This window comes from Rhodanobacter sp. G1 (assembly GCF_055397855.1).
In genome coordinates this window covers 1,803,960-2,030,748 of record NZ_AP039674.1, presented here as the reverse complement: position 1 = coordinate 2,030,748, position 226,789 = coordinate 1,803,960, and the positions used below count along the sequence as shown (strand labels likewise).

The 226,789-nt window shown below is 67.3% G+C and carries 188 protein-coding genes, 1 other RNA gene, 2 pseudogenes and 1 riboswitch (2 of these 192 only partly in view); of the genes and pseudogenes, 95 read left to right on the top strand and 96 right to left on the bottom strand.

What is annotated here, in order from left to right; all coding sequences use genetic code 11:
• The 4 genes from ACZ5Z2_RS09150 to ACZ5Z2_RS09135 form a co-directional block, all read left to right on the top strand.
• Positions 1 to 42: the 3' end of a DksA/TraR family C4-type zinc finger protein gene (locus ACZ5Z2_RS09150; protein WP_464758262.1), read on the top strand. It extends 222 nt beyond the left edge of the window; 42 of the gene's 264 nt are visible here — the last part of the coding sequence; the start codon falls outside the window, past its left edge; the stop codon is at positions 40 to 42.
• A gap of 81 nt (positions 43 to 123) precedes the next feature.
• Positions 124 to 1,269 carry a hypothetical protein gene (locus tag ACZ5Z2_RS09145; RefSeq protein WP_464758261.1) on the top strand — a complete coding sequence of 382 codons (1,146 nt, stop codon included), beginning with the start codon at positions 124 to 126 and terminating at the stop codon, positions 1,267 to 1,269.
• Between the two features lie 378 nt (positions 1,270 to 1,647).
• Positions 1,648 to 5,274, top strand: coding sequence for a diguanylate cyclase domain-containing protein (locus ACZ5Z2_RS09140; RefSeq protein ID WP_464758260.1), 3,627 nt, complete (start codon positions 1,648 to 1,650; stop codon positions 5,272 to 5,274).
• 162 nt (positions 5,275 to 5,436) lie between these two features.
• A complete protein-coding gene (locus ACZ5Z2_RS09135) occupies positions 5,437 to 5,961 on the top strand; it encodes a hypothetical protein (RefSeq protein WP_464758259.1) in 525 nt (174 codons plus the stop codon).
• 240 nt (positions 5,962 to 6,201) lie between these two features.
• On the opposite strand, the gene ACZ5Z2_RS09130 is transcribed toward ACZ5Z2_RS09135, so the two are convergent.
• The 3 genes from ACZ5Z2_RS09130 to ACZ5Z2_RS09120 all read right to left on the bottom strand — a co-directional run bounded on the left by ACZ5Z2_RS09130 (position 6,202) and on the right by ACZ5Z2_RS09120 (position 10,653).
• Positions 6,202 to 7,407, bottom strand: coding sequence for an acetyl-CoA C-acyltransferase (locus ACZ5Z2_RS09130; RefSeq protein ID WP_464758258.1), 1,206 nt, complete (start codon positions 7,405 to 7,407; stop codon positions 6,202 to 6,204).
• Between the two features lie 154 nt (positions 7,408 to 7,561).
• Positions 7,562 to 9,949 (bottom strand): 3-hydroxyacyl-CoA dehydrogenase/enoyl-CoA hydratase family protein, encoded by a 2,388-nt coding sequence (locus ACZ5Z2_RS09125; protein ID WP_464758257.1) that lies wholly within the window; start codon positions 9,947 to 9,949, stop codon positions 7,562 to 7,564.
• A 77-nt stretch (positions 9,950 to 10,026) separates the two neighbouring features.
• The gene (locus ACZ5Z2_RS09120) at positions 10,027 to 10,653 is read right to left on the bottom strand and encodes a TetR/AcrR family transcriptional regulator (RefSeq protein WP_464758256.1); all 627 of its coding nucleotides are present in this window, start codon (positions 10,651 to 10,653) and stop codon (positions 10,027 to 10,029) included.
• 214 nt (positions 10,654 to 10,867) lie between these two features.
• Here ACZ5Z2_RS09120 and ndk point away from each other — a divergent pair, with 214 nt between their 5' ends.
• From ndk to moeB, 8 genes are all read left to right on the top strand, one after another.
• A complete protein-coding gene (ndk, locus tag ACZ5Z2_RS09115) occupies positions 10,868 to 11,293 on the top strand; it encodes a nucleoside-diphosphate kinase (protein WP_464758255.1) in 426 nt (141 codons plus the stop codon).
• A 5-nt stretch (positions 11,294 to 11,298) separates the two neighbouring features.
• On the top strand, positions 11,299 to 12,450 hold the full coding sequence (rlmN, locus tag ACZ5Z2_RS09110) for a dual-specificity RNA methyltransferase RlmN (protein ID WP_464758254.1): 1,152 nt from the start codon (positions 11,299 to 11,301) through the stop codon (positions 12,448 to 12,450).
• A complete protein-coding gene (pilW, locus tag ACZ5Z2_RS09105) occupies positions 12,440 to 13,240 on the top strand; it encodes a type IV pilus biogenesis/stability protein PilW (RefSeq protein ID WP_464758253.1) in 801 nt (266 codons plus the stop codon). The genes rlmN and pilW overlap by 11 nt, the downstream gene beginning before the upstream one ends.
• Complete coding sequence (locus ACZ5Z2_RS09100) at positions 13,237 to 14,271, top strand: helix-turn-helix domain-containing protein (RefSeq protein ID WP_464758252.1); 1,035 nt, start codon at positions 13,237 to 13,239, stop codon at positions 14,269 to 14,271. The genes pilW and ACZ5Z2_RS09100 overlap by 4 nt, the downstream gene beginning before the upstream one ends.
• A gap of 141 nt (positions 14,272 to 14,412) precedes the next feature.
• Positions 14,413 to 15,063, top strand: coding sequence for a YfgM family protein (locus ACZ5Z2_RS09095; RefSeq protein ID WP_464758251.1), 651 nt, complete (start codon positions 14,413 to 14,415; stop codon positions 15,061 to 15,063).
• On the top strand, positions 15,060 to 16,277 hold the full coding sequence (gene bamB, locus ACZ5Z2_RS09090; protein ID WP_464758250.1) for an outer membrane protein assembly factor BamB: 1,218 nt from the start codon (positions 15,060 to 15,062) through the stop codon (positions 16,275 to 16,277). Before ACZ5Z2_RS09095 ends, bamB begins: the two co-directional genes overlap by 4 nt.
• Before the next feature lie 21 nt (positions 16,278 to 16,298).
• A complete protein-coding gene (der, locus tag ACZ5Z2_RS09085) occupies positions 16,299 to 17,702 on the top strand; it encodes a ribosome biogenesis GTPase Der (RefSeq protein WP_464758249.1) in 1,404 nt (467 codons plus the stop codon).
• 246 nt (positions 17,703 to 17,948) lie between these two features.
• The gene (moeB, locus tag ACZ5Z2_RS09080; RefSeq protein ID WP_464758248.1) at positions 17,949 to 19,118 is read left to right on the top strand and encodes a molybdopterin-synthase adenylyltransferase MoeB; all 1,170 of its coding nucleotides are present in this window, start codon (positions 17,949 to 17,951) and stop codon (positions 19,116 to 19,118) included.
• Here moeB and ACZ5Z2_RS09075 read toward each other — a convergent pair.
• Complete coding sequence (locus ACZ5Z2_RS09075; RefSeq protein ID WP_464758246.1) at positions 19,079 to 19,681, bottom strand: GNAT family N-acetyltransferase; 603 nt, start codon at positions 19,679 to 19,681, stop codon at positions 19,079 to 19,081. The genes moeB and ACZ5Z2_RS09075 overlap by 40 nt on opposite strands.
• A 65-nt stretch (positions 19,682 to 19,746) precedes the next feature.
• Between ACZ5Z2_RS09075 and folD the strand changes: the two genes are divergently transcribed.
• The 9 genes from folD (at position 19,747) to ACZ5Z2_RS09030 (ending at position 29,373) form a co-directional block, all read left to right on the top strand.
• Positions 19,747 to 20,595, top strand: coding sequence for a bifunctional methylenetetrahydrofolate dehydrogenase/methenyltetrahydrofolate cyclohydrolase FolD (gene folD, locus ACZ5Z2_RS09070; protein WP_464758245.1), 849 nt, complete (start codon positions 19,747 to 19,749; stop codon positions 20,593 to 20,595).
• A 70-nt stretch (positions 20,596 to 20,665) separates the two neighbouring features.
• The gene (guaB, locus tag ACZ5Z2_RS09065; protein WP_464761631.1) at positions 20,666 to 22,126 is read left to right on the top strand and encodes an IMP dehydrogenase; all 1,461 of its coding nucleotides are present in this window, start codon (positions 20,666 to 20,668) and stop codon (positions 22,124 to 22,126) included.
• A 178-nt stretch (positions 22,127 to 22,304) separates the two neighbouring features.
• Positions 22,305 to 23,873 carry a glutamine-hydrolyzing GMP synthase gene (gene guaA / locus ACZ5Z2_RS09060; protein ID WP_464761630.1) on the top strand — a complete coding sequence of 523 codons (1,569 nt, stop codon included), beginning with the start codon at positions 22,305 to 22,307 and terminating at the stop codon, positions 23,871 to 23,873.
• Between the two features lie 302 nt (positions 23,874 to 24,175).
• Complete coding sequence (locus tag ACZ5Z2_RS09055; protein ID WP_464761629.1) at positions 24,176 to 25,726, top strand: FAD-dependent oxidoreductase; 1,551 nt, start codon at positions 24,176 to 24,178, stop codon at positions 25,724 to 25,726.
• A gap of 131 nt (positions 25,727 to 25,857) precedes the next feature.
• On the top strand, positions 25,858 to 26,337 hold the full coding sequence (tadA, locus tag ACZ5Z2_RS09050; protein ID WP_464761628.1) for a tRNA adenosine(34) deaminase TadA: 480 nt from the start codon (positions 25,858 to 25,860) through the stop codon (positions 26,335 to 26,337).
• 90 nt (positions 26,338 to 26,427) lie between these two features.
• Entirely contained in the window at positions 26,428 to 26,616 is a 189-nt protein-coding gene (locus tag ACZ5Z2_RS09045; protein WP_464761627.1) for a hypothetical protein, read from the top strand.
• Positions 26,617 to 26,671: 55 nt separating this feature from the next.
• The gene (locus ACZ5Z2_RS09040) at positions 26,672 to 27,007 is read left to right on the top strand and encodes a hypothetical protein (RefSeq protein ID WP_464761625.1); all 336 of its coding nucleotides are present in this window, start codon (positions 26,672 to 26,674) and stop codon (positions 27,005 to 27,007) included.
• A gap of 84 nt (positions 27,008 to 27,091) precedes the next feature.
• A complete protein-coding gene (locus tag ACZ5Z2_RS09035; protein WP_464761623.1) occupies positions 27,092 to 28,618 on the top strand; it encodes a UbiD family decarboxylase in 1,527 nt (508 codons plus the stop codon).
• Entirely contained in the window at positions 28,615 to 29,373 is a 759-nt protein-coding gene (locus ACZ5Z2_RS09030) for a prephenate dehydrogenase/arogenate dehydrogenase family protein (protein ID WP_464761622.1), read from the top strand. The genes ACZ5Z2_RS09035 and ACZ5Z2_RS09030 overlap by 4 nt, the downstream gene beginning before the upstream one ends.
• A gap of 1 nt (position 29,374) precedes the next feature.
• Here ACZ5Z2_RS09030 and ACZ5Z2_RS09025 read toward each other — a convergent pair whose 3' ends face one another.
• The gene (locus ACZ5Z2_RS09025; RefSeq protein WP_464761620.1) at positions 29,375 to 29,785 is read right to left on the bottom strand and encodes a hypothetical protein; all 411 of its coding nucleotides are present in this window, start codon (positions 29,783 to 29,785) and stop codon (positions 29,375 to 29,377) included.
• 90 nt (positions 29,786 to 29,875) lie between these two features.
• Between ACZ5Z2_RS09025 and ubiU the strand changes: the two genes are divergently transcribed.
• Entirely contained in the window at positions 29,876 to 30,874 is a 999-nt protein-coding gene (gene ubiU / locus ACZ5Z2_RS09020) for a ubiquinone anaerobic biosynthesis protein UbiU (RefSeq protein WP_464761619.1), read from the top strand.
• Between the two features lie 10 nt (positions 30,875 to 30,884).
• Positions 30,885 to 31,754 (top strand): U32 family peptidase, encoded by an 870-nt coding sequence (locus tag ACZ5Z2_RS09015; protein ID WP_464761618.1) that lies wholly within the window; start codon positions 30,885 to 30,887, stop codon positions 31,752 to 31,754.
• Between the two features lie 185 nt (positions 31,755 to 31,939).
• On the opposite strand, the gene ACZ5Z2_RS09010 is transcribed toward ACZ5Z2_RS09015, so the two are convergent.
• From ACZ5Z2_RS09010 to motA, 5 genes are all read right to left on the bottom strand, one after another.
• Positions 31,940 to 32,362 (bottom strand): type II toxin-antitoxin system HicB family antitoxin, encoded by a 423-nt coding sequence (locus ACZ5Z2_RS09010; RefSeq protein ID WP_464761616.1) that lies wholly within the window; start codon positions 32,360 to 32,362, stop codon positions 31,940 to 31,942.
• Positions 32,363 to 32,410: 48 nt separating this feature from the next.
• Complete coding sequence (locus tag ACZ5Z2_RS09005; protein WP_464761615.1) at positions 32,411 to 32,590, bottom strand: type II toxin-antitoxin system HicA family toxin; 180 nt, start codon at positions 32,588 to 32,590, stop codon at positions 32,411 to 32,413.
• Between the two features lie 212 nt (positions 32,591 to 32,802).
• Positions 32,803 to 35,094 carry a nitric-oxide reductase large subunit gene (locus ACZ5Z2_RS09000; protein ID WP_464761614.1) on the bottom strand — a complete coding sequence of 764 codons (2,292 nt, stop codon included), beginning with the start codon at positions 35,092 to 35,094 and terminating at the stop codon, positions 32,803 to 32,805.
• Between the two features lie 264 nt (positions 35,095 to 35,358).
• The gene (motB, locus tag ACZ5Z2_RS08995; RefSeq protein ID WP_464761613.1) at positions 35,359 to 36,432 is read right to left on the bottom strand and encodes a flagellar motor protein MotB; all 1,074 of its coding nucleotides are present in this window, start codon (positions 36,430 to 36,432) and stop codon (positions 35,359 to 35,361) included.
• Positions 36,429 to 37,298 carry a flagellar motor stator protein MotA gene (motA, locus tag ACZ5Z2_RS08990; RefSeq protein WP_464761612.1) on the bottom strand — a complete coding sequence of 290 codons (870 nt, stop codon included), beginning with the start codon at positions 37,296 to 37,298 and terminating at the stop codon, positions 36,429 to 36,431. Before motA ends, motB begins: the two co-directional genes overlap by 4 nt.
• Before the next feature lie 150 nt (positions 37,299 to 37,448).
• Here motA and hemN point away from each other — a divergent pair, with 150 nt between their 5' ends.
• From hemN to fabB, 12 genes are all read left to right on the top strand, one after another.
• Entirely contained in the window at positions 37,449 to 38,849 is a 1,401-nt protein-coding gene (gene hemN / locus ACZ5Z2_RS08985) for an oxygen-independent coproporphyrinogen III oxidase (protein WP_464761611.1), read from the top strand.
• 11 nt (positions 38,850 to 38,860) lie between these two features.
• Positions 38,861 to 39,616, top strand: coding sequence for a helix-turn-helix domain-containing protein (locus ACZ5Z2_RS08980; RefSeq protein ID WP_464761610.1), 756 nt, complete (start codon positions 38,861 to 38,863; stop codon positions 39,614 to 39,616).
• A gap of 340 nt (positions 39,617 to 39,956) precedes the next feature.
• Positions 39,957 to 41,477 (top strand): copper-containing nitrite reductase, encoded by a 1,521-nt coding sequence (gene nirK, locus ACZ5Z2_RS08975; RefSeq protein WP_464761609.1) that lies wholly within the window; start codon positions 39,957 to 39,959, stop codon positions 41,475 to 41,477.
• A gap of 2 nt (positions 41,478 to 41,479) precedes the next feature.
• The gene (locus ACZ5Z2_RS08970; protein ID WP_464761608.1) at positions 41,480 to 42,247 is read left to right on the top strand and encodes a formylglycine-generating enzyme family protein; all 768 of its coding nucleotides are present in this window, start codon (positions 41,480 to 41,482) and stop codon (positions 42,245 to 42,247) included.
• A gap of 161 nt (positions 42,248 to 42,408) precedes the next feature.
• Positions 42,409 to 42,975, top strand: coding sequence for an SCO family protein (locus ACZ5Z2_RS08965; RefSeq protein ID WP_464761607.1), 567 nt, complete (start codon positions 42,409 to 42,411; stop codon positions 42,973 to 42,975).
• Positions 42,976 to 43,109: 134 nt separating this feature from the next.
• Positions 43,110 to 44,429 carry a hypothetical protein gene (locus ACZ5Z2_RS08960; protein WP_464761606.1) on the top strand — a complete coding sequence of 440 codons (1,320 nt, stop codon included), beginning with the start codon at positions 43,110 to 43,112 and terminating at the stop codon, positions 44,427 to 44,429.
• Between the two features lie 78 nt (positions 44,430 to 44,507).
• Entirely contained in the window at positions 44,508 to 44,750 is a 243-nt protein-coding gene (locus ACZ5Z2_RS08955; protein WP_464761605.1) for a DUF2249 domain-containing protein, read from the top strand.
• Entirely contained in the window at positions 44,731 to 45,975 is a 1,245-nt protein-coding gene (locus ACZ5Z2_RS08950; protein WP_464761604.1) for a hypothetical protein, read from the top strand. The genes ACZ5Z2_RS08955 and ACZ5Z2_RS08950 overlap by 20 nt, the downstream gene beginning before the upstream one ends.
• Before the next feature lie 10 nt (positions 45,976 to 45,985).
• Positions 45,986 to 46,375, top strand: a complete 390-nt coding sequence (locus ACZ5Z2_RS08945) for a putative zinc-binding protein (protein WP_464761603.1) — start codon at positions 45,986 to 45,988, stop codon at positions 46,373 to 46,375.
• On the top strand, positions 46,365 to 47,204 hold the full coding sequence (ubiT, locus tag ACZ5Z2_RS08940; protein ID WP_464761602.1) for a ubiquinone anaerobic biosynthesis accessory factor UbiT: 840 nt from the start codon (positions 46,365 to 46,367) through the stop codon (positions 47,202 to 47,204). The genes ACZ5Z2_RS08945 and ubiT overlap by 11 nt, the downstream gene beginning before the upstream one ends.
• Before the next feature lie 126 nt (positions 47,205 to 47,330).
• Positions 47,331 to 47,846 (top strand): 3-hydroxyacyl-[acyl-carrier-protein] dehydratase FabA, encoded by a 516-nt coding sequence (fabA, locus tag ACZ5Z2_RS08935; RefSeq protein WP_464761601.1) that lies wholly within the window; start codon positions 47,331 to 47,333, stop codon positions 47,844 to 47,846.
• A 1-nt stretch (position 47,847) separates the two neighbouring features.
• Entirely contained in the window at positions 47,848 to 49,056 is a 1,209-nt protein-coding gene (gene fabB, locus ACZ5Z2_RS08930; RefSeq protein WP_464761600.1) for a beta-ketoacyl-ACP synthase I, read from the top strand.
• A 66-nt stretch (positions 49,057 to 49,122) separates the two neighbouring features.
• Here the strand turns inward: fabB and azu are convergent, their stop codons facing one another.
• Positions 49,123 to 49,569 (bottom strand): azurin, encoded by a 447-nt coding sequence (gene azu, locus ACZ5Z2_RS08925; RefSeq protein WP_464761599.1) that lies wholly within the window; start codon positions 49,567 to 49,569, stop codon positions 49,123 to 49,125.
• A gap of 149 nt (positions 49,570 to 49,718) precedes the next feature.
• On the opposite strand from azu, the gene ACZ5Z2_RS08920 reads away from it, so the two are divergent.
• Together ACZ5Z2_RS08920 and ACZ5Z2_RS08915 are read left to right on the top strand one after the other, a co-directional pair.
• Complete coding sequence (locus ACZ5Z2_RS08920) at positions 49,719 to 50,363, top strand: divalent metal cation transporter (protein ID WP_464761598.1); 645 nt, start codon at positions 49,719 to 49,721, stop codon at positions 50,361 to 50,363.
• Positions 50,364 to 50,695: 332 nt separating this feature from the next.
• Positions 50,696 to 52,093 (top strand): hypothetical protein, encoded by a 1,398-nt coding sequence (locus tag ACZ5Z2_RS08915; protein WP_464761597.1) that lies wholly within the window; start codon positions 50,696 to 50,698, stop codon positions 52,091 to 52,093.
• 177 nt (positions 52,094 to 52,270) lie between these two features.
• Here ACZ5Z2_RS08915 and ACZ5Z2_RS08910 read toward each other — a convergent pair whose 3' ends face one another.
• From ACZ5Z2_RS08910 to ACZ5Z2_RS08895, 4 genes are all read right to left on the bottom strand, one after another.
• Positions 52,271 to 55,390 (bottom strand): efflux RND transporter permease subunit, encoded by a 3,120-nt coding sequence (locus tag ACZ5Z2_RS08910; protein WP_464761596.1) that lies wholly within the window; start codon positions 55,388 to 55,390, stop codon positions 52,271 to 52,273.
• Positions 55,387 to 56,544, bottom strand: a complete 1,158-nt coding sequence (locus ACZ5Z2_RS08905; protein ID WP_464761594.1) for an efflux RND transporter periplasmic adaptor subunit — start codon at positions 56,542 to 56,544, stop codon at positions 55,387 to 55,389. The genes ACZ5Z2_RS08910 and ACZ5Z2_RS08905 overlap by 4 nt, the downstream gene beginning before the upstream one ends.
• Complete coding sequence (locus ACZ5Z2_RS08900) at positions 56,544 to 57,986, bottom strand: efflux transporter outer membrane subunit (protein ID WP_464761688.1); 1,443 nt, start codon at positions 57,984 to 57,986, stop codon at positions 56,544 to 56,546. The genes ACZ5Z2_RS08905 and ACZ5Z2_RS08900 overlap by 1 nt, the downstream gene beginning before the upstream one ends.
• A gap of 463 nt (positions 57,987 to 58,449) precedes the next feature.
• Positions 58,450 to 58,752, bottom strand: a complete 303-nt coding sequence (locus tag ACZ5Z2_RS08895) for a hypervirulence associated TUDOR domain-containing protein (RefSeq protein WP_464761593.1) — start codon at positions 58,750 to 58,752, stop codon at positions 58,450 to 58,452.
• Between the two features lie 239 nt (positions 58,753 to 58,991).
• Positions 58,992 to 59,133: riboswitch (molybdenum cofactor riboswitch) on the top strand.
• On the opposite strand from ACZ5Z2_RS08895, the gene moaA reads away from it, so the two are divergent.
• The 11 genes from moaA (at position 59,126) to ACZ5Z2_RS08840 (ending at position 67,714) form a co-directional block, all read left to right on the top strand.
• Complete coding sequence (gene moaA / locus ACZ5Z2_RS08890; protein WP_464761592.1) at positions 59,126 to 60,106, top strand: GTP 3',8-cyclase MoaA; 981 nt, start codon at positions 59,126 to 59,128, stop codon at positions 60,104 to 60,106. Its footprint overlaps the riboswitch before it by 8 nt.
• Positions 60,107 to 60,109: 3 nt before the next feature.
• Positions 60,110 to 61,108 (top strand): bifunctional molybdenum cofactor biosynthesis protein MoaC/MoaB, encoded by a 999-nt coding sequence (moaCB, locus tag ACZ5Z2_RS08885; RefSeq protein ID WP_464761591.1) that lies wholly within the window; start codon positions 60,110 to 60,112, stop codon positions 61,106 to 61,108.
• Positions 61,109 to 61,116: 8 nt separating this feature from the next.
• The gene (locus tag ACZ5Z2_RS08880; RefSeq protein WP_464761687.1) at positions 61,117 to 62,358 is read left to right on the top strand and encodes a molybdopterin molybdotransferase MoeA; all 1,242 of its coding nucleotides are present in this window, start codon (positions 61,117 to 61,119) and stop codon (positions 62,356 to 62,358) included.
• On the top strand, positions 62,355 to 62,615 hold the full coding sequence (locus tag ACZ5Z2_RS08875; RefSeq protein ID WP_464761590.1) for a MoaD/ThiS family protein: 261 nt from the start codon (positions 62,355 to 62,357) through the stop codon (positions 62,613 to 62,615). The genes ACZ5Z2_RS08880 and ACZ5Z2_RS08875 overlap by 4 nt, the downstream gene beginning before the upstream one ends.
• Position 62,616: 1 nt before the next feature.
• Positions 62,617 to 63,114 carry a molybdenum cofactor biosynthesis protein MoaE gene (locus ACZ5Z2_RS08870; RefSeq protein ID WP_464761589.1) on the top strand — a complete coding sequence of 166 codons (498 nt, stop codon included), beginning with the start codon at positions 62,617 to 62,619 and terminating at the stop codon, positions 63,112 to 63,114.
• The gene (gene mobA / locus ACZ5Z2_RS08865) at positions 63,098 to 63,670 is read left to right on the top strand and encodes a molybdenum cofactor guanylyltransferase (RefSeq protein ID WP_464761588.1); all 573 of its coding nucleotides are present in this window, start codon (positions 63,098 to 63,100) and stop codon (positions 63,668 to 63,670) included. Before ACZ5Z2_RS08870 ends, mobA begins: the two co-directional genes overlap by 17 nt.
• Entirely contained in the window at positions 63,667 to 64,017 is a 351-nt protein-coding gene (locus tag ACZ5Z2_RS08860) for a hypothetical protein (protein WP_464761587.1), read from the top strand. Before mobA ends, ACZ5Z2_RS08860 begins: the two co-directional genes overlap by 4 nt.
• Before the next feature lie 5 nt (positions 64,018 to 64,022).
• A complete protein-coding gene (locus ACZ5Z2_RS08855) occupies positions 64,023 to 64,925 on the top strand; it encodes an extracellular solute-binding protein (protein WP_464761686.1) in 903 nt (300 codons plus the stop codon).
• 8 nt (positions 64,926 to 64,933) lie between these two features.
• The gene (locus ACZ5Z2_RS08850) at positions 64,934 to 65,689 is read left to right on the top strand and encodes an ABC transporter permease subunit (protein ID WP_464761586.1); all 756 of its coding nucleotides are present in this window, start codon (positions 64,934 to 64,936) and stop codon (positions 65,687 to 65,689) included.
• A complete protein-coding gene (locus ACZ5Z2_RS08845; RefSeq protein WP_464761585.1) occupies positions 65,689 to 66,687 on the top strand; it encodes an ABC transporter ATP-binding protein in 999 nt (332 codons plus the stop codon). Before ACZ5Z2_RS08850 ends, ACZ5Z2_RS08845 begins: the two co-directional genes overlap by 1 nt.
• 103 nt (positions 66,688 to 66,790) lie before the next feature.
• The gene (locus ACZ5Z2_RS08840) at positions 66,791 to 67,714 is read left to right on the top strand and encodes a bestrophin family protein (RefSeq protein ID WP_464761584.1); all 924 of its coding nucleotides are present in this window, start codon (positions 66,791 to 66,793) and stop codon (positions 67,712 to 67,714) included.
• Positions 67,715 to 67,786: 72 nt separating this feature from the next.
• Here ACZ5Z2_RS08840 and fdhD read toward each other — a convergent pair whose 3' ends face one another.
• Positions 67,787 to 68,623 (bottom strand): formate dehydrogenase accessory sulfurtransferase FdhD, encoded by an 837-nt coding sequence (gene fdhD, locus ACZ5Z2_RS08835; RefSeq protein WP_464761685.1) that lies wholly within the window; start codon positions 68,621 to 68,623, stop codon positions 67,787 to 67,789.
• A 46-nt stretch (positions 68,624 to 68,669) separates the two neighbouring features.
• Entirely contained in the window at positions 68,670 to 70,979 is a 2,310-nt protein-coding gene (locus tag ACZ5Z2_RS08830) for an FdhF/YdeP family oxidoreductase (protein ID WP_464761583.1), read from the bottom strand.
• 264 nt (positions 70,980 to 71,243) lie between these two features.
• Between ACZ5Z2_RS08830 and ACZ5Z2_RS08825 the strand changes: the two genes are divergently transcribed.
• On the top strand, positions 71,244 to 71,999 hold the full coding sequence (locus ACZ5Z2_RS08825; RefSeq protein ID WP_464761582.1) for an EAL domain-containing protein: 756 nt from the start codon (positions 71,244 to 71,246) through the stop codon (positions 71,997 to 71,999).
• A gap of 547 nt (positions 72,000 to 72,546) precedes the next feature.
• On the opposite strand, the gene ACZ5Z2_RS08820 is transcribed toward ACZ5Z2_RS08825, so the two are convergent.
• The 3 genes from ACZ5Z2_RS08820 to ACZ5Z2_RS08810 all read right to left on the bottom strand — a co-directional run bounded on the left by ACZ5Z2_RS08820 (position 72,547) and on the right by ACZ5Z2_RS08810 (position 74,665).
• On the bottom strand, positions 72,547 to 73,035 hold the full coding sequence (locus ACZ5Z2_RS08820) for a universal stress protein (protein ID WP_464761581.1): 489 nt from the start codon (positions 73,033 to 73,035) through the stop codon (positions 72,547 to 72,549).
• A gap of 162 nt (positions 73,036 to 73,197) precedes the next feature.
• Complete coding sequence (locus tag ACZ5Z2_RS08815) at positions 73,198 to 74,061, bottom strand: universal stress protein (protein ID WP_464761580.1); 864 nt, start codon at positions 74,059 to 74,061, stop codon at positions 73,198 to 73,200.
• Positions 74,062 to 74,086: 25 nt separating this feature from the next.
• The gene (locus ACZ5Z2_RS08810; RefSeq protein ID WP_464761579.1) at positions 74,087 to 74,665 is read right to left on the bottom strand and encodes an N-acetyltransferase family protein; all 579 of its coding nucleotides are present in this window, start codon (positions 74,663 to 74,665) and stop codon (positions 74,087 to 74,089) included.
• A 210-nt stretch (positions 74,666 to 74,875) separates the two neighbouring features.
• Here ACZ5Z2_RS08810 and ACZ5Z2_RS08805 point away from each other — a divergent pair, with 210 nt between their 5' ends.
• Positions 74,876 to 75,679, top strand: a complete 804-nt coding sequence (locus tag ACZ5Z2_RS08805) for a universal stress protein (RefSeq protein WP_464761578.1) — start codon at positions 74,876 to 74,878, stop codon at positions 75,677 to 75,679.
• 124 nt (positions 75,680 to 75,803) lie between these two features.
• Here the strand turns inward: ACZ5Z2_RS08805 and ACZ5Z2_RS08800 are convergent, their stop codons facing one another.
• Positions 75,804 to 76,856 carry a hypothetical protein gene (locus ACZ5Z2_RS08800; protein WP_464761577.1) on the bottom strand — a complete coding sequence of 351 codons (1,053 nt, stop codon included), beginning with the start codon at positions 76,854 to 76,856 and terminating at the stop codon, positions 75,804 to 75,806.
• Positions 76,857 to 77,128: 272 nt separating this feature from the next.
• Here ACZ5Z2_RS08800 and ACZ5Z2_RS08795 point away from each other — a divergent pair, with 272 nt between their 5' ends.
• Positions 77,129 to 77,809 carry a Crp/Fnr family transcriptional regulator gene (locus tag ACZ5Z2_RS08795; protein ID WP_464761576.1) on the top strand — a complete coding sequence of 227 codons (681 nt, stop codon included), beginning with the start codon at positions 77,129 to 77,131 and terminating at the stop codon, positions 77,807 to 77,809.
• A gap of 7 nt (positions 77,810 to 77,816) precedes the next feature.
• Here the strand turns inward: ACZ5Z2_RS08795 and ACZ5Z2_RS08790 are convergent, their stop codons facing one another.
• Positions 77,817 to 79,847: a PAS domain S-box protein gene (locus ACZ5Z2_RS08790; protein ID WP_464761575.1), complete on the bottom strand. Its 2,031-nt coding sequence runs from the start codon at positions 79,845 to 79,847 to the stop codon at positions 77,817 to 77,819.
• On the bottom strand, positions 79,844 to 80,614 hold the full coding sequence (locus ACZ5Z2_RS08785) for a response regulator (RefSeq protein ID WP_464761574.1): 771 nt from the start codon (positions 80,612 to 80,614) through the stop codon (positions 79,844 to 79,846). Before ACZ5Z2_RS08785 ends, ACZ5Z2_RS08790 begins: the two co-directional genes overlap by 4 nt.
• Before the next feature lie 213 nt (positions 80,615 to 80,827).
• Here ACZ5Z2_RS08785 and atpD point away from each other — a divergent pair, with 213 nt between their 5' ends.
• From atpD to ACZ5Z2_RS08740, 9 genes are read left to right on the top strand one after another with little or no spacing between them, the layout of a single operon-like run.
• Complete coding sequence (gene atpD / locus ACZ5Z2_RS08780) at positions 80,828 to 82,243, top strand: F0F1 ATP synthase subunit beta (protein WP_464761573.1); 1,416 nt, start codon at positions 80,828 to 80,830, stop codon at positions 82,241 to 82,243.
• Complete coding sequence (locus ACZ5Z2_RS08775; protein ID WP_464761572.1) at positions 82,240 to 82,659, top strand: F0F1 ATP synthase subunit epsilon; 420 nt, start codon at positions 82,240 to 82,242, stop codon at positions 82,657 to 82,659. The genes atpD and ACZ5Z2_RS08775 overlap by 4 nt, the downstream gene beginning before the upstream one ends.
• A complete protein-coding gene (locus ACZ5Z2_RS08770) occupies positions 82,656 to 82,949 on the top strand; it encodes an AtpZ/AtpI family protein (RefSeq protein WP_464761571.1) in 294 nt (97 codons plus the stop codon). The genes ACZ5Z2_RS08775 and ACZ5Z2_RS08770 overlap by 4 nt, the downstream gene beginning before the upstream one ends.
• Positions 82,946 to 83,248, top strand: a complete 303-nt coding sequence (locus ACZ5Z2_RS08765) for an ATP synthase subunit I (RefSeq protein ID WP_464761570.1) — start codon at positions 82,946 to 82,948, stop codon at positions 83,246 to 83,248. Before ACZ5Z2_RS08770 ends, ACZ5Z2_RS08765 begins: the two co-directional genes overlap by 4 nt.
• Positions 83,245 to 83,943, top strand: coding sequence for a F0F1 ATP synthase subunit A (locus ACZ5Z2_RS08760; RefSeq protein WP_464761569.1), 699 nt, complete (start codon positions 83,245 to 83,247; stop codon positions 83,941 to 83,943). Before ACZ5Z2_RS08765 ends, ACZ5Z2_RS08760 begins: the two co-directional genes overlap by 4 nt.
• Positions 83,940 to 84,185 (top strand): F0F1 ATP synthase subunit C, encoded by a 246-nt coding sequence (locus ACZ5Z2_RS08755; protein WP_464761567.1) that lies wholly within the window; start codon positions 83,940 to 83,942, stop codon positions 84,183 to 84,185. Before ACZ5Z2_RS08760 ends, ACZ5Z2_RS08755 begins: the two co-directional genes overlap by 4 nt.
• Positions 84,186 to 84,189: 4 nt before the next feature.
• Positions 84,190 to 84,930, top strand: a complete 741-nt coding sequence (locus ACZ5Z2_RS08750; protein ID WP_464761566.1) for a F0F1 ATP synthase subunit B family protein — start codon at positions 84,190 to 84,192, stop codon at positions 84,928 to 84,930.
• A complete protein-coding gene (locus ACZ5Z2_RS08745) occupies positions 84,914 to 86,470 on the top strand; it encodes a F0F1 ATP synthase subunit alpha (protein WP_464761565.1) in 1,557 nt (518 codons plus the stop codon). The genes ACZ5Z2_RS08750 and ACZ5Z2_RS08745 overlap by 17 nt, the downstream gene beginning before the upstream one ends.
• Positions 86,463 to 87,308 (top strand): F0F1 ATP synthase subunit gamma, encoded by an 846-nt coding sequence (locus tag ACZ5Z2_RS08740; protein ID WP_464761564.1) that lies wholly within the window; start codon positions 86,463 to 86,465, stop codon positions 87,306 to 87,308. Before ACZ5Z2_RS08745 ends, ACZ5Z2_RS08740 begins: the two co-directional genes overlap by 8 nt.
• 84 nt (positions 87,309 to 87,392) lie before the next feature.
• On the opposite strand, the gene ACZ5Z2_RS08735 is transcribed toward ACZ5Z2_RS08740, so the two are convergent.
• The 6 genes from ACZ5Z2_RS08735 to ACZ5Z2_RS08710 form a co-directional block, all read right to left on the bottom strand.
• Positions 87,393 to 87,965 carry a hypothetical protein gene (locus ACZ5Z2_RS08735; RefSeq protein ID WP_464761563.1) on the bottom strand — a complete coding sequence of 191 codons (573 nt, stop codon included), beginning with the start codon at positions 87,963 to 87,965 and terminating at the stop codon, positions 87,393 to 87,395.
• A gap of 43 nt (positions 87,966 to 88,008) precedes the next feature.
• A complete protein-coding gene (locus ACZ5Z2_RS08730) occupies positions 88,009 to 89,235 on the bottom strand; it encodes an acetate/propionate family kinase (RefSeq protein WP_464761562.1) in 1,227 nt (408 codons plus the stop codon).
• Positions 89,236 to 89,238: 3 nt separating this feature from the next.
• Positions 89,239 to 90,675, bottom strand: coding sequence for a bifunctional enoyl-CoA hydratase/phosphate acetyltransferase (locus tag ACZ5Z2_RS08725; protein WP_464761561.1), 1,437 nt, complete (start codon positions 90,673 to 90,675; stop codon positions 89,239 to 89,241).
• A 14-nt stretch (positions 90,676 to 90,689) separates the two neighbouring features.
• Entirely contained in the window at positions 90,690 to 92,444 is a 1,755-nt protein-coding gene (locus ACZ5Z2_RS08720; RefSeq protein ID WP_464761560.1) for a PHA/PHB synthase family protein, read from the bottom strand.
• 64 nt (positions 92,445 to 92,508) lie between these two features.
• Complete coding sequence (locus ACZ5Z2_RS08715; protein ID WP_464761559.1) at positions 92,509 to 92,931, bottom strand: globin family protein; 423 nt, start codon at positions 92,929 to 92,931, stop codon at positions 92,509 to 92,511.
• A 225-nt stretch (positions 92,932 to 93,156) separates the two neighbouring features.
• Positions 93,157 to 93,768, bottom strand: a complete 612-nt coding sequence (locus ACZ5Z2_RS08710) for an OmpW/AlkL family protein (RefSeq protein ID WP_464761558.1) — start codon at positions 93,766 to 93,768, stop codon at positions 93,157 to 93,159.
• A gap of 261 nt (positions 93,769 to 94,029) precedes the next feature.
• On the opposite strand from ACZ5Z2_RS08710, the gene ACZ5Z2_RS08705 reads away from it, so the two are divergent.
• The 5 genes from ACZ5Z2_RS08705 to cydC are packed head-to-tail and all read left to right on the top strand — an operon-like array spanning position 94,030 to position 100,540.
• Positions 94,030 to 95,613, top strand: coding sequence for a cytochrome ubiquinol oxidase subunit I (locus ACZ5Z2_RS08705; protein WP_464761557.1), 1,584 nt, complete (start codon positions 94,030 to 94,032; stop codon positions 95,611 to 95,613).
• Positions 95,614 to 95,616: 3 nt separating this feature from the next.
• The gene (gene cydB / locus ACZ5Z2_RS08700) at positions 95,617 to 96,750 is read left to right on the top strand and encodes a cytochrome d ubiquinol oxidase subunit II (RefSeq protein WP_464761556.1); all 1,134 of its coding nucleotides are present in this window, start codon (positions 95,617 to 95,619) and stop codon (positions 96,748 to 96,750) included.
• 54 nt (positions 96,751 to 96,804) lie between these two features.
• The gene (locus tag ACZ5Z2_RS08695; RefSeq protein WP_464761555.1) at positions 96,805 to 97,026 is read left to right on the top strand and encodes a hypothetical protein; all 222 of its coding nucleotides are present in this window, start codon (positions 96,805 to 96,807) and stop codon (positions 97,024 to 97,026) included.
• A gap of 17 nt (positions 97,027 to 97,043) precedes the next feature.
• On the top strand, positions 97,044 to 98,792 hold the full coding sequence (gene cydD / locus ACZ5Z2_RS08690) for a thiol reductant ABC exporter subunit CydD (RefSeq protein WP_464761554.1): 1,749 nt from the start codon (positions 97,044 to 97,046) through the stop codon (positions 98,790 to 98,792).
• A complete protein-coding gene (gene cydC / locus ACZ5Z2_RS08685) occupies positions 98,789 to 100,540 on the top strand; it encodes a thiol reductant ABC exporter subunit CydC (RefSeq protein ID WP_464761553.1) in 1,752 nt (583 codons plus the stop codon). Before cydD ends, cydC begins: the two co-directional genes overlap by 4 nt.
• Positions 100,541 to 100,820: 280 nt before the next feature.
• Here cydC and ACZ5Z2_RS08680 read toward each other — a convergent pair whose 3' ends face one another.
• The 12 genes from ACZ5Z2_RS08680 to ACZ5Z2_RS08625 all read right to left on the bottom strand — a co-directional run bounded on the left by ACZ5Z2_RS08680 (position 100,821) and on the right by ACZ5Z2_RS08625 (position 114,727).
• The gene (locus ACZ5Z2_RS08680; RefSeq protein WP_464761552.1) at positions 100,821 to 102,224 is read right to left on the bottom strand and encodes an MBL fold metallo-hydrolase RNA specificity domain-containing protein; all 1,404 of its coding nucleotides are present in this window, start codon (positions 102,222 to 102,224) and stop codon (positions 100,821 to 100,823) included.
• A complete protein-coding gene (locus ACZ5Z2_RS08675; RefSeq protein WP_464761551.1) occupies positions 102,221 to 103,159 on the bottom strand; it encodes a ribose-phosphate pyrophosphokinase in 939 nt (312 codons plus the stop codon). Before ACZ5Z2_RS08675 ends, ACZ5Z2_RS08680 begins: the two co-directional genes overlap by 4 nt.
• Positions 103,156 to 104,691: a thymidine phosphorylase family protein gene (locus ACZ5Z2_RS08670; protein WP_464761550.1), complete on the bottom strand. Its 1,536-nt coding sequence runs from the start codon at positions 104,689 to 104,691 to the stop codon at positions 103,156 to 103,158. The genes ACZ5Z2_RS08675 and ACZ5Z2_RS08670 overlap by 4 nt, the downstream gene beginning before the upstream one ends.
• A gap of 63 nt (positions 104,692 to 104,754) precedes the next feature.
• Entirely contained in the window at positions 104,755 to 107,265 is a 2,511-nt protein-coding gene (locus tag ACZ5Z2_RS08665) for a phosphoketolase family protein (RefSeq protein WP_464761549.1), read from the bottom strand.
• A gap of 153 nt (positions 107,266 to 107,418) precedes the next feature.
• Positions 107,419 to 107,988: a lipocalin family protein gene (locus ACZ5Z2_RS08660; RefSeq protein ID WP_464761548.1), complete on the bottom strand. Its 570-nt coding sequence runs from the start codon at positions 107,986 to 107,988 to the stop codon at positions 107,419 to 107,421.
• Between the two features lie 20 nt (positions 107,989 to 108,008).
• Positions 108,009 to 109,031, bottom strand: a complete 1,023-nt coding sequence (locus ACZ5Z2_RS08655) for an SAM-dependent methyltransferase (protein ID WP_464761684.1) — start codon at positions 109,029 to 109,031, stop codon at positions 108,009 to 108,011.
• A gap of 53 nt (positions 109,032 to 109,084) precedes the next feature.
• On the bottom strand, positions 109,085 to 109,879 hold the full coding sequence (locus tag ACZ5Z2_RS08650) for a DUF1295 domain-containing protein (RefSeq protein ID WP_464761547.1): 795 nt from the start codon (positions 109,877 to 109,879) through the stop codon (positions 109,085 to 109,087).
• Entirely contained in the window at positions 109,876 to 110,409 is a 534-nt protein-coding gene (locus ACZ5Z2_RS08645) for a DUF2878 domain-containing protein (protein ID WP_464761546.1), read from the bottom strand. Before ACZ5Z2_RS08645 ends, ACZ5Z2_RS08650 begins: the two co-directional genes overlap by 4 nt.
• A 2-nt stretch (positions 110,410 to 110,411) precedes the next feature.
• On the bottom strand, positions 110,412 to 111,704 hold the full coding sequence (locus ACZ5Z2_RS08640; RefSeq protein WP_464761545.1) for a class I SAM-dependent methyltransferase: 1,293 nt from the start codon (positions 111,702 to 111,704) through the stop codon (positions 110,412 to 110,414).
• On the bottom strand, positions 111,701 to 112,477 hold the full coding sequence (locus ACZ5Z2_RS08635) for a DUF1365 domain-containing protein (protein ID WP_464761544.1): 777 nt from the start codon (positions 112,475 to 112,477) through the stop codon (positions 111,701 to 111,703). Before ACZ5Z2_RS08635 ends, ACZ5Z2_RS08640 begins: the two co-directional genes overlap by 4 nt.
• Entirely contained in the window at positions 112,474 to 113,763 is a 1,290-nt protein-coding gene (locus ACZ5Z2_RS08630) for an NAD(P)/FAD-dependent oxidoreductase (protein ID WP_464761543.1), read from the bottom strand. The genes ACZ5Z2_RS08635 and ACZ5Z2_RS08630 overlap by 4 nt, the downstream gene beginning before the upstream one ends.
• 1 nt (position 113,764) lies before the next feature.
• Positions 113,765 to 114,727: an acyl-CoA desaturase gene (locus tag ACZ5Z2_RS08625; RefSeq protein WP_464761542.1), complete on the bottom strand. Its 963-nt coding sequence runs from the start codon at positions 114,725 to 114,727 to the stop codon at positions 113,765 to 113,767.
• 193 nt (positions 114,728 to 114,920) lie between these two features.
• Here ACZ5Z2_RS08625 and ACZ5Z2_RS08620 point away from each other — a divergent pair, with 193 nt between their 5' ends.
• Positions 114,921 to 115,493 carry a sigma-70 family RNA polymerase sigma factor gene (locus ACZ5Z2_RS08620; protein ID WP_464761540.1) on the top strand — a complete coding sequence of 191 codons (573 nt, stop codon included), beginning with the start codon at positions 114,921 to 114,923 and terminating at the stop codon, positions 115,491 to 115,493.
• Positions 115,490 to 116,173 (top strand): ChrR family anti-sigma-E factor, encoded by a 684-nt coding sequence (locus tag ACZ5Z2_RS08615; RefSeq protein ID WP_464761539.1) that lies wholly within the window; start codon positions 115,490 to 115,492, stop codon positions 116,171 to 116,173. The genes ACZ5Z2_RS08620 and ACZ5Z2_RS08615 overlap by 4 nt, the downstream gene beginning before the upstream one ends.
• Before the next feature lie 318 nt (positions 116,174 to 116,491).
• Here ACZ5Z2_RS08615 and ACZ5Z2_RS08610 read toward each other — a convergent pair whose 3' ends face one another.
• On the bottom strand, positions 116,492 to 117,136 hold the full coding sequence (locus tag ACZ5Z2_RS08610; RefSeq protein WP_464761538.1) for a hypothetical protein: 645 nt from the start codon (positions 117,134 to 117,136) through the stop codon (positions 116,492 to 116,494).
• Positions 117,137 to 117,737: 601 nt separating this feature from the next.
• Here ACZ5Z2_RS08610 and ACZ5Z2_RS08605 point away from each other — a divergent pair.
• A protein-coding gene (locus ACZ5Z2_RS08605) for an IS3 family transposase (RefSeq protein ID WP_464759034.1) occupies positions 117,738 to 118,894 on the top strand; the annotation gives its coding sequence in 2 pieces (ribosomal slippage) (positions 117,738 to 117,978 and positions 117,978 to 118,894; 1,158 coding nt in all).
• Positions 118,895 to 119,052: 158 nt separating this feature from the next.
• On the top strand, positions 119,053 to 120,354 hold the full coding sequence (locus tag ACZ5Z2_RS08600; RefSeq protein ID WP_464761537.1) for an MBL fold metallo-hydrolase: 1,302 nt from the start codon (positions 119,053 to 119,055) through the stop codon (positions 120,352 to 120,354).
• An 835-nt stretch (positions 120,355 to 121,189) separates the two neighbouring features.
• Here the strand turns inward: ACZ5Z2_RS08600 and ACZ5Z2_RS08595 are convergent.
• From ACZ5Z2_RS08595 to ACZ5Z2_RS08575, 5 genes are all read right to left on the bottom strand, one after another.
• On the bottom strand, positions 121,190 to 121,660 hold the full coding sequence (locus tag ACZ5Z2_RS08595) for a hypothetical protein (RefSeq protein WP_464761536.1): 471 nt from the start codon (positions 121,658 to 121,660) through the stop codon (positions 121,190 to 121,192).
• On the bottom strand, positions 121,657 to 124,023 hold the full coding sequence (locus tag ACZ5Z2_RS08590; RefSeq protein ID WP_464761534.1) for a hypothetical protein: 2,367 nt from the start codon (positions 124,021 to 124,023) through the stop codon (positions 121,657 to 121,659). Before ACZ5Z2_RS08590 ends, ACZ5Z2_RS08595 begins: the two co-directional genes overlap by 4 nt.
• A complete protein-coding gene (locus ACZ5Z2_RS08585) occupies positions 124,016 to 125,530 on the bottom strand; it encodes a tyrosine-type recombinase/integrase (RefSeq protein ID WP_464761533.1) in 1,515 nt (504 codons plus the stop codon). Before ACZ5Z2_RS08585 ends, ACZ5Z2_RS08590 begins: the two co-directional genes overlap by 8 nt.
• 1 nt (position 125,531) lies before the next feature.
• Entirely contained in the window at positions 125,532 to 126,743 is a 1,212-nt protein-coding gene (locus tag ACZ5Z2_RS08580) for a tyrosine-type recombinase/integrase (RefSeq protein WP_464761683.1), read from the bottom strand.
• A gap of 74 nt (positions 126,744 to 126,817) precedes the next feature.
• Complete coding sequence (locus ACZ5Z2_RS08575; protein WP_464761532.1) at positions 126,818 to 127,048, bottom strand: hypothetical protein; 231 nt, start codon at positions 127,046 to 127,048, stop codon at positions 126,818 to 126,820.
• A 453-nt stretch (positions 127,049 to 127,501) separates the two neighbouring features.
• Here ACZ5Z2_RS08575 and ACZ5Z2_RS08570 point away from each other — a divergent pair, with 453 nt between their 5' ends.
• From ACZ5Z2_RS08570 to ACZ5Z2_RS08560, 3 genes are read left to right on the top strand one after another with little or no spacing between them, the layout of a single operon-like run.
• On the top strand, positions 127,502 to 129,514 hold the full coding sequence (locus ACZ5Z2_RS08570; RefSeq protein ID WP_464761531.1) for an AAA family ATPase: 2,013 nt from the start codon (positions 127,502 to 127,504) through the stop codon (positions 129,512 to 129,514).
• Positions 129,504 to 130,142 carry a hypothetical protein gene (locus ACZ5Z2_RS08565; protein ID WP_464761530.1) on the top strand — a complete coding sequence of 213 codons (639 nt, stop codon included), beginning with the start codon at positions 129,504 to 129,506 and terminating at the stop codon, positions 130,140 to 130,142. Before ACZ5Z2_RS08570 ends, ACZ5Z2_RS08565 begins: the two co-directional genes overlap by 11 nt.
• Positions 130,132 to 131,217 carry a hypothetical protein gene (locus ACZ5Z2_RS08560; RefSeq protein WP_464761529.1) on the top strand — a complete coding sequence of 362 codons (1,086 nt, stop codon included), beginning with the start codon at positions 130,132 to 130,134 and terminating at the stop codon, positions 131,215 to 131,217. Before ACZ5Z2_RS08565 ends, ACZ5Z2_RS08560 begins: the two co-directional genes overlap by 11 nt.
• Here the strand turns inward: ACZ5Z2_RS08560 and ACZ5Z2_RS08555 are convergent.
• Positions 131,204 to 132,547, bottom strand: a complete 1,344-nt coding sequence (locus tag ACZ5Z2_RS08555) for a hypothetical protein (protein ID WP_464761528.1) — start codon at positions 132,545 to 132,547, stop codon at positions 131,204 to 131,206. The genes ACZ5Z2_RS08560 and ACZ5Z2_RS08555 overlap by 14 nt on opposite strands.
• A gap of 66 nt (positions 132,548 to 132,613) precedes the next feature.
• On the opposite strand from ACZ5Z2_RS08555, the gene ACZ5Z2_RS08550 reads away from it, so the two are divergent.
• The 4 genes from ACZ5Z2_RS08550 to ACZ5Z2_RS08535 all read left to right on the top strand — a co-directional run bounded on the left by ACZ5Z2_RS08550 (position 132,614) and on the right by ACZ5Z2_RS08535 (position 137,606).
• On the top strand, positions 132,614 to 133,483 hold the full coding sequence (locus ACZ5Z2_RS08550) for a tyrosine-type recombinase/integrase (RefSeq protein ID WP_464761527.1): 870 nt from the start codon (positions 132,614 to 132,616) through the stop codon (positions 133,481 to 133,483).
• Between the two features lie 241 nt (positions 133,484 to 133,724).
• Positions 133,725 to 135,746 (top strand): AAA family ATPase, encoded by a 2,022-nt coding sequence (locus ACZ5Z2_RS08545; protein WP_464761526.1) that lies wholly within the window; start codon positions 133,725 to 133,727, stop codon positions 135,744 to 135,746.
• Positions 135,739 to 136,458, top strand: a complete 720-nt coding sequence (locus ACZ5Z2_RS08540) for a hypothetical protein (RefSeq protein ID WP_464761525.1) — start codon at positions 135,739 to 135,741, stop codon at positions 136,456 to 136,458. Before ACZ5Z2_RS08545 ends, ACZ5Z2_RS08540 begins: the two co-directional genes overlap by 8 nt.
• Positions 136,455 to 137,606 carry a hypothetical protein gene (locus ACZ5Z2_RS08535; protein ID WP_464761524.1) on the top strand — a complete coding sequence of 384 codons (1,152 nt, stop codon included), beginning with the start codon at positions 136,455 to 136,457 and terminating at the stop codon, positions 137,604 to 137,606. Before ACZ5Z2_RS08540 ends, ACZ5Z2_RS08535 begins: the two co-directional genes overlap by 4 nt.
• A gap of 460 nt (positions 137,607 to 138,066) precedes the next feature.
• Here the strand turns inward: ACZ5Z2_RS08535 and ACZ5Z2_RS08530 are convergent, their stop codons facing one another.
• Positions 138,067 to 138,228 carry a hypothetical protein gene (locus tag ACZ5Z2_RS08530; RefSeq protein ID WP_464761523.1) on the bottom strand — a complete coding sequence of 54 codons (162 nt, stop codon included), beginning with the start codon at positions 138,226 to 138,228 and terminating at the stop codon, positions 138,067 to 138,069.
• 229 nt (positions 138,229 to 138,457) lie between these two features.
• Here ACZ5Z2_RS08530 and ACZ5Z2_RS08525 point away from each other — a divergent pair, with 229 nt between their 5' ends.
• On the top strand, positions 138,458 to 139,192 hold the full coding sequence (locus ACZ5Z2_RS08525; RefSeq protein ID WP_464761522.1) for a hypothetical protein: 735 nt from the start codon (positions 138,458 to 138,460) through the stop codon (positions 139,190 to 139,192).
• A 42-nt stretch (positions 139,193 to 139,234) separates the two neighbouring features.
• Here the strand turns inward: ACZ5Z2_RS08525 and ACZ5Z2_RS08520 are convergent, their stop codons facing one another.
• The 5 genes and pseudogenes from ACZ5Z2_RS08520 to ACZ5Z2_RS08500 all read right to left on the bottom strand — a co-directional run bounded on the left by ACZ5Z2_RS08520 (position 139,235) and on the right by ACZ5Z2_RS08500 (position 144,101).
• A complete protein-coding gene (locus ACZ5Z2_RS08520) occupies positions 139,235 to 140,248 on the bottom strand; it encodes a DNA-binding protein (RefSeq protein WP_464761521.1) in 1,014 nt (337 codons plus the stop codon).
• Positions 140,249 to 140,501: 253 nt separating this feature from the next.
• Positions 140,502 to 141,670 (bottom strand): annotated as a pseudogene (locus ACZ5Z2_RS08515) (IS3 family transposase).
• A gap of 99 nt (positions 141,671 to 141,769) precedes the next feature.
• Positions 141,770 to 142,345 (bottom strand): hypothetical protein, encoded by a 576-nt coding sequence (locus tag ACZ5Z2_RS08510; RefSeq protein WP_464761520.1) that lies wholly within the window; start codon positions 142,343 to 142,345, stop codon positions 141,770 to 141,772.
• 213 nt (positions 142,346 to 142,558) lie between these two features.
• Positions 142,559 to 142,744 (bottom strand): hypothetical protein, encoded by a 186-nt coding sequence (locus ACZ5Z2_RS08505; protein ID WP_464761519.1) that lies wholly within the window; start codon positions 142,742 to 142,744, stop codon positions 142,559 to 142,561.
• Between the two features lie 250 nt (positions 142,745 to 142,994).
• A complete protein-coding gene (locus tag ACZ5Z2_RS08500) occupies positions 142,995 to 144,101 on the bottom strand; it encodes an ATP-grasp domain-containing protein (protein ID WP_464761518.1) in 1,107 nt (368 codons plus the stop codon).
• A 188-nt stretch (positions 144,102 to 144,289) separates the two neighbouring features.
• Between ACZ5Z2_RS08500 and ACZ5Z2_RS08495 the strand changes: the two genes are divergently transcribed.
• Positions 144,290 to 145,252 (top strand): IS1595 family transposase, encoded by a 963-nt coding sequence (locus ACZ5Z2_RS08495; RefSeq protein ID WP_464761517.1) that lies wholly within the window; start codon positions 144,290 to 144,292, stop codon positions 145,250 to 145,252.
• Between the two features lie 73 nt (positions 145,253 to 145,325).
• Here the strand turns inward: ACZ5Z2_RS08495 and ACZ5Z2_RS08490 are convergent, their stop codons facing one another.
• The gene (locus ACZ5Z2_RS08490) at positions 145,326 to 147,416 is read right to left on the bottom strand and encodes a peptidase domain-containing ABC transporter (RefSeq protein WP_464761516.1); all 2,091 of its coding nucleotides are present in this window, start codon (positions 147,414 to 147,416) and stop codon (positions 145,326 to 145,328) included.
• On the bottom strand, positions 147,416 to 148,705 hold the full coding sequence (locus ACZ5Z2_RS08485) for an HlyD family secretion protein (RefSeq protein ID WP_464761515.1): 1,290 nt from the start codon (positions 148,703 to 148,705) through the stop codon (positions 147,416 to 147,418). The genes ACZ5Z2_RS08490 and ACZ5Z2_RS08485 overlap by 1 nt, the downstream gene beginning before the upstream one ends.
• Before the next feature lie 326 nt (positions 148,706 to 149,031).
• Between ACZ5Z2_RS08485 and ACZ5Z2_RS08480 the strand changes: the two genes are divergently transcribed.
• From ACZ5Z2_RS08480 to ACZ5Z2_RS08470, 3 genes and pseudogenes are all read left to right on the top strand, one after another.
• Positions 149,032 to 150,246, top strand: a complete 1,215-nt coding sequence (locus tag ACZ5Z2_RS08480; RefSeq protein WP_464761514.1) for an ISNCY family transposase — start codon at positions 149,032 to 149,034, stop codon at positions 150,244 to 150,246.
• 175 nt (positions 150,247 to 150,421) lie between these two features.
• Positions 150,422 to 151,717, top strand: coding sequence for a site-specific integrase (locus ACZ5Z2_RS08475; protein ID WP_464761513.1), 1,296 nt, complete (start codon positions 150,422 to 150,424; stop codon positions 151,715 to 151,717).
• 37 nt (positions 151,718 to 151,754) lie between these two features.
• Positions 151,755 to 154,790, top strand: a pseudogene (locus tag ACZ5Z2_RS08470) (Tn3 family transposase).
• 103 nt (positions 154,791 to 154,893) lie between these two features.
• Here the strand turns inward: ACZ5Z2_RS08470 and ACZ5Z2_RS08465 are convergent.
• From ACZ5Z2_RS08465 to ACZ5Z2_RS08445, 5 genes are all read right to left on the bottom strand, one after another.
• Positions 154,894 to 156,126: an ABC transporter permease gene (locus ACZ5Z2_RS08465; protein WP_464761512.1), complete on the bottom strand. Its 1,233-nt coding sequence runs from the start codon at positions 156,124 to 156,126 to the stop codon at positions 154,894 to 154,896.
• Between the two features lies 1 nt (position 156,127).
• The gene (locus ACZ5Z2_RS08460; protein WP_464761511.1) at positions 156,128 to 157,426 is read right to left on the bottom strand and encodes an ABC transporter permease; all 1,299 of its coding nucleotides are present in this window, start codon (positions 157,424 to 157,426) and stop codon (positions 156,128 to 156,130) included.
• 173 nt (positions 157,427 to 157,599) lie between these two features.
• Entirely contained in the window at positions 157,600 to 158,340 is a 741-nt protein-coding gene (locus tag ACZ5Z2_RS08455; RefSeq protein ID WP_464761510.1) for a LytR/AlgR family response regulator transcription factor, read from the bottom strand.
• The gene (locus tag ACZ5Z2_RS08450) at positions 158,337 to 159,353 is read right to left on the bottom strand and encodes a sensor histidine kinase (RefSeq protein ID WP_464761509.1); all 1,017 of its coding nucleotides are present in this window, start codon (positions 159,351 to 159,353) and stop codon (positions 158,337 to 158,339) included. The genes ACZ5Z2_RS08455 and ACZ5Z2_RS08450 overlap by 4 nt, the downstream gene beginning before the upstream one ends.
• Positions 159,354 to 159,642: 289 nt before the next feature.
• Positions 159,643 to 160,545 (bottom strand): phytanoyl-CoA dioxygenase family protein, encoded by a 903-nt coding sequence (locus tag ACZ5Z2_RS08445; RefSeq protein WP_464761508.1) that lies wholly within the window; start codon positions 160,543 to 160,545, stop codon positions 159,643 to 159,645.
• A 291-nt stretch (positions 160,546 to 160,836) separates the two neighbouring features.
• Here ACZ5Z2_RS08445 and ACZ5Z2_RS08440 point away from each other — a divergent pair, with 291 nt between their 5' ends.
• Entirely contained in the window at positions 160,837 to 162,279 is a 1,443-nt protein-coding gene (locus tag ACZ5Z2_RS08440) for a cryptochrome/photolyase family protein (RefSeq protein ID WP_464761507.1), read from the top strand.
• Positions 162,280 to 162,416: 137 nt separating this feature from the next.
• Here ACZ5Z2_RS08440 and zipA read toward each other — a convergent pair whose 3' ends face one another.
• From zipA to ACZ5Z2_RS08410, 6 genes are all read right to left on the bottom strand, one after another.
• Positions 162,417 to 163,397 carry a cell division protein ZipA gene (zipA, locus tag ACZ5Z2_RS08435; RefSeq protein WP_464761506.1) on the bottom strand — a complete coding sequence of 327 codons (981 nt, stop codon included), beginning with the start codon at positions 163,395 to 163,397 and terminating at the stop codon, positions 162,417 to 162,419.
• A 71-nt stretch (positions 163,398 to 163,468) separates the two neighbouring features.
• Positions 163,469 to 166,978, bottom strand: coding sequence for a chromosome segregation protein SMC (smc, locus tag ACZ5Z2_RS08430; protein WP_464761505.1), 3,510 nt, complete (start codon positions 166,976 to 166,978; stop codon positions 163,469 to 163,471).
• A 128-nt stretch (positions 166,979 to 167,106) separates the two neighbouring features.
• Positions 167,107 to 167,358 carry a BolA family protein gene (locus tag ACZ5Z2_RS08425; protein ID WP_464761504.1) on the bottom strand — a complete coding sequence of 84 codons (252 nt, stop codon included), beginning with the start codon at positions 167,356 to 167,358 and terminating at the stop codon, positions 167,107 to 167,109.
• Positions 167,355 to 167,654 (bottom strand): YciI family protein, encoded by a 300-nt coding sequence (locus ACZ5Z2_RS08420; protein WP_464761503.1) that lies wholly within the window; start codon positions 167,652 to 167,654, stop codon positions 167,355 to 167,357. Before ACZ5Z2_RS08420 ends, ACZ5Z2_RS08425 begins: the two co-directional genes overlap by 4 nt.
• Before the next feature lie 565 nt (positions 167,655 to 168,219).
• A complete protein-coding gene (locus ACZ5Z2_RS08415; RefSeq protein ID WP_464761502.1) occupies positions 168,220 to 169,929 on the bottom strand; it encodes a ShlB/FhaC/HecB family hemolysin secretion/activation protein in 1,710 nt (569 codons plus the stop codon).
• A 65-nt stretch (positions 169,930 to 169,994) separates the two neighbouring features.
• A complete protein-coding gene (locus ACZ5Z2_RS08410; RefSeq protein ID WP_464761501.1) occupies positions 169,995 to 182,189 on the bottom strand; it encodes a YDG domain-containing protein in 12,195 nt (4,064 codons plus the stop codon).
• A gap of 286 nt (positions 182,190 to 182,475) precedes the next feature.
• Here ACZ5Z2_RS08410 and ACZ5Z2_RS08405 point away from each other — a divergent pair, with 286 nt between their 5' ends.
• Positions 182,476 to 183,252, top strand: coding sequence for a response regulator transcription factor (locus ACZ5Z2_RS08405; protein ID WP_464761500.1), 777 nt, complete (start codon positions 182,476 to 182,478; stop codon positions 183,250 to 183,252).
• A 90-nt stretch (positions 183,253 to 183,342) separates the two neighbouring features.
• Here ACZ5Z2_RS08405 and ACZ5Z2_RS08400 read toward each other — a convergent pair whose 3' ends face one another.
• The 9 genes from ACZ5Z2_RS08400 to ACZ5Z2_RS08360 form a co-directional block, all read right to left on the bottom strand.
• A complete protein-coding gene (locus ACZ5Z2_RS08400; protein ID WP_464761499.1) occupies positions 183,343 to 186,798 on the bottom strand; it encodes a hybrid sensor histidine kinase/response regulator in 3,456 nt (1,151 codons plus the stop codon).
• Positions 186,799 to 186,943: 145 nt separating this feature from the next.
• A complete protein-coding gene (lysS, locus tag ACZ5Z2_RS08395) occupies positions 186,944 to 188,464 on the bottom strand; it encodes a lysine--tRNA ligase (RefSeq protein ID WP_464761498.1) in 1,521 nt (506 codons plus the stop codon).
• A 192-nt stretch (positions 188,465 to 188,656) separates the two neighbouring features.
• Positions 188,657 to 189,004, bottom strand: coding sequence for a hypothetical protein (locus tag ACZ5Z2_RS08390; protein WP_464761497.1), 348 nt, complete (start codon positions 189,002 to 189,004; stop codon positions 188,657 to 188,659).
• An 85-nt stretch (positions 189,005 to 189,089) separates the two neighbouring features.
• Positions 189,090 to 190,215, bottom strand: a protein-coding gene (gene prfB / locus ACZ5Z2_RS08385) for a peptide chain release factor 2 (RefSeq protein ID WP_464761496.1) whose coding sequence is annotated in 2 segments (ribosomal slippage) — positions 189,090 to 190,139 and positions 190,141 to 190,215 — 1,125 coding nt in all. Because the reading frame shifts where the segments join, the coding sequence is not laid out codon by codon here.
• A 72-nt stretch (positions 190,216 to 190,287) separates the two neighbouring features.
• Complete coding sequence (asnB, locus tag ACZ5Z2_RS08380; RefSeq protein WP_464761495.1) at positions 190,288 to 191,970, bottom strand: asparagine synthase B; 1,683 nt, start codon at positions 191,968 to 191,970, stop codon at positions 190,288 to 190,290.
• A gap of 283 nt (positions 191,971 to 192,253) precedes the next feature.
• The gene (locus ACZ5Z2_RS08375; protein ID WP_464761494.1) at positions 192,254 to 192,628 is read right to left on the bottom strand and encodes a SpoIIAA family protein; all 375 of its coding nucleotides are present in this window, start codon (positions 192,626 to 192,628) and stop codon (positions 192,254 to 192,256) included.
• 61 nt (positions 192,629 to 192,689) lie between these two features.
• Positions 192,690 to 194,453, bottom strand: coding sequence for a DHH family phosphoesterase (locus tag ACZ5Z2_RS08370; protein WP_464761493.1), 1,764 nt, complete (start codon positions 194,451 to 194,453; stop codon positions 192,690 to 192,692).
• Positions 194,450 to 195,364 (bottom strand): phosphoglycerate mutase, encoded by a 915-nt coding sequence (locus tag ACZ5Z2_RS08365; RefSeq protein ID WP_464761492.1) that lies wholly within the window; start codon positions 195,362 to 195,364, stop codon positions 194,450 to 194,452. Before ACZ5Z2_RS08365 ends, ACZ5Z2_RS08370 begins: the two co-directional genes overlap by 4 nt.
• Positions 195,364 to 197,382 carry an ABC-F family ATP-binding cassette domain-containing protein gene (locus ACZ5Z2_RS08360; RefSeq protein WP_464761490.1) on the bottom strand — a complete coding sequence of 673 codons (2,019 nt, stop codon included), beginning with the start codon at positions 197,380 to 197,382 and terminating at the stop codon, positions 195,364 to 195,366. The genes ACZ5Z2_RS08365 and ACZ5Z2_RS08360 overlap by 1 nt, the downstream gene beginning before the upstream one ends.
• A 135-nt stretch (positions 197,383 to 197,517) precedes the next feature.
• On the opposite strand from ACZ5Z2_RS08360, the gene ACZ5Z2_RS08355 reads away from it, so the two are divergent.
• The 7 genes from ACZ5Z2_RS08355 (at position 197,518) to ACZ5Z2_RS08325 (ending at position 202,727) form a co-directional block, all read left to right on the top strand.
• Positions 197,518 to 197,865: a hypothetical protein gene (locus ACZ5Z2_RS08355; protein WP_464761489.1), complete on the top strand. Its 348-nt coding sequence runs from the start codon at positions 197,518 to 197,520 to the stop codon at positions 197,863 to 197,865.
• A 116-nt stretch (positions 197,866 to 197,981) separates the two neighbouring features.
• On the top strand, positions 197,982 to 199,016 hold the full coding sequence (locus ACZ5Z2_RS08350; protein ID WP_464761488.1) for an agmatine deiminase family protein: 1,035 nt from the start codon (positions 197,982 to 197,984) through the stop codon (positions 199,014 to 199,016).
• Between the two features lie 16 nt (positions 199,017 to 199,032).
• Entirely contained in the window at positions 199,033 to 199,923 is an 891-nt protein-coding gene (locus tag ACZ5Z2_RS08345; RefSeq protein WP_464761487.1) for a carbon-nitrogen hydrolase, read from the top strand.
• A gap of 129 nt (positions 199,924 to 200,052) precedes the next feature.
• The gene (locus tag ACZ5Z2_RS08340; RefSeq protein WP_464761486.1) at positions 200,053 to 200,604 is read left to right on the top strand and encodes a hypothetical protein; all 552 of its coding nucleotides are present in this window, start codon (positions 200,053 to 200,055) and stop codon (positions 200,602 to 200,604) included.
• Positions 200,605 to 200,703: 99 nt separating this feature from the next.
• Positions 200,704 to 201,936, top strand: a complete 1,233-nt coding sequence (locus ACZ5Z2_RS08335) for a TraB/GumN family protein (protein WP_464761485.1) — start codon at positions 200,704 to 200,706, stop codon at positions 201,934 to 201,936.
• 91 nt (positions 201,937 to 202,027) lie between these two features.
• Positions 202,028 to 202,363, top strand: coding sequence for a c-type cytochrome (locus ACZ5Z2_RS08330; RefSeq protein WP_464761484.1), 336 nt, complete (start codon positions 202,028 to 202,030; stop codon positions 202,361 to 202,363).
• 13 nt (positions 202,364 to 202,376) lie between these two features.
• On the top strand, positions 202,377 to 202,727 hold the full coding sequence (locus tag ACZ5Z2_RS08325) for a c-type cytochrome (protein WP_464761483.1): 351 nt from the start codon (positions 202,377 to 202,379) through the stop codon (positions 202,725 to 202,727).
• Between the two features lie 184 nt (positions 202,728 to 202,911).
• Here ACZ5Z2_RS08325 and ACZ5Z2_RS08320 read toward each other — a convergent pair whose 3' ends face one another.
• Complete coding sequence (locus ACZ5Z2_RS08320; protein ID WP_464761482.1) at positions 202,912 to 203,520, bottom strand: NfuA family Fe-S biogenesis protein; 609 nt, start codon at positions 203,518 to 203,520, stop codon at positions 202,912 to 202,914.
• A gap of 144 nt (positions 203,521 to 203,664) precedes the next feature.
• Between ACZ5Z2_RS08320 and ACZ5Z2_RS08315 the strand changes: the two genes are divergently transcribed.
• Positions 203,665 to 204,006 (top strand): 4a-hydroxytetrahydrobiopterin dehydratase, encoded by a 342-nt coding sequence (locus ACZ5Z2_RS08315; RefSeq protein ID WP_464761481.1) that lies wholly within the window; start codon positions 203,665 to 203,667, stop codon positions 204,004 to 204,006.
• Between the two features lie 2 nt (positions 204,007 to 204,008).
• Positions 204,009 to 205,511, top strand: a complete 1,503-nt coding sequence (locus tag ACZ5Z2_RS08310) for a lysostaphin resistance A-like protein (RefSeq protein WP_464761480.1) — start codon at positions 204,009 to 204,011, stop codon at positions 205,509 to 205,511.
• On the opposite strand, the gene ACZ5Z2_RS08305 is transcribed toward ACZ5Z2_RS08310, so the two are convergent.
• Entirely contained in the window at positions 205,489 to 206,505 is a 1,017-nt protein-coding gene (locus tag ACZ5Z2_RS08305) for an RluA family pseudouridine synthase (protein ID WP_464761479.1), read from the bottom strand. The genes ACZ5Z2_RS08310 and ACZ5Z2_RS08305 overlap by 23 nt on opposite strands.
• Positions 206,506 to 206,836: 331 nt before the next feature.
• Here ACZ5Z2_RS08305 and ACZ5Z2_RS08300 point away from each other — a divergent pair, with 331 nt between their 5' ends.
• Positions 206,837 to 209,827, top strand: coding sequence for an Rne/Rng family ribonuclease (locus ACZ5Z2_RS08300; protein ID WP_464761478.1), 2,991 nt, complete (start codon positions 206,837 to 206,839; stop codon positions 209,825 to 209,827).
• A gap of 120 nt (positions 209,828 to 209,947) precedes the next feature.
• Here ACZ5Z2_RS08300 and ACZ5Z2_RS08295 read toward each other — a convergent pair whose 3' ends face one another.
• The 3 genes from ACZ5Z2_RS08295 to ACZ5Z2_RS08285 all read right to left on the bottom strand — a co-directional run bounded on the left by ACZ5Z2_RS08295 (position 209,948) and on the right by ACZ5Z2_RS08285 (position 211,822).
• Positions 209,948 to 210,601 (bottom strand): response regulator, encoded by a 654-nt coding sequence (locus ACZ5Z2_RS08295; protein ID WP_464761477.1) that lies wholly within the window; start codon positions 210,599 to 210,601, stop codon positions 209,948 to 209,950.
• A 466-nt stretch (positions 210,602 to 211,067) separates the two neighbouring features.
• Positions 211,068 to 211,419, bottom strand: a transfer-messenger RNA (tmRNA) gene (gene ssrA / locus ACZ5Z2_RS08290).
• A gap of 220 nt (positions 211,420 to 211,639) precedes the next feature.
• Positions 211,640 to 211,822 (bottom strand): hypothetical protein, encoded by a 183-nt coding sequence (locus tag ACZ5Z2_RS08285; protein ID WP_464761475.1) that lies wholly within the window; start codon positions 211,820 to 211,822, stop codon positions 211,640 to 211,642.
• A gap of 307 nt (positions 211,823 to 212,129) precedes the next feature.
• On the opposite strand from ACZ5Z2_RS08285, the gene ACZ5Z2_RS08280 reads away from it, so the two are divergent.
• Complete coding sequence (locus ACZ5Z2_RS08280; RefSeq protein WP_464761474.1) at positions 212,130 to 212,537, top strand: GFA family protein; 408 nt, start codon at positions 212,130 to 212,132, stop codon at positions 212,535 to 212,537.
• A 125-nt stretch (positions 212,538 to 212,662) separates the two neighbouring features.
• On the opposite strand, the gene fabV is transcribed toward ACZ5Z2_RS08280, so the two are convergent.
• From fabV to ACZ5Z2_RS08225, 11 genes are all read right to left on the bottom strand, one after another.
• Positions 212,663 to 213,865: an enoyl-ACP reductase FabV gene (gene fabV, locus ACZ5Z2_RS08275; protein WP_464761473.1), complete on the bottom strand. Its 1,203-nt coding sequence runs from the start codon at positions 213,863 to 213,865 to the stop codon at positions 212,663 to 212,665.
• 326 nt (positions 213,866 to 214,191) lie between these two features.
• Positions 214,192 to 214,941 carry a copper homeostasis protein CutC gene (locus tag ACZ5Z2_RS08270; protein ID WP_464761472.1) on the bottom strand — a complete coding sequence of 250 codons (750 nt, stop codon included), beginning with the start codon at positions 214,939 to 214,941 and terminating at the stop codon, positions 214,192 to 214,194.
• Entirely contained in the window at positions 214,938 to 215,990 is a 1,053-nt protein-coding gene (locus ACZ5Z2_RS08265; protein WP_464761471.1) for a N(4)-(beta-N-acetylglucosaminyl)-L-asparaginase, read from the bottom strand. Before ACZ5Z2_RS08265 ends, ACZ5Z2_RS08270 begins: the two co-directional genes overlap by 4 nt.
• Before the next feature lie 120 nt (positions 215,991 to 216,110).
• The gene (locus tag ACZ5Z2_RS08260) at positions 216,111 to 216,317 is read right to left on the bottom strand and encodes a cold-shock protein (RefSeq protein WP_049620931.1); all 207 of its coding nucleotides are present in this window, start codon (positions 216,315 to 216,317) and stop codon (positions 216,111 to 216,113) included.
• 189 nt (positions 216,318 to 216,506) lie between these two features.
• Entirely contained in the window at positions 216,507 to 217,259 is a 753-nt protein-coding gene (locus ACZ5Z2_RS08255) for an S-methyl-5'-thioinosine phosphorylase (protein ID WP_464761470.1), read from the bottom strand.
• Entirely contained in the window at positions 217,256 to 217,798 is a 543-nt protein-coding gene (locus ACZ5Z2_RS08250) for an NADPH-dependent FMN reductase (RefSeq protein ID WP_464761469.1), read from the bottom strand. The genes ACZ5Z2_RS08255 and ACZ5Z2_RS08250 overlap by 4 nt, the downstream gene beginning before the upstream one ends.
• Positions 217,799 to 217,822: 24 nt before the next feature.
• Positions 217,823 to 218,371: a hypoxanthine-guanine phosphoribosyltransferase gene (locus tag ACZ5Z2_RS08245; protein ID WP_464761467.1), complete on the bottom strand. Its 549-nt coding sequence runs from the start codon at positions 218,369 to 218,371 to the stop codon at positions 217,823 to 217,825.
• The gene (nagZ, locus tag ACZ5Z2_RS08240; RefSeq protein ID WP_464761465.1) at positions 218,368 to 219,384 is read right to left on the bottom strand and encodes a beta-N-acetylhexosaminidase; all 1,017 of its coding nucleotides are present in this window, start codon (positions 219,382 to 219,384) and stop codon (positions 218,368 to 218,370) included. Before nagZ ends, ACZ5Z2_RS08245 begins: the two co-directional genes overlap by 4 nt.
• A complete protein-coding gene (locus ACZ5Z2_RS08235) occupies positions 219,384 to 219,908 on the bottom strand; it encodes a CYTH domain-containing protein (protein ID WP_464761464.1) in 525 nt (174 codons plus the stop codon). The genes nagZ and ACZ5Z2_RS08235 overlap by 1 nt, the downstream gene beginning before the upstream one ends.
• A 195-nt stretch (positions 219,909 to 220,103) precedes the next feature.
• Positions 220,104 to 221,447, bottom strand: a complete 1,344-nt coding sequence (gene rlmD, locus ACZ5Z2_RS08230; RefSeq protein ID WP_464761463.1) for a 23S rRNA (uracil(1939)-C(5))-methyltransferase RlmD — start codon at positions 221,445 to 221,447, stop codon at positions 220,104 to 220,106.
• 42 nt (positions 221,448 to 221,489) lie between these two features.
• On the bottom strand, positions 221,490 to 223,511 hold the full coding sequence (locus ACZ5Z2_RS08225; RefSeq protein ID WP_464761461.1) for a translocation/assembly module TamB domain-containing protein: 2,022 nt from the start codon (positions 223,509 to 223,511) through the stop codon (positions 221,490 to 221,492).
• Positions 223,512 to 223,554: 43 nt separating this feature from the next.
• Here ACZ5Z2_RS08225 and ACZ5Z2_RS08220 point away from each other — a divergent pair, with 43 nt between their 5' ends.
• Complete coding sequence (locus ACZ5Z2_RS08220) at positions 223,555 to 224,262, top strand: response regulator (RefSeq protein ID WP_464761460.1); 708 nt, start codon at positions 223,555 to 223,557, stop codon at positions 224,260 to 224,262.
• Positions 224,263 to 224,301: 39 nt separating this feature from the next.
• On the opposite strand, the gene recO is transcribed toward ACZ5Z2_RS08220, so the two are convergent.
• The 4 genes from recO to ACZ5Z2_RS08200 all read right to left on the bottom strand — a co-directional run.
• Positions 224,302 to 225,012 carry a DNA repair protein RecO gene (gene recO / locus ACZ5Z2_RS08215; RefSeq protein WP_464761459.1) on the bottom strand — a complete coding sequence of 237 codons (711 nt, stop codon included), beginning with the start codon at positions 225,010 to 225,012 and terminating at the stop codon, positions 224,302 to 224,304.
• A gap of 15 nt (positions 225,013 to 225,027) precedes the next feature.
• Positions 225,028 to 225,963: a GTPase Era gene (gene era, locus ACZ5Z2_RS08210; RefSeq protein ID WP_464761458.1), complete on the bottom strand. Its 936-nt coding sequence runs from the start codon at positions 225,961 to 225,963 to the stop codon at positions 225,028 to 225,030.
• Between the two features lie 61 nt (positions 225,964 to 226,024).
• On the bottom strand, positions 226,025 to 226,684 hold the full coding sequence (gene rnc / locus ACZ5Z2_RS08205) for a ribonuclease III (RefSeq protein WP_464761457.1): 660 nt from the start codon (positions 226,682 to 226,684) through the stop codon (positions 226,025 to 226,027).
• 10 nt (positions 226,685 to 226,694) lie between these two features.
• Positions 226,695 to 226,789, bottom strand: the 3' end of a protein-coding gene (locus ACZ5Z2_RS08200; protein ID WP_464761456.1) for a DUF4845 domain-containing protein. 289 nt of this gene lie beyond the right edge of the window; 95 of the gene's 384 nt are visible here — the last part of the coding sequence; the start codon falls outside the window, past its right edge; its stop codon occupies positions 226,695 to 226,697.

The window sequence follows — 226,789 nt, the reverse complement described above, 5'->3', positions numbered from 1 at the left end:
CTCTACAACCGCCGCGGCAGCAAGGACAGCCAACTGCGCTGAACGCGCGAAGCCGCGTGTTCATGCAAGGCCCAGCGCGATTGGGCGACACTTCGCCCCTTTGGCATCACGCGAGGCACGCTCTTGCCCGTTTCCATCGTTTCCCGCGGCGCGAAGCTGCTGTCGATCCTGGCCATGGGCTTGCTGGCGCTGCCGGCCGCGGCGAGGTCGGCGTCCGGCGCCTCCGGGCCGCTCAGCGTGCACATCCGCAGCGACCGCATGACGCTGCGCATGGCCAAGGCGCCGCAGGCCTACCTCGCGGGCACCATCGACGACCAGGCCGTGGCGCAGGTGCGGCAACTGCTGGACTCGGGCAAGCTGGATCCCGGCGCGGACATCTACCTGGATTCTTCCACTGGCGACGTCGCCGCGGGCATGGCGCTGGGCCGATTGTTCCGCAACGCGCGCTTCAACACGCACCTGGGCACGTGGCACACCGGCAAGGCGCCGGCATTGCCGGCCACCTGCCTGGATGCCTGCGCCTACGCTTATCTCGGCGGCGTGTACCGCTGGTCGCCCAGCGGCGGAGACCGCATCGGCCTGCGCGAAAACCTGCTGCCCGGCCACGTTCCCGCTTCGTCGTTGCAAGCGCCCGATGCCTATCTCGAAGCCATGGGCGTGAAGCCCGCGGACTTCGCGCAGGTGAGCGGCCTGGTGGTGAACGGCACCGCGTGGTGGAACACGGACAAGCTGGTGTCCGCGAAGGTGGCCAACAACGGCCGCCTGCCGCTGGAAGCGAGCTACCGGAGGGCGCCGGGCACGCCGCCCACGTTGCTGCTGTCGCAGGTGGTGCGCGGCAGGCAGAACCAGGTGTCGCTGCAATGCGAGCCCGGACAGATCGCCCTGACCGCACGCTATGCCGTGGGCGCCGAGCGCACGCAGCTGATGGTGGCGCGCACCATGTACGCCTATTTCGAAGTGGGCGACCAGCCCTGGCAACAGCGCATCGGCGAGCGCCCGCATGCGGACGGCGATGCGCTGGTGTTCTCGCGCCGGATGCCGTTCGCCCAGCTCGTGCCCGTGCTGCAGTCCGGCTCGCTGGGCGTCTGGTTCGAGATCACCGGCAGCCCCGTGCGGGTGGGCTTCTGGATGGCGCCGTCGCAAGCCTGGCAGCTCGCGCAACCGTTCCTGGCGGATTGCCAGGCCCTGCAGCCCGGTTACGTGCCGCCGCGCGACTCCGGCAAGCCGGCCAAGCCGTCCTTCTGGCGGCGGGTGTTCGGCCGGCACTGATCGCGCGCTGCGCCGGGCCGTGTGACCTGGCCCGGTTGCCGCAGGCGGAGTCCGCTTTCGATGGCGGACGCAGGCGGCGAATGCTCAAGATTCGCCCAGGCCGGACGACACAGGGGGCACGGGTTCAGAGTGTCCCGGAGTGACTTCGCGCCGCCGGTCGGCCGGCGCCACGCGGGTGCGTGCAACCGGTTTGTCGGGACGATCCAGGTGGAACGGGGCGAACGGGCAGTGGAGCGTGCGGGATCGGATCGGAACGCAGCTAGCCACGGGTTGGCGATAGGCGAACTGCAATCCTGTTTCTACCGGGGTCTTGCCGAAACCCTCGTTCGCCTGCGCACGTCGCAAGGCCAGGAGGGCCGTCAGGCGCTGGCCGAGATCGTGTCGACCTTCGCAGCTGCCCTGCATGTGCCGTTGGCCTGGGTCGGTCGACGCCGCACCGAGGCCGAGGGCATTACCGTGCTGGCCGCGGCTGGATCGGCGGCGAGCCGTGCGGAAGGCCTTCTTGCCGGCCGATATGCCGTGGGCCTTGCGCCGGACGATCCGGTCGTCCCGTTGCAACCGTCCGGGCAGGCACGCATCGTGCGCAGTGCCGCAGGGATGCCTGCGGCAGGCGCGTGGTACGAAGGCCTATTGCCGGGCGTCTCGGTGGCGGTGGCCACGCGCGACGGCGGCCAACTGGTGCTGGCCGCCTGCACCGCCGACGTGGCGGATGCCTTCCTCGACGGACTCGCCGAGTGGCTGCCGCGGCTGGCCGACGAGCTGGCGCGGTTCTGGAACCATCAGGCGGTGGCCAGGCGCGATCGCCGTATCCACCGCTACCGCGATGCCCAGCGCACGATCCAGCGCGCGCTGCTCGAACAGCCGGATCCGGAGGCGATGTACCGCACCCTGGCCCAGTCGCTGGTGGAGATCGCCGGCGCCGCGGCGGTGGACGTGCACGTGCTCGACGGCGACGATCGGGCCCTACGCCGCGTGGCGCTGGCCGGCCCGATCGCCGAAGAACTGGCGCAACTGGCGCCGGTGCCGCCGCCGCCGGGAGGCCGGGTGCCCCTGCCGATCCTCGCGCTGCGCGAGCGCAAGCCGCAGATCCGCGTCCGCCCGTCCCAGCGCAACGACATGTCGCCGATCTGGCGGCAGGGCGTGCTCGCCGGCATGGGCGCCAGCGGATGCTGGCCGATCATTCCGCCCGGATCGGCCACCGGCCACGCCGCCAAGCCGTACGGCGTGTTTGCCTTGATCACCGTGGAGCACGATGCGTTCGACGAGGAGATGTGCGGCGTGCTCGACGAGCTGGCCGAGGTGGCCGGCCTCGCGCTGCGCCAGCACGAACACCGTCGCGCGCAGATGGAGGAGCAGCAGCGGCAGACCTACTTGGCTTTGCACGACGCATTGACCGGGTTGCCGAACCGCCGCGCGCTGGACATGTACCTGGAGAGCGCCCTCGAACGCGCGGAGCGCAGCGGGCAGCTGGTCGCCGCGGGCATGCTGGATCTGGATGACCTCAAGCCGATCAACGACCGCTTCGGGCATGCCACCGGCGACCTGCTGCTGATGGAAGTGGCGCGCCGGCTGCGTGCCGCGCTGCGGCCGGACGACTACATCGCCCGGCTGGGCGGCGACGAGTTCGTGATCGTCTGCGAAGGGCTGCGCGGCGCCGCCGAGATCGAGCCCCTGCTCGACCGCCTGTGGGCGGCCCTGCGCGAGCCCATGCGGATCGAAGGGGCGGTGTTCGAGCTGACCGCCAGCCTGGGCATCGCGCTGTTTCCGGATCACGCCACGAACGACAGCCAGCAACTGTTGCGCCGCGCCGACCAGGCGATGTACCAGGTGAAGGCACGCAAGCGGCAGCGCGAACGCTGGTGGTCGACGCCGCTGGCGGCGACGGCCGGGCCTGCGGAGACGCGCGAGTCCGAAGGCCACGTGCAGGCGCCGTACGGGAAGCTGGCCGAGGCGCTGCTGGAGCCGTGGTCGCCGCTGGCCGAGCCGCGGATCCCCGAGGTGGTCGAGGCTTTCATCGGCGAGTTGTCCGCGCAGGAGGGCATCGGAAGGCTGTTCGCGGTGCTGCCCGGACACGACCGGGCGCTGCTGGCCGCACGCTTCGTCGACCACCTGCGCCTGCTCATCCGGCCCGGCCTGGACATCGAAGCGCATCGCCGGCAGGCGGCCCGCGCAGGCCGCTTCCACGCAGCCGCCGGGCTGGAGGAGGTGTGGCTGCTGGAGAGCGTCGACCGCCTGCGCGACCTGATCGCGCAGCACCTGGGCGGCCTGCCGGTCGCCGACCGCCGTCCGCTCGGTGTTGCGCTGCAGCGGCTGGGCTTGGAGCGCCAGTGGCAACTGGAAAGCATGCGCGAATTGCAGCGCGAGCGGGTGGCGTTGCTGGAGCGGCTCAACGCATTGGCCTGGTCGGCCGACGGTTACCTGGAGCTGATCCAGGGCATGGTGGATGCCTTGGCCGGGCACGGCGAAATCAGCTGTTGCGCGGTGGGCCGCCCCGACGAGCGCGGTGAACTCACCTACGAGGCGGTCGGCGGCGAGGCGTTCGCGCAGTACCTCAGGGAGTTGGCGCGCGGCGAGGCGGCGCCGATCCGGGTCGACGCAGACAGCCCGGAAGGCGGCGGCCCCAGCGGACGCGTCTGGCGCACCGGCCAAATACAGCGCTGCGTGCATTACGGCACCGATCCGGCGATGGCGAGCTGGCGCGACCGCGCGCTGTCGCGGGGCATCATCTCCAGCGTGGCGTTGCCGCTGTGCCCTTCGCCGCCCACGCCATCGGCCGTGCTTACCCTCTACAGCGGCTACGCGGGTGGCTTTCAGAGCGAGGATCAACAAGCCTTCATCGGCCAGTTGAAGACCCTGCTCGACCTGGCCCTCGCGCGCCTCGCGCCGCCGCGGCCGGGCACGGCGCTGCTGCCGTTCTTCGTGCGCGAGCGCTGGCGCGCGTCGATCTCGTCCGGCGCCTTGCAGGTGCATTACCAGCCGGTGGTGCGGCTGGGCGACGGCCGGGTCGCCGAACTGGAGGCGCTGGCCCGACTGCAGGAGCAGGACGGCACGCTGCTGGCGCCGGCGCGCTTCCTGCCGGCGCTGGGCGACAACGACCTGGTGGTGCTGTTCCGCCAGGTGCTGTCGCAGGCGACGCGCCAGCGCGCGACGCTGTTCGGGCTGGGGCATGCGGTCGACGTGTCGGTCAACACGCCGGCCGCGGCGCTGGAGGATCGGCGCTACGCCGAAGCCGCGGCCGCGGTCATCGCCGAAGGGCATTGCCCGGTCGACGCGTTGCTGCTGGAGATACTCGAATCGCCCATGGGTACCGACCACAGCGCGGCAGAGGGCATGGCCGGCATGCAGGCGCTCAAGGCGCTGGGCGTGCGCCTGGTGGAGGACGACCTTGGCGCCGGCTACAGCTCATTGATCCGGTTGCGCCACTGGCCGTTCGACCGGTTCAAGATCGACCAGGCGATCGTGAAACAGGTGGCCGACGATCCATTGCGCACGCTCCGTTTCATCCGCCAGCTCGTCCGCCTCGGCCATGACCTGGAACTCGAAGTGGTGGTGGAGGGACTGGAGACGCCGGGCCTGATCGAGGCCGCGCTCTGGCTGGGTGCGGACATGGGGCAGGGCTACGCGCTGGCGCGGCCCATGCCGCCCGCCGCGCTGCCGGCCTGGCTGGACGGCTTCCGCTGGGAGTGGGATGCCGCGCGCCCGGCGACCGCGCTCGGAGCCCTGGCCAGCGCGCTGCAGTGGGAAGAGCAACTGCTGGCCCTGCCGTCGGAGCCGGAGTTCTGGCGCTACCACTCCGAGTGCGCCTGTGCGACGGGCCGCTATCTCGACAGCGCGTTGCCGGGCAATGCCAGCCTGCACGAGCTGCAGGCCGCCCACGCGGCGATGCACGCCGCTGCGCTGGCCGGCCCGCACGATGCGCAATACCGCCAGCACCGGGCGCGCTTCCTGGATCTGCTGATCGAACTGGTTCGGCTGGAAGAGCACTCGCGTGACGGCGCCGCCTGACGCCGCTCATGCGGGATTCCCGCGATCGTCGCGAGGTGGCCCCTACGGCTGCCGAGCGCCGCCCGACACATCACATGACATACCAGTCCGACCAAGCATCCGCGCCTTTCCCGGAGGAGAGGCCGGCACTGCCGCCAACCGCACATCGCAACGAGGAAACCGATGGATCCCCATATCGCGCATCGCCTGGGATTTCCGCGCCCCCAGTACATGGCCATCGAACGGGAACGCCGTTGGCTGTGCCGCCATCTCCCGCGCGAGCGGATCGTGAGCACGGAGGCGATCACCGACCTGTACGTCGAGAAATCCCAACTGCGCCTTCGCGAGGCCCGCCTGCTGGACGGCGGCACGCCGAGGCTGCGGCTCACGCGCAAGGCGGACGTGGACAGCAGCACCCGGCTGATCACCTCCATCTACCTGCCGGAAAACGAATTCGCCATGCTGGCCTCGGCCCTGACGGGAAAACGGATCACCAAGCTCCGCCATCGCCTCGGCGAGATCGATGATGTCGTCATGTCCGTGGATGAATTCCAGGGCGACCTGGCCGGACTCCTTCTGGCCGAAGCGGAATTCAAGAACCCGGAGCATCTGAGGCAGTTCACGGCTCCGGAATTCGTCGCGCACGAGGTGACGGACGATCCGCGCTACACCGGCGGTTACCTTGCCTGGCATGGCATGCCGGGGTGATTTGCTGTGGCGCCGGGTGGGCCGGAGGAGGCTGCCTGCGCGAAATCGGGCGGCCGTTGTGTGGCTGCTTCCGACCGACGCCCTTACTCCCCGAACCACGGCACGCGGATAGGCTCAGAGTATAAGCAAAGGGCGGCCCTGGGCCGCCCTTTGCTTTGGAACGAAGGTGAAGCGGGCGCCTGCGGCGCGAGCCTTTTCCCGCCAAGGGAGAAGTTCGCGCCGTAGTGCGATGGCGTGCGATTACACCGCCTCGAAGATGCCCGCCGCGCCCATGCCGGTGCCGATGCACATGGTCACCATGCCGTACTTCTGCTTGCGGCGGCGCAGGCCGTGCACCAGGGTGGCGATGCGCACCGCGCCGGTGGCGCCGAGCGGGTGGCCGAGTGCGATGGCGCCGCCCAGCGGGTTGACCTTGGCGGGATCGAGCTTGAGGTCGCCCATCACGGCCAGCGCCTGCGCGGCGAAGGCTTCGTTGAGCTCGATCCAGTCGAGCTGATCCTGCGTGATGCCGGTCTGCCTGAGTGCCTTGGGGATCGCTTCCTTCGGGCCGATGCCCATGATCTCGGGCTTGACGCCGGCGACGGAGAAACCGACGAAGCGAGCCAGCGGCTGCAGGTTGTATTCCTTGATCGCCTTCTCGCTGGCCAGCAGCACGGCGCCCGCGCCGTCGGACATCTGCGAGGAGTTGCCGGCGGTGACGGTGCCGCCGAACTGGCCGTTGCGGAACACGGTCTTGAGCTTGGCCAGCACTTCCAGCGTGGTGCCCGCGCGCGGGCCTTCGTCGGCTGCGATGGTGCGGCTATCGGTGACGATGCCGCGGGTGGCGAGGTCGGGGTAGTGGTCGTCGAGCTGGAAGGGGCTGATCTCGTCGTTGAACTCGCCGGTGGCCTGTGCGGCCAATGCGCGGCGGTGGCTTTCCACGGCGAAGGCGTCCTGCTGCTCGCGGCTGACCTTCCACTGCTTGGCCACGTTCTCGGCGGTGATGCCCATGCCGTAGGCGATGCCGATGTGCTCGTTGCTGAAGATCGCGGGGTTCATCGCGATCTTGTGGCCCATCATCGGCACCATGCTCATGCTCTCGGTGCCGCCGGCGAGCATCAGGTCGTCCTCGCCGAGGCGGATGCGGTCGGCGGCCATCGCCACGGCCTGCAGGCCGGACGAGCAGAAGCGGTTGATGGTGACGCCGGGCACGGTGTCGGGCAGGCCGGCCAGCAGCACGCCGATGCGCGCCACGTTCATGCCTTGCTCGGCTTCCGGCATGGCGCAGCCGATGATGGCGTCGCCGATGCGGTGCGGGTCGATGCCCGGCGCCTGCGCCATCACGGCCTTGATGACGTGGGCCAGCATGTCGTCGGGGCGGGTGTTGCGGAACACGCCGCGCGGCGCCTTGCCGACCGGGGTGCGGGTGGCGGCGACGATGTAGGCGTCCTGGATTTGCTTGCTCATGGCTTTTGCTCCGTGGCGTCGCGCAGGTATGCGGCGACGCGTCTTGGTTTCTTTGTTCGTCATTCCGGCGCAGGCCGGAATCCAGTTTCGACAGTGATCGGTTTTCGCCACTGGATCCCGGCCTGCGCCGGGATGACGGCGTGGAGAGTTTCGATCAGTTCCGCAGCGGCTTGCCGGTGGTCATGGTGTGGGCGATGCGGGCCTGGGTCTTTTCGGTCTTTGCCAGTTCCACGAAGTGCTTGCGTTCCAGTTCCAGCAGCCACTCCTCGTCCACCAGCGAGCCGCGCTCCACGTTGCCGCCGCACAGGCAGTCGGCGATGCGGGTGGCGATGGCGATGTCGTGCTCGGAGGCGAAGTAGCCGGCCTGCAGGTTGGCCAGCGAGGCCTTGAAGGTGGCGGTGCCCACGTCGCCGGCGACCGGCACGTTGCGCTGGTAGAGCGGCGGACGGTAGCCGGATTCGGCCAGCGACAGCGCCACCTTCTTCGCCACGTAGAGCAGCTCGTAGGCGTTGAACACCACCACGTCGCTGTCGCGCAGCAGGCCCATGTTCTTCGCCTCGATCGCGCTGGGCGACACCTTGGCCATCGCCACCGTCTCGAACACCTTCTTCAGCGACTCGAACGGATCGGCCGGGTTGGCCCTGGCCGCGCGCACGGCCAGCTCGTGCAGGCCGCCGCCGGCGGGCAGCAGGCCCACGCCGGCCTCGACCAGGCCGATGTAGCTCTCCAGCGCGGCCACGGTGCGCGCGGAGTGCATCTGGAACTCGCAGCCGCCGCCCAGCGCGAGGCCGCGCACGGCGGAGACCACCGGCACCAGCGAATGCTTGATGCGCATGCTGGTGCGCTGGAAGTTGGCGACCATCTGCTCGAAGTCGTCGAACTTGCCGGCCTGCAGCAGGCCCAGTGCGCCCTTGAGGTCGGCGCCGGCGGAGAACGGCTCGCCGTTCTGCCAGATCACCACGGCCTTGAGCTTTTCCTCGGCGATGCCGATGGCGTGCTGGATGCCGTCGAGCACCTGGTCGTTGACCGTGTGCATCTTGGTCTTGAACGAGATGATGCCCACGCCGTCGTCGCCCAGCGTCCACAGGCGCACGCCGTCGTTCTCCCACACCGTGCTGCCCTGGTCGAACTTCTCGCCGAGGATGGGATCGGGGAACAGCTGGCGGGCGTAGACCGGATGCGCGGAGCGCGGCTTGGCCTTGCCGGCGGCGGCCGACCAGGAGCCGTCCTTGCCGTGCACGCCCTCGCGGCCGTCCAGCACCCATGCGGGCAGCGGCGCGCTGCTCATGGCCTTGCCGGCGGCGATGTCTTCCTGCACCCACTGCGCCACCTGTTGCCAACCGGCGGCCTGCCAGGTCTCGAACGGGCCGAGCTTCCAGCCGTAGCCCCAGCGGATCGCGAAGTCCACGTCGCGCGCCGTATCCGCGATATCAGCAAGATGATAGGCGGTGTAATGGAACAGGTCGCGGAAGGTGGCCCACAGGAACTGCGCCTGCTTGTCCTGCGAGGCGCGCAGCTTGGCGAACTTCTCGGCGGGGTTCTTGATCGCGAGGATGGCGGCCACTTCGTCCGACGCCTTCTGCTCGCTGGCGCGGTAGTCCTGCTTGGCGACGTCGAGCACCACGATGTCCTTGCCGGCCTTCTTGTAGAAGCCGGCACCGTTCTTCTGGCCCAGCGCGCCCTTCTCGATCAGCGCGGAGAGCCACGCGGGCGCCTTGAAGTAGGCGTGCCACGGGTCGTCGGGCAGGGTGTCGGCCATGGTCTTGATGACGTGCGCCATGGTGTCCAGGCCCACCACGTCGGCGGTGCGGTAGGTGGCGCTCTTGGGGCGGCCCACGGCCGGGCCGGTGAGCGCGTCCACCACGTCGAAGCCGAGGCCGAACTGTTCGGTGTGGTGCATGGTGGCGAGCATCGAGAACACGCCGATGCGGTTGCCGATGAAGTTGGGCGTATCGCGCGCGATCACCACGCCCTTGCCGACGGTGGTGACCAGGAAGGCTTCCAGGCCTTCGACCACCTTGGGATCGGTGAGGCGGGTCGGGATCACTTCGACCAGATGCATGTAGCGCGGCGGGTTGAAGAAGTGCACGCCGCAGAAGCGGTGGCGCATCTCTTCCGGCAACGCCTCGGCGAGGCCGTTGATCGACAGGCCCGAGGTGTTCGACGCCAGCACGGCGGTGGGCGAGACGTGCGGGGCGATCTTGGTGTACAGGCCCAGTTTCCAGTCCATGCGCTCGGCGATCGCTTCCACGATCAGGTCGCAGCCTTCCAGCAGGGCGAGGTGCTCGTCGTAGTTCGCCGGCACGATGGCGGCGGCGAGGCTGGCATCGGCCAGCGGAGCAGGGGAGAGCTTCTTCAAGTGCTCGATGGCCTTGAGCGCGATGCCGCTCTTGGGGCCTTCCTTCGCGGCGAGGTCGAACAGTACGGTTTCGACGCCGGCGTTGGTCAGGTGCGCGGCGATCTGCGCGCCCATGACGCCGGCGCCGAGCACGGCCGCCTTGCGGATGCGCAGTGTCGGGGTGGTGGTGGATGAAGCGGTCATGGAAGTCTCCGGATGAAGGACAGCTTGCGAAACGGGATCGAACACGGTGGTCGCGCGGCGGTGGCCGCGCGGTGGAATCAGGAGGCGTTGAGTCCGGCGGCGGCGAAGCGGATCAGGTGCAGCACGGTCTGCTCGCGGTGGGCGCCTTCGCTGACGCCGCTCTTGCGCTGGATGATGCCGAAGCCGGACATGGCGTGGGTCAGCGCGCCGGTGGCCAGGTCGATGCGCCAGTACAGCTCTTCCTTGCTCAGCTGCGGCAGCAGGCGGGCGAACTCGGCGGTGAACTGGCGCATCACGTGGCCGTAGTTCTCGGACAGGAACTTGCGCAGGCCGTCGTCGTGCTCGGCGAAGGCGCGCGCCAGTACGCGCATGAACAGCGAACCCTCGTCCTCGTTGGAAAGTTCGAGGGCAGGGCGGATGAAGGCGTCGAGCACGTCCTCCAGCCGGGTGTCGGGCTGGCCGGCCACCTTGGCCAGTGCGGCCAGGCGCTGGGCATTCAAGGTGTCCAGCCGGCGCCGGAACACCTGTTCGACCAGTTTTTCCTTGGAGCCGAAGTGGTAGTTCACCGCGGCGAGATTGACCCCGGCGGCGCTGGTCAGCTGGCGCAGCGAGGCGCCGTCGAAGCCGCGCTGGGCGAACAGGGTTTCGGCGGCGCCGAGTATGCGTTCCTTGGTGGAGCCGGTGCGATTCACGGGTTGATTCATTCCACGAGTCCAAGGGAAGGATTCAAACGATCGTTTGAGCATACGCGTGCGGATCGCCCGCCGTCAAACCGGGCGAGGCTGGCCCCGTCGACGGCTTGCGAATGGGGTAGAATCTGTCAAACTTCGTGGCCTAAACCCGTATTCCGAGTCGGTTTTGGCTGTTTAGCGGCATGATGCCGCCACCTTTTCATTTTCCTTTTCCCGGAGCATACCCATGGCGCTGGAGCGCACCCTTTCCATCATCAAGCCCGATGCCGTCGCCAAGAACGTGATCGGCGAGATCTACGCCCGTTTCGAAAAGGCCGGCCTCAAGGTGATCGCCGCCAAGCAGAAGCAGTTGTCGCGCGCCGAGGCCGAAGGCTTCTACGCCGTGCATAAGGAGCGCCCGTTCTTCAAGGCGCTGGTGGATTTCATGATCTCCGGCCCGGTGATGATCCAGGTGCTGGAAGGCGAAGGCGCGATCCTCAAGAACCGCGAGCTGATGGGCGCCACCAACCCGAAGGAAGCCGCGCCGGGCACGATCCGCGCCGACTTCGCCGATTCCATCGACGCGAATGCCGTGCACGGTTCCGATGCCGCCGAGACGGCGGCGGTCGAGATCGCCTACTTCTTCGCCGCCACCGAGATCCACGGCCGGTAAGTGTCGTGAATACACCGGTAGCCATTTCATCCGACCAGTCCGGCACCGCCGGCAAGGTCAACCTGCTCGACTTCGATCGCCAGGGCCTGCGCGACTTCTTCGCGCAGCTCGGCGAGAAGCCGTACCGCGCCGAGCAGGTGATGAAGTGGATCTACCACCACCTCGAGTCCGACTTCGCCAACATGACCGACGTGGGCAAGGCGCTGCGAGCCAAGCTCGAGGCGAGCTGCCACGTCGGCCCGCCGAAGACCCTGGTGGACAAGGCTGCCGCCGACGGCACGCACAAGTGGCTGCTGGGCATGGACGGGCGCAACGCGGTGGAGGCGGTGTACATCCCCGAGCCCACCCGCGGCACGCTGTGCGTGTCCTCGCAGATCGGCTGCGCGCTGAACTGCCAGTTCTGCTCCACCGGCGCACAAGGCTTCAACCGCAACCTCGCCACCGCCGAGATCATCGGCCAGATGTGGGTGGCGGCGAAGCAGCTGGGCAACGTCACCCACCAGAACCGCCGCATCACCAACGTGGTGATGATGGGCATGGGCGAGCCGCTGGCGAACTTCGACAACGTGGTACGGGCGATGAGCCTGATGCGCGACGACCTGGGCTTCGGCCTCGCCTCCAAGCGCGTCACGCTGTCCACCGCCGGCATGGTGCCGATGATCGACAAGCTGTCGGACGTCATCGACGTGTCGCTGGCGGTGTCGCTGCACGCGGCCACCGACGAGCTGCGCACCGAGCTGGTGCCGCTCAACAAGCGCTACCCGCTGGCCGAGCTCACCGTGGCCTGCCAGCGTTGGATCGCGCGCAAGCCGCGCACCTCGATCACCTTCGAATACACCTTGATGAAGGGCGTGAACGACCAGCCGGAGCACGCGAAGCAGCTGATCCGCTTCATGCGCAAGCTGCCGACCTGCAAGGTCAACCTGATCCCGTTCAACCCCTTCCCGGGTACGCGCTTCGAGCGTTCCGACGCCGAGACCATCCGCGCGTTCCAGACCCAACTGCTCAACGCCGGCATCCTCACCATGCTGCGCCGTACCCGCGGCGACGACATCGATGCGGCCTGCGGCCAACTGGCCGGGCAGGTGAACGACCGCACCCGGCGCAGCGCCGGAATTCGCCAACGCGTGGATCATGAGGTGACGCATGCGCTGTAAGCCGCTGGTGGTGTTTGGCCTTTCGCTGGCTGTGGCCGGCTGCGTGACGGTTGGCGGCAACAACAATGGCAGTGGCCAGGACAGCAAGCCGCTGCCCAAGACCAGCAAGGCTGAGCAGCGCCAGGATGCGGCCCGCATCCATACCGAACTGGCTCAGCACTACATTGCCGAGGGCGACTTACAGGACGCCTTGGCCAAGCTGCAATTGGCGTTGCAGTTCGATCAGAACTACGCCCCGGCGCAAACCGTCATCGCGTTCGTGTACGAGAAGATCAACAACCTTCCCGAGGCCGAAGCCCATTACCGCAAGGCCCAGGCTCTGGAGCCGGCCAAGGGCGCACCAAACAACAATCTCGGCCAGTTCCTGTGCCGCACGGGAAAGGAACAGGAAGGTCTCGGTTACTTCCGCAAGGCCATGGCCGACCCGTTCTACGCTACTCCCGACGTGGCGCTTACCAATGCCGGCATCTGCCAGATGCGCATCGGCGACCAGGCCGGCGCGGAAGCGAGTTTTCGTGACGCAATCGCACGAAATCCGCGCAATGGCGACGCACTTTTCCACTTGGCCGAAGTACTCTACCGGCAGGGGGACGCGTTCCGTGCACGTGCTTTCATCCAGCGCTTCGATGCGCTGGGACAGCCCAGTGCGGCTGCCCTCAAGCTTGGTTACGACATCGAATCGCGCTTGGGCAACAGGGACGCGGCCCAGACCTATCTCGGGCGTTTGCAGAGCCAGTTCCCGGATTCGGAGCAGGCCCACGCCCTGAAAGCAACCGCCAGCCGTCCATGAACACCACGCAGCCTTTCCAGCCCGACCAGGAGCCGGTCGCGCACGATCAGATCGCTGAGCCGATGGACACGGATGCCACGGACGCCACGGACGCCTACATCGTGATGCATGCACACGTCGATCCCGACGTTGCCTTCGGCAACCGCCTGCGTGCTGCACGCGAGGCGCGCGGCCTGGATCTGGAAGATTGCGCCCATGCCTTGAAACTGCCGCTGCGCGTCCTGCGCAAGCTGGAGCAGGGCGGCCACGACGGCCTCGACTCGCGCATCTACCTGGCCAGCTACATCGGCAAGTACGGTCAGCACCTCGGCATCGACGACGCGGCGATCCAGTCCGAAGTGGCCCGCATCCGCCACGTCGAGCCGCCGCTGGTGGCCACGGGCGGCATTTCGCACTCGCGCTTCCTGTTCGATCGTTACCGCACGGCCGCCACCTATGTGGTGCTGACCGCGGTCATCGTCGTGCCGATGATCTGGTTGGGCGTGCGCGGCACGCTGGATCGCAACCTCAGCCACTTGACCCCGCTGGATGCCTCGCCGGTGGCGCAGCAGGACACGCAGTCCGTCGTGCCGGCCGGGCCGGAAGCGCAGGCTGCCGCCACGCCGGCAACGAAGGCGCCCGTCGCGCAGTCGGCGCAGGAACAGCCGCTGATGGCCTCGATGGCGCCGTTCCCGAACATCGGCAGCGACACCGCCGTGCCGCCGGTCAAGCGCGACGCGGCCACGACCGCCGTCGCGGATGCCGCGGTGGTCGGCGCCGGTGCGCACAGCCTTAGCCTCAACCTCGGCGCCGCCAGTTGGGTCGAAGTGGTTGCGCAGGACGGCACGCGGCTGGAATACGGCCTGCTGCCAGCCGGCGCCAGCAAGACTTGGCGCAGCGACCAGCCGCTCGAAGTCCGCATCGGCAATGCGGACGACGCGCAGGTGAGCATCGATGGCCAGCCGGTGGCGCTGGATGGCTTCCGCCGCGCCAACGTGGCGCATTTCCGCGTGCAGATCGCGGACGGCAAGGCCGCCGCGGCCAATCTCTGACGCGCGTTTCCGCGCCAGAAAACCATCCGATCGGTTATGCTTGCCCATTCTTCGCCCGTGGTCGGGCGAAGGGTGACGGCGGGCGTTTCCGCTGCCGGTCACGCGACGCGCGAGGCGCGCGATTTCCACCAACGGTGAAGCATGGCATTCGACGCATACGACGATTACGAACAAAGCGAACGTGTCCAGAAATGGCTGCGCGAGAACGGCCTCTCCATCGCCGTGGGCATCGCGATCGGCCTGGTCGGCATCTTCGGCCTGCAGCAGTGGCGCAAGCACCAGGCCAACAACGAAGCCGCCGCCGCCACGCTGTACCAGCAGGCCCAGGTGGCGCAGATCGGCGGCAAGCCGACGGCGGCCACCGCTTTCGTCGACGAATTGATGAAGGACTACGCCAAGTCGCCGTATGCGCTGTTCGCGGTCAGCGACCGCGCGAAGCAGGAGACGCAGGACAAGCAGTTCGACAAGGCCGTCGCCTCGCTGCAATGGGCCGAGGCGCACGCCGCCGATCCGGTGCTGAAAGGGCTGGTGCAATTGCGCATCGCCCGCGTGCAGCTGGCCAAGGGCGACGGCCAGGCCGCATTGGCCACGCTTGAAGCGATGCCCGCCGGCCAATACACGGGCCTGAACCAGGAACTCCGCGGCGATGCGCTGGTCAAGCTGGGACGCGCCGACGACGCACGCAAGGCCTACCAGGCGGCGATGGCGGCACTGGGTGAGGACGCGCCGCAGCATGCCGTCCTGCAAATGAAGATCGACGATCTGGCCGTGGCCGGAAAGCAGGGTGCATGAAACACGTGGTGAAGAAGAGCGCTTGGTTGCTTGCCCTGGGTTCGCTGGCCTTGCTGGCCGGCTGCAATTCCTTCAAGAAAAAGAACATCGAACCGCCGACGCCGCTGGAAAAGCATTTCACCGCGACGGTGCAGGTCAGCAAGGTGTGGACGGCGCGCATCGGCGACGGTGCCGGCATCAGCGGCGTGCGCCTGCGCCCCGCCGTGGCGGATGGCGTGCTGTACGCGGCGAGCACCGACGGCAAGATCGCCGCGTTCGATGCCGCCAGCGGCAAGCAGCTGTGGGAAAAAAGCACCCGGATCAAGGGCTGGTTCGGCTGGGGCGACAAGAAGAAGCAGCGCCCTGACGCCTTGTACGCTGGTGGCCCGGCCGTGGCCGGCAACCTGCTCGCCATCGGTACGCTGGACGGCCACGTCTACGGCATGAACCCGAAGGACGGCAGCCGGCTCTGGGAGTCCGAACTGGATTCCGAAGTGATCGCCGCGCCGGCGATCAGCGGCGACCTGGTGATCGCCCGCACGCAGGATGGCCGCGTGTACGGTCTCGACGCCGCCACCGGCAAGCGCCGCTGGGTCTACGACCAGGGCACCGTGCCCACGCTCAGCTTGCGCGGCTACGGCACGCCGCTGGCCGCGAACGGCGTGGTGTTCATCGGCAGCGACGACGGCAAGCTGGTCGCGCTGCGCCAGGACAACGGCGAGAAGCTGTGGGAGCAGCGCCTGGCCAACGGCGACGGCCGCACCGACATCGAGCGCCTCGACGACGCCGACGGCACGATCCTGCTCGACGGCAGCACGCTGTACGGCGCCGCCGACCACGGCAACCTCACCGCGATCGACGGTCCCAGCGGCCGCCCGCTGTGGTCGCATCCGTTCTCCACCTACACCTCGCTGGCGATGGGCGGCAACGCCATCTACGGCGTCAACGATCAGGGCGAGGTGTGGGCGTTCGACCGCAGCAGCGGCTCGGACATGTGGAAGGACGCCAAGCTCAAGTACCGCTGGCTCACCGGCCCCGCGGTGCAGGGCAACTACGTGGTGGTGGCCGATGCCTACGGCTTCGTGCACTGGCTGCAATCCAGCGACGGCGCGCTCGCCGCGCGCATCCGCCTGTCGAAGAAGCCGATCCAGGCCCAGCCGCTGGTGGTGGGCGACACCGTGTACGTCGAGGACGTGAAGGGCCATATCGGCGCCTACCGTCTCGCCGCGCACTGATCGCGGGAAACATGCCTTCCCATGCTGCCTGTCGTCGCCCTGGTCGGTCGCCCCAACGTCGGTAAATCGACCCTGTTCAACGCGCTGACGCGCAGCCGCGACGCCCTGGTGGCCGATCTGCCGGGCGTCACCCGCGACCGCCACTACGGCGTCTGCCACCTGGTCGAGGAGCGGCCGTTCGTGGTGGTCGACACCGGCGGACTTTCCGGCTCGGACGAGGGGCTGGAGGGACTCACCGCGCAGCAGGTGCGCCTGGCCATCGCCGAGGCGCAGGCGCTGGTGTTCGTGCTGGATGCGCGCGACGGCCTGCTGCCGCAGGATCGCACCATCCTCGACGAACTGCGCCGCAGCGGCAAACCCATCATCGCCGCGGTCAACAAGACCGACGGGCTCGACGAACAGGCCGCGCTGGCCGAGTTCGCCGCCTTCGGCATCGCCGCCACGCTGCCGCTGTCCGCCGCGCACAACCGCGGCACCGACCGCCTGCTCGCCGCGCTGCAGCCGCTGCTGCCGGAAGACGCGCACGAGGAACTCGCGCCGGACGAGGGCGACAGCATCCGCGTCGCCATCGTCGGCCGCCCGAACGCGGGCAAGTCCACCCTGATCAACCGCCTGCTCGGCGAAGACCGGCTGATCGTCTCCGACGTCGCCGGCACCACGCGCGATCCGATCCGCGTGCCGCTGGAGCGCGACGGCCGCAAGTACACCCTGATCGACACCGCCGGCGTGCGCCGCCGCGCGCGCGTCGAGGAGGCGGTGGAGAAGTTCAGCGTCATCAAGACCCTGCAGTCGATGGCCGCCGCGCAGGTCGTGGTGCTGATGGTCGACGCGCGCGAGAACCTCGCCGACCAGGATCTCACCCTGATCGGCCATGCGATGGACGAGGGCAGGGCGCTGGTGATCGCGGTGAACAAGTGGGACGGCCTCGACGCCTACCAGCGCGAGCGTTGCCAGGAAGCGCTGGCGCGCCGCCTGCAGTTCGTGGACTGGGCGCGGCATGTCTACATTTCCGGATTGCACGGCTCGGGCCTGCGCGAACTGATGCGCGCCGTGGTGCGCGCGCACGCCTCGGCCACGAAAGAGCTGAATTCGTCCGACCTCACCCGCTCGCTGGAAAAGGCCTATCAGAACTACCAGCCGCCGCTGGTGCGCGGGCATGCGCCCAAGCTGCGTTTCGCCCATCCCGGCGGCAGCAATCCGCCCACCATCGTGATCCACGGCAGCCGCACCAAGCACATCGCGCCGGCCTACCAGCGCTACCTCGAGAACTTCTTCCGCCAGCGCTACAAGCTGGAAGGCACCTCCATCCGCATCGTGTTCCGCGAAGGCGAGAACCCCTACGCCGGCAAGAAGAACGTGCTCACCGAAGGCCAGTTGCGCAAGCGCCAGCGCATGATCCGCGAGATGAAGAAGCGCAAGAAGTAACCCGCTTCAATCGAACCGGACTCCATGGCACCCGTAGCGCTACAGGTCGCCGCTTCGCGGAAAGCACGAACCCGCTCGGCACGCTCGCTTCCTCTCCCCTCCGGGGAGAGGATTGAGGTGAGGGGCGGGTGCTCGCGATAGCACACCCTCGAAGCACGCTTCGTAGCTCCTTCATCGCCGGCGCGTCCCATCACCCCGCCCCTCTCTGCAAAGGGGAGAGGGAGGACGGCGCGCTACACTTCGCGCATGCCTTCCCACACAGATCGTGACACCTGGCTGGCCGAACTGCGCGGCCGCATTCCCGAGATCGCTCCCGCCGAGGCGCTGAGCCGCCAGGTGCAAGGCGCATTGCTGATCGACGTGCGCGAGGACGGCGAACGCGCCGCCGGCATGCCGGCCGGAGCGCTGGGGCTGTCGCGCGGTTTCCTTGAACTGCGCATCGAGCAGGCAGAGCCGGATCGCGCGCGTCCCATCCTCGCGCTGTGCGGCAGCGGCATGCGCTCCTTGCTGGCGGCGGAAACACTGCAGCGCATGGGCTATCGCGACGTGCATTCGGTAGCCGGCGGGTTCGAGCGTTGGAAGGGCGAAGGCCTGCCCGTCGTTGCCGGTGCGCTGGATGCCGACGCCGCCGAACGCTACGCGCGCCAGTTGCGCCTGCCGCAGGTGGGCGAGGCAGGGCAGGCGAAGCTCGCGGCGGCGAAGGTCGTGCTGCTTGGTGCGGGTGGCCTTGGCGCGCCGGCGGCCTTGTATCTCGCCGCGGCCGGCGTGGGCCGGCTCACCCTGATCGACGATGATCGCGTGGAACGTTCCAACCTGCACAGGCAGGTGATCCACGCCGATGCGCGCGTGGGCATGGCCAAGACCGAATCGGCGCGCATCGCGCTGAATGCGTTGAACCCGCGCGTGTGCATCGAAGTACGCAACGAACGTCTGCGCGCCGACAACGTGGAGCGCCTGCTCGAAGGCCACGACGTGCTGGTCGACGGCGCCGACAATTTCCCTGCGCGCTACCTGCTCGCGGCAGCTTCGCTGCAGCTGCGGTTGCCGATGGTCTACGGCGCGGTGGAACGCTTCACCGGACAGGTCAGCGTGTTCGATCCGAGCCGTGCGGAGTCGCCGTGCTACCGCTGCCTGTTCCCCGAGCCGCCGGCGGCGGCCGATGCGCCGAATTGCAGCGAGGCCGGCGTGCTCGGCGTGCTGCCCGGCATCGTGGGGCTGGTGCAGGCCACCGAGGCGCTGAAGCTGATCCTGGGGCTGGGCGAACCGCTGGTGGGCCGCCTGTTGTCCTTCGATGCGCTGGGCATGCGCTTCCGCGAGACGCGCCTGCCGCGCGATCCGGCTTGCCCGGGTTGCGGCGCGCAGGCGCGGTTCGCCGGCTACGAGGACGTCGCCGCGTTCTGCGCTTCGGTCGGCTGATCGAGGTCGGTAGGGGTCAATCCGTAGATCGCTGCGTCGTGCGCGCGATCCCACGCCCACAAGCGTTGCCGTGCCATCCCCTCGAATTGCGCGCCCAGCTTCGCGGCGACGCGGCGGCTGGCATGGTTGTCGGGCAGGGCGACGATCTCGATGCGGACAAGGCCAAGCTCGGCAAAGCCGAAGCGCGCCACCAGCCGCGCAGCGGACGCGGCGATGCCCTGGCCATGGCGCGAGGCGCGCACCCAGTAGCCGAGGTTGGTATTGCGATGCGTGCGATCAAGCTCGTTGAGTCCGCAGCCGCCCAGCAGCGCACCGCTGGCGGCGTCGCGCACGGCAAAGGCGAACTGCGTGCCGTCCTGCCAGGTGGCTCGACAGTGCGCGGCCCATGCCAGTGCCTCTGCCATGTCGTAACCGGCATGGCACCACGGCAGCCAGCGACCCACGCTCTCCACCGATTCCCGCACGGCCTCGTGCAGCTCCGCGGCATCCCCGTCGCGCCACGGCCGCAGTGTCACGCGCCCGTCGCCGAGCTGGCACGCATCGCGGGAGATCACACCGGGCATGGCGTGGTGTTTGTGCGCTATGGGCGGAGCTTGGATAATGTCGCGTCCTTCGCCCCGGTATCAACATGAGCGCACGCATCCTCGACGGCAAACGCATCGCGCAGGAACTGCTGGATCGCATCGGCCAGCGCGTCGCCGAGCGCAAGGCGCAGGGCTTGCCCGCGCCGGGGCTGGCGGTGGTGCTGGTGGGCGACGACGCGGCTTCGTCGGTGTACGTGCGCAACAAGCGCAAGGCCTGTCACCAGGTGGGCTTCCGCTCGTTCGACTACGACCTGCCGGCCAATACCTCGCAGGAAGAGCTGTTCGCGCTGATCGACCGGCTCAACGCGGATCCGGAAGTGCACGGCATCCTCGTGCAATCGCCGCTGCCGGAACATATCAACGAGGACGCGCTGGTCGACCGCATCGACACCGGCAAGGACGTGGACGGCTTCCAGGCGGTGAACGTGGGTCGCCTCGCGCTGCGCCGCTTCGGCCTGCGTCCGTGCACGCCCAAGGGTGTGATGACCTTGCTCGGCCACACCGACCGGCCGGTGCGCGGCCAGCATGCGGTGGTCGTCGGTGTCTCCAACCACGTGGGTCGTCCGCTGGCGCTGGAACTGCTGATCGCCGGCTGCACCACTACCTGCTGCCACAAGTTCACCCGCGATCTGGAAGGTCACGTGCGCCAGGCCGATATCGTGATCGTCGCGGTGGGCCGGCCGGGGCTGGTGAAGGGCGAATGGATCAAGCCCGGCGCGGTGGTGGTCGACGTAGGCATCAACCGCCTCGATGACGGCCGGCTGGTGGGCGACGTGGAATTCGCTCCCGCCGCCGAACGCGCCAGCTGGATCACGCCCGTGCCAGGCGGCGTCGGCCCGATGACCGTGGCCACGCTGATGGAAAACACGCTGGAAGCCGCCGAGGCGCGTTGACGTCCGACCAGCCGCGCTGGCGGCATGCTGCGGTGCCGCGTATAATCCTCTCTTTGCCGCGGGGCTTACCATGCGCATACTCGCCGAGGCGCTCACCTACGACGACGTTTTCCTCGTTCCGGGCCATTCCACCGTGCTGCCGCGCGACGTGGACACCTCCACCCGGTTCACCCGCGACCTGCGCCTGAACATCCCCATCGTTTCCGCGGCGATGGACACCGTGACCGAAGCGCGCCTCGCCATCACCATGGCGCAGCAGGGCGGCATCGGCATCATCCACAAGAACATGACGCTCGAGCAGCAGGCCGCCGAAGTACGGCTGGTGAAGAAGTTCGAGGCCGGCGTGATCCGCAACCCCTTCAGCGTGAGCCCGGACACCTCGATCCGCGAGGTGCTCAAGCTCACCCGCGCGCACAGCATCTCCGGCGTGCCGGTGGTGGAGGGCGGCAAGCTGGTGGGCATCGTCACCAGCCGCGACATGCGCTTCGAGCGCAAGCCGGACGACCCGGTGCGCAACATCATGACCCGCCAGGAGCGCCTGGTGACGGTGAAGGAAGGCGCCAGCCAGGACGAAGTGCTGCAACTGCTGCACAAGCACCGCATCGAGAAGGTGCTGGTGGTCAACGACGGCTTCGAGCTGCGCGGCCTGATCACCGTGAAGGACATCCAGAAGGCCCGCGACAACCCCAATTCGGTGAAGGATCGCAACGAGGCGCTGCTGGTCGGCGCCGCGGTGGGCGTGGGCGGCGACACCGAGCGCCGCGTGGAGGCGCTGGTCGAGGCCGGCGTGGACGTGCTGGTGGTGGACACCGCGCACGGCCACTCGCAGGGCGTGATCGACCGCGTGGCCTGGGTGAAGAAGCACTACCCGCAGGTGCAGGTGGTGGCCGGCAACATCGTCACCGGCGACGCCGCGCTGATGCTGCGCGACGCCGGCGCCGATGCGGTGAAGGTGGGCGTGGGCCCGGGCTCGATCTGCACCACCCGCGTGGTGGCCGGCGTGGGCGTGCCGCAGATCACCGCCATCGACATGGTGGCCACGGCGCTGAAGGATTCCATCCCGCTGATCGCCGACGGCGGCATCCGCTATTCCGGCGACATCCCCAAGGCGCTCGCCGCGGGCGCCAGTTCGGTGATGCTGGGTTCGATGTTCGCCGGCACCGAGGAATCGCCGGGCGAGGTCGAGCTGTTCCAGGGGCGCTCGTACAAGAGCTACCGCGGCATGGGCTCGATCGGCGCGATGCAGCTCGGCTCCAAGGATCGCTACTTCCAGGACAACGAAGCCGACGCCGACAAACTGGTGCCCGAAGGTATAGAAGGCCGCGTGCCGTACCGCGGTTCGCTGCGCAACATCATCCACCAGCTGATCGGCGGCCTGCGCGCCTCGATGGGTTACCTCGGCGCGGCCACCATCGACGACGTGCGCAACAAGGCGCAATTCGTGAAGGTGACCGGCGCTGGCGTCACCGAAGCGCACCCGCACGACATCCAGATCACCAAGGAAGCGCCGAACTACCGGCTCAATTCCTGACGAAGGCGGGAGCGCTTGCGCTCCCGCGCGTCATTCCGGCGCAGGCCGGAATCCAGTTGCCGCGCGTTCCAGTTGTCGCGAACACGCCCGGCACGCGGCGCGTGCTGCGATGACGCCACTGGATTCCGGCCTGCGCCGGAATGACGACCCCAGACTCCAGCCTTCCTGGCCGCCGCCCATGACCGCCAACATCCATTCCGACAAGATCCTCATCCTCGACTTCGGCGCGCAGTACACGCAGCTGATTGCGCGCCGCGTGCGCGAACTCGGCGTGTACTGCGAGATCTGGGCATGGGATCACGACCCGGCCGAGATCGCCGCGTTCGGTGCCAAGGGCATCGTCCTCTCCGGCGGCCCGGAATCCACCACGCTGCCGGGTGCGCCCAGGGCGCCGCAGGAAGTGTTCGACTCGGGCCTGCCCATCCTCGGCATCTGCTACGGCCTGCAGACGCTGGCCGCGCAGCTGGGCGGCGCCACGGAAGCCGCCGACCAGCGCGAGTTCGGCCACGCGGAAGTGGACATCGTGGCGAAGAGCCGCCTGTTCGATGGCCTGAGCGACCACGCCGGCGCGCATCGCCTGGACGTCTGGATGAGCCACGGCGACCACGTCAGCAAGGCGCCGCCGGGCTTCGCCGTCACCGGCAGCACCGACCGCATTCCGGTCGCGGTGATGGAGAACGAGGACAAGCGCTGGTACGGCGTGCAGTTCCATCCCGAGGTGACGCACACGAAGCAGGGCAGTGCATTGCTCAAGCGCTTCGTTACCGAGATCTGCGGTTGCGCCACGCTGTGGACGGCGGCCAACATCATCGAGGATCAGATCGCCCGTGTGCGCGAGCAGGTAGGGTCGGACGAGGTGATCCTCGGCCTTTCCGGCGGCGTGGATTCCTCCGTCGTTGCCGCACTCTTGCACAAGGCCATCGGCGACCAGCTCACCTGCGTGTTCGTGGACACCGGCCTGCTGCGTTGGCAGGAAGGCGACCAGGTGATGGCCACCATGGCCGCCAACATGGGCGTCAAGGTGATACGCGTCAACGCCGCCGAGCGCTACTTCAAGGCGCTGGAAGGCGTGGCCGACCCGGAGGCCAAGCGCAAGATCATCGGCCGCCTGTTCGTGGAGATCTTCGACGAGGAATCAGCCAAGCTCAAGAACGCCAAGTGGCTGGCCCAAGGCACCATCTACCCCGACGTGATCGAGTCGGCGGGCAGCAAGACCGGCAAGGCCCACGTCATCAAGAGCCATCACAACGTCGGTGGCCTGCCGGCGCACATGAAGCTCAAGCTGGTCGAGCCGCTGCGCGAGCTGTTCAAGGACGAGGTGCGCCGCATCGGCGTGGAACTCGGCCTGCCGCGTGAGATGGTATACCGCCACCCGTTCCCCGGCCCCGGCCTGGGCGTGCGCATCCTGGGCGAGGTGAAGCCGGAATACGCCGAACTGCTGGCCCGCGCCGACGCCATCTTCATCGAGGAACTGCGCGCCTGGGATCTCTACGACAAGACCAGCCAGGCCTTCGCCGTGTTCCTGCCGGTGAAGTCGGTGGGCGTGGTGGGCGACGCGCGCGCCTACGAATGGGTGATCGCGCTGCGCGCGGTGGAAACCATCGACTTCATGACCGCGCACTGGGCGCACCTGCCGTATGACTTCCTCGGCAAGGTTTCCAACCGCATCATCAACGAACTGCGCGGCGTCTCCCGCGTGGTCTACGACATCAGCGGCAAGCCGCCGGCGACGATCGAGTGGGAGTGAGGTCGCGCTTTCCCGCATGTCGGCCGTGAACAACTTCCGGCCGCCTGCGCGGCAAGCGCTTCCGCGGGCGCCGGTTGTTGGCCGGGCCGCGCGCCGCTAAAATGCCTGCGTCGGAAAAGGCAGACTTGGTCTGGTAAGCCCAAGTCCTTTCGGTAACGAAAGCTCTGGTCTTTGGCCTCGCGCACGAGATCCCCACGACGAACATCGGATGCCATTCGCGCATCCCGTCGTTCGTCCGTGCGGGGTTCCCTCCCGAGGAACGCTCCGGTGGAACGATCGCATCGACCACACGGGAGCCTTCCATGCACGACCTTCATCCTTCTTCTTCGCTTTTCGACGTCGTGATCGCCGGAGCTGGCCCGGTCGGCCTATTCCTGGCGTGCGAGCTGCGCCTCGCGGGCGTTTCTGTGCTGGTGCTGGAGCAGGCGTGCGATCCGCACACGTCGCTGAAGCAACTCCCGTTCGGCATGCGCGGGCTGTGGGGGCCGAGCGTCGAGGCGTTCCATCGGCGCGGGCTGCTGGAGCAGGTCGCCTCGCAGCCTCGCATGGACGGCCAGCCGAGGCCCGGATCCATGGATGCCGGATCGCAGCGTCGCGGGCCGGCCGGCCATTTCGCCGGACTCCAGTTCGATTACGCCAACATCGACGCGTCGCGGTGGCCGTATCGCTTGCCCGGCCCAGCCGATGCGCAACTGGGCGTCGAAATGGCGCATCTCGAACGCGTTCTCGCCGGGCGCGCGCTTTCCCTTGGCGCCGAAATCCGGCGCGGCCATGGCGTCGAGGGTTTCGAGGCCTCGGGCGACGAAGTCGTCGTCCATGCCGGTGAGCAGCGCATCCACGCGCGCTGGCTGGTGGGCTGTGACGGTGGCCGCAGCACGGTGCGCAAGCAGGGCGGTTTCGAGTTCGCCGGCACCGAGCCGGAGTTCACGGGGTACTCCATCCAGGCCGACATCGCCGACCCTTCGCCGCTCCCGCTTGGCCGCCATTACACCCCGGCTGGCATGTACACGCAGTGGCAGCCCGGGACGATCGCGGTCGCCGACTTCGATGGCGGCGCATTCCATCGCACGCAGCCGCTCACGCGCGAGCATGTGCAGGAGGTGTTGCGGCGTGTGTCCGGCACCGACGTAACGCTCAAGGCCTTGCATGTCGCTTCGACATGGACAGACCGCAGCAAGCAGGCCACGACTTACCGCATGGGCCGCGTGCTGCTGGCGGGCGACGCCGCGCACATCCATTCGCCGCTGGGCGGGCAGGGCCTGAACCTCGGGCTGGGCGACGCGATGGACCTCGGCTGGAAGCTGGCCGCCACCCTTCGCGGCGAGGCGGCCGAAGGCCTGCTCGACAGTTACACCGCGGAGCGGCATCCTGTCGGTGCGCGCGTCCTCGACTGGACGCGCGCGCAGGTCGCGCTGATGCGGCCGAGCTCGCGCGCGCTGCAAGCCGTCGTGCGCGACCTGATCGGCACACGCGACGGCGCGACGTACTTCGCCGAGCGGGTGTGGGGCGTTTCGCTGCGCTACGACCTGGGCAACGGACATCCGCTGGTGGGCCGCAGTTGCCCGGACTTCGAGTTCGCGGACGGCACGCGGCTTGGCATCCTGCTTCGTGATGGAGTTGGCATCCTTCTCGATTTCGGCGCCCGTCCAGCGCTTCGGGCGATCGGCGAGCGCCTGGAAGGCAAGCTCAGGTATTCGGCCGGCGAAGCGAAAGATTGCCTGGGATTGAGCGCGCTGCTGATCCGGCCCGATGGCGTCGTGGCCTGGGCCTGCGACGGCGAGCCCGACGTAGGCGAGGTGGTTCAAGCCCTCTCACGCTGGTTTTCTCGCGAAGCGGTTGCAGGTTTGTATTGAGATACGCGATGTGAGGGGCAGGGCGCTCCGTTGAATATGCCTCGGCGACCCAGTGCCAGCGTCCGGTATGATGCGCGGCCAGAAAGCAGGCAGCGCGCCGGCTTTCTCGTGATCGTTTACCGTTCACCCACATGACCGAAGAAAACCGCCAGCCCTTCACCGCCGAAGACGAAGCCCACATGCGCCGTGCGCTGCAGCTCGCCGCGCATGCCCGCGACGCCGAGGACGAGGTGCCGGTGGGTGCGGTGCTTGTCTTGAACGGCGAGATCGTGGGGCTGGGTTGGAACCGCAACATCACCCTGCATGATCCCACCGCGCATGCCGAGGTGATGGCGCTGCGTGCTGCGGGGGAGAAGCTCGCCAACCATCGCGTGGTCGGCGCCACGCTCTACGTCACGCTGGAGCCCTGCGCGATGTGCTCCATGGCGCTGATCCATGCGCGCATCGGCCGCGTGGTGTACGCGGCCACCGATCCCAAGACCGGCGCCGCCGGCAGCGTGTTCGACACCTTGATCGACCCGCGCCACAACCACCGGCTGGTGGTGCAGGGCGGCCTGCTGGCCGACGAGTCCTCGACCATGCTGCGCGAGTTCTTCCGCGCCAAGCGGTAGGCCTGCGGGCCGGAACTGACCTGGATCATCGCGGCGCGCGATCCGGCATGCGTCACTGGCGCTCCCGAAGCGCACGCGGAGCCGATGGCCATGGCCGAAACCGAGAACATGCGGCTCGCCGTCGGCGAGCGTGCCGAGTCGCCACGCATCGCGACGACAAAGGAGCCTTGGCGCCGGGACGGATACGACGACGACACCGTCGCCGTGCTGGGCAGCCCGCTCCACGAGGCCGAACGGCGCTGGGTTCACCTTGCGCTGGAGATGCTGGCGCACGCGTGACCGTGGCGCGACGGCGCGGCAGCCCACCCTGATCGAAGGCATCGGACGCCCGCGGGTGGAGCCCGGTTTCCTGTTCGAGGTGGTGGATCGCGTGGTGGAAGTGGGCGACACCGTCTCGATCGCCGCCGCCTGGTTGCTGGAAGAACTGCTCGGCCGCCGCTACGGCGGCTCGTCCGGCACCAACCTGGTCGCCTGCCTGCAACTGGCCGCCGGCATGCGCGAACGAGGCGAGCGCGGCAGCATCGTGAGCCTGCTGTGCGATCCCGGCGAACGCTATGCGGAAACCCTGTTCGACCCCGCCTGGCTGGCCGCGTGCGGCATCGACATCGTCCCGGTGCGCGAGTCGCTGAAGCAATGCCTGGCCGGCGGGCGCGTGGATGCGTGGCGGTGAAAGGATCGTAGCGACAGCGAACTCGCTCCGGGCCTGACAGGGATCAAGGTAACCGCGTCCACCGGCGGCGCATGGGCCCATGCCATGAGCCATCACGACCTGCGCTCCTTCCTCGCCCGGCTCGAACGCCAGCAGCAATTGCTGCGCGTGCAGGCGCCGGTGGATCCGCATCTGGAAACCACCGCGCTGTGCCATCGCGCCTTGCGCGAGGACGGCCCCGCCTTGCTGGTGGAGCATCCGGCTGGTTCCGGGCATGCCTTCCTCGGCAATCTGTTCGGCCACCGTCGCCGCATCGAGCTGGCCCTGGCCGGGCGCCCGCTGGCTTCGCTGCGTGAGCTGGGCAGCTTGCTCGCGGCGATCAAGGAGCCGCGCTGGCCGGCGAGCCTGCGCCAGGCGCTGGCCACCTGGCCCGAGCTGGCGCAGCTCGCGCACGTGGCGCCGAAGCCGGTGGCCGAGGCCACCTTCCTGCACGAAACGCTGGAAGGCGAGGGCATCGACCTCGCGCGCCTGCCGATCCAGCATTGCTGGCCGGGCGATGCGGGGCGATTGATTACGCTGGGCCTGGTCGTCACGCGCGGCACGCGGCGCCAGCGCCAGAACGTGGCGGTCTACCGTCAGCAGGTGATCGGCCCGAACCGCGTCATCATGCGCTGGCTGCCGCATCGCGGCGGCGCGCTGGATCACGCGGACTGGTGCGCGGATCGCCCGCGCCAGCCCTTTCCCGTGCTGGTGGCGATCGGCGCCGACCCGGCCACCACGCTGGCTGCGGTGGCGCCGGTGCCCGACACGCTGTCCGAGTACGAATTCGCCGGCCTGCTGCGCGGCGAGCGGACGCGCGTGTGGCGCAGCGAGCTGACCGGCCTCGACGCGCCGGCCGGCGCGGAGATCCTGCTCGAAGGCTTCATCCATCCCGGCGATACCGCGCTGGAAGGCCCGTTCGGCGACCACACCGGCTACTACAACGCGTGCGATCGCTTCCCCGTGCTCACCGTCGAGCGCATGCGCCTGCGCCAGGGCGCGATCTACCAGGGCAGCTACATGGGCCGCGCGCCGTTCGACGAACCGTCGGTGCTGGCGATGGCGCTGAACGAGCTGTTCGTGCCGATCCTGCAGAAGGTGTTTCCCGAGGTGGTGGATTTCCACCTGCCGCCGGAGGCCTGCTCCTACCGCATCGCGGTGGTGGCCATCCGCAAGCAGTACGCCGGCCACGCGCGACGCGTGATGATGGGCGTGTGGTCGTACCTGCGCCAGTTCACCTACACCAAGTTCGTGATCGTGGTGGACGCGGACATCGACGCGCGCGACTGGAAGCAGGTGGTCTGGGCCATCGCTACCCGCGTCGATCCCGCGCGCGACGCGATGCTGGTGGAGAACACGCCGATCGACTACCTCGACTTCGCCAGTCCGGTCGCCGGGCTGGGCTCGAAGCTGGGCATCGACGCCACGCACAAATGGCCGGGCGAAACCAGCCGCGACTGGGGCATACCGATCGTGCCGGACAGCGCGGTGGAGGCGAGGGTGGACGCGCTGTGGCGTGCGCTGCGACCATCGATACCCGACGCCGGGCCCGACCGCCCCGGTGCGTTCGCCAGCCACGGAACCCTCTCATGATCTTTGCCCTGTTCGGCCATGGCCGCTTCGGTCGCGCATTCGCCGATCTGCTGTGCCGCGCCGGCCACGAGTTGCGCGTGTTCGACCCGCAGGCGGACGTGCCCGCGGAACTGGCGCGCGCCACGCCGGCCGAAACGCTCGCCGGTGCCGAATGGGTGGTGCTGGCGATGCCGGTGCCGCAACTGGAGCCGGCATTGCGCGAGCTGCGCCCGCTGCTCGCGCCGCAGCAGACTGTGATCGACGTGGACAGCGTCAAGCAGCATCCCTGCGAGCTGCTCGACCATCATCTTGGCGAAGCGATCGCGCACGCCGGCACGCATCCGCTGTTCGGGCCGCTCAGCATCGCCCGCGGCGAACCCCTGCGCACCGTGCTGTGCGCCAGCGCGCACCATCCGGAAGCCGCCGAGCGCACGCGGACACTGTTCGAGTCGCTGGGCTGCGCGGTGATCGCGCAGGATGCCACCGCGCACGATCGCGCGATGGCGAAGACCCACGCGCTGGCGTTCTTCATCGCCCGCGCGCTGGTGGAGATGGGCGTGGGCGACGACCTCTCGATGGCACCGCCTTCGTTCCTCGGCCTGGCCAACATGCTCGCCGCGGTGCGCGGCGACGCCGGCCACCTGTTCGCCGCGATCCAGCGCGAGAATCCCTACGCCGAAGGGGCGCGCGCCGAATTGCTGGAGCACCTCGACGCGATCCACCGCCGCCTGCGCGCCAGCGACGAGGCGTTGGCGATCCCGCCGTCGTCGCGCTGAATCACGGCGACTCGGCCGTGTCATCCGCCAGCAACGCCAGCGTCTCGCGCACCTGCGCCTGCAGCGCGCGCCACGAGCTTTCCCATTGGCCTTCGCGGGGCGTGGCCAGGCCGAAGCGCAGCAGCATCGCGTGGGCGCGCGCGAGCCGTGCCTGCAGCGCGGCGTTGCGGGCCAGCACGTCGTCGTGCTCCTCCTTGCCCACCATGAACACCTTGCGATCCCTGCACACGCCGATGCACGGCTGCGGCGCCTCGATCTTGCCGCAGCCGATGCATTGCCACGCCTGGATGTAGTCGGTCATCCGCCTGGTGCCTTCCGCTTCGACGCGGCCATCGTGGATCGCATCGCCCTGCATGGCCTTGACCGGCGTCAGCCGAAAGCGCCGTTGCGCGCGCGTGCGGCCGGCTGCCACGCAAGTTTCGCGGCAAACTGATCCGCATCAAGGGCGCGCCAATCCGTCGCGGCCACGATGCGCGCTCCTTCATCGTGCGGAGCGCTGTCCATGCAACTGGTGTGTCCCGCCGGCAACCTGCCGGCACTGCAGGCGGCGATCGACGCCGGCGCCGACGCGGTGTACGCCGGCCTGCGCAACGAAACCAACGCGCGCGCCTTTCCCGGCCTGAACTTCTCCGACGAGGAACTAGCGCAGGGCATCGCGTACGCGCACGCCCGCGGCCGCAAGGTGTACCTCGCGCTCAACACCTATCCCGACAGCGCGCGGCTGAAGCAATGGCAAGCGGCCGTGGACAAGGCCGCCGGGCTGGGTTGCGACGCGATCATCGTCGCCGAGCTGGCGATGCTGGACTACGCCGCGCGCACGCATCCGGGCGTGGCGCGGCATCTTTCGGTGCAGGGCTCGGCCACCACCGCGCCGGCGCTGCGTTACATGCACGAACGCTTCGGCATCAGCCGGGCGGTGCTGCCGCGCGTGCTTTCGGTGCAGCAGGTGGAGCGCCTGTGCGAAACCAGCCCGGTGCCGCTGGAGGTGTTCGCCTTCGGCAGCCTGTGCATCATGGTGGAGGGGCGCTGCCAGCTTTCCAGCTACGTCACCGGCGCGGGGCCGAACCGCCACGGCGTGTGCTCGCCGGCGAAATCCGTGCGCTGGGAGGAACAGGAAGGCGGCCGCCGCAGCGTGCGCGTGAACGAGGTGCTGATCGACCGCTTCGAACCCGGCGAACCGGCCGGCTATCCCACCGTGTGCAAGGGCCGCTACGAGGTGCTCGGCGAAACCTTCCACGCACTGGAGGAACCCACCAGCCTGAACACGCTGGAGCTGCTACCGCGCCTTGCCGCGGCGGGCGTGGCGGCGCTGAAGATCGAGGGCCGCCAACGCGGCGTGGCCTACGTGGCCTCGGTGACGCACACCTGGCGCGACGCGCTGGATCGCTACCGCGCCGCACCCGGCGACTGGTCGGCGCGGCCGGCGTGGCAACAGGCGCTGACCCGGCACGCCGAAGGCCACCAGACCACGCTCGGCCCATATCACCGCCGCTGGCATTGAGGAGGCCGCGATGAAACTCAGCCTTGGCCCGCTGCAATACTTCTGGCCGCGCGAAAGCACGCATGCCTTCTACCGCGCCGCGGCGTACTGGCCCGTCAACATCGTCTACCTGGGCGAGACGGTGTGCAGCAAGCGCCGCGAGCTTTCCACCGCCGACTGGATCGCGCTGGCCGCGGAACTCGCCGAAAGCGGCAAGCAGGTGGTGCTCTCCTCGCTGGCGCTGATCGAGGCCGAATCCGAGCTGGGCGCGCTGAAGCGCCTGGTCGCCGAAGGCCAGGGCTGGGTCGAGGCCAACGATCTCTCCGCCGTGCAGCTCTGCCGCGAACGCGGCGTGCCCTTCGTGGCCGGCCCCACGCTCAACGTCTACAACCACGCGGCGCTGAAGCTGCTGATGGACGACGGCCTGCGCCGCTGGGTGCCCGGCGTGGAGCAGGGCAGTGCGCTGGTGCGCGAGCTGCGCGACGCCATGCTGGCCGCCGGCTTCGCCATGCCCGAGCTGGAAGTGATCGCCTACGGGCGCCTGCCGCTGTCGTACTCCGCACGCTGCTTCACCGCGCGTGCGCTGGACGTGCCCAAGGATCAGTGCGGCTTCCGCTGCATCGACCATCCCGATGGCCTGCCGCTCGCCACCCGCGAAGGCAAGCCCTTCCTGCGCATCAACGGCATCCAGATCCAGGGCGAGGAAATCACCGACCTCGGCCCCGAGCTTCCCGGCTTGCGCGAACTGGGCGTGGACGTGCTGCGCCTGTATCCGCAGGCCGAGGGGATGGCCGAAACCGTGGCCCACTACCGCCTTGCCTGCGGCTCGCTGCAGCCGCCGCCGCGCATCGCCGCACGCAACGGCTACTGGCACGGCGAAGCGGGCCGGCCGGCGGCGTAACCGCCTGTCCAGAGCTGCGCAGCATGACCGGCACCGGTGCCGCCTGCCGGCAAGCAGGCGGGGCATCATGCAGGGCTTCAAATGCGCGCCGAACACGGGCTGGTAGACAACAGCTTCACCACCATGCTGGATCGGAATGCAAGCCGTCCGGCGTGGACAACGCGCCGGAAAGCGACGCTGGCTAGCTACGCCGCAAGCACCTGCAGCTCGATGCGGTAGCCGATGGCTTCCAGCGCGCCCTGTACCTGCTCAAGCTTCGACAGGTGGCGCAGATCCAGCAGGCGATCCACTGAAGGGCGCGGCACGCCCAGCCGGCGCGCCAGCTCGGCCTTGCTCAGCCCCTTGGCGCGCATGGCGCGGTACAACCCCACCTTGGCCACCGACAGCGGCGGCAATTGCACCACGCGCTGACCGCGCTTGGGCGCGCTCGGTTCGGGAATGTCGCGGCGCTCCTGCATGTACAGCAGCAGCGTGCTTTCGATGCCATCCAGCGCCTCGCGCAGGGCATCGACCTCGTTGTCGCCCACCGTGGTCAGTTCTGGCAGGTCGGGACAGGTGACCATGATTTCGCCCCGCTCGATGGGGGTCAGCTTGACGGCGTAGAACATGGTGAACCTCGCAACTTCGTGATGTCGTGGTTTTGCGGTGCTCCGGCCTCACTTGAGGCCGAGGTCTTTCAGAATCTTCTTGCGGAGTGGCTCGCTTATCTCCTTGGAACCGTGGTCTGGGCAAACCGAGGACTTTCCCTTGTACCGCACCAGCTGGTGGCTCCCTCTGCCCGGCTCGAACGTCGCGCCCTGCCGCTTCAGCCACCGTATGAACTCGCTGTACTTCATCCGTCCGTCCTGGCCGTGGTGTGGGTGCAGTATGGCATCATTTATGTTGCGTGCAACATTTTTGATGCGAAACGTTTTCGTTGCGGCCACGCATTTTTGTTGCGTGCACGAAAAAGGCACCGGCTGAGTGGCTTTGACGAATGCCGCCCGGCGTGAACCGGGCGGCCAAGGCGGGCTGGCACGTGCGTCGCGCCAGCCGCAGGAGGGCCAGCCTACGGCTGGCCCTTTTCGATGCGCGCCCGGCGCAGCTTGGCCACGAAGTCCCAGGCCATCAGCACGGCGCCGGCGGCGAACACGATGTCGCCGGGCATGCGCATCCACTGCCAGAACGTGGTGGTGTCGTAGAACGCGAGGCTGCGCGCGTAGGCGTAGCCGTGGGTGTAGACCGCTTCCAGCTGCGGCCAGCCGATCGGATAGAAATTCAGCACGATCCACATCACCAGGCCGGCGTTGTAGAGCCAGAACGCCCACACGCCGCAGCGGTCGCTCCACGCGCGCTCGCCGTTGAAGTAGCGCAGCACCATGTAGATCAGGCCAATCGCCAGCAGGCCGAACGCGCCGAACATGGAGGTGTGCGCGTGGTTGAGCGTGAGGAAGGTGCCGTGCTCGTAGTAGTTCACCAGCGGCGCGTTGAGCGTGCCGCCGCCGAACACGCCGGCGCCCACGAAGTTCCAGAACGCCGCGCCCAGGATGTACAGGTAGGCGAGCTTGTACGGGAAGTCCTTCTTCCCGCGGATGTGCCTCTGCTGCTCGATCGCCTCCAGCGCCAGCAGCACCAGCGGCAGCACCTCGATGAAGGAGAACATGCTGCCCACGCCCACCCACAGGCCGGGCTCGCCGGCCCAGTACAGGTGGTGGCCGGTGCCCAGCACGCCGCCGATCACGATGAGGATCCATTCGAACAGCACCGCGCGCTCCACCATCTGCCGCGACACCAGGCCCAGCGCCATCAGGAAGTAGCCGGTGACCGCGGCGGTGAACAGCTCGAAGGCCAGCTCCACCCACAGGTGCACCACCCACCAGCGCCAGAAGTCGGTGATCGAGAACGAGGGGTTGGGCGTGCCCAGCGGGATCATGCCGAACACGTAGAACAGCGCCACGGTGAGCGTGCTGATCCACAGCAGGTGCTCGATGCGGAACAGCCCGTACAGCGTGCCGCCGCCCTGCCGGTACAGCGCCTTCAGCGTGGGCAGGAACGCGCGCAGCAGCACCAGGCACCACACCGCGAGGCCGACGAAGAACAGGATCTGCCAGAAGCGGCCCAGCTCCAGGTAGGACAACCCCTGGTTGCCGAACCAGAACCAGTGCTTGTCCACCGTGCCGGCGATGCCGAGGTAGTCGCCGGTCAGTGCGCCGGCCACGATGGCCACCAGCACCCAGAAGATCAGGTTCACCAGGAAGCGTTGCCCGCGCGGCTCGCCGCGGCCGATGATCGGGGCGAGGAACAGCCCCGCGCCGATCCAGCTCACGCCGATCCATACGATGGGCGCCTGCAGGTGCACGCTGCGCAGGAAGGCGAACGGCAGCCACCTGTCGATGCCGATGCCGTAGAAGCTGGCGCGCTCGGTGTAGTAGTGCGCCATGATCGAGCCGGCCAGGATCTGCACCAGCAACACGCCGGCCACCACCAGGAAGTATTTCCACAGCGCCTTCTGGCTGGGCGTGGGCGTGAGGAACCTCTCAAGCACGGGCTCGAAGGTTTCGCCCGGCGCCTTCGGCTCGATCCACAGGCGGAAGATCACCAGGATCGCGCCGATGGCGAAGAACACCATGGTGAACGAGGCCCACGTCCAGGTGAACGTGCTGGGCGTGGGGCTGTTGCCCACCAGCGGCTCGGACGGCCAGTTGGACGTCCACGAATAAGCCTTGCCGGGGCGGCGCGCCACCGTGGTCAGCGAGGAATAGAGCAGGAAGCTCGCGGTCTGCCGCGCGCTGGCGGCATCCAGCGCACGCGCGCCGGTGTAGCCCTTGGTGAAGTCGTCGCGGCGCAGCGATTCGCCGATGCGCTCGCGCAGCGTGCCGATGGCCTTGGCCACTGCGTCGGGCAGCGCCACCTGCGGCTGGCTGAGGTCGATGCCCTGCAGCTGCTGGCGCATCGTGGCGGTGACGCCGGACTGCTCGTCGGCGCCGAGGGCGTCGAACGGCTTGCCGTAGCGCGCCTGCGCCAGGTTGTCCTGCACCGCCTTGGCGATCTGCACCAGGTACTCGGCGGTGTAGTCCTCGCCGAAGGACGAGCCCATGCCGTACAGGCTGCCGTAGTCCATCAGGTCGGCCTTCTGGAAGCCCGACTTGCCGGCCACGATGTCGGCGTAGTTCATCACCACGCTGCCGTCGCCGGCGACCATCCGCTGCGGGATCGGCGCGGCCTGCCGGTAGGTCGAACGCGTGGCGGCCAGCATGCCGGCCGCGCAGGCGACGACGACGGCGACGAGAATCCAGACCAGTACGCGGCTGATGCGATCCTGCGGGCCGGCGCGGCCCGCAGGGAGGGAGTCTGTGTACATGCGTGCCTCTTCGTTGGGTTGGGTGGGCGAAGTGGCGGCATGCTAGGCGGAGTGTCGCGGGCTGCTCCTGACCTGGGTCAGACAAAAGGGACATGGGCTCGGCGATGCCGACCGGCGGCGGTGGGGGCCGCTGCGGCATATCGACTCACGGATGCTGGCACGCATGCGGCGGCACGCCCGGAACGGGCGGCCGCGATGCGGTAGATGCAGGCTTGCGATGCGTGTGCATGCCGTCGCGGCATGCGCAACGCAAGCGTTGCCGCGTCAGCCGCCCGGCCGCGGTGGGGCGCTGGCGGGCGCCGCGTGTATCACCGGCGGCGACGGCAGAGTGGCCTTGGCGGAGGCTCCTGCGGACGGCGAGGCTTCGGCATGCGCGGCGCTGCCCGCCGACGCGGGTTCGCCAGCGGGCTTCTGCGCATCGGGCGCCGCATCGCCGGGCGTGGATGCGGGGGTGTATCCCGTCACGCTGCGCGGCAGCGCCGCCGCTTCGGCCTGCTTGGTCATCACGATGATGCTGATGCGCCGGTTGACCGGGTCGCCCGGGTTGGCCTTGTCCAGTGGCACCGAGGCCGCCAGCCCCACCACGCGGGACACCTTGTCGTCCGCGAGGCCGCCGGCGATCAGGGCGCGGCGCGCGGCGTTGGCGCGGTCGGTGGACAGCTCCCAGTTGCTGTAGCCGCTGTCGTTGCCATAGGGGGCGTCGTCGGTGTGCCCGGTGATGCTGATGTGGTTGGGCACCTGGTTGATGAAGCTGGCCAGTTCGCCGAGGATCGTGCGCGTGTAGTCCTTCAGGTGCGCGCTGCCCAGGTCGAACATCGGCCGGTTCTCCTTGTCCACGATCTGGATGCGCAGCCCCTCGGGAGTGATGTCGATCAGCAGCTGATCCTTGAACGGGGCCAGCGCCTGGCTGTTCTGGATGGCCGCGTTCAGCTGCTTCTTCAGTTCTTCCAGGCGCGTCCGGTCGAGTTCGAGCGCCTGCTTTTCCACGTCCGCCGCGGCGAGCCGGCCCACCGGGCCGTTGTGGTGATCCTTGCCCGGGCCGTGCGAGAGATCCATCGCGCCGCCCAGGGTGATCATCGAGTCGCTGGCGCCGCCGGGCCCCATCTTGCCCGGTGGCGCCAGCGTTGCATTGCCCGGCGTGGCGCTCGGGTTCTTGAAATACTCGGAGATCGCCGCCTTCTGCTGCCGCGTACCCACGCCGATGATCCACATGACGAGGAAGAACGCCATCATCGCCGTGACGAAGTCGGCGTAAGCCACCTTCCAGGCGCCGCCGTGGTGGCCATGGCCGCGCCTCCTCACCCGCTTGATGATGATGGTCGGGCCCGACTCGCTCATGCGGCGGCCCCGGTGTGCGCCTTGCTGAGGTGGTCCTCCAGATCCTGGAAGTTGGGCCGGGCGTAGGCGGGCAGCACCTTGCGCGCGAACTCCACCGACACCTTGGGGTTGTAGCCGCGCAGGTTGGCCAGCAGCCCCACCTTCACGCACTCGAAGGCCTTGCCGTCCTCGCGCACCCGCGCCTCCATCGCGGCGCCCAGCGGGCCGATGAAGCCGTAGCACAGCAGGATGCCGAGGAAGGTGCCGACCAGGGCGCCGGCGATGTGCTCGCCGATGGCGGAGGTGTCGCCGCCGAGGTTGGACATGGTGGTGACGATGCCCAGCACCGCCGCCACGATGCCGAAGCCGGGCAGGGCGTCGGCCATCTTGCTCACCGCCATCGCGGGTATTTCGGCCTCCATGTGGTGGGTTTCCACCTCCGCGTCCAGCAGCGCCTCCAGCTCGACGGGCTCCATGTTGCCGCCCACGATCAGGCGCAGGCAGTCGTTGATGAACTCGACCAGGTGGTGTTCGCGCATGAGGCGCGGATAGGCGGAATACAGCGGGCTGGCCTGCGGATTTTCGATGTGCTCCTCCATGCCGAGCAGGCCTTCCTTGCGCATCACGCCGAAGATGTCGTACATCAACGCCAGCAGGTCGACGTAATCCTGCTTACGGTACCTGGGCCCCTTCACCAGGCCGGCGATCTCGCGCAGCGCGTCCTTCACCACCTTGCTGGAATTGGCGGTGAGGAAGGCGCCGATGGCGCCGCCGAAGATGATCATCAATTCGTAGGGTTGCCACAGCGCCAGCAGGTGGCCGTGCGACAGCACGTAGCCGCCCAGCACGCAACCGATGACGATCAACGATCCAACCAGAACCAGCATGTTCAATTCCCTGCCGCGTGCGTGCCGCCGTAGGAAGCGTTATCGGTCATCCGGGGCGAAGCTTGAATGCCGCCGGCAGGCGATGCCGGTGCGGCAACCGGCTTGATGCGCGTCAATGCCGGGCCGCAAGCCCTTGCGCACACTGCGCCCATGAACCATGCCATCCAGATCCCCGAATTCGATCCCGCGCTGATCGCGCGCTACGACGTGGCCGGGCCGCGCTACACCAGCTACCCGACCGCGCCGCAGTTCCACGCCGACTTTGGCGAGCGGGCGCTGCGCGCGGCGATCCAGGCTTCCAACGAGGAGCCGATCCCGCGGCCGCTGTCGATCTACGTGCACGTGCCGTTCTGCGCCAGCCCGTGCTTCTACTGCGGCTGCAACCGCATCATCACCCGCGAGGTGGACAAGGCCGACCGTTACCTGGAGCGCCTGTACCGCGAGATCGAGCTGGTGGCGAAGCTGTTCGATCTCGACCGCCAGGTGACCCAGCTGCACTTCGGCGGCGGCACACCGAACTTCCTCGACGTGCCGCGCATGCAGGAGCTGATGGGCGTGCTGGCGCGGCATTTCAGCTTCGCCACCGAGCGCGGCCGCGAGTTCGGCATCGAGATCGACCCGCGCTTCGCCGACGCCGACTACATCCGCGGCATCGGCGAGCTGGGCTTCAACCGCATCTCGGTGGGCATCCAGGATTTCGACCCGGCGGTGCAGGCGGCGGTGAACCGCATCCAGAGCGTGGCGCAGACGCGCGAGGTGCTGGAGGCGGCGCGTGCAAGCGGCTTCCGCTCCACCAGCGTGGATCTGATCTATGGCCTGCCGCGGCAGACCGTGGCGGGCTTCGAGCGCACGCTGGACGAGGTGGTCGCGCTGGCGCCGGATCGCGTGGCGGTCTACGCCTACGCGCACCTGCCGGAGATGTTCAAGGCGCAGCGGCAGATCAAGGCGGAGGAGCTGCCCGACCCGGCGACGCGGCTCGCGCTGATCGGCCGCGCGCTGGCGCGCCTGAACGAGGCCGGCTACGCCTACGTGGGCATGGATCACTTCGCGCGCGCCGACGACGAACTGGTGGCCGCGCAGCGAGCGGGCACCTTGCAGCGCAATTTCCAGGGCTATTCCACCCATGGCGAATGCGACATCGTGGGGCTGGGCGTCAGCGCCATCGGGCGCATCGGCGACAGCTACAGCCAGAGCGCGCGCGACCTCACCGGCTACTATGCCGCCATCGACAACGGCCACCTGCCGGTGGCGCGCGGCCTGGCGCTGAGCGAGGACGACCTGATCCGCCGCGAGGCCATCGGCCAGCTGATGTGCTACGGCGAGCTGGACATGCGGGAATTCGGCGAACAGCGCCGCATCGTGTTCGCCGACTACTTCGCGGCGGAGCTGGAGCGCCTGCGCGCGCTGGCCGGCGACGGCCTGGTGGCGGTGGACGAGCGCAGCATCCGGGTCGCCCCGCGCGGCCGTCTGCTGCTGCGCATCGTGGCGATGTGCTTCGACGCCTACCTCGGCAAGGCCGCGTCGGCGCCGCGGTTCTCGCGAACCATCTGACGGAGCGGACGATGAACGGATCCGCCGTGGAAACCCGCACCGACGCACGCTGGGCCGCCGGCACGGACGGCGCGTCGGAGTTCTGCCGCAGCTGCGCGCTGTCCAGCGCGTGCGCGATGGTCGGCTACGGCAAGCCGGAGCTGTCGCCGCTGCACGGGTTGATGGAACACCTCGGCCCGTACCGCGCCGGCGAAACCGTGTTCCGCCAGGGCGATCCGTTCGGTGCGGTGTTCGCGGTGCGCTCGGGCACGGTGAAGACGCGCCAGCTGGACAAGGACGACCGCGAGCACGTGCTCGGCTTCTTCCTGCCGGGCGAGGTGATCGGGCTGGACGCGATCTATCCGGATCGCTTTCCGTGCGACGCGGTGGCGCTGGAGGACGCGCAGTTCTGCCGCTTCTCGTTCCAGGCGATGAGCCTGCTGGCCACGCGCCAGCCGGCGGTGCAGCGGCACCTGTTTCGCCTGATCAGCAGGCCGCTGGGCCTGGCCAACCTGCACGCGGGCGACCACAGCTCCGACGAGCGCATGGCCGCCTTCCTCGTCGACCTCGGCGACCGCTACGCCGCGCGCGGCTTCGCCGGCACGCACTACCAGCTCAGCATGTCGCGCGGCGACATCGCCAGCCATCTCGGCCTGGCCTCCGAAACGGTGAGCCGCACGCTGAGCCGCTTCCGCGCGAAGGGGATCGTCCGCGTCAAGGGCCGCATGCTGTACCTGACCGATCTCCCGCAGCTGCGCGAGCTGGGCCGTCATCTGCTGATGGCCTGAGAACCTGTTCGCTTTCACGCTCGTCATTCCGGCGCAGGCCGGAATCCAGTGGCGATCATGTTCGCTCAAGCCGCACGGCAACTGGATTCCGGCCTGCGCCGGAATGACGAGCAAGAGCACGGCCATGAACGCTGGGGCGACGGACGCAACTTTCAGCATCGACGGCTCGCCGCGCGGTGGGCCGTTTCGCATTCCACATGCTGCGCCCGGCATGCGCATTCCGCCCCCGCACTGTGGTGACTTGACGCAGCCGCCTTGCCGCGCGGACGAATCTGACGGCGGTCAAGCGCGCTCCGCGCGAAGCCGCACAGCATGGCCCCGACAACCAAGGAGCCATGCCATGAAAATCACGTTGTGTGCCACCGTCCTGAGCGCCGCGATGCTGCTTGCCGCGTGCGGCGACAGGTCGCCCGTACCGACCGCCAGCGCGGACACCGTGCCGGCCGCCAGCCGCGTGCAGGGCGAACCCGTCGTGCACGCCGAGCTGACCAGCCCGCCCGCCGTGCCGGCGCCGATCCGGCGCGACTACGCGGCGAGGGTGGTCGTCGATCTCGAAGTGATCGAGAAGCAGATGCCGATCGCCGACGGCGCCACCTACACCTTCTGGACGTTCGGCGGCACCGTGCCGGGCAGCTTCATCCGCGTGCGCGAGGGCGACACGGTGGAGTTCCACCTGAAGAACGCGGCCGGCAACACGATGCCGCACAACATCGACCTGCACAGCGTGAGCGGCCCCGGCGGCGGCGCCGCGGTCAGCCTCGTCTCGCCGGGCCACACCTCGGAGTTCAGCTTCAAGGCGCTGCATCCGGGGCTGTACGTCTACCACTGCGCCACCACGCCGGTGGGCATGCATATCGCCAACGGCATGTACGGGCTGATGCTGGTGGAGCCGGCGAAGGGGCTGCCGAAAGTGGATCACGAGTACTACGTGATGCAGGGCGATTTCTACACGGCCGGCAAGTACCACGACAAAGGCCTGCAGACGTTCGACATGGAGAAGGCCATCGCCGAGCAGCCGACCTACGTGCTGTTCAACGGCCGCGAAGGCGCGCTCACTGGCGCGCATGCGCTGACCGCCAGGGTGGGCGACACCGTGCGTCTCTACGTGGGCAACGGCGGCCCCAACCTCACCTCGAGCTTCCACGTGATCGGCACCGTCTTCGACGACGCCTGGGAAGGCGGCTTCGATCAGGCGCAGCACGACGTGCAGACCATCGGCATCCCGCCGGGCAGCGCCGCCACGGTGCAGTTCCACACCCCGGTGCCCGGTTCGTTCACCATGGTCGACCACGCGATCTTCCGCGCCTTCAACAAGGGCGCGCTGGGCATCCTGAAGGTCGACGGCCCGGCCAACCCGGAGGTCTTCTCGGGCACCGCGCCCACGCCGGCCGCCGGCGCGAACGAGCATGCCGACATGCACGCGATACCGGCGGCGCCCGCGACACCCGCCGCCGCACCGGCCGCGCCGGCGCCCGCCGCCGCGCCCGGCAAGACGGCGCAGCTCGCCACGGGCCAGGCCCACTTCGCCAACACCTGCGCGGCCTGCCACCAGCCCAATGGCCAGGGCATCCCCAGCGTGTTTCCGCCGCTGGCCAAGTCGGACTTCCTGGCCCGGCTCAGCCAGCAGGACAAGGATCGCCTGATCGCGATTCCGCTGCACGGGCTGAACGGCAAGATCACCGTCAACGGTACCGACTACAACTCGGTGATGCCGCAGTTCAGCCAGCTCAGCGACGACCAGCTCGCCAGCATCCTCACCTACGTGCTGAACACCTGGGGCAACCCCGGCGGCAAGGTCACGGCCGACGAAGTGGCGCGCGTCCGCGCCCGCGCGCCGGCCACCGCGCTGGCGGGGCACTGAGCATGTCCGGCAGGCTGCAACGCTGCCTGCCGGCGCTGCTCTTCGCGCTGGCGGGTTCGGCCACGGCGGCACGCTACGTGCCGCTGCCCGCCGCGCGTTTCGCCAGCACGATCCCGGCCGACGGCAAGGATGCGCCGGCGAACATCCGGCCGTTCCTGCTGCGCACCGAACCGGTCACCAACGCCGAGTTCCTCGCCTTCGTGGAGGCCCACCCGGACTGGCGGCGCGACCGCGTCGCCAGCCTGTTAGCCGATGCGCACTACTTGGCGCATTGGGCGGGGCCGGCCGCGCTGGGCACGGCGGCCGGCCCGCGGCAGCCGGTGACGCAGGTGAGCTGGTTCGCTGCCGAGGCCTATTGCGAAAGCGAAGGCGCGCGCCTGCCCACCTGGTACGAATGGGAATACGCGGCGGCGGCCGATGCCAGCCGCCGCGACGCGCGCGGCGACCCGGCGTGGCGCCAGGCCCAGCTGTCCGGCAACGCGCATCCGTCCGGCGCGCCCCTACCGGACATCGGCGGCGCGCCCAACGTCTACGGCGTGCGCGACATCGCCGGGCCGGTGTGGGAGTGGGTGGACGACTTCAACGCCCTGCTGGTGGCCGGCGACAGCCGCGACCAGAACGATCCCGACGTCCTGCAATTCTGCGGTGCCGGCGCGCTCGCCCTGCGGCAGAAGGAGAACTACGCCGTGCTGATGCGCATCGCGGTGCTCTCCGCGCTGAAGGCTTCCGACACCACCCGCAACCTGGGCTTCCGCTGCGCGAAGCCCTGAGGAACCCACGGCCCAGGGATGGGCCGCACGCGCGGAATCGCTTTGCGATTCCGCGGCGGAGCCCAGGCCGGCCAGAGGCCGGCTTGGGCGAGTCGGGGGAGGGCAGGAAAGCCCTTCCCCGACATCCAGCAAGGCACTGTGCTTTTTTTGCGAGGCCCACGATGAAACGATTGCTTCCGCTTCTTGCCCTGATGCTCGCGTGCGCAGTGGCCCGCGCCGCCCAGCCGCTGCCCGGCGATTCCGTGTACCAGCTCAAGATCCAGCTCACCGACCAGGACGGCCACCGCCAGATGCTCGCGGCGCGGCGTGGTCGGCCGCAGGTGCTCGCACTGTTCTACGCCTCCTGCCGGATGGTCTGCCCGATGATCGTGGACAGCATGCAGGCCACGTACAAGGCCATGCCGGTGGCGCAACGCACGAAGCTGGATCTGCTCGCGGTGAGCTTCGACCCGCAGCGCGACAGCGTGGCCGCGCTCAAACGCTACGCGCAGATGCGCGGGCTCGCCACGCCGCCGTGGACGCTGGCGCGCACCGACGCCGCGCACGTGCGCCAGCTGGCCGGCGCACTCGCCCTACAATACCGCCAGTTGCCCGATGGCGAGTTCAACCATTCCAGCGAGCTGATCCTGCTCGACGCCGACGGCCGCATCGCGGCGCGCACCACGCACATCGGGCAGCTCGATCCGGCCTTCGTCGAAGCGATCAGGCACCAGCTCGACGGAATGTGATCGGCGGCGGGCCACTGCACCCCTTTCAAGCATCGCGATACCGGCGAACTCGTCCGGCGAACGGTGCGGCGCGCGCGGCGTTTGCATCGCGCATCCGATCCACCGCTCTCTTTCCCCACGTCTGGAGCCTCCCCATGCGTCACACCCTGATTGCCCTCGCTGCCGCAACCGTGCTGGGCAGCCTCAGTTCCGGCGCGTACGCCGATACCCTCGGCGACGTATTCACCCAGGGCCACGTCGACGGCGAACTGCGCCTGTACGATTTCAGCCGCCTGTATTCGAGCGATGCCAAGCCTGATGCCCACGCGCTGTCTGCGGCCCTGCTGTTGAACGCGCAGACCGCCCCGTTCGGCAATGGCTTCAGCCTGGGCGCCTCGCTGGTCAGCGCCAACGCCCTCGGCACGGGTTCCTCGGATCCGGCGAAGATCGACACCACGCTGATGGGCACCAGCAACACGGTCAGCGCCCTGAGCCAGGCTTACGTGCAATACCGGAACGACAGCCTGTTGCTGCGTGCCGGCGAGCAGTACCTCAACACGCCCTGGATGGGCAGCAGCGATTCGCGCATGCTGCCGGCCTCGTACCAGGCGCTGCTGGCCGACTTCAAGCCGGCCACGGGCTGGGACGTGCAGGCGCTGCGCAGCTTCGGCTGGAAGAGCCGTGCTTCGGGCGACTACCACTTCGACAACCTGTACTACCCGGCGACCTGGCGCGGCGATGCGATGTACGGCGGCATCGGCGGCTTGCCGGCGAACGCGAGCGCGGCGCGCGGCACCTGGGCGCTGGGCAGCAGCTATGCCGCGCGCGGCTTCAAGGGTCAGGCCTGGTACTACGACTTCATCGACTTCGCGCACATGGCTTACGCCGAAGGCAGCTACACGATCAAGACCGGTACCGGCTTCGATCCCTTCGTCGCCGCGCAGTACGTGGACGAGCATGCCGGCTCGGGCAGCCTGCTGGTGGCCGACCGCACCAGGCTTTTCGGCGTGGACGGCAGCAAGGTGGACAGCCAGGCCTGGGGCGCCGACCTCGGCGTGGCGATTCCGCACGGCAAGTTCGACGTGTCCTGGAACCGGATCCAGCAGCAGGATGGCGCGGTCGGCAACGGTGCCCTGGTGTCCCCGTATACCGCCGGCTGGGTCAGCGATCCGCTGTACACCACGTCGATGATCCGCGGCCTGGTGGAGCAGGGGCCGGGCCATGCGTGGAAGGCCAGATTCGGCTACGGCCTGTTCAACGACCGCCTGCAGCTCACGGCCGCCTACGCGAAGTACGCCACGGCGCTGAGCGGCGACAGCCACGACGTGTATTTCGATGTCGCCTACAACTTCGACGGCTATCTCAAGGGCCTGTCGCTGCGCAACCGCTGGGAGCGTTCCACGGGAGGCGTTGGTCTGAACCCGGGCAACCAGCCCTTCGTCTATGAGCGCGTGATGATCGCGTACAAGTTCTGACGCGATCGCAACGGTTGTCGTGCCGACGCTTGACCTGCGTCAGCGCCGGCACGGCATGACGGATGTTGCAATGCCCGCATGATTTCCGACGAACTCGACCTGCGCCGCTTCGAAGCGCCTGAACCCATGATGCGCGCGCTGGCCGCCGCCGCGCAGCTGCGACACGGCGAAGCGGTGGCCATCGTCGCGCCGCGGCTGCCGCGTCCGCTGCTGATGGAGCTGGCCCATCTCGGCTACGACGCGGAACCGGAAGCGCCGCAGGCCGACGGCAGCGTGCGCGTCGTGATCCGCTGCCCCGGCGATGACGAAGCTGCGGCTTGAGCAGGCGCCGGCGGCGAACCTGCCGCTGCGTTTCCTGTTCGCCATGCCGTGCTGGGGCATGGCGGGCGGCTTGCTGCTGCTGATGGACGGCGCGGCGCCGTTGCACGCGCGCTGGCATCCGGCCACGCTGGCGCTGGTGCACGTGTGGACGCTGGGCGTGCTGGGCAACGCGATGTTCGGCAGCCTGCTGCAGTTCTTGCCGGCGGCGGCAGGCGCGTCGTTGCGCTGGCCGCGCGCCGCGCCGTGGCTGCACGCGCTGTTCAATCTCGGCGTGCTGTTGCTGGTGATCGGCCTGCATGGTTCGTTCCGTATCTGTCTGTTCGCTGCCGCCGTGCTACTGCCGCTGGCCTTCCTGTGGCTGGCGGCGATGACCTTGCCCGGCCTGTTCGCCGCCATGGGCGAGCGCCTGCTGCGCACGGGCGTCGGCGTCGCGCTGGGTTATGGCGTGGCGGCTGCGCTCATCGGCTCCGGCTTGGCGATGCGGCTGGCAGGGCTGCGGCCCTGGTCGCCGGTGCTGGTGGACGCGCATGCGGCTTTCGGCGTGCTGGGCTGGATGGTGTTGCTGCTGGCCGCGGTGGGGCGGGTGACCATGCCGATGTTCCAGTCCACCGGCCGCGTGCCCGCGCGCATGCAGGCGATTTGGTTGGGCAGCGTGGCGCTGGCCTTGCCGTTGGCCGCGGCGTGGCATCTCGCGCATGGCGCGGGCGTCGCGTTGCCATCGGTCGTGGCCATCGGCGGCGCCGCGTTCGCGCTGACCGCGCTGTGGCTGCAACGGCCGGTGCCGGCGGCGCGCCGCAATGCGCTGTACCGGCAGTGGCGGCTGGGCCTGCTCGCGTTGCTGCCGGCGGCAGTGGCGCTGCTTTGCGGTCGCGGCATGCTGGCCGGTACGTTGGCGCTGGGCGTGGGCCTGCCACTGCTGGTCGGCGCGATGGCGATGGAGATCGTGCCTTTCATTGTTTGGATCGGCCTGCGCCGCCGAGTGCCGCGCGGCGTGCAGATTCCCGGCGTGCAGCGCCTGTTGCCGGATGCGGCGAAGCAGGGCGTGCTGCGGGTGCAGATGCTGGCCGCGCCACCGCTGGCGCTCGCGGTGCTGTGGCCGCAGCCGTGGCTGGCTCGCCTGGCGGGGCTGGCGCAGCTGGGCGCCTGGGCCGTGCACGGCCATGCCTTGTGGCGCGCGTTGCGCAACGCGCATGGCTTCGCCCGCCGCGTGGGAAAAACGGTCTGAGGACGTATCGATGAATCGCGATCTGCCTTTGGTGTATTCCTGCTCCGGCTGTTCCAGCGCAGCGCAGATGGCCAACCATCTCGCCTTGCGGCTGGATCGCGCCGGCGCCGCGGAGATGTCCTGCATCGCCGGCGTGGGCGGCGGCGTGGCCGGCCTGGTGCGCACCGCGCGGAGCGGACGGCGCATCCTTGCGCTGGACGGCTGCGTGCTGAAGTGCGTCGCGGCCTGCCTCGCCAACGCGGGCGTGGTGGCCGACACCCGCCTGGTGCTGTCCGAGCACGGCGTGAAGAAGCGCAAACACGCCGACTTCGATCCCGTCGAGGCGCGGCGCGTCTATCGGGATCATGCGCTTCCCGCCGCGCAGGCTTTACGCGCTGGAGGTGCCGACGATGCGCGCTGAACGTTTCGCGCTGGCGCGTACCCGCGGCGCGATCGACGCGGTGGACGACGGCCTGTTGCTGCTGCTCGCGGCACGCCGGTGCTTGGTGCATCTGGTGGCGCGGCTCAAGCCGCGCGCCGGACTGGTGGCGCGCGATCCCGCGCGCGAATCCGCAGTGCGCCAGCGCGGGCAGCGGCTGGCGCGGCGGCTCGACCTGCCCGTAGGCACCGCGGCGCAATTGCTCGACCTGGTGATCGCCGACGCCTGCGCGCAACAAGGCCTGCCGGATGACGCGGGTCAAGGCGGGCAGGGCGGGACAGCCGTCATGCTCGGCGACATGAATCCATCGAACGAACCTTCCCGCGCCGCGTCGATGCTGCGCCTGTTGCCGCCGCCGCGCCGGCTCGCGCCACTGCTGCGGGCGTTGCCCGCACGCTGGCAGCACGCCCTGCTGGAACGCGCGATGGCGCGCGTGCTCGCCGCACCGATCGCCGACGGCACGCTGGGTTTCATGGCGGATCGCCGGCTCGGCATCGAGGTGGACGACCTCGGCCTGTGCTGGGTGCTGACCCTGCACGACGGCCGGCTGGTGGTGACCGACGGGCAGCCCGAGGCCAGCGTGCGCGGAAGTGCCACCGACCTGCTGCTGCTCGCCAGCCGTCTTGAGGACGCCGACACGCTGTTCTTCCAGCGCAGCCTGGTGCTCACCGGCGACACCGAGCTGGGGCTCACCGCGCGCAACCTGCTCGACCGCCTGCCGTGGGAGTCGGTGCCGCTGGGCCTGCGCATCGCGCTGAACCGCGGCGCGCGTTTCGCCCGCGTCGCGCGCGAGGCGCATCGCGGTCGTTGATACCAGGCGTTCGCGACAGGCGTCGATGTCGCAGGTTTCCATACGCCGGCGTTGCGCTGACGTGGGTCAAGAGGCGTGACGGCCCGGCTCCGCACACTGCCGAACCCTTTCCACGACGAGCGCTTCATGACCCGGCCTTCCTCTTTCGACTATCCGGCGCTGCTGGCCTGCAGCCGTGGCGAACTGTTCGGCGCCGGCAACGCGCGGCTGCCCGCGCCGCCGATGCTGATGTTCGACCGCATCACGCAGATCGCCGAGACGGGCGGCGCCTACGGCAGGGGCGAGATCCACGCCGAGCTGGACATCACGCCACGGCTGTGGTTCTTCGACTGCCACTTCGCGGGCGACCCGGTGATGCCCGGCTGCCTGGGGCTGGATGCGATGTGGCAGCTCTCCGGCTTCTTCCTGCCGTGGCTGGGCGAGCCGGGGCGCGGTCGTGCGCTGGGCGTGGGCCAGGTGAAGTTCACCGGCCAGGTGCTGCCCAGCGCGAAGCGGCTGCGCTACGAGATCGACATCCGCCGCGTGATGCGCGGCCGGCTCGCGATGGTGATCGCCGACGGCAAGACCCTGGTGGACGACCGCCTGATCTACACCGCCAGCGACATGCGCGTGGGCCTGTTCCAGTCCACGGAGGGTTTCTGAGATGCGCCGCGTGGTGGTGACCGGCATGGGCATCGTCTCCTGCCTAGGCGACGTGGCGGACACGGTGTCACGTGCGCTGCAGGAATTGAGGAGCGGCATCCGCGCGATCCCCGACTACGCCGCGCGCGGCCTGCGCAGCCAGGTGGCGGGCGTGCCGCAGGTGGATCTCGACGCCGCCATCGACCGCAAGCTGCGCCGCTTCATGGGCGACGCGGCGGCCTACGCCTACCTCGCGATGCGCTCGGCGATCGCCGACGCCGGCCTCGGCCACGACGCGGTGAGCCATCCGCGCACCGGCGTGGTGGCCGGCTCCGGCGGCGGTTCGGCGCAGTGGCAGATCGAGGCGGCCGACCTGCTGCGCGGCAAGGGCGTGCGCAAGGTGGGGCCGTTCATGGTGCCGCGCACGATGTGCTCCACCGTGTCGGCCATGCTGGCCACCGCTTTCGGCATCCTGGGCCTGAGCTATTCCATCGCTGCCGCCTGCGCCACTTCGGCGCACTGCATCGGCGCGGCGGCCGACCTGATCCGCCATGGCGCGCAGGACATCGTGTTCGCCGGCGGCGGCGAAGAGGCGCACTGGGGCATGACCGCGCAGTTCGACGCGATGGGCGCGCTCTCCAGCGACCGCAACGACACGCCGCAGGCCGCCTCGCGCCCCTACGACGCCGGCCGCGACGGCTTCGTGATCGCTGGTGGCGGCGGCATGCTGGTGCTGGAGGACTACGCGCACGCGAAGGCGCGCGGCGCGCGCATCCACGCGGAACTCATCGGCTACGGCGTCACCTCCGACGGCGCCGACATGGTGGCGCCCTCCGGCGAGGGCGCGGTGCGCTGCATGAAGATGGCGCTGGCGAACCTCGCGCGCCCGGTCGACTACCTCAACACCCACGGCACCGCCACGCCGCTGGGCGACATCGTGGAGCTGGATGCGGTGCGCGAGGCGTTCGGCGCGGCGATGCCGCCGCTGTCCTCGACCAAGGCGCTCACCGGCCATTCGCTGGGCGCGGCCAGCGTGCACGAGGCGATCTACAGCCTGCTGATGATGCGGGACGGTTTCGTGGCCGGCTCGGCCAACATCGACGCGCTGGATCCGCGCGCCGAAGGCTTCCCCATCCTGCGCGAGAGCCGCGAGGCGCGGCTGGACACCGTGATGTCCAACAGCTTCGGCTTCGGCGGCACCAACGCCAGCCTGGTGTTCGCGAGGGTGTGAACCGTTGTGGAGCGATTCCGGCCATCTCTTGCGGGATGGCCGGAACCCATGTGGCATGCAGGCCGGCTACTTGCCGAGGCTAAGCGTGCCCTTCATCAGCGCGGCATGGCCGGGGAAGGTGCAGAAGTAGGCGTACTGCTCGCCGGCCTTGAGCTTGGCCACGTCGATCGTCGCGGTGTCGGACTGGCCGCCGCCGATCAGCTTGGTGTGGGCGATGATGCGCGTGTCGCCGGGCTTCTCGTAGCTGTTGGCGGCGCCGGCCTGCATGCCGTCGGCGATCACGCCGGCCTCGTCGGATGCGTGCGCCAGCACCCAGTTGTGGCCCATCGCGGTCACCGGAAGCTTGCCGGTGTGCTTGAGCGTGACCTTGAAGGTCTTGCAGGCCTTGGGCACGGCGATCGAGTGGACGTTGTACTGCATCGCGTCGCTGGCTTCGACGGTGGTGCCGCACTCGGCGGCCATCAGAGGGCTGCAGGCGAGGCCGAGCAGGACGAGGGCAATCAGTTTGCGCATGGGTATCGCTCCGTGGGGAAAAGGGTCGGGGCGATTCTGCGGACGCCATCGCCGGACGGCACTGACCTGCGTCAGTGCGGACGGCGTGGCCGCACTCCGACAATGCGGCGAAAAGTCATTCCGACATCGGACGACATCGATCCATGGACATGCAGGCGAACGGAGCGGAGTTGCGCACCGGACAGGTTGCGGAGAAGGCGCTCGCCGGCACGACGATGCGCGGGAGGCCGCGCTGGCTGCGCTTCCTGGCCGTGGCGGGCCCGGGCATGGTGGTGATGCTGGCGGACACCGACGCGGGCAGCCTCGTCACCGCCGCGCAGAGTGGCGCGGAGTCGGGCTATCGCCTGTTGCTGCTGCAGGCGGTGATGGTGCCGATCCTGTTCGTCGTGCAGGAGCTGACGGTGCGCCTGGGCATGCTCGGCGCCTCGCTGGTGGCCGCCATCGTGGTGGCCCTGACCGCGGCGCGCGCGCTGGGCGAGGTGATAGGCTTCGAGCACTCGCTGCGCCACCGGCCGCAGGAGGTGCCGTGGTTCTATGGCGCCTACGCCCTGATCCTGGCGCTGGGCGGCGTGCTGGTCGCCTCCGGCGCCAACCTGGTGGAACTGAGCGTGGGCGTGCAGGTGATGAACGCGCTGCTGCTGCCCATCGTGCTGGGCTTCCTGTTCCTGCTGGCCCGGCGCGTGCTGCCCGAGCCGTACCGGCTCAAGGGCGCCTATGCGGTCGTGGTGGGCACCACCATCGCGCTGACCGCCGGGCTTGGCCTGTATGCGGGGATCGCCGGGCTGCTCGCCTAGCCCGGCCCGCACGCGGTGCCGCTCAAATCCGGCGTGGTGCCGCACCGGCAGATCCGTCTGCTTGGCGTCATCCGTCAATATCTTCCTTCTTGAGGACTTCACCCGACCTAGGCGAGACTCTCTCATTCAGCCGCCTGCCGGTACGACCTGTGGCGGTCTGTTGAGGAACGGCCTGATGGCTTGAACCGCAGACGATCCACGTGCCGGCCAGGCACGCCAGAGGTCGACCGGTGGAATCAGGCCCGGGCGTACGCCGGGTTCGATGGCCCGGACGCGCTCCCAGAAGGCGGATTTTCGGGATTTTCCATACTGTCCTGCCGTTGGAGATACACATGCCGCTCCTTGCCCAAATCGCCGCGGAATCTTCCGCCATCAGAACCGCCTGGGTGACCCCATTGCCTTCGAGCACCACGGCACGCTTGCCCTGGACTGGTCACAAGGCAACCAGCGAGTCGCAGTTTTTCACGTCTCTCTACAAGATCATCAAAGACCAGCACGGGCCCATCTGCCAAACCAGCACGGACATGAGCAATCTGGATTTTCCCGGGTGGTTCAACTACTTCTTCAATGAAGCGAAATCGTTCGTCAATGGGCAGGCGGCAATCGAAGAGGATCTCGGCCGTATCGCCAGCCTAATGTTCGATCTGGATGTAACGGGCGTTGGAAATGCCGCGAAGATCATTTTCAACTCAGGTTTCCCGTTGCCGTTGTCAACCGCTTTCGCGGCCAAATTGTCTTCTACGCCAGGCACTGTCCCCAAAGGCATTCTGACGTACCTGTTCGAGCTTGGCTTCGAAGAAGCCACCATGACCACGGCCGGCGATTATTTCGGCAAAACGCTGGCCTTGAAATCCAACATGACGGATGGCGTTGCCGTGCGCTCGAGCAAGGGCAGTTTTGTCTTTGCCTACCGGGGCGACACGCGGGAGGTTTCGACCATCATCAGCCAAGGCGGCGCAAAGTGCAGGGCGGAGCTCGATTTCTGGCGTCGCGACGCAGGAGTCAATGCGCCCTGGCACCCCTGGGGCGACATCGACGAAAAATGGAAAAAGATGTGGTTCCGAAAAGGATCGGCGGACAACGATTACTTCACTTTGAACAGCCTGGCGAAAGAGTTTCATATCTCATGCGCCTACCCGATGTTTCGATCCTTTGAAATCCATCAGGACATGGTCGGCCCAGCTTCCGATTGGACGGCAACGCAACGCGCCAGGTTGGCCGCGAAAAAAATCACGCTCCGCCACGTCTACGACAAGCGCGGTTCAAGCTGGAAGGAAGTCCCCTGCGACGAAACGCGTGTCTTCGCATGCGCCATCGGTAGCGACATCGAAGCGGCAACGACGTTCGAGCTGAACAACTACCCGGAGAGCGCGATACGCAACGTCGGACTGGAAGACATGATCGCATGGATCAAGGTGCGTCGATTCCACCACCCGCCCGACTCGCCCCATGAACATTACGACAGCACGCGCATCAGCCCTTCCATGACGATAAAGACCATGACATGGGGCTGGGTGCGCTCGGAGGAGGAGACCCGCGCATCGTTGGGCTGCACTCCCGATGGCATCAAGGTCATCGCGGCCAAGCTGCAGAACCTGATGGGCAAGGTATTCGACATCTCCCACACGAGTTATTTTCCGGAAGCGAGCTATGACGTCGATCGCGTGCAAACCACTTCGACGACGCCGACCGTTCCGGTCATCCGGCCCGTGAAGCTGACGAGCCGATAGTTCCCGGAATGGCTGGCCGCCGGAACCGCCCATTCCCGGCACGCTGGCTGAAGGCGCCGTCAGGTTGCCGTAGCCGACCGGATTCCCTCATCGTCGTCAACGAAGATCGCGCATCACGGGGCGATCCCCTTAAGGGGATCGCCAAGCCGCTCGCGCAGGCAGCCCGGCCCTGGCCGGTCACACCTGCAGGCGGTCTCCTTGGCGCGCCACCAGGCCGTAGAGCGCGGGCGCCAGGAACACGCCGATCACCAGCCGCGAGAGCATGCCGGCCACGATCACCAGCGCGAACGGCCGTTGCGAGTCGGTGCCCACGCCGGTGGCGACGGCGGCGGGCAGCAGGCCAAGCGCGGCCACCAGCGCGGTCATCACGATGGGGCGCAGGCGCAGCAGGGAGGCTTCGCGGGTCGCTTCGGCGATACCCATGCCGCCCAGGCGCAGCTCGTTGACGCAGGAGATGTAGACCACCGAGGTCAGCACCGAGACGCCGAACAGCACGATGAAGCCGATGCCGGAGGACACCGAGAACGGCGTGTCGGTGAGCCAAAGCGCGAGGATGGCGCCGATGGGGGAGCTGAGCAGCACGCCGAGCACGGTGATGAACGGGAACTTGAAGTTGCCGTACAGCACGAACAGCAGGCCGAAGATCAGCAGCACCGTGAGCGGCAGGATCACGTCCATCTGCGCGCGCGAGGCGGTGTATTCCTTGTACTCGCCGCCCCAGTCCAGCCGGTAGCCCTGCGGCAGCTTCACCTTCTGCGCCACCTGCTTGATCGCGTCGCCCACCGTGCTGGCGAGGTCGCGGCCGCTCACCGAGAACTGCACGCCGATGTAGCGCGAGCCGTCCTCACGGTAGATGAAGGAGGCGCCGTTGCTGACGTGGATGTCGGCCAGCTCCTTCAGCGGCACCTGCTGGCCGCCGGGGGTGAGCAGCGGGATGTCGCCGATCGCCTGCGGGTTGTCGCGGTACCGGTGCTGCAACCGCACCACCAGGTCGAACTGCTTCTCGCCCTGCGTGACCTCGGTGGCCACGTCGCCGCCCACCGCCGCCTCGATCATGCCGTTGACGTCGGCCACGTTGAGGCCGTAGCGCGCGATCGCGGCACGATTGATGTCGATGGCGAGGTTGGGCTGGCCCAGCTCGTGCACCAGGGTGACGTCGGTGATGCCGGGCACCTGCTCCATCGCCTGCTTGATCGTCTTGCCCTTGTCCTGCAGCGTCTTCAGGTCGGGGCCGTACACCTTCACCGCCAGCGAACTCTTCAGGCCGGTCTCGGCCTCGTCCACCGCGTCCTCCGCCGGCTGGGTGTAGTTGAAGTCGATGCCGGGGAACACTTCGAGCTTCTTGTTGATCGCGTCGATCAGCGCCTGCTTGCTGGCGTACTTGCCGCCCCACTCGGAGTAGGGCTTGAGGCCCACGAAGAACTCCACGTTGAAGAAGCCGGTGGAGTCGGTGCCGTCGTCGGGACGGCCCAGCTCCGAGGTCACCGTGGTCACCACCGGGAAGGAGTGCAGGATGGCGCGGATCTTCGGCGTGATCTCGGCGGACTTCTGGTAGGAGATGGTGTACGGCATGGTGGCGCGCACCCACAGCGCGCCCTCGTCCAGCTTGGGCATGAACTCGGCGCCGATGCGCGGCACCAGCAGCATGGCCAGCGCCAGCAGCAGGGCGGGGATCGCGGCGGTGCGCCAGCGGTTGGCCATGCAGCGATCCAGCACGCGCGCGTAGGCCGCCTGCAGCCTCTCGAAGATCGCGTTGCGCCGCTCGCGCACGCCCTTGCGCATGAACAGCGCGCACAGCACCGGCAGCAGGGTCAGCGTGACCAGCAGCGAGCCGACCAGGGCGAAGATCATGGTGTCGGCCATCGGCTTGAACAGCGTGCCGGACGGCCCGGTGAGCACGTAGATCGGCAGGAAGCTGGCCACGATCACCGCCACCGCGTAGACCAGCGGGCGATCCACCTCGGAAGCCGCGCTGCGGATCACCTCGCGGATGCCGTACTCCGTGCCGTGGCGCTTCGCCAGCTCGCGGAAGATGTTCTCCACCATGAAGATCGCGCCATCCACCAGGATGCCGAAATCCACCGCGCCGATGGAGAGCAGGTTCGCCGAGGCGCCCTGCAGCTGGATGCAGAAGAAGGCGAACAGCAGCGCCAGCGGGATCGTCGCCGCCACGATCAGGCCGGCGCGCACGTCGTACAGGAAGAAGATCAGCACCGCCACCACCAGCAGCATGCCCAGCAGCAGGTTGCGCTGCACGACGTGGGTGGTCTGCGCGATCAGGTCGCTGAGGTCGTAGAACGGGTGGATCTTCACGTCCGGCGGCAGCACGTGCTCGTTCAACTCGCGGGTCTTGGCCTCCACGCGCGTGAGCACGTCCTGGGTCTTCTGCCCGGTGAGCATCAGGATCACGCCTTCCACCGCGTCGTTCTGGCCCATGTAGCCGAACTCGCCGAGGCGCGGCGCGATGCCGATCGCGACCTTGCCCACGTCCTTCACCAGCACCGGCGTGCCGTTGTGCACGGCCAGCACGATGTTGCCGATGTCCTCGGTCGTCTTGATCAGGCCCAGCCCGCGCACGTAGAAGAACTGGCCGCCCTGCGTGTAGAAGCCGCCGCCGGCGTTGCCGTTGTTGGCCGCGATGGCCGCTTCCACCTGGCTTACCGACAGGCCCTGCGCGGCGATCTTCGCGGGATCGAGCTGCACCTGGTACTGCATGTTGCCGCCGCCGAACGCGGAGTCGTCGGCCACGCCGGGCACCGAGCGGTACTGCGGCGCGATCACCCAGTCCTCCAGCGTCTTCAGCTCCATCGGCGAGCGGTCGGTGCTCTCGAGCACGTAGCGGTAGATCAGCCCCGACGGCGAGGACAGCGGCGACACCGAGGGCGCCACGCCGCTGGGCAGGGTGATGCCGCTGAGCCGGTTGAACACGCGCTGGCGCGCCCAGTAGTTGTCGGTGCCGTCGTTGAAGGTGAGGGTGACGTCGGACAGGCCGTACAGCGAGATCGAGCGCTTCACCGAGAGCTTCGGGATGCCGCTCATGCCAAGCTCCACCGGCACCGTGATCAGCCGCTCCACCTCCTCGGCGGAGTGGCCCGGCCACTGCGTGATGATCTCCACCATCGGCGGCGAGAGGTCGGGATAGGCGTCCATCGGCAGGCGCTTCAGGGCCCACATGCCGGCGCCGACCAGCAGCGCGGTGAGCAGCACGATCAGCAGGCGCTGCTCCAGCGCGAACGCCACGATGCGGTTGATGAAGGAAGCCGGACGCGCTCCGGGGGGCGGCGTCAACTCGTTCATTGGGTCTGGATGAAGCGCACGAAGATGCCGCCCTCGGTCACCACCTTGTCGCCGGCCTTGAGGCCATCGGCGATCAGGGTGCGGTCGCCCGTGCGCACGCCCAGCGTCACCGGGCGGCGCGCGTAGCTGCCGTCGGCTGCCTGCACGTACACGAAGGGCAGGTTCTCGTCGTCGCGCAGCACCGCGCCCACCGGCACCAGCAGGCCGCTGGCCGCCGCGGCCGAGGCGATCCGCACGCGCACGTACATCTGCTTCTTCAGCAGGCCGCCAGGGTTGTCCACCTCCACGCGCGCGGCCACCGAACGGGTGTCGGGATCGACTTCCGGCGACACGTTGGCGACCTTGCCGTGCAGCGTCACGCCGTCACCGGCTTCCACCTCGGCGACGTCGCCGGGCTTCACCGCGGCGAGGTCGCTGTCGAACACCTGCGCCATCACCCACATCTTCGACACGTCGGCCACGGCGAAGCAGGGCGTGCTGCCCGCCTGCAGCAACTGGCCGGGCGTGATCGAGCGCTGCACCACGGTGCCGGCCATCGGCGCGCGTATCGTCGCCTGCACGCTGGCCACCGGGCGGCCCTGCTCGACGTCCTTCGCCACCTGCGGATCGACGTTCAGCGCCAGCAGCGCTTCGCGCGCGGCGTTGCTGTCGGACTGGGCGCCGACCGCGTCGGACTGCGCCTGCGCGTTCTCGCGCTCGGAGATCGCGTGGTGCGCGTAGAGATCCTTGTCGTTGGCGGCCACCTCGGCGGCGGCACGCGCGGCGGCCAGCGCCTTGCGGTAGCCGTCCACCGCCGCGGCGAAATCGGGCGAGGCCACCGTGGCCAGCGGCTGGCCCTGCTTCACCTGTTCGCCCAGGCTCACCAGCACCTTCGTCACCGGGCCGGAGAACGGCGCCAGCACGGCGGTGGAGCGGTTCTGGTCGTAGTCCACGATGCCGGTGGTGTCCACCGTGCGATGGAACGAGGACGCCGCCACGGTGTAGAGCTTGATGCCCTGCTGCTGCGCCGCCGTCAGCGTGACGTTGTGCGGCGTGTCGGCCGCGACCGCTGTCGCGTTCTGGCCTGACGAGCAGCCGGCCAGCGCGATGGCGGCGGCCAGCATCGTTGCGGGCACGATGCGGCGGGGAAGGGCGGGGAAGGGTGGTTTCGTCATCACTGCTTGCTCAATTCCTGGTGATGCCACCAGCCACCGCCCAGCGCCTGGTACAGCGCGGCGGTGTCGGCGAATCGGTTGGCCTGGGCCTGCACGAGGGCGATGCGCGCCTGCTGCCAGGTCTGTTCGGCGGTCAGCCATTGCAGGTTGCCGGCGTAGCCGTCCTTGAGCTGGCGCCGGGTGAGATCCAGCGTCAGCTTCGCCGCCTGTTCGGCCTTGGCCGCGGACTGCAGTGCCTGCGCGTCCTGATCCAGCGCCACCAGCGTGTCGGCTACGTTCTGGAACGCGGCCAGCACGGTGCCTCGGTATTGCTCGGCGGCTTCGTCGTAGGCCGCTTTCGCCGCGCGCTGCTGGTGGAGCAGGGTGCCGCCCTCGAAGATCGGTGCGGTGATGTTCGCCGCCGCGTCCCAGAAGCCGGTGCCCGCGCCGAACAGCCTGGAGAACTCCAGCGCCGTGCTGCCGGCGTCGGCGCTGAGCGTGATGTTGGGCAGGCGCGCCGCGGTAGCGACGCCGATGGCCGCGCTGGCGGCATGCAGGTTGGCCTGCGCCTGTCGCACGTCGGGGCGCTGTTCGACGAGCTTAGACGGCAGGCTCAGCGGCAGGTCGGTGGGCAGGTGCAGGTCGTCCAGCGAGAGGCGATCCTGCGGCGCCTGCGACGGGAACGCCCCCGTGAGCACCGCGAGCTGGTCGCGCTGCTGCGCGAGCTGCTTCTGCAGCGGCGGCAGGGCGGCCCTGGCCTGCGCGAGCTGCGATTCCTGCGCGGCGAGGTCGACGCGGCTCGCATAGCCCTTCGCGTACTGGTAGCGCAGGATGCCCAGCATCTTCGCGGTGGCGGCGATCTGCCAGCGCGTGGCATCCACCTGCGATTGCAGCGCGGCGAGCTGGATCGCCGCCACCGCCACGTTCGACGCCAGCGTGTTCCACGCCGCGATCATCTGGAAGCGCGCGGCCTGCTCCTGCGCCTGCAGCGATTCCGCCGCGCGGCGATTGGCGCCCCACACGTCCGGCGTGTAGGACACCGAAAGCTGCGGCGTGTAGAGGTTGTACAGGAAGGCGTTGGACGAGGGCACCGGCGCCAGCGAGCCGGCCTGCCGCTGGCGGTTGGCCGAGACGTTCGCCGACACGCTGGGCCAGAAGGCGCCGCGCTGCGCCAGCGTGTTCTCGTGCGCCACGCGCAATGCGGCCTGTGCGGCCTTGAGATCCGGGTTGTGCGCCAGCGCCTGCGCGATCAGTGCGTTCAGCGGCGCGGAGTGGAACAGCGTCCACCAGTCGCCGGGAACGTCCGCGCCCGGTGCGAGATGCTGGGCCGCGCCGCCCGCCACGTGCGCCGTGGCGACTGTGGCGGCCACCGGTTTGGACGTATAGCCGTCCACCGCGGGGGCGGCTGGCGCCTTGAAGTCGGGCCCCACCGCGCACGCCGCCAGCAGCAGCGCGGCGGCCATCGGCGCGACCCGGCGCAGGGCATGCGCCGCGGATGTCTGGACAGACGGAATGGAAGCCATGCGGAACCCGTACTCGTTGCTGCGTTCTGCTCCGACAACGGGTATCCCGTGCGGCACGGTGGGTGAAGGTACGTTATAACATTAGCCTTCGGCAACGCTGCATTTTCTTGCGATGCCGGCCGACGTGCCGGGCGCCCCGGCGCCGTGGCGGTGGTGATCCGCCGCACGGCCGCTACGCGGCGCGCGGTTTCGACGATGCGCGCACGCCTTGGCCTGCACGTGCTGGCTTAGAGCCTGTTCACGATCTCCCCATGACCCGCGTTGCCTTGCCGTGGCCGTCAGGTGGTAGTGCGTGGCGCAGTGCTTGCCTGGCTGGCAAGCCAAGCCGCGCGCTGCCGCATGGCGGCCACGGCAAGGCAACCCGAAGGGCCGGGTCTGTTTGCCCCCATCCCTGCGTCATCACTCAGTCGTGGACGGACGTCCACTCCTTCGTTCTTCCTTGATCTGCGTGCAAACAGCTCCCGGCGCGGGCCATGGGGAGATCGTGAACAGGCTCTTGGATGAGCCGCAGCGCCTTGCCCTTGTGCATGGCGACGTGGTTGGTCTTGTCGCTCTGAATCTCGTACTGCGGATCGTCGGGAGTCGCGTGGTGGGCATAGCCCTTGTAGTCCACGTCGCCGGTGTGCACGCGCACGATACGGCCGCTGACCCGGCCGGCCTCGGAGTTCCACGTCACGTGGTCGCCGACCTTGAAAGCACCTGTCATGACGCACCTCGCCTTGGTGTTCGCACGGTTGATCGTGCCATCCAGCTAGCGTGCGGCAAAGGGCACGATCGAGCTGCCGTCCAGTTCCCCCAGCGGCCGTTCGGCGAAACCAGCTCGACCAGGCCGCCCAGGCCGATTTCCAGCCGCGCGGCATCGTCGGGGTGGATCTCGACTATAGGGTTCCTGCGCGCGAACCGGCGGCCGGCCCTGATCGACAGGTGGCGGGATAAGCACGACAATCGCCGGTGAAACTCCGAGGCGCGGGATCTTCGTTTCTTCGTCAAGAAACATGGTGTCGCGTCCGTGGTTCTAGGAACCACCGGGTGGACGGGGAAACGCGTTCGCCTCCCGATCTTGGAAAGGAGCACATGGCATGACCCCGCTGGCCGATCGCTACGGTCGCCGGTTTCCGTACCTGCGGCTGTCGATCACTCCCGCGTGCAACTTCCGCTGCACGTACTGCCTGCCGCACGGCTACCGTGCCGACGCGGGCATGCCGGGGCCGTTGTCGCTGGAGGAGATCGCGCGCCTGCTGCGCGGTTTCGCCGAACTCGGCATGCGCAAGCTGCGCATCACCGGCGGCGAGCCCAGCGTGCGCCACGATCTCGCCGGGGTGCTGCGCACCGCCGCCGCGACACCGGGCGTGACCAGGCTGGCGATGACCACCAACGGCACGCTGCTCTCGCGCCGTCTGGGCGAGTGGATGGACGCCGGCCTCAACGCGATCAACGTCAGCGTGGACAGCCTCGACCGCGCCGCTTTCGCGCGCATCACCGGCCACGACCGGCTGGACGACATCCTGCACGGCATCGACATGGCGCTGGCCGCCGGCCTGCCCACCAAGCTCAATGCCGTGCTGCTGCGCGGCGTCAACGACGACGCGCTGCCGCGCTGGCTGGATTACCTGCGCGACCGCGCGGTGGGCCTGCGCTTCATCGAGCTGATGCAGACCGGCGACAACCTGGACTACTTCCGCCAGTACCACGTGCGCACCGAGACGCTGGAAGACCAACTGCGCGACAGCGGCTGGCAAGCGCTGCCGCGCGCCGCCGACGCCGGCCCAGCGCGCGAGTACCGCCACCCGGATTATGCCGGCCGCATCGGCATCATCGCGCCGTACTCGAAGGACTTCTGCGCCGGCTGCAACCGCCTGCGCGTCACCGCCGCCGGCGACCTGCGGCTGTGCCTGTTCGGCGAGTTCGGCATCCCGTTGCGCCGCCACCTGCAGCGCGACGACCAGCTCGACGAGCTGGTGCGCGCCATCGGCGGCCAGATCGGCCGCAAGGAGCAGGGGCATTTCCTGCACGAAGGCCGCACCGGCATCACGCCCCATCTCGCATCCACCGGAGGTTGATCCATGCCCCAGCGCGAGGAACGCGCGTACTTTCACATGGCCGACGTGCGCCGCAAGCGCGCCACCGCGCGTCGTGCGGTGGCGGTGGGCGAGCTGTACGCCGGCAGCGCCTTCGACGACATCGTGGCGAGGCGGCTGCCCAAGGGCGACGCCATCGCGATGGCCGAGATCGCCGGCCTGCAGGGGGCGAAGAACGCCTCGCAGCTGATGCCGCTGTGCCACCCGCTGCCGCTGGAATACCTGGAGCTGCGTTGCGTGCCGGAGGCCGGACGCCAGGCGATCCGCGTGTACTGCGAGGTGGCCACCTGCGCCCGCACCGGCGTGGAGATGGAGGCGCTGGCCGGCGTCAACGCGGCCCTGCTCACGCTCTACGACCTCACCAAGCCGGTGCAGCCGGCGCTGGCCATCGGCGGCGTGCGGCTGTTGTTCAAGGAAGGCGGCAAGAAGGGCCTGTGGCTGCATCCCGACGGCATGAGCGAGGCCGAGCGCGAGCACTACCGTCCGCGCGCCACGCCGCGGCTGGAAGGCGTGCCGGCTGCCGTGGTCACCCTGAGCGACCGCGCCCATCGCGGCGAGTACGAAGACGTCTCCGGCGCCTTGCTGGTGGAACGCCTGCGCGCGCTTGGCGCCGACGTCGGCCCCGCCGAAGTGCGTGCCGACGAGGCTGAACCGCTGGCCGCGCGCCTGCGCGAACTGGCCGCCGCCGGCGTGCGCCTGGTGCTGTGCACCGGCGGCACCGGGCTGGGGCCGCGCGACGTGACGCCCGAGGCGCTGGCGCGGGTGGCCGAGCGCCGCGTGCCCGGCATCGCCGAAATGTTCCGCAGCGAGAGCAGCCAGCACACCCCGCTGGCCTGGCTGAGCCGCGCCGAGGCGGTGCTGCTGGCCGGCACGCTGGTGATCGCCTTGCCCGGCAGCGCGAAGGCGGTGGCGCAGGGCATGGATATCCTTGCGCCCATCCTCGCGCATGCGCTGGCGATGGTCGCGGGCGAGGGCCACGCATGAGCCACGCGCTGCTCGATCCGGACGAAGCCGTGCGCCTGATCCTGGCCGCTTGCGCGCCGATGCCCGCACAGGCGGTTCCCGTGGCCGAGGCGATGGGCCGCGTGCTCGCCGCGCCGGTATCGGCGCCCGGCGCGCTGCCGCCGTTCGACAACTCGGCGATGGACGGCTACGCCCTGGGCGGCGGCGCCGAAGCGCTTGCCGCAGGCAGCGAATGGCCCCTCGAAGGCGAACAGGCCGCGGGCGACGGCATCGCGCGTGCACGGCGCGGTGCGTGGGAGATCATGACCGGCGCGCGCCTGCCCGACGGGCTGGATCGCGTGATCCCGGTGGAGCAGACCGAACGGCTGGACGCGCCGCCGCGCGTGCGCCTGCTGGCCGGCGTGATGGCGGGTGAAAACGTGCGCCGCGCCGGCTCCGACGTACCGGCAGGCGAGACCGTGCTCGCCACCGGCTCGGTGCTGGCGCCGCAGCATCTGATGCTGCTCGCCGCGCTGGGCATGGCGAGCGTGACGGTGGCCGAGCGCCCGCGCGTGGCCGTGCTGTGCACCGGCCGCGAACTGGTGGACGATTCCGCCGCGCCGCTGGCCTCCGGGCAGATCCGCAATTCCAACGGCCCCTTCCTGGCGGAACGCCTGCCGCGGGCCGGCGCCGAGCTCGTGCACGTCGAGACGGTGGGCGACGAGGTGGACGCCTTCCTCGCCGCCTTCGCGCGGGCACGCGCCGCCGGCGCGCGCGCGGTGGTGTCCACCGGCGCGGTGTCGATGGGCCGCTACGACTTCGTGCCGCAGGCGCTGGAACGGCTGGGCGCGGAGGCCATCTTCCACAAGGTGGCGATCCGCCCCGGCAAGCCGCTGCTGTTCGCGCGCCTGCCCGACGGCACGCTGTTCTTCGGCCTGCCCGGCAATCCCATCGCGGTGGCGGTGGGGCTGCGCTTCTTCGTGGAGCCGGCGCTGCGCGCCATGCTGGGCCTGCCGCGCGAGGTGCTGTGGCGCGTGCCGTTGGCGAACGACTACGCGAAGAAGCCGCGCCTGCGCTTCCATCTCAAGGCGCGCGTGGCGCTGGACGGGCAGGGACGCCTCGCGGCTGCCGTGTTGCCGGGGCAGGAGTCCTACCGCATCCTACCGCTGGCCGAAGCCAACGCCTGGGTGGTGGTGCCGGTGGATGCCGCGGCCTTGCCGGCGGGCACGCTGGTGGAGGTCTGCGGTCTGGGCCATATGGAAAGCCCGATCATCGACGGAGGCGTGGCATGAAGACCCGGATCGCGCTGTATGGCGCATTGCGCGAAGCCGACGCCAGCGGCTACGTGGAACTGGACGTGCCTGCCGGCAGCCGCATCGCCGAACTGCGCGAGCTGCTTGCCGCCTACCTCGCCGAACGCGCGCCGGCGATCCCCGCGGGACTGGTACGGCGCAGCGCCTTCGCCAGCGCCGAGGAAATCCTGCATAACCATCGCGCGGTGCCCGAGGGCATGGAGCTGGCCGTGCTGCCGCCGGTGAGCGGAGGCTGAGATGGACGACCTGCATGTCGCCGTGGTGGAGCGCCGCGTGGCCAGGCTGGATGTCGCCGCAGCGCTGGAGTTCGTGGCCGACCCGCGTTTCGGCGGCATCGCCAGCTTCATCGGCCGGGTGCGCGACCACAACGTGGGCCGCGTCGTCACCGGAATCAGCTACGACCTGTTCGAGCCGCTGGCGCTGCGCATGTTCCGCGCCATCGGCGAGCGCGCGCGGGCCGAGGTGGGAGCGCCGCTGAAACTGTGGATCGCCCATGCGAAAGGCGATCTCGCCATCGGCGACCTCGCCGTGGTGGTGGCCGCAGGCACGCCGCACCGCGACGAGGCCTTCCGCGCCTGCCGCCTGGCCATCGAGGCGGTGAAGCACGAGGCGCCGATCTGGAAGCAGGAGCACTACGTGGACGGCGACAGCGCCTGGAGCGAAGGCTGCTCGCTGTGCGAGGAGCAGCGCGAAACCGAACGGCACGACCATGCCGGCCATGCCCACGGCCACTGAGCGGCGGCCATGCATCGGCGTGGTGCTGGCCGGCGGCCAGTCCACCCGCATGGGGCGCGACAAGGCGTTGCTGGACTGGCACGGCCATCCGCTGCTCGAACGCCAGCTCGACGCGCTGCGCGCATCCGGCGTCGACGCGTTGCAGGTGAGCGGCGATCGTCCCGGTTACCGCGGTGTCGCCGATGCGCGGCCCGGGCTCGGCCCGCTGGGCGGCCTGGCCAGCATCGTGGCCGGCGTGGCGGGCGAAGCCGATCTCCTGGTGATCCCGGTGGACATGCCGCTGCTTGGCGCCGCGCTGTTGCGCCGGCTGCGCACGGAACAGCCGCAGGCGCACGGCCTGCGCTGCGCCGGCCATGTGCTGCCGATGCGGCTGCGCCTCGATGCGGAAAGCCGTGCGCTGCTCGACGCGCTGCTGCGCGAAGGCGAACCGCGCCGCCGCTCGCTGCGCGCGCTGCAACAGGCCGTGGACTGCGCGGAGATCGCGCTGGCCGACGACGAAACCATGCAACTGGCCGACTGCAATACCGAGGCAAGCTGGCACGAGGTGAACCGATGAGAGTGCAACTGCAGGGACAGTCGCTGCGCCTGCGCATCGACGAGGCGGAACTGGCGGAACTGCTGGCCGGTGGCACGGTGGAAAACGCCACCCGCTGGCCTGACGGCCGCAATGAACGGCAGCAGCTTGCGCTGGCCGCGCAGTATGGCTGGCGGCGCGGCGACGGGAGCTGGCGCATGGAATTGTCCGATACGGCGGTGCGCGAACTCGCCGCGCGCCTGCCCAGCCGCGACGGCCTGTCGTTCGAGTTGGCGTTGCCCGGGGCGGGCGTGCTCGATGTGCTGTTCGACGTGGACGTGCGCGACAGCGTGCGGCAACGCCATGCGAACAAGGAGGGCAGGGCGTGAGCCGCATGCCGTATCGCCTGCGCTGGCTGGCGCCCTTGTTCCTGCTGTCCGGCCTGGCCGCGCTGGCCGGCGACGCGCCGGTGCTGCGCGTGGCCTATGCCGGCTCGATGGGCGTGGTGATGGATCGGAATCTCGGCCCCGCGGTGGCCGCGGCGCAGCACGCCAGTTACCAGGGCATCGGCCAGGGTTCGTATGCGCTGGCGCGCCTGCTGGCCGGCAAGCAGTTGCAGGCCGATGCGTTCGTGGCGATCACGCCGGGCCCGATCAAGCTGCTGCGACAGGCCGGACTGGTGGAGCAGGCGGTGCCGGTGGCCAGCACGCGCATGGTGGTGGTCTACAGCCCGAAGAGCCGCTACGCCGCCGACTTCGCCGCTGCCGCGCAGGGAAGGAAGCGCTGGTACGAGGTGCTGCGCGAACCCGGTCTGCGCTTCGGCCGCACCGATCCCGCGGTGGATCCGCAGGGCGCCAATGCGCTGCTCACCCTGCAGCTGGCATCGCGCTACTACCGCCAGCCCGACCTGCTGCGGCAGGTCGCGGGCGATTTCCAGAACCCGCGGCAGATCTTCGCCGAGACCTCGCTGATGTCGCGGCTGGAAGCGGGCCAGCTCGACGCCGCCATCGGCTATGCCAGCGCGGCGTTCTCGCACCATTTGCCGGTCGTCGACCTGCCCGCCGAGATCGACCTCGCGCAGCCGGCGATGCAGGCGCCGTGGTATGCGCAGGCCGGCTTCGCGCTGGCCAACGGCAAGAAGGTCGAGGCGCAACCGCTGGTGTTCTACGCCGCGGTGCCGACCGATGCGAGACAGCCCGCGCTGGGGCGGGCCTTCGTGCAGTTCATGCGTAGTGCGCGGGGACAGGCGATGCTGCGCGAGCGCGGCTACGACCCGCCGCACGGCGATGCGCTGTGAGCAACGCCATGCGGCCACGCCTGACGACGCTCGCCGCGGCGCTGGCCTTGCTGCTGCTGGCCGCGCCATTCGCTGGCCTCGCGATCGCCACCGACTGGCGCCACTTCGGCTTCGCCCGCGGCGACGGCAATGCGGTGGCGGTGTCGCTGGGCCTGAGCCTGGTCGCGCTGCTGCTGATCGTGGCGCTGGGCACGCCGCTGGCGTGGTGGCTGGCGCGCCATCGCGTGCGCGGGCAGTGGCTGGTCGATGCGCTGCTGCTGCTGGCCCTGCTCACCCCGCCGCTGGCGATGGGCCTGCTGCTGGCCACGATGTACGGCCCCTACGGCCCGGCCGGGCAATTGCTGGAACGCGCCGGCCTGCTGCTCACCAACTCGGCGCCGGCCTTCGTGATGGCGCAGTTCTACGCCGCCTTGCCGTACTACGTGCTGGCCGCGCGCGCCGCCTTCGAGGGCGTGCCGCGCGAGCTGGAGCAGATCGCGCTGACGCTGGGCCATTCGCCCGCGCGCAGCTTCTTCCGCGTCAGCCTGCCGCTGGCCAGGCTCGGCCTCGCCGCCGCCGTGGCGCTGGCCTGGGTGCGTGCGCTGGGCGAGTTCGGCGTGGTGCTGATCGTGGCGTATTACCCACAGGGCATCCCGGTGAAGCTGTGGACGAACCTGCAGGACATCGGCCTGCCGGCGGTGTATCCGCTGCTGTGGGTGTTCTTCCTGGTCGCCTTGCCCTTGCCGCTGGCGCTGGGCCTGGCCGTGCGCAGGCGGCTGGCCTGATGCGCGTCGACTACTGCATCGAAGGCCCAGTGACGTTGTCCGCCTCGTTCGAGGTGGAAGGCTTCACCGTGCTGCTGGGCGCGAGCGGGGAGGGCAAGACCTTGCTGTTGCGCGCCATCGCGGGGCTGCTGCCGGCACGCGGCGAGCCCTTCGATGGCTTGCCGCCGCAGCAGCGCGCTATAGGTTACCTGCCGCAGGGGCACGCGCTGTTCCCGCACTTGAACGCTTGGCAGAACGTGGCCTTCGCCCTGCGCGGCGCGGATCGCCGCAGGCTGGCCATCGAATGGCTGGAGCGGGTGGGGCTGTCCGCACTGGCCGAGCGACGGCCCGCGCAATTGTCCGGCGGCCAGCAGCAGCGCGTGGCCCTGGCGCGCGCTTTGGCGCGGCGGCCGCAGCTGCTGCTGCTGGACGAGCCCACGTCCGCGCTGGATCCCGCCACCCGCGACGACGTGCTGGCCGAGCTGATCGCCGAAGTGCATGCGGCGGGCATCCCCGCGCTGGCGGTGAGCCACGACCCCGCGCTGGCCGCGGTGGCCGACCGGCTGGTGGTGATGCACGGCCGCCGCATCGTGCAGGCGGACACGCCGCTGGCGGTGCACGCGCGCCCTGCCAACGGCGCCGTGGCCCGGTTGCTGGGCCACCGCAACGTGCATCGCGGGCGACTGCTGGGAGCACCGGACACGCAGCGATTGCTGTGGCTGGATGCAAAGGTGACCGTGCCCGTGGCGACGGAGCTTCCCGGTGACGCAGTGGTGGACTGGCACATCGCGCCGGAAGCAATCGAACTGCACGAGACATATCCGGCCGGTGCCGGCGATGCCGATGGCCTCCTCGCCGCCACGCTGGAGGTGCGGCAAGCCGGCGAGCAGGGGAGCTATGTGGGCTTGCGTTGCGGGCAGGCCAGGCTCTGGGCGAAATCGCCTCCCTCGCACATCGAGGCCAACGAGGTCTGGTTGCGGTTGCCGCCCCCGGCCATCCGCTGCTGGCCACGGGATTGATTTCGCGGACAGGGCGGAGACAGGCTCCAGGGTCGTCCCCCTTGAAACACTTGCAGCCTCTTGTGCCGGAAGCATGGGGCCGCTCGTTGTATGTTAGGCGCCCATGATCGTCCGCCCGCACAACGTGCATTCCGTGACTACCCTGCTGTTCGCACGCAAGGGGTCGATCGTGCCCGTGATCCTGCCGCAGGTGCTCTACACCATGCTGCTTTCGCTGGTGGTGGTGACGGCGCAGCGGCGCGGACTGGCGATCCATTTCACTTTGAACGCGGCGCCGCTGACCCTGCTCGGACTGACGCTGGCCATCTTCCTCGGCTTCCGCAACACCGTGGCCTACCAGCGCTGGTGGGAGGGCCGCACGTTGTGGGGCGACCTGGTGATCGCCACCCGCAACCTGACCCGCCAGACCATGGCATTCATGCCGTCGCTGCCGCACGCCCGGAGACAGCGGCTGGTGCATGGCTTGATCGGTTTCACGCATGCACTGCGCCATCATCTGCGCGGCACGGACCCAGGCCCTGATCTGCGTCGCTGGCTGTCCGGCGAGGCGTACACCGCGGCGATGGCGTCGCCTCACGTGCCGAATGCCGTGCTGGGCATGCTCGGCGAAGCCTATGCGCAGGATGCCCGTACCGCCGGCCTCGACAGCATGCTGCTGGTGGAGATGGATCGCGAGCTCAACCGGATGTCCCATGTGCTGGGAGGCTGCGAGCGCATCAAGGGCACGCCGATTCCGTTCGCCTACATCCTGCTGTTGCACCGCACGGTGCACATCTACTGCTTCATGCTGCCGTTCTGCCTCATCGACTCGCTGGGATGGCTGACGCCGCTGGCGGTCGGCGTGTTGGCCTATACTTTCTTCGGCCTGGACGCCATCGGCACGCAGATCGAAGATCCCTTCGACCTGCTGCCCAACGACCTGCCGCTGGATGCGATCAGCCGCAACATCGAGATCAACCTGCGCAGCCTGCTCGGCGATCCCGATGTTCCTGCGCCGCTGGAGCCCAAGGACTTCGTGCTGACCTAGTCGGCATGAGGGCAGGCGGGGCTGGTTTGCCCAGGCTTGCGTCGGGCATCCGATGTCCGCAGAGCGCCTTTCCTAGTCGGAAACAAGCCGGTCGGGATGCGTGTAGACGTTGTGGCTGCCCGGCCGGGCGAAGCCGACCAGGCACACGCCGGCGCTGCGCGCCAGCTCGATGGCCAGCGCCGTGGGCGCGGAAATCGCCGCCATGAAACCGATGCCGGCCTGGGCCGCCTTGGTGACCATCTCGTAGCTGGCGCGGCTGGTCAGCAGCAGCATGCCGGCGTCCGGCGCGATGCCGGCGCGAACCATGGCGCCGACCAGCTTGTCGAGCGCGTTGTGCCGGCCCACGTCCTCGCGCACCAGCACCACGTCGCCTTCGGCGTCGGCCCAGGCGGCGGCGTGGACGGCGCCGGTGGCGGCGTTCATCGGTTGCCTGGCCGGCAGCTGGGCCAGCGCCCGTTCCAGCGCGGTGGCCCGGAATGCGCCGTGACTGCGGACGCGCCCGGGTTGGCGTACCGCATCCTCCAGTTCGCGCGTGCCGCAGATGCCGCAGCTGCCGCGGCCGGGCAGCAGGCGCTTCGCTGCCCCGTCGAGCCGTGCGGCAGGAGCTTCGGGCGCCACCGCGATGGCGAGCTGGATGCCTTCGAGCAGTTCGATCCGCTCGACGGACTGCAGTTGCGCCGGCTCGGCGATCAGTCCTTCGCTGAGCGAAAAGCCGAGGGCGAAGTCTTCCAGGTCGTGCGGCGTCGCCATCATCACCGCGAAGGACACGCCGTTGTACAGCATGGCGATGGGCGTTTCCTCGGCGACGCAATCCTCGACCTGTTCGGCATGCCCGTGGCGCCAGCGCTCGATGCGGCGCACGGCATGGCCGGGCGCGGCGGGGGGGCGGGGCGGAGCGCTGGCATCCAGCGGGATCGTTCCCGGCTTCATGCCCGTTCCGTGCTTCGGCCGCCCGTCACGCCGCGTGCGCGCGCACGATGCGCACGGGGATCGACTTGTACGATGGCGTTCCGCTGGCCTGGTCGTTGTAGTCGAGCGGCACCAGGCAGTTGCCCTCGGGGTAGTAGGTCGCCACGGAACCCCTGGCGATGTCGTGGGCGACGGCGATGACGTTGGCGAGGCGGCGCTCCGGCCCCTGGCCGATGGCCGTCTCGACGAGGATCTCGTCGCCGTGCTCGATGCCGCGCTCGGCTAGGTCGTCCGCATTCATGAACACCACGTCGCGCCGCCCGAAGACGCCGCGGTAGCGGTCGTCGAGGCCGTAGATGGTGGTGTTGTATTGGTCGTGGCTGCGAATGGTGGTCAGCGTCAGGATCGTCGGATCGGCAGGCACCGGATCTTCGTTCAATCCCTGCATGCGCAGGAATTCCGCCTTGCCGGAAGGCGTGTTCCAGATCCGCTCGGTGGGCGGCAGCGGCAACCGGAAACCGCCCGGCACGAGGATGCGCTCGTTGTACTGCGCGAAGTCCGGGAAGACCGCCTCGATGGCGTCGCGGATGAGGTTGTAGTCCGCGACGAACTTCATCCACGGCACCTTGCTGTCGGGCAACGTGGCGGCGGCCATGCCCGCGATGATCGCCGGCTCCGAGCGCAGGTGCGGCGAGGCCGGCGGCAGCTTGCCCAGCGAGGCGTGCACCATCGACATCGAGTCCTCCACCGTCACGGCCTGCGGGCCGCTCGCCTGCAGGTCGCGCTCCGTGCGTCCCAGGCAGGGCAGGATGAAGGAGTGCTTGCCGGTGAGCAGGTGCGAGCGGTTGAGCTTGGTGCCGATGTGCACCGAGAGTTCGAGGCCGCGCATGCCCGGGAAGCATCGCTGCGGATCGGGCATGGCGACGGCGAGGTTGCCGCCCAGGCAGATCAGCGCCTTCGAGCGGCCTTCGCTGATCGCCTGCATGGCCGCGACGGCGTCGTGACCGTGGCCGCTCGGCGGCTTGAAGCCGAAGGTCTGCTCGATGCGATTCAACATGTCGGCGCCCGGCTTCTCGGTGATGCCGACGGTGCGGTCGCCCTGCACGTTGGAATGGCCGCGCAGCGGGCAGATGCCCGCGCCCGGCTTGCCGAAGTTGCCGCGCATCAGCAGCAGGTTGGCGACCTGCTGCACGTTCTGCGTGCCCTGGTGGTGCTGGGTCAGCCCCATGCCGTAGGTGACGATGGTGGCGTTCGACTTGGCGTAGGCCGCTGCGACGTCACGCAGCGCCTGCATCGGCAGGCCGGACTTGGCCTCGATGTCCTGCCAGGAGGTCGCACGCACGTCGGCGGCCAGTTCCTCGAAACCGTGGGTGTGCTGGGCGATGAAGGCATGATCCAGCACCCCGGCGCCGGGCGCGCCGGCGTCTTCCATTTCCAGCAGCGCCTTCATGATGCCCTTGAGCGCCGCCGCGTCGCCGCCGACCTTCACCTGCAGGTAGGTGGACGCGATCGGCGTCGAGCCCAAGGTGGCCATCTCCACCGGGTTCTGCGGATCGGCGAAGCGCTCCAGCGCACGCTCCTTGAGCGGGTTGAACACGATGATGGGCACGCCGCGGCGGGCCACCTCGTGCAGCGTGCCCATCATCCGGGGGTGGTTGGTGCCTGGGTTGTGCCCCATCGCGATGATCAGCTCGCAGTGCTCGAAGTCGTCCAGCGAGACCGTGCCCTTGCCGATGCCGATCGATTGCGGCAGGCCCACGCTGGTGGCCTCGTGGCACATGTTCGAGCAGTCCGGGAAATTGTTGGTGCCGTATTCCCGCGCGAAGAGCTGGTAGAGGAAGGCGGCCTCGTTGGAGGCACGGCCGGAGGTGTAGAACTCGACCGCGTCCGGATCCGCCAGGCTGCGCAGGATCTCGCCGATGCGCGCCACGGCCACGTCCCAGTCGACCGCCTCGTAGATGTCCTTCTCGGCGTTGTAGGCCATCGGGTGGGTCAGGCGCCCCTCGTCCTCGAGCTGGTAATCGCTCCAGGTCAGCAGCTCGGTCACCGTATGCGCGGCGAAGAATTCCGGCGGCACGCGCTTCTTGGTCGCTTCCCACGTGACGGCCTTGGCGCCGTTCTCGCAGAACTGGAAGGTCGAGGTGTGCTGCTTGTCCGGCCAGGCGCAGCCGGGGCAATCGAAGCCCTCGGGATGCTTGGCGCGCAAGGCGTAGGGCTTGTTGGTTCGGAGCAGCGTGATCGCGGCCTCCGCGGTGTTCATCTGCTCGAAAACAGCCTTGGCCGTGGCACGCAGCGCTCCCCAGCCGCCTGCCGGGCTGTCGTAAGGGCGGATGCCGGGGATCTCTTTGTCAGCCATGTTGCCACCTCGCACATTCGGCGACGGCATCGCCGTCGGTTGCAGCCGTTGCATTGCCGGGCGATCGACCAGCGAGTGTCGATGCCGCAGGCAGCGCCCATTCCCGGCCAGGCAGGCTCGTCGCGTGGGTGCTGGGCACCACTATCCTCTTTCCGGTTTGGCGTTGTCCATCTGCGCACGGCCGCGCATCAGGCCGTGAATAGGCCCATGTATGGCTGCATGCTAGAGTGCCCGCCCACGGCCACACAGGTTTTTGGGGGATGTATGGCAGCGCCTGGCGACATCACACCCGACGCGGTGCACGAGGCCATCCTCCGGAAGGAACTCTTCCTCGAGTACCAGCCCACCGTCGCGCTCCAGGAAGGCGGGCGTTGCGTTGGCTGCGAAGCACTGGTGCGCTGGCGGCGGGGCGCGACCGTCGTCTATCCGATGGGCTTTGTCCCCGTCGTCGAGGAGACTCCCGTATCCGGGCTGTTGACCTACTGGGTCATCGATACGGTGGCCAGGGAATTGGGCGACTGGTTGCGAGAGCATGCCGACATTCACGTCGGCATCAACGTCCCTCCGGAAATCCTGGGAAGGGGCGGCTTGGAGTACGCCGCCCGCAAGGCCAACCTCGCCGACATCTGCAGGCAGATCATCCTGGAAATCACCGAGCGCGGCTTTCCGGATCGCCTGGGTCTCGAAGAACTGCGCGGATTGATCAAGGAGCATCGCCTCGTCGCCATGGACGATGTCAACCTCGACGAGAGCAACTTCATCGTGCTGTCCCGGCAGCCGGTTCCGATCATCAAGCTTGACAAGGAGCTGGTGGAGGATCTGACGAGATCGGATGGCAGGAAGCTCAAGCAGATCGCCGCATTCACCCGTTTCCGGGGCCACTACGTGGTGGCCGAGGGAGTGGAAACCCGCGAACAGGAACGCTTGCTGAAAAACGCGGGCGTGCAGTTCGCGCAGGGCTGGCTGTATTCGAAATCGGTGTCCGCCGAGGACTTCAAGGCGTTCTGCGTTTCGGGGTAGGCAAGGCATCGGGATGCGCGGAATACTTGTTGCGCGGCGAGCGTTCGCTTCGCAAGCGCTCCGGGCGACATGTCTTCCTGCGCATCCGCGTGTTGCCTTGCCTTTGAAAAAGATCGTGAACAGGCCCCGAGGCGCCTTTCCCGTTCAGGCGCACTGCTGTCCGGAATAATCTGGGGACGGTGTCGAAGGATGAAGGCCCGCGCCGCTTGCACGAAGCATTGCGAGAAGGCGACTTCATTTCCGATAACGACCACCTATCCAGACTGTCATCCCGGCGCAGGCCGGGATCCAGTAGCGACCATGTTCGCTCAGGCCGCACGGCTACTGGATGACTCGCTTCGCTCGCCCCTTCGGGGCCGCCCTGCGGGCGTTCTGCGCGCTTCGCGCTTGTCCGGCCTGCGCCGGAATGGCGAGAAAGACCGCGGCCACGAATGTTCAAAATTATTCCGGACAGTAGTGCGTTCAGGCGGCTCGTGGTGGTTCGGGTGTCTTCCGCGTAGCGAACGGCTTTCCCGTCGACGCGGAGGAGTGCGATTGCCCAAGGCTCTCAGTGGCAGACGAGAACCGGTATCGCAGCCTTCGACAGCACCTTCTGCGTCTCGCTGCCCAGGATCAGCTTGTCCAGTCCATGCCAGCCGTGCGACGCCATGACGATCAGGTCGCAGTGCTGCTCGTCCACCGCACGCAGAATTGCTTCATAGGGTCGTTCGCCGAAGGCGTAGTGGCATTCGCATGCGATGTGCTTGTCGTCGGCGAGTTTCTTCGCCTGCGCAAGATAGCCGGTGGCGTTCTTGACCGCCTGCTGGTTGTAGTCGAACTCCGAGGCGGCAATCACTTCGGTGATGTAGGCAAGCGAGTGGAAGGGCGGTACGACATGGATGACCGATACCTTTGCGCCGCAAAGCGTGGCCATGTCCAGGCCCAGCCCAAGGGCGCGCAGCGACAGTTCGGAGCCGTCGATCGGCAGCAGGATGTTGTGGAACAGGGCCGGCCCTTGCCGGGCAGTCCGTTCCTGATCGGTCGTGGCAGCATGCATCGTGATTTCTCCGGAAAAGTCCGAGCCGGCGGCATCGACGTTTCGTCTTGCCCGCGCGGTCAGTATCAGCGGCGACCGGTGCCAGCTTGTTGATCGTCGTCAACTCCGTGCGATGCATCCGCGACCCTGGCCGGTAGCGTGGCTTTCCGGGCCGGGTGAGCATCAATGCTGCATCAGCAACGGAATGTCCGCATGGAGCAGGACGTGGCGCGTGGCGCCGCCGAACACCCGCTCGCGGGTACGCGACTGGCTGTAGGCACCCATGACCAGAAGGTCGGCCTGCATTTCGTGGGCCTTGTGCAGCAGCAGCGTCCCTGTGGCCTTCGATGGCGCATGAAGGTGCTGCATCGCGACCTCCACCTGATGATGCCGCAGGTACAGCACCGGGTCGGGCCGCGAAACGCCTGGAACATCCTCGTCGGATCTGCGCATCTCGCCGTCGATCAAGGTGACGTGCCGGGCGAGCTGCAGGATGGGCAGCGCGCGGCGCAGGGCGCCCGTGGCCTCGGCGCTTCCGTTCCAGCCGATGGCGACCCGCTGGAACGCGGCTTCGCCGTTCCAGCCTGGCGGGAGGATCAGGCATGGGACGCGGCAGCCCAGCAGTGCCTCGCCAAGCACGTCGAGCGTCCGTTCGGGAGGCACCATGGCTCGTTCCAGCACGACCAGGTCGTGCCAACCGCCGAGCTGGCGCAAGGTGGGGGCGATAGGCGCGCAGGCCACCGTCCAGGCGGCGAACGGTACGCCGAGGCCCCGGGCGAACGAGGGGAAGTCCGCCGGATCGTCCGCGTCCTCGCGCTGCATTTCATCGCGCTGCGCCGGCATCAGCGGGTCGGGCTCCTCGGCGCCGCCGAGCGGGCGCAGCGGGGCGGGCACGTAGCATCCGGTGAGATTGGCCCCGAAGCGCGCCGCGATCCTCGCGCCGAGCGCGACCGCCGGGCTCCATGGGCGGGTGCAGGTGGCCAGCGCCAGCACGTCGGCGAACCGCAGGTGCCGTCCGCCGGCGCAGGCTTCGCGTTCCCCGCTCATCGGGCGATGTCCGCGCGGGCGGCTTTCACAGATCCAGCGTGTAGCGCACCAGCCGGGGATCGTCCGGCTCGGCGCCGCAGCGGAAACCCAGGCGGCCGGCCAGTTCGCGCATGGCCTCGTTGGCCGGATCCTCGATGGCGAACATCTTGCGCAGCCCGTTCTTGCGCGCGACGTCGATCAGGTGGTGCATCAGCAGCGACGCGAGGCCGCGGTGGCGCCACTCGTCGGCGACCGTGACGGCGCATTCGCACTGCTGCCCGCCGTCGCCCGTCGCATAGCGGCTCACGCCGATCTCGCGCAGGTGGCCGTCGTCGTGCACCAGCGCCACGAAGGCCATTTCGTGGCTGTAGTCCAGCTTCATCAGTTCGTCGAGCAGCGACTTGCTCGGCTCCTTGAAGTCGCACAGGAAGCGGAAGCGGCGCGTCTCCGGCGACAGCCGCTCGATGAATTCCGCCTCGAATTCGCGATCCTCCGGCCGCAGCGGACGAACCAGCACGCGCGTCCCGTCGTTCAGCGATTCGATCCAGTGGTCGCCGCTCAGCGCCGGCAGCGGCTTCGACCCACGCATCTGTATGGTGGGTGCTTGCTTCGATGAATCGGTCATGGCGGGTACCTCGGCGGCAGGCCATCGGCGATGGCGGAAAGGACGCTCGCGGAAAGTTGTAGCGCGCGGGATGGGCCGTCGAGTTGACCAGGATCAACCGCGCCGGCAGCCGGCTGCGGCGCCCCGTCCGCCATCGGGTTGACGAGGGTCAATGTGCGCGCCGCGCGCCGTGGAAACCTGCAGCCTCCTCCGGTGGAACGGTGAACGGCCATGCTCGACATCCTCGTCAACATCGATGAAATGCGCGATGACGCCATGGCCATCCAGATGGGCCTGGCCCTGGCCGCCCGCCACGGCGCGTTCGCCACCGGCCTGCGCATCGTCGATGCCTATGCGCTGGCGATCTCCATTCCCGGCGGGGTGGCCGTGCTCGATGCGGAAGAGCGCGAGGCGCAGGCGCAGGACGCCTGGTGGCTGGAACTCTGCCGCCGCCATGGCGTGGCGGGCGCATGGGAGGTCATCCGCGGCATCTACGTCCCGGTGCTGGCCAGGCGTTCGTGCATGGCCGACCTGACGATAAGCAGCGCGCCCGCGGCAACGGATGACTTCATCGTCGGCATGGACAGCATCACGCGCGTGCTGCTGAGCGGGGCTTCGCCCATGCTGCTGGTGCCGCCGGCATGGAAGGGATCCCGCAGCCCGGGCCGGATCCTGGTCGCCTGGAACAGCACGGTGGGATCGATGCGTGCGTTGCGCGCGGCGCTGCCCTTCCTGCGCGAAGCCGAACAGGTCTGCATCGTGGACGGTTCGCGGGACGAGGTGCCGGGCCTGGCGCCGCCGCCGCTGCCGCTGGCCGACTGGCTGCGGCGGCGGGGTGCGCGGCGGCATGCGATCAAGCCGCTGGCCGTGTCCAGCCACGCGGGCGAGGCGCTGCTCGACGAAGCGGACAGGATGGATGCCGACCTGCTGGTGATGGGGGCATGGGGCCATTCGCGGATCGGCGAATGGGTGCTGGGCGGGGCGACCCGGCACGTCTTGCGCAAGGCCGCGCTGCCGGTGCTGTTGGCGCATTGAAGCGCACGATGGTGATGCCGTTGCACCCCGCATCGTTTGTCCTGGGCGTGGCGAAGTCGAAGAATCCTCCGTCGGCCGGATCCGTCGGGTGCCGGCACGACGGAGGACGGGCCGTCGCCGGCTTTCACGCCTCGGCGCGCGTCTGGCCGTGTGTCCCGGCCACGCTCCGGTCGTCGCGGGAAACCATGCAGGCGTCGCGGCCGGGGTGCGCCAGCGGGTAGTCGATCGGCTGGTCGATCCACGCCTGCATGGCCGCGCGCATGTCCAACTGCGCGGCGGCGGTCACCGGCGTGCAGGCCGGCACGCGCGTCGAGCCATCCGCCGCCAGCCGGCGGCGGGCAAGGATGAAGGCATATCCCGCCGGGGATTTCGTGCGTGCGGCGGCGCTGCAGGGCATGTCCCCGGCGGCGCAGCTGCTGCACAACGGATCCACCGCGTCGGCCACGTTGTTGGCGAGCAGGGCAAGCCGGCGTTGCGAGCCGATCGCCGTCAGCCGGGCGTGGCGACGGCCGTGGCGGCGTTGTTCCTGGTCGAATACCGCACGCCACGCCGGCGCGGGTGCCGCGGGTGTTGCTTCCGGTACGGGATGGCCGCCGCGCTCGCGGGCCAGTTGCAGGTCGCCCTGCAGGCAGCCCTCGGCCAGGCTGTGCGCGATGCGCCGGGCCTGGGCGCAGGCCGCCGGACTGTCGTAGGGCAGGCCGAGGAAATACAGCGCGTCGGCCAGCCCGACCAGCCCGATGCGCGCATGCGATCGTGCACGGACGGCACGGCGGCCAGCCAGCAGCGCGGCATTGTCCAGCATGCGCACCGCCAGCGCCGCGGTGGCGGCGAACGCGGCATGGTCGAAGCCGGCGGCGGCGTCGAAGCGGCGGTACACGAAATTCGCCGCGTTGAGCACGGCGACCAGTCCGTCGTCCGGCCACGCCGGGGCGGCGGTGCCGGCGCTGGCGGCGATCCGCTCGTCGGGCAGCAGTTTCCAGCCGAGCAGCGCGTCGACCAGTTGCCGCTGGAACGGGGCCGCCTGCCCGGGCTGCTCCGGCGCGGCCAGCGCGCCGGCCACGCGCGACCAGGTCTGCTCGATCGAGACGTCGCGCAGTTCGCCGTCCTGCCGCCAGCGGAACCACGCGTCCCATGCCTCCACGGCGCCTATGTCGATGAACCGCTGCGTGCCCTGCATGACCCGTACCGGATGCTCCCAAGCCTGCGGCGAGTTTCGGCTCTGCCGCCGGGCGCCGGTTTGAGCTGGATCAAGCCGGCGGCGCGCCGCCGCTGTTACCGGCCGTTACAAACCCTTGCAGACGGTTGCCTGCGCGAACTCATGCGGTTACCGCGCATGGCTAGCTTGGGCCACGCAGTCGCTTGGAGACTGCATGCTCCGGGAATCGCGCCATGGCCTCGCTGGCAACCGCCGCAATCGCTGCCCCTTCGCATGGAAGGGATCCTCTGCCGTTGCTCGCGGCGAACCTGCCGGAGGCGGCGTTCGACATCGAGGAACTGCGCCGGCACGTGCCCGTGCGCCGCTGCAAGCACGCCGCGGGCCAGTACCTCTACCACGCCGGCCAGCCGTTCCAGGCGATCCACCTGGTGCACGCCGGCTCGTACAAGACCTGCGAGCTGGCCGACGACGGCCGCGAGCAGGTGACCGGCTTCCGGATGCGCGGCGACCTGGTCGGCGTCGAGTCGATCGGCCTGCAGGCATATTCCTGCGACGTCGTCGCGCTGGAGGACAGCGAGGCCTGGGAACTGCCTTACCCGGCCGTGCTGCGCGCCTGCCTGCAGCTGCCCGAATTGCAGGCCCGCCTGACCACGGCGCTGGCCGCGGAGATCCGCAGCGGCCGTTCCTGGATGCTGATGCTGGGCACGCTGGCCGCCGAGCGGCGCGTCGCCGCCTTCCTGCTCGACGTGGCGGCGCGCTACGCCCGCCTCGGCTACAGCGCGAAGCATTTCATCCTGCGCATGAGCCGCATCGACATGGCCAGCTTCCTCGCGCTGAAGCACGAGACGGTCAGCCGCGCCTTGTCGCACCTGCACGACCTGGATTTCATCGACGTGCAGCGGCGCGAAGTGCGCGTGCTGGACGTGGACGGCCTGCGCGCGCTGGCAGGCGTCGGCGCGGCGGGGCATTGCTGAGCGAGGCTCACTCGCGGTCGAGCACCCGCTTCAGCGCCAGCGCCAGCTGCTCGCGCCGGTACGGCTTGCGCAGCAGCTCGAACGTGCCGGCGGCGACGTCCACCGAGGCGTATTCGTAGCCCGAGGCGAGCAGCACGGGCAGGCCGGGACGCTGCTCGCGCGCCCTGGCGGCCAGCTCGAAGCCGGTCATGCCGTCGCCCAGCACCACGTCCGAGAACAGCAGGTCGATCTCCGGCTGCGCGGCGAGCAGCGCCAGCGCGCCGGCCGCGTCGGCCGCCTCGCGCGTGGCGTAGCCCAGCGACTGCAGGAAGGCCACCGCGATGCGCCGCACTTCCGCCTCGTCCTCCACCACCAGCACGGTCTCATGGCCACGCTGCGAGGCTGACGCAGCCGCCGCCTCCACCGCGCTGCCCGCGGCGGTGGCGCAGGGCAGGCAAAGCTCGATCCGGGTGCCGTAGCCGAGCTGGCTGTGGATCTGCAGGTGGCCGCCGGACTGCTCGACGAAGCCGTACACCATGCTCAGCCCCAGGCCGCTGCCCTTGCCGGCCTCCTTGGTGGTGAAGAAGGGTTCCAGCGCGCGCGCCAGCACCTCCGGCGACATGCCCAGGCCGGTGTCGGAGACGGTGAAGGCCACGTAGTCGCCGGGCGGCAGCCGGGCCGCGTCGTCGTCGGCCGCGACGCGCCGCATGCGCGCCGCGATCGAGAGGCGGCCGCCGTGCGGCATGGCGTCGCGCGCGTTCAGCGCCAGGTTGATCAGCGCCGCCTCCAGCTCGCCGGGATCGGCGTACACCGCGGCCACGTCGCGCGGGCATTCGATCGCCACCGCGATGCGCTCGCCCAGCGTGCGCTTCAGCATGTCGTCGAGGTCGAACAGCAGCTGCGCCGGATGGATCGCGCGCGGCAGCAGGTGCTGGCGCCGCGAGAACGCCAGCAGCTTGCGCGTGAGCGCGGCGCCGCGCTCGACCGCGCGGGCGGCGCTCTCGATGGTCTCGCGCGTGGCGGGATCCGGCGTGGCTTCGGCTTCGAGCAGCTGCAGGTTGCCCGAGATCACGGTGAGCAGGTTGTTGAAGTCGTGCGCGATGCCGCCGGTGAGCTGGCCCAGTGCGTCCAGGCGCTGCGCGTGGGCGAGCCGTTCCTCGCTGCGGCTGCGCTGAACCGCCGCCGAGAGGATGTTCGCCAGCGACTGCAGGAAGTGCAGCCGGTCGCGGTCGAAGCGGCCGCGGCCGCGCGCCAGCGCCAGCAGGTAGCCCATCGGCGCGCGGCGGTCGAGCAGCGGCGCCACCGCGGCGTCGGCGAAGCCGCCGTCCGCGAGCGGCGGGCAGCAGGCGCCGAGCCAGTCGATCGCCGCGCGCGTCGGCGTGTCCGCTTCGGCCTCCGCGGGCGCGTTGCCGGCCATCGCGGCGGCGACCGGGTCGTCGCGCAGCGCGTCCAGCAGCGCGGTGGACAGGCCCGTGGACGACTGCACGTGCAGGCCGGCGCGGTGGGGATCGACCAGCAGCACGGCGACCGCCGGGATCTCCAGCGTCACGGCGATCAGCGCCGGGATCTCGTCGAAGATCTTCTCGTCGTGGGCAGCCTCGAGCACGCGCCGGCCGACCTGCGCCACGCAGGCGTCGTAGCGGGCGCGCACCAGCGCCTGGCGCGCCCGCTGCGTTTCGGAGATGTCGCGGATCGAGGCGGCGAACAGCGTGCCGTCGGCGGCGGCGATGGGACTCAGGCCGATCTCCACCGGGAAGGTCTGGCCGTCGGCGCGCCGGCCGGTCAGTTCGTAGCCCGCGCCCATCGGACGCACGCGCGGATCGTCCATGTAGCGATTGCGGTGCGCCACGTGCGCCTGGCGTACCGCGGCCGGCACCAGGGTCTCGATCGGCCGGCCGGTCAGCGTGCCGGCCGCGTAGCCGAACAACTGCTCGGCCTGCGGGTTGACCAGCACGATGTCGCCGCGGCGGTCGATCACTACCATGGCGTCGGGCGCGGTCTCGAACAGGGCGCGGAAAAGGCCGGCGTCCGCGTTCGGCGGCGGGACGGCGCCGCTCATGCCGGCCGCACCTGCGGCGCGAACAGGTAGCCGGCGCCGCGGATCGACTTGATGATCTTCGGCTGCCCCGGATCCGACTCGATCTTCCGGCGCAGGCGGCCGATCTGCACGTCGATGGAGCGGTCGAACGGGCCGGCGTCGCGGCCGTGCAGGCGGCTCATCAGCTGGTCGCGCGAGAGCACCTGGCCGGCATGCTCCACGAAGACCCGCAGCAGCGCGAACTCGCCGGTGGTGAGCGGCACGTCGCCGCCGTTCGGCCCGTGCAGCGTGTGCGAGCGTGCGTCCAGCAGGTAGCCCTCGAACGCGTGGCGGGGCGGTTGCGCGACGGTCGCCGGCGCGTTCGCCGCCGGCGCGCGTTCGCCGGCGCGCCGCAGCACGCTGCGCACGCGGGCCAGCAGCTCGCGCAGGTCGAACGGCTTGGCCACGTAGTCGTCGGCGCCCAGTTCCAGGCCCACCACGCGATCCACCGTCTCGCCGCGGCCGGTGACGATGATCACCGGGCCGTGCCAGTGCTCGCGCAGGTAGCGGGTCAGCGCGAGGCCGTCCTCGCCGGGCAGGCCGAGGTCGAGCATCACGATGTCCACCCCTTCCGCGGCGAGCAGGCGGCGCATCTGCGCGCCGTCGCCGACGCTGCTCACGCGGAAGCCGTGCGCGCCGAAATAGCGGGCGACCAGGCGCGCGATCTCCTCGTCGTCGTCCACCACCAGCAGGTGCGCGGGCTGGGCGTCGGTGGCGGCATCCGGCGGGGGAGGCGTGTGCGGGAGCATGGAGCGTGGATCCGGGGCGTGGCCTCTGACCTTGCAAGAATACGACGGAGTGTCGCCGGCCTGCATCCGAAACGACATGGTGCGGGATGGCTGCGGCCCGCGCCGTTGATCTGCATCAACAGCCGCCGTGCACGTCGCCGGCAGACTGCACGGGCGATCCCTTCTTCGACCGCGCCGCTGGCGCCGGGAACCGAACCGACCATGGAAACCGCCATGCCTACGGGAACCGTCATCGCGGCGCAAGGCGCCGTGGTCGACGTGCGTTTCGCCGCCGGTGCGCCGCTGCCGGCGATCGACACGGCGCTGCGGGTGGACTGGAACCTGGCGGAGCCGCTGCTGCTTGAAGTGCACAGCCACCTCGACGCCGCCACCGTGCGCGCGGTGGCCTTGCAGGCGACGGCGGGCCTGAGCCGCGGCGCGACCGTGCGCGCCACCGGCGCGCCGATCAGCGTGCCGGTCGGCGAGGCGGTGCTCGGCCGGCTGCTGGACGTCACCGGCGCGGTGCGCGACAACGGCGCGGCGCTGCCCGCCGACGTGCCGCGCGCGGGCATCCACCATCCGCCGCCGGCGCTGGGGCAGGGCGCCGCCGCGACCGAAGTGTTCGAGACCGGGATCAAGATCATCGACCTGCTGGCGCCGCTGTCGCGCGGCGGCAAGGCCGCGATGTTCGGCGGCGCCGGCGTGGGCAAGACGGTGCTGGTGATGGAGCTGATCCACGCGATGGTGGAGAAGTACCAGGGCATCTCGGTGTTCGCCGGCGTCGGCGAGCGCTCGCGCGAGGGCCACGAGCTGCTCAGCGACATGCGCGGCTCCGGCGTGCTCGCGCGCACCGTTCTGGTGTACGGGCAGATGAACGAGCCGCCCGGCGCGCGCTGGCGCGTGCCGCTGAGCGCGCTGACCATCGCCGAGTACTTCCGCGACCAGAAGCACCGCAACGTGCTGCTGCTGATGGACAACGTGTTCCGCTTCGTGCAGGCGGGCAGCGAGGTGTCCAGCCTGCTCGGGCGCATGCCCTCGCGCGTCGGCTACCAGCCCACCCTGGCCAGCGAGGTGGCGGCACTGCAGGAGCGCATCGCCTCGGTCGCCGGCACCGCGGTCACCGCGATCCAGGCGGTGTACGTGCCCGCCGACGACTTCACCGATCCGGCCGTCACCGCCATCTCCAGCCACATGGACAGCATCATCATGCTGTCGCGCGAGTTGGCCGCGGAAGGCTTCTATCCGGCCGTCGATCCGCTGGGCTCGTCCTCGGTGCTGCTGGATCCGGCGGTGGTCGGCGCGGAGCACTACCGCGTGGCCGAGCGCGTGCGCGAGACGCTGGCGCGCTTCAAGGAACTGCAGGACATCATCTCGCTGCTGGGCGTGGAAGAGCTGGGCGCGGCCGACCGCCTGGCGGTCAAGCGCGCGCGGCGGCTGCAGCGCTTCCTCACCCAACCCTTCAGCGTCACCGAAGCGTTCACCGGCATGCCCGGCCGCAGCGTGGCGCGCGCCGACACGCTGGCCGGCTGCCGCGCCATCCTCGACGGCGAGGCGGACGAGTGGGCGGAAAGCTCGCTGTACATGGTCGGCGACCTCGACGAGGCGCGGCAGAAGGAAGCCCGCGCCGCCAAGGCGGAGCCGGCGCCGTGAGGCTGCGCATCCTCACCCCGCTCGAGGTGGTCGTGGACGAGGACGACGTGCAGGCCGTGCGCGCCGAGGACGCCAGCGGCGGCTTCGGCATCCTGCCCGGGCACGCCGACTTCCTCACCAGCCTGGCGATCTCGGTGGTGGGCTGGCGGGGCGCGCGCGGGCAGCGCTACTGCGCGGTGCGCCGCGGCGTGCTGCGCGTGACGGCGGGAAAAGAAGTCGCCATCGCCACGCGCGAGGCGATCCCCGGCGACGACCTGGCCACGCTGGACCAGACCGTGCTGGCCCGCTTCCGCGCCGACGCCGACGCGCAGCGCACCGCGCTTGCCGCCAGCACGCAGCTGCAGCTCAACGCGATCCGCCAGATCATGCGCCACCTGCACCCGGATGGCCGCGAGCTGCCGGGAGCCGGGTCGTGACCGCGCGCGACGACGATGCGGCGCGGCGCGATCCGCTGGTGCAGGGCGCACGCCTGCGCGGCGCGCGGCATCGCCTGTGGCTGGAGCAGGGCGAGCCGTCGGTCGGGCGCCGGCTGGCGCAGATCGGCGTGCTCGGCTGGATCATCGTGACGCCGATGCTGCTGGGAATGTTCGGCGGGCGCTGGCTCGATCGGCACTTCCATTCCGGCCTGTTCTGGACGGCGCCGCTGCTGCTGCTTGGCCTGGCGCTGGGCTGCTGGTCGGCGTGGCGATGGATGCAGAGTCCATGAATGCGCCGGCCTTGCTGCCGCCGCTGGCGGCGACCGTGCTCACCGCCGTGGCGTGCGCCGGCCTCGGCGTCGTCCTGGGCCTGATCTATTTCCGCGGCCTGTGGTGGAACGCGCGGATGCTGGCCGGCGGCCGGCCGGCGAAGCGGGTGGTGGCGCTGATGCTCGGCCGCTTCGTGCTGCTCGCGGCCGTGCTGGCGCTGGTGGCGCATGCCGGCGCGCTGCCGCTGCTGGCGACCGCGCTGGGCCTGCTGGCCGGGCGGCAGTTCGTGCTGCGCCGCGTGCGCGGGATGCCGCCGTGATCTCGCCGCTAAGCAATCCGCCGCTGTTCCATATCGGCCCGGTGCCGATCGGCGAGGCGGTCGCCGTCACCTGGGCCATCATGGCGCTGCTGGCGCTGGCCGGCTGGCTGGTCACGCGGCGGCTGGCGCTGTCGCCTTCACGGTTGCAGGCGGCCTGCGAGCTCGTCGTCGAGGCGGTGGACGGCCAGATCGCGGACACCATGCAGGTGGCGCCCGGCCCCTACCGCAGCTTCATCGGCACGCTGTTCGCCTTCATCTTCGTCGCCAACTGGTCTTCGCTGGTGCCCGGCGTCGAGCCGCCGACCGCGCACCTGGAGACCGACGCCGCGCTGGCGCTGATCGTGTTCTTCGCGGTGATCTGGTTCGGCGTGCGCGCGGGCGGCTTGGGCGGCTACCTGCGCACGTTCGCCGCGCCCAGCGTGCTGATGATCCCGCTGAACTTCGTCGAGAGCATCACCCGCTGCTTCTCGCTGATGGTGCGCCTGTTCGGCAACGTGATGAGCGGCGTGTTCGTGATCGGCATCGTGCTGTCGCTGGTCGGCCTGCTGGTGCCGATCCCGCTGATGGCGCTCGACCTGCTCACCGGCGCGGTGCAGGCGTACATCTTCGCCGTGCTGGCGATGGTCTTCATCGGCGGCGCGGTGTCCGAAGGGCGAGCCGATTCCACTTCCCACCAAAAGGATTCTTCCCCATGAACTGGCTGGCACTGGCAAGCATCATCTCGGCGGCCATCGCCGTCTCGTTCGGCGCGATCGGCCCCAGCCTCGGCGAAGGCCGCGCGGTGGCGGCGGCGATGGACGCCATCGCCCGCCAGCCGGAGGCGGCCAACACCATCTCGCGCACGCTGTTCGTCGGCCTGGCGATGATCGAGACGATGGCGATCTACTGCCTGGTCATCGCGCTGCTGCTGCTGTTCGCCAACCCGTTCCTGAAGTGACGCCATGGCGATCGACGGCTGGACGCTAGTCCTGCAGGCCCTCAATGTCCTGATCCTGGTCTGGCTGCTGGGCCGCTTCTTCTGGCGGCCGCTGGCGGCGATGATCGACAAGCGCCGCGCCACGGTGCAGCAGGCGCTGGCCGACGCGGAAGCCGCCAAGGCCGGCGCCGCGGCGGCCGCGGCCGAGGTCGAGCGCACGCGGGCGGGCTTCGCGCAGGAGCGCGCGGCGATCCTCGCCGCCGCGCAGCAGGACGCCGCGCGCGAGCGCGCCGCGCAACTGGCCGCGGCGCAGGCGCAGGCGGCCGCGCTGGTCGCCGCCGCGCAGGCGCAGACCGAGAAGGATCGCGCCGCCTTCGAACAATCCTGGGGCGACCGCGCGGGCTGGCTGGCGGTGGACATCGCCGGCCGGCTGCTTGCCCCGCTGGGCGGCGACGCGCTGCACGCGGCGTTCCTGGAACGCCTGTTGCGCGCCTTGCGCGAGCTGCCTGAGCCGATGCGCCGGCTGGCGGCGGACGGCACGGCGATCGAGGTGGTCAGCGCGCAGCCGCTCGATGCGGCGATGCAGGCGCGTTGCCGCGCGGCGATCCTCGATGCTTTGCAGTCCCGCGCGCCGCTGGACTTCACGGTGGACGCCACATTGCTCGCCGGGCTGGAACTGCGTGGCCCGCACGTCGCGGTCAGCAACAGCTGGCGCGCCGACCTCGACCGCGTCCGCCAGGAGCTGGTGCATGAACGACACGATTGATCCGGCCGCGGACGCCTGGCTTCGGCAGTCGCGCGAGACATTGGGCAAGCTCCCGCTCGGCCCGCGCAGCGAGCAGGTCGGCCGCGTGGAGGAAGTGGCCGACGGCATCGCGCTGCTGTCCGGGCTGCCGGGCGCGCGCCTGGACGAGCTGCTGCATTTCGACAAGGGCGCCTACGGCTTCGTGCAGTCGCTAGCCCGCGACCGCGTGGGCTGCGTGATCCTCGACGGCGCGGACGCGATCGAGGCGGGCGATGCCGTGCGCGGCAGCGGCAACGTGGTGCGCGTGCCGGTGGGGCCGGGGCTGCTCGGCCGCGTGGTCGATCCGCTGGGCCGGCCGCTCGACGGCGGTGGCCCGGTCGAGGCCGAGAGCCACGAGCCGGTCGAGCGTCCCGCGCCGGCGATCATCGACCGCGAGCTGGTGACCGAGCCGGTGCAGACCGGGCTGCTGGTGGTCGACGCGCTGTTCGCGCTCGGCCGCGGCCAGCGCGAACTGATCATCGGCGACCGCGTCACCGGCAAGACCACCGTCGCCATCGACACCATCATCAGCCAGCAGGCCAGCGACATCGTCTGCGTCTACGTGGCGGTGGGGCAGAAGACCTCCAGCGTGCAGCGCGCCGTCGCGGCAATCCGCGCGCACGGCGCGCCGGAGCGCTGCATCGTGGTGGTGGCCGGCGGCGCCGACCCGCCGGGGCTGCAGTGGATCGCGCCGTTCGCGGGCTTCACCATGGCCGAGTATTTCCGCGACCGCGGCCAGCACGCACTGGTGGTGATCGACGACCTCAGCAAGCACGCCGCGACGCACCGCGAGATCGCCCTGCTGACCCGCCAGCCGCCGGGGCGCGAGGCCTATCCCGGCGATATCTTCTACGTGCACGCGCGGCTGCTGGAGCGCGCGGCCAGGCTGTCGAAAGAGAAGGGCGGCGGCTCGCTGACCGCGCTGCCGATCGCCGAGACCGACGCCGGCAACCTCAGCGCCTACATCCCCACCAACCTGATCTCGATCACCGACGGCCAGATCGTGCTCGACGCCCGGCTGTTCAACCAGGGCCAGAAGCCGGCGGTGGACGTGGGCACCAGCGTCAGCCGCGTGGGCGGCAAGACCCAGGCGCGCTCGCTGCGCGAGGCGGCCGAGTCGCTGCGGCTGGACTACGCGCAGTTCCTCGAGCTGGAGATGTTCACCCGCTTCGGCGGCATGCCCGACGCGCGGGTCAGGGACCAGCTGACGCGCGGCGCGCGCATCCGCGCCGCGCTGGGTCAGGCGCAGCACGCGCCGTGGCGGCTGGCCGACGAGGTGGCGCTGGTCACCGCCGTGCAGCGCGGCCTGCTCGATGCCTTGCCGGTGGAGGCGGTCGCGGCGTTCCGGCAGCGCCTGCCCACGGCGCTGGACAGCGAGGCCGGCGCCACGGTGCGCGTCCTGCAGGCTGACGGCATGCCCGACGAGGCCGCTCGGCAGGCCTTGCTCGACGTGCTGCGCCGGCTCGCCGCCGAGGTGGCGCCCGCCGCACCCGCGCCCGCACAGGCCATCGCGCATGGCTGAGCGGCTGGCCGAGATCCGCGCGCGCATCGCCGGCATGCAGCAGCTCGGCGCAGTGGTCAACGCGATGCGCGGCATCGCCGCGGCGCGCGCGCAGCACGCGCGCTCGGAGTCGAGCGCGGTCGAGGCGTTCTCGGCGCTGGTGGCGGACGCCGTCGGCCAGGCCATGGCGCTGTGCCGCGAGGACGATGCGCCTGCCCGCCGTGACGGCGCATCGCGCCAGGTACTGGTGGCCTTCTGCGCGGAGCAGGGCTTCGCCGGCGCCTTCAGCGAGCGCGTGCTCGATGCCGTGCAGGCGGATTTTTCCACCGCCGAGCTCTGCCTGGCCGGCACGCGCGGCCTCGCGCTGGCGGCCGAGCGCGGCCTCGCGCCGCGGCTGCACGTCGCCATGCCGGCGCGCTCGGCGGACGTTTCGCGGCTGGCGGATCGCATCGCCGAGGATCTCTACCAGGGCATGGCGGACGGCGAGGTCGAACGCCTCGACGTCGTGTACAACCGCTGGGAGCCGGGCCACGGCATCCGCGTGGAACGTCGCCGGCTGTTCCCGCTGGACGCGGCGGGTTTCCAACGTACGGCCGGCGGCAACGCGCCGCTGCTGCAACTCGCACCCGAAGCGCTGCTGGCCGAGCTGACCGGCGACTACGTGCACGCCCGGCTCTGCGACGCCGCGCTGCACGCGTTCGTGGCGGAAAACGAAGCGCGCATGGAAGCGATGGCCGCGGCGCACGGCGAGATCGAGCGGCACCTGGCGGAGCTGGAGGCGCGCCAGCGCGTGGTGCGCCAGGAGGAGATCACGGCCGAGATCATCGAGCTGGTGGACGGCGGCTTCGCACGGCGCTGACCAGGCGCATCGCGGCATGGCCCGCCGTCGGCGGTGCCCGACACGTGCCGGGCATCGTGTGGCCGCCGACCTCCATGCGCCGACTCAATGCCGCTTGTTCGGCGTGCGGGACGACGCTGGCGCCGGCTTGCCGGCGACGGTGTCGGGCGTGGCGCCGGCCGGCGCCGCCGGCAAGGCGTCGGCGACGATGCCCGCGGCGGCGAACCAGGCGTCGAGGTACTCGTCCACGATGCCGCGGTATTGCGCCAGATCCTGCGCGGTGCGCTGGCGCAGCCAGGCGAGGCGCGCGGGCGCGTCCACGGCGTCGCCGGGCGGCTGCGCCTGCAGCCATGACCGGCACAGTTCCGCCTGCTGCAGGGTGGCGTCCGCCTGCGCTTCCGCCATCGCGGCCGCGGCGCGCGAGCAGGCATCCGCCCAGCCGGCCGGCCATGCCGGCGCACCGTCATCCCGCGGCGCGCCCTTGAACGGATCCGGCAGCCCCGCGAACAGGTTCCGGCAGAGCGCCAGCGGCCACTCCGCGGCGGCGCCCGCGCTTTCCGGGAGGCTGCCGGTGAACATGTCCAGCCAGCGCTGCGCGGGCGGCGCGAGCAGGGTGGACGGCGCGAAAGGCGCGAACGCCGCGAAGGGCAGGTTGAAGTCGAACGGCAAGTTGCTCATGCCAGGTCTCCTGCGGCGCGATGCCGCCTGGTGGGGGCGTGGCTCATCCCAGCGCCGCCCGGGGTGAAGACGTGGGCGCGGCCTGCAGCAGTCGCGTGGTGTGCGCCGCGATCATCGCCTCCTCGTCGGTGGGCACGATGCGCACCTCGACGCGGCTGCGCGGCGTGCTGATGACGGGCGCGTGGCGAGCGTTGGCCGCCTCGTCGCATTCGATGCCGAGCCAGGCCAGCCGCGCGCACACTGCGGCGCGCACCGGCGCGGCGTGCTCGCCGATGCCGGCGGCGAACACCAGGCCGTCGAGGCCGCCGAGGCTGGAGGCCACCGCGCCGGCCTCGCGTGCGATGCGGAACACGAACAGCTCGACCGCTTCCTTCGCGCGCACCTCGCCGCTGGCCAGCAGCGCGCGCATGTCGCCGCTGAGGCCGGACACGCCGAGCAGGCCGCTGTCGTGGTAAAGCAGGTGCTCCACCGCGGCGGCGGACAGGCCGTGCGCCTGCTGCAGGTAGAGCACCACGCCGGGATCCAGCGTGCCGCAGCGCGTGCCCATCACCAGGCCGTCCAGCGCGGTGAAGCCCATGGTGGTATCGACGCTGCGGCCGTCGCGCATCGCGCACAGGCTGGCGCCGTTGCCCAGGTGCGCGGCGATCACCCGGCCGGCGGCCAGCGCCGGCGCCTGCACGCGCAGGCGGCCGGCGATGTACTCGTAGGAGAGCCCGTGGAAGCCGTAGCGGCGCACGCCCTCGGCCTCGTACGCGCGCGGCAACGCCAGCCGCGTCGCGGTGGCGGGCATGCCGTGGTGGAAGGCGGTATCGAAGCAGGCCACCTGCGGCAGGCCGGGACGCAGGCGCGCCACCGCGCGCACGGCGGCGAGGTTGTGCGGCTGGTGCAGCGGCGCCAGCGGCACCAGCTTTTCCAGCGCGGCCAGCACCGTGTCGTCGAGGCGCACCGGGCGGTCGTAGGCGGCGCCGCCATGCACGATGCGGTGGCCGACCGCGGCCAGCGCCTCTTGCCCCAGGTGCGCGGTGATCCAGTCGAGCAGGGGCGTCAGCAGGGCTTCGTGATCCAGTGCCGCGCCGCCCGGCCAGCGCCTTTCGGCCAGGGTGCCGCCATCGGGTGCCTGCGCGACGAAGTGCGGCGCGACGGTCGCGTCGCCGATGTTCTCGACCTGGCCGTGCGAGAGCAGTTGCCGCGGCGCGCCGTCGCCGACCTCGTACAGCGCGAACTTGATGCTGGACGATCCCGCGTTGAGGGTGAGCACGGCCTGCGGCATCGCTCAGCCCTCCGCCGCCGCGGGCACGACGGCCGCCGCCTGCGCCCGCGCCACCAGCACCGCCACCGCGCAGGAGGCGATGCGCGCGCGCGGCGTGTCGGCGCGGCTGGTCAGCACGATCGGCACGCGCGCGCCCATCACCACGCCGGCGGCGTCCGCGCCGGCGAGGAAGCTGAGTTCCTTGGCCAGCATGTTGCCCGATTCCAGGTCCGGCACCAGCAGGATGTCGGCCGCGCCGGCCACCGGCGAGACGATGCCTTTCTCGCGCGCGGCGTCCGCACTGACCGCGTTGTCGAAGGCCAGCGGGCCGTCGACGATGCCGCCGCTGATCTGGCCGCGTTCGGCCATCTTGCACAGCGCGGCCGCATCCAGCGTCGAGGCGATCGCGGGATTGACCGTCTCCACCGCCGAGAGCACCGCCACGCGCGGCGCCGCGTTGCCGAGGATGCGCGCCAGGTCGATCGCGTTCTGCGCGATGTCGCGCTTCTCCTCCAGCGTCGGCGCGATGTTGACCGCCGCGTCGGTGATCAGCAGCGGCCGCGCGTAGCCGGGCACGCCCATCAGGTAGACGTGGCTGAGCCGGCGCGCGGTGCGCAGGCCGCTGTCGGCGGCGACCACCGCGTGCATCAGCTCGTCGGTGTGCAGCGAGCCTTTCATCAGCAGGCCGGCCTCGCCGCCGCGCACCAGCGCCACCGCCTGCGCCGCGGCGGCGTGGCTGTGCGGCGCGTCGACCAGACGGAAGCGTGCGATGTCGATGCCGGCGCGCTGCGCGGCGGCGCGGATCTTCGCCGCGGGGCCGACCAGGATCGGCACGATCAGCCCCGCCTGCGCGGCTTCGGCCGCGGCGGCGACCGAGGCCTCGTCGCAGGGATGGACGACCGCGGTGGGCATGGCGGCGCCGCCCGCCGTGCGCGCCAGCAGGGCGTGGAAGCGCGCGTGGTCGGCCACGCGCACACCCGGCAGCTCGGCGCGCGGGCGGCGGATCTTCTCGGTGGGTGCCTGCACCTCGGCGCTGCCGAGGATCACGTCCACGCCGTGCTGGTTGCTGCAGCGGCAGTCGAACGCGATGCGCTGCCTGGCCGGGTTCTTCTCCCGCGCGGTGACGGTGACGGTGATCGTGTCGCCCAGCGCGACCGGCGCGAGGAAGCGCAGCTGCTGTGCCAGGTAGATCGTGCCCGGCCCCGGCAGTTCGGTGCCCAGCACGGCGGAGATCAGCGCGGCGCCCCACATGCCGTGCGCGACCACGTGGTGGAACAGGTCGCTGCGCGCGTACTCGGGATCCATGTGCGCCGGGTTGACGTCGCCGGACACCGCGGCGAACAGCTCGATGTCGCGCTGTTCCAGCGTGCGCTCGAGGCCGGCACTGTCGCCGATGGCGATCTCGTCGAAGGTGCGGTTCTCGATGTATGCCGGCGCGGCGGCGAAAGGCATGGCGGTCATGATGCGGCGATCCCTCAGTGTTCCAGCACGTAGCTGCCCGGCGCGTCCATCAGCGCGGGATAGCCTTGCTTCGCGTTGCCGAGCGGCGGCGGCGCGACGGCCGCGCCGCTGCGCCGATCCAGCCAGTCCGCCCAGAGTAGCCACCACGAGCCGTCCTGCGCGGGCGTCCGCGCCATCCATTCGTCCGGCCCGAGGTAGTGGCCGCCGGCGGCACGCTCCGCCAGGCGGAAGTGCCGGTGCGGGTGCCCCGGCTCGCTGACGATGCCCGCGTTGTGCCCGCCCGAGGTCAGCACGAAGCTGATCTCGCCCGCGTTGAGCAGGTGGATCTTGTATACCGAACGCCACGGCGCGACGTGGTCGGACTCGGTACCGACCACGAACAGCGGCGCCGCGATGTCGGCCACCGAGACGGGATGGCCGCCGACCATGAAGCGGCCTTCGGCCAGCCGGTTCTCCAGGTACATCCAGCGCAGGTACTCCGCGTGCATGCGCGCCGGCATGCGGGTGCCGTCGGCGTTCCAGGCCATCAGGTCGCCGGTGGCCTCGGGGCGGCCGAGCAGGTAGTTGTCGATCAGGCGCGACCAGACCAGGTCGTTCGAGCGCAGCATCTGGAAGGTGCCCGCCATCTGCCGGCTGTCGAGGTAGCCCTGGCTGGCCATCACGTCGTCGAGGAAGGCGAGCTGGTCGGCGCTGACGAACAACTGCAGCTCGCCCGCCTCGGTGAAGTCGGTCTGCGCGGCGAACAGGCTGAGGCTGGTCAGGCGCGGGTCGCCGTCGCGCGCCATCGCCGCGGCGGCGACGCTGAGCAGGGTGCCGCCCAGGCAGTAGCCGCAGCCATGCACCTTCGCGGCGCCGGTGATCGCCTGGATCGCGTCCAGCGCGGCCATCGGGCCGAGCGTGCGGTAGTCGTCGAACGCGGTGTCGCGCAGCGCGGCGTCCGGGTTGCGCCAGGAGATCGCGAACACAGTGTAGCCGCGGCCCACCAGGTAGCGGATCAGCGAGTCGTGCGGCGACAGGTCGAGGATGTAGTACTTCATGATCCACGCGGGCACGACCAGCACCGGCTCGGGCCGCACCGCGCCGGTGCTGGGCGCGTACTGGATCAGCTCGATCAGTTCGTTGCGCAGCACCACCTTGCCCGGCGTGATGGCCAGGTCGCGTCCCACCTGCAGCGGCGCGTCGGCCGGCGGCCCGCCGTTCAGCGCCTGCTGCAGGTCGCCGAGGAAGAGCCTGGCGCCCTCGACGAAGTTGCCGCCGGACTGCTGCATGGTGGCGGCGATGACCTGCGGATTGAGCCACGCGAAGTTGGACGGCGAGAGCATGTCCAGCCACTGCCGCGCGGCGAACGCGACGATCCGCGCGTTGTGCGGATCGACGCCGGCCACGGGCGCGGTGGCCTGGCCCCACCATTCCTCCAGCAGCAGGAAGCCCTGGTACAGCGCGTCGAAGGGCGGCTGCCTCCACGCGGGATCGTCGAAGCGGTGGTCGTGCGGCGCCGCCTCGATCACTTGCCGCCCGGCGCAGGCCTGCGCCCAGCGCCCCGCCTGCCGCCGCGCGGCGTCGAGCAGGGCCAGGCGGCGGAACGGCGCGTTCGCCAGGTGCGCGTACCAGTCCAGGCAGGCCAGTCCCATCGCGGTGGGCGACAGCCCCAGCGTGAGGCGGCCCTCGGCGGCGTGCACGAGGCTGTCCGGATCGCGTGGCGCAGGCGGCGGTGCGGGCAGTGCGGGAGCCGTGCCGGCGGCGCCGGCGGCGGAAGCATCGCGGGTCATGGCCATTCCCGTGGGGAGACGACGGCATTCTGGGTGGCCGTCCGGGCGCGGCAGTTGACCGGGATCAACCCGTGGCGTCGGCGTCGTAGCGGCCGATGAAGGTGCGGATGACCACCGCCATGGCCTGGCGCCAGCGCAGCAGCAGGGCCACGTTCGCTTCCGGGTCGGTGGCGGCGATCACCTTGATCAGGCTGTCCAGCCAGTAGGGGTACAGCTGCGGCGGTACCGGGGCACGACCGCCGACGCCGTGCACCTCGGCCATCTGCTCGATCGTGCGCCGGGCCAGCGCGCTGCCGGCCGCGTGCAGGATCGCCACGCTGATGCCGCGGCGCAGCGCCAATTGCTGCCGGAACATGTCCGTGTGCTCGAACATCGGGGGAATCGACGGGTGGCTGGCCAGGAAGGTTTCGTAGAAGCGCTCGATGAAGCGCTTGTCGCGCAGGCAGCGGCCGTAGCTCTGCTGCAGGTCGTCGTAGGAATCGGCCATCGGGGGATCCGGAAGGTTAGGCGCCACGCGGGCATGCACGGGGCCGTGCGCGGCAAAAAATCGCCAGGGTCGATTTTCGACATCGCGCAGCGATGGCCCGAACGGCGGCTGCCAAGGGAGGGGGGGCAAAAAAAGCGGGACGCCACGCGGCGGGCATGCCCGTGCGCGCGGCGCCCCGGAACGGGCATGGCCGCATGGCCATGCGGAAGCGGCGGCGTGGCCGCGTCAGAAGCGGTAGCCGAAGCTCAGGCCGTACACCCAGGGATCGACCTTGGCGGTGCCCGCGTTGGCGCCATTGACGTGCACGTCGCCGCGGATGTCGATCCAGCGCACGTCCGCGGTGAACAGCCAGCGCGGCGACAGCCTCACGTCGACGCCGGCGTGCGCGGCGGCGCCCCAGCTGTCGTCGATCTTCACCTGGGCGCCCTGCAGCAGGCCGCGGCCCTTGGTGTCGAAGAAGTCGGTGTAGTTGAGGCCGGCGCCGACGAACGGCGACACCTGGGCATCCGGCATGAAGTGGTAGTTCACGCCGATCACCGGCGGCAGCTGCTTGGTGCGCGCGGCCTTCTGGCCGTCGAGCTTCACCTCGTGCTCGAACGGCAGCGCGGCCAGCGCCTCGACGCCCCAGTTCGGGGTGAACAGGTATTCGATGCTGCCGGTGGGCCGGGTGCTGCTGCCGATGCTGGCCTTCATGCCGGCGAGGTGGCCGTTGTCGGAGGCAGGATCGACCACGTGCGCGCCGAAGCGGACGACCCAGTTGCCGTCGTCGGCGCGGGCGGTGGATACCGAGGCGGCGGCGAGCGCGGCGGCGATCAACAACGGAAGTGCGGCTTTCATGGTGCGGGTCCTCGTGGGGGATGTCGGCGGCGATTGTTGGCGGCGCCCCACGCGGCCAGTTGATATGGATCACCTGCGGCCAGCCGCCGGCCCGGGGTGCGACGCCGCGCCGCAGCGCGCGGCTGCGGCAAGACCGCGCAGCACGGCGCCGCCGACTGGAGATCAGCGGTCGACTTGATCATCATCAACAAACACCGTGACGGGATGCGAACAATGGCCGGGCGTTGGGCCTGTGCCCATCTCCCGTAAGGACGCCATGCCATGCACGATCTCCACGTCGTCGACCTGTCCCGCCTGCAGTTCGCGCTCACCGCGCTCTACCACTACCTGTTCGTCCCGCTCACGCTGGGCCTCTCGTTCCTGCTCGCCGCGATGGAGACGGTCTACGTCACCACCGGCAAGGAGATCTACAAGAGGATCGTGCAGTTCTGGGGCAAGCTGTTCCTGATCAACTTCGCGCTGGGCGTGGCCACCGGCCTCACCATGGAGTTCGAGTTCGGCACGAACTGGTCGTTCTACTCCAGCTTCGTCGGCGACATCTTCGGCGCGCCGCTGGCGATCGAAGGGCTGATGGCCTTCTTCATGGAGTCCACCTTCGTGGGCCTGATGGCGTTCGGCTGGGATCGCCTGCGGCCCGGCCAGCACCTGGCGGTGACCTACCTGGTGGCGCTGGGCTCCAACCTGTCGGCGCTGTGGATCCTGATCGCCAACAGTTTCATGCAGATGCCGCACGGGGCGCATTTCAACCCCGCCACGATGCGCATGGAGCTGACCAGCTTCACCGACCTGATCTTCAGCCCCGACGCGCAGGCCAAGTTCGTGCACACCAGCATCGCCGGCTACGTCACCGCGGCGGTGTTCGTGGCGGGCGTGAGCGCGTGGTATCTGTTGAAGAATCGCCACACCGAGCTGGCGCGGCGCTCGTTCCGCATGGCGGTGCTGTTCGGCGTGCTGGCCACCGCGGGCGTGATCACGCTGGGCGACGCGCTCGGCTTCGTGGGCGGCCAGGCGCAGCCGACCAAGCTGGCGGCGATGGAGGGCCTGTGGAAGACCGAGCCCGCGCCGATGCCGTTCAACCTGATTGCGTTCCCGTCGCAGCAGGAGCAGGCCAACCACGGCGCGATCCAGGTGCCCTACGTGCTGTCGCTGTTGGTCACCCACTCGCTGACCGGCGCCGTGCCGGGCATCGACCAGCTGGAGCAGCAGGCCACCACGCGCATCCGCGACGGCATCCCTGCGGTGGCCGCGCTGCAGACCTTGTCCGCCAAGCCGGACGACGCCGGTGCGCTTGCGCAGTTCCAGGCGCACGAGAAGGATCTGGGCTACGGCTTCCTGCTGCAGCGCTACGCGCCGGACGTGACCAAGGCGACCGACGCGCAGGTCGCCGACGCCGCGCGCGACGCGATCCCGCAGGTGGCGCCGGTGTTCTGGTCGTTCCGCGCGATGGTGGTGCTGGGGTTGGCGATGCTGGCCTACTTCGTGCTCGCGGTGATCTACACGATGCGCAACCGGGTGGAGCGCAAGCGCTGGTTCCTGAAGCTCGCGGTGTGGATGATCCCGGTGCCGTTCCTGGCCAACGAGGCCGGCTGGGTAGTCGCCGAGCTGGGCCGCCAGCCGTGGACGGTGTACGGCGTGCTGCCGACCTGGATGTCCGCCTCCACGCACGGCACGGGCTACATGCTTTTCTCGCTGGTCGGCTTCGTGGCGCTGTACACGGTGCTCATCGTCATCGAGATGTACCTGATGGTGCGCACGATCCGCCGCGGCCCCGACGACGGCCACGGCGCCGCATCCCCTGACGATTCATTGCAAGCCGCGCTTCCGGCCGGCTACGCGGAGGGCTGAACGATGGAACTGTACGCTGCACTTCAAGTGACCTGGTGGCTGCTGCTCGGCGTGCTGCTGACCGGCCTGGCCGCGATGGTGGGCATGGACATGGGCGTGGGCACCATCCTGCGCTACGTGGGCCGCACCGACGCCGAGCGCCGCGTGGCGCTCAACATCATCGGCCCGCACTGGGACGGCAACCAGGTGTGGTTCATCCTGGGCGGCGGCGCGGTGTTCGCCGCGTTCCCGCTGATCTACGCCACCGCGTTCTCCGGCTTCTACGTGGTGATGCTGCTGCTCTTGTGGAGCATGATCCTGCGCCCGGTCGGCTTCGAGTACCGCAGCAAGCTGCCCTCGGCCGGCTGGCGCAACGCCTGGGACTGGGCGCTGTTCGTCAGCGGCCTGGTGCCGATGGTGGTGTTCGGCGCGGCGATCGGCAACCTGTTCATGGGCGTGCCGTTCCACTTCAGCTGGAACCTCACCTCGACCTACACCGGCTCCTTCCTCGGCCTGCTCAATCCGTTCGCGATCCTGTGCGGGCTGCTGTCGGCGGCGCTGTCGGTGTTCATGGGCGCGGCCACGGTGATGAACGGCGCCACCGACGCGATCTACGAGCGTGCCCGCACGCTGGCGCGGATCGGCGCGCTGCTCGCCATCGTGCTGTTCGCGGTGGGCGGCTTCTGGGTGCACGGCATGGACGGCTACGTGCGGGTCGCCGGCCCCGGTGCCGGCATTGCGCAGACGCCGCTGCAGCAGCAGGTGGCGTTGGCCCCCGGCGCCTGGCTGGCCAACTTCCACGCGCAGCCGCTGCTGTGGCTGGTGCCGCTGCTGGGCTTCGCCGGCATGCTGCTGGGCCTCGCCGCCGCCGGCGCTCGCCGCTCGCACCTGGCCTGGTGGCTGGGCGCGTTGGCCTGGCTGGGCGTGGTCGGCACCGCCGGCGTGGCGCTGTTCCCGTTCCTGCTGCCGTCGAGCAGCGTGCCGGCGCAAAGCCTGACCGTGTGGAACGCCAGCTCCAGCCAGCACACCCTAGCGTGGATGGCCGGCTTCGCGGCGGCCTTCGTGCCCTTGATCCTGTGGTACACGAGCTGGGCCTTCTACGTGATGCGCGGCAAGGTGCGCGCCGAGGACGTGGTCGCCGATGAACATGCTTACTGAGTGCCGGCTTATTGAGTGCCGCCTTATTGAGGGCAGGCCTACTGAGGACATGCCATGAAAACCTTCCTGCAATTCGTCGTATTCATGCTGCTGGCGGTCGCGATGATCGTACTGGCGGTTCTGCTGGGCGACCTGGGCGCGTGGTACTTCGCGTGGCTGATCGGCACCGCGATGATCGTGCTGATCGCCGCCGCGGGCGGCGTGCTGCTCGACACCCAGGACGAGCACGCGCGGCGCAAGGCCGAGGCGTTGCCGGCTCCCGTCAACACGCGCTGAGCCAAGGGCACGCGCGCATGGCATCCGCCGCGAACGCCTGGCTGCGCGAGCAGGCCCGTCCCGTGCGGCGCCTGCTCGCCGCCGGCGTCTGCGCGGGCGCCACGCAGGCGCTGCTGACGTGCCTGGGCGCGTGGCTGCTGGCGCACGTGCTGGCCGGCGCGATCTTCCATGGCCGCGGCTGGCGCGCGGCGTGGCCTTGGCTGCTTGCGCTGGCGCTGCTGGCCCTGGCGCGCTTCGCGCTGGTGCTGTGGCAGCGGCGCGCCACCTTCGAGGCCGGGGCGCGGGTCGCCGACGCGGTGCGACAGGCGCTGGACGCGCGGCTGCGCGAACTCGGCCCGCGCTGGGCCGCGCAGCAGGCCAGCGGCGACCTGGCCACCCGGCTGGTCGACGGCGTCGATGCGCTGGTGCCGTACTACGCGGGCTACCTGCCGCAGACGGCGTTCGCCGTGGCGGTGCCCGCGATCGTGCTGCTGGCGGTGCTGCCGGCCGATCCGTGGTCGGCCTTGGTGCTGGTGGCGACCGCGCCGCTGATCCCGGTGTTCATGGTGCTGGTGGGACGCGCCGCCGAGCAGGCCAGCCAGCGCCGCTGGACGCGCCTGCGTCGGATGGGCGCGCGCTTCATGGACGCCCTGAACGGACTGACCACGCTGCGCCTGTACCGCGCCGCCGTGCGCGAGCAGGCGGTGCTGGCCGCCACCGGCGAGGCATACCGGCGCGAGACGATGGCGGTGCTGCGCGTGGCCTTCCTCTCCGCGCTGGTGCTGGAATTCTTCGCCACGGTGAGCATCGCCGTGCTGGCGGTGCTGATCGGCTTCCGGCTGCTGGGGGGCAGGCTGGCCTTCGAGCCGGGGCTGTTCGTGCTGCTGCTGGCGCCGGAGTTCTTCCTGCCGCTGCGCGCGCTCGGCACGCAGCGGCACCGGCGCATGGAGGCCGCGGCGGCGGCGGAAGACCTGGCCGCGCTGCTGGCGGCGCCCGGGGCGGAGAAGGAAACGGTTCGGACGTCCAGCCGTCCATCGCCTTCGTTCGTGTCCGTCGCCAGCGTGGCGCTGGCCTGTGAGCACGTCGCGTTCGGCTACGGCGACGGGCGCCGCGTGCTGCACGGCCTCGACCTCGCCGTGGCCGCCGGTGCCCGGCTGAACGTGGTGGGCGCCAGCGGCGGCGGCAAGAGCACGCTGCTGGCGCTGCTGATGGGCTTCGAGGTGCCGCAGTCGGGGCGGATCCTCGTCAACGGGCGCGACCTGGCCGGGCTGGATCTCGCGGCATGGCGCCGGCACGTCGCCTGGGTGCCGCAGCGCGCGCACGTGTTCCACGGCACACTGCGCGACAACCTGCTGATCGCCGCGCCGGACGCGGATCCGCTCGCGCTGCGCCGCGCCATCCACGCCGCCGTGCTCGCGCCGGTGGTTGCGCGCCTGCCGCAGGGGCTGGACACGCCGCTGGGCGAGCGCGGCCACGGCCTGTCCGGCGGCGAGTGCCAGCGCCTGGCGCTGGCCCGCGCATGGCTGCGCAACGCGCCGCTGCTGCTGCTGGACGAACCGACGCAGCACCTGGACGAGGCGACCGCGGTCGACATCGACGCCGCGCTGGCGCGCTTTGGCGAAGGTCGCACGGTGATCCGCGTCACCCACCGGCTGGGCGCGATCGCCGACGGCGAGCAGGTGGCGGTGCTGGCGGATGGGCGCATCGCGGAGCAGGGCAGCGCCGCCGCACTGCGCGCCGCGAGCGGCCTGTTCGCCCGCCTGCTGGCGGAGGATCGCGCTGCATGAGGACGCCGCGCGCCGCCGCAGACTCCGATGCCGCCGTGGTGCGCCGGCTGTTCGGCCTGCTGCGCGGCGAGGATCGCCGCTGGCTGCTGGCGGGGACGGCGCTGGCGCTGGCCAGCACGCTGGCCGGCATCGCCCTGCTGGCGGTGGCGGGGCATTTCATCACGGCGATGGCGCTGGCCGGCGCCAGCGGGGCCGCGATCAACTACTACACGCCGGCGGCGCTGATCCGGCTGTTCGCGATACTGCGCACCGGCGGCCGCTACGCCGAGCGCCTGGCGACCCACGAGGGCACGCTGCGCGTGCTGGCGCGCCTGCGCACGTGGCTGTTTGCGCGCCTGGTGCCGCTGGCGCCGGCGGGGCTGGGCGGCGTGCGCAGCGCCGAGCTGTTCTCGCGCCTGCGTGCGGACGTGGACGCGCTGGAACACGCCTACCTCGGCGCGCTGCTGCCGCTGGCGGTGGCGGCGTCGACCTCGCTGGTGGTGCTGGTGGTGGTGCTGTGCCAGCTGCCGGCGCTGCTGCTGCCGCTGGCCGCGCTGATGGCCACGGGCGGCCTGCTGCTGCCGCGCTGGACGCTGCGCCATGGCCGCGCGCCGGGCGCCGAGGCGGTGGCGTGCATGGAGAGCCTGCGCGTGCTGGCCGTCGACGGCCTGCGCGGGCGGGCCGAGCTGGCCCTGTACGGCGCCGAGGCGGCGCATGCCGCGCAGGTCGAAGCCGTGGCGGCGCGGCTGCGGCGGGCACGCCGGCGCATCGATGGCCTGCAGGCCGCGGGCAGCGCGGGCGTGGCGCTCGCCGCGCAGTTCGCCGTGATCGCCGCCCTCGCGTGCGGCCTGCCGGCGCTGCAGCGGGGCACGCTGGCGCCGCCCGACCTGACCATGCTGGCGCTGCTGGCGATGGCCGCGTTCGACGCGCTGGCGCCGCTGCCGGAAGCCTGGGCGCAGTGGGGCGCCACGCTCGCCTCGGCGCGCCGCGTGTTCGCGCTGGCCGACACGCCGCCCGCGGTGGCCGAACCCGCGGCGCCGACGCCGCCCGCGCACGGCTACGACCTGATGGTGCGCGGGCTGCGGCTGCGCTACGGCGCGGCAGGCCCGTGGGTGCTGGACGGCGTCGACCTCGATCTTCCGCAGGGGCGGCGGCTGGCCCTGGTCGGCGCCTCCGGCTCCGGCAAGAGCAGCCTGGCGGGCGCGCTGCTGCGGCTGTATCCCTGCACCGGCACGGCCACGCTGGGCGGCGTGCCGCTGGACGCCTGGCGGGGCGACGAGCTGCGCGCGCGCATCGCGCTGGTCGACCAGCAGCCCTACCTGTTCGACGCCAGCCTGCGCGACAACCTGCGGCTGGCGCGGCCCGACGCCAGCGACGCGCAGCTCGCGCAGGCGATCCGGCGCGCGCAGCTGGACGACTACGTGGCCGGCCTGCCGCGGGGCCTGGACACCTGGGTGGGCGAGAACGGCGTGCGCGTCTCCGGCGGCGAGGCCCGCCGCATCGCCATCGCCCGCGCGCTGCTGGCGGACGCGCCGATCCTGATCCTGGACGAGCCGCTGGAAGGCCTGGACGCCGGCACGGCGGCCCGCCTCTACCGCGCGCTGGACGAGGCGATGGCGGGGCGCAGCGTGCTGCTGATCACGCACCGGCTGGGCCAGCTGTCCGCGCTGGTGGACGAGGTGGCGACGCTGCGCGGCGGCCGCATCGCCAAACCGGTGCCGGTCGTGCGATCCGTGTGCGCGACGGCTGCGCTGGAGACGGATGCCTGACGGAACGTCGTGCCTGCCGAGGGGATCAGGCCTTCCTGTAAACGGGCTCTGTGTGCGAGCACGCCCGGGTGCTGAAGTGGCTGGCGCTGCTTTCTGCTCGGCAGGATCAACGCCGATGCCGGCATCCTCGGCACTTACCGCGGGGGCGCGTTGTCGCGCTCCCTGGTGTGGCTCACCTTCGACGTGATGGGCCTGTCCGCCGCCGGGCTGTTTCTCACCCTCGTCATTCCGCGCTGAGGGCGTGCCGCGGCCCCGCATCCGGCGGCCGCTGCGTTCCGCCTCAGCCGATCAGGATCGGCTCGCCCATGCCTGGCATCTGGTTGGCGATGCCGAGCGCATCCAGCTTTTCAGCCATGGCGCGCATGCCGGCTTCGTATTCGCCGTGCACCAGCAACACCTTGCGGCGCGGCGAGGTGCCCAGCCACGCCAGCAGGTTCGCCTGGTCGGCGTGGGCCGAGAAGCCGTTGATGGTCCACACCTGCGCACGCACGCGGATCTCCTCGCCGAAGATCTTCACCGTTGGCGCGCCGTCCACGATGCGGCGGGCCAGGGTGCCCTCGGCCGCGTAGCCGACGAAGACGATGCTGCTCTTCTCGCGCCACAGGTTGTGCTTGAGGTGGTGGCGCACGCGGCCGCCGGTGCACATGCCCGAGCCGGCCAGGATCACCGCGCCGCTCTCGATGGTGTTGATCGCCATCGACTCGCTGGCGTCGCGGGTGAAGCGCAGGTGCGGCAGGGCGAACGGGTCGCCTTGTTGCAGTTCCTGGCGGAAGGCGTCGCCGAAGCACTCGGGGTGGCGGCGGAAGATCTCCGTGGCCGAGATCGCCATCGGCGAATCGAGGAAGACCTGGATGCCTGGCGGAAGCTTGCCGTCGCGTACGCCCTGGTGCAGGTAGTAAAGCACTTCCTGCGCGCGCTCCAGCGCGAAGGTGGGGATGACCACGTTGCCGCCGCGCGCCACGGTCTCGCGCACGGCGCGGTGGAGTTCGTCCACCGAGTCGGGCAGCGAGCGGTGCAGGCGGTTGCCGTAGGTGGTCTCGATCACCGCGTAGTCCGCCGCCGGCGCGGGGGCGGGCGAGCGCAGGATCGGCCGCCCCGGGTCGCCGAGGTCGCCGGAGAACACCATGCTGCGCTGCTGCGCGCCGTCGTCGAGCGTGAGCAGGATCGAGGCGGAGCCGAGGATGTGGCCGGCGTCCAGGAAGCGCGCGCGGATGCCGTCGGTCACCGCGACGTCCTCGCCGTAGGGCACCGGGTCGGCGAAGAAATCCATCGCGTGCAGCGCGTCGTCCAGCGTGTACAGCGGCTCGGAGGCCGGCTCGTCGCCGCGCCGCCCATGGCGCTGGCTGTGGCGCGCGTCCTCTTCCTGCAGGCTGGCCGCGTCGAGCATCACGATGCGGGCCAGGTCGCGGGTGGCGCCGGTGGCGAAGATGCGGCCCTTGAAGCCCTCGCGCACCAGCTTCGGGATGCGGCCGCAGTGATCCAGGTGCGCGTGGGTCAGCAGCAGCGCGTCGATGCCGGCGGGGTCGAAGCCGAACGGCTCGTGGTTGGCGCGCTCCTGCTCGCGGCCGCCCTGGAACATGCCGCAGTCGACCAGCACGCGCCGGCCGTTGCAGTCGACCAGGTGGCAGGAGCCGGTGACCTGCTTGGCGGCGCCGTGGCAGCTGTATGCGATGCGTGGGTTCATGGCTTGGTGTCCTGTGGCTGGCGGGTGTGGGAGGCGGCGTCGCCGCACAGCGCGTACGCCGCCGCGGCCACCTCGGCGGCGATGTCGATCTGCGCGTGGCTGCCGGGAATGGTGGTGCAGGCGACGATGCGGTCGGCGCCGGCGGCGTGCAGCCGATCCATCGCGTCCTGCGCGAAAATGCCGTGCACGCCGATGCAGACGGGTTTGCGCGCCATCTGCGCGGTCAATGCCTTGAGGTTCTCGACCATGGTGCGGCCGCTGGAGATGATGTCGTCCACCAGCACCGGCGTGTGCGCCTTCCACTGCGCGATGCCGGGAAGCTGGATGCGCACGTCGCGGTCGCCGTAGCGCTCCTTGGTGGCGACCACGAAGGGCGCGCCGAGCCGGCGCGCCACGTCGCCCACCCACTGCGCGCTCTCGCCGTCGGGGCCGACGATCAGCGGCTGCTCGACGTTGGCGGCGATCCAGGCCGCGATGCTCGGCGCGGCGTGCACCACGCGCGCCTCCAGCGTGTAGACCTCGGACATCCGGTGGATGCGGTGCAGGTGCGGATCGACCGTGACCAGCCAGTCGAAGGCGCCGCTGAGCAGCTTGGCGAAGATCCGCGCGGAGACCGCCTGGCCCGGCTCGAAGCGCTGATCCTGGCGCATGTAGGCCAGGTAGGGCGCGACCAGGCCCACCCTGCTGGCGCCCAGTTCGCGCAGCGTGGCCGCCGCCATCAGCAGCGGCACCACCTTGGCGTCGGGGTGGTCGAGCGTGCAGACGACGATGGCCTCGGGCGCCGCCGGCACCGGTTCGATGCGCACCATCGTCTCGCCGTCCGGGAACGGGTGCACCTGCACGGCGGCGCATTCCCGGCCGCCGGCGCGCGCCAGTTGCCGGGCGAACGCCATGTTGCCGGGCATGGCGTAGAACGTGCTCATGGTCGTGCTCATGGCGAATCCTCCACGGTGACGATGCCCGGATGCCGGGCCACGTATTCGCTCGCGTAGGCCAGCTCGCCGGGGCTTTCCGCGTGCAGCACGAACAGCGGCTGGCCCGCCGCGACGCGGTCGCCGAGGTGCGCCTCCAGGGTCAGCCCGGCCAGCGGCGACGACGGCGCGCCGGCCAGCTTGGCCGCGCGCGAGAGCTCGCGGTTGTCGATGTTGGCGACGACGCCCGCGCGCGGCGCCGGCACCGGCTGCCGGTAGGCCGCCGTGCCCGGCGTGCGCAGGCCGCCCTGGGCTTCGCAGATCGCCTGGAACTGCGCCCAGGCGCGGCCCGAGGCCAGGCAGTCCGCCGCCACGCGGCGGGCGTCGCCGGCCGCCGCCGCGCCGCCGAGTTCGAGCACCGCCGCGGCGACGTCGAGCGCGCGTTCGCGCAGGTCGGCGGGCGCGCCGGGCTGGTTGCGCAGCACGGCCAGCACGTCGTGCGCCTCCAGCGCCGGGCCGATGCCGCGGCCGACCGGCTGGCGGCCGTCGCTGGACAGGATGCGCAGGCGCAGGCCGAAGGCGTCGGCCACCTGGGCCAGCAGTGCGGCCAGCGCCTGTGCCTCGGCGGCGTCGCGCACCTTCGCGGTGGGGCCGGTCGGCATGTCGATGACCACGTGGGTGGAACCGGCGGCGATCTTCTTCGACAGCACCGAGGCCACCATCTGGCCGCTGCTGTCGATGTCCAGCGCGCGCTCCACGCGGATCAGGATGTCGTCGGCCGGCGCCATGTTCATGGCGCCGCCCCACACCATGCAGCCGCCGGTGCATTCCACCACGCGGCGCATCGCGCGCTCGTCCAGCTCGACCGGCGCCAGCGTGGCCACGGTGTCGGCGGTGCCGGCGGGCGAGGTGATCGCGCGCGAGGAGGTCTTCGGCATGAGCAGCCCCTGCGCCGTGGCGATGGCCACCACGATAGGCGTGGTGCGGTTGCCCGCCAGGCCGCCGATGCAGTGCTTGTCGACGACCAGCGGCTGCTTCCAGCGCAGGCGGTCGCCGGTGTCGACCATGGCGCGGGTCAGCGCGACCACCTCGTCCACCGCCAGGCGGTCGGCGCAGCCGGCGGCGATGAAGGCGGCCAGCTCGATGTTGGAATAGCGGTGGGCCACGATGTCGCCGACGATGGCGTGCATCGCCGCGTCGTCGAGCGCCTTGCCGAACAGCTTGGCGCGCACGCCGGCCAGCGAGTCGACGCTGGGCGGGTGGGCCAGCGCCACGCGGTCGCGTTCCTGCGGCTGCAGGAAGCGCCAGGCGGATTCGGACAGGCCCACTTCGTCCATCGCCAGCAGGCCGCCGCGCGTGATGTTCAGCGTGGCCAGCATGCGCCGCTCGCCCAGGCGCAGTTCCAGCCGCGAATGCGTGCCGAAGCCCTCGCTGCGGCAGACCGGCGAATGCTCGTGGAGGTAGGCGACGTGCTCGGGGCCGGTGTCGATGCCCAGGCGGCGCGGGCGATGGTTGCCGGCGGGTGGTGCTGTGGTGGTCGTCGTCGGCGTGCTCATGAGGCAAGGCTTCTCCGCAGGATCTGGTGTGCCGGCGTCGGCGGCGCCGGAAAGGCGGCGCGGCTAGGCGTCCGTGAACAGCTGGCCGTGCGGCTGGCCCTTGGCCAGCGGCGGCGGCGCGTCGGATTGGGAACCGTCGTCAGTCCAGCGCCAGTGGCGGATCTCGGGCAGGTCCTCGAAGTGCGCGCGGATGTAGTCGTGGTGCTCGTGCAGCTTGCGCTGGAACAGTTCGACGGCGCCGTCCGCGGCGGGATGCAGCCGCGTCGCGTGCTTCAGCGCCTCGATCGCCAGGTGGAAGCGGCTCATGCCGTTCAGCACCACCATGTCGAACGGCGTGGTGGTGGTGCCGCGGTCGGAGAAGCCGCGCACGTGGAAGCGCGCCTCGTTGGCGCGGCCGTGCACCAGCGAGTGGATCAGCCAGGTCGAGCCGTGGAAGGCGAACACCACCGGTGCCGTGCGCGTGAACAGCGCCTCGAACGAGGCGTGATCCATCCCGTGCGGGCGCGCGTCGGGGTCGGCCAGCACGCCGAGGTCGACCACGTTGACCACGCGCAGGCGCAGGCCGGGCACGTGCCGGCGCAGCAGCCAGGCGGCGGCGACCGTCTCGACGGTGGGCACGTCGCCGGCGCAGGCGAGCACCACGTCCGGCTCGCCGTCGCCCTCGTTGCCGGCGAAGGCCCAGGCCGAGGCGCCGCGCGAGCAGTGCTCAAGCGCCTGCTCGAAGCTGAGCCACTGGAATTCGGGCTGCTTGCCGCAGGTCACCACGTTGACGTAGTCGCGGCTGCGCAGGCAGTGGTCGAACACGTTGAGCAGGCAGTTGGCGTCGGGCGGGTAGTACACGCGCACCACGTCGGCGCGCCGCTGCATCACGTTGTCCACGAAGCCGGTGGACTGGTGGCTGAAACCGTTGTGGTCGTTGCGCCAGGCGTGGCTGGACAGCAGGATGTTGAGCGAGGCGAGCGGCCGCCGCCACGCGAACTCGCGGCACTGCTGCAGCCACTTGGCGTGCTGCGTCACCATCGAGTCGACCACCTGCGCGAACGCCTCGTAGGTGGACCACATGCCGTGCCGGCCGGTGAGCAGGTAGCCTTCCAGCCAGCCTTCGCAGAGGTGCTCGCTGAGCACTTCCATCACCCGGCCGTCGGCGGAGTAGTGCTCGTCGACGGCGAGCGCGGGGCCGAAGGCGTGGCGGTCGCTGGCGTCGAACACCGCGTTGAGGCGGTTGGAGTTGGTCTCGTCGGGGCCGAACACGCGGAAGTTGGCGGGGTTGCGGCGCATCACGTCGCGCAGGTATTCGCCCAGCTTGCGCGGCGCCTCGGCCACCACCTGGCCGGGGCCGGGCACCTCCAGCGCGTAGTTGCCGAACTCGGGCAGATCCAGGCTGACCAGGCTGCGGCCGCCGTTGGCGTGCGGCGAGGCGCCCAGTTGCAGGCGGGTAGGCGGGTTAAGCGCGTCGATGTCCGCGGCCGGCGCGCCGTTGGCGTCGAACAGCGACTCCGGCGCGTAGCTGCGCAGCCACGCCTCCAGGATCGCCAGGTGCGCGGGGTTCTCGCGCACGTTCGCCAGCGGCACCTGGTGCGCGCGGAAGGTACCCTCGACCGGCAGGCCGTCCACTTCCTTCGGCCCGGTCCAGCCCTTGGGCGAACGCAGGATGATCATCGGCCAGCGCGGCGGCTCGCGCAGGCCTTCGCCGCGGGCGCGCGCCTGGATGCCGCGGATCGCGGCGTGGCATTGGTCGAGCGCGGCGGCGAAGCGCTGGTGCATGCCGGGCAGGTCGTCGCCGGCGACGATCACCGGCGCGTAGCCGTGGCCGCGGAACCGTTCCAGCAGCATCTCGTCCGGGGTGCGCGCCAGCACCGTGGGCGCGGAGATCTTGTAGCCGTTGAGGTGCAGGATCGGCAGCACCGCGCCGTCGCGCCGCGGGTCGAGGAACTGCGCGCTCTTCCAGCTGCCTTCCAGCGGGCAGGTCTCCGCCTCGCCGTCGCCAACCACGCAGGCCACGAGCAGGCCGGGGTTGTCGAACGCCGCGCCGAAGGCGTGCGCCAGCGCGTAGCCCAGCTCGCCGCCCTCGTGCATGGAGTTGGGCGTGTGCGGCCCGCAGTGGCTGGGCACGCCGCCCGGCGTCGAGAACTGGCGGAAGAAGCGCAGCATGCCTTCGGCGTCGCGGGTAATGTCGGGATGCACCGCGCCGTAGCTGCCTTCCAGCCAGGCGCAGGCGTTCATCGTGGGGCCGCCATGGCCGGGGCCGGAGATGAACAGCGCCTCCTGCCCGTGCTCGGCGATCAGGCGGTTGAGGTGCGCGTAGATGAAATTCTGCCCGGCCGAGGTGCCCCAGTGGCCGAGCAGGCGCGGCTTGATGTGCTCCACGCGCAGCGGCTCGCGCAGCAGCGCGTTGTCCTGCAGGTAGATCTGGCCCACGCACAGGTAGTTGGCCGCCATCCAGTAGCGGTGGACGCGCTCCAGTTGCGCGGGCGCCAGCGGGGAGCTTGCCTTCCCCGTTGCGGCATCGTCGTCGCCAGACGTCGCGCCGGTGTCGGCGCTGGAAAATGCCGCGTTGAAGGTATATGTCGCCATGCCTCGCCATCCCGCCGCCGAGCCGGCGACATCGACCGTGTGGCGAGCATTCTCGCGGCGGGTGCAACGCGGCGGTTGATATGGATCAACCGTGGTGGAACGGATGTCTAAGCATGCAGGTGCATGCTGCATGCAGACCTTGGGGCAGGGCGACTAGGGTGCGTTATCGCGCGTAGGATGCGCCCCTGGCACGGACGGCCATGACTGGGGGATCTTGCGGAGTCTTGATGTGTTGTAGCCCAAAGCTGCAACTTGCGTCCGCAGTGATGCCCACTCCGCTGCTGTCACGGCAGGCGTGCGCGCGAACACCCACGTGTAGTCGCGCGCATCGCGGGCCACGATCATCTCGCTGTAGTCGGGCTTGAGCCACGCCACGATGTACTGCGCCTTGACCGGCCAGAAAATCTGCACGCCCCAGACCGCGCCGCCGGTGCCGGGACGCACGTAGCCGGTGGAGCGGATCTGCTTGAGCGGCCCGTCGGCGGCGTGCTTGTTGAAGCGGAAGGTGGTGAGGATGTTGCCGTCCGGCTGCAGCGTGTAGGTTTCCACCGCATTGCACGCATCGCGTTCGAACACGGTGGGGATGGCCGCGATCAGGTACCACTTGCCCATGAAGCGTGGCAGATCCACGTGCGGCACCGGACGGATCGGCGGCAGCGTGCCAGCCTCGGCGGCTGTACCGAACAAGGCCAGCCCGAGCCAGAACGTGCGGAGGGTTCGCATGGCGTGTTTCCTGCCCGACATCACGGCCGCACGAAGCGGTAGTGCGCCACTAGCCACTCCTGGCCGCCGGCGTAGCCGAACAGTTCGGCGCAGGCCATCCAGAACATGCGCCAGCGCTGGAACCACAGCGCGGCATGCTCGCCGTAGGCCTCGCGCAGCACGGCCATCACCGCCTCGCGCTGGCTGTCCTGGCGCTGCAGCCAGTGGTTGGCGGTCTTCGAGTAATGCGTGCCGTCCACCGACCAGCGCTGCTCGATGGAAAGCGACTGCTGGAAATGCAGCAGGGTGTCGGCAGCCGGCATCAGGCCGCCGGTGAAGAAATGCCGGCCCATCCAGTTCTCCGCGCCCGCCGTCTCAAACGGATACGCCAGGCCGCGGTGCGCGAAGATGTGCACGAACAGCTTGCCGTCAGGCCGCAGCCACCAGGCGATGCGCTGCATCAGCAACTGATAGTTGCGCACGTGCTCGAACATCTCCACCGACACGCAGCGGTCGAACTGCCCCGGCATCAGGGTCAGCGTGTTCACGTCGCGGGTCAGCACCTGCACGTTCGACAGATCGCGCGCGCGGCATTGCGCCTCGATGTGCTGCCGCTGGCCGTGCGAGTTGGACACCGCGGTGATGCGCGCGTTGGGGTAGCGCTCGGCCATCCACAGCGTGAGCGAACCCCAGCCGCAGCCCAGCTCCAGGATGTCCATGCCGTCGGCCAGTTCCGCGCGCTGGCCGTACAGCGCCAGCATCGCCTCCTCGGCCTCGGCCAGGGTTTCATCGCCGCGCGGGTAATGGCAGCACGAATACTTCAGGCGCGCGCCCAGGCAACGCTGGAAAAACGCCGGCGGCAATTCGTAGTGCTGCGCATTGGCCGCCGCCGTCTCGATGGCCAGCGGGCTGCGCCTGAGCGTGTCGATCAGCTGCGCCTGTCGCGCGGCCTGTGCGGAGAGTCCGCCGGCGCGCTCCTCGCGCAGGCGCTCGGCGCACATCTGGCGGATGCCGAGGCGAACCAGCGCGTCGGGCAGCAGGCCGCGCTCGGCCAGGCCGAGCATGCCGGGCGCGGCGCGTTCGCGGGAAAGCTCTGCGGTGTCCAGGGCAGCGGTATTCATCCATCGATCCTCAGGTCGAGCGAGCGTTTCGGGAACCACGGAAAAAGCATCGGCGTGCTGCGCTGGTAGGCGCGATAGTCCTCGCCGCGCGTGCGCAGTGCCTGCGCCTCGGTGAACGGGATGCCGCTGATGAAGCGCAGGAACAGGAACATCAGCAACGGCCCGCTCCATGCCAGCCACGCCAGCGGCGAGCCGGCGGCCATCGCGACGTAGGCGAACCAGTGCAACCATTCGAAGAAGTAGTTCGGGTGGCGCGAATGGCGCCACAGGCCGTGGCGGCAGGTGTGGCCGCGTTGCCGCGGATCGGCGCGAAAGCGCGCGAGCTGGGCGTCGGCGACGGCTTCGCCGAGCACGCCGGCGATCCAGATCGCCACGCCTGCCGCCAGCCACGGCGAGGTCGCGGCATTCGTTGCCACGGCCACGAAGGGCAGGGCGAACAAGGGAACCAGCACGGCCTGGAACTGGAAGAACGCGAACAGCTTGCCCTGATCGCCATGCCAATGCTCGCGCAGCGCGCGATAGCGGCCATCCTCCGGTTCGTGCCGCACGCGTCGCCACAGGTGTAGCGCCAGCCGCGAACCCCACAGCCCGCCCAGCACGCCGAGCGCCAGTCGCGGCGCCGCCGCGCCGCAACCAAGCACGGCCAGCAGCACCGCCGCGCCGCCCAGCCCCGCAGCCCACAGCGCGTCCACGATGCCGGTATTGCTGTACCGCCGCTGCCAGCGCCAACCCAGCGCCATCATCAGCGCCGCCAGCGCCCACACCAGCAACAGGATCAGCCACGCGTTCATGGCGTGCCCCGTGCCACGTCGGCCTGCAGCCAGCCGCGCGCCAGCGTGGTGAGCAAGGGGAGCGCGATGGCCCAGCCCGCCGCCAGGGCCAGCAGCGCCGGCCACAGCGGCGAAGGCATCGTCACCGCATGCCAGCCGCGCGCTGCGCCAAGATAGGCCAGCGGGCCGCCGACTGCGCCGAACACCGCGGCCAGCGCGGGTCGCGTATGCAGGTAGCCGAACAACGGCACGATGGTCAGCGCAAAGGCCAGCCACAAACACATCAGCCACGCGGGCGATTCCGCCCACGGCCACGGCGCGGCGTAGGCCACCAGGCCGCCGTGCACCCACAGGTTTTCCAGCACCAGGCCGAGCACCAGCGCGACCGCCAGCAACCGCCATTCGACGCGACGATGTCTCGACACCATCAGCCGCCAGGCCGCGAAGGCCAGCGTGCCCAGCACGCCGGGCCACCACTGCCCGTGGCCGGCGCCGATCACGGCGGTGAACCACACCGCTTCGTAGGCGATCAGGGTGAGCCAGAAGTTCATGCCTAGCCCCGTCCCCTGCCGGTGCCGTTGCGTCGCCAGCCTGGGCGCGCCATCAGCAGGTGCGACACGCCGATCGAACGTTCGCGGAAGCCGCCCTCGCAGTACGCGAGATAGAACTCCCACATCCGTATGAAGCGGTCGTCGAAACCCTGTGCGCGTACCTCGGGCAGCTTCGCCATGAAGCGTTCGCGCCATGCATGCAGCGTGCGCGCGTAAGAGTCGCCGAAATCCTCCTGTGCGATCAGGCCGAGGTCGCTGCTGCGCGCCTTGGCCGCCAGCATCGCGCTGAGCGACGGGATGAAGCTGCCGGGAAACACATGGCGCTTGATGAAATCCACCGATTTCAGCGCCTGCGCGTAGCGGTGGTCCTCGATGGTGATCGCCTGCAGCAGTGCCAAGCCGTCGGGCTTGAGCAGGCGGCCGAGCTGGTGGAAATAGGTGTCCAGGTACTCGGCGCCGATCGCCTCGACCATCTCGATCGATACCAGTTTGTCGAACTGGCCGTCGAGGTCGCGGTAATCCCGCAGCAGTACCTGGACGCGCCTGGTCAGGCCGGCCGCCGCCACGCGTTCGTGCGCCAGCTCGTGTTGCTCTTGCGAGATCGTCGTGGTGGTGACGTGGCAACCGTAGTGCTTCGCCGCGTATAGCGCGAAGCCGCCCCAGCCGGTGCCGATTTCCACCACACGGTCGCCGGGCTGGAGGTCGAGCTTGCGGCAGATCAAGTCCAGCTTGCGGGACGAGGCGGCCTCCAGCGTGTCGTCCGCGCCGATCCAGTAGGCCGAGGAATACATCAGGTCGTCCGACAGGAACAGCTTGAAGAAGTCGTTGCCCAGGTCGTAATGCGCGGCGATGTTGCGCCGGCTGCCGTGGCGCGTGTTGCGCCGTAGCGCATGCAGCGCACGCATCGCCATGCCGCCGAAACGCGCCAGACCCGTCTCCATGCCGTCGAGCAGGCCGCGGTTGCGCAGCAGCAGGCGGATCAGGTCTACCAGAGCCTGCCCCGGACTTGATCCGGGGGCGCTGCAATGCCATTGGCCATCCATGTAGGCCTCGCCCGCGCCCACGCTGCCGTTGGCCGCGACGGCGCGGTAGAAGGCCGGGTCGAGCACGTCGAGCTGCACCGCCAGGTTCGTGGTTTCGCTGGCGGGCGTGCCGAGGACCGCGGTGCCCAGCGTATCGCGCAGGGTCAGCCGGCCATGGCCGAAGCCCGCCAGTTGCTGCAGCAGGCGATCGCGCAGGAAACGGTCGAGGGTGCCGATGGGCGTGTCGGTGTCGCGTTGCACGATGGCGTTCATGGCCTGCCTCGGGAAAGCTGTGGGTGGTCGTGGAAGGGGTTGCGCTTCAGCCACAGGCGCAGCGCGTTCCAGTAGATCGCGCCCACCACCTGCGCCGTCATCAGCGGATAGCGCCACAGCACGCGCGCCAGCGACGTGCCGTCCAGCGGCAGGCGCTGCATGTGCAGCCTGGCGTCGAACTGGCGCTCGCCTTCGCGCAGCACGCTCATGTGCACGTGCAGGTCGTCGCCGGGCAGGCTGAAGCGCCAGTCGTAATCGCGCTCCATCGGCATGAACGGCGAGACGTGGAAGGCCTTGCGGAAATCCCAGCGCAACAGCCACCCCTGGTCGCGTGCGGTTTCGCGCGGAAGCACGTAGGCATGGCGTTCGCGCCAGGGCGTATTGGTGATTTCGGCGACGATGCACTCCAGCGTGTCGCCGTCCGCGGCGTAGCAGTAATAGAAGCTCACTGGGTTGAACACGATGCCGCCGTAGCGCAGGTGCGTGAGCAGGCGGATCGGGCCTGCCGGACAGCGGCCGGTCGCCCGCTGCACGCATTGGCGCACCGCATCGGCCAGCGGCATCGTGGCGGGGCCGAGGTAATCGCTGCGGCGGAACTCGGCCAGGTTGCGGCGACCGTTCGACCACAGCCAGCGCTCCGCGAACACGCGCTCCACTTCGTCCAGGTCCAGGTACAACTGCGCCATGCGGTAGCGAAAGGCATGCGGCTGCGGCGTCATCCGGCGATGCCACACCGTGCCTTCGTAGACCGCGCTGCGCAGCGATGCGCTCATGCGGCGGCTCCGGCTGAAGATGGCAGCGGGGCACATTGGGCCGCGCCCCAGCGGACGTCGAACGCGCTGGCGACTTCCACCGCGCTGCGCATGCCGTCCTCATGGAACCCCCAGCCCCAGTAGGCGCCGGCGAACCAGGTGCGGTTGAGGCCCTGGATCTCCGCCTTGCGCCGCTGCGCCGCCACCGAGGCATGCGTGTACACCGGGTGGTGATAGCGCATGCGCCGCAGCACCTTGGCCGGGTCGACCGCCTCGCTGCGATTGAGCGTGACCACGAAGGGTTGCGGCGCATCGAGCGACTGCAGCAGGTTCATGCAGTAGCTCACCGTGCACGGCGCGCCGGGCTCGCGCGGAATGAAGGCATTCCACGCGGCCCAGGCCTTGCGGTTTCGCGGCAGCAGCGTGGCGTCGGTGTGCAGCAGTACCTCGTTGGCCTGGTAGGGCATCGCGCCGAGGATCGCGCGCTCGCGCTCGCTGGCGTCGGCCAGCAGGGCCAGCGCCTGGTCGCTGTGGCAGGCCAGCACCAGTTGGTCGAAGTGCTCGCAGCCGGCATCGGTCGTCACGGCTGCGCCGTGCATGTCCCGCCGCACTGCGCGCACCGGGCAGCACGGCCGTTCGCGCACCGCCCAGCGGCTGCGCAGCGCGCGCACGTAGCTGGCCGAGCCGCCGCGCACCACGCGCCATTCCGGCCGGCCGGCAACCTGCAGCATCTGGTGGTTCGCCATGAACTGCACCAGGTAGCGCGCCGGGAACGCCAGGATCTGCGCGGACGGCGCCGACCACAGCGCCGCGGCCATCGGCACCAGATGCTCGTCGCGGAAGGCGGCACCGTAGCGGTTCTGCGCGAGCCAGTCGCCCAGCGTAGGGCCCTGGCGCGGGTCGCGGAGCAGGGCAGGGGCTTCGCGGTAGAAGCGGAACAAGTCGCGCACCATGCCGATGAAGCGCGGCGACAGCAGGTTGTGCCGCTGGCAGAACAAGGTATTCAGCGAGGTGGCGTTGTACTCCAGCCCGCTGGCCTCGTTGTGTACCGCGAAACTCATCGTGGTCGGCTGCGAAGCCACGCCCAGTTCATCGAACAACTGCGTCAGCAGCGGGTAATGCACGGGGTTGTGCACGATGAAGCCGGTGTCCACCGCGTAGCGCCGGCCATCGAGCTCGATGTCGTGGGTGTGCGTGTGGCCGCCGAGGTAGTCGTTCGCTTCGTACAGCGTCACCTCGTGGCGGCGCGACAGCAGCCAGGCCGAAGCCAAGCCCGCGATGCCCGATCCGATCACGGCGACGCGCATCTCAGCGCTCCGCCTTGCCGAGCACCCAGGCCGGCACCGGCTTGAGGTCGTGCACCAGCCCCAGCAGCGCCATCAGCTTGAGGCCATACCAGGTCAGGTCGATTTCCCACCAGCGGAAACCCTGCCGCGCGCTGCCCGGAAAATAATGATGGTTGTTGTGCCAGCCCTCGCCGAAGGTGAGCAGGGCCAGCCACGGGTTGTTGCGGCTGTCGTCACGCGTGGCGTAGCGGCGCGAGCCGTACCGGTGCGCCAGCGAGTTGATCGTCACGGTGGCGTGGAACAGCGCCACGGTGGAAACGAAGAAGCCCCACACCAGCAGCTGCGCGCCGCTGGTGTGCAGGGAAGGTGCCACGTGCTGCAGCAATGCGCCCAGCGCATACAGCGCCAGCGCCAGCAGCACCGGCACGGCGATGTCGTAGCGGTCGAGCCAGCGCAGCTCCGGATACACCGCCAGATCCGGCACGCGCTCCAGCTCGGTGCGGAACGCCCGCGGCGTGAGGAACCAGCCCGCGTGGCTCCATAGGAAACCGTGCACGCCGGGCGAATGCGGGTCGAGCGCTGTGTCGGCGTGGCGGTGGTGATGGCGGTGGTGCGCGGCCCACCACAGCGGCCCGCGCTGGGCGCAGGCGGCACCGATCAGCGCGAACAGGAATTGCACCGCGCGCGACGTGCGGAAGGTCTTGTGCGAGAAGTAGCGGTGGTAGAAACCGGTCAGCGCGAACATGCGCAGCGCATACAGTGCCGCCGCCACGGTCAGCGCGGTCGGGGACACGCCGACCCAGATCACGCCGAGGCAGGCTAGGTGCATCGCCATGAACGGCGCGGCGCGCAGCCAGTCGATGCGGTCGGCGAGCGATTCATCTGCCGGCTCCGGCACCTCCGCCGTATCGAACCACTGGCGCAGGCTGCGGCGGCGTGCGGGCTGGTCGGCCATGCTTGCAGGACGGGCGGGGCGGGTGGACATGGCGGCGATCCGGTGGCGCGTTACCAACCGATACGGGACGGACAGGCAAATGGATGCATGCCGCCGCCGATCCGGCTGCATCCGATCGGCGCCGGAACACGTACAGATCACGGAGCACCCATGGCCACCTTGTCCTAAGATGAATTCCCACCACCCTCCAGCAAGCCTGTCGCCATTCGAGGTGGCGCGAGCCATGTCGAGCAGCGAAACCCAGGTATGGGGTGCCGACTACTGGTCTGCCCAGATGGAGGCGGTTGCGCGGCAGCGCGACCGCGACTGCTTCATGCGCATCTACGACCACTTCGCACCGCGCGTGCGGCTCTATCTGAAGGGCATGGGCGCCCCAGAGTCGGTCGCCGAGGAACTGGCCCAGGAGGCCATGCTGCGGTTGTGGCAGCGCGCAGGGCTCTACGACGCCACGCGCAGCGGCCTGTCCACCTGGCTATTCCGCATCGCACGCAACCTGCACATCGACCGTGTGCGCCGCGAGCCGTGCTGGGTACCTATGGACGACGAGCCGGGGTGGCTGGACAGGGACGAGGCCGACGCATTCTCCTCGGCCGAAAGCCACGCCGAGCACGCCGACCTGCAGATCCGCATCGAACGCCTTCCGGCCATCCAGGCCCGCCTGATCCGTATGTCCTACTTCGAAGCCAAATCCCACCAGGAAATCGCCGACGAGCTCGGCATGCCCCTGGGTACCGTGAAATCCAGCCTGCGTCGCGCCTTCCAGCGCCTGCAACTGGGCGTAAGGGGGCAGGCATGAACCCGCGCCACCATCTCGACCAAGCCACCGTGGTCAGTTTTGCCGCGGGCGTGCTCTCGCAGGAAATGGCTGCCGTGGCGGCCACCCACATCGAGATGTGCCGGCTCTGCCGGGAGCGCCTTGCCGATGCCGAGCGCATCGGCGGCGCCCTGCTGGGCCAGCAGCAACCGGCCGCGGCGGACGCTGCGCGCGGCATCCGCCTGCGTGAGGCGATGCAGGAACTGCTCGACGCGGAGCCGGAAACGGGAGCGCGATCCTCCGCTTCGCGCACGGAATGGATCGCCGCGCCAACCGATCCGGATTGCCTGCCGCGCCCGCTGCAGCCGTATTTCGGCGCCTCCTGGCGCGCCTTGCGCTGGCGCTGGATCGCGCCGGGCGTGCACATGATCCGGGCTGCGTGCGGCAGCGGCGATGCGCTGATCCTGCTCAAGATCGCCCCCGGCAAGAGCATGCCGCTGCACAGCCACCAGGGCACCGAGCTCACCCAGATCCTCCAGGGCGCCTACGACGATGCGCTGGGCCACTATGCGCCCGGTGACGTGGCCGACCTGGACAACGAGGTGGAACACCAGCCGATCACTGCGCCGGGCGTACCCTGCGTGTGCGTGGCGGCGCTCGATGCGCCGCTGCGCTTTCCCGGTTGGCTGGCGCGCAAGCTGCAACCGCTGGTCGGCTTGTGATGCCGCCCAGCCTGGGCGACGCAGCTTGCCATCCCATACACGCGCAGGCTTGTGCCGGGACGCGTGTTGGATCCCGTCGGACGTGGCGGGGATGGAGTGCAGGTTGTCCGCATCATCGATCGCCAGGTGGCGCATCTCTTGGCGCACTTCCATCAGCACATGGAGCGCATCGGAGTCGACGGTCGCGAACCACGAGTATCAAGGGTTCAGCTGGTCGCCTATCAGCAAGCCCAACTTGTTCATGGACGGGTGCCAACGATCAGCCTTGGTCGCGCAGCGATGCTGCGGGTCGCGTTCGGAGGCTGCACCACAACGACACTATTGCCACTGCACCAGCAAGAACCAGTGCCACCCACGCCGTGACATCGGCGCCAGCCAAGGGCGATAGCCGACCAGCCCCCACACCACCGCCAGCACGTACCAGGGATTGCCGGACATGCGAACGACGGCGCTGAGCACCAGCAGGGCCGCCAGTATGAACAGCACCAGCGTCCAGGGCAGCATGTGCGCAACCGGAAGCAGGCGGAACGCCACGATCACCTGAGCCGCGTTGAGGAACACCGCAAGCGATATCCAGCCGGCGTGCAGCGACAGTGGCACCCATTGCCACCGGCGACCGCGCGCGTGCCGGGCCGTGCGCGCGACATGCCATGCAGCAAAAAGCAGACAGGCCAGGCTGCCCCCGATGATGGCCAGCGCCAGCCAGAATTCTTGCCGCGAAAACGCCATCATCCACAGCGAGGTCAGCGCGAAGCCCATCGCCGCCGTCAATGGACGGATGCGCCGCAGGGCCGCATCGGCCCGCCGGTTCAGGCACTGCCAGGTGCCGTAGACCACGTCCAGCAGAAAGATCGGCCCCCAGATGGCATACGCGTAGCCTGCACCCACGATCGGCGTGGGGTAGCGATCGGAAATCGCGCCGTTGGTGGGGCCGAACACGCCGGTGTGCATGAGCGCCAGCACGTGCCGGCGCCGGCAGGTCGCCAGTTGGCGACCAATGGATGCTGTCTCGGTGGTTCGATAGTCCGCGTGGACATCGTGAACGGTGTTCCGACGTACACGTAAGAGTCAGACGGTGCGCATCCTGTGGCTTGCCCGCAGTAGTGCTACCGCACGAAGTTGTCAGTCCGTACCGAAGCGCTGCGAGTTCGTGCAGCGTCACAACCCCGGCGGGCGTTGTGAATTCCTGCCGCTGTTCGTCATACCGCCAAGGCAAGCGGGTGCGGGGATGTGCCATTGCGTGAGCCTCCATGCATCAGGGCGACCAGCAAAGCAAGCACGGTGCCAGCAGTCAGTTTTGCGGAAGAGCGCGAACTTTCTAAAGGCTAATAAAATCAGCAAGATGCCCAATTCATCTGCTGCTGCAGATGCGGTAACCGTGCTGAATTAGCGCAACGTGGTCGCGAACTTGTGCAGTTTGCTCGATTCGGTCACGAACTTTTGAACCTTAAGTGTGCCGACCCTCGATTCACTTCCGCTCGGTCTTTCGGTGTGACCAGTCGGGGTTCCCCCCCGATTTCACGGACACTTACGAGAAGGCCGATCGAGGCCCTGAGGAGTGTTCATGTCGAAGCGAAGGAAGTTCAGTGCAGAGTTCAAGCGCGGCGCGGTTGAGCAGGCCCGCCAACCGGGTGTCAGTTGTGCCCAGGTGGCCCGCGAGCTGGGGATCGGGGAGAACCTGCTGACCCGTTGGAAGCGTGAAGCCCAGAGCCAGGGCAAGGTGGCCTTCGGCGGAACCGGGACGCCCCGGGACGAGGAGCTGGCGCACCTGAAACGCGAGCTGGCGCGCGTGAAGAAGGAGCGGGATTTTTTGCGCGAAGCGGCGACGTTCTTTGCCAAGGGATCATCCTGAGGTATCGGGTGATCGAACGTTGCCGCGACGAGTTTCCGGTTCGGTTGATGTGCCGCTGTCTGCGTGTGTCGACCAGCGGCTACTACGATTGGAGCAAGCACTCGCCCAGTGCCCGCCAAGCCGACAACGATCGCCTGCTCGGCCGTATCCGTGAACTGCACGAGGACAGCCGTGGCGTGCTGGGAGCGGGACGGATGCATGAGGATCTGGCCGCGGAAGGCGAGTCGGCCAGCCTGAACCGGGTCGCGCGCCTGATGGCGGCCGATGGCCTGCAGGGTTGGCCACGCAAGAAGCGGCGCGGCCAGCGGGGTCAACCGGGGCTGGCCCCACCGGGCGTGCGCAACAGGCTGGAACGGGACTTCACCGCACTGGAGCCGGAGACCAAGTGGGTCACCGACATCACCGAGATCAAGACCGACGAAGGCAAGCTGTATCTGTGCATCGTGCTGGATCTGTTCGACCACCGGGTCGTGGGTGGGTCGATGCATCATCGGCAAGACCGGCAGATGGTGATCCGGGCCGTGCAGATGGCGGTATGGCAGCGCCAGGGAGGCGAGCCGGTGATCCTGCATTCGGATCGCGGCAGCCAGTTCCGCAGCGGCGACTACCAGGACTATCTGGTGGCCAATGCGTTGGTGTGCTCGATGAGCGCGGTCGGCCATTGCGGGGACAATGCGGCTTGCGAGGGCTTCTTCGGCCAGCTCAAGCGTGAGCGCATCTACCGCATGAGGTACCCGACGCTCGATGCAGCAAGAGCCGATGTGTTCGAATACATTGAGCGGTTCCACAATTCGAGGATGCGGCGCAGGCAGGCAAGGCAGGATCTGAAGTTTTCCACCCTTTCACAACCGTCCGTGATTTCGGGGTAGAACCCTCGACGTGTCCCCCGTTCTTTGCGCAGCGCTGCGGCATGATGATGGCGCCGTAAGCTACTAGTCGATACCAGTGAAAGTGGCGCACAATACACACGCCTGTCGAACGACGGTGAACTCGCGACCCAGGCATCAAGCAGGGAGCTTAAAAGCCTATGACTATGCACTATCGGCACTACTTCAGCGCCGCAGGCCACGGGACGTTCTTTTTTGGAAGCCTTAGGAATGATGAGCAAAAATCTTCCGACGCCTTCACTTGGGTCTACGATTGCGGGTCGCTCCGTAAGTCGCATCTGAAGGGCTTGGTTAGCGATTTTCATGACCAGATGCAAGACGAGAATACCCTTGACATGGTTTGCTTGTCTCATTTCGATAGTGATCACGTATCTGGCTTAGATCTATTGCTAGAACACTTCCGCGTTGACACGTTAGTGCTTCCGTACGTTCCCCTAGAAGTGCGTCTCCGCTTAGCGAGTGAGCTCTCCGAGGAAATGCCGGGTGCCGCTGGTCTCGCTACGTATACGCTGGACCCCGTCTTCTATCTGGCCGAACGTGGATTAGGAAATGGCATAGAGCGTCTCGCCTTCATACAAGGGCGCTCACAGGATGGTGCGTCAGAGAGCGGGGTGGATTCACCCTTTCGCGAGGAAGAGGGTGACGAGCAGTCGATAACAAATGGGCCAAGATTGCAGCGCTCGGCGAGTCGCCCACTTAATGCGCAGGATGGCTATGGCTCGGCTGCCAATCGCCAGGTTGAGGTGTATAGCGATGCGGATGCGTGGTGCGTCAATAACATCTACGAATTCGTGTTTTACAGCAAAAGCTGGCCAGATGACTGTTCGCCAAAAAGCGGCACGCCGCTTGCGCAGATAGCCCTGCTTGCTCGTGCAATTATCACTGATTACAAGTTGCTCGGATCTGGTACGCCGGAACCTGGCTGGCTGGCTGCACTTCAAGCGCTTTACGACGAGCATTTTGGCAAGACATATAAGCGGCGCAACGAAATATCGCTGTGTGTTTTTGGTGCGGCGCGCGCAGAGCACGGCATTCTTCCGTGTAAAATTTTCCAACAGAGCTATCCGGCTAATATCGCGCTCGGGCCGACCCAAAAGGATAAGCATGGCATACTGTTGACCGGGGACGCGTACCTCAATCCAACGGAGCTTCAAAACCTGATGGCGCATTTGGGGAAGCGAAGCCATCATATGGGATTGCTGCAAGTGCCGCACCATGGGTCGAGCCATAATTGGTCGCCTGGCAATGCCCTCAAGTGTTCAGCTTCCCACTATGTGATTTGCGCCCCGGGTACTTCCAAGCACCCTGGTGCGCTGGTCAAGAACGATTTGCCGAGCTATGCATTGGCTGACTATGTCACGACCGTGTCGTTCGACTACCACGACAACGAAGAGGTATCCTCGTCGAAGCCTGTGCGTCGAAACTCCTTTCCACATCGCTGAATGTCGCCCGGAGAAAGAAACTAAGGGGGCGTTTTATCAAACCCATGCGGGCATAAGGGGCGCGTGCGGCAATCACCCAGTCCAGGAGTGTGTAGGGAGGACGATTAGTTCGTGTTATCAGGGGTAGGGCAGGGCAGTTCCCGACCCGAGGCGGACACTTGGAATGCTAGATTTCGCAGGCATCCACTCCTCAAAAGCGGGGGGGGGCGTCGTTGCTGCGGTGAGTAGAATCGACGACAGTGAAGTTGACCGTGCCCGGCAAGAGACCAAACAGTGGCAGCACCGCCACGAAGGGAAGTCGCACGTCTCTCTGGGCACGTCGCGGCGCTCGAAACGTCGCTAGCCAAGGCCAGCGCCCGCCCGAAAACGAAGCGCACGTCTCAGTCGGCTGGATTGTCGAAGGTTGCAAAGGCTAAGAAGCTCGCAAAGTGAGCCGGCATCTTGCTGACCACAATGTCGGGCGAAATGTACGCTTTGCAGAAGGCGCACTTTATCAATTAAATCAATGAGTAGCGCGAACTTCTGCGTTTGCTCACGAACCCAAAAGCCTGACTCCAGCCTTGCTGAGAAGCTTCCTAAAATTGACCGAGTAGGTCATTTCCACTGCCGTTGCGATTGGCTCCGTCTCCAATCGGCCGATATATCAATTACTTGAGATGCCTTGGAGCTCGTTGCTCTACGGGCGGACCGTTGCACACCAATTGCCGCTAGGTGTTGCACTCACTTGAGAGCTCCAACGATGGAACAAGACGGGATGCGCACAGAGCCGCGCCCCGAGAAGCGAGGGTGCGATTCCGCCCGGCCAACTCAAACGATGCCTGGCGGAGACTCACATCTACTTAGCAATCGCGGAATCCGATCCCCCTAAGAAATCTACTCGAGCATTTGGAAGAGCGTCCATCTCGTGCAAGGAACGACGGACTTGATCCCATAGCGGAAAGAACTTCACCCAGGCACGCATGCCTCCCACTTCCCCCACGGCCAAAAGCATGGCCTTGTGGGACGCGATCAAAAGGTCTCGCGATTGCTGGAGAGCAAGGCACGATTCCTCCAGTCGCGCGACCTTCCGGCGCAAGTTGGTGACAGACTCTTGGTCGACGTCCTCGGCAAGCTTCCTGATTGCTTGCTGCCGGCGCTGGAACTCTTCCAGAAGGGCGCGCCGTTGCGCATGCCGAGTGATATCCGACGCATTTTTGAACGGCGCAACAGACTCCCGCGTGACTGCTCTTGCCGTTATCGTGACGTTGGAAGAAAGCATCTGCTCAAGGGTGGCTCGTAGTTTGGTTAAGTCATCCACGATGCTCATTGGTCACCATCCCTTCGGGGCTGAGCATCGAGAATAGAGCCTTGCGCCACGGGCTCAACCGACGTGAAGAGATCGCGACCGTCCGGGAATGGCCTGCTGTCTGGCGCGGTATCCAGGACGATCTTAATGTTGCTGACGCGCGTGGCGATAGACTGTAGCTGGTTCTCCCAGCCGACGTTACGATTGGGTTCCGGAACGGCCTTGATACTCGACTCTACGCGAATGGTCATATCAAGAAGTTTCTGGAGGTTTTCTCGCTCCGAGGTCACTTTCGTGCGCGTCAGGTGTCTGCATCCGTTGAAGCACTCCAGGTGTTTAGGGCAGGGGTCGACAACGAAGCTGTTAACGCACAAGCCGTATGGCGTGACGTGTAATCCATCAGCCTCTGCCTCCAAATATTCGAACGCCGCCTGGTCGCCCTTGCTTGTCTGAACCTGTAGAAATTCATCAATAATAGGGCCACTGACTCTCCGGGCCACAATGAGCTTCGCGAGCTCCTTTGTCCGATCTCCGAGCGAGGCCGCCGCCTCCGGGAGGTCAACATGAGTCAAGTCTTCTGCAAGGCTTCGATGATCGTAGGCATGGCTTTGCGTCACGTTTCGACGCCCAAATCGCTTGGTTATGATCGCGTCGGAGACGCCGACTCTAAAGAGTTCCGCATTTTGAAGGTGACGGATCGAATGGGTGACCATCTTCAGTCTACGGGACTCCGGATCTCTGCCGTATCTTGCAAAAAGTCCGTTTTCGCCTCCTGCGAGCATCTTTTGTATGTCTTGCGCAGATGCACGACCCACAAAGGCGTAGCGTTTCACATCAACGATACCTCCATTTCTGCCGTCGACCAATGATCGGATCGGAGTGAGAAAGAGAATGCTTTCGGGGTTGATTGACCCATTCCTAAGCGGGAAGGGCGTTGTATCAGACAACTTGGTTGCCATGAACTTATGGACCGCGGCTTCCACGGCCTTCACGCTGACGAACGACTCAAGCCATGGCGTATTCCCCCTGAACGGTTGATTTCGCGCGTCTACAATTTCGACATCTGTTGCTTTGCAGAACTTAGCCCAGTATTTGCCAATGTTGCTGCTCAGGCCATGGCGATATCGCCGCGACTCTTGCCACTCTCGAATCTCGTCGAGAACATTGCTGTCGTAAGAGGCTCGGTATTTATCGGCAAGATCGTCGGGCAACGCACGCGAGGTGATTTGAATGGCGCCGGAGAGTCGCGTGTACATGTCCCACGCTGGCACGAGGTCGCCTTCGTCGAGCTCGGGGAAAATTCTACCTGTCGTCACCTGGTGTTGCAGACGAACGCGCATGGGCGCCGTAAGTGCTCTCGCCCTTTCTACCGCCTCTTGAGTCATGGCCGCCAGGAGTGCGGGAACGTGTTGAAGTGATTCATAGAGATACACACCGGAAAACTTCTCATCATCCGACTGTTTCTCTGCAAAGTAGCGGAGGGATAGGGATCGACCTATGCCGCCAAACGCTTCTGCGGGGCGCCCCATTGGATCGATGTGCTGGGTCCACAGAAGGCAATCATTTGGGAGAAGAACTGTCTCGCCGATACGCATTCCTGTGGCAATCGCGAGCTTGATCTGCTCAAATCGAAGTGCGTCCGCGAAGGTCTTTGGCCGCTCGGTGTAAATGATTCGCACCAACTCCCAAAAAGCCTTCTCATCAGGAAGCCTATCGGCGGCCTTTCGCTCACTCAGTTCTTTCCGCTGGTTGTCTGTACGGCGATAGCTATTGGCTCTGTTCTCAAGATTCTCCACAGCCGTATGTTGGATGGTCGCCTCTGATGTTGCATACGGTATACAGTAGCGGAGTAGGGGTGAGTGGTTCGCAACATGCCGCACGTCAAGCTGGTTCCTCACAGCCATTTTAAGATTCGACGCTACCTTTCCGGATGCACCGAAACGCATGGCCACGTTATACGCCAATTTTATTAGATCTGGCGTGACATCCATGGGGTCTGTGTCTTGCGAACAAAGCGCCAGGATGCGGAGCGGGCGCAGGACGTTGATCAGCGCGTGCTGCGGTTTATTTTTCTTGACAAGAATCTCGTCAAGGACCACCGACTTGCATAGATCCGCCCATCCCTTCGTCATGGCCGATCGCAACGGTGACTTCGCGTAATCGGGCGGCATGGTCTCTTGGAGCACTGTTAGCTCCGCCTCCGAAAACTCGAAGCCGGTGAGCCATAGAGTGGGAGGTGGAACTTGCCCCGCCAGGACGGTCAGATTCCATCGCTCGCTCTTCGCAACCCTTCCAGTCGCGTTATCGCCGATGTCCCAGGAAAGCCCGTTTGCCGTGGCGAGTCGCTGGCCGGCCTCGACAAACCTAGTCAGGAACTCATTCATTCGCTTCGCCCATGCTTTCAGCGGCATCGTTCGGCATGCCTTGGATGACTTGCATGGCCGCGCGAAGAGTGCGAGTTAACTGGGCCTGTGAACCACCTGACCCAGTCTCATGAGAGGCATTTGCAAACATACTGACTACTGGTCGAAGGCTGTCGACGACATTTTCATGGACGCGGCGATCAGCCACAGGAAGAAAACGCCTGCATGTGTAACAACTAAGAACGGGATTCTTGGCGCATAGGCTTTGCCCGATAGTGCAGCCACCAATTCCAGCGATCGGTATACCGTGTGGTACTGCGCCAATCTGTTGCGACGGCGGAAGAGCGTGAAGCTCCATGCTCGTAATGGTCTTTGTTTTAGCCGCGTCAGCGATCGTCGTGTAAATGGGGGATAGGGACAAGGCTTGATTGACACGCTCGGCCTGCGAAGGAGATGCATCAAAGTAGACGTTCGCCGTTAGCGTGGATGCATGCCCCAGGAATTCACTCAGCGAGATGTGGGACGCACCGGCATCCGCCAATCTCTGGGCGGCCGTGTGCCGAAGATCGGTGGGAGTCCATGGCTCCCCCAGTAATTCAGACGTCAAATCGATGATGACGTGACTGACACTCGCCGGCGACAGGTGGAAGAGACTGTCCGCTGGCGTAGTCGAGTCGGTATGCTCCGATCCTCGCCTCCTTATGAATTCGACAAACAGGGCTGCCCAGTCATGCTTGATGCGGCGAGTCACTCTGCGAAGGGCATCTCTATCCCGAAGCTTGATCAGGGGAATCGACACGTGAACCGCGCCGCTTTCATGAAGCCTCACATCCTGGACCTTGATTCGCGCGATAGAGCCAGGACGCAAGCCGTACTGGTGGGATAGCAGCAGAATACAGGCGTTCCGCAGCTCGAGCTCGCGAATACTAGTGCCGCCGCGATCAATTGCCCCCTTTAGGTCATCAAAGAATTCGATGATGAGGCTTTGTTGATCCAGCGGAACAAAGCATTCGCGATTTCGGACGGTTTTGTAGATGTCCGAGCGCGGTGCCCGTAGTGCGCTTACAAAGTCATGCAGATCCGTAGTCCATTGACCAATAGACAGTTTACACATCGAGTGAATCGCAGATCGAAGTGCGCCGGCGACGCTAGCGGTCTCCACCGGTCGAACGAACTCATTCCAGTATTCGAACCATTCTGTAGCGCTCGATGTGGCAGCTCTTGCGAGGTGGCTTGGCCGAGTGAATAGCAGGTTGGCGTAAGTGACTACGGTGCTCGGGTCGCACCGATCAAACAGGTCGGTCACGATATGCTTAAAAAGCAGTTGGTATCTCGGGGGTAGCCTGAGAAAATTTAGCTTGTGCTTTTTTCCGTCATCGTGCACGTGCCAAATATCGTTCTTAGAAAGATGCGATATAGAACGGACCTTGTCGTGGAAGTCATCGTAGTAGCGAATCAACCGAGGCAGATTGTCTGGTAATTCGAGGGATGGGAAATGCTCAAGTGAAAGGGCTTTGGTGGAGTTCATTTCAATTGACACCATCAAATCGTCGAAGCGAATTTACGAGGCTGTCGTAGCTTTCCTGCCAGTCTTCGGCAGCCGCCGCCTCAAAGTACGCCCTACCATAGTGGCGTGGCATGGGTGATGAGGGTGACCAACCGAAAAAGGCTCGAAGTTTCTCGCAAGCGGTGTCGAGGTTGTCGCCATGGTCGACGTATTTGCTGAGCCGATAGACGGCACAGGTATGCCTCAAGCTGTGAAGGGTTACGCTGTGCGTCCCGCGATCCTGAAGGGCTTTCACGGCGTTGACCGACAAGCTACCAGTCGCGATTTCCATAATGCGCTGAAAGGATCTCAAATTGAGCGGTTTGCCCTTTTGAGAGCCGAATAAAAAGGGATGGATCGCTCGCCTCTTTTTGTATGCGCCGACTAGATCCGAGATGACTGCCAATTCCTCCGAGACCGGAAGTTGCCTCGCTGAGTACCTTGTCTTCAATGAGGGCTTGTCGCGCCTTGGATCCTCATTTGCATAGGGAGATCGACCGACGTTTATCCAGTGGCGCTCGTTGTTGGCTTGCGCATCGAATGACGAACTGATGGCATCAACGGGCAACATCGCGAGCTCGCTTCGGCGGAGGCCCGTATGCAATAGGAGAATGAAGATCAGGTAGTTTCGCCAGCGCTCTCTCTCTGAACGGAAGGGGTTGCGTGCGTGCTTAGGGTCGAAGATTTCGCATAACTCGCTCACCACTAATGAAGGAAGTGCGCGTATTGGAAGAGGTGGCCGCGAAGGGGAGGGTGAAATCTGTCCATAAAGCCGTTGTATGCGTCGCATCCGATTATTGAGGTCTTTTACTTGGGCTTCTGCGCTGGGTCCAAGATAGGTCAGCATGTCAGTTACAAAGCGGCTGGCGGATGTCCATACCAAATTACCCGACACGCCCTTGGCGGACGCCTCATTGCGAACCTTGGTGTGGAAGGCAAATAGAATTTCCTCAATTGCATCAAAGTCCGCTGTCATGAGCATGCGATCGAGGTCATTTCCACCAAGAAGCTCAGCGGCGCGATAAAGACGATCGACGGCGTACAGGTGGCGAATCCTTGTGTTTGGCGCTAGCCCCGCCATAATCACCTCAGACCAAATTGTCGCGCAGTACCGAGGAAGACCGATGGAGTCAATCAGAAGGGCACCCGAGAGCCCCTTCAGAGGCTTATGCCCCGCAACAACTCGAATTCCCATTTTCACGTCTCCAGCCCTTGGTGGGTTTGCGCGTTATGCATTGCTTTTCAGCCCGGCGGCTGTGCGGTTCGTATCTAGCCGAAGCTGCTCGATTGGGCCTGCAGCATTAGCTTTACTAAAAGCTCGCAATCATTTCCGGCAAGGATGTAATCGCGCGGAGTTACGCCAAGTGCTGGCAATATCTCAGTTACCCATTGATCTACCCATGATGCAGCGTCAAAAATCGTTTGATTTCCGCTCTGAGCCACGATCCGGCGAATGGTGGCTATTAGCTTGCTTCGGCATGTGTCGAATGAGTCGATCACGGTCCTTTTCCTCATATGTTGACAACGTTAGATCACCTACAACTTCGAGGCTACCTCTCGCATTTGACTGATGACATGGCGTCGCGAGCGATGAATAGGGGCATGACAATTATCTCGTAACACCACGCCATAGCGCCAAGGGTGGTAATTCCGCGCATGGGGTGGCGATTCCGCGCATGGATCTCCGCCCTCACGACTGCCTGGATTCCGCTCGGCGAGAACTTGCCAACGCGGATGCCGCGAGGGCGGCGGCCACGGAAGCGTGGTGTCCCTCCCTAGGGGCAGCGGGCGGTGAGCAGATTCACTTTCTGGTGATACAGTTCGCTTGGAGCAGAAGAATCTGCTGCAGATTTTGGACAATTGCGCGCTAGTAGGGATGCATTGGGTGAGTGAACAGGGCTTTGAGCCGAAGTCGCCGCCCGTCCGTCACAGCGCCGGATGCAAGGAAACGACATGGCGTACTTCCCCCTGCTGCAGCTGCTGACGACCGAGCGCTACGGCCTGTATCCCGGCGTCGACCGACAAGGCAGATTCGACGTCAAGTTTCGCGACGGGCTGACGTTGATCCTCGGGGCCAATGGGTTAGGCAAGACGACCTTGGTCACCTTGCTGTTCCGAATGCTGACGGGCACGGCCGATATCGACCTACCCGATGGCCGGATCGGATCGGCGGATCTGAAAGTACAAAATCTCGACACCTGGTCGCGAAGGCAGTTTGCACACCGCGTCAACGATGGAGCACGTGATGCGCTGGCGCGACTGTATTTTCAGCTCGGCAGCCGTCAATTCGTCGTCGAGCGCCGACTGACCGATCTAGCGCTCATGACGCTGATCATCGACGGCGAGACCGTGGAGGCGGAGGAAGATGCCTATCGCGACGCAATCAATCAAGCGGCGAATCTTGGATCGTTCGGCGATTGGGTGCTCGTGCTACGCACGCTTGTATTTTTTTTCGAGGATCGGCGGGCCCTAGTCTGGGATCCTGGAGCGCAGCGGCAATTGTTGCGCGCTCTTTTGTTGAGCCCGACCGAAGCCCAGGAATGGACCAAGCGTGAGCGCAGCATCCTGGGGCTAGATTCGCGGATGCGAAACCTGCAGGCGGCGCTTCGACGTGAGGAGAAGGAGCGCGCCAGGACCAACAAGAAGTTTACGGACGCCCCTGGCGTTCGCTCCGCGCTGGCAGCTGCCGAGACCCGGCTCGAGCAGCTCCACGAGCAACACACTCGGCTAGTGCAGCGCTTGGAGATCACTGAAACGGCGCGGCATCGTGCCCGTCTGGATGCTCTGCGTGCGCAGGCCGACCAGGATAAGGCGCTGCGCGAGCTCGAACGCGCCCGGCTGCTGGCGATCGACGCCTACTTGCCCCTCGCGGACGAATCGATTCGATTCATCCTGGCCAGGCTAATGTCTGATGAAACCTGCCTGGTGTGCGGTACGGGCGAGGTCAGCACCAAGCGCCTGGCCCTGGAGGAGGCGCTGGAGCATCGCCGGTGCGTCGTGTGCGACTCCTCGCTACCCCCGCCGGAAGACGTCACGGAGATTACCGACGAGCGTCTGCATGCCTTGAAAGTGAGTTTCGAATCGTTTTCGGTCCAGGCTGTTGAGCAGGCGCGGGCGCGCGATGAGGCCAACAAGGAGCACATCATCACCAATGAGGAGTTGGCGGCCTGTGTTCGCGATCTCGACGAAACCGACGAGAAGGTGCGTGAGCTCATGCTGCAGCTTCCGCCGGACCAGCGCCGCGTAACCGATCAGCAGAAAAAGCTCGACACGGTGGCCGAGATGATCACCGACTTGCGCGCGGAACTGAAGGTTGAGCGCACTGCCTTTGCCGAATTTCTTGGCGCGCACCGCGCGCGGATCGCCCAGTTCGCGGAAGACATCAAGACCAAGTTCGGTGAAGCGGCCCATGGGTTCCTCTTCGAGCAAAGCCAGCTGACGTGGTCGCCTACCCGCATGCAGGTGGGTCAGGCCGGCGCCGACGGTGCGGAGGCCGTCGAGTATCCGGCCTTCGCCGTGGATCTGACGGGCAGCGATTTTGGCGGCCTCAAGCGCCGTGACGATCCAGCCGAGGTGTCCGAGAGCCAGCGGGAGTTTATAGATCTGGCCTTCCGCATGGCGCTGGTCTACGTGGCGTCCCCCGAGAGCGCCGCATCTTTGGTGATCGATGCTCCCGAGTCCTCGCTGGACGCGGTATTCGTAGATCGCGCCGCGATGGTGCTGGGGCGGTTTGCACAAAGCGATAATGACATGGCCAACCGCTTGGTGGTGACGTCCAACCTTGGCGCCGGCCAGTTGGTACCCAAACTCCTGCATGAGATCGCCCCGCGGACCGATCTCATGGCCCCTGTTGTCGACTTGTTTCACGCCGGCGTTCCGACCCGTGCCATGGTGGAGTGGCACGATCAGTATGAGGCGCTTTGGGACAAGCTGCGTGATGACATGGACGCGCGCAATGGAAAATGAGTTCGTCTCGCGACAGCAAGCCGTGCGTGTGCTCGTGCTGTTAGACGCATTGGCGCGGGTGGGTCTAGTGCCCACGGAAGTTCGCGCCCTGCACGAGTTGGCGTACCTTGCAAACGTACTCTCGCCGGTATTCGACTTGGCGCCATTCGACGCCAAACTGCTCAAGCGGTCGTCCGGTCCTTACTATCCGGAATTGCAGCTTGCCATCGATCACTTGGTGGGGCGGGCGCTGGTGGACGCTCTCAACGTGAGATATCGCTATATCGAGGAAGACAAGCGCTATCGCATTGTGGCCTCGTATCGCCTTCGTCGTTCCGGAGTGCAGAACGCCCTGGAGCGACACGCCGAGGTGTTCCCCGAAGAAGCCTTGTTCTTGCGCGAACTCGCCTCCGCGTACAGTGGGCTCAGCGACGAGCAGCTTGGCCGCGCGGCACTCCAAGATGCCCGGTATGCCGATCGATCCGTCGATATCGGCAATGTCATCGACTTCGGCGAATACGCTAGCCCATCCAAAAACTTCTCCCGTAATGCTGCCTTGGCTTTCGCGCCTGGACGGCGGTTAGAACCCGCTGAGCGGCTCTATCTTTATCTGGATCATCTTAGTGCGCGGGTGTCGCATGTCGGATAAGCCTTTGACCGATGCCGGTGCGTGGACGACCGAGCTCGATCAGCTCACCTCGGCTTGGCTCTCGGGACAGGGAAGTGACACGGACTTGCCCGAGGCAGTGCGCTTCCTGGTCGCCGTTCGCCGACTGACGCTGGCCCGCGAACGCGAACCCGACTGCGAATTCGATCGAGCGGCGGCCATGATCCTCGTACCTCCGACGTTCTTTGAGTCGCCTCCGTCCGGCACGCGGCGGTGCCCGTTGCTCAACAATGGCAACTACTGTCTGACCGGGCAGCTGCATTTCCTCAATGTCGCTGCGGCCGGGCGGTCACTAGATTACGACGGCGACGAGGGGGCGTTGTTCGACGCCCTGGAACAAGCAAACGTGGACACGCTGCCGACTGTGGTCTATGCACCCAAGCCTGGCAGCCATTCGAAGCTGAGCTGGTACCCGAATGGAATTAGCGATGAGACCAACGTCGTGGTCATTCCTGTTGCTGTCGAGGAACCGACCATCGAGCTGATCACGCACGCTATCGAGGGCGTGTACCGCGGCGATCTGATCACCCCGGACCGGGTCCCCGCGCACGACAGTCTGTGGAAGCAAGCGAGCAAGGGCTGGGCATCCGATACCGCTGAGGCACAGGTCCAACGCAACATCAAGCTCGGTCTGCACGGTCGCTTCCCGACTTGCCGCATCGTGGCCGAGCAGCCGGGGCCGGACGGGCGCACCGATATTGAAATCGTCGGCGATTTCGGCGTCGCGCCGGGTGCGGTCACTAACTTCGCTGTGTTGGAGCTGAAGGTCCTTCGCGAAAAAGGCTCAACCGGCGCCACATATTCGGCCAACGACATCGCACGCCACATCGACGATGGCGTGAACCAGGCCTACACCTATGGCGCCGATCGCAACTTCCGGGAGCGGATGTTGTGCTGTTTCGACATGCGCAGAACCAACGCCGGCGCCAACGCCGTTTTTGCCCCCATCAAGAGCAAGGCGAATGATCTCGGCATCGCGTTGCGCTTCTGGTTCTTGTACCGCTCATCTGAGCACTACCGTGAATGCAAGGTGGCCGCTCTACTCACGGGCGGCTGAACACCACCAGATCCTCGCTGAGCATGTGGCGGCCGCTCTGTTGCGGCGACACGCGCATCGAACGGAAGGGTGTCATGCGCTCGACCTTGAGCCCCACCGACGGCGCGAGATCGGCCAGGATCCTGGCAACTTGCACGTGGATGCCGGCGTACTGACTGTCGCCCACGACAAACCAAGCCTGTCCCTTGGATGGTAGCGATAGCGCACAGGTACGCATCAGTCCCTGCAGGTCGGCGAAATAGGCACCTACCATGGCCGGGATACGTGGGTCCCACAGGGAGTCCCTGGCCCGACGCAGCTCCCGCATTGTCCTATCCAGCCGCGGACACCGAGGCGGTGACGCGAACTCGCGCGACACCTGCACATGGGAGCTCAAAGTCGCCCGACGCAGGTCACGGTTTTCGTCGGAGGATGTCAGGTAGCCCAGCATCCACAACTCGACATTGTAGACGTCGGTGTAATCGAACGAATTTGGATAAGGCGGGGAGCACGTCAGCTGGTCGAAATTGCCGATCGTTTTGAGCAGCTTTCGACTGTCCCCGTGCAGCACCTGGTTTACCCGCACAGGGCGGGAGGCACAAGCCCCGATCTCCACGATCGCAGCGGCGACGGCGTCAGTGAAGGTGGGCAGCACGCAAGCCGGATCGACGCGGCGCTCCTCCCAGTTAACGCGATAGCGGCGCCCCTTGCCGCTTACCACCGCATTGCTGAAGCCAACCATGAGGCCGCCCAGCAACACGCGGAACAGACGCACCACTTCCGGGTTGGGCTCGTCCTCGATCGCTTCCCGCAAACGCGCGATCTGGATCACCACTGGTAGATCGAACAGCCAGCGATCTTTGACGCCGGGCTCCACGAACGTGGCGGGCAGGGACCGAATCAGTGCAGCTCCTCGCGAGCGCGACGCGGTCGTTTTGCGAGCCACACGCGTCAGCGCAGTGAGCAACTCAGGGACATGATAGCTCGCCAGCTTGGCAGCGATCAGATCGGCTAGGAAGGGATTGACCTCGATAGTCACCGGCTGGATGCCCAGGAACTGGCAGGTGAGGGCACTCGTACCCGAACCTCCGAAAGGATCCGCCAGGCGCCGAACCGGTATCGGAGATGCCTGAACAGCCTGCTCGATAAGTTCAGGGGAGAAGGCTTCCTTGAAGCGATGCCAGCGCTGAAAGGGGAGCTCGTCGGCGCCGGCGTTGGTCGACATCGTGGACGTCTGTCGTCCGCCGATCCAGGCCTCAAATGATGCGCCGCCGGCATGGGTCAGCATCTTGCGCGATGCAACACGACGATAGCCGGTTTGCGCTGGGCTCTCTGCTACTAACGTCGACATCGATGGCTCCCTAGGCTGCAGCTGAAGGGATAGTACTCCAGCCTCGATTGTGCGATTATTTTCATAATGATACAAAAAGTGCAAGCGCTAAGCGAGCTCGCAGACGCCTGGTTGAAGACATCGCCGCGCGGTACGCATACCGTGCGCGCCTACCTGACCGAGCTAGATCGGCTGGACCGATTTCTCCGCAAGCTTGGCCGCGAATGGGATGGGTTGGATCCGCACTTGCTGGAGCGCTTCTGGCGGGAGTTGACCCGCGGTGCGTGGCACGAAACCCAGCCTCGGCCCTCCGCCAGCTCACTCAATCAGTCGCGACGAATCATTTCCGCTTTTCTGCGTTGGATGGTCGGGCAAGGCCTAGCATCGGTTTCAGTACTGCCTGCCATGACCGGCTGGCACGTGCCTATGGAGGGATCAAGGACCAAAGTGGCGATCTCCCCGCGCAGACGCTCGCTGCCGGCGTCGCGTCTGCTCAACGTGTCCGACCTGAACGCGGCTGCAGCGGCCATGTGCTACTGGGTGGGCGCGACGCCTAATGAGCTATCAGCCCTGGCGACCGCTGACCTCGATCTGCCACGCGCCACGATCACGCTCACACAGCGAGGGCGCAGTCGCACGGTCGCGATCCCAAACCCCTTAGCCAAATCCCTGCAGCCGCTTCTCGCCGAGGCAGGGCCTTGGGTATTTCGTGCCGGCCCGGAGCCGCCCTCCGCCGCAGCCATGGGGCAGCGAGTCGCACGCTGGCTGGGCCGTCATGGAGGCGGAACCCTCGGCAGTGCACGAGCGCTGCGGGCGCAGTTTCAGCGACATGCCCAAGCGGTCGGCTGGAGCAATGATGATATTCGGGCGCAGTTGCGGCGGCCGACATTGCCCCTGCCGTTGGCGCCAACACCATCGCATCGACAACTTGCTGTGCTGGTGCGGAGAGGCCCTTGATCCTTGTCCCATGCCTCATGCGGATCACCCGGCGGAACCGGTGCGGACATTTTGGCGACCGAGAGATGTCGGAAGGATCACGCCCACGGCCAGAAAGAGGGGTGGGGCTGGCCGCAAAGCGTAGCGATGTACATCAAGACAGGTGTCGCCGGTCGCTTGGCACGGCACACTATGCCTTGGAGCCATCTTGGGTTTTCATTCTTCAAGAAACGTAGGAAGATCGACCGTGGGGGAACCACCGATGAGAACGTCCGTGCATTTGCCGGTCATACGCCGACTGCGTGTGATCAACTTTCCGCTATATCCCGGGCCAACCAATCAGGGCATTGACCTTGAGTTCGACGATGGCGTCACAGTCATCGCCGGCATCAACGGCATCGGCAAGACCACGCTCCTCAATCTGCTGATGCGGATGCTCCTGGGAGCCAGTAGCCCGTCGAAAACGGCCACTCGCGATCTGGGCAGAGTCAGCAAACGTACACTCGTGCAGGCACGGACGTTTCCATATTTCAGCGATCGCGCCGCCGATGAGCTGGGCGATAACGCTGTGGCCACCTTGACGTTCGAGATTGCCGGTAAGACTGTGGTGGTCACCCGGTCGCTGAATAATCTCCAGATCCGCAGGCTCACAATTGCCAAGAAGAGCATTGATGACCTGACAAATGCGGGCTTCCTCGCTCAACTGGCGGAACTGGCGGGGGCCGCTTCAGCCTATGACTTCCACATCCTCGTGCGTTATGTGCAGTTCTTCACCGAAGAGCGCCAGCCGTTACTTTGGTCATCCAGCTCACAGTTCGAACTGTTCAAGATGCTGTTTGTCGACTATCGGCTCTCCGCAAAGTTGAACAAGCTCTTCGCCGATATTCAGGCCATCGATTCCGAATACCGTAATCGGACCTTCCAATACAATAATCGAAAGGATGAGCTGGAAAAGTCACTGACCAGCGCAGGTACTGGAGCATACTCGCCTACAGCGGAAGACCTTCTACAGGCGAAGGAAGCTGAAGAGCACGCCGATCAGGAATGGAAGCACGCGCTGGCGTTCAATCAAAGGATTGCTTCCAAACGTAAGCAACTGGAAGAGCAGCTTGACGAAGCGCAGCTTGCGTTGGACGCGGAGCTGCATGCCTTCTCCCATGCCGATGCGATATACATTTCCCAGGCCTTACCGACGCTGGATGAGAAGCTACAGTTCCTCATGCAGGGCTTGGGATCGAATTTGGGTTGCTTTGTCTGTGGGAAGCGGGGAAAGAAGGAGCTTCACGCCATAGGCAAGAAACTTCGAAACAACCATTGCTTCGTCTGCGATGCACATGTCGCAGCTGAGCCCTCCAATGTGATCCCAATTGCCGCTTCGACCATCCGAAAGATGGAGCGCAAGATCGAAGCGCTGCGCGCAACCATTGCCAAGCACCAGGATGCCCTGGGCGCGCTGGATAAAGAAATAGAGCCGGGAATCGCCCGCCTGCGCACGGCCACGGTAGCGAAAAGCGCGACCGCCAGGCATCTCGAATTGCTTCAAGCTCAAGTCGCAACCGAACTTCCGCAGGATCTGGCCGCACAGCTGGCACTCGAAAAAACTGAATTGGATACGCTCGACGAGAGGCGAAAGGATCTGACTGATGAGTACAAAGCAGGCGTGGTCCGAGCCACAAAGGCCATGGATGACTTCCAGGCAGCCATCGGCCAGAAGTTGACGCACTACGCTGAAGCTTTCCTCCACGAAAAGGTGAAGGTAAGTTTTACCCGAAACAGCCCGTTCAAGCTTGCCACCGGTGCAGGGAGCGTCAACATACCTACGTTTCGCATTGCGATGACCTCTAGCACGCATGCCGCGGTGCGCGAACGCGGCAGTGCTACCAGCGTTTCGGAATCGCAAAAAGAATTTCTGGACTTGGCGTTCCGCATGACGCTGCTGGATATTCTTGCCGGCGACGGAGCAACCATGTTGGTTATGGAAACTCCGGAGGCGAGTCTGGATAGCTGGTTCATGAAGAGGGCGGCGGATTTGATCCGAAAATTCGCACCGACCAAGCAGGGGCACGGACGCATGCTGCTGGCGACCTCTAACGTCAATGGAACGACGATGATCCCTGCACTACTTGGCCTCTTCGATACCAAGGGTAATCGGCGAGTCCTGCCCCCGACAGAGCAGCATCGCCTCATCAATCTCATGAAGATCGCCGCCGAACCCGGCGTGCTGGAGATGGACGAGGCGAAGGGCAGTCTGGCGGCCGAGTTGGAGGCGTACGTCCATGGCTAGTCGCAAGCAGGTAATCGTTGCCGACCACGAGCGACTTCAGTTCACTCGCTGGGTGCTGTTCGTGCTTGTGGCCAATGAAGCTGCCGGCCTTCCGTCCGTCAGTCGCCATAGGCTGCACGCGCTACTGTTCATGTCGTTTGCATCGTCGAGCTACTATGGCATCGCGCCGTTGCGTCAACGCGCCCGCCGGACCGAGCATGGCCCCTACTACCGCTGGGCGCATGTCGCCCTTGGGGGGCTGGTTCTGAGCGGCTTGGTGAGCCTGCGTGATTTTCAAGCACATCCCAAGCCACGCGACCTACAGTTCGAGGGCGTATTCCAGCCCACCTTGGCAGGCCTGAAGGTAGCGCGAGTGCTGCGCAAGACCGGCTCGGGGAAGGCCCTGTATCAGTTCATACTCGACCTCTGCCTTGCGTCGGCTAGGATTGTAGAGGACGAATCTGTTACACAAATCCGCAAGGTGCCGGACACGCAGCTGCAGGCCAAGGTTCTCGACCAGGTGCTGGAGGAAGATCTGACCTACCAGCAGGTTGTCCACTGCCATAGCGACACCCTCGACCACCAGCCTGTAATTGAGGAGGCCACGCCCACCGTCACCGGGCTGACGGCCATTGATTCGCACCTTGAGCGGGCAGGGCGTTTGAATCGGAAGGACATCCTGGCAGCCTATCAATCGGTGTTGCTGCGACGTGCAAGGCGGTCAGCCGCATGAGCACCGGCCCCCTGTCCAAGGCTGAGCTGAATTCGGTCAAAGACACAACCCCAGCACCATCTGGTGAGCCGTGGGAGCGGTTCATTGAAACGTGCCTGGACTGGGCCAACGACTGGATGCAAGCCAACGAGGTCGCGTTGTCGAACTCCGCGATTCCCGCGACCCAAGGGATCATCTTCGTGTTTTGTGAGTCGCCCGAGCTGGAGCGCACATCGCTCGAAAGGCTCGGAACAGGGCAGGATCCGGTGTTCAGAAGGAGCGTCGCGCAGGATACCCAAGGCGTGATTCTGTGCAATGAGAATTTCCACCAAATGATCCGCATTAGTCCGAGGTTTGCCTCCATTGATGAGGCATTTGCAATCGCGTCGAAGAAGCTGTCATCGCAGCGCACGTTCGTCGTGATCAGCCTCGCGCAACGGCGCATGTTCGTCCACCGCAGGGGTGAGGACATCGCAACGTGGAGCAGTTCCTTGGCGCATGTCGATTTGCGCTTCCTCGATGCGCCGCTATCCGCCCAGCGGATCGAGGATGATATCCGGAACTATCATCATGCCAACCTCGAGCATCCCAGCAGCAGCATCGCGCAGTCGGTATGGAAGGGCAAAGCCTACCCATATGAGTTGCATCCCGGTCCGGAACAGCGGATCCAAGGCTATTTGCTGACGGAGTTGCGTGCGGGCTATAGACACTTGCGTGCATTGGTCGACGAGGAGCATCGCGGAAGGGCAGGTCGATGTGATCTGAAGGTCACCTGGCCGGCAACGAAAGGACCGCATCCATACGTGACCACCATGCTTGAACTCAAGGTACTGATCCAGGCCGAAGGCCCTAAGAAGCACCGTGACTGGATGACCTCGGGCATTACGCAAGCCGATTCGTATCGGCAGATCGATACCGAAGCCGTTTACGCCTGCATCTTCGATGCGCGAAAGGATAAGTCCGATCAGATGGTCGATCTGGATGCCGTAGCTTCGGCAAAGAACGTACGTCTGCGGCGATATGCGATGCATGCGCCACTGCCGACCGCAGGCGCGACCTTGCCTAAGCCCGTAGTAGCTAAAGCGGCTGCGTCGCCGGCAGCAAAAAAGGTGGTCAAGAAGCGCGCGAAGAAGTCATCGGCATCCGGCCGTAAGAAGTCAGCTTCTTGAATCCTCTCCCAGCGTTAATCTTCAACTCGCTTACGTCTGCTACGACCTGGATGGCTACCCTAAAAACGCAACACTCTTGGAACTTCCGACTTTTGACATAATATACATTATGCGAAATGTCGCCATTGCCCTTATCGAGGGTCGGCAGGGATTCATCCAAAAACCGGCAATTACGCTCGTAACCCCTCTTCGCAGCTTGATTTCTTCTCAACCCGCCCCTTGATCCGCTCTATGGCTCAGCCCAGGGTGCCTTCGAGCCGGGCGAGGACGTGCGCGGCGACGGTATAGCGGCCCGTGCGCTTGGCAGTATCGGTGGCGGCCAATTCCTTGGCCACGAAGTCGCGTTACCGCCGGCGACGGGCGACCTGGATACACACCGAAGTCTCGATATCCGCAGCCCGCAGCAGTGCGGGATCCCACTGCCCCAAGGGCAAATGCATGGGAGGCATAGGTTCTCTCCTCATTCGTAGTCCAGGTCGGCGGGATCGACGCTGTGGTAGACGTCGGCCGCGCCGTCAAGAAACATGATGCGGATGTTGGCTGCGCCGCTATCGGGATGGACCACGCTGAGCACTTCGGCCGGCGCCAGCCACCGGTCCGTGCCGTATTTGGTCTTGTTCACGATTTGAACCCGCATCCCGGGCCGGACCTCATCGCGCTCCATCTACCCTCCTCGATCTCATCACGCTGGACCCTTGAGGCCTCTGGTAGCTGGTTATATGCTGATGCGGCAGCCACGTCACGCTGAACCTGCTGCCGGGTTAAACGACGCGCTTTTCGCTCTTCATGGACCGGATCTACTTCCTTCGGTCGATGCGTAATCGGCAGACATCGATCTGGAGCAAGTAGCCATGCGTCCATTCTTTGTTACGTCCGCTTCCGTTCGTCATCTCAAGGGCCTGCTGGCTCGGCCAGGCAGCAGCCTAGCTACCGTACCTTCTTCTCATCTCAGCGAGGCACTGGCGGCCGGCTTGGGCTGCAGGACATACGCCGCGTTGCGCGCGCGGCTTGCGGCGAGCCCTGTCGCGGAGGTCATTTTGCCCGATACCGCGGCATGCAAGCGGCGGCTGGCGGAGCTCGGGCACACCCACGCGGCCGCGCGCTGGCCGGGCTTTCCGGACATGCTCGCCCGACGCGGTTATCCCATTCCCACGTACAAGGGCACGCGGGTCAGAGCGTGGCGCAACATGATGATCGCAGGCATCAACGTGGCGCTGGCCCAACGACTGGTCGGCTACGGCCCTGAGGATAATTGGTGGCGCGATCGCGCCGATCCCGCAGGCCAGTTCGACTTCGACTTTCTGGGTGATATCCCGGCACTGGGTTGCCTTAGCGACGCGGGTTTTGGCGAGCTGCGGGTCAGCGTCTTGCTCTACCCGAAGAAGGACGTACGCATGACCGACACGGGAAGCGGCTTTCGTGATGGCAGTGCGTTCGCGTCCGGGTGGTTGGAAAGGAACCTAGGCGTCTGGCTACAGACAGGGAACCGGCCTATGTTGGAGTGCCGTCAGCACCTGCTTAAGCCCGTGGCGGATGCCGTGATCACTCCCAAGGGCTTTGGTGACCGTGGTCGCTTCATGATGTAGCCGCAACCTAAGCGATCGGCCAACCGGCGGCTGGCCGATCGCTTAGTCGGGCTCGGCTGATGCCTTGGCCGGCTCCTTGGATTTGAGCTGACCGAGAAATTCCTCGATGGCTGTCAGGCGCGCCTCACGCCGCCGCTGGTCTTCGATGTCTGCCAAACGCGCCTGCCGCTCGGCGGCCAGCTCAACGACATGGCGTTCGACGTCGGCGCGAAGCTGGTCGCGTTCGGCGGTGACTTGGACGCATTGCTGCGCCAGGGTTTCCGCCTCCTTTTTCAGCCGCGGCACGTCCTTGGCCGTCCGTGCCGCCTGCTCGTACTCGCTGCGCACGGTCCGCAATGCGCTTTCGCCTTGACCATGGAGCTCGATGAGGCGTGCATTGTCACGATTGAGCTGCATGACCTCATGATTCTTGGTCATGATCAACTCATTGGCTTGGCGAAGCTCGACTTGCAAGGTCTGTACCTGATGGTCGTGACGCCGCGCTTCGGCCTCTCGCTGCTCCTTGGCCGACTGCCGGAAATGCTCCAGCGCCTGCCGCGCTTGGCTGTGCTTGTTCTCCAGCGACTGGGCATGGGCGACCTGTTCGGCCAGACGCGCCTCCAGGCCTGTGGCACGCTCTTCCAAGGCGCTGATCGCGATGGCGCGTTCGTGCAGTTGCCCTCGAGTTTCCTCGTGAGCGCGCATTTCCTCCTGCAGGGCGGTCTCCGTCCGCTGCAAGCGATCGCTCAACGCTCGACCTTCACGTTCCTGGTTCGCCAGCGCCTCGGCCAACTTGCGCGTGGCGGCCTCACACTGGGCTTTCATGTCGGTGATGCGGGCGTCGGCCTCCTCGGCAAGCCGCGCGGACAGCTGCGCGACCAAGTTTCGGAGCGCATCGCTGATCACCACCTTCGAGGTTGGCGCGGTTGTGGACTCTGCTTCCAGTTCCTTGAGGTAGCGATGGATGGTGCTTTTCGAGCCGGTGTTGCCAAGGGCGACGCGGACGGCGTCCACCGATGGGTGCTTGCCTTGCGCGATCAGGCTGTCGCGCGCCTTCTGGACCTCGGTCTTGTACAAGCCAGCCCGTGCCATCACCACTCTCCCCATGTTTAACGTAACGTATTACATACCATGTAATTATGTAATGTACAACGGCGAATATTCAGCTTGGATAGATTAAAAAATAACACGTGATAATGTTGGATTATCACGCATTCACCTAGTCACCGGCAATTCTGGCGAGGCCTCGCAGTACGAAACGCTCGTCGCACCGTCTCTGTTGAGGTTGGAGGCTTAAGTTGCGAGCGTTGGTCCTTCGTAAGCTCCCCTGTCAAGCAGACACTTCAAAAGTAGAACTACTGGCGGCATGTTGGCGGTACTCGGCAGGCGTCAGATCGCCGAGTGATTCGTGGGGGCGTTGCTCGTTGTAGTCGAGCATCCACCCGTAGGCGGCCTCACGCACATCTTCCAGTCGGGCAAACAGGTGCTGGTCGAGCACCTCCTCGCGGAAGGTGCGGTTGAAACGTTCGATGTAGGCGTTCTGGTTGGGCTTGCCGGGCTGTATGTACTGGATGGCCACGCCACTGGCCTTGGCCCACTGAGTAAATACCTCGCCCAGGAACTCCGGCCCGTTGTCCGAGCGCAGCACTTGCGGCAACCCGTGGTCGTGTCTGATTTGTTCGAAGATGCGCACCAGCCGCGCCGAAGTGATCGACGTGTCGACCTCGATGTGCAGCGCTTCGCGGTTGAAGTCGTCGACCACGTTGAAGGTGCGGAAGCGGCGACCGTAGGCGAGTGCGTCGCTCATGAAATCGATCGACCACACCGTATCGGGCAGCCGCGGCACGTACAGCGCCACGCGTTCACGCTTGGGCAGGCGGCGCCGGGCGGCCCGCCGGAGGTTGAGCTTCATGGCCTTGTACACCCGGTAGATCCGTTTGGGGTTCCAGTCCGGCCGCGCCTTGCGCAGCTGGGCATAGCACTTCCAGAAGCCACGGCTCGGCCGATCCTCGACCAAGCGGGCCAACGCAGCGATGAGCTCGGCATCGCGCACCGTCTAATCCAGCGGCGGGCGGTAGTACGCGGCACGTGACAGTCCGACGCACTCGCAGGACCGGCGTAGCGGCCGCGCGTGCACCTCGACCAGGTACCGCACCGCCTCGCGCTTGCTCGCCGGCCCTACAGTTTTTTTGCGATCAGGTCCTTCATCGCTGCGTTGTCCAGCGCCAGCTCGGCGTACATCCGCTTCAGCCGGGTATTCTACGCGTGGTTCTCCATCGCCAACTCGGCATACATCCGCTTGAGCTTGGCGTGATCCGCCTCAACGTCGCGCAGGCGCTGCACGTCGGACGCTTCCATGCCGCCGTACTTGGACTTCCAGACGTAGTACGTGACGTCAGAAATGCCCAGCTCGCGGCACACATCCTTGACCTGCCGATCGCCTTCGACCTGCTTCAGGGTCGCGACGATCTGACTCTCGGTGAACTTGCTCTTGCGCATCTTCGGTCTCCTTGGGGCTAATTTGCCCGGAGACCTCTGGTTATGCCTGGATCAAGATTACGGGGAGTCGACACAGGGGCTGGCGGATGCTTACGCCGCTCATTTATTGAATTTATCTGCATTGGCTTTTGCCTCAGCCAAGGTAGGCAAACCCATTTTCTGTCTCACATCATCAGTAATGGCACTCGGATCTGTTTGATAAAGAGTCCATTTTCCTGTGGCCTTGGATCGCACGTATTGCGTACCGTACCATTGAGGCTTTCCACTTCTTCGCATAATGCGATCCCAAGCCTGAGCCATAATGGACTTGGCATCTTGAGCTGAAGGATCTAAGGCCACTGCTGTTGTCGCAAAGGAAAAAGCTAGTTGTGCATCCTTCACAGAATCTCCGTGCTGGAAAATGATGGACGCATCAAGAAAGTCCTCCGAGGTACGAATTTCCCCAGTTGACAAGAATTTTAAGACCTGAATGCGTCGTTCCGCATCATGCTTATCCACTACATCCCAATTAATTTTGTTGGCCCCTAAAGTTCGATCCGCCTGATCGGCAGCTTCCAATTTAGCAAGATCCACGTTGGAATGAGGTGTGACTACACCCTCCCCATTTACAAGTCCGGCAGCTGTAAAACCAAGCGCCAATGTAAGTAGAATAATCTTTGGCTTCAATCGCTTCATTTAGTTTGACTCCAAGGCTAACCTTATATTTGAGAAAAAACGCAGCCCCCCCCCCCCCCCCCCCCCCGGAGCTGCAACATTGGTGGATATTCTTAAACCCTACCTGTTTCAACGCTAGTTAGCGCACCCCTCGTCAGCATTATTGGCCGATGAACGAGGGGTGCACTATCAGATCTGTCGCATATTGCTTAGATACTTTTCTAGTGTGCTACCTCACCAATCGCACTCAAGCTTCGTATCGGTATTTACAGTGCCGGTAGGTCCCTTGACAGGAGTATTTCCGCCGGACACGAGCCCGAGCTCAGCCTGGCTCATATCTTCGGCCACAATCCGGCCAAAGATCCGAATCGATGACTGGCCTTCAGCAGTTACGACAGTTTCCTTTGCTTTGTTGTTCATAAATCCTCCAGTTATGTTATGGGTCCAAGAGCGCTCCATATACGCCACTTGAACATGGGTGCGTTCGACACATGTCGAGCACTTTTCTCACTTAATCAAGCTCACTTTCGTTAGCTTGATTCTGGGCAATCCTTCCATGTCTTGCCCTTACCGCAAACTCAGTACGGTCAGATCAACAATCTGTCAAAACATACGTTGCAGTTATTCGTTGTGCGGTCGCGACAGGACTACAGGTTAATCCCTTAATCTCTTAGTATGCGTTATCTAAAAGATAGGGCTTAATGTTTACGTGAGCATCACTCTCTAATGCTTTTAGTTCTGCATATCTCTCGGATAACGAAACATCGGCCATCGACGTTTTTATATTAGATGAATGTCCATTTTGTGTGGTGCCAGCAATAATAAAATTGCAAAAATCGCTGAGCAACTTCATTTCATGGCAGCTCTCTTCTACCCACAAAAACTGACCCATTTGATTTACCTCGAGAAAGACATATTCACCTTCAGTTGTTAATATCAAGTCAAAACAACCGAAGACAATTTTCAAGCGATCCATGATTTGGAGACACTTTCTGTGAATATCATCTGGCAAAGTAGTGGGTTGCATGCGCCAGTGCTCCGCCGGTATTGAACGCCAGTCACAGACGCCTCCCTCCTCGTCTCTTGGCTCAATCTCTACAGCATTGCATTTGTTTCCCATAAAAGTGGCGCGTATTTCAACTTTCTTTGAGACACGTGCTTGGAAAATACCTGGGCAAAGCTTGAGCGACGCCTCGTGCAATAAGTGATCCGACGTTACTATGGTAGTTCTGGCTCTCGCGTAACGTTCCTCGTTCGCCCATGAGGTAGGGGCAAACATTTTATGAACCACGTTAGAGCTTTGATTAGCTACAAATGATCGTATGTCATCAATATTATTTGAAACAAGGGTGTCTGGAACCTTGAGGCCTACATCTCGAGCGCAGGCTAACTGGCGAATCTTGTCGTTTCCTAGCCTTCGACCCTCAAATGAGTTAACCCACATTGCTTCCTTCTTGAATACGTTGGACAGCGACTCATACATTATTTCCCATTCGCGATTGGCGGCTTCGGCATCACCTGGATGTACGTTACGTGGAAGAAATGCCGGCGTAAGCCTACGCCACCAGATTACGTCAAATTCATTGCTTGAATATTCGCCTTTGTCTGTTTTGAATACAATGCTTGGAGAAGGTATTATCCTTAAACTCTGTGTCTGGCGAGTTGGGCAATCAGCGCCAATCCAGCGAACCACACGATGTCCAGCGGCTTCAAGTGCAACCTGAACAAGCATTGCATGCGCGTCGTTTATGTGTGTACAAATAAATATACTTTTCATACCAATCCATTCACTATCAATCGCTTAGCATGCACTGTAATCAGGTTATAAGAAGTGGCTTCCATAACTCTGGGCATTTGAACTGTTCTTGTAACGACCTGATTAGCGACGACGCTCAGCCGGCGGTCGCGTGATGTGAGACACCGCGGGCGCAACCTCGGGGCCATGTTACGAGACGGAGAGCCGACATGGCCATGAACCAGGTGCAGTTCCAGGCGGGGTTGTCGATGGCGCAGTTCATCCAGCAGTACGGCACCGAGGCGAAGTGCTATCGGGCGCTGTACCGGACACGCTGGCCCAAGGGGTTTCGCTGCCCCAAGTGCAACGGCCGGCCGCGGTCGCGCTTCCGCCGCGCGGGGCGGGTGTACTACCAGTGCCGCGCCTGCCGCCACCAGACGACGCTGACCAGCGGCACGCTGTTCGACGGCAACAAGCTGCCGCTGACGACATGGTTCCTGGCCATGCACCTGTTGACCGGCAGCAAGACCAACCTGTCTGCGCTGGAGCTGAAGCGGCATCTGGGCGTGTGCTACGACACGGCGTGGAAGCTCAAGCACAAGGTCATGCAGGCCATGACCGCCCGCGAGGAACCGCGCCAGCTTGCGGGTTTCGTGCAGATCGACGACGCCTATCTCGGTGGCGAGCGCAACGGCGGCAAGCCCGGGCGCGGGTCGGAGAACAAGCAGCCGTTCGTGGTGGCCGTGGCCACCGACGAGACGTTGGAGCACCCGACCTTCGCCGTGATCGAGCCGGTGCGCAGCTTCGACAATGCCTCGCTCACCGACTGGGGCAAGCGCCGCCTGGCCCCCGGTGCCGAGGTCTTCAGCGACGGCCTGGGCTGCTTCCGGCGTGTCGTCGAACTGGATCATGCGCACACCGTGCTGGAAACCGCTGGCGGACGTGTCGCCACCGAGGTCAAGGGCGCGCGCTGGGTGAACGTAGTGCTCGGTAACGTCAAGCGCGCCATCAGCGGCTGCTACCACGCCATGCGGCAAGCCAAGTACGCACGGCGCTATCTGGCCGAGGCGGCCTATCGGTTCAACCGCCGGTTTCGCCTTACCGCACTGCTGCCGCGACTGGCGCGCGCCATGGTGCTGTGCAAGCCTTGGCCAGAGCCGAAATTGCGCGCCGTCGACAACTTTCATGGCTGAGCGTCGTCGCTAATCAGGTGTAACGAAGAAATATTTGTTTATCATAATTGTCCTTGGGTACAATATTAATTCATTACGCACCGATGTTTAGGGAAAACACTTTATCTGCACTGGCGATCGTCTCCTTCCTGTGTGCGATGATAATGCGTATTATCTTTAGATTTTTGACTCGTTCGTTAATAATCGACTCCCTCGATTGATCTAGGTGGCTGGTTGCCTCATCTAGTACCAACAACGTCGGGTTACGGTATAGCGCTCGCGCTAAAACTATACGCTGCTTTTGTCCGCCAGACAGAGCGGATCCCATATCACCTACGGTGGACTCATAAGCCATCGGCATCGCCATGATTTCTTGATGGATTTCTGCCATCGTGGCAGCCGATACAACCTCTCCAATGTCGGCAGAGCTATCGAATAATGTGATGTTATCGGCGATGCTTCCCGCGAAAAGGGTATCGTCCTGCATAACGGCGCCGACGAGTTTGCGGTAGTTGTCCAAACCGTACTTTCGGATGTCGATACCGCCGATTTCAATTTGCCCCTCGCTCGGCTCAAGCAATCCAACCAAGAGTTTCGCTAAGGTGCTCTTGCCGCAACCGCTAGGTCCGATAATTGCGATCGATTCACCAGCATGGATGGTCAGGTTCAGGCGGTAGAGCACCCAGGGTTCGCCCTTGGCATAGCGAAAGCTGAGATTCTTGATCTCAATACAGGGTTCCGGTTTGGGGCCGCTGTACACGCTCTGTGCATGCTGTTCGGGCTGAGCAAGGGCAATATCGGCGATGCGTTCCGCATGCAGTCGTAGCATGTGAAAGTCCACGACCTTGTCCACCAAACTAGCGATCTTGGTCGCGAACTGGTCGGCATATGCGACGTAGGCCACCAGCATGCCAGCGGAGAACTTGCTTTGAATGGCCAGATACGCGCCCATGGCGATCAACGCGATACGTTGGGCACCGAAGAGGTTCTGGTTGATAACACCGAACGCGAGCGTAATGCGCTGACTGCGCATGGTTCGCTTGGCCGCTTCCAGTGTCGCGTTGGCTAGACGCGCTTTGCGCTCGCTCTGCTTGTTCGCCAACTTGATGGCTTGGATGCCACGAACCGATTCCATCAGCTCGCTCTGCTGCCTAGCCCCGTAGATCAACTGCTCCTCGTTGATGCGCCACAACGTCCGATACATCGCCCAACGCAGGAGCGAATACAGCAAGAAAGCGACGACAACCACCAAGGTCAGAGAGAGGCTGTACAGGCACAGGATGACCAGCGTCAGCGATCCCATCACACCGTCCAGCAGGGCTTCCACGAAGCTGCCGGTGATCGTGTTCTGGATAGACTGAACCGAAGAGAAGCGCGACAGGATGTCGCCCATGTGACGCTTCTCGAAATAATCCAGAGGCAGCCTCAACAAATGACTGAAGAGATTCGTGATCCATTGGGCATTAAGCGTGGCGCCCAGCCAGCTGATGACCCAAGCCCGTGCAAGGCTTAAAGCCGCGGACAACCCCATCACAATCAGGAAACCCATAGTCAACACGACCAACAGACTCTTGTCAGCCGACAGCAACACTTGGTCGAGGATCCACTGCATTTGGAAGGGCATGACCAGCGCCAGCACTTCGATCGCGAAGGCTAAGCCGACGACCTGAATCAGCACACGGGTGAGGCCACTGATGCGCCCGGTCAAGGCTCGCAAGGAAATGCGTTGCTTCTCTTCAACGGGCGAGAAATCCATCCCCGGTGTCAGTTCGAGCACGACGCCCGTGAAGTGCTTGCTCGCCTCCGCCAGCGGCATGTAATAGCGGCCGCGGGCCGGATCGTAGATGTCGGCGCCTCGGCGGGTGACCTGATTCAGCACCACGAAGTGGTTCAGATCCCAATGTAGGATGCAGGGCAATTGGGCTTCAGGTAGGTATTCGAGTTCAGCGCGCAGAGGACGAGCCTCAAAACCGAGTCCATGCGCGATCTCGATCACTCGGTTCAGATCGACGCCCTTCAAGGAGGTGCTGAAACGGCGACGCAGACTGGCCAGATCGATGTCATGACCGTGATAACGGGCGATCATGGCCAAGCATGCCAAAGCGCACTCGGCTGATTCGGTTTGCATCACCAGTGGCAGCTGGCGACGCTGGCCCCAAGCAGGGAAGGTGCTGCCATCGGCCATCAAGTGGCCCCCGCCTTTTGCACGGTGGCGCCGGAGGGCAGTCCGTGCGTGAACCCATACAGCGGCTCCAGCACCCATTCGATCAGGCGGCGTCGATCCAGCAGGACATCGGCGTTTAACGTCATGCCGGGCCGAAGCGACTCTCGCTTTCCATAGGCCATCACGCCCTGGCCATCCAAGGCCACCTCCACCCGGTAACGTGAATCATTTATGTTCTGGCCCAGCAGGCGACTAACCTCCGTAGCCGACACGGCACTGCGTGAAACCTCGCGCACCCTTCCCACGTGTTGGCCGAACTTCTGGTAAGGGTAAGCTTGATAACGCATCACGACGGGTTCGCCGGTGTGGATGAAGCCGACGGCCTTGCTGGGTACCCACAGTTCTGCCAGCAATTGGGCATGGGCCGGTAGGACCGTCAACAAAGGTTGTTGGGCGGTAACGGTCTGTCCGGAATGCACCAATACATTGGCCACCGTGCCATCCGCAGGCGCGCGCAACAATACAGCCCGATGCGCCGCATTCTGGGCAAGAGATTGCACGACATCGGCCAGTTGCCCTTCGGTATTGTTTCGCTTGCCAGAAACTGTCGGAGGTAACTGATTCAGCTGTCCTTGCAATTGTTCCGCTTGCTGTCGCAACTGGAACGCTTGTCCGTTCAGTTCTTTGAGCTGAACCAGATTCTGGAGGGCCGTGTCGTGCTGTTGCAGCAACTGGAGCTGGCTGACAACCCCCGTTTTGCTTACCTTCGCCCACTGGTCATACAACTTCATGGCACTATCGGCACGTTGCCGTTGCAATGCGACTTGCTGCTTCATTTGGGCAATCTGCCTATGTAACAGCGCCAAACGCGAACGCAGATCCTGCGCTTGCAGATCCGCCAGCCGTTGCTGGTTGCCGAGGTCGTCTTGCAGATTGTTACGCTTGATTTGCAGTTGCGCCGCGACGGCAGCATCGGTATCGCCTAGAGAGGCGCTAACCTGTTCGCCGGAAATTTCAACCAAAGGCTGTCCCGCATGTACCACATCGCCCTCGCGAACCTGCACGCTAGTGACGATGCCGGAAGCGATGGGCGTGAGCGTCAGCAAGCCACTGCTCGGCACAAGTGTGCCGGCGACTTGTTCGTGCCGTGTGTAATGGCCGCCGAGCAACAGCGCGAGAATGACTGCGACAGCCATCAGGCCGATACCGAAGAAGGCCCAGCCGAGGCGTGGTGCCTGCAGGCGGATTGAACCGAGCCACTCACCACGCTGGGCGAGCAATACTTCTTCCCGGAACAGACCTGCGGACATCCTTATCCCCTCCTTGTGCTCTCAACCCTTGGGGCCTGCTGGGCACTGCTGAGAATCGCTACTGCAAGACGTCAGTGACTTAACCCCGTTCCTGCAACCATCGGTACATTCCCCGTCAGATGATCACTATCGTCTCGACAAGGACGCGGTCACCATTACTTGATGCTCATCCTCGCTCTTCGAATTGTCAAGCCGCAAGTTTCTGCGTGTAGCTGCCCGTTAGTGATGTCCCCTTCCTGCCAGATACAAATGTCCCCTTTTCGAGGCGAGGGACGAGGACGTGGAGGTGGGAATGACGCAGGCGGAGGTGGAGCGGGCAGGAGTGGTTGCCGAAGTGGCTGCTGGGCGGCCTCGCCAGCACAAGGCGGCGGAGACGCTGGGGCTATCCGTGCCGGCAGGTGAAGCGGCTGGTGCGCGCGTGGCGCGAGAACGGGGCGGAGGGTTTGCGTTCCAAGCGTCGTGGTTGCCTCGGCAACCATCGGTACGAGACGGCCTTGCGCACTCGCGTGCTGTCGCTGGCCCGGGATCGTTACGCGGGGTTTGGGCCTACCTTGCTAGCCGAGTACCTGGCGCGCGAGCAAGGCACGTCGCTGGGTGTGGAGACGCTGCGCCAGTGGTTGATCCAGGACGGGCTCTGGAAGCCACGCCGGCAGCGGCGCGCCACGCACCGCGCACGCGACCGCCGACCACGCTTCGGCGAGCTGGTGCAGATCGATGGCTCGCCGCACGACTGGTTCGAAGGTCGCGGCCCACGCTGCACAATGATCGTGTTCATCGACGACGCCACCTCGCGCGTGCTCCATGCGCGGTTCGTACCGGGGGAGACCACGCAGGCCTACTTCGACGGCGTCGCCGCGCATCTGGCCGCGCATGGCCGGCCACTGGCCTACTACAGCGACCGGCATTCGATCTTCCGCGTCAACGGCGAGGCCGCCCAGGCACAGCCCACCCAGTTCGAGCGGGCGCTCAAGGCGTTGGACATTGCCTTGATCTGCGCCCACTCGCCCCAGGCCAAGGGGCGCGTCGAGCGCGTCCACCAGACCTTCCAGGATCGCTTCACCAAGCGCCTGCGGCTGGAAAACATCAGCGACATCGACGCTGCCAACACCCTGCTGGCACGCTATCTCGTCGAGCACAATGAGCGTTTCGCCAAGCCGCCGCTCGACGCGCAGGACGCCCATCGTGCCCTCGCCTGCGACGCAGACGCCTTGCGCCGTATCCTCAGCCATCACCACACCCGCAAGGTGGATCGGCAGGGCGCGCTGCGCTTCGAAAGTCTGGCTTTGCACATCGGTGAAGGGTACCGCCACCGTCTGGCCGGCAAGCGCCTCACCGTCATCCAGTCAGTCGACCGCATCGAACTCTGGCACGACGGTTCACCGGTGCCCTTCACCTCATTCGACATCCCGACCTGGCGTGCTCGCATCGCCGACCGCAAGGTGCTGGACGCCGACCTCGACCGCCAACACCCCTTACCCCGTCCCGATCCACCCCGCCGCCCTGCCGCCCACCATCCTTGGCGCCACCTCACCGTCTCTTGACCCGCCTTCACTGCCGGAAAAAGGGGACATCTCTACCGGGGACAAGGCGGGGACATCTTTAACGGGGGTTGACAGGCCGCAAGTTTCTGCGAGTGGCGCCGCTAGCAATGTCTCGCACGGAAGTACGGTAGCCTCTTGCGTTGAGTTTCTCCGTGATCAGTTTCCCACTACGTTCATGCCGTCCTATTCTCTCGAAAACTACCTGCAGGCCGCCGAGCGCGAGAATACGCAACGCAGCTACGCATCGGCCTTGCGGCACTTTGAAGTAACCTGGGGTGGCTTGCTTCCGGCGACCACCCAGAGCGTGACGAACTATCTGGTGGCCCATGCGACGTCCCTGTCGATCAACACGCTTCGACAACGGTTGGCGGCACTCTCCCACTGGCACCAGACCCACGGCTTCTCCGATCCGACCGCCGCGGCCGTCGTGAAAAGAACCTTGAAAGGCATCCAGACACTCCATCCAGCTCACGAGAAGCGCGCCGAACCCCTGCAGCTCACCACCGTTGCCCAGGTGACCGACTGGCTTGAATCCGCCATCACAGCCGCCGACACGCGCGGGGATCGCGCCGACGCGCTTCGATGCCGGCGCGATCGGGCGATGCTTCTTTTGGGATTCTGGCGGGGGTTCCGCGTCGACGAACTGGTGGGCCTTCAGACCAAGCACATCACGGTTGTGCCTGGACAGGGGATGACCTGCTTTCTCGGGCGCACCAAAACAGACCGACAGTTTGCCGGCACCACCTTCCGCGTCCCGGCACTGAGTCGGTGGTGCCCGGTAACGGCCACGCTCGACTGGATCAGCAAAGCAGGCCTCACGGCTGGTCCATTATTTCGCGGTGTCACGCGATCTGGGGCACTGGCCGCCGCAGCGTTGCACAAAAACAGCGTGGTGCCGCTCCTCCGCAAACTGTTTGCCCGTTCGGGGCTGCCTTCGCCGGAGGCATACAGTGGTCACTCGCTACGCCGTGGCTTCGCAGGGTGGGCCAACACGAACGGTTGGGATGTCCGTGCGCTGATGGAATACGTCGGTTGGAAAGATGTGCATTCAGCCATGCGCTATATCGACACACCGGATGCTTTCGGCCAGCAACGCATTGAGGCTGCCCTGGCGATGATGCCGATCGACACGAAGACGGCACCGCCGTTGCCTGCACTGTTGTCGCCGGTGAGCACTTCTCCGGCCGTCGTGGCCTTGATCCTCGTACTCCGGCTCACGCCAAGACGCAAGGGGCGGAGTGTGGCCAAAGCCAAGCAAACCATCGAAACGATCTGCCTGTCACCCCATAAGGCAATCGCACTCAACGGCGAACGCACTCGGTACCGGTTGACCATGGAGGCCGACGATAACCTTATCCTCAGCGAAATGGCTTCATCCCTGATCGAAGATCTCTATCGTATCGCAGACAATCACGATCTCCAGCTTGACGCATCGCTTCATGACGAAGCAGGCGAACGCCACTGGAACTAGGACCGACACACGCCCCGGCACCGGAGACTGACGACGCATGACAGCGCCCCATGAGACCGCCTATCCGCGACTAACACCCGATCCCAGTGCACGCGAGCTGGAACTTCACTACACACCGTCGGCAGACGAGCTGGCTTTCATGCACGACTTGAGCAAGCAGCCGAACATTCGTCTGGCGGTGATGCTGCACTTGAAGACACTGCCGCGTCGCGGACAGTTCGGGACGTTGAGCGAGATTCCGGAGCGCATCGTCCGGCACGTGGCCGACGCCATGGGATACCGGCGAAAATTCAGTTCGAAGGATCTCGATGCCTACGATGCCTCGCGTATGAAACGAGAGCACATTGCACAGGTTCGGGGTTACTTGAACGTCCGACCACTGGGCGAACCGGGACGGCGCTGGTTACGCACGGTGGCCGAGAACGCGGCGCAGACCAAGCACATGCTTCCAGACATCATCAATGTCATGGTGGAAGAGCTCTACCACCACCGTTACGAGGTGCCGGCGTTCCGCATGTTGGATGAGATGGCCGCTGCCGCCCGCGAGACGGTGCATGAAGGGCATTTTGAGCGCATCGGCGGATTGCTCACCACAGCGGCACGTCAAAAGATTGATGAACTCCTGGCCGTTGCGCCCGGGCAGAGTCACAGTGGCTGGCAGGCGTTGAAGCGCGAGCCCAAGCGTCCGGGAAACAAAGAGGTTCGATTCTACCTGCAGCACATTGATCGTTTGTAGAAGTTGGCCGAGATGATTCCATCCCTCGATGTGCCCGTACCCAAGCTGAAGTACTTCCGGGCCATGGCGCGAGCACTTGACGCCAGTGAGTTGGCGGAACTGAAGCCAGCGAAGCGGTACGCACTCGCTGCCGTTTTCATACGGTCCCAGCACGGCAAGACCCTGGATGATGCTGCGGATCTGTTCATTCGTCTGATGCAGAATTTGGAAAATGCAGCCCAGAAAAACCTGATGGCCTACCAAGTTGAACACATCAAACGCACGGACAGCCTCGTCGCGCAATTGAAGGATATCCTGCAGGCCTATCAGGTCGATGGCTCAGATAGTCAGCGCATCGACGCGATCGGCGATGTCATTGGACCGGACCTTGCCCGCACGCTTGCCGAGTGTGACGAGCACATGGCCTACGCTGGCAAGAACTTCCTGCCATTCCTGGCCAAGCCCTACGCGAGTCAGCGCGCGCTGCTTCTGAACTGCGTCGAAGTCATGGATTTGCATACATCGTCGCAGGATCCCGCTATGGAGCGTTTGATCGCTGCACTGGAAATGCTGCGCAGCCAGCGTCGTGACGTTGTGGAAGTGGCATCAGTGGGCCTGAGCGCCGATACCGATTTCGGCTGGATGTCGGCCAACTGGCGCCGGCATGTGTTCCCCAAAGATTGGGGCGTTGAGCGGGCCGGCTGGATGCAGAGGCGTTACTTCGAAATGGCCGTGCTGTTCCAGATTAAAGATGAGTTGAAGTCGGGAGACCTTTTCGTCCCAGGCGGTGAGCGTTATGACGACTACCGTGAGGAACTGGTTGACGACGCAACCTTTCAGAGCGAGTTGGCGGGCTATGGCGAGGTCTCCGGTATACCGACGGATCCCGGTTCGTTTGTCACCACGTTGCGTGATCAACTGCGAACCAGGTGCAATGAGGTCAACACTCGGTTTCCTGAAAATGTCCATGCCGACATCGTCGACGGGCGATTGATACTCAAGAAGCTGCAACGCACGGAGCTATCCAAGGCGGTCGCCCTGGTGGACAACCTGATCACCGAGCGCTTGCCCGAGACCAGCATTGTCGATGTACTGGTTGATGCGACCAGTTGGGCCGATCTCGCCAAGCACTTCAAACCACTGGCTGGAACCAATCCACGGATCAGGGACTTGCACCATCGTGTGGTGACGACGCTATTTTGCTACGGCTGCAACCTGGGGCCCACGCAAACAGTCCGATCGGTTCGCGGCTTCAGTCGTCGGCAGATGGCGTGGCTGAATCTCAAATATGTCACCGATGAAACGCTGGAACGCGCCACGGTTGACACGATTAATCTCTACAACAAATTTGAGCTTCCGGGCTACTGGGGAACGGGAAAGTCTGCGTCAGCCGACGGCACGAAGTGGAGCGTTTACGAACAGAATCTGCTGTCCGAATACCACATCCGGTACGGTGGTTACGGTGGCATCGGCTACTACCACGTCTCGGACAAGTACATCGCGTTGTTCAGTCGCTTCATTCCCTGCGGCGCCTACGAAGCAATCTACATCCTCGACGGATTGATCGAAAATCGTTCCGACATACGCCCGGATACCGTGCACGGCGACACGCAGGCGCAGAATTTCCCGGTGTTCGGACTCGCTCACTTGCTCGGCATCGATCTGATGCCTCGCATCCGCAACATCAAAGATCTGTCCCTTTCCAAGCCCGACCCACAAGCGTCCTATTCGCATATCCAGTCGCTCTTTGGCGAGGGCAGCATCGACTGGAGTCTCATCGAGACCCATCTGCACGACATGCTTCGTGTCGCCGTTTCGATCAAAACTGGCAAGATCTCCGCTTCCACCATCCTGCGGCGTTTGGGCAATTACAGCCGCAAAAACAAGTTGTACTTCGCTTTCAAGGAGCTTGGGCGGGTTGTCCGGACTCTGTTTCTGCTGCGCTATATCGACGACGTGGACGTGCGTAAGACCATCCACGCGGCGACTAACAAGAGCGAAGAATTCAACAATTTCACCAAGTGGGCTTTCTTCGGTGGTCAGGGGATCATCGCCGAAAACGTGCTGCACGAGCAGCAGAAAATCGTGGGTTACAACCATCTGGTTGCCAACCTCGTCATCCTCCACAACGTCGAACAGATGTCTCGCGTACTGGCTGAACTACGGGATGAGGGAATCGAGATCAGCCCCGCGGTACTTGCCGGACTGTCGCCGTATCGAACGGCACACATCAACCGCTTCGGCGACTACACCGTTGATACCAGTAGGGCAGTGACCCCCATCGACTTCGCGCGCCGAATTCTCAGAGAGGCTGAAGATGCGGTATCGGCCGCTGAAGAGGAGGAAACCGTGCAATGACAGCATGCGACCGAAATAAATCGAAGAAAAGCTAGATGAATCTATGGCTTAGAGAGCAAATTGCCGGTTTTTGTATGAATCCCTGCCGACCCTCTGAACGAGTTCAGCTGCTTCTCGTCGCTACGACTGGCGGCACAGCGGCAGCGCGCAGCGCCGGCCCCAGCACGGCGAGCTGGCCGACCAACCAAAGCGCGACCGCGCCGGCTGGAAAATAGATCACCGGAAGTCGTGGCAATTCGTAATGCACCATCAATAACAGACTGATGCCGTAGGCCAGCCCCATGCCCAGCACGATGCCGAACGTGGCGAGCAGGAAATTCTCGGTCTGGAAGTAGCGCAGGATGTCGCCGCGCGTGGCGCCCAATGCGCGGCGTACACCGATGGTGCGGCGACGCTGGCCCACCCAGAAGCTGGCCAGGCCCGCGATGCCCAGCGCGGTCACGGTGAGCAACGCCACGATGACGCCCGCCAGCATGCCGGCCATGGCGCGGTCGTTCTCGAAGAACCCATGGCGCAATTCGTCGTAGGTGCGCTGCTCCAGCACGATGCGATTGGGATCAAGGCGCTTGAGCGCAGCCAGCGCGAATTTCAGCACGCGTCCGCGATCCCCGGGGGCCGTGCGTATCACGTAGCTTCCGCCTTCCGTCGCTGCAAAACGTATCGGATACACGATGCTGTACTGGGCACCCTTCTGCAGATCGTTTGGCCGCGCCAACGGAGTACTCACACCGACCACCTGCAACGGTATGTCGTTGCCCACGTAGATGGTCTTGCCCAGCGCGTCCTGGCCCGGCCACAGTCGCTCGGCGACGGCCTGGTCGACGATCACCGTGTACGGCAGCTTTTTCAAGTCGCCGCTGTGCAGCGCGGGCATCACGGCTTTCAGATCGAGCAGTTCGTCCGGCTGGAAATCGCGCCCCGAAATCAGCCGCACGCCCAGCGTGGAGAGCAGGTTCTGCCCGTAATAGCTCGCCACCTCCAGCGAGTTCTGTCGCTGCCGGGGGCGCAGCTTGATACCGCTGCTGGACATGGCGTAACCGCTGAGCGGCAATTGGTTCGCCAGGGCCACCGACTGCACCCCGGCTATCTGTCGCAGGGCCGCCAGGTCGGTTTGCGTCTGCGCGTAGGCATCCGGCCGATCCCCGATGTACGCAAACTGGAGCTGCACTAGGTCGTGCTCGGCGATGCCGCTGGGAATATCCATGCGCTGCAGGCGCTGATGGATCAGAAACACCGCGTTGCACACGATGGCGCAGGTCAGCGCCATCTGCAGGATCAGCAACCAGACCGTGATCTTGTGCCGGTGCAGGGTGGAGAGAATCGGCCGGATATCCATCTCAGTTGCTCTTCAGTTGCAGGCCGGGGGCGATGCGGCAGGCACGCCAGGCCGGCAGTACCCCGGCCAGCAGGCTGGCGCCCACCGCCAGCAGGAAGGTCGCCAGCAACATCGCACCATCCAGATGCGCCAGCGGCGCGTAGTCCGTCGGCTGCCGGCGTACCAGCCACAGGCCCAGATACGCCAGCAACAGGCCGCCCAGGCCGCCGACAAGCCCGACCATGCCGGACTCCACCAGCAACTGCATGAACAGCGCGCGCCGCGACGCGCCGAGCGCACGGCGTACCCCCAACTCGGCGGAGCGGCGCAGGAACTTGGCCAGCATCAGGCCCACCGTATTGACCAGGCATACCAGCAGGAAGCCCAGCGCCAGCCAGGTCTGCAGTTGCACGTCGCCGGGGATGACCCGCTCGTAGTCCAGCCACTGCATCAGGTTGCGCAGACGCACGTTGGGCGGACGCTGGAAACGACCCAGCGACTTCTGCTCCTGCGAGTAGTGGATCAGGAACTGCCGGTACGCGGCGGCCTGGGCCGGCGTGTCCAACTGCACCCAGAACTGCAGCCACACGCACGGTGCCGTGGGCGTGGCGTCGGCGCCGCCATTGCCCCAGCAGTCGGCGCCGCCGAGATGCGCCAGATGCAGATCCTGCGAAGTGGACAACGGCAGGTAGACACCCTCCGCTCCACCGTAGTTCTTCACGTCGAGATCGTAGAAATGCGGATTCGGCCGCCAGTCGCCCAACACGCCGACGATGCGCAGGGCATGGCCCTCCAGGCGCAGCATGCGCCCGCTGCTGTTGCCGCCGCCGAACAGCTTGTCGTTGAGTCGGTTGCTGATCACCGCCACGGCTGCGTGGTTCGCGTCCTCGGATGCGCCCCAGGCATGACCGTATCGGAACGGCACGCCGAACATCGGAAAGAAATCGGCCGTGGTGTAGCGCGCGGTCTCGTAGAACGGGTCGAGCGCGGATTGCGCCGGCTGGACGGCCACCGAGCCACCCGTCATCAACGCCTGGCGATCCGCCCGCTTCGCCTGTAACAGATTCATGCCGTCGATCCAGGTGACACGATCCGGCGGCTCGCCATGCGGCTGGTAGTCGTCCATGTCGCGCGGATCGATCTGCGGCACGTACAGCGTGCTGCTGCGCTCCGGCAGCGGGTCGCCCGACAGCACGTGCAACACCGTGAGCGTAGTCATCGACGCGCCGATGCCCAGCGCGATGGCCAGCACCATCAGCGTGGTGAGCACCTTGTTGCGCTTGAGGCTGCGCAAGGCGAGGTCGATGTAGTAGCCGAACATTCGCTTCTCCTCGATTGTCCCTTGGGAAAGGGGCGGCCAAGCATTCAAACGCTGCATATCGCCACCAACGAAATCGGTGATGCGCATGCGGGCGACAAGCACAGCCTGCCCCGCCTGCGACCAGTCGGCAGCAGCTTTGGGGTAAGCGGAGACGGGGCGTGGCGATGCGGACGCTATGCGCCCATGCGAGCGAATAGCGCTTCGCGGTATCGACGGCTGAGCCGGAGAACGCGGCCGTTATGTAGGTGGATTTCGAAGTCACCCTTGAAGAGAGGGGTGAGCGATCCGATCGAGCCCAGGTTCACTGCTGCCGACTTGTGGACGCGCACGAAGCGCTGCTCGCCTAGCTGTGACAGCAGATCCTGCAATGTCCTGCGCAGCAGGTAGCTGCGCGCAGCCGTGTGAACGTGGACGTAGTTATCGTCGGCTTCGAGCCATTCGATGGATATCGCATCGATCAGCTGCAGCCGTTCACCGTTTGGTACAAGCAGGCGTTCGCAAGAAGGCGCCCGCTCACGCCCAACCGCCACTGCGGCGGCACCGGACTCGTGGGTGTCCAGGCGCGCTCTGACCCGCTGCATGGCGCGCGCGAAGCGATCCCGGTCATAAGGCTTGAGCAGGTAGTCGATCGCGTTGAGGTCGAATGCATTCACCGCATGCTCGTCGAACGCGGTCACGAACACGATCAACGGTGCGCTCGATGGCTCAAGCTGCGCCGCGACCTGGAGTCCCGACAATGTCGGCATCTGTACGTCGAGAAAAGCCACGTCCGGGCGAAATCGTTCGATGCATTGCGCGGCGGAAAGCCCATCTTCAGCGGATCCCACCACAGACATGCCCGGTTGTTCGGCCACCCAGCGTTCAAGCTTCTCGCGTGCCGGAGCCTCGTCGTCGGCGACCACGACGCGGATCATGAAAGGGCCTCCACTAGCGGTATGGAGACGCGCATGGCAACGCCATCGCCCTCGTTACGGACGAGCAGAGACGCTGCGTTGCCGTAGATGATGCCTAGCCGCTCCCGGCAGTTGCGGAATCCCACGCCCTCACGATGCTCCGGCGCCAGCATGGAGCCCGAGTTGCTGACGACAATTTCCAGGGATTCGCTTTCGCGGTGGGCGCCGATATGGATATGTACAAGTGTCACCGTACTTTCAACGCCATGTTTGAACACATTCTCAAGCAAGGGCTGAAGCAGCAGCGCCGGGATCGGGATGTCGAGAGCGGCCTGCTCGATCCGCCAATCCAGCTTCACGCGATCCCGGAACCGCTCCTGCATGATGCCGCCATACAGTTCGAGCGTACGCATTTCTTCGGCGAGCGGAGTCATCTCATGCTCATTGGAGCGAAGACTGATGCGCAGCAGATCGCCGAGCGCCGCGACCAAACGGTCGGCTCGCGCCACGTCCGTATGCATCAGGGCCGACACGGTGTTGAGTGCATTGAACAGGAAATGCGGCCGCAGCTGTCCCTGAAGCTGTGCGAGCTGCGCTTCGGCCAGCGCTTTTTGCGTCTGCAATAAGCGGCGCCATTGGAGTTGCCACTGGCCATACGAATCGATGCCGAACAGCACCCCGAGCCACAGTCCCGCGATGTATGTAATCTTGAGGCTCTCATACACGACGACGAAGCTCCAGCCTGGGTGCTCGTAGGTACGGCCCACCGCGGCGTAGACACCATGTCGTATGGAGTAAACCGCCGTGATCCACGTGATGAAGATCAACGGCAGCCACCGTAGGTAGCTAGCGAACCAGATCAAGGGACTGTCCAGATACCGGGCATGGTGCTCACGAACCCGAACGGCAAGCCACATCCATCCTGTCGAGACCAGCGCCGAAGTCCCCTCCATCAGGATCGGCTCCCACCACTGGATGAGCGGATTGCGAAGTTGATCCTCGATGGCAACACCGATCATGAGCAACCAGAACACCGCCCACAATCCCCACAACGTGGCCGCGCTCTTTTGGGGGAGCATCGCGCCATAGTCGGCGTGGGCATCCGTCGAAGGTAGGCGAGATGGCCTATTCATGAGGCTCGAGTGTAGTCGCGTCGGCAGCGAACACGCTTTATATGTGGTAAGCGGGACTTGCGAGGGGTGAAGCGGAATCTGCGTCGCCCTACCCTCGATAACCTGCCCTAATCGCGGGTCTTAATTTAATATCTCCGCTCCAAATTTCCGCTGCGACGGCGGCAATCCGCTTCAAGCGAAGCCTTTGCAATCAAGACTTCCATTCTTCGGTATAGGCAAAGCGCGTGGGCCGCAGCGACATGTATTGCACGACGCGTGGTCGTTGTGCACGGTTTGGACTGCTGCCATGCGGCAGCAGGTGATGCCAGATGATCATGTCGCCGCGCTTTGCTGCAATCGGCTTCATCGACAAGGTGCGCTGCGCGTGGTCGCGCGCACTCAGACCTGTGGGGACGCTTTTCAGCCACTGCTTCAGCGAGCGATGAAAGCCAGGTACGCAGCTGAATGCCCCTTGATCCTCGGCAACGTCCGCGAGATACAGGATGCCTTGCAAGTCGAGGTGATGCGGTTCGGCGAGCGTGGCGTCCCAATGCAGATGTGGCCCGGGAAAGATCCAGTTTTTGCGCTCTGGTGGATTAAATCCGACCTGGTCGATGGTTACCCAAAGATCTTCGCGTCCCCACAGTTGGGCATGAGCCTTATGAATACGTGCTGCGCAACGATTGGCCACCAGCGCTGGATGCCGCAGTAGCGGTACCCAGATGGAATGGCCCAGCGAATCGCGATACCACGACTCCGGTTCGTTGCGATCCATTCCTAAAAAATCGTAGACGACCATCTCTGCGATTTCCGCCGCTTCCCGGCTGATTGCGTTGCGCAGGATCACATAGCCATGCTCGTCCCAGTGTGCAAGATCGTCAGCGCTCAGGCCTTCGACGCGGTCGAGATCGTCGACTTCGGCACCGACAGTCTCGCCCGCCAGCGCACGCCGCAGACGATTGAGCGAGGCTTCTTTCAGTTCAACGCCATTGCGCTCCCATATCCAGGCTTCGAATTGCTCAAAGCTTGGCTGCTCGTGGTGCAAATAACGCAAGGTTTCCAGCACGTTGAGGCGCAGACCAGCCAACAATGTGTTTACGACATCCTGGGGCAATGGTACGGCTGATCCTGGGGCGCACTGGCAGGCCCAATATGTATGCAGCTCCTCGATACCAAGACTTGTCGCCATTCCGTTCCAACCATTGCCCTCGTTACTTCAGAAATTTTTCTAGCCCCGGATGCCTTGGCCCGCTGCACGGAATGATAAGGGTTCGTCCGGAAGCATGCTTCATGGGTGACAACCAGCCGGAACGATTGGTGGGGCGGGTACCCGCGACAGCTTGGCCTAATCGCTCGCCAAGCTTCGCGATAGAGTTCACGCTCGACAAAGGGTAGAGCGACAGCCGTGGGCAATTCTCCATCCACCAGCCTTGGTGCAGCACTTGTTCTGTTCCGGCGCGATTTGCGGCTGGCCGACCAGCCTGCGCTCGCCGCGGCCTGCGCTGTGCACGAACGCGTCCTTCCAGTGTATCTGCATGCCCCGCACGAGGAAGCGACGTGGGAGCCCGGCGCGGCCAGCCGCTGGTGGCTGCACCACGCGCTCGACGCCCTGCGGCAACGCCTCGCGGCGCAAGGCGCGGCACTGCACATTGCGCGCGGCGACAGCCTGCCTACGCTACGTGCGCTGATCGCCGCCAGCGGCGCTTCCGCGGTGTACTGGAGCCGCCGCTACGAGCCGGCCGCCATCGCGCACGACACCGGAATCAAGGCGGCGTTGCGCGCCGATGGCATCACCGTGCGCAGCGTTCCCGGCAACCTGTGGTGCGAGCCATGGCAACTCGCCACGGCCGAGGGGCAGCCGTACCGCGTGTTCACGCCTTATTGGCGCAAGCTGCGCGCGCAGCTTGCGAACGAACCGCCCTTGCCCGAGGCACGCGCCTGCACGTGGCTGCGCTTGCCCGACAGCCTGCCGCTGGAGGCGCTGGGGCTGTTGCCGCGCATTCCCTGGGCCGGTGGACTGGCCGAATGCTGGCAGCCCGGCGAAGCCGGCGCGCAGGAACTGCTGGAAGTGTTCGCCGACGACGCGCTGGCCGACTATGCGGACGGCCGCGACCTGCCTGCGCGACACGGCACCTCGCGCCTGTCGCCGCACCTGCATTTCGGAGAGATCACGCCACGCCAGATCCTGCATGCCTTGCAGGCGCGCGCCGAGCGCGTCGATGCACGCCGCCGTCCCGATCCCGAGCCTTATCTGCGCGAGCTGGGCTGGCGCGAATTCGCCCATCACCTGCTCTACCACTTTCCCCGCACGCTCACCGAAAACTTCAACCCGCGCTTCGACGCCTTCCGCTGGGCCGACGACGATCCCGCGGCCCTGCGCCGCTGGCAGCGCGGCCGCACTGGCATCCCGCTGGTGGATGCCGGCATGCGCGAGCTGTGGCATACCGGCTGGATGCACAACCGCGTGCGCATGATCGCGGCGAGCTTTCTCACCAAGAACCTGCGCCAGCATTGGCGCCACGGCGCACGCTGGTTCTGGGACACGCTGGTGGACGCCGACCTCGCCAACAACACCCTGGGCTGGCAATGGGTCGCCGGCTGCGGCGCCGACGCCGCGCCGTATTTCCGCGTGTTCAATCCGTACACGCAGGCGGCGAAATTCGATCCCCAGGCTGCATACCTCAAGCACTGGCTGCCCGAGCTCGCGTCGTTGCCGGCGAAACTCCTGCATGAACCGTGGCGTGACCCGGCAGCGCTCGTCGCCTGCGGCTATCCCGCCCCCATGGTGGACGTTGGCGTCACGCGCGAGGCCGCGCTGGGCGCATGGCAGGCGCTGTCGCCTCGCTGAATTCGAGCGCGGCGGCCACAACTCCATGGAAACCTACCGTCGCAATGCGGACGGCACGACGTAGCAGCGCCCCGGCAGCTTCGATACGGGTGAAGTTGTTCCGCCCCGAGGACGACGCTGGCGCCGGCTTCCGGCACTCAGCGCCTGAGGTGGATTTCCTGGCCTTCGTGGTCGCGATCCCAGCCGCGCAGTTCGTCGCGGATGTGGGCGATGCGCTGGCGGCCGAGCGCGTTGCGTTCCTCGTCCAGTACCTGGCCGTCCAGCAGCTCGGCCAGGCGTTGCGCGGTGGGCAGCATGGTGTCCCAGGCGTCGAGCGCGGGCAGCGGCGCGGGTAGCGTCATGAAGAAGCTGAGGCCGGGCGTGCGCAGCGCGTCGAGCCGGGACAGATCGAAGCTGCCGGGCTTGAGCATGTTGGCGACGCTGAAGATCGGGCCGAGTTCGCGCTTGCCGTCGACGAGGCGGTGGTAGATGCCCATATCGCCGAATTCGAGGCCGGCCTTTTCGGCGGCCACGATCAGGTCGGAACCGTGGAAGCTGCTGCCTTCGCGCGCTACCACGAACAGGGTGACGATGCGCTCCACCGGCGCTTGCGCCGGACGGCGGCCGAGGTCGGAGCGCGGCGGCAAACGATTCGCCTGCGGTGCAGGCGTCGCGGGAGCGGGAGCCGGCGAAGCGGCGGCAACGGGCGTGTCGGGGGGCTCAGCCGCAGACGATGGCGCGCGCAGCGCATCGACGATGGCGGCGGCCTGCCCTGCCAGCTTGTTGCGCGACAGGCTGCCGCCGCGTTCGCCGGACAACGTGGCGCCAAGGCGTTCGAGCTCCGCGCGCAGGCCGACGTCGAGTTCGCCCTGCTTCGGCGGAACGGTTTCTTCGTCCATATGCAGCGCATCGGTGGCGCTGAAGGAAAGCCCGTCGGCGTCGCTGCCTTCGCCCAATGTGGGCTCGCGGCGTTCACCGCCGCCAACGCCCGGCCCGGTCGGCATGCGCCGCCTGCCCTGCTGCTCCTTCTTCGGTTGGCCGAACAGCCAGATCAGGGCGAGCACGACCACGCCGACGATCGCAAGCGGTATGCCGACCGTCGGATTCCAGGCAAGGGCAAGCACGGGTTGCAGCGTCATCATCGGTTCCTCGTGGTTCGTTCGCCGCCGGTTCGTCCGTCATTCCGCGCCAGCGGGAATGGCTGCCATGCTCACGCGGTGCCCGCCAGTTTAGCCGCTTCGGCGAGATCCACCTGCACCAGGCGCGACACGCCGGGTTCGCGCATGGTCACGCCGCACAGCTGGCTGGCCGCTTCCATGGTGGCCTTGTTGTGGCTGATGAAGATGAACTGCACCCGCTCGCTCATCTCGCGCACCATCGCCGAGAAGCGGCCCACGTTGGCCTCGTCCAGCGGCGCGTCCACCTCGTCGAGCAGGCAGAACGGCGCGGGGTTGAGGTTGAAGATGGCGAACACCAGCGCCACCGCGGTGAGCGCCTTCTCGCCGCCGGAGAGCAGCGAGATGTTGGACGGGCGCTTGCCGGGCGGTCGCGCCATGATCGCCACGCCGGTGTCCAGCAGGTCGTCGCCGGTGAGTTCGAGGTAGGCATGGCCGCCGCCGAACAGGCGCGGGAACAGCTCCTGCACGCCGGCGTTGACCTTGTCGAAGGTTTCCTTGAAGCGCGCACGCGTCTCGCGGTCGATCTTCTTGATCGCGCCTTCCAGCGTCTCCATCGCGCTGGCTAGGTCGGCGAGCTGGTTGTCGAGGTAGGTCTTGCGCTCGCTCTGCTCGGCGTGCTCCTGGATCGCGGCGAGGTTGACCGGCTCCAGCCGCACGATCTTCTGCGCGAGGTCGGCCAGTTGCTGCTTCCACTGCGCCGCGTCCACGTCCTCGGCCAGTTCGGCGAGCAGGGTTTCGAGCTCCAGTCCGGAAGCGGCGATCGCCTCGGCCAGTTGTTCGGCGCGCAATTGCAGCGCCTGCGCGGCGAGGCGCTTCTCGGACAGGCTCTCGCGCAGGCCGGCGAGGCTCTGCTCGGCGAGGTGGCGGCGCTGCTCCAGCTGGCGGAAGGCGATGTCGCATTCCTCCAGCGCGCGGCGCGCCTCGACCAGCTGCTTGTCCACCAGCAGGCGCTGGTCGAGGTAGGTCTGCCGCTCGGCTTCCAGTTCGGCGATGGGATCGGAACCGGCGGCGAGCTGCTCGGCGATCTCGCCGCGGCGCGCCTCGATCTGGCGCAGCTGGTTCTCCATGCGCGCCAGCGACTGCTCCAGCGAAGTGAGCGAGGATCGCTTGGATTCCAGCGACAGCGCCAGGGCATGCGACTGGTCGGCCGCCTCGCGCGCGTTCATGCGCGCTTCCTCGCGGGTTTCCAACAGGGTGCGGCGTTCGTTCTCCAGTTCACGGCGCTGGTCTTCCAGGTCGCCCATATGGCCGACCGATTCGTCCAGCCGCGCGCGGGCTTCGCGGGTCTGCGTCTGCAGTTCGTCGAGCTGCTCGACCAGCACGGACAGCTCGCCGGCCACCTTCTCGCCGCGGGCGCGTGCGGTTTCCAGCTTGCCGCGATGGCTCTGCAACTGGCCGGCCAGTTCGGATGCGCGGCGGTGCGCGTTGTACAGCTCGCGCTGGGTGTCGTCGCGGGCGCGCTCGGCCTCGAACTTGCGTGTGCGCAGGTCGTCGAGCTGCGCAGTGCATTCCTCGATGCGCGCTTCCAGCGCGGCGACCTGTTCGGCCAGCGTGCGGATCTCGCGCTCGCGCGCCAGCACGCCGACCTGGTTGCCTTGGGCGCGACGTACGCGCGCCCAGCCCGGGCCCAGCCATTCGCCGCCGCGGGTGATCACCGACTGGTATGGCGCCAGCGCGGACAGGTCGGCTACACGTTGGCGGGCCTCGTCCAGCGTATCGGCGACCAGCACATGGCCGAGGATGGCGATGGCCGCGGCCGGGCCGCGCACATGGGCAGCCAGTGTGCCAGGGGTGTTGACGCCGCCTTCGGTGACATCGAGCAACGCGACGTCGGCGTTTTCCAGCGTGCCGAAGTCGGCGGCCAGCGCATGCGCGCCGTCCACCAGCACGCTGTCGATGAAGCCGGACAACACGGTTTCCACCGCGGGTTCCCAGCCGGCTTCCACCTGCAATGCCTCGCCGAGGCGGGGCGACTTGTCCAGGCCGAGGCGCGACAACCATTGGCTGGCGGCGTTCTCTTCCTGGCCCAATGCGGCGTGCTGCAGCGCTTCCAGCGAAGCATGCCGGCCGCGCGCGGTCTGCAACTGCGAGCGCGCTTCGTTGAGCGCGGATTGCAGCTGGCGCTCCTCGTCCAGCACCTTCTCGTGGGCGGTCTTGTGCTGGTCGAGCAGGCTGCCCAGCGATTCCACCTTCTCGCGCTGGGTGTCGTGCTCCACGTGCATCTGCTCGGCGGCGGCATCCAGCGCAGCGAGGTCGGTGGCCTTCTGCTCGGCTTCCAGCGCCTCGCGGCGCCTGGAAAGGTCGATCGCCTGGCGGTCGAGGTAGTTGAGCTTGGTGCGCTCCACTTCGGCGGCGCGGTTGGATTCGCCGGCAGTACGGGTGTGCGAGTCCCAGCGCTGCTGCCAGTCGGCCAACTTGGTTTCGGCAGTGCGCTGGGCCTCGGCGGTGTCGTCCTGCATCTGCTGCAGGGCTTCGAGTTTCGGCTCGCCCTCGGCCAGCGCCATGCGCAGCGTCTCGACCTGGCTGCGGTCGCTGGCGATGTGTTCGGCCAGTTCGGTATGTTCGCGCTCGGCCTCGCCCTGCGCGCGCTGCAGGCGCTCGGCGGTTTCCTTGTTGTGGCGCACCTGCTGCTCGACGCGGGCGATCTCGGCGCCGACCTTGTAGACCTCGGCCTGCACCGCGCCCAGGTGCTCGCCGGCCTCGGTGTGGCGCTCGCGCATGGCTTCGATCTGCGCCTCGATCTCGCGCTGGCCGGCCAGTTGCTTCTCGATCTCGATCTCGGCGGCGGACAGCCCCGCACCCTCGCCGTCGTGCTGGCCCTTCAGCGCGCGGTATTCCAGCGCGCGCAGCTCGGCCTGCTTGCGGGTTTCCTCTTCCTTGTAGGCCTTCCAGCGCTCGGCGGCACGGGCCTGGCGGTTCAGGTGTTCGAGCTGCTTGTCCACCTCGTCGCGCACGTCCTTCACGCGGTCGAGGTTCTCGCGGGTGGACTTGATGCGGCTCTCGGTTTCCTTGCGGCGCTCCTTGTACTTGGAGATGCCGGCGGCCTCTTCCAGATGCGTGCGCAGTTCCTCGGGGTGCGCCTCGATGATCTGCGAGATCATGCCCTGCTCGATGATCGAGTAGCTGCGCGGGCCGAGGCCGGTGCCGAGGAACAGGTCGGTGATGTCGCGGCGGCGGCAGCGCGCGCCGTTGAGGAAGTAGGCGGACTGTCCGTCGCGCGTCACCTGGCGCTTCACCGAGATCTCGGCGTACTGGCCGTACTCGCCCTGCACCGTGCCGTCGGCATTGTCGAAGATCAGCTCGACCGTGGCCTGCCCCACCGGCTTGCGCGAGGTGGAGCCGGAGAAGATCACGTCGGTGAGCGAGTCGCCGCGCAGGCGGCTGGCCGCGCTCTCGCCCATCACCCAGCGGATCGCGTCGATGATGTTGGACTTGCCGCAGCCGTTCGGCCCCACCACGCCGGTCATGTTGGCCGGCAGGTGCAGCGAGGTCGGGTCGACGAAGGACTTGAAGCCGGCGAGTTTGATCGTGGTCAGGCGCATGCGGTCATCGCTGGGGAATCGGAAGGCGCCTGCATCCGCAGGCGATCAGGCACTGTGCCAAAGGCGGCGAGGAGCCGCAACGCATCCACATGAAGTTTTACCGCAGGAATGCGTTACATCGCATTGTTTTACTTGGCATCTATCGATAGTGCATGGATGCCGTTGCCAATCAGGCCGTCGAGCGCGGCGTAGACCATGCGGTGCCGCTTGATCGGCGGCACGCCGGCAAATGCGGGGCTGACGATGCGCACGTGGAAATGCCCCTTGCCCTCCCCCGCGTGGCCGGCGTGCTTGTGGCCCTCGTCCAGCACTTCCAACGCGCTGGGCGAGAACGCCGCCACGAGACGCGCGCGGATCTGCCCGGCCATCGCCTCGCTCATGGCAAGGTCTTGCGGAACGGCTTGACGCTCACCTTGGCATAGACGCCGGCGGCCACGTAGGGGTCGGCGCCGGCCCAGGCCTCGGCCTCCGCCAGCGAGGGAAACTCGGCCACGATCATGCTGCCGGTGAAGCCGGCCGGGCCGGGGTTCTCCGATTCGATCGCCGGGAAGGGGCCGGCCAGCAGCAGGCGACCCTCGTCCAGCAGCGCGTTGAGCCGCGCAAGGTGTTCGGGACGTGCCGCGAGGCGTTTGTCCAGCGAACCGGGATGATCCTCGGCGATGATCGCGAACCACATGGGCAACGCTCCGTTGCTGGGCAAAGCGGGGATTTTAGCCGACTGTGACGGGGCCATGCGGATATCGTGGCTCTGCGAGGAGCAGATGCGTTGTGTTGTCGCGGGCGTCACACGGCGCGGCCACATCGCGCCGTATCCGGACACGGAGGGGTCTCACGCTCGTCATCCCGGCGCAGGCCGGGATCCAGTAGCGATCATGCTCGTCCGAGCCCCGCAGCCGCTGGATCCCGGCCTGCGTCCACTGCTGTCCTGAATAATCTGGGGATGGTGTCGAAGGACGAAGGCCCGCGCCGCTTGCACGAAGCATTGCGAGAAGGCGACTTCATTTCCGATAACGACCACCTATCCAGACTGTCATCCCGGCGAAAGCCGGGATCCAGTAGCGACCATGTTCGCTCAGGCCGCACGGCCACTGGATTCCGGCCTGCGCCGGAATGACGAGAAAGACCGCGGCCACGAATGTTCAAAATTATTCCGGACAGCAGTGGGCCTGCGCCGGGATGACGAGTCAAAGACCCAGGCGCACCGCGCGCCTTCACCCTTGCCTGGGCAATGCGGACTTCCCTCAGTCGAAGCCCTTCATCACCTGCACCCACAGGCGCGTCTTGGTGTTGGCGTCGGGCAGCAGATCCGGCGTGTTGCCGATGGGCTTGCTCACCGTGGCCGAGGCCGTCCACTCGTGCGATCCCGCCCAGTGCAGGCCCAGGCCGGCGCTGCTGAGGCGGGCGCTGTTGACGCCGCGCATGAACGCGTCCTTGTAGACCGTCAGGCGGCCGGTGTCGCCGAACAGCGAGGCCTGCCAGCGGCCCGCCACGCCGGGGATGCTGAAATCGTGGCGGTATTCCAGCGAGAGCAGGTTGCCCTGCGAGCCGGCCAGCACGCCCACGTCGTAGCCGCGCACGTTGTTGGGGCCGCCGAGGAAGAACTGCTCGGAGGTGTCGAGGTTCTTGCTGGCCCACTGCTGGCTGAAGCCCGCGTACAGCGCGTCGTCGTCGCCCAGCTTCTGCAGGCGCGAGATCGAGGCCGTGTACTTGTTGTAGGAACCCTGCGTGCGCGAGGTGATCCAGTCGATCAGGTTGGCGAGGCCGTTGGTGTAGTCGATGTCGCCGTGCGACATGCCGACGTTGTAGTTGGTGACGCCGTGCGCGTCGCGCTCGTCGCCGGCCAGCGTAGCCGTCCACACGTTGGCCTGGCGGTCGTTGTCGATCTCCACCAGCCCGATGTCGTCCTTCAGCAGCTTGCGGTCGAACTCGATCTGGCCGTACAGGTTGGCCCTGGTGTTGCGCACGATGGGCTGGGTCAGGGTGAGGCTGCCCACCAGCGCCGAGCCGTAGGCGTCCAGTGCCGAAAGCTGGTCGCCCAAGTGGTAGTGCAGCGAGGAGATGCCGCCGCGCAGCGTGGTGCCCTGCCCGTTCAGCAGCCAGCGGTAGCCGCCCTGGAAGTAGTTCATGCCGCCGCCCGAACTGGCCGCGCTGAAGTCGAGCAGGTCGCCCTCGTGCAGCAGGCCGTTCACGGCGAAGCTGCCGGTGGCGCGGGCGCGGCCGGTGTACTCGTTGCCGTAGTCGTCCACGCCCAGCGTACCGGTGTAGCGCGGCGCCGCCGTCACGCCGACCATGAGGTCGGACGTGCCGGGCTCGTCGCCCGGCTGGATCGCGGAGCCGGCCTGCGCGCCGGAGATGTCCGACAGCAGCAGCAGGCTGCGTTCCAGCGTGTAGTTCGACACCGGCTGGCCCGATTGCAGCGGCGCCAGCGTGGCCTTCAGCGGGCCGTCCTTCACCTTGCTCCGGTTGTCCAGCACCACCTTGCCGTAGCGCGCCTCGACCACGGCCAGCTTCACCACGCCGTCGGCCATGGTCTGCGCCGGCACGTACACGCGCACCAGCGGATAGCCGGCGCGCAGGTAGGCCGTGCTGATGCTGTCGGCTAGGTCGTCGAGGTCGCCCAGGGTCAGTTCCCTGCCCTCGTAGCCGGCGACCAGCGAACGCAGCCGCGCATCGGGCAGCAGGGTGTTGCCGACGATGCGGATGCCCTTGACGAAGAAGGGATGCGCGTCGGCGGCCGGCCGCTTGTCGGCGTGCAGCATGCGCAGGTCGAGGTCGGACGGCGGCACCGTCGCGGGCTGCTGCGGCGCCTGCTGCAACAGCATGCCGCTGCTGATGCCGCCGGTGCCGGGGACGCTGGGCACCGACTGGGCGTGCGACACGCCGGACAGGGCCAGCGACGTCATGGCGGCCAGCGTGCCGAGGCGCAGTACGGGGCGGGACTTGGTTTGCATGGAATTCACTTGGAGACGGTTGACTGAAGGGAAGCGGATCATGCGCGGCATGGGCTCGGGTTTCCTCACGGCATGGCCATCACGGGCGCACGCACGCCGCCGTCGATCACCTTCAGCGCCAGGCCCGAGGTGAAGTCGTCGCGCGACACGTTGCGCTCCACCGGACGGTGCAGGCGCTTCTTGTTGCCGGTGAACGGCCCTACCGTGTCCTGCGGCGCGAGGCCGTAGGGCGTGGCCAGCTCGGTCGGGCCGAGCACGCTGCCCAGGCTGGCGAGCGTGCCGTCGCTGATGCCGAAGGCCGACGGGCGCGCGCCGGTGATGTCGGCCGTGGTGTAGGCCGTGGCATCGGGGTTGGCGATGACGTAGTTGTCCGCGTCCGCGCCGCTCAGCACCAGGCCCGTCACCGTCACAGTCGTGCCGTTGGCGACGTTGGGGTTGGCGAAGTTGGCCGCGCCGTAGCCGAAGCCCACCTGGTCGCCCGGCAGCACGCCGGCGCTGCCCAGCGTCACCACGTCGGTGGTGGTGTTGTCGAACATCTTGTTGGTTCCGGTGGCGTCCACCACGATGGCCAGCGGGGTGATGGTGAGCACGTCGGTGCCGCCCACCAGGGTGTAGTTGCCGGCCAGGCCGCCGTTGCCGCCGTCGCCCAGCGCCAGCGTGCCCAGGTCCACGAACGCCTTGTCGGTGCCCACGTTCTTGTCGCCCACCAGGCCGGTGCCGCTCAGCACCAGCGTCTGGCCGTTCAGGCCGGCCAGCACGCCGTTGTCGCCGAAGGTCTTGGCATAGGCGTTCGCGGTGGCGTCGTACACGCGGGTGCCGTCGAGGTTCAGCACGTAGGGCGTGATGTCGGCCGTGGTGGTGGCGGTGCCGCTGGTCAGCACGTAGTTGCCGGCGTCCGCACCGCCGAGGGCGATGCCGCTCACCGTCACCGTCTTGCCGTTGCCGGCATTGGCGTCGGCGAAGGTGGCGCCGGTGTCGCTGAAGTCCACCGTGTCGCCCGCCAGCACGCCGCTGCTGCCCAGCGACGTCACCGTGGCGCCGTCGGTGGTGTCGTACGTCTTGTTGGCCGCCGTCGCCGTGGCGTCGATGGCCAGGGGCGTGATGCGCAGCGTGTCGGTGCCGCCTGCCAGCGTGTAGTTCTGCGCCAGGCCGCCGTTGCCGCCGTCGGCCAGCGTCAGCGTGCCCAGCCCGAACTGCGCGCCGGTGTAGGTGCTGACGTTCTTGCTGGCCACTTGGCCCGTGCCGCTCAGCACCACCGTCTGGCCGTTGATGCCGGCCAGCACGCCGTTGCTGCCGAACAGGGCGGCGTAGGCGTTCGTGGTGGCGTCGTACACGCGCGTGCCGTCGAGGTCGAGCACCACCGGGACGATGGTGCCCGTGACCCCCGTGGGCTGCACCAGCACGTAGTTGCCGGCGTCGCCGCCGCCTATCGTCATGGCCGTGCCCACGCCGATGCCGCTGGCCGCGTTCGGCGAGGCGAACGTGCCCGTGGCGTCGTTGCCCAGCGTCACCGCGTCGTTGCCCAGCACGCCGGCGAGCTGCGAACCGCCGAGGCTGGCCGTGGTGTTGCCGTCGTAGGTCTTGGTGTCCACCGTGGTGCCGGTGACGGTCAGCGTGGCCGGCGTGATCGTCAGCTTGTCGGTGCCGCCCGCCAGCGTGTAGTTGCTGGCCAGTGCGGTACCGTTCGCGACCAGGCCCAGGTTGCCCAGGTCGAAGTCCGTGCCGCCCGTGCCGGTGTAGGTGCCCACGTTCTTGCTGGTCACCGTGCCCGCACCGTTCACCGTGAACGTGTCGCCGCCCAGGCCCGCCACCGTGCCGAAATCGCTGCCGTAGGCACCCGTGGTCGCGTCGTACACGCGCTGGCCCGTCAGGCCGAGCACGTACGGCGTGATGTCCGCCGTCGTCGTCGCCGTGGCGTTGATCGTGTAGTTGCCCGCATCCGTGCCGCTGACCGCGATGCCGTTCACCGTCACCGTCTTGCCGTTCGCCGCATTGGCGTCGCTGAAGGTCGCTCCCGTGTCGGCAAAGCTCACCGTGTCGCCGCCGATCACGCCGCCGCTCGTCAGCGAGGTCACCGCCGCCGTCGCGTTGCCGTCGTAGGTCTTGTTCGATGCCGTCGCGTCGACCGTGATCGCCTTCGGCGTGATGTGGTACGCATCCGCACCGCCCACGAGGGTGTAGTTGCTGGCCAGCGCCGAACCGTTCGCGACCAGGCCCAGGTTGCCCAGGTCGAAGTCCGTGCCGCCCGTGCCGGTGTAGGTGCCCACGTTCTTGCTGGTCACCGTGCCTGCGCCGCCCACCGTGAACGTGTCCCCGCCCAGGCCCGCCACCGTGCCGAAATCGCTGCCGTAGGCGCCCTTGGTCGCGTCGTACACGCGCTGGCCCGTCAGGCCGAGCACGTATGGCGTGATGTCCGCCGTCGTCGTTGCCGTGGTGTTGTCCAGCACGTAGTTGGCCGAATCCCCGCCCGACTGCATGGCGATGCCGTCCACCGTCACCGTCTTGCCGTTTGCCGCATTGGCGTCGCTGAAGGTCGCGCCGGTGCTGGTGAAGTCCACCGTGTCGCCGCTGATCACGCCCGTACCCGTGCCGCCCATGCCGGTGCTGCCGTATCCGGCGACCGTGGCGGTGTTCGTGGTGTCGTACGTCTTGTCTTCCGCCGCCACCGTGGCTTCGATGTGCTTCGGCGTGATGACCAGGGCATCGGAACCACCTACCAGCGTGTAGTTGCCGGCGTCGCCCGTGTTGTTGCCCAGCGCCAGCGAGCCGAGGTTGAAGTTCTGGCCACTGGCCGGGTTGCCAGCGGCGCCCGTGCCCGTGTACGGCGTGCCGCCATTCACGTCCTTGCTCGAAATCACGCCCGAACCCGTCAGGCTCAGCACCTCGCCGTTCACGCCGTTGATCGTGCCGTCCTGGTTGCCGAACAGCGCGGCGTCCGCATCGGTCTTCGCGTCGTATACGCGTGAGCCGCTGAGGTCGAGCACGGCCCTGTTGATCTGGCCGGTGATGCCCGTCGGCTGCACCAGGGCGTAGTTGTCCGCATCCCCGCCGCCGATCGTCATGCTGGTGCTGACGCCTTCCGTGCCGGCGTTGGCCGAGGCGTAGGTGCCCGTCGTGTCGTTGCCCAGCGTCACGTCGTCCGCCGTGCCGCCGCCGTTGCTCAGCACGCCGACCAGCGTCGAATTGCTCAGGGCCGCATCGTTGACCTGGCCGTTGTAGGTCTTGTCCGCCACCGTGGTGCCGGCCACCGTCAACGTGGCCTTCGAGAGGGTCAGCGTGTCGCTGCCGCCCACCAGCGTGTAGTTGCCGGCGTCGCCCGTGTTGTTGCCCAGCGCCAGCGAGCCGAGGTTGAAGTTCTGGCCGCTGGTCGGGTTGCCAGCGGCACCCGTGCCCGTGTACGGCGTGCCGCCATTCACGTCCTTGCTCGAAATCACGCCCGAACCCGTCAGGCTCAGCACCTCGCCGTTCACGCCGTTGATCGTGCCGTCCCGGTTGCCGAACAGCGCGGCGTCCGCATCGGTCTTCGCGTCGTATACGCGTGAGCCGCTGAGGTCGAGCACGGCCTTGTTGATCTGGCCAGTGATGCCCGTCGGCTGCACCAGGGCGTAATTGTCCGCATCCCCGCCGCCGATCGTCATGCTGGTGCTGACGCCTTCCGTGCCGGCGTTGGCCGAGGCGTAGGTGCCCGTCGTGTCGTTGCCCAGCGTCACGTCGTCCGCCGTGCCGCCGCCGTTGCTCAGCACGCCGACCAGCGTCGAATTGCTCAGGGCCGCATCGTTGACCTGGCCGTTGTAGGTCTTGTCCGCCACCGTGGTGCCGGCCACCGTCAACGTGGCCTTCGAGAGGGTCAACGAATCGCTGCCGCCCACCAGCGTGTAGTTGCCGGCGTCGCCCGTGTTGTTGCCCAGCGCCAGCGAGCCGAGGTTGAAGTTCTGGCCACTGGTCGGGTTGCCAGCGGCGCCCGTGCCCGTGTACGGCGTGCCGCCATTCACGTCCTTGCTCGAAATCACGCCCGAACCCGTCAGGCTCAGCACCTCGCCGTTCACGCCGTTGATCGTGCCGTCCTGGTTGCCGAACAGCACGGCGTCCGCATCGGTCTTCGCGTCGTATACGCGTGAGCCGCTGAGGTCGAGCACGGCCTTGTTGATCTGGCCGGTGATGCCCGTCGGCTGCACCAGGGCGTAGTTGTCCGCATCCCCGCCGCCGATCGTCATGCTGGTGCTGACGCCTTCCGTGCCGGCGTTGGCCGAGGCGTAGGTGCCCGTCGTGTCGTTGCCCAGCGTCACGTCGTCCGCCGTGCCGCCGCCGTTGCTCAGCACGCCGACCAGCGTCGAATTGCTCAGGGCCGCGTCGTTGACCTGGCCGTTGTAGGTCTTGTCCGCCACCGTGGTGCCGGTCACCGTCAACGTGGCCTTCGAGAGGGTCAACGAATCGCTGCCGCCCACCAGCGTGTAGTTGCCGGCGTCGCCCGTGTTGTTGCCCAGCGCCAGCGAGCCGAGGTTGAAGTTCTGGCCACTGGTCGGGTTGCCAGCGGCGCCCGTGCCCGTGTACGGCGTGCCGCCATTCACGTCCTTGCTCGAAATCACGCCCGAGCCCGTCAGGCTCAGCACCTCGCCGTTCACGCCGTTGATCGTGCCGTCCTGGTTGCCGAACAGCGCGGCGTCCGCATCGGTCTTCGCGTCGTACACGCGTGAGCCGCTGAGGTCGAGCACCGCCTTGTTGATCTGGCCGGTGATGCCCGTCGGCTGCACCAGGGCGTAGTTGTCCGCATCCCCGCCGCCGATCGTCATGCTGGTGCTGACGCCTTCCGTGCCGGCGTTGGCCGAGGCGTAGGTGCCCGTCGTGTCGTTGCCCAGCGTCACGTCGTCCGCCGTGCCGCCGCCGTTGCTCAGCACGCCGACCAGCGTCGAATTGCTCAGGGCCGCGTCGTTGACCTGGCCGTTGTAGGTCTTGTCCGCCACCGTGGTGCCGGTCACCGTCAACGTGGCCTTCGAGAGGGTCAACGAATCGCTGCCGCCCACCAGCGTGTAGTTGCCGGCGTCGCCCGTATTGTTGCCCAGCGCCAGCGAGCCGAGGTTGAAGTTCTGGCCACTGGTCGGGTTGCCAGCGGCGCCCGTGCCCGTGTACGGCGTGCCGCCATTCACGTCCTTGCTCGAAATCACGCCCGAACCCGTCAGGCTCAGCACCTCGCCGTTCACACCGTTGATCGTGCCGTCCTGGTTGCCGAACAGCGCGGCGTCCGCATCGGTCTTCGCGTCGTACACACGTGAGCCGCTGAGGTCGAGCACGCGCGGGATGATCCTGAACTGGTTGCCCGTGGAGGCCAGCGTGTAGTTGCCGGCGGCGGAGCCGCCAAGGGTCAGGCTGTCGTTGAAACCGCCGCCGTCGCTGTAGATGCCGACGTTCGCGCTCGACACCGTGGAGCTGTTGCTGGACACGGTCAGGTTGACAAGGTCGCCTGTAACGACGTTGCTGCTGGAGACCCCCCAGCATGTCTTGCCGACGGCGCAGGCGGAGGGCGTGCCGTCGATGAGGGTAACGTTGCTATTGCCCACGTTCGCGGTGCTGTCGTACTGGCGCACGCCCGTCAGGGTGATGACGGCCTGGGTGATGTCGTAGGTGTCGGTGCCGCCCACCAGGGTGTAGTTGTTGGTGTTGCCGCTGACGGAAACCAGGGTCAGCCCGCTGACGCCGATCTGCCCGGTGCCGGAGGGCGTACCGCTGACGCCGCTGGCCGCGCCGCCGTAGCTGCCGGCATTCGCGCTGCTCAGCGAACCGGTGCCGCTCAGCGTGAAGCGGTCGCTGCCCACGCCGCTGAATGTGGTGGAGCCAGGCGTGGCACTGCCGGCCGACGCATCACGGAGATCGCCGGCGTTGACCTTCTTGGTGCCGTCGTAGGCACGCGAACCGCTGAAGCTGAGCACATAGGGCGTGATGGTGACGCCGCCCGCCAGCACGTAGTTGCTGGTCTGCGCCGAGCCGTTGCCCGTCAGCGTGAGGCCGGTGATGCCGCCGCCGCTGGTGGCGAACGCTACCTGCGTGGGGCTGCTGCTCGTGCCGGCCACATTGGCGGAAGTCAACGCGCCTGTACCGGTGCCGGCGAGGTTCAGCGTTTCGCCGTTCGCGCCCGTGAGCGTCACGCAGTCGGCGCCGCAATCGGTGACGCCAGATCCCGAGCCGTTGACCGAGGTGACCAGGTCGGCATCGGCATCGGCAGTGCCGTCGTACACGCGCGTGCCGGAAAGGGTCAGCACCATCGGCGTGATCTGGAACGTGTTGCCTGTCGTGGCTATCGCGTAGTTGGCGTTGCTCAGGCTCAGGCCGGTGGCAGTGAACGAACCGTCGCCGGAGCCGTCGCTGTTGTAGGTGCCCACATTGGCGGACGCCACCGAGCCGGTGCCGCCGTTCACCTTGACCGTGTCGCCGCTCACCACACCGGAGTCCGCGTTGCCCGAAACGGTGCCAGGCGCCGCCCACGTGATGAGACCGCTATTGCCGATCACCGTGCCGAGGCCGTCGTACTGGCGCGAGCCACTGATGGTGACGAGTCGCTGGGTGATGTCGCCGGTCAGGTTGGCGGGCTGCACCAGCTGGTAGTTGCCGGCATCCCCGCCGCCGACGTCCGACGGGTTGATGGTGACCGTCTTGCCGTTGCCCGCGTTCTTGTTGTTGAAGGTTCCCGCGATGCCGCTGCTGCCGATCGTGACGTCGTCGCTACCCAGCACGTCGCCCTTCGCATTGCCCTGGGTCAGCGTCGCGCCGTTCACCGACGCGGTCGTGTTGCCGTCGTACACCTTGGTGGCCACCGTGGCGCCGGAGACGTTCAACGGCGCCTTGGTGATGGTGTACGTGTCGATGCCGCCCACCAGGGTGTAGTTGTTGGCGTTGGCGCCGCCCACGGCCTGCAGGGCTAGCGTGCCGAGGCCGAAGTTGCCCCCCGTGTAGGTGCCCACGTTCTTGCTCGACGCGGCGCCCTGCCCCGTCACGGTGAACTGGTCGCCGTCGAGGCCGTTCAGCGTGCCGAACACGTTGGCGTTGTCGGCGTTGGTGACGTTGCCGGAAAGGCTGGCGTAGATGACGCTGGTGGCGTCGTACACGCGCGTGGCGCTGAGGTTCAGCACCAGCGGGGTGATGACGCCCACGTCGCTGGTTACCGAGGTCGGCAACGCATAGTTCGACAGCGACGTGCCACTGCCGGGCTGCCAGTCGGACGACACCAGGTTGGCGGTGACGTTGACGAGGCCGTTGCCACCGCCGATCGCATTGCCGTTGCCGTCCACGGTGGCATCAGCATTGCCGTAGGACGCCGATTGGGTCTGGGTGATGGTGGCGCCCTCGCCGTTCACCCAGCCGGTGGTGTGGTAGCCGGCGGACGTGTTGCCGGCGGTCTGGTTGTTGCCCGTGGGGATGGTGACGGAGGTGGTGCCGTCGTACACCTTCTGGATGGGGCCGTCGAGGGTGAGCGTGATCGGCGCCTGCAGGATGTCGGCGCTGAGGCCGGTCGGCTGGGTGAGGGCGTAGTTGCCGTTGGGGTCGCCATCGAGCGTGAAGCCGCTGGCGGTCACGGCGATGTGGGTGCCGTTGGCCGACAGGAAGTGGTCGCCCGGATCGGCGTTGGCGTTGGCCGTGGCGAACGTGCCGGTGCCGCTGGCCTGGTTGAGCGTGACGCCCGAATCCTGCGACAGCAGGCCGGCGACGGCCGAACCGGTGGCGTGATTGTCCTGCTGGAGCGTCGGCGAGCCGAACGTGAACTGCGCCGCCGCGCCGCCGTCATAGGTCTTGTTGTCGGCGGTGATGCCGGAAACAGTGAGCGGGCGCGGCGTGATCTTCGCGGTGAGCGTGGGATCCGTCAGCGTGTAATTGCCCGCCGAGCTGCCGCCGAGGGTGAACGTGGCGTCGATCACCTGCGTGCCGCTGCTGACGTTCGGGCCGGAATGGAACGTGCCCGACACCGGCGATCCGCTGGCGATGAATCCGCTGCCGTTCGGCGCCAGCGTGCCGGTGGCGCTGCCGGCGATGCCGTCGGCGGTATCGGCCGTGCCGGTGCCGATGGTGAGCGTGATCGCGCCGCTGTTCTTGTCCCGATCCGCGAGGCCCGCGATCTGGCCGTTGCCGATGTCCAGCAACGCGCCGGAGCCGCCGTCGTAGATCTTGTCTTGCGCGTAGACGCCGGTGACGTAGAGTGGCGCCGGGGTGATCCGGCCCACGTTCTGGTCGATGGTGTAGACCAGGTTGTAGTTGTTGAGATCCGTGCTGCCGATCGGCGCGTAGTTGTTCGAGGTGAGCGTGCCCTTGACCTCGATGTTGCCGAGCACGTTGCCGTTGACGTCGCGCGCCACGTTCGGCGAGGCGTAGGTGAACGACGCCGTGGGCGTGATCGCGGCGCCCTCGCCCGCCACCCAGCCGCTGTCCTGCGTGCCGCCGGTGTTGTTGTCGGCGTAGCCGTAGACGGTGAAGTTGCCGTTGCCGAGCGGCAGCACCGCGGTGTTGCCGTCGTACTGCTTGGTGACGCCGCTCAGCGTGATGTACAGATCCTTCTGCTGGATGACGCCGCTGCCGTAGGCGGTGATCGACCAATGGGCGGTATCCGACAGCAGGTTGGTGCCGTCGGTGTAGTTGCTGAGGCAGGCCGTGCCACCGCCGCCGCAGGTGAACGAGACGTTCGAGCCGTTCAACAGGGCGGTGAGCGGCTGCGTGCCGACGTTCTTGGTGGCGAAGGTGCCGGCGACGCCGCTGGACGTCCAGGTGACGTTATCGGCGGACAGGAAGCCGTCGAACACGATGTTGCTTTGGCCGAGCGTGATCGAGGTGCTGCCGTCGTAGACCTTGGTGGCACCGGTGATGCCGGCCGTGACCTGGTACGGGGGGCCGCCGGTGACGGGCCGTGGCGTGATGGTGCCGAAACCCAGTGCCGTGGTCGGCAGCGAGTAGTTCGACAGCAAGGTGCCGTTGCCCGCCGTGAAGTTGCCGTCGGTCAGCGCCGCCGCCACGCCCCAGGTGCCGACGTTGCTCTCCGGCGTGCCCGGCGAGCCATTGTAGTAGTTGGCCGTGAAGGGGCCGGCCAGGCTGATGGATTCGCCCGGGATCACGCCGTTCAGCGTGAAGTTGCCGGTGCCCAGCGTGGCCGCGCTGGTGCCGTCGTAGACCTTGGAGGGGTTACCGTCGATGACCAGCGACAGCGGCGCCGGCGTGATGCTGCCGGTGCCGGTGACGGCAGTGTTGAAGGTGTAGTTGCCGGCCTTGGCGCCGCTGGTGAAGCTGAGGTCGGACGATTGCAGCGTGGCCGTGACGTCGTAGGTGCCCACGTTCGGCGCGCCGCCGCCGGTGTAGGTCGCGGGCGCCTGGCTCACCGCCACCTGCTCGCTACCCACCATGCCAGTGACGGTGAAGTCGCCGCCGTTCAACGTGGCGTAGTCGGTGCCGTCGTAGACCTTGTCGGGGGAGACGCTGGGGTTGAACGCGATGGTCAGCGTCGCCGGGGTGATGTTGGCGACCAGCGAGGTCGGGGCGCCGGACGTGCCGCCCTGCACGCTGCTGACCACGTAGTTGTTGTTGGCGCTGCCGTCGCTGTTCTCGACGGCAAGGCCGCTGACCGTCACCGCGAGGTTGTTGCCCACATCCGACTGGCTGAAATGGCCGACCACGTTGGTCTGGTCGAGCTTGAGGCTGTCGCTGCCCTGCGTGCCGGTGAAGCTGGCGCCGCCGAGGTTCAGCTCGCCGGCGGTGGTGGTGGTACCGCCATCGTAGGTCTTGTTGCCTACCGTCACGCCGTAGACCTGCAGCTGCGCCTTGGCGATGCTGGCGGTGAGGTTGGTGGGCAGGATCAGGTTGTAGTCCGCCACCTTGGTGGGGTTGCTGCCCGTGAGCGCGAAGCCGCTGAGCGTCACGGCCTTGCCGCTGCCGGCGTTGGCATCGGCGAAGTTGCCGGCGCCGTTGCTGGTGTCCAGCGTGACGCTGTCGCCGTTGACGATGCCGTAGATGCTGGCGTTGCTGATGTCCAGCGGATCGCTCGTGCCGGTGTCGTAGGTCTTGTTCTGCGCGACCACGCCGCTCAGGTACACCGGCGCCTGCGTGATGGCGCCGGTGCCGGTGGCCGTGAGGCCGGTGAGGTTGTAGTTGGAGAGCTTGGTGCCCGAACCGGCGACGAAGTTGGTGCTGGTGAAGATGGCGGAAATCGGCACCGGGCCGCCGCCGCCGGCGGCGATGGTGCCGCCCACGGTGTTGACGTCAACGACCGGGGTGATGCTGTTGCCGCTGACGGTGCCGTAGCCCACCTGGCTGGGCTGGTTCACCGTGATGCTCTGTCCCGCCACGAGGCCGCTGATCAGGTAGTTCAGCGAATTGAGCGTGGCGGCGTTGGTGCCGTCGTACACCTTGGAGAGCGAGTTGGCGCCGGCGACGCTGCCGGGGCCGACGATGCTGATGGTCAGGGTCGCCGGGTTGATCGCGCCGGTGCCGACGCTGGCCGAACCGCTCACGGTATAGCCGTACACCGGGATGGCGCCGTTGAGGATGGTGTAGGCGGCGCTGGCGGTGGGCGCGGTCACCGTGAGGCCGGTGCCCGCATCCGACTGGCCGTAGCCGCCGGCGATGGCGGTGAGGGTGTCGCCGCTGCCGCCGCCGGCCAGGCTGTAGTTGAGCTCGTTGACGAGGAGGTTGCTGGTGCCGTCGTAGCTCTTGCTGGGCGTGCCGTTGGTGCCCGCGTTGAAGCCCGCGATGTTGATCGTGGCGGCGGCGCTGTAGAACAGGCCGTTGCCGGTGGCGCCGCTGGCCGCGGGCGCGCCTGCCGCGGCGTTGTACTGGATGAAGCCCGGCGTGAGGCCGCCCAGCGTGTTGGCACCGGGGCTTTGGCTGTAGACCGCCCAGTTGCCGACCAGCGCGTTGGCACCCTTGGTGTTGATGAAGGCGTTGCCCGCTTCCAGCACGGTCTTGCCGCCGGCCCCGGTGTTCTTTATGGCGGCGTTGAGGTTGATGTTGTGGTAGGCATTCAGCGTCAGCGTGGCATTGGTGTTCCAGTTGATCGCCGCATTGACGTTGATGTCGCCATTGCCGGAACTGGTGTTGCCGGTAGAACCGGCCACCCCCGTGGGAGCACCGCTGGCCGACGTGGTTTCAGTGACGCCGGTTCCGCCGTTGAGCGCGCCGGAAATGGCCGAAGCGGCCGTCGCGTCGATGTTGAGGTTGGTGGGGTCGACCAGCCACGTGCCAGCGGTGCCTTTCGGCGAGGCCGCCGTGACGTGCGCATCGGCCGCCACGTTGAAGTTGGCCGCCGAGGTTTCGATCTGGCCGCCCTTGCCCCCGTTCGGCGCGCTGGCATCCAGCGTGCCGCCCACGTTCACCGTACCCGCTTCCATGCCGCCCAGCAGGGTGATGGTGCCGTCGTGATCCTGCACGGTCTGCGCCTGCACCGTGCCGGTATTGTTGACCACGCTGGCGATCAGCGAATTGCGCGCGCCGGCGGTCATCAGCACGCTGCCGCCGTCGGCGACGATCAGCTGGCGGTTCTCGACCAGGCTCCTGACGGTGCTGGCGTCCACCACCAGGTGCATCAGGTGGCTGTCGGCGAAGGTCAGCGTGACCGCCGTGCCGGCGCCCAGCGCCACCGTGCCCAGCTGCGCGCGGATGGCGCCCTGGTTGGACACCGTGTTGCCCAGCAGCGCCACGTAGCCGCCCGGCGCGGCGTTGATGCTGCCGCGGTTGACCACGCTGCCGCGACCGTTGCCGGCGAAGCGCACCGTGCCGCTGCCCAGGGTGCTGTCGTCGAGATCCAGCGTGGAGGCCACGATGCCGCCCACGTTCACCTGCGCATTCTGGCCGAACAGCACGCCGTTGGGGTTGATCAGCCACACCTGGCCGTTGGCGTTGAGGTGGCCGTAGATCTCGCTGGCGGTGTTGCCCAGGATGCGGTTGACCGCGATCGAGCTGCGGCCCGGCTGCAGGAAGTCCACCGTCTGGTCGGCGCCGACGTCGAAGCTCTGCCAGTCGAGCGAGAGCGTCTGGCTGTCCTGCCGGATGGTAGTGACGTTGCCGGACTGGGTGATCGAGCCCGATCCGCCGACGATCTGTCCGCCAGTGGGCGCGTTGCCGGCCCAGGCGAGGCCGCTCATGCCCAGCGACGCCGACAGCAGGGAAAGCATCAGCGGCACGCGTGCCACCGAACGGCTTCGGCTCGTGCCGGAACCCTTGCCCTTCGCCAGTTCGGAGGCCGGCACCCAGGCGCGCAGCGTGCGGTTCCAGCAGAGTCGGTAGATATGGTTCATGGCAGAGGGCGTCCTGGCTTTCAGTGAAGTGAAAGGACGGCCTCGCGACCCGCACACACCTGCCTGCGGCGCATGTGCGCCCGGCAAGCCATGACTCCGGATTCATGCGGCGTGACCATCACGCGCGCAGCCGCCCTGCGCTACCAGCCTAGTTGCGATCTCCGTCACGGACTTTTGCAGCAAGGCATGCTAGCTTTGCCGGAACGCTCGGGCTGCACCGACTACAATGGGCGCCACGAAAGCCGGTGCCCGCACCGGCGGACGTGGGCATTCACGAGGAGATGGCGTGATTCCGAAACAACCGCTCGTGCTGGTCATCGACGACCGCCCCGAAGACATCCGCAGCAGCATCGAGCTGCTGCGGGCCGAGGGCATGCGCGTCAACCTCGCCACGGATGCCCAGCTGGGATGCCAGCGTGCGCAGGCGCTGCAACCGGATCTGATCCTGCTGGACGTGCGCATGCCGGACATGGACGGTTTCGCCGCCTGCCGCATCCTGCAGGCGAACCCGCAGACGCAACGCATCCCGATCCTCTTCTTCAGCTCGGCCAACGCCGACGAGGAGCGGCTGGAAGGCCTGACCAGCGGCGGCGTGGATTACATCTCCAAGCCCTGTCTGCCGACGGAGGTGCTGGCGCGTGTGCGCATCCACCTGAAGCTGGCCGCGCGCGCCGCCGGGGCGGCGGCCCCGGAAAAGCCGGAAACCCCGCTGCCGCCGGACGAGGTGACCCTGCGCGCGACCATGCGCTTCATCCAGGAGAACCTGGGCAACCTGCCCGAACTGGGTGAGATCGCCAGCAAGGCCGGCACGCACGGCAAGCGGCTGTCGGCGATCTTCCGCGAGCACCTGGGCGTGACGGTGTTCCACTGGATCCGCGAGGAACGCCTGCGCCGCGGCCGCGAGCTGCTGGCCGGTTCGCACCTGGGCATGCAGGACATCGCCCAATTGATCGGCTTCCGCAGCGCATGCAACTTCACCACCGCCTTCCGCGAGCGCATGGGCATGACGCCCACGGCATACCGGGCCAGCGTGCAGACCGGGCTGGGCGGCGCCGGCGATTGACGCGTCCGACCTGAAGACTGTTCACGATCTCTTCGTTGGCCCGGCGACTCCCGCTCATCGTGGAGGCGGCTGGAGATCGTAAACAGGCTCTCAGCGGGACGGCAGCTTCTCGGCGATCACCCGCAGCAATTGCCGGACGCTGACCGGCTTCAGCAGTGCCGCGTCGAAATCCAGCCCTGGCCCGCCGCCGGCCGGGCGGCGCGGCGGCACGACGGAGCAAAGGATCACCGGCAGCCCGGCGTGGGCTTTCCGCAGCGCCGCCAGCAGCGCCCAGCCATCCATGCCATCCATATACTGGTCGGTGATGACCATGGCGGGACGCTGTGCTTCCACGATGCGGATGGCCTCTCCGCCTTCGCTGGCGGGGAAGCTGGCGAAGCCGTAGCTGTCTAGCAGGTCGCAGAGCATGTCGCGGCTCTGCGGCTGGTCGTCCACCACCACGATGGCCTGGCCGCCGCCGTCGAGGCTGCCGTCCATGGGATCGTCGTCGAGCAGGCCGGAGCCCACCTCCGCCTCGCTGGCCGTGTCGAAATCCACGGCGAAGGAGAATTCGCTGCCGCTCGTGCCCAACCGGCGCGCCCGCAAGCGCGAGCGCATGCGATCCAGCCAGTGCGCCACGATGGACAGCCCCAGCCCCTTGCCTTCGTGGCGCCCGGTGTTGCTGCCGCGCACGAACGGCTCCAGCAACGACTCGATCTTGTCGGAGCCGATGCCTATGCCGTTGTCGCGGACGCTGAAGCACAGGCGGACGCGCCCCGCTTCGCCCTGCGCCGCCGCGACCTCGAACTCGATCAGGCCGTCGTGCGTGAACTTGGCGGCGTTGCCGAGCAGATTCAGCAGCACCCGCCGCAGGCGGCGGAAGTCGGCCCTGACCACACCCGGCAAGCCGTCGTCGAAACGGTGGACGAAACGGTTGCCGCCGCGCTCCGCCATCAGCGTGCCCTGCTCGGCGATTTCGGCGAGGAAGGCGTGCAGGTAGCCCGGCGCTTCCTCCAGTTCGGCATCGGCGTGCTCGCCCTGCGCGAATTCCAGCAGGTCGTCGATCAGCCCGATCTGCTGCCAGATGCTCTGCTCGATGATGCGCGGATAGTCGCGCCCGGCGTCGCCGGCACGCCACCGGTTCACGCATTCGATGACGTTGGCCAGCGGCGAGCGCAGGTCGTGGCTGATCCTCGCGATCAGGTCGTTGCGCGCATGCAACGCCAGCTTGAGCTGCGCGGTACGCCGATCCACCGTCTGTTCGAGCTGCCGGTTCCTGACGATCAGTACCGCATTGCGCCAGCGCCACGCCAGTACGATGCCGGCCAGCAGGAAGGGCAACGCCGCCAGCAATGTCATCCACGTCGAATCCCACCACGGCGCAGCGAGGGTGAACGCGAACGTGGCCTGCGGCGTCCTGCGCGGGAAGTTCGTGTCCACCGCCTGCACTTCAAAACGATACGCGCCGGGATGATCGATGGTGTAACTCACGCTGCGCCCGGCGGCTTCGCGCCAGTCCTTGTCGATGCCGTCCAGCCGGTAGCGATAGCGCACCGGGTGGCCCGTGCTGTTGCCGGTCACCGCGAGATGAAAGGTGACGGCCCTACCCTCGTCGAACGGCACGACGGCATCGGGCTGAAGAACCAAGCCGCCGTAGTCCGCCGCAAACACCCTGGTTTGCCACGCCGGCCACCTGAGCAGGCGGATCGGATCGACCAGATGCGACAGGCCCGTTTTCATGGCGACCCAGACGGAAGAGTCGTCATCCGCATGGAAGGCGAGATCGCCCGCTTCGTCCAGCAGCAGGCCGTCGCGCGACGTCAGGCGCTCCCAGCGGGCGCCGTCGAAAACACGCAGGCCCGCGGCATCGCCCACCCACAGCCAGCCGCGCGCATCCGTCTTGATGAAATCCACGCGCACGTGATCCTGCATGGCCGCATCGACCGGCTGCACGATCAGCGCATCGGGCCTGATGGATTGCGACACCAGCAACCTGGCGTCGCTGGCTCCAAGCCACATCCGGCCATCGGCCGTGATGGCCATGCGTTCCGGCGTGATGGATGCGGTACCCGCGTTGCCGGCAAGCAGTATCGGCACGCTGTTCCACTGCCGCTGATGGAGGAAAAGGCCGGTATTGCACGCCGCCCAGATATGGCCGGCGGCATCCTCGGCGGCGTCGGAACAACTGGTGCCCATCGGGAAGTTCTCGCCCTGTTTCACCACGCTCGTTTTCGGGTTCAGCGCATCGACGCCGCCCAGGGTATAGATCCAGAACGTGCCCTCGCGGCTGAGCAACACGCCACGAATGAAGTTCTTGAGCGCGGCCACGTTCGTTGCCTGGCTCGCGCCCGGCGCGCGACGCGTGATCTTGCCGTCGAAATGGAACTGCCAGGTCGAACCGTCGGGCGCGATCCGTTCGAGATAGGCATGATCGGGCGGCAACGACGTCAGTGGCCAACGCCAGTTGCTGCGGTGGGATGGCGGCGCGTTGCCATCCGATTGCCAGAGCGTGAGCGCATCGATGCGGCGCAGCTCCGAGTGTTCGGGGGCCTGCCATCCTGCCCACGATGTCCAGTTCTGGACAGCCGTGCTCGCCACCCAGTGCAACACGCCCCAACCCGGATTGCCCAGCCACAGGCCGCCATCGCGGTCGGCCAGCACGGTCGAAATCGGCAGGATGGGATTGCCGGGCATGATGCCCTGCGCATTGCCGTAGACTCTCCAGCGGCTGCCTTCGAGGCGCAGCAGGCCGGTCTTGGTGCCGACCACGATGTGGCCGTCGGCATCCTGCACCAGCAACCCGCTGGCTCCGGCAACCCACGATTGACCATCGGGCAGGTGCTGTTCCACGAAGGCCGAAGCGCCCGCTGCCTGCTGCAGCAATTCATGCTGGCCCAACACCCACACGCTGCCATCGCGTGCGGGCAGGATGCCTTGCCAGGTGTCGGCAGGCACGCCTTCGCGCGTGTCGAAATGGTGGACTTGCCCTTGCCGGAAACTGCAAAGCCCGTCGCCGCAACTGAACCAGATCGTGGCGCCCTGCACCGCCACGACGCCGATGCGATCCAGCGATGGATCCTGCCGGCGTTGCCGCGCGGAGAACAGCGGCTGTGCCGTCCAGCTCCCGTCGCCCTGCTTCGCCACGGCCAGCAGGCGATGCTGGCTGACCACGAGCAGGTCGCCATTGGCCCGCAGTGCCAGCGGCTGCCCGCGGTCGGCAAGCAACGATTGCCCCTCGGGCAGGATGCTGGCGAAACGCCCCCGGTGACGCACCTGCATGCCGGCTTGCGTAGCGACCCAGAGATCGCCGGACGCGTCCTCCACCATGCCGACGACTGCCGCAGGCTTGAACCCCTGCTCCGCCCCCATGCGCAGGAAACCCACGCCATCGAATACGTAAAGGCCCGTGTCGGTGCCGACCCACACATAGCCGTCGCGATCCTGATGGAGAACGCGGATGTCCTGCTTGTCCAGCCCCGCCCCCCTGCCGAGGATGGCGATGGGCAGTTCCACCGCACAGGCCGCGCAGGCAGCCAGCAGGCCGCACAACAAAACAGCCGCCGCCACGATGGCTCGCCATCGCGCAAGCCGCTCAGGCTGGACGGTGAGACGGCGCATGACTGTGCACCGATCCTGCTCACGATCCATCACCTGACGCTCCCCTTGCATCACCACAACGGCATGAAGCACGGCTCCATACCGCATGACCTTGTCAGGCCTCGGGCCGCATGTACGGGAACAGCAGCACGTCGCGGATCGAGGCGGAACCGGTGAGCAGCATCACCAGCCGGTCGATGCCGATGCCGAGGCCGCCGGTGGGCGGCAGGCCCACTTCCAGCGCGCGGATGTAGTCGGCGTCGAAGTGCATGGCCTCGTCGTCGCCGGCGTCCTTGGCCTCCACCTGGGCCTTGAAGCGCGCGGCCTGGTCTTCCGGGTCGTTCAGCTCGGAGAAGCCGTTGGCGAGTTCCTTGCCGTTGACGAACAGCTCGAAGCGGTCGGTGATGCCCTGGTCGCTGTCGTTCTCGCGCGCCAGCGGCGAGACCTCGACCGGATGCTGGGTGATGAAGGTGGGCTGGATCAGGGTGTGCTCCACCGTCTTCTCGAAGATCTCCAGCAGCAGCTTGCCCCAGCCGTAGCCGTCCTTGACCTGCACACCCAGGCGCTTCGCGTGCGCGGCCATCGCCGCGCGGTCGCGTAGATCTTCGCGCTTGATCTCCGGGTTGTGCTCCAGCACCGCGTCTTCCATCGTCCAGCGGCGGAAGGCGGGGCCGACGTCGATCTGAGCGCCATCCCACTCCATTTGCGTGGTGCCCAGCACGTGCTGCGCGGTATCGCGGATCACCGATTCGGTGAGATCCATGATCTCGTTGTAGGTGGCGTAGGCCTGGTACAGCTCCAGCATGGTGAACTCGGGGTTGTGCCGGGTGGACACGCCCTCGTTGCGGAAGTTGCGGTTGATCTCGTAGACGCGGTCGAAGCCACCGACCACCAGGCGCTTCAGGTACAGCTCCGGCGCCACGCGCAGGTAGAGATCCATGTCCAGCGCGTTGTGGTGGGTGATGAAGGGCTTGGCCGTGGCGCCGCCGGGGATGACGTGCATCATCGGCGTTTCCACTTCCATGAAGCGGCGCGGCGCGGCCTCCAGCCACTGGCGGATGAAACCGATGATGCGCGAGCGCTTCTGGAAGGTGTCGCGCGCCTCTTGGGTGACGATGAGATCCACGTAGCGCTGGCGGTAGCGCTGCTCCACGTCGGCCATGCCGTGGTGCTTGTCGGGCAGCGGACGCAGGCTCTTGGTGAGCAGGCGCAGCGCGTCGACCTTGATCGACAGCTCGCCGGTCTTGGTGCGCATCAGCACGCCCTCGGCGCCCACGATGTCGCCCATGTCCCAACCCTTGAACGCCTCGTAGGCGTCGCCCACGGTGCCGGCATGGATGAACAGTTGGATGCGGCCGCTCATGTCCTGGATCTGCGCGAAGCTGACCTTGCCCTGCACGCGCTTGAGCACGATGCGGCCGGCCACCTTCACGCGACGCGCCAGCGCCTCGATGGCCTCGGCGGGGAAAGCGTCCTTGTCGGCGAACTCGTCCTGCAGGTCGCCGGCGAAGCTGTCCACCTTGAAGTCGTTGGGGAACGCGATGCCCTGCCCGCGCAATGCCGTGAGTTTCTCGCGGCGCTCGGCGATCAGCTTGTTCTCGTCGACGACGGGCTGGGTATCGGTGGTCTCGCTCATGGGGCTTCCGTGGTGACCGGTGTTCGCACCGGCTGATGCTGGGGTCTTTATGGGATGGCCGACATCTCCGTTCGTGCCGGGCGTAGCTTGCGGTAGCAAGCGGAGTCGAAGCACCAGGTGGTGCAAGCCTTCGACTCCGGCCCTGCGGGCCTACGCTCAGGGCGAACGGGACAGGGGTGAATACCTGGGCGGTCAACCGCCCTTGCCGAACACTTTCTTGGTGGCGTCCTTGGTGGCATCCCAGCCTTCCTTCGCGCCATGGCCGATGGCCTTGCCTGCGTCCCTGGCGCCATGGCCGACCGCGACGCCGGCCTTCTTCGCACCGTGGCCGATGCCGGTGCCGGCTTCCTTGGCGCCGTGGCCGACCTTGGTGGCGACGTTCCTGGTGGCGTGGCCCACCGCGCGCGCGCCGGTGGCGACGCCATGGCCCACGTCCTTCGCGCCCTGCTTGATGTCCTGGCCGGCGCTCTGCGCACTGGCGCCGAACGCAGCCAGCGCGGCACAGGCAAACAGGATGCTGCAGGTCTTCTTGGCATTCATGCTGGCTACCTCGTCTGTGTTGGAAACCGGGAAGGTCTATACAGGTGCCTTTCCATATCGCCGCTGAAGCCGCGATATGGGCCTATCAGGCATCGACGCGCTTGGCGCCCGCGTCCAGGCCGGACTTCAGGCTGGCCTCGATGAACTCGTCGAGGTCGCCGTCCAGCACCTTCTGCGTGTCCGAGCGCTCCACACCGGTGCGCAGATCCTTGATGCGGCTCTGGTCGAGCACGTAGTTGCGGATCTGGCTGCCCCAGCCTATGTCGGACTTGGTCGCTTCCAGCGCGTCCTTCTCGGCGTTGCGCTTCTGGATCTCGATCTCGTACAGCTTCGCCGCCAGCATCTTCATCGCGCGGTCGCGATTGGCGTGCTGGCTGCGCTCGGTCTGGCAGGCCACCACCACACCGCTGGGCACGTGGGTGATGCGCACCGCGGACTCGGTCTTGTTCACGTGCTGGCCGCCGGCGCCGGACGAGCGGTACACGTCGGTCTTGAGGTCGGCCGGGTTGATCTCGATGTCGATGTCGTCGTCGACTTCGGGCGAGACGAACACGCTGGTGAAGCTGGTGTGGCGGCGGTTGTCGGAGTCGAACGGGCTCTTGCGCACCAGGCGGTGCACGCCGATCTCGGTCTTCAGCCAGCCGTAGGCGTAGTCGCCCTCCACGCGGAAGGTGGCCGACTTGATGCCCGCCACTTCGCCACCGGAGGCTTCCATCAACTCGGCCTTCCAGCCGCGCGACTCGCACCAGCGCAGGTACATGCGCAGCAGCATCTCGGCCCAGTCCTGCGCCTCGGTGCCGCCGGCGCCGGCCTGGATGTCCACGAAGGCGTTGCAGGCGTCCATCTTGCCCGAGAACATGCGCTGGAATTCCAGCTTGCCGACGCGTGCTTCGAGCTTGGCCACGTCGTCGGTCACCGAGGCGACGGTGTCCTCGTCGCCGTCGGCGGCGGCCATCTCCACCAGTTCCTTCGCGTCGGACAGGCCCGACGTCAGTTCGTCGATGCCGGTGACCACGGTGTCCAGGCGCGCGCGTTCGCGGCCCAGTTCCTGCGCGCGCGGCGGATCGTCCCACACGGTGGGGCTTTCCAGTTCGCGGCTTACTTCTTCGAGGCGCTCACGCTTGGTGGCGTAGTCAAAGATACCCCCTAAGCGACTCGACGCGGGCCGTGAGGTCAGCAATCTGCGCAAGGATCGGATTGGTCTCGATCATGGTTGAACCGGATGTCCAAAATTGGCCGCCCATGGTAACAGAGGCTCCCATGGGCGGGGATTCCATGCCCGGCTACGCCAGCGCCTGCTCGTGCACCCCGCGCACCGCGCGACCGGAGGGATCGGCCATCGCCGCGAACGCCGGATCCCACGCCAGCGCGGCCGGCGACGAGCAGGCGATGGACTTGCCGCCCGGCACGGTGGCCGCGCTGGCCTCGCCGGGGTAGTGCTGCTCGAAGATGCGGCGATAGAAATACGCCTCCTTGGTGGCCGGCGTGTTGAACGGGAAGCGCGCGGCGGCCGCAGCGAATTCGCGGTCGCTCACCATCTGCTCGGCGTGCGCCTTCAGGCCGTCGATCCAGCCGTAGCCCACGCCGTCGCTGAACTGCTCCTTCTGCCGCCACAGGATCTCCTTGGGCAAGGCGCCGTCGAAGGCCGCGCGCAGCACGTGCTTTTCGATCCTGCCCTTGCCCGCCATCTTGTGCGCGGCGTCCATGCCCATCGCCACGTCGATGAACTTGAGGTCGAGGAAGGGCACGCGCGCCTCCACGCCCCAGGCCATCATCGCCTTGTTGGCGCGCAGGCAGTCGTAGCTGTGCAGCGCGTCGAGCTTGCGTACGGTTTCCTCGTGGAAGGCTTCCGCCGAGGGCGCCTTGTGGAAGTACAGGTAACCGCCGAAGATCTCGTCCGAGCCCTCGCCCGACAGCACCATCTTCACGCCCATCGCCTTGATGCGACGGGCCAGCAGGTACATCGGCGTGGCGGCGCGGATGGTGGTGACATCGTAGGTTTCCAGGTGGCGGATCACCTCCGGCACCGCATCCAGCCCTTCCCAGAAGGTGTAGACGAAACCGTGGTGCACCGTGCCCAGCGCGTCGGCGGCGATCTGCGCGGCGGCGAGGTCGGGCGAGCCTTCCAAGCCGATGGCGAAGGAATGCAGGCGCGGCCACCACGCCTCGCTGCGATCGTTGTCCTCGACGCGCTCGCGGGCGAACTTCGCAGCGCAGGCGGCGACCAGCGAGGAATCCAGCCCGCCGGAAAGCAGCACGCCGTAGGGCACGTCGGTCATCAACTGGCGGTGCACGGCCTGCTCGAAGGCCGCGCGCAGCTCGGCCGGCGGCACGTCGTGGCCGCGCGTGGCGGCATGGTCGCGCCACTCCTTCCGGTAGTAACGGTGCAGTTCGCCGGTGGCGCTGTCGTAGACGTGGCCGGGCGGGAACGTGGCCACGTCGGCGCACACGCCGGCCAGCGCCTTCATCTCCGAGGCCACGCACAGGCGCCCCTGCTCGTCGTGCCCCCAGTACAGCGGGCACACGCCGATGGGATCGCGGGCGATCAGGTAGCGCTGTGCCGCACCGTCCCACAGCGCGAAGGCGAAGATGCCGTTGAGCCTGGGCAGGCCATGCTCGATAAATGCAGCCGCGCCGTGCTCGCGGTACAGGGCGTTGATGACTTCGCAGTCCGAGCCGGTGGTGAAGTCGTAGTCGCTGGCGTCGCGCAGTTCGCGGTGGTTGTAGATCTCCCCGTTCACCGCCAGCGCCAGCGCGCCGTCGCGCGAACGCAGCGGCTGCGCACCGGAGGTCGGATCGACGATGGCGAGCCGCTCGTGCACCAGGATCACGCCCGCGTCCACGAACACCCCGCTCCAGTCCGGCCCGCGATGGCGCTGGCGCTGCGACAGTTCCAGTGCCTGCCGGCGCAGGGCGGCGAGGTCGTCGCCCGGTTGCAGGTCGAACATTCCGAAAATCGAACACATGTTGTTGACTCCCTGGTTTTCAAAACACAAAAAAACCAAGGCCCGCACTGGGCGGGCCTTGGTCGCGTGTCTGGTGGTGTTGCTTTCAGCTACGCGCGGGCCCGCCAACGGTTGGCGTTATTGTTCGCGCGATTATTGTTGGCGGCCGCCACGAAGCTCCGCGCGGCAGGCGCAGAGGCGTTCGGGAACGTGGCGGTCGTGAAGGTCATGGGCCGACTAGAACAGAAGGCGGTTCGCGGCGCAAGTGAGGATTCGGCATGAAGGCATTCGGCCGTCCATTCGTTCACTCCTCCATGGGTTCGGCGATCCAGCGCGTCGCCTGTTCCAGCTCGGCCAGCGCGAACAGGCGGAAATCGGCCGGCACCAGGAACTTCGTCGCCGTGGCTGCCGTGCGCAGCCACGGCACGTCGGTCACCAGCGCCACGCGATCCCAGCCGCTGATGTGGCGCATGCCGAGCATGAAGTCGTCCCACATCGCGCCCGCGTCGAAGCCGGTGAAGTCCGGCTCCACCACGAACAGCATGCGCAACTTGCGGTTGAGCGCGAACACTGCTTCCACGTCCGGCACCAGCATTTGTTCGTAGTCGGCCGCGGTCACCTGGCCGTGCGCGCGGAATCCCAGAGTACCGGGCGGCAGCCCATCGATCTGTTCGAGCATGACGGTCTCCATAGCAAGCGGGTGCCCAGTCTTGCGCCTGCGCCGTGAACGGCATGCAACTTCAGGCCGGTTCGACGTGTCGCAGCAGCAGGCGTGGCGACTCGCGGCCCTGCCAATCATTGACGGCAAGCTCGTAGACGGCGCGCAAACGCGACGGCGGCGAAGCGGCACCGACATTGAACATCACCGCATCGTGCACGCTGCCGTCGCGCGGATCACGCAGGCCGAGCCGCCAATGGCCCTCACCCATCGGCTTCCAGTTCGCGCACTCGAACACGTTGTCGAACAGCGGTTCGGGGAAGGCCTGCCCCCACGGGCCGGCGCCGCGCAGTTGCAGCGCCAGCTCCAGCGACAGGCTGCCGGCCGGGAGTTCGCCGTCCGTGTAGAGCGCCGCCTGCAGCCGCTCGGGCACGATCAGTTCGCGTGCGGCGGCATCGAAGGCGGCGGCGAAACGCGGGAAATCCGCTGCGCGCAGGCTCAGCCCCGCCGCCATCGCATGGCCGCCGAAACGTTCGATCAGACCGGGCTGGCGCGCGTCTATCATCGCCAGCGCATCGCGCAGGTGGAAGCCGGAAATCGAGCGGCCCGAGCCGCGGAGATGTACATGACTCGTGCGCGCATCCTGCGCGCGAAGATCAGGAAGCGGCGATCCATCGCCACACTCTTCAAGAGAAGCCGGCGCAAATGCAATGACAGGGCGATGCAGGCGCTCCTTCAGTTTGGAAGCCACCAGTCCCACCACGCCCGCGTGCCACGACGGCTCGTACAGCGCCACGCCCACCGCGTCGATGTCATGCAGGCCGGCGGTCATCGCCTCGGCCTCGGCCACCATCGAAGCCTGCAGGTCGCGGCGCTCGCGGTTGATCTGGTCGAGCTGTGTGGCGTAGCGGCGCGCCTGCGCCATGTCGTCGGTGAGCAGGCATTCCACGCCCAGCTGCATGTCTTCCAGCCGGCCGGCCGCGTTGAGCCGCGGCCCCACCGCAAAGCCGAGGTCGCTGGCGCACAGCGTGGCCACGCTGCGCTTGCCGCATTCGATCAGCGCGGCGATGCCGGCGCAGGCGCGGCCGCCGCGGATGCGCCGCAGGCCCGCCTCCACCAGCACGCGGTTGTTGAAGTCCAGCGGCACCAGATCGGCAACGGTGCCCAGCGAGACGAGGTCGAGCAGCGTGGACAGATCAGGCTCGCCTGCTGCGAAAGCACCTTGCTCTCGCAACTTCGCGCGCAAGGCGAGCAACAGGTAGAACATCACGCCGACACCCGCCAGCGCCTTGCTGGGGAAGCCGTCGCCGGCGAGGTTCGGGTTCACCATCGCGTCGCAATCCGGCAATTGTTCGCCGGGCAGATGATGGTCGGTGACGATCACGCGCATGCCGAGTTCGCGTGCCCGCGCCACGCCGGCCACGCTGGCTACGCCGTTGTCCACGGTGACGATCAGCTGCGGCCGCGGCTGCAGCGAATCGACCAGCGCGGGCGTGAGGCCGTAGCCGTGCACGAAGCGGTTGGGCACGGCGTAACCCACCCGCTTCGCGCCCAGCATGCGCAGGCCGCGCACGGCCACAGCGGTGCCGGTGGCGCCGTCGCAGTCGTAGTCACCGGCGACGAGGATGGCCCAGTCGTCGCGGATCGCCTCGGCCAGCAGGTCGGTGGCGGCATCCAGGCCGCCCAGCGACTGCGGTGGCAGCAGGCGTTGCAGGCGATGCTCGACGCCATCCGGCCGCAATATGCCGCGCGCGGCGTAGACCCGCTGCAATACCGGATGCACCGTGGCATCCCAGCCGGACGGCTCGCCTTGCGGTTCGCGCCGCCGCAGTTCCGGCGCGCTCAACGCGGCGCTCCGCGCCAGAAGCGCCAGCGGTGCAGCGGCCGCCACGACCAGCGCTCGCCACCGGCGAACGCGAGGCGCAGGGCTTGCCGCTGTGCCAGCGCCTGGATGACTGGCCACCACGTCTCGTCGAAACCTGCCGCGGGCAAGTCCTGCAGATCGACCAGCCAGCCTCCCTGCGCCGTCGCCACGGCTTCCTGCGTGCGTGCCTGCGCCAGCATGCCAGCGCGCGATGCCAGCGCAAGCGGCAGGGCGTCATTACCGACCACACCGGCGAACGCGCCTTGCAACGATGCCGGCAAGCGCCCTGCCCCCCACAGCCACACGCTGTTGACCGGCGGCAGGCCGCGCGACTGGCGGGCAGCGTTCAGCGGATGCTGGTGCAGCAGCACCTGCACCTCGTTGAGCAGCACGCGCCACGGGCGGCCTGCCGCGCCTTGCGGCAGGTACTGGTACAAGTCCTCGCCCAGCGCCTGCTCGGGCGTGGCGAATGCCGGCAGCGGCGTACCCGGCGCGAGGCGCAGTTGCCAATGGTTCGGCGCGCCGATCTCCAGTTGCAAACCAGCCTCGGCGAAGGCCGGCTGCAGCGCTTGCGCGAAGGCGTGCGCCTCGTCCATGTCCAATGGCATCGAGCCGCAGGCCAGCAGGCGCACGCCGGTCATGTCCGGCTGCACCCAGGCGGGATCGGCGTTGAGCCAGGTGGCCTCGCCCGCATCGCCGGCGAGGTGCTCGCGGATCAGCGCGGCGACCGGCAGCGTCGCCGCGTCGGCATGGAAGGCCTCAGCGAGGCGTTCGAGCCGACCGCGCCCGTCGTCGGCCAGCCGATCCGCCTTCGCCAGCAGATGCCGCAAGGGATGCGTGCGGTCGAAGCGATCCAGCGCCGGCAGCCACAGTTGCGTCGGTTGCGCGCCCATCAGGCTTCCAGTGCCTCGTACAGGGCCATCCATTCCGTTTCCAGCGTTTCCTTCTCGCGGCGCAGCTCGGCCTGCTGCTGGCCCAGCTTCATCAGCGCGGCGGTGGGGCCGTTGTAGGTTTCCGGATCGGCGAGTCTCGCCTCCAGCGCCGTCAGCTCGGCATCGATGGCGGCCACGCGCGTCTCGATCTTCTTCACGCGCTGGCGCGAGGTCTTTTCGTTCTCGCGCTGCTGGGCCGCGGCGCGTCGACGTTCCTCCGGTGATTCAACCGGCGTCGCAGGCTTGACCTCGGCTTTGGCGGCCTTCTTGTTCGCCGAACCGCGCGCGCGCAGCCAGCGCGCGTAGTCGTCGAGGTCGCCGTCGAACGGTTCCACCACGCCGTCGGCCACGCGCCAGAAGCTGTCGCTGACCATGCCGAGCAGGTGGCGGTCGTGCGACACCAGCACCAGCGCGCCATCGAAGTCGGCCAACGCGTCGGCCAGCGCCTCGCGCATGTCGAGGTCGAGGTGGTTGGTGGGTTCGTCCAGCAGCAGCAGGTTGGGCTTGTCCCAGGCGATCAGCGCCAGCGCGAGGCGCGCGCGTTCGCCGCCGGAGAAACCGTCCACCGGCTCGAAGGCGCGGTCGCCGGCGAAGTTCCAGGTGCCGAGGAAGTCGCGCAGCGCCTGCGCGGCCACGCCGGGCGCCTTGTCCTGCAGGTGATCGAACGGGCTGGCGCCTTCGCGCAGGCTTTCCACCGTGTGCTGGGCGAAGTAGCCGATCTTCAGATCCTTGTGCGCCTTGCGCTCGCCCGCCAGCGGCGCGAGCTCGCCCACCAGCGTCTTCACCAGCGTGGACTTGCCCGCGCCATTGGGGCCGAGCAGGCCGATGCGCTCGCCCGCTTCAATGGAATAACGCACGTCCGACAGGACGACATGTGCCCCCTCTCCCCCCTGGGGAGAGGGTTGGGGTGAGGGGTCAAGGCTTGCGGTAGTCGACATCAGAGCTGACTTCGATGCAGCCTCGTCGCCAGCCTCGCCCCTCACCCCGGCCCTCTCCCCGGCGGGGAGAGGGAGATAACCCGCCGCCACGTCCTCCAGTTGCAGCATGGAATCGGGCACGCGCTCGGGCTTGGCGAACTGGAAGTGGAACGCGCGCTCGGCGCGCACCGCCTCGGTGCCGGCCATCTTCTCCAGCCGCTTCATGCGCGACTGCGCCTGCTTGGCCTTGCTGGCCTTGGCCTTGAAACGGTCGATGAAGCTCTGCAAATGCGCGCGCTCGGCCTGTTCGCGCTCGTGCGCGATCTGCTGCTGGCGCAGCTGTTCGGCGCGCAGGCGTTCGAACGCGCTGTAGTTGCCGGAATAGAGCCGCACGCCGCCGTCGACCAGGTGCAGGGTGTGGTCGATCACGCCGTCGAGGAATTCGCGGTCGTGCGAGATGATGAGCAAGGTGCCCTGGTAGCGCCGCAGCCATTCCTCCAGCCACAGCACGGCGTCGAGGTCGAGATGGTTGGTGGGTTCGTCGAGCAGCAGCAGCTCGGAGGGCGCCATCAGCGCGCGCGCCAGGTTCAGGCGCACGCGCCAGCCGCCGGAGAACTCCTTCACCGCGCGCTCGTGCGTCTCCGGCGCGAAACCCAGGCCGTGCAGCAGGCGCCCGGCGCGGGCGCGAGCGTCGTAGCCGTGCAGTTCCTCGATGCGGTGATGGGCCTTGGCCATCGCCTCGGTGTCGCCGCGTGCCTGCGCGTCGGCTTCGTCGCGCAGCGCGGCGGCCAGTTCCACGTCGCCGCCCAGCACGTAGTCGATGGCCGGATCGGGCAGCGCGGGCGTCTCCTGCGCCACCGAGGCCAGCCGCAGCTTCGCCGGCAGGTCGATCTCGCCGGCGTCGGCTTCCACCTGCCCCTGCAGCGCGGCGAACAGGCTGGATTTGCCGCAGCCGTTGCGCCCGATCACGCCCAGCCGCCAGCCCGACTGGATCACCAGGTCGATGTCGGACAGCAGCAGGCGGCTGCCGCGGCGCAGGGCAAAATGGCGGAACGCGATCATCGGGGCACTTCAATCGGGAGGATTCGGCCGCCCATGATAACGGTTGCGGCGGTCACACCCGGCGCGACGGAGCATGGATAGTCGCGGACAGTTCTGCTACAACGGCGCGGCAACGCCACGCGTGGAGAGGGGATCATGATCAAGCACCGTCACAGCCTGCCCTTGCTGGCAGCCATCGCCATCGGTTGCGGCGGCCTCGCCGCGCCGCAAACGACCCACGCCGACAACCTGCTGATCCATCGCGTGCAGCAGGAAAAGGGCATGAACCTGCCTGCGCGCGGCATGAGCATGGCCCAGGTCGAAAAGCGCTACGGCGCGCCACGCCGCAAGCTGTCGCCGCGCGGCGGCGACACCAGCAAACATCCGGTCATCAACCGCTGGGAGTACTCGGACTTCATCGTGTACTTCCAGGGCAGTCACGTGATCCACTCCGTGCTCAACACGCCAGCCGGCAACAACACCAACCCGGCTGCCGCGAACTGATTTCCGGCAACTCGACGCGGCCCGCATCGACGGGCCGCGTTTCTTGTGCGCGCATCGCTTAAAATGTGCGGCCCCGCGCCGTTTCGGGCGCCATCGACACGCACGAGAATCCCACCATGACCGAACCCCGCTGGCGCCTGCCCGCCGAATGGGAGCCGCAAGCCGCGGTGCTGATCGCCTGGCCGCACGAAGGCACCGACTGGGCCGAGCGCCTGGCCGAGGTGGAAACCACCTACGTGGCGCTGGCCGCGGCGGTCACGCGTTTCCAGAAGTTGATCGTGGTGGTGGCCGACGCGAACGTGCATGCGCACGCCGAATCGCTGCTGCGCACGGCCGGCGTCGACCTCGCCCGCATCCGCTTCGTGCAACTGCCCTACGACGACACCTGGCTGCGCGATTCCGGCCCGATCACGCTGTCGGCCGGCGACGGCCGCTTCCAGCTCGCCGATTTCCGCTTCACCGGCTGGGGCGGCAAGTTCGGCGCCGAGCGCGATGACGCGCTGATCGCCGGACTGGTGCGCGAAGGCGTGTTCGGCCAAGCTGGCCATCGCCGCATCGACTGGGCGTTGGAAGGCGGCGGCATCGAGAGCGACGGCACCGGTAGCGTGCTCACCACCTGGAAGTGCCTCAACCAGCGCCACCCGGAGCAAAGCCGCGCGGCGATGGACGCGATCCTGATGGACAGTCTGCACGCCAGCCGCGTCCTGTGGCTGGATCACGGCTACCTCGAAGGCGACGACACCGACGCGCACATCGACACGCTCGCCCGCTTCGCGCCCGGAGGGCGCATCGTCTACCAGGCCTGCGACGATGCCGGCGACAAGCACCACGACGAGCTCGCGCGCATGGGCGAGGAACTCGCCGCACTGCGCACCACGGATGGCCGCCCGTACCAGTTGTACCCGCTGCCGTGGGCGCAGCCCATCGTCGACGAGGGCCGCCGCCTCGCCGCCTCGTATGCGAATTACCTGATCGTCAATGGCGCGGTGCTGGTGCCTGCCTATGGCGACGCGGCCGACGACGAAGCCGCGCGCATCATCGCCGCCGCACATCCGGGCCGCGAAGTAGTACAGGTGCCCTGCCGTCCGTTGATCTGGCAGAACGGCAGCCTGCACTGCATCACCATGCAGCTGCCGGCCGGGCTGGTTTGAACAGGAGTACCCCACGATGACCCGCAAGACACTCAAGGTCGCGCTGCTGCAGGAAACCGACCGCGGCAGCCGCGACGCCAACCTCGACGCCATCGAGGCCGGCCTGCGCGAGGCCGCCAAAGCCGGCACCGAGCTGGTGCTGCTGCAGGAGCTGCACAACGGCCCGTACTTCTGCCAGCACGAATCGGTCGACCTGTTCGACCTCGCCGAAAGCGTCCCCGGCCCCAGTACCGCGCGCATCGGCAAGCTGGCCGAGGAACTGCAACTGGTGGTGGTGGCCTCGCTGTTCGAAAAGCGCGCGGCCGGGCTGTACCACAACACCGCCGTGGTGTTCGACCGCTCGGCGGCCATCGCGGGCAAGTACCGCAAGATGCACATCCCGGACGATCCGGCGTTCTACGAGAAGTTCTACTTCACGCCGGGCGACCTCGGTTTCGAGCCGATCCAGACCACGGTGGGCAAGCTGGGCGTACTGGTGTGCTGGGATCAGTGGTATCCGGAAGCCGCGCGCCTGATGGCGTTGGCCGGCGCGGAACTGCTGCTCTACCCCACCGCCATCGGCTGGGATCCCAACGACGCGCAAGGCGAGAAGGATCGCCAGCGCGAAGCCTGGATCACCGTGCAGCGCGGCCATGCGGTGGCCAACGGCCTGCCGTTGCTGGCCTGCAACCGCACCGGCCACGAGGCCGATCCGAGCGGCGTGGGTGCAGGCATCCGGTTCTGGGGCAGCAGCTTCGTGGCCGGGCCGCAAGGCGAATTCCTCGCGCAAGCCAGCACCGACCGGCGCGAGCTGCTGGTCGCCGAGGTCGACATGCAGCGCAGCGAGCACGTGCGCCGCATCTGGCCCTTCCTGCGCGACCGCCGCATCGACGCCTACGGCGACCTGCTTCGCCGCTTCCGCGATTGACTGCATTCCTGTACCGGATTTTGGAGAGGACTCAGTCGCGAAGGCCGACTCACTTCAAGCCTGCCGTGCACGGTCAGCAGCGCTGCTGCATCTGCCGTCTCAAACAGTGAATCGCCCTGGAGGTGTGCAATGGAAATCGGAAAATGCTCGACGGCGACTGCTTTTCTTTTCGCATGCGCATCACTTCTTCCATCAGTCTCTCCGGCAACTCAACCCATGATGCCTAGGGTGGCGTACAGACACATGCCTCCGGACCGAGTGATATCCGTCTACCGCGATGCCTACGCCAGAGAAGGAATGACGCGGATTAGCCGACATGTCGAGCGGAGACAAACGTTCGCCGACAAGAGTCAGGAGTTCATGGAGGAGATAAGATTTTCGAAGCCCACCCATAATGGGCAGGAAGAATATGCATCGTTCTTTTTCGAGGCGTTCACGAAGAATGGCATCTGCCACGATTGTGTGATTACCGGAGACGCTTACTCCGGGAGCTATGTGGAAGACTGGCGGGCGACAAGAAGGATAAGGCTGGCTCTTGGCCAGAGCCTTCCTCCCGTTTGTGAGACGACATGTCCTGCCAGCGTAGAGGACTGGATCAATGGCAAATCCGACAAAGTTCCCGTCCCTGATGTCCATCCGTATACGCCCGATCACCACCCAGCGGCGACCGGGCCTCAGTGATACCGCTATCCCTAAGTCGAACAACTCGAATGACTCTGACTTGCTTCGCATCGGGCGCGTCCCCATGCTTGGGTTTCCGATGACTGGTCTGCGCCGCGCATGAGTGTTCCCGAATCCGCCCCGTCCCTGCCCGCCGCGCTCGCGGATCAACCCATCGAGCGCGTGATGCGCGACGGCGTGGAATACGTGGTGCTGGGCACCGCCCACGTCTCGCGCACCAGCATGGAGGCGGTGGAAGCGTTGCTGGAACACGAGCGCTTCGATGCGGTGGCGGTGGAACTGTGCGAGAGCCGCGCGCAGGGCATGCGCGATCCCGACGCCTTCAAGCGCATGGATCTGTTCCAGGTGATACGCCAGGGCAAGGCCGGCATGGTCGCCGCCAGCCTGGTGCTGTCCACGTTCCAGAAGCGCCTCGCCGAGCAGTCCGGCATCCAGCCCGGCGCCGAGATGAAGGCGGCAATGGACGGCGCCGTCGCGCGCAACCTGCCGCTGTGGCTGATCGACCGCGAGGTCGGCACTACGCTCAAGCGCGCCTGGCACAACGTGGGTTTCTGGCAGCGCTTCAGCCTGCTCGGCGGCCTGCTCGCCAGCGTGTTCGAGCGCGAGGAGATCGAGGCCGGCGAAATCGAGAAGCTCAAGCAGGGCGACATGCTGGAAAGCGCCTTCAGCGAATTCGCCAGCGAATCCAAGCCGCTGTACCAGAGCCTGATCGGCGAGCGCGACGCCTACATGGCCGCGCGCCTGCGCGAGGAAGCGGCGCGCTCGCCTTCCGCCGAACCGCGCCGCGTGCTGGTGGTGATCGGCGCGGGGCACCTGAAGGGCATGTGCGAACTGCTGCACGAACAACACGACGACCCGGCAACGATCGCCGCCAGCCTGGCGCAGTCGCCGCCGAAGGCACGCTGGCCGAAATGGCTGGCCGTGGGCCTGGTTTTGGCGGTGTTCGCGGCCATCGCCTTCGCCTTCCACCGCAATGCGGCGCTGGGCACGCAGGCGCTCACCGCATGGGTGCTGTTCACCGGCGGCTTCGCTGCGCTGGGCGCGGTCGCCGCGGGCGCGCATCCGCTCAGCATCCTCGCCGCCTTCATCGCCGCACCGATCAAGCCGTTCCGCCCCGGCATCCCCTCCGGCGCGATAAGTGCCATGGCCGAGGCCTGGGTGCGCCGCCCGCGCGTGGCCGACTTCGACACGCTGCGCGACGACATCGTGCACTGGAGCGGCTGGTGGAAGAACCGCGTGGCACGCACCCTGCTGAACTTCTTCCTGGTCAGCCTGGGCACCATCGTGGGCGAGTACAGCGCGGGCATCCACATTTTCCGCAGCCTGGTCTGAAGGCCGGTTGTCCGTGCCCGGAACTGCTGTCTATACTGCGGCGGTTGCTGCACTCAATCGCATCTGTCGCCGCACCTGGGGAACGATCTCGATGATTCGACTGCAATTGCTTGGCCTGGCAGCCGCTGCCGCCTTGCTGGCTACCGCCAGCGCGCACGCCGCCGACGGCGGCGACAAGGCCGCGGGGCGCTCGCTGGTCTACACCTGCGCGGGTTGCCATGGCGTGCCGGGTTACTCCAACGCCTACCCGAACTACCCCGTGCCGAAGATCGCCGGGCAGAACGAGCAGTACATCATCAACGCGCTGAACGAGTACAAGAGCGGCGACCGCAGCTATCCGACCATGCGCGCGCAAGCGGAGAGCCTGTCCGAGCAGAACATCAAGGACATCGCCGCCTACCTGTCCAGCATCACGCCGATCAAGTAACCAAGGATTCCGCATGCGACGCGCACTAGCCCTGCTTTCGTTCGGCGCCATCCTGGCGCTTGCCTCGGCCCCGCTGCTGGCCAGCGGCAATCCCGCCGCCGGCAAGACCAAGGCCGCCGCCTGCTTTGCCTGCCACGGTGCCGACGGCAACGCGGTCGACCCGCAGTATCCGCGCCTCGCCGGCCAGTACAACGAATACCTGCAGCAGGTGCTGCACGAGTACAAGGACGGCGAACGCAACAACCCGATCATGAAGGGCATGGTGGCCACGCTGTCCGACCAGGACATCGAGGACGTCGCCGCCTACTTCTCCAGCCTGCCGACCAAGCTGGACACCCTGAAGGGGCATATCCAGGGCGATTGATTCGCCTTTCGGCTTGAAACGGAAAGCCCGCCTGACGGCGGGCTTCTTGTTATGAAAAGTGCGGCCATGGATGGCCGCCCATTTGATCCTCGCGAGCAAGGACGATCGCAAAGGGTCGAGAAGCGCGGCCATCGATGGCCGCCCATTTGATCCTCGCGATCAAGGATGACCGCAAAGGCCAGGCTCACCCCAGCGCCGACTTGCCCTCGTGCTTGCTGTAGTACGGCTGCTTGCCGCCGCTGTGGTCGGTGGCGTCGCGCACGGCGGTCACCTCGGGCACGCGCTCGCGCAGGGTCTTTTCCACCCCCTGTTTCAGCGTGACGTCCACCATGCCGCAGCCGTGGCAGCCGCCGCCGAACTGCAGCAGCACCACGCCGTCGGCATCCACTTCCAGCAGGGTGACGCGGCCGCCGTGCGAGGCCAGCCTCGGGTTGATCTCGGCGTCGAGCACGTAGCGCACGCGCTCGATCACGCCGGCTTCCATGCCGGGCACGTCGCCCTTGATCCTCGGCGCGCGGATGTTGAGCAGGCCGCCGGTGGCGTTCGGCTCGAAGTCGATGCTGGCGCCGTCCAGCCACGAAGCACTGTCGCCAGCGACGTGGAAGTCGAAGCCCGCGCACTCGATCGTCCACTCGTTGCCGAGCAGCTCGGCCGGCTCGCAGAACTCCAGCTCGCAGTTCGCCGCCGGCGTGCCCGGCGCGGTCACGTGCAGGCGGATGCCCATGCCCTCGTTGCCCTGTTGCGCCAGCAGCTTGCGGAAATGCTGCTGTGCGCGTTCGGAAATCTCGATCATGCTTCACCTGTGGCGGAGCGCGACATCGCGCCCGACGAATCAGCACCATTTTAGTACGGTTTCGCGGATGCCCGCAGGTTTTGACTTTTGTGCGCGCAGCTTCGACCCTGCGCAGCCTCGCCTTTGCTTACCGATGGAGCTGCCATGAACATCCACGATTTCGCCAGCCAGCATTGCCAGCCGCGCAAAGGCAAGGAACATGCGCTGAGCGCGGACAAGATCACCCAACTGCTGCAACTGCTGCCCGACTGGAAGCTCGCCGCGGACGGCCGCGCCATCGTCAAGGATTTCCACTTTCCGGATTTCCGCCACACGCTGGGCTTCATCAATGCGGTGGGCTTCATGGCCAACCACGAGGATCACCACCCGGACATCGAGGCTGGCTATGGCCATTGCCAACTGCTGTGGTCGACCCACGACGTGGGCGGGCTTTCGCTGAACGACATCATCTGCGCGGCCAAGGTCGAGGCCTTGCTGGCGCGTTGAACGTGCGCGCCTCTGCGCACCGGTGGCTCGCCGGCGCCGGTTTCGTGCTGCTAGTGGCCTTGCTGCTGCCCGTCCTGCGCACGTTGGCGGCGCGCATCGTTGCCCTGCACCTGCACGGCGTGGCGGATCGGCAGCTTGCGCTGCTCGAACACGGCCAACCGCCGTGGCAATGGCCGTTGCGCCAGCCGCACGACCTCATCGCCGGGCGTGCCTTCGGCGCTGCCGACGTGCGTGCCGCCGATGATGGTTTGCGCATCGCCAGCCGCGACGGCACGCCGTTCGAAATCGGACTGCCGGTGCGCGGCATGCTCGATGCCGGGCATTGGCCCCTGCTGTCGTTGCATGGCACGGCGGATGCGCCGTTCCGGCTGGGCGTGGCATGGCAACCGCACCTGGGCCAGCCGGGCTGCTCCGCCTGGCAAACAGCTCCCATACCAGCCGGTTCGCTGCGGCTTGCGCTCGACCTGCGCCAGTTGCGCTGGCAGGCCGCCGACGGCGGCGGCTGCGCTGCACCGGAGCGGATCGAGGCGCTGCGCCTGCGGCTGGCGCTTCCCGCCCATGCCTCGCTGCGCCTGGACGAAGTGGCGCTGCGACGCGACGCGCCACTGGCCATCCCCGCGCAACCCACGCTGCGGCTGTCGCCCGATCCATCCATCGCAGCGCGGCAACTCGCCGATGCCACGCTGCCCGCGGCACCGTGGATCGCCCTGCCCGCCGGCGCTTCGGCGGAAACCCAACTGGCGCTGCGCGGACGGGTGTGGCGGCAGCGGCCGGGCGCACTGATCCTGCCGCACGGCAGCGCCCCGGTACCCGACAACGGCACCGGTGATCGCGGCTGGTTGCCGTGGACAGGCGCCATCGGCTACCTGCTGGCACTGATCGTCCTGGCCCTGCGATTGCCAAGCCTGCCGGGGCGTCCGTGGCTGGAACTGGCTGGCTGCCTCGCCGGCCCGCTGTGGCTGATCGCGGGCCTGCAAATCGGCTTGCGACTGACCGTGCCCGGCCTGCTGGTGTTCGCGGGCTCGGTGCTGTTCGCGCTGCAGGCCGAGCGGCGATGGCGCCCGGCGAGCTGGCACTGGCTCGGCGACGGGCGTGCATGGCTGATGCCATTCGCGCCGCTGCCGCTGGCCTTGCTGCTGGTGGCCTGCTTCGGCCACCCGCTCGTGATGCCGCCGCCGGGCCATGCGCTGCTGTACCTGGCGTGGGCACTGCTGCAGCAATGGCTGATGCTGGCCGTGGTGCTGCGCCGGCTCGAAGGCGGGCGGCTCCACCCTGCCCTCGCCGTGCTGCTCACGGCGCTGGTGTTCGCGGTGATGCACACGCCGAACGGCGCGCTGATGCAGCTCTGCCTGCTGGCCGAGCTGTGGTGGGCCTGGTGCTTCCTGCGCTCGCGCACATTGCTGCCGGTCGCCGTGGCGCATGCCGCCTGCGCCTTGCTGGTGGAGGCCGGGCTGGTGGGCGGGCTGCTGCGCTCGCTCGAAGTCAGCGCCCGTTTCTTTCTTTAGCGGCTTCCTTGGCCGCCGCCTGGATGTACGGCAGGTGCTTGCCCTTCACCGCCAGCACGTCGAGGAAGGTCTTCAGGTCGTCCGGCAGCGGCGCGGAAAAGCTGTACAGGCGGCCATCCAGCTCGAAGCTGAGGTGCGCGGCATGCAGGAACAGCCGCTGCAGCCCCATCTCGCGGAAACGCTTGTTCATGTCGCGGTCGCCGTACTTCGGATCGCCCGCCAGCGGGTGGCCGGCATGGGCGGCATGCACGCGGATCTGGTGGGTGCGGCCGGTGCCCAGGGTGGCCTGCATCAGGCGGGCGCCGGGGTACTGCTCCATCTCGCGGAAGAAGGTGAGCGCTGGCTTGCCGTCGTCGCTCACCCGCACCATGCGCTCGCCGCCCTGCAGGGCGAACTTGCGCAGCGGCGCGTTGACGTCGAACTTGGCCTTGGGCGGGTGGCCGACCATCAGGCACAGGTACTGCTTGGTGACCTCGCCGGCGCGGATCGCCGCCTGCAGCCCCACCAACCCCGCCCGCGACTTGGCCAGCACCAGCACGCCGCTGGTGTCGCGGTCGAGCCGGTGCACCAGTTCCAGCGACTCGTTCGGGCGCGCAGCGCGCAGCAGCTCGATGGCGCCGTGGCTCACCCCGCTGCCGCCATGGCTGGCGATGCCGGAAGGCTTGTCGATCACCAGGAAGTGCTTGTCCTCGAAGATCACCGCCTCGGCCACCGAAGCCACCATCGCCCCGGGCGCCGCACGCGTTTCGCCGGGTTCAGCTTGCCGGATCGGCGGAATTCGCAGCATATCGCCGTCATTTAACCGCGTATCGGGCTTGGCACGCTTGCCGTTCACCCGCACCTGGCCGGTGCGCAGCAGGCGGTAGATCATGCTTTTCGGCACCCCCTTGAGCAGGGTCGCCAGCGCGTTGTCGATGCGCTGGCCGTCCCGCTCGGGGCCGATCGCGACTTGACGCACACCTTGAGGTACGTCGCGGGAAGTTGCCGTCTGCATTGAAAAAAACCTGTCGAAATAGGATACTCGGCGGGCGCCATTCCCTGCCCGCCGAGACCGGTTCGGGCCGGGGCCCCGCCCGTCACGCCGGCGAGGATTGCGCCGACTGCCTACCGGCAGCGGTCGCGACTCCCTTTCATCGTAACGGTTCGGGCCGTCGTTTGCCCGAAGCGTTTTGCCTGGGCGCGGCTGGTGCAGTAACCCGAACATCCGGGCGCCCGGAAAGGCGCCGTCACATGAGCCGCTCCCCCGCAGCGGCGCGATCCCCGGCAGGCCGCCATTCCGGCGCCACCGCGGCACGCGACGCGCGGGCGAGCTGAGGAAAACTACAATGAAGCGCATGTTGATCAACGCAACTCAGCGTGAAGAGTTGCGCGTGGCCATCGTCGATGGCCAGAACCTCTACGATCTCGACATCGAAATCCCCTCCCGCGAACAGAAAAAGGCCAACATCTACAAGGGCCGCATCACCCGCGTGGAGCAGTCCCTGGAAGCCTGCTTCGTCGAATACGGCGCCGAACGCCACGGCTTCCTGCCGTTGAAGGAAATCGCCGACCAGTACTTCACCCCCGGCCTGAACCCGCACAAGTCGGGTATCCGCGAGCTGCTGAAGGAAGGCCAGGAAGTCGTCGTCCAGGTCGAGAAGGAAGAGCGTGGCAACAAGGGCGCCGCCCTCACCACCTTCATCTCGCTGGCCGGCCGCTACATGGTGCTGATGCCGAACAACCCGAAGGCCGGCGGCGTCTCGCGCCGGATCGAGGGCGAAGACCGGCAGGCGCTGAAGGAAGCGCTGGAGCACGTCACCGTGCCCGACGACGTGGGCCTGATCGTGCGCACCGCCGGCCTGGGCCGCGACGCCGAAGAGCTGCAGTGGGATCTGGACTACCTGCTCACGCTGTGGCGCTCGATCTCCAAGGCGGCCAGCGAGCGCAAGGCGCCGTTCCTGATCTACCAGGAATCCAAGCTGTTCATCCGCGCCCTGCGCGACTACCTGCGCAGCGACATCGGCGAGATCCTGATCGACGAGGAATCGCTTTACGAGGACGCCCGCGAATTCATGCAGCAGGTGATGCCCACCTCGCTGCGCAAGCTCAAGCTGTACAAGGACGACACCCCGCTGTTCAGCCGCTACCAGATTGAGACGCAGATCGAGAGCGCGTTCGACCGCCAGGTGCGCCTGCCCTCCGGCGGCTCGATCGTGATCGACCAGACCGAGGCGCTCACCGCGATCGACATCAACTCGGCCAAGGCCACCAAGGGCTCGGACATCGAGGAGACGGCGTTCAACACCAACCTCGAGGCCGCGGTGGAGATCGCCCGCCAGTGCCGCATCCGCGACGCCGGCGGCCTGATCGTGATCGACTTCATCGACATGGACAGCCCGCGCCACCAGCGCGAGGTGGAGGAAAAGCTCAAGGACGCGCTGAAGCTCGACCGCGCCCGCGTGCAGGTGGGCCGCATCTCGCGCTTCGGCCTGCTGGAGCTGTCGCGCCAGCGCCTGCGCCCCAGCCTCGGCGAAGCCACCCAGATCGTCTGCCCGCGCTGCGAAGGCCACGGCCACATCCGCGGCGTGGAGTCGCTGGGCCTGTCCACCCTGCGCCTGATCGAAGAACACGCGATGAAGGACAACACCGGCCAGGTGCTGGTGCAGGCGCCGCCCACGGTCGCCAACTTCCTGCTCAACGAGAAGCGCGCCAGCGTGGTCGAGATCGAGCTGCGCCACAAGGCGCACGTGGTGATCGTGGCCGACGACAAGCTGCAGACCCCGCATATCCAGATCCAGCGGATCAAGGAAGCGGACATGGGCGAGCACAGCAAGCCCAGCTACGAGCGCCTCACCGCGGTCGAAGCCGCCCCGCTGCCGAAGATGGGCCAGACGCTGGGCAGCAACGAACAACCCGCCGTCAGCGGCATCGTGCCCGCCACGCCGGCACCCGTACGCGAGGAAGCCGCCGCCGCACCCGCGCAGCAAACGCAGCAGGCGCCGCGTCGCCAGGCGGCACCCGCACCGGCCGTGGCCGCCCCGAGCGGCGGCATCATCTCCCGCCTGTTCGGCTGGTTCCGCAACAGCGCGGCCGCCACCGACACGACCGCGCCTGCCGCCAAGGCCTCGAAGGACAACGAACGCAGCAACGCGCGCGGCAACAATCGCCAGCAGCAACCGCGCCGCGACGAACGCAACCGCGGCGCGCAGGGCAACGGCGGCAATCGCCAGCAGCAGCCGCGTCGCGACGAGCGCCGCGACGGCAACACGCAGCAGGCCAAGCCGAACCAGCCGCAGAACGCCCAGCAGCAAACCAACCGCAACAAGGGCAACGAAGGCGCGCAACGCCAGCCGCAGGCCAACCAGGCGGCCAAGCAGGAGCGCCAGCAGCAGCCGCGCAACAACAACGCCGACAACAAGGCCGCCCAGCCCGAGCGTAAGCCTGCGGCTCCCGCTGCCAATGCCGCCGCGGCCGTAGCGCCCAAGCCGGAAACTCCTGCGCCGCGTCCGGTGGCCGCGCCTGCCGAAGCCGTCGATGAAACCAAGCTGATCGCACCAGTGGCCGCCGATGCCGCCAGCGGCGATGGCGAAGGCCCCTCGCGCCGCCGTCGCGGCCGTCGCGGTGGCCGCCGCCGCCGCCGCCACGAGGATGCCGCCGCCGACAGCACGTCGAATGCCGAGCAGATCGACGAACTAGACGACGAGGATCGCGACGAAGCCGATGCAATCGGCAAGGAAGCCGCTCCCGTGGTTGCGCCCGCCGCCGCGGCCGTCGACAAGTCAGCCGACGAAACCGAAACCGCGACGCCTGCGCCGGTCGCAACCGCCACGCCACGCCCCGTGCCCGCTCCGCGCGTCGCGCCGCCGCAGGCCGAACGCCCCGAACCCGCGCGCGTGGTGCTGACCGAAGCACCGCTGGCTGCCGCCGTCGCCACCGCCTTCAGCTTGCCGGCGTTGCCGCCGATCCCGGAAAAGCCCGCGACGCCAGCCGCGCCGGTCGCCGAACCGGCACACCCGGCCGAGGCGAATGCTCCTTCCACCGAAGCGGATCAGCCGCACGAACCCGCACCGTCGGTGGTGACCACCGAGAAGCAGGATGTGGTGGAACCCGCCTCGCCGGCTCCGGCCGCTGCCGTGGAAACGGCTTCCGAACCCGTCGCCGAGACCGGGCAACCTGCCTCCACGCCAGTCGCCACGCAACCGCAGCAAGGCGATTTGCTGAGCCACGTCGCCGATACCGCCAGCGCTCCCGCTGCGCCCGTCGTACCCACCACGGCCGCGCCTGCCGACGAAACGACAGAGCCCACGGAAGAACCCAGGCACGACGCGGCGCCCTGAGCAAGCATCGTCGCCAACAAAAAGCCGAACCGCGAGGTTCGGCTTTTTTGTTGGCAGTGCGGCCGCCACGAAGGGCCGTCCATTCCACTCAAGCGATCAGGGACAACCGCGACCGTCTGCTCAGACGCCCACCTGATGGTTCGGCGCATCGATCAGGCCATGCGCCGTCATCAGGTGCGCCAGCCCCAGCACATGATCCACCTGCAATTTTTCCATCAGCCGCTGCTTGTAGGTCGACACCGTCTTGGGACTCAAGTTGAGCTGCTCGCCTATCACCGTCAACGCCTTGCCGCGCACCAGCATCATCGCCACCTCCAGTTCGCGGCTGGACAACGAATCGAAGGGCGAGCCGTCGCCATCCAGCGTGGCCAGCGCCAGTTGCTGCGCCACCGCCGGCGCCAGGTAACGCCGGCCACCAGCCACCTGCCGCACTGCCGCCACCAGTTCATCGGCATTGCAGCCCTTGGTCAGATAGCCCGATGCGCCGGCATCGAGCAAGCGCTTGGGAAAACGGCCATCGTCCACCACCGTGACCACCACGATGCGCGTGGCCATCCCGGCGCGGCTCACACGCTCGGTCAACTCGATGCCGCTCATGCCCGGCATGTGCACGTCCACCAGCGCGATCTCCGGCTTCAGGCTGCGGATCAGGCGCAGGCCATCCTCCGCGCTCGCCGCCTCGCCGCAGACATGCATGTCCGGCTGCTGCTGCAGGATCATCCTGAAGCCCGTGCGAACGAGTTCGTGGTCGTCGATCAATACGATCTGGATCATGCTCTCCCCTCCCTAGATGAATGCTTCCAACCCATGAAAGCCGCGTTGCCTTGCCGCAGGATACAAGCCTGGCGCGGATATCGAACCACTTTCGAACCAGATGCGCGCTCCCAAGTGCGATGCCCGTCGCACGAACACGGCCAACTGCGTGGACATCGTCGATCCGGATCACTTTGCCACCACAAGCCCATGCACACTGTCGGCCCGCGCCTACGCGCCGCGCAGGCGTTTGCCCGGATCGCGGCACTCGGATGCTTTGGCGCGTTCGCGCCCGCGCAAGGATGCCTGCATCGGCGGCGACCAAGCCGGCATGAGCGGCAGAACAACTCCGGCACGACCAGTTCGCGCATGTGGCACACACGACGGCATCGATTCGATTCCCGGCCGGCGTCGTACAAGAAAAAGGCCGGAAGCCGGGATTTCTCGGGGCTTTCCGGCCTTTATTGGACGCCGTTGGACGGCGAATTGGTGGAGGTGGCGGGAGTCGAACCCGCGTCCGAAGGCGCTTGACGCCCAGTACTACATGCTTAGCTCACCGTTGGATCTCGTCCCGCGACAGCACGATGTGCGAAGCGCATCGAAGGACCAGCCTGCTTGATTTGACCCTGGCCGACAGGCGGCGGCTTCGGGCGATCCCGTGATAATGACCCTACACCGGCGAGCACGAGCACAAGCGGGTTCGGGGCTAGGCCTTAAGCGGCCAGAGCGTAGTTGTCGTCGTTGGCAACTATGAGTTTGCGGCTGGATTAACGAGGAAAGCTGCCCCCTCGGCATGCACCAAGCCATCTCACTACCCCCGTCGAAGCCAGTACACCCCCCGGGGAAAACGAATTGGCCGACCAAGTATATGGGGTCGCAGTGCACGGCATCAATGCGATCGCAAAGCGAGGCGCACTGCGAAGCTGCACAAGCCTCGCCCGATCCACGCCAACACCACCCGCGCACATCAACCACCCGCACCACTCGTCACGGACTCGGCTTGTGAGCGCGACACCTTGGCAAAGCCTTCATGCGGCGCCTTGCCAAGGTGGCCATCCATCAAGCCGATGCGGGATCCGCCGGCACGCCGGGTGTGGCAGGCGCCGCCGCCGTGCTTGGGCCGCGCGCGAAACAGGTGGCGAGCATTTTGCGCAGATCGTCCACGCCCTGCCCCTTGCCGGTGACCTTGAGCACCGCGTAGCCCTCCAGTGCATTGGTCATCAGGTCGCTGCCCACCGCCATCTGGGTGTCCTCGCGGTGAATGGGAAGATACTTCCCTGGGCAAGCCGGCCGGTTGCCGGCCCGCGCAGGCTACTGGCCCGCATCGGCCGGTCGTGCGGCTTCGGGCCTCGTGCGCCTGGGGGATAATCCGAAATAGCGCGCGGGATGTACGCACGCGACGGCAAACATCCAGGCCGCCACTCCACTACTCGCTCAAGCCGCCCCAGCTTCGTGATGCTGTCTGCGTGCCTGCGCTACGCTAGCACGCATCCGCCGCCCCTCGCCGGGCTGCTTGACTCAAGTGTTTACCGCACGCAAGTATCCCTGCATGCAAGCATACAAAGGCTCATGCCACTGCGGCCGCGTCACCTTTGAGCTCGATGGAAATATCGACACAGCTGTTGAATGCAATTGCTCGATTTGCCGCATGAAAGGCGCCATCTGGCACGGTACGGATGATGCGCGCTTGCGCATTCTGTCTGGGGAAGCCGATCTCGGCCTCTACCAGTTCGGAACCATGACGGCCAAGCATTACTTCTGCAAAACTTACGGCATCAGTGTTTTCAGCCGTCCAAGAATTGCTCCGAGCAAGTGGGTCGTCAATTTGCGTTGTGTCGACGGAGTCGACCTGTCGAATCTCAAGGTTCGCCCGTTTGACGGGCAAAACTGGGAGTCTGCTGCGCATCGGCTCATGCAGGAACGCGCTGCGGGTGCGACACCCTCCCGCCTTGAGTAGCGAAGCGGTTCCGAATCCTTCCATCCGAATGAAATCGGACGCCCGAACCTGGATCGAGGCGCAGCCGCGCGGATCGAAAGCGGCAATCGCCGAAGCCCCGCGGCTTCAGCGACTGCCCATCCGCCTCACATCTCCACGCAATCGAACCGCCGATCCGCCTCCACCTCGGCGTCGTAGTCCACGTCCGTCCGGTCGAAGCCGAACAGCTTGAGGAACTCGTGCTTGTAGCCGGCGTAGTCGGTGACCTGCTTGAGGTTTTCGGTGGTGACGGTGGGCCAGAGGGTCTTGCAGGGGGTCTGCACGTCGTCGCGCAGCTCCCAGTCGTCCAGGCGCACGCGGCCTTCGTCGTCGGTGGGCGCAGGCGCGCCGTCGGCGCGGTAGAGGCGGTCGTGGAACAGGCGGTTGATCTGTTCGATGCAGCCTTCGTGGATGCCCTTCTCCTTCATGACCTTGAAGGCGATGGAGACGTACAGCGGGATCACCGGGATGGCGGCACTGGCCTGGGTGACCACGGACTTCATCACGCCGACGCAGGCGTCGAGGCCGGGGTGGCGGCTGCGCAGTTGCTTCGCGGTGTTGTCGAGGTGCTGCTTGGCCTGGCCGAGCGTGCCGTGCCAGTACATCGGCCAGGTGATCTCGGTGCCGATGTAGCTGTAGGCGATGGTCTTGGCGTGTTCGGCCAGCACGCCGGCCTGGCTCAGCGCGTCGATCCACAGCGCCCAGTCCTCGCCGCCCATCACGGTGACGGTGTCCTTGATCTCCTGCTCGGTGGCTGGCTCGATGGTGGCCTCGATCACGGTGTCCTTGTTGGTGTCGACCGAGGTGTTGGTGAACGGTTCGCCGATGGTCTTGAGCGCCGAGCGCACCACCTCGCCGGTGTCCGGCAGCTTGCGCACGGGCGAGGCCAGCGAGTAGACGACCAGGTCGATCTGCCCGCCCATCTCGTTCTTGATGATCTCGATGGCGCGCACGCGGGTTTCGTGGGCGAAGGCGTCGCCGTTGATGGATTTCGCGTACAGGCCGGCCTGCTTGGCCGCCTTGTCGAACGCGGCGGAGTTGTACCAGCCGGCGGTACCGGTCTTGTCCTCGCTACTGGGTTTCTCGAAGAATACGCCCAACGTGGCGGCGCCGTAGCCGAACGCGGCGGTGATGCGCGAGGCGAGGCCGTAGCCGGTGGAGGCACCGATCACCAACACGCGCTTCGGGCCCTTGCCGCCGTCGTGGATGGCGGCCTGGGTGGTGGCGATCTGTTCGGCCACGTTGTGCTCGCAACCGACCGGGTGGGCCGTGACACAGATGAAGCCGCGCACTTTGGGTTTGATGATCACTGGGACTCGCTCCGCAAGGGATTTGCAAAGCGGCATCTTAGCGAAGGTGGGGGAACATGCGCTGCGGTAGGGAGGGCGGTGGCCTGAAGTCACCGGATCGCGCACTTGCCCGTCATCCCGGCGCAAACGGAGAAACTTCACAGCTGCGAAGCTGGTTATCCAGTCGCCGCGTGGCTCGAACGAGCGTGATCGCTACTGGATCCCGGCCTGCGCCGAGATGACGAGCAAACTGGGGTGGTAAAGAATTGCCGCCGATGTCCTTCGACTTCCTCGCTCCTCAAAACTGCGGCCATCCGTGGCCGCTCCCCGCGTGCGCTTCGCTACGCTCAGGACGAGCAGTGTTGCGCGCCGGATCGATCAAACCGCATCGCGCGCACCAATGCGCGCACCTGCTCGGCGTCGCTGCGCAGTTCGCCGCCCTGCATGTCGGCGAGCAACGGCGGACGGTGGTGCATGCCCGAAGGCAGTTGCCGCTTGGCGGAGGCGTGGAACTCGTGCGAGCAGGTGGCCGCAGCGAGTGCGGCGATGTTGTGTTCGGTGACGCCAGCGCCGGGCATGATGCTCATGCGCCCGCCGGCTTGCGCGACCAGCTCGCGTATCGGCGCGGCGCCTTCCATCGCGCTGGCCTGCCCGCCCGAGGTGAGCACGCGCTCGCAGCCCAGCGCGATCACGTCGTCCAGCGCGCGGCGCGGATCGCGCACTAGGTCGAAGGCGCGGTGGAAGGTGACGCCGAGATGCCCCGCCGCGGCGATCAGGCCGTAGCAGCGCTCCATGTCCACATCGCCGTCGGCGTCGAGCACGCCCAGCACCACGCCGTCGCAACCCAGCGCTGCGCAGGTTTCGATGTCGCGGCGCATGGCCTCGCATTCGTCGTCGTCGTAGAGGAAATCGCCGGCGCGCGGACGGATCAGCACGTAGAGCGGGATGCGCAGCCGCTCGCGCGCCATCGCGATGGTGGCGTGCGAGGGCGTGAGGCCGCCGAGCTCCAGCGCGGCGCACAGCTCCACCCGCCCCGCCCCGCCCGCCTGCGCGGCCAGCGCGGAGGCCACCGAGTTGGCGGCGACTTCGAGGATCACGAGTAGCTCGTGGCGTAGACGCTGGCCGAGGGCAGCAGGGTGTCCTGCTTCTGCGCGTCGCACACGGCGTAGGTGAAGCCGTGCTGGATCGCGTAGGCGCCCACGTCGCCCTCCCGGTTCATGGCGAGGAAGCCGACCTGCAGCGTCTTGGTTGCCTCCGGGCGGCGCTTGATGATGCGCATCACGGCCTCCTTGCAGGCCTCGGTGGGCGTGCGGCCCTGGCGCATCAGTTCCACCACCAGGAAACTGCCGGCGTTGCGGATCACCTCCTCGCCCACGCCGGTGGAGGTGGCGCCGCCGACGTCACCGTCCACGTACAGGCCGGCGCCGATGATCGGGCTGTCGCCGACGCGGCCGCGCATCTTCCACGCCATGCCGCTGGTGGTGCAGGCGCCGGCCAGCTTGCCGTGCGCGTCCAGCGCGAGCATGCCGATGGTGTCGTGGTTGTCCTTGCCGCCGGGCAGGCCGAGGGCGCCCTTGCCGTAGTCGTGCACCTCGCTGTTGATCGATGGCTCGTAGTGCGCCGTCTTCAGCCATTCGTGCCAGGCCTTTTCGGATTCGGGCGTGAGCAGGTGCTCCTTCTTGAAGCCCTGCTCCAGCGCGAACTGCAATGCGCCTTCGCCGACCAGCAGCACGTGCGGCGTGCGCTCCATCACACGTCGCGCCACCGAGATCGGATGCGCGATGTGTTCGATCGCGGCGACCGCGCCGCAGTTGCCTTCGGCATCCATGATGCTGGCGTCGAGGCTGACGTGGCCGTCGCGATCCGGGTAGCCGGCACGGCCCACGCTGTGGTTCTTCAAATCGGCCTCCGGTACGCGCGCGCCGGTTTCCACCGCGTCCAGCGCGTGGCCGCCCTGCCCCAGCACGGCCCATGCCGCCTTGTTCGCCGCCACGCCGAAGTCCCAGGTGGAAGCCACGCGCACGACGCCGGGCTTGCCCGCCGCGCCGGCCGTACCCGTCGCGCCCGCTGCCGTGAGCGGGCCGCCCATCGCCAGCGCCGAGGCGCCGAGCAACGAGGTCTTGAGGAATTGCCGCCGGTCGGTCATGTCTGTTCTCCAGTGTGCTGGCGATCGTCTCTGACCGCGGGGATCAAACAAAAAGCCCCGCGCATCGGCGCGGGGCTCGTTCTGCTACTGCACGGCCGACGGAGTGCCGGCCAACGGGAATCAACCCGCGATTTCGACGCCCGAAGCCTGGGCGCCCTTCGGGCCCTGGGTGACTTCGAACTTCACGCGCTGGCCTTCCTGCAGGCTGCGGAAGCCCTTGGAATTGATTGCCGAGAAATGGACGAACACGTCCTCACCACCGTCCTCGGGCGCGATGAAACCAAAGCCCTTGGCGTCGTTGAACCACTTGACCGTACCGAAACGCATTGATGGAACCTCTGGAAGCATGGACAGGGCGCACCCGGTCGAGCTCGAACCATCCCCCTGGCTCACCGTCCTGGTGCCCGGAAAGTATCAGCATGATTCAGGTCAAAGCGCAATATGTGCGAAGCAATTCGCGGCGCACTGCCACAATTCCGCACCGTGGATGCGCCATGCAACAACGCGCTAGCGCGCTCATGCGCGCAACATCGCCTCCAGCAGGCGCGGCACCTCGGCGGTGGCCGCGGCGAGGTGGGCGAAGATTTCCTCGATGCTGATCTCGGCCTCGTCGCCGCAGCCGGCGGCGAAGTTCGCCACCAGGGCGAGACAGGCGTATTCCAGGCCCAGCTCGCGCGCCAGCGCGGCCTCTGGCATGCCGGTCATGCCGACTAGGTCGCAGCCGTCGCGCTTCATGCGCGCGATCTCGGCGCGGGTTTCCAGCCGCGGCCCCTGCGTGGCGCCGTAGCAGCCGCCGTCGATGGCCGCGATGCCGGCCTTGTGCGCGGCCTGCAGCAGGCGCTGGCGCAGTGCGGCGGTGTACGGCTCGCTGAAATCGATGTGGTTCACCTCGGCGCCTTCGACGTCGCAGAAGCTGGTGATGCGGCCGTGGGTGTAGTCGATCAATTGGTCGGGCACCACGATGGCGCGCGGCCCCATGTCGGCGCGGATGCCGCCCACCGCGTTGACGCCGACCACCGTGCGCGCACCCAGGTGGTGCAGCGCCCACAGGTTGGCGCGGTAGTTCACCCGGTGCGGCGGCAGGCTATGGCTCTCGCCGTGGCGCGCGAGGAAGGCCACGCGCTTGCCGGCGAAGTCGCCCAGCACCACCTCGCCCGAAGCGACGCCAAATGGCGTCTCGACCGCATGCCGCGCGGTGTTCTCCAGTCCCGGAAACTTGTACAGGCCGCTGCCGCCGATCACGGCCAGGTCGATCAGGTGCTCGCTCATGCGAAGGTTCCGAGGAAGTTGTTGAGGTGGCGCGCCAGCAGCTCGCGGGTACGCTCGTCCGCCAGCCGGCCGTCGGCGATCTTGGTGTGCGCCTGGAACACCAGCACCTCGCCCTGCGGCTCGACCACCGCGCCGGCGCGGCGCAACACCAGCCGCAATTGATCCTGCGCACGCACCGTGCCGGTGACGCCGGGGCTGGCGCCGACGATGCAGACGCGCTTGCCGGCCAGCGGCGCGGATGGCCGGGCGATGCCGGCGCGCGAGATCCAGTCGATGGCGTTCTTCAGCACGCCGGTGATGCCGCCGTTGTATTCCGGGCAGGCCAGCAGCAGGGCGTCGGCCTGCGCCACGGCATCCTTCAGCGCGGCAACCGGCACGGGATCGCCCTGCTCCTCCACGTCCTGGTCGAACAGCGGCAGGCCGTGCAGGTCGTGGATGGCGAGGGTCGCGCCGGCCGGCAGCAGCTCCTGCGCGGCGCGCAGCAGCGCGGTGTTGAAGGAAGCCCGGCGCAGACTGCCGGAGATGCCCAGGATGTTCATGCGTGATCCCGTTGGACGCGCTACTCAGCGCAACGCGTAGATGGCCGGCAGGTTGCGGCCCTGCTCGTGGTAGTCCATGCCGTAGCCGAACACGTAGCGGTCGGGCAGTTCGACGCCGTTGAAGTCGGCGGCGATGCCTTCGACCAGGCGGTCGTGCCGCTTGCTGCACAGGCAGGCGACCAGCACGCGCTTCGCGCCGCGGCGCAGGCAGTCTTCGCGCACGGCCTTCAGTGTGTGGCCCTCGTCGAGGATGTCGTCCACCAGCAGCACGGTGCGGCCTGCCAGGTTCGCCGCGGGCTCGCGCAACCAATGCAGATCACTGCCGGAGGTGGCGCCGCGGTAACGGGTGGCGTGCACGTAGTCGAATTCGAGGTCGGTTCGGATCGAGAGTGCCAGTTGGCCGGCGAACATCAGCGCACCGTTCATCACGGTGAGGAACACCGCGCGCTCGCCGTCCAGCGCGGCGTCGATGCGCCGGCCGAGGTCGGCGATCACGGTTTCCAGCTCGGCGCGCTCGAACAGCACGTCGGCATGAGCCAGCGCGTCTTGCAGGGAAGGAAGCTTGTCATTCATGCGTTGCCCTGTGCGGCGTCCAGCGCCGTGATGCGCGCGACGAAGCGGTCGCGCTGGGGGTTGTCGGTGAGGCTGTCCCAGCTGGCGCCGATGGCGCCGCGCAGCGAGACCAGCCGTTCGGGATGCGCGGGAGCGCGATGCGCCACGGCGGCGATGGCCTCGTCCACCACCTCCGGGAAGCAGGCCAGCACCAGGTCGCAGCCGGCGTCCAGGTGGCCATGCACGCGCTCGGCCACGCCGCCCGCCGCACCCGCGGCGGCCATGCTGATGTCGTCGCTGATCGCCGCGCCGGCGAAGCCGAGTTCGCCGCGCAGGATGTCGGTCGTCCACTTGCGCGAGTAGCCGGCCGGCAGCGCGTCCACGGCGGGATAGACCACGTGCGCCATCATCACCGCCTCCACCCGCGCGGCGATGCACTCGACGAACGGGCGCAGGTCGTCGCGGCGGATGTCGTCCAGCGGGCGCGGGTCGATCGCCACGGCCTTGTGCGTGTCGGCGGCCATCGAGCCGTGGCCGGGGAAGTGCTTGAGCACCGCGGCCATGCCGGCCAGGTGCATGCCGCGCACGTAGGCCGCGGCGAGTTCGGCGGCCACGGCGGGATCGGCATGGAAGGCGCGCGCGCCGATGGCCGCGTTGCCGCGCGCCAGATCCGCCACCGGCGCGAAGCTGAAGTCCACGCCGCAGGCGCGCAGCTCGCTGGCCATCACCCACGCATGCTCCTCGGCGAGGCGCACCGCTTCGCCGGGATCGCGGTCGTACACCACGCCGATGCGCGCCAGCGCCGGCAGGCGCGTGAAGCCCTCGCGGAAACGCTGCACCGGGCCGCCTTCCTGATCCACCGCGACCAGCAGGTGTTCGCCGCCGATCTCGCGGATCGATTCGCACAGCGCCATTAGCTGCGCGCGGTCGGCGTAGTTGCGCGCGAACAGGATCACGCCCGACACGCCGGGCGCGGCGAGCCAGGCGCGTTCGCGTTCGGCGACTTCGAATCCGGCCAGGCCGATCAGCAGCATCAGGCGTCCGCTCCATCGTGGGCGTCGCGCTCCGCCTGCGTCCAGCGGGCATACGGGTGCGCGATCAGGTTGACGTTGTAGTAGCGCGCCAGGGCGCTCACCTCGCGGCCCAGCCACGACGGCCGCGGGAACGGCGCGTTCGCGTGCGGCAGTTCCACCTCGGCCACCACCAGGCCGGCATTGTCGCCCAGGAACTCGTCGATCTCGAACAGCGTGCCATCGACCGTGACGTGGTGCCGCCGCTTGCTCAGCACGCCGTCGCACAAGGTGGCGAGCAAGGCGTCGGCATCGTCCGGCGGGATCGCGTAGTCGTACTCGGCGCGCTCGATGCCCAGCCGCGCCGCCTTGATGTTGAGCCACGCCTCGCCGCCCGCGCGGCGCACGCGCACCGAGGCGCGCGCATGCCCGGCCGCCAGCGCCGCCGCGCCGACCAGGTAGCCCTGCGCGATGTGCTCGCTGTGTTCGACCTGCGCGCGCCAGCCGTCGTCGCGCAGGAGGAATTTGCGTTCGATCTCGATGGGCATGGGTGGCTTCTATTTCGTGTCCAGATTCGTCATTCCGGCGAAGGCCGGAGGCGCTTTTTCGACAGCCGAAGGCTGGTCATCCAGTGGAACATGCGTGCAAAGCATTCGATACAGGTTTTGCGTGCTGCGCACGAGCACCCAACTGGATTCCGGCCTTCGCCGGAATGACGTTGTGGCAGGTGCCGTGCCCGGGCATCACCGCTCGAACACCGCGATGGACTCCACGTGCGCCGTATGCGGGAACATGTCCATCACGCCCGCCGCGCTCAACTTGAAACCATGCTGGTTCACCAGGATGCCGGCGTCGCGCGCCAGCGACGCGGGATGGCAGGAGACGTAGACGATGCGGTTCGTGGCCTTGTGCGGCAGGTAGGCCAGCACCTGGTCGGCGCCGGCGCGCGGCGGGTCGAGCAGCAGCTTGTCCCAGGGCTGCCGCGCCCAGTCGGCGCCGCGCTGATCCTCGAACAGGTTGGCGACGTGGAAGCCCGCGTTGGCGATGCCGTTGCGCCGCGCGTTCTCGCCGGCGCGCTCGACCAGGCCGTGCTCGCCCTCCACGCCCGCCACCTCGGCCACGCGGCGCGCGATGGGCAGGGTGAAGTTGCCCAGGCCGCAGAACAGGTCGAGCACGCGATCGCCGGGCTGCGGATCGAGCAGCTCCATCGCGCGCGCCATCATGCGCTGGTTCATGCCGGCGTTGACCTGCACGAAGTCCAGCGGCCGGAATTCCAGCTCCACGTCCTCCGCGCCGCCGCCCGGCGACAGCTTGAACGCCAGCCGCGGCGCTTCCGGCCACAGCGGATGTACGCTGCTCACGCCGCCTGGTTGCAGGTAGATCGCGAAGCCGTGCTGCTGGCCGAACGCGACCAGCGCGGCGCGGTCGGCCTCGCTCAGCGGCTGCAGGTGGCGGAACACCAGCGCGACGGTGTCGTCGCCGGCGGCGAACTCGATCTGTGCGATCTCGGCGGCGGCATCCAGCGAACCCACCAGCTCGCCGATCAGCTCGATCTTCGTGCCCAGCGCGGGATGCACCACGTCGCAATGGCGGATATCGGCCACGTAGCGCGGGTTGGCCTCCTCGCGGAAGCCCACCAGCACGCGGCCCTTCTTCGCCACCGCGCGCACCGACAGGCGACCCTTGCGGCGGTAACCCCAGGGCTCGTCCACCAGCGGCGGCAGCCAGCGGGCCGGCTCCACCTTGCCGATGCGCGCGAAGTTGTCGGCCAGCACGCGCTGCTTGGCGGCGATCTGCGCGGCGGCATCCAGGTGTTGCAGCGAACAGCCGCCGCACACGCCGAAGTGCACGCATTTCGGTTCGACGCGGTGCGGCGACGCCGAAAGCACCTCGACCACCTCGGCCTCATCGAAATGCCGGTGGCGCTTGCGCAGGCGCAGCCTTACCCGCTCGCCTTCCAGCGCACCGGCGACGAACACCGCCTTGCCGTCGATGCGGGCCACGCCGCGGCCGTCGTGGGCCAGGTCGGCGATGTCGGCTTCTAGCTCCGCGGCAGGCGCGCGGGAGCGGGAGTTGGATCGGGACATGTCTGCGTGGGTTTCGTGGGGCAGACCGGACATTATCGCCGATCAATGAGCCGCTGGCGCATGCCCGGCCACGGCTTCGCGCAGGCGCCGCTGCATGGTGGACCAATCGACCTTGTCCTGGCGGCCGACCACCTGCAGGCGGGGCAGGCCGCTGCCTTCGAGGATGGTGTAGCCGTCCGTGTCGGCATCCAGCCCGCCCATCCGGCAGACATCGCCCTGCAGCGCGCACGACAGGCCGATGCGCTTGTAGCCGAAGGTCTTGAACAGCTTGAGCACCACGCCCTGCAGGCCGCCGACGACACCGCCGCCGCCCAATGCATTGAGGTTGGCCACTGCGCGCTGGCTGATGCGCCCGCCATCGTCCGCCAGCAAGGTGGCATTGAACGTGACCGGACGCCAGTCCACCAGGCGCAGGTCGTCGATGGAGCCGTGCAGCATCCCGGTGATGCTGCCGATGTCGAACACGCTGGTGATCGCGGCCAGGTCGAGCTGGCTCAGCTTGAAGTCGCCCGCCAGTTCCGGCGCCCCGCCGAACGGCTGTTGCAGCGAAAGACGGGGAGCTTCCACGCTGCCGCCGAACACGCTGGCCACGAGGCTGCCGTCCAGCTCAAGGCTGTCGTTGGCCCAGCGCAGCGAGGGGAAGGATCCGGCCAGCGTGCCGGATATCGTCGGCCAGGCCAGCGCATGGCCGAGGCTGGCCATGTCGATGCCGGCGATGCTCAGGCTGCCGTCGAGGCGCTGGCCCGGCGCCGCGGCCGGGTGCCAGCCCAGGCTGGCCAAGCGCAGCTCGCCCTTCAGCACCGGCACGGCAAACGGCTCCAGCAGGGACAGGTTGCCGCCGCGATCCTGCCAGCGCGATGTCGCGGCGGCCATGGGTATCCGATGGAACTGCAGGCTTTGCCAGCCCAGCGTGGTCGCCGGGCGGTCGCCCTGCGCCGACCAGTCCAGGCCGCCGCGCAGGCCGCTTATCGCGAAGCGCCCGCCGCCGTCGGCCAGATCCAGGCCGTCGGTGTCGAATGCGAAGGCGTTCAGGCTGCCGCTGCGCCAGTCGATGCTGCCGGCCACGCGCCCGTCGGCGCGCAGGTCGTGCCAACCCAGCGTGGTCAGCCAGCCCTGGCCGTAACGTTGATAGGCTTGCGGAAAGTCCGCGCGGAAGCGATTCAGCTGCAGCTTCTGCAATTTGCCCCTGGCGTCGAATGCCATCGTGCCATCGAGTTGCAGCGCGTCGGCATCGTCGATGTGCAGATGCTGCAGTTCGACGGCGCCCTGCTGCGCGCGCGCGCTCACATTCAGTTGCACCGGATGCTCGGGCAACTTCGCGTACAGCGCCCCCAGTTGCAGCTCGCCGCCGTCCAGCAGGCCTTGCACGCCAAGCGTGCTGGCGCCGGCTTCGTTCGAGAAATCGAAGCGCCCCTTGCCGCTGATGCCCTGCCCCGCCAGCACGCCGCCGGCTTTTTCAAAACCCACGCCGGCCAGCGCGAACTGGCCAGACGACTGCACGACGGCGTCTTCCGCATCCAGTGCGAGATCGGCGTCCACCCGTCCGGTCGTGACGCGCCCCGCCCACACCTGACCCAGCAGCCCCTGCAGCCAGGCTGCCGGCCATTGGCGCAGGCTGATCTGCGCGTGGCTGGGTTGATCCAGCGGCAGCCACGCGCTGGCCTGCGCCTTGTCCTGCTGCAACTCGACCTGCATGGTGTCGGCGCCAGGGCTCACCATCCAGCCCAGTTGCGCATCGGTCAATGCGCCGCCGGGCACGCCACGCAATTGCACGCGGCCATCGAACAGCCAGCGCCGTTGGGCGTCGCGCTGCAACCTGCCGTCCAGGCGCAGGCCCACGCGGCGCCAGCCCAGCGCGGCGACGTCGGCCTGTCCGGCCTGCACTTGCAGGTGCAGGCCGCCGGCCGGATCCTCGCCGATGCGTGCCTCCATGTCCTGCAGGTGCAGGCCGGGCAGATCCAGCCGCTTCGCGGCGACCCTGATGTCCGCGCGCGCCGGCTGCATCAGGCCAAGGCCCGGCAACAGGAACAGGCACAGCAGCAGGTGGCTTGAAGTCGGACGCATCTACAGCCATTCTGCCAAAGTCAGCTGAACCAAGGATCCGGTCATGCCCATCAGCCCTGCCGCCACTTCGTCGCCACGCGTGCTGGTGGCCGACGACGACCCAGCCAGCCGCCGTTTCCTGCACGATGCGCTGCTCGCGCTTGGCGCCCAAGTACGGGACTGTGCCAACGGCGACGAGGCGCTGCAACTGGCCCGGAACCAGCGCTTCGACCTGTTGCTGCTGGATTGCCGCATGCCCGGCGCGGGCGCATGCGAGGTGCTGGCGGGGCTGCAGGCAAGCGGCGGCGCCTCGCGCGGCAGCCTGGCCGTCGCCAGTTCCGCCGAACTGGATGCCGCCGCGGAACGCGAACTGCGTGCATGCGGCTTCCACGATGTGCTGCGCAAACCCTGCGGCCTCGCCGAGCTGCAACGCGTGCTGGCCATGCTGCCCGGCGCCATGCCCGTGCTAGACGATGAAGCGGCGCTGCGCGCCAGTGGCGATGCCTCCACCATGCGCGCGTTGCGCCAGCTGCTGCGCAACGAACTGGCCCTGCTGGATCGGGAGCTTGGCTCGGCGGAACGCGACGACGCACAACTGGAAGACCGCCTGCACCGGTTGCGTTCGTCTTGCGGATTCTGCGGCGCCCCGGCGCTGGCGACCGAAGCAACGCGCCTGCAGCAGCAGTTGCGCACAAGCCCGCGCGCCTTCGACATGGCGGTCACGCAGTTCCTCGGCGCCTTGCGGGCCACGCTGCAGGCACTGGACGCCTGAGCGCCGGCTCGGCTCGGGAATACCGCATGTGCTCCATCCTCAACGTGATGGCCGCACACTTGCCAGCACCCGCCACGCGCGCAGCTCGCTGCCGCCCAGGTGGTGACGGATCACCTCGCGCATCAAGCGGCGCAAGGCCGCCATGCCTGCGCGATCCGGCATGCGGTCATCGGCCAGCGCGAGCAGGTCGGCGCCGCGCAGGACATGGGGCGCGCCCGCCGCGCAGCGCAAGGCGCCCTGCTCCACGTCGTAGCGGTAATGCGCCTGCGCCTGCAGCGCTTCGTCGTGGCCGGCCTCGTGCCGCAATTGCAATCCGTAGCCGATGGCCTCCAGCAGGTCGCGCTCGAAGCGGCGCAACGTCCAACCCACCGGCTCGCCTGCGGCCAGCCGTGCCAGCGTCTGCGCGTAGACGTCGAACAGCGCCGGTTGCGCATCCTGCCGCGCGGTCAGCCGCACCACCAGTTCGTTGAGGTAGAGCCCGGCCAGGCCATGCTCGCCGACCAGCCGCGGGGGCATGCCCACCACTTCGGCACCGGCCAGCGTGGCCAGCTCGCCGCGCAGCAGCAGATCCAGCGCCAGCGGCTGGAACGGCTCCAGCTGCGAACGCCGCAGGCGCGCCCGCTCGCCGCGCACGCCGCGCGCCACCACGCCGAGCCGGCCATGGTCGCGGGTCAGGCATTCCAGCAGCAGCGAGGTCTCGCGGTAGGGCCGCGCGTGCAGCACGTAGGCGGGTTGCTGGTCGAGGCGCATCGCTGCCCGCAAGTGTCAGTCGGTGTAGCCGAACTTCTTCAGCATTGCCTCGTCGTCCACCCAGCCCTCGCGCACCTTCACCCACAGCTTGAGGAAGACCTTGCGCTCGAACAGGCGCTCCATGTGGCGGCGCGCGGCGCTGCCGATGGCCTTGAGCTGGGCGCCGCCCTGGCCGATCACGATGGCCTTCTGGCCGTCGCGCTCGACCCAGATCACCGCGTGGATCTCGGCGATGCCGTCGGGGCGATCGTTGAACTGCTCGATCTCCACCGTGGTGGCGTAGGGCAGCTCCTGGTCGAGGCGCAGCATCAGCTGCTCGCGCACCATCTCGGCGGCGAGGAAGCGTTCGCTGCGGTCGGTGATCTCGTCTTCGCCGTAGACCGGCGCACGCACCGGCAGACGGGCGAGGATGGCGCGCTCCAGCTCGGCCAGGCCCTTCTTCTTCAGCGCGCTGACGTAGTGGATCTCGTCGTAGGCGTGTTTTTCGTTGAGCGTGGCCACGAACGGCAGCAGCGCGCCCTTGTCCTTGCTCAGATCCACCTTGTTGATGACCAGGATGCGCGGCGCCTTCTGCTCGGTGAGCGCGGCGTACAGCGCCTCGTCCTCGTCGGTCCAGCGGCCCGCCTCGATCACCTGCACCACCAGGTCGACGTCGCTGATCGCCGCGCGCGCGACACGGTTGAGGCTGCGGTTCATCGCGCGCTTGGCGCCGCGGTGCAGGCCCGGCGTGTCGACGTAGAGGATCTGCCCCGCCTCGCTGCTGGCGATGCCCAGGATGCGGTGGCGCGTGGTCTGCGGACGCGGGCTGACGATGGAGAGGCGGAAGCCGATCAGCGCGTTGAGCAGGGTCGACTTGCCCACGTTCGGGCGTCCGGCCAGTGCGACCAGGCCGCAGCGGTAGTCGTCGTGCGGCAACGCGCCGTCGGCGCCGGTTTCGATGGGATGATCCATGGGATGAATGCTCGGAAGGATGCGGGCATTGTAGTGCGCCGGCCCGCGCGCGACGGTGCAGTCAGGCGGCGTCTGCCGGCCCGGTCAGGTGCGCCAGCACGGCTTCGGCGGCATCCTGCTCGGCCTGGCGGCGGCTGGGGCCGCTGGCTTCGGCGCTGTGCGGTTGCGGTTCGCTCACCGTGCAGCGCACGTCGAAGATCTTGGCGTGATCCTCGCCGCGGCTGTCGATCAGTTCGTACTGCGGCAGCGCATGGCCGTGGCCCTGCAGCCATTCCTGCAGGCGTGTCTTGGCGTCCTTGGATGAACGCCGCAGCGCCATGACGCGCTCGCCGAACAGTTCGCGCACCACCTGGCGGCAGGCTTCGAGGCCGCTGTCGAGGAACACCGCGGCCAGCGAGGCTTCGAACGCGTCGGCCAGGATCGAATCGCGGCGGAAGCCGCCGCTCTTCAGCTCGCCGGGGCCGAGCTTGAGCGCATCGCCCAGCTCCAGCTCGCGCGCGATCTCCGCCAGCGCCTGGCCGTTGACCAGTTGCGCGCGCAGCCGCGACAGCTCGCCCTCACTGGCCTTGGGGTGCGCCTCGTACAGCATCTCGGCCACGAAGGCACCCAGCAGGGCATCGCCGAGGAACTCCAGGCGCTCGTTGTTCGGCTTGCCGACGCTGCGGTGGGTCAGCGCCAGCGCGGCAAGCGCGGGATCGCGGAAGCGGTAATTCAGGGCCAAACCGTTCGACTCACTGGCCCACGTTGCCCGACAGCGGCACGCTCTTGCTGAAGTGCAGCAGGAAGTCGATGTTGTACATGAACGGGATGTCCTTGTCGTAGGACA

Excerpts from the sequence above, each read along its gene's own strand:
- ACZ5Z2_RS08255 (WP_464761470.1), bottom strand. The coding sequence starts at position 217,259 with ATGAGCGAGCACCTGATCGACCTGGCCGTGATCGGCGGCAGCGGCCTG.
- ACZ5Z2_RS08555 (WP_464761528.1), bottom strand. The coding sequence starts at position 132,547 with ATGTCGACGTTAGTAGCAGAGAGCCCAGCGCAAACCGGCTATCGTCGT.
- ACZ5Z2_RS08825 (WP_464761582.1), top strand. The coding sequence starts at position 71,244 with ATGGCAGCGCCTGGCGACATCACACCCGACGCGGTGCACGAGGCCATC.
- cydD (WP_464761554.1), top strand. The coding sequence starts at position 97,044 with ATGGCATCCGCCGCGAACGCCTGGCTGCGCGAGCAGGCCCGTCCCGTG.
- ACZ5Z2_RS08590 (WP_464761534.1), bottom strand. The coding sequence starts at position 124,023 with ATGAATGAGTTCCTGACTAGGTTTGTCGAGGCCGGCCAGCGACTCGCC.
- ACZ5Z2_RS08870 (WP_464761589.1), top strand. The coding sequence starts at position 62,617 with ATGGACGACCTGCATGTCGCCGTGGTGGAGCGCCGCGTGGCCAGGCTG.
- ACZ5Z2_RS08785 (WP_464761574.1), bottom strand. The coding sequence starts at position 80,614 with ATGCTCCCGCACACGCCTCCCCCGCCGGATGCCGCCACCGACGCCCAG.
- ACZ5Z2_RS08630 (WP_464761543.1), bottom strand. The coding sequence starts at position 113,763 with ATGCGCGTCGCCGTGATCGGATCGGGCATCGCGGGCTTGGCTTCGGCC.
- ACZ5Z2_RS08950 (WP_464761604.1), top strand. The coding sequence starts at position 44,731 with ATGACGAAGCTGCGGCTTGAGCAGGCGCCGGCGGCGAACCTGCCGCTG.
- ACZ5Z2_RS08220 (WP_464761460.1), top strand. The coding sequence starts at position 223,555 with ATGCCCATCAGCCCTGCCGCCACTTCGTCGCCACGCGTGCTGGTGGCC.
- ACZ5Z2_RS09125 (WP_464758257.1), bottom strand. The coding sequence starts at position 9,949 with ATGACCGCTTCATCCACCACCACCCCGACACTGCGCATCCGCAAGGCG.
- ACZ5Z2_RS08225 (WP_464761461.1), bottom strand. The coding sequence starts at position 223,511 with ATGCGTCCGACTTCAAGCCACCTGCTGCTGTGCCTGTTCCTGTTGCCG.
- era (WP_464761458.1), bottom strand. The coding sequence starts at position 225,963 with ATGGATCATCCCATCGAAACCGGCGCCGACGGCGCGTTGCCGCACGAC.
- moaCB (WP_464761591.1), top strand. The coding sequence starts at position 60,110 with ATGCCCCAGCGCGAGGAACGCGCGTACTTTCACATGGCCGACGTGCGC.
- ACZ5Z2_RS08900 (WP_464761688.1), bottom strand. The coding sequence starts at position 57,986 with ATGGCCGCCGCGCTGCTGCTGGCGGCGTGCGCGGTGGGGCCCGACTTC.
- rlmD (WP_464761463.1), bottom strand. The coding sequence starts at position 221,447 with ATGTCCCGATCCAACTCCCGCTCCCGCGCGCCTGCCGCGGAGCTAGAA.
- cydC (WP_464761553.1), top strand. The coding sequence starts at position 98,789 with ATGAGGACGCCGCGCGCCGCCGCAGACTCCGATGCCGCCGTGGTGCGC.
- ACZ5Z2_RS08550 (WP_464761527.1), top strand. The coding sequence starts at position 132,614 with ATGATACAAAAAGTGCAAGCGCTAAGCGAGCTCGCAGACGCCTGGTTG.
- zipA (WP_464761506.1), bottom strand. The coding sequence starts at position 163,397 with ATGACGCTGCAACCCGTGCTTGCCCTTGCCTGGAATCCGACGGTCGGC.
- cydB (WP_464761556.1), top strand. The coding sequence starts at position 95,617 with ATGGAACTGTACGCTGCACTTCAAGTGACCTGGTGGCTGCTGCTCGGC.
- ACZ5Z2_RS08860 (WP_464761587.1), top strand. The coding sequence starts at position 63,667 with ATGAGAGTGCAACTGCAGGGACAGTCGCTGCGCCTGCGCATCGACGAG.
- ACZ5Z2_RS09120 (WP_464758256.1), bottom strand. The coding sequence starts at position 10,653 with ATGAATCAACCCGTGAATCGCACCGGCTCCACCAAGGAACGCATACTC.
- ACZ5Z2_RS08580 (WP_464761683.1), bottom strand. The coding sequence starts at position 126,743 with ATGGGAATTCGAGTTGTTGCGGGGCATAAGCCTCTGAAGGGGCTCTCG.
- tadA (WP_464761628.1), top strand. The coding sequence starts at position 25,858 with ATGACCGAAGAAAACCGCCAGCCCTTCACCGCCGAAGACGAAGCCCAC.
- ACZ5Z2_RS09055 (WP_464761629.1), top strand. The coding sequence starts at position 24,176 with ATGCACGACCTTCATCCTTCTTCTTCGCTTTTCGACGTCGTGATCGCC.
- ACZ5Z2_RS08705 (WP_464761557.1), top strand. The coding sequence starts at position 94,030 with ATGCACGATCTCCACGTCGTCGACCTGTCCCGCCTGCAGTTCGCGCTC.
- ubiU (WP_464761619.1), top strand. The coding sequence starts at position 29,876 with ATGCAACTGGTGTGTCCCGCCGGCAACCTGCCGGCACTGCAGGCGGCG.
- ACZ5Z2_RS08505 (WP_464761519.1), bottom strand. The coding sequence starts at position 142,744 with ATGAACAACAAAGCAAAGGAAACTGTCGTAACTGCTGAAGGCCAGTCA.
- ACZ5Z2_RS08330 (WP_464761484.1), top strand. The coding sequence starts at position 202,028 with ATGATTCGACTGCAATTGCTTGGCCTGGCAGCCGCTGCCGCCTTGCTG.
- ACZ5Z2_RS08645 (WP_464761546.1), bottom strand. The coding sequence starts at position 110,409 with ATGAACTTCTGGCTCACCCTGATCGCCTACGAAGCGGTGTGGTTCACC.
- ACZ5Z2_RS08485 (WP_464761515.1), bottom strand. The coding sequence starts at position 148,705 with ATGTCCGCAGGTCTGTTCCGGGAAGAAGTATTGCTCGCCCAGCGTGGT.
- asnB (WP_464761495.1), bottom strand. The coding sequence starts at position 191,970 with ATGTGTTCGATTTTCGGAATGTTCGACCTGCAACCGGGCGACGACCTC.
- ACZ5Z2_RS08345 (WP_464761487.1), top strand. The coding sequence starts at position 199,033 with ATGACCCGCAAGACACTCAAGGTCGCGCTGCTGCAGGAAACCGACCGC.
- ACZ5Z2_RS08510 (WP_464761520.1), bottom strand. The coding sequence starts at position 142,345 with ATGAAGCGATTGAAGCCAAAGATTATTCTACTTACATTGGCGCTTGGT.
- ACZ5Z2_RS08755 (WP_464761567.1), top strand. The coding sequence starts at position 83,940 with ATGAACTGGCTGGCACTGGCAAGCATCATCTCGGCGGCCATCGCCGTC.
- der (WP_464758249.1), top strand. The coding sequence starts at position 16,299 with ATGCTGCCTGTCGTCGCCCTGGTCGGTCGCCCCAACGTCGGTAAATCG.
- nagZ (WP_464761465.1), bottom strand. The coding sequence starts at position 219,384 with ATGCTGCTGATCGGCCTGGCCGGATTCGAAGTCGCCGAACGCGAACGC.
- ACZ5Z2_RS09005 (WP_464761615.1), bottom strand. The coding sequence starts at position 32,590 with ATGAAGTACAGCGAGTTCATACGGTGGCTGAAGCGGCAGGGCGCGACG.
- ACZ5Z2_RS08250 (WP_464761469.1), bottom strand. The coding sequence starts at position 217,798 with ATGAACATCCTGGGCATCTCCGGCAGTCTGCGCCGGGCTTCCTTCAAC.
- ACZ5Z2_RS08620 (WP_464761540.1), top strand. The coding sequence starts at position 114,921 with ATGTCGAGCAGCGAAACCCAGGTATGGGGTGCCGACTACTGGTCTGCC.
- ACZ5Z2_RS08455 (WP_464761510.1), bottom strand. The coding sequence starts at position 158,340 with ATGATCCGCGTCGTGGTCGCCGACGACGAGGCTCCGGCACGCGAGAAG.
- ACZ5Z2_RS08415 (WP_464761502.1), bottom strand. The coding sequence starts at position 169,929 with ATGCAAACCAAGTCCCGCCCCGTACTGCGCCTCGGCACGCTGGCCGCC.
- ACZ5Z2_RS08845 (WP_464761585.1), top strand. The coding sequence starts at position 65,689 with ATGCGCGTCGACTACTGCATCGAAGGCCCAGTGACGTTGTCCGCCTCG.
- ACZ5Z2_RS08660 (WP_464761548.1), bottom strand. The coding sequence starts at position 107,988 with ATGCGAACCCTCCGCACGTTCTGGCTCGGGCTGGCCTTGTTCGGTACA.
- ACZ5Z2_RS09095 (WP_464758251.1), top strand. The coding sequence starts at position 14,413 with ATGGCATTCGACGCATACGACGATTACGAACAAAGCGAACGTGTCCAG.
- ACZ5Z2_RS08525 (WP_464761522.1), top strand. The coding sequence starts at position 138,458 with ATGCGTCCATTCTTTGTTACGTCCGCTTCCGTTCGTCATCTCAAGGGC.
- guaB (WP_464761631.1), top strand. The coding sequence starts at position 20,666 with ATGCGCATACTCGCCGAGGCGCTCACCTACGACGACGTTTTCCTCGTT.
- ACZ5Z2_RS09100 (WP_464758252.1), top strand. The coding sequence starts at position 13,237 with ATGAACACCACGCAGCCTTTCCAGCCCGACCAGGAGCCGGTCGCGCAC.
- ACZ5Z2_RS09015 (WP_464761618.1), top strand. The coding sequence starts at position 30,885 with ATGAAACTCAGCCTTGGCCCGCTGCAATACTTCTGGCCGCGCGAAAGC.
- ACZ5Z2_RS08675 (WP_464761551.1), bottom strand. The coding sequence starts at position 103,159 with ATGAGCACGACCATGAGCACGTTCTACGCCATGCCCGGCAACATGGCG.
- moeB (WP_464758248.1), top strand. The coding sequence starts at position 17,949 with ATGCCTTCCCACACAGATCGTGACACCTGGCTGGCCGAACTGCGCGGC.
- ndk (WP_464758255.1), top strand. The coding sequence starts at position 10,868 with ATGGCGCTGGAGCGCACCCTTTCCATCATCAAGCCCGATGCCGTCGCC.
- hemN (WP_464761611.1), top strand. The coding sequence starts at position 37,449 with ATGAACCATGCCATCCAGATCCCCGAATTCGATCCCGCGCTGATCGCG.
- ACZ5Z2_RS08490 (WP_464761516.1), bottom strand. The coding sequence starts at position 147,416 with ATGGCCGATGGCAGCACCTTCCCTGCTTGGGGCCAGCGTCGCCAGCTG.
- ACZ5Z2_RS08280 (WP_464761474.1), top strand. The coding sequence starts at position 212,130 with ATGCAAGCATACAAAGGCTCATGCCACTGCGGCCGCGTCACCTTTGAG.
- ACZ5Z2_RS08595 (WP_464761536.1), bottom strand. The coding sequence starts at position 121,660 with ATGAGCATCGTGGATGACTTAACCAAACTACGAGCCACCCTTGAGCAG.
- ACZ5Z2_RS08800 (WP_464761577.1), bottom strand. The coding sequence starts at position 76,856 with ATGCAGGGCACGCAGCGGTTCATCGACATAGGCGCCGTGGAGGCATGG.
- ACZ5Z2_RS08635 (WP_464761544.1), bottom strand. The coding sequence starts at position 112,477 with ATGAGCGCATCGCTGCGCAGCGCGGTCTACGAAGGCACGGTGTGGCAT.
- ACZ5Z2_RS08235 (WP_464761464.1), bottom strand. The coding sequence starts at position 219,908 with ATGCCCATCGAGATCGAACGCAAATTCCTCCTGCGCGACGACGGCTGG.
- ACZ5Z2_RS08895 (WP_464761593.1), bottom strand. The coding sequence starts at position 58,752 with ATGACAGGTGCTTTCAAGGTCGGCGACCACGTGACGTGGAACTCCGAG.
- ACZ5Z2_RS08535 (WP_464761524.1), top strand. The coding sequence starts at position 136,455 with ATGAGCACCGGCCCCCTGTCCAAGGCTGAGCTGAATTCGGTCAAAGAC.
- ACZ5Z2_RS08600 (WP_464761537.1), top strand. The coding sequence starts at position 119,053 with ATGACTATGCACTATCGGCACTACTTCAGCGCCGCAGGCCACGGGACG.
- ACZ5Z2_RS08425 (WP_464761504.1), bottom strand. The coding sequence starts at position 167,358 with ATGAGCGAGGCGATGGCCGGGCAGATCCGCGCGCGTCTCGTGGCGGCG.
- ACZ5Z2_RS08320 (WP_464761482.1), bottom strand. The coding sequence starts at position 203,520 with ATGATCGAGATTTCCGAACGCGCACAGCAGCATTTCCGCAAGCTGCTG.
- ACZ5Z2_RS08585 (WP_464761533.1), bottom strand. The coding sequence starts at position 125,530 with ATGAACTCCACCAAAGCCCTTTCACTTGAGCATTTCCCATCCCTCGAA.
- moaA (WP_464761592.1), top strand. The coding sequence starts at position 59,126 with ATGACCCCGCTGGCCGATCGCTACGGTCGCCGGTTTCCGTACCTGCGG.
- ACZ5Z2_RS08375 (WP_464761494.1), bottom strand. The coding sequence starts at position 192,628 with ATGCTCGAACAGATCGATGGGCTGCCGCCCGGTACTCTGGGATTCCGC.
- ACZ5Z2_RS09075 (WP_464758246.1), bottom strand. The coding sequence starts at position 19,681 with ATGCCCGGTGTGATCTCCCGCGATGCGTGCCAGCTCGGCGACGGGCGC.
- ACZ5Z2_RS08665 (WP_464761549.1), bottom strand. The coding sequence starts at position 107,265 with ATGGCGACATATACCTTCAACGCGGCATTTTCCAGCGCCGACACCGGC.
- recO (WP_464761459.1), bottom strand. The coding sequence starts at position 225,012 with ATGCGCCTCGACCAGCAACCCGCCTACGTGCTGCACGCGCGGCCCTAC.
- ACZ5Z2_RS08360 (WP_464761490.1), bottom strand. The coding sequence starts at position 197,382 with ATGATCGCGTTCCGCCATTTTGCCCTGCGCCGCGGCAGCCGCCTGCTG.
- ACZ5Z2_RS08565 (WP_464761530.1), top strand. The coding sequence starts at position 129,504 with ATGGAAAATGAGTTCGTCTCGCGACAGCAAGCCGTGCGTGTGCTCGTG.
- ACZ5Z2_RS08350 (WP_464761488.1), top strand. The coding sequence starts at position 197,982 with ATGACCGAACCCCGCTGGCGCCTGCCCGCCGAATGGGAGCCGCAAGCC.
- ACZ5Z2_RS08340 (WP_464761486.1), top strand. The coding sequence starts at position 200,053 with ATGGAAATCGGAAAATGCTCGACGGCGACTGCTTTTCTTTTCGCATGC.
- ACZ5Z2_RS08980 (WP_464761610.1), top strand. The coding sequence starts at position 38,861 with ATGAACGGATCCGCCGTGGAAACCCGCACCGACGCACGCTGGGCCGCC.
- ACZ5Z2_RS08475 (WP_464761513.1), top strand. The coding sequence starts at position 150,422 with ATGCCGTCCTATTCTCTCGAAAACTACCTGCAGGCCGCCGAGCGCGAG.
- guaA (WP_464761630.1), top strand. The coding sequence starts at position 22,305 with ATGACCGCCAACATCCATTCCGACAAGATCCTCATCCTCGACTTCGGC.
- ACZ5Z2_RS08570 (WP_464761531.1), top strand. The coding sequence starts at position 127,502 with ATGGCGTACTTCCCCCTGCTGCAGCTGCTGACGACCGAGCGCTACGGC.
- ACZ5Z2_RS08355 (WP_464761489.1), top strand. The coding sequence starts at position 197,518 with ATGATCAAGCACCGTCACAGCCTGCCCTTGCTGGCAGCCATCGCCATC.
- ACZ5Z2_RS08945 (WP_464761603.1), top strand. The coding sequence starts at position 45,986 with ATGAATCGCGATCTGCCTTTGGTGTATTCCTGCTCCGGCTGTTCCAGC.
- ACZ5Z2_RS08955 (WP_464761605.1), top strand. The coding sequence starts at position 44,508 with ATGATTTCCGACGAACTCGACCTGCGCCGCTTCGAAGCGCCTGAACCC.
- ACZ5Z2_RS08260 (WP_049620931.1), bottom strand. The coding sequence starts at position 216,317 with ATGCGTTTCGGTACGGTCAAGTGGTTCAACGACGCCAAGGGCTTTGGT.
- ACZ5Z2_RS08725 (WP_464761561.1), bottom strand. The coding sequence starts at position 90,675 with ATGACCGCCATGCCTTTCGCCGCCGCGCCGGCATACATCGAGAACCGC.
- ACZ5Z2_RS08875 (WP_464761590.1), top strand. The coding sequence starts at position 62,355 with ATGAAGACCCGGATCGCGCTGTATGGCGCATTGCGCGAAGCCGACGCC.
- ACZ5Z2_RS08390 (WP_464761497.1), bottom strand. The coding sequence starts at position 189,004 with ATGAATGCCAAGAAGACCTGCAGCATCCTGTTTGCCTGTGCCGCGCTG.
- ACZ5Z2_RS08465 (WP_464761512.1), bottom strand. The coding sequence starts at position 156,126 with ATGGATATCCGGCCGATTCTCTCCACCCTGCACCGGCACAAGATCACG.
- smc (WP_464761505.1), bottom strand. The coding sequence starts at position 166,978 with ATGCGCCTGACCACGATCAAACTCGCCGGCTTCAAGTCCTTCGTCGAC.
- pilW (WP_464758253.1), top strand. The coding sequence starts at position 12,440 with ATGCGCTGTAAGCCGCTGGTGGTGTTTGGCCTTTCGCTGGCTGTGGCC.
- ACZ5Z2_RS08615 (WP_464761539.1), top strand. The coding sequence starts at position 115,490 with ATGAACCCGCGCCACCATCTCGACCAAGCCACCGTGGTCAGTTTTGCC.
- ACZ5Z2_RS08765 (WP_464761570.1), top strand. The coding sequence starts at position 82,946 with ATGAATGCGCCGGCCTTGCTGCCGCCGCTGGCGGCGACCGTGCTCACC.
- ACZ5Z2_RS08840 (WP_464761584.1), top strand. The coding sequence starts at position 66,791 with ATGATCGTCCGCCCGCACAACGTGCATTCCGTGACTACCCTGCTGTTC.
- ACZ5Z2_RS08915 (WP_464761597.1), top strand. The coding sequence starts at position 50,696 with ATGCCGCTCCTTGCCCAAATCGCCGCGGAATCTTCCGCCATCAGAACC.
- ACZ5Z2_RS08805 (WP_464761578.1), top strand. The coding sequence starts at position 74,876 with ATGCTCGACATCCTCGTCAACATCGATGAAATGCGCGATGACGCCATG.
- ACZ5Z2_RS08545 (WP_464761526.1), top strand. The coding sequence starts at position 133,725 with ATGAGAACGTCCGTGCATTTGCCGGTCATACGCCGACTGCGTGTGATC.
- ACZ5Z2_RS08815 (WP_464761580.1), bottom strand. The coding sequence starts at position 74,061 with ATGAGCGGGGAACGCGAAGCCTGCGCCGGCGGACGGCACCTGCGGTTC.
- ACZ5Z2_RS08560 (WP_464761529.1), top strand. The coding sequence starts at position 130,132 with ATGTCGGATAAGCCTTTGACCGATGCCGGTGCGTGGACGACCGAGCTC.
- ACZ5Z2_RS08650 (WP_464761547.1), bottom strand. The coding sequence starts at position 109,879 with ATGAACGCGTGGCTGATCCTGTTGCTGGTGTGGGCGCTGGCGGCGCTG.
- ACZ5Z2_RS08735 (WP_464761563.1), bottom strand. The coding sequence starts at position 87,965 with ATGAGCAACTTGCCGTTCGACTTCAACCTGCCCTTCGCGGCGTTCGCG.
- ACZ5Z2_RS08325 (WP_464761483.1), top strand. The coding sequence starts at position 202,377 with ATGCGACGCGCACTAGCCCTGCTTTCGTTCGGCGCCATCCTGGCGCTT.
- ACZ5Z2_RS08315 (WP_464761481.1), top strand. The coding sequence starts at position 203,665 with ATGAACATCCACGATTTCGCCAGCCAGCATTGCCAGCCGCGCAAAGGC.
- ACZ5Z2_RS08420 (WP_464761503.1), bottom strand. The coding sequence starts at position 167,654 with ATGTGGTTCGCGATCATCGCCGAGGATCATCCCGGTTCGCTGGACAAA.
- ACZ5Z2_RS08855 (WP_464761686.1), top strand. The coding sequence starts at position 64,023 with ATGCCGTATCGCCTGCGCTGGCTGGCGCCCTTGTTCCTGCTGTCCGGC.
- ACZ5Z2_RS08970 (WP_464761608.1), top strand. The coding sequence starts at position 41,480 with ATGTCCGGCAGGCTGCAACGCTGCCTGCCGGCGCTGCTCTTCGCGCTG.
- folD (WP_464758245.1), top strand. The coding sequence starts at position 19,747 with ATGAGCGCACGCATCCTCGACGGCAAACGCATCGCGCAGGAACTGCTG.
- ACZ5Z2_RS09030 (WP_464761622.1), top strand. The coding sequence starts at position 28,615 with ATGATCTTTGCCCTGTTCGGCCATGGCCGCTTCGGTCGCGCATTCGCC.
- ACZ5Z2_RS08670 (WP_464761550.1), bottom strand. The coding sequence starts at position 104,691 with ATGAGCACGCCGACGACGACCACCACAGCACCACCCGCCGGCAACCAT.
- ACZ5Z2_RS08910 (WP_464761596.1), bottom strand. The coding sequence starts at position 55,390 with ATGAACGAGTTGACGCCGCCCCCCGGAGCGCGTCCGGCTTCCTTCATC.
- ACZ5Z2_RS08820 (WP_464761581.1), bottom strand. The coding sequence starts at position 73,035 with ATGCATGCTGCCACGACCGATCAGGAACGGACTGCCCGGCAAGGGCCG.
- ACZ5Z2_RS08295 (WP_464761477.1), bottom strand. The coding sequence starts at position 210,601 with ATGATCCAGATCGTATTGATCGACGACCACGAACTCGTTCGCACGGGC.
- ACZ5Z2_RS09000 (WP_464761614.1), bottom strand. The coding sequence starts at position 35,094 with ATGTACACAGACTCCCTCCCTGCGGGCCGCGCCGGCCCGCAGGATCGC.
- nirK (WP_464761609.1), top strand. The coding sequence starts at position 39,957 with ATGAAAATCACGTTGTGTGCCACCGTCCTGAGCGCCGCGATGCTGCTT.
- ACZ5Z2_RS08335 (WP_464761485.1), top strand. The coding sequence starts at position 200,704 with ATGAGTGTTCCCGAATCCGCCCCGTCCCTGCCCGCCGCGCTCGCGGAT.
- ACZ5Z2_RS08460 (WP_464761511.1), bottom strand. The coding sequence starts at position 157,426 with ATGTTCGGCTACTACATCGACCTCGCCTTGCGCAGCCTCAAGCGCAAC.
- fabB (WP_464761600.1), top strand. The coding sequence starts at position 47,848 with ATGCGCCGCGTGGTGGTGACCGGCATGGGCATCGTCTCCTGCCTAGGC.
- ACZ5Z2_RS08265 (WP_464761471.1), bottom strand. The coding sequence starts at position 215,990 with ATGACCGACCGGCGGCAATTCCTCAAGACCTCGTTGCTCGGCGCCTCG.
- ACZ5Z2_RS08410 (WP_464761501.1), bottom strand. The coding sequence starts at position 182,189 with ATGAACCATATCTACCGACTCTGCTGGAACCGCACGCTGCGCGCCTGG.
- fabA (WP_464761601.1), top strand. The coding sequence starts at position 47,331 with ATGACCCGGCCTTCCTCTTTCGACTATCCGGCGCTGCTGGCCTGCAGC.
- mobA (WP_464761588.1), top strand. The coding sequence starts at position 63,098 with ATGCCCACGGCCACTGAGCGGCGGCCATGCATCGGCGTGGTGCTGGCC.
- ACZ5Z2_RS08960 (WP_464761606.1), top strand. The coding sequence starts at position 43,110 with ATGCGTCACACCCTGATTGCCCTCGCTGCCGCAACCGTGCTGGGCAGC.
- ACZ5Z2_RS08810 (WP_464761579.1), bottom strand. The coding sequence starts at position 74,665 with ATGACCGATTCATCGAAGCAAGCACCCACCATACAGATGCGTGGGTCG.
- ACZ5Z2_RS09035 (WP_464761623.1), top strand. The coding sequence starts at position 27,092 with ATGAGCCATCACGACCTGCGCTCCTTCCTCGCCCGGCTCGAACGCCAG.
- ACZ5Z2_RS09045 (WP_464761627.1), top strand. The coding sequence starts at position 26,428 with ATGGCCGAAACCGAGAACATGCGGCTCGCCGTCGGCGAGCGTGCCGAG.
- ACZ5Z2_RS09135 (WP_464758259.1), top strand. The coding sequence starts at position 5,437 with ATGGATCCCCATATCGCGCATCGCCTGGGATTTCCGCGCCCCCAGTAC.
- ACZ5Z2_RS08740 (WP_464761564.1), top strand. The coding sequence starts at position 86,463 with ATGGCTGAGCGGCTGGCCGAGATCCGCGCGCGCATCGCCGGCATGCAG.
- ACZ5Z2_RS08920 (WP_464761598.1), top strand. The coding sequence starts at position 49,719 with ATGCAGGCGAACGGAGCGGAGTTGCGCACCGGACAGGTTGCGGAGAAG.
- ACZ5Z2_RS08305 (WP_464761479.1), bottom strand. The coding sequence starts at position 206,505 with ATGCAGACGGCAACTTCCCGCGACGTACCTCAAGGTGTGCGTCAAGTC.
- ACZ5Z2_RS08730 (WP_464761562.1), bottom strand. The coding sequence starts at position 89,235 with ATGCCGCAGGCCGTGCTCACCCTCAACGCGGGATCGTCCAGCATCAAG.
- ACZ5Z2_RS08245 (WP_464761467.1), bottom strand. The coding sequence starts at position 218,371 with ATGAATGACAAGCTTCCTTCCCTGCAAGACGCGCTGGCTCATGCCGAC.
- ACZ5Z2_RS08830 (WP_464761583.1), bottom strand. The coding sequence starts at position 70,979 with ATGGCTGACAAAGAGATCCCCGGCATCCGCCCTTACGACAGCCCGGCA.
- ACZ5Z2_RS09010 (WP_464761616.1), bottom strand. The coding sequence starts at position 32,362 with ATGTTCTACGCCGTCAAGCTGACCCCCATCGAGCGGGGCGAAATCATG.
- azu (WP_464761599.1), bottom strand. The coding sequence starts at position 49,569 with ATGCGCAAACTGATTGCCCTCGTCCTGCTCGGCCTCGCCTGCAGCCCT.
- ACZ5Z2_RS08680 (WP_464761552.1), bottom strand. The coding sequence starts at position 102,224 with ATGAACCCACGCATCGCATACAGCTGCCACGGCGCCGCCAAGCAGGTC.
- ACZ5Z2_RS08540 (WP_464761525.1), top strand. The coding sequence starts at position 135,739 with ATGGCTAGTCGCAAGCAGGTAATCGTTGCCGACCACGAGCGACTTCAG.
- ACZ5Z2_RS08905 (WP_464761594.1), bottom strand. The coding sequence starts at position 56,544 with ATGACGAAACCACCCTTCCCCGCCCTTCCCCGCCGCATCGTGCCCGCA.
- ACZ5Z2_RS08965 (WP_464761607.1), top strand. The coding sequence starts at position 42,409 with ATGAAACGATTGCTTCCGCTTCTTGCCCTGATGCTCGCGTGCGCAGTG.
- ubiT (WP_464761602.1), top strand. The coding sequence starts at position 46,365 with ATGCGCGCTGAACGTTTCGCGCTGGCGCGTACCCGCGGCGCGATCGAC.
- ACZ5Z2_RS08790 (WP_464761575.1), bottom strand. The coding sequence starts at position 79,847 with ATGAGCGGCGCCGTCCCGCCGCCGAACGCGGACGCCGGCCTTTTCCGC.
- ACZ5Z2_RS08715 (WP_464761559.1), bottom strand. The coding sequence starts at position 92,931 with ATGGCCGATTCCTACGACGACCTGCAGCAGAGCTACGGCCGCTGCCTG.
- ACZ5Z2_RS08625 (WP_464761542.1), bottom strand. The coding sequence starts at position 114,727 with ATGTCCACCCGCCCCGCCCGTCCTGCAAGCATGGCCGACCAGCCCGCA.
- ACZ5Z2_RS08285 (WP_464761475.1), bottom strand. The coding sequence starts at position 211,822 with ATGGCGGTGGGCAGCGACCTGATGACCAATGCACTGGAGGGCTACGCG.
- ACZ5Z2_RS08640 (WP_464761545.1), bottom strand. The coding sequence starts at position 111,704 with ATGAACGCCATCGTGCAACGCGACACCGACACGCCCATCGGCACCCTC.
- ACZ5Z2_RS08365 (WP_464761492.1), bottom strand. The coding sequence starts at position 195,364 with ATGGGCGCGCAACCGACGCAACTGTGGCTGCCGGCGCTGGATCGCTTC.
- motB (WP_464761613.1), bottom strand. The coding sequence starts at position 36,432 with ATGAGCGAGTCGGGCCCGACCATCATCATCAAGCGGGTGAGGAGGCGC.
- ACZ5Z2_RS08655 (WP_464761684.1), bottom strand. The coding sequence starts at position 109,031 with ATGCTCGGCCTGGCCGAGCGCGGCCTGCTGCCCGACGCGCTGGTTCGC.
- motA (WP_464761612.1), bottom strand. The coding sequence starts at position 37,298 with ATGCTGGTTCTGGTTGGATCGTTGATCGTCATCGGTTGCGTGCTGGGC.
- bamB (WP_464758250.1), top strand. The coding sequence starts at position 15,060 with ATGAAACACGTGGTGAAGAAGAGCGCTTGGTTGCTTGCCCTGGGTTCG.
- ACZ5Z2_RS08710 (WP_464761558.1), bottom strand. The coding sequence starts at position 93,768 with ATGAAAGCCGCACTTCCGTTGTTGATCGCCGCCGCGCTCGCCGCCGCC.
- ACZ5Z2_RS08720 (WP_464761560.1), bottom strand. The coding sequence starts at position 92,444 with ATGACCCGCGATGCTTCCGCCGCCGGCGCCGCCGGCACGGCTCCCGCA.
- ACZ5Z2_RS08745 (WP_464761565.1), top strand. The coding sequence starts at position 84,914 with ATGAACGACACGATTGATCCGGCCGCGGACGCCTGGCTTCGGCAGTCG.
- ACZ5Z2_RS08495 (WP_464761517.1), top strand. The coding sequence starts at position 144,290 with ATGGCCATGAACCAGGTGCAGTTCCAGGCGGGGTTGTCGATGGCGCAG.
- ACZ5Z2_RS08850 (WP_464761586.1), top strand. The coding sequence starts at position 64,934 with ATGCGGCCACGCCTGACGACGCTCGCCGCGGCGCTGGCCTTGCTGCTG.
- ACZ5Z2_RS08500 (WP_464761518.1), bottom strand. The coding sequence starts at position 144,101 with ATGAAAAGTATATTTATTTGTACACACATAAACGACGCGCATGCAATG.
- lysS (WP_464761498.1), bottom strand. The coding sequence starts at position 188,464 with ATGAGCGAGACCACCGATACCCAGCCCGTCGTCGACGAGAACAAGCTG.
- ACZ5Z2_RS08300 (WP_464761478.1), top strand. The coding sequence starts at position 206,837 with ATGAAGCGCATGTTGATCAACGCAACTCAGCGTGAAGAGTTGCGCGTG.
- atpD (WP_464761573.1), top strand. The coding sequence starts at position 80,828 with ATGCCTACGGGAACCGTCATCGCGGCGCAAGGCGCCGTGGTCGACGTG.
- ACZ5Z2_RS08750 (WP_464761566.1), top strand. The coding sequence starts at position 84,190 with ATGGCGATCGACGGCTGGACGCTAGTCCTGCAGGCCCTCAATGTCCTG.
- ACZ5Z2_RS09130 (WP_464758258.1), bottom strand. The coding sequence starts at position 7,407 with ATGAGCAAGCAAATCCAGGACGCCTACATCGTCGCCGCCACCCGCACC.
- ACZ5Z2_RS08695 (WP_464761555.1), top strand. The coding sequence starts at position 96,805 with ATGAAAACCTTCCTGCAATTCGTCGTATTCATGCTGCTGGCGGTCGCG.